This is a genomic window from Aminobacter sp. GW821-FHT11F06, from assembly GCF_058808215.1.
Map to the genome: position 1 here is coordinate 451,242 of NZ_JBXARL010000001.1, position 222,141 is coordinate 673,382.

Consider the following 222,141-nt stretch of genomic DNA (forward strand, 5'->3'; position numbering starts at 1 on the left):
GTGCTGCGCCACAAGGAGCGCTATGCCACGCGCGCCGCGCGCGAATTCCTCGCCCTTGTCGTCGGCAGAAAATGACCCGCCTTCAGGCAATTCCACCTGAAAGCGCCTGACAAGAACAACACCAGCCGCGGCCGCGTAGTCACTTGCCTTCGCCGTCCGGCTTCTTGAACAAACCGAGCAGGTCGATCGGCAGCGGAAACACCACCGTCGACGAGCGCTCGCCCGAGATGTCGTGCAGCGCCTCGAAATAGCGCAGTTGCATCGCCTGCGGCTCCTTGGCCAGCATCCTGCCGGCCTCGACAAGCTTTTGCGCCGCCTGCTGTTCGCCCTCGGCATTGATCACCTTGGCGCGGCGCAGCCGTTCGGCCTCGGCCTGCTTGGCGATCGCCCGCACCATGCTCTCGTTGAGGTCGACATGCTTGATCTCGACATTTGTCACCTTGATGCCCCAGGCGTCGGTCTGCTGGTCGAGGATTTCCTGGATGGCGGCGTTCAGCTTGTCGCGTTCAGCCAGCATCTCGTCGAGCTCGTGCTTGCCGAGCACCGAGCGCACTGTCGTTTGCGCCAGCTGGCTGGTCGCGGCCATGTAGTCTTCGACCTTGATGATCGCGCGCTCGGGATCGACGATGCGGAAGTACAGCACCGCATTGACCTTCACCGAGACGTTGTCGCGCGAGATCACGTCCTGCGGCGGCACGTCCTGCACCACCACGCGCAGGTCGACCCGCACCATCTGCTGGACGAACGGAATGAGCAGGATCAGCCCCGGCCCCTTGATGCCGGTGAAGCGGCCAAGCGTGAAGACGACGCCGCGCTCATATTCCCTCAGGATACGGATGGCCGCCGACAGGAACATGACCACGACAAGCGCAAGTATCAGATAGACGACATAGCCGACGATCATTTGGGTTCTCCTGGCTTTTGCGCGTGCCGCCGCCGGATCGTCAGCACGAGATCGTTGATCCCGGTCACCTCGGCGCTGTCGCCAACAGCGAGCGGTTCGTCCGCCCGCGCCCGCCAGCGTTCGCCCTGGGCGAAGACATGGCCCTCGCCCGCCGACCAGTCGATGATCTCGACCGGCAAGCCGTTCATCGCCTTGGCGCCGACGCGCGAAGGCCTATGGCGCGCCGCCCAGACATAACTGCCGGTCAAAAGCGCCAGGCCAAGCGTCAGGGCGGCGGCAGTTCCGATCAGCATCCACGAAATCTCGAAGCCGGGACCCTGAACCTTGAGCAGCATCGCCGCCCCGAGGAGGAACGCAGCAACACCGCCAAGCCCCAGCACCACCGTCGGGTTGAAGGCCTCCATGACCAGGAATGCCAAGCCAAGCAGCATCAGCGCCAGGCCGGCATAGTTGATCGGCAGAAGATCGAGCGCGTAGAGCCCAAGCAGCAGCGCCATGGTGCCGACGACGCCCGGCGCCACCATGCCGGGGCTCGAAAACTCGAAGACCAGGCCGTAGATGCCGACCAGCATCAGGATGACAGCGACATTCGGGTCCGTGATGATGGCCAATAGCCGGATCAGCCAGCCGGGCTCCACCACCTCGACCGGCAGGTCCCTGGTCGCCAGCACCTCTTTCTTGCCGGCGACGTCGACCGTGCGCCCATCGACCTGCCGCAGCAGGTCGGCTCGGTCGCGGGCAATCAGGTCGATGACATGCTCCTGCAGCGCTGCGTTCGCCGACAGGCTGGCGGCATCGCGCACCGCCTTTTCACCCCAGTCGGCATTGCGCCCGCGCAGTTCGGCAAGCGAGCGGATCAGGGCAACCGCATCATTGGTCACCTTGGCCATCATCGGGTCGCCGGCGGGCTCGGCCGTCTTCTGGTCCTTGTTGTCGCCGCCGGGCGATGGCAGGGACGGCATGCCGCCGAGTTCGACGGGCGTTGCCGCCCCCAGATTGGTGCCCGGCGCCATCGCCGCCACATGGGTGGCATAAAGGATGTAGGTGCCGGCACTCGCCGCATGCCCGCCTGCGGGCGCGACATAACCGATGACTGGAATGGGCGAAGAAAGGATGTCGGCGATCATCTCGCGCATCGAGGTGACCAGCCCGCCAGGCGTGTTCATCTCGAGGATGACAACTTCGGCGTTGCGCTTGCCCGCCGTCTCTAGGCCTTCCTTGAGCTGCCTTGCGCTGGCGGGGCCGATGGCGCTATCGATGACGATGGTCAACGCCACCTTCGCGCGGCCGCTGTCTTCTCCGATCGAGGAAGAGGCAGTAAAGGCCGCAGCGGCGAACAACGCCACAACGAAAAGGGCCAAACGCGCGAGTTTCACGCTCAAAGCTCCACATCCTAAGATATGGGCACGTTTTGCGCGAAGTCCAATGCGTTTGAGCTGCCGTCAGCTGAACGTCAGCACGGCTTCCACTTCGTCGTCATAGGTTTCTCCGGTCGCCACAAATCCAAGGCGTTTGTAGAAGCCTTCCGGGCTCGCATCGCCCAGCCCGTAGCTGGTGAACAGCTCGGTGAAGCCCCGCCCCTTGAGATCGCGGACCACAAGCGCGATCGCCTTCTGGCCGAAGCCCATGCGCTGGTACGGGCCTGATATCATGAAGCGCCACAGGAAAGCACCGGGACAATCGATGACGTCGTAGTCGGCGCCGATATGCAGCATGACGAAGCCAATCGGCGTGTCGTCGGCATAGACGGCACGGAACCAGGCATTTTCGGAGAAGTGAGCCTCGGCGATCGAGGTGCCGTTGTCGGCCACCTTGTTGCGCTGGGCTTCGCTCAGCGTCTCGCTGAGTTCGCAAACATCGCTCACGGTCTGTGCGGAGATGCGGCGCAACGAGACCTCTGAGGCCGATGAAATCTGTTCGGTCATGGCAGTTTCCAGGAGTTAGGATATTTGACCCGGCGAATGCCGGCGCGGTTCGTGTCGTCCGCCAACGCGTTGAGCTGTCGCTCGACGCGCGAATACTTGCGTTGATCTTTCGCGTCAACAGGCAGTGCATCCGCGGCCACGGCCCCAAGGCCGCGGATGCTTCTTCGACGCCTAGAAGCTGACCGCCAGCTTGGCGTCGATGCCATGGTCGGAGGCACCGTTGCTGACCTGCCCGGTGTAGCTGATGGCAAGCTTGGCCTTCGGCGCGATGTCGAAGTCGATGCCCGCACCCAGCACCGCCGCGTCCCTGGCGATCGGCGTTCCCGCCACCTCGAAGCCGCCCGAGCCGGCAAAGGCGACCGACGACAGCGGGGTTACATCGCCAAAGGCATGGCGCCAGCCCAGCGTGCCGCGCACGGTGGCATTCACCGCGCCGAGCGCGACATCGGTCGAGCCGCGAACGCCAAGCGTGGTGAAGGTGACGTCATTGCTGGTCGCAGCACTGGACAAGGCTGCCGCCCCACCCGTCTCGGTGAAGGCGTCGGTGCGCAGGTTCACGTAAGACAGGTTGGAGAAGCCTTCGACGGCGAAGCGTCCAGCATCCACCTTGTAGCTCGCCTCGCCGAACACCTGAGCCGTGCCGCCGTCATACTTGGCCGACAGCGCGTCGGAGAAGCCTGTGAAGGCAACCGAACGTGCTGTATCGAAGCGATGCCAGCTATAGGTCGCGCCGGCGGTCAGGCCGAAGGCGCCGACGCGCGTGCCGGCATTGACGCCAAGGTGGTAGTTGTCGCTGCTGCCGCTGGAAGTGCCGTCCGCGGCGTCGAATGTCGAACGGCTGTAGCCGGCGAGCATACCCACACGCCAGGTGTCGCCGACCATCGCATCGGCCCCGCCAATCAGCCCGCCGGTGCTGCGGTCGAAGCCCATGGCGTTGCCGTCGCCATCGGTATTGCCCCACGAACCGAAGGCCCGGGTCCACAGCGCGAAGCGGTCGGTGTCGGCAGCCGCCAGTTCCAGCCCGTCATCGCCATAAGCCATGACCGGCATGCTGGCCGCAGTCGCATCGCCAAACGCCTGGTCGATGCGGCTGGTGGCTGCGTCGAGCAGCACGCCACTGTTCTGCATCATCGTGCCCTGGGCCGAGGCATGCACCTCGCCCGACAGCTGCGCGAAGGCCTGCTGCGCGCCAGCCTCGTCAAGATTGACGACAGCAGCATAAGCCGCATTGCCAAAGCCTGTGCTTTCGAGCGCGGCAGCAGTTGCCCTCTGGTTCCGCGTCACGCCGACTTCGGCAAAGGTGACATCGTTGCGGTTCAGCGTCAGCGTCACGTCCTTGGCGCCGTAGCCAAGCGAGGGGTCGAGGAAGGCGAGGTTCGAGCTGACATCGGCAAACGAACCGGTCACGCCACCGTCGGCGGTGATGATCTTGTAGTTGGTCTGCGGCGCATAACTGTTGCCGCTCGCCAGCGTCAGCACCGATCCCCCCTTGAGCATCGCCTTGCCCGTGGCCGCGACCTTGTCGCTTTCGCCCTTGGCGTTGGCTTCGACCTTGTAGGCCGAGCCGGCCTCGAAGGTGATGTCGCCGGCAACATTGATGGTGCCGATCGAATTGCCCGGTGCCAATACGCCACCGGAAGCGATCACCGTGTTGCCGAGCGTGCCGATGCCGCCCAGTGTGCCACCGGCGCCGACAGTGGTCAGCTTCGACGTAGCGATCGAACCCTGCACCGAAAGCGCGCCGGCCTTGACGAGGGTCTCGCCGGTGTAGCTGTGGGTGCCGTCGAGAACAAGCGCGCCAAGGCCGAGCTTGGTCAGGCTGCCGTTGCCCGAGATTTCCTTATTGATACCAACGACATTGTGCGCATCAGCGATGTCGAGCGAGCCGCCGCCCGCCTCCAGCACCACGTTGCGGCCCAACACATGCATGTCGGTGCCGGCGATCCGAAGACTGCCGCCGTCGAGCCTGAGCTTGGCCTGTTCACCGCCAAGTGCTGCATCCTCGTCGACGATGACGGTGCCGCCATCAGCAACCTTCAGTTCACCGATGAAGCTGTGATCGTCGATGCAATAATCGCGGATCGCCTGCTGGAAGCGCGCATCGGTGCTCTTGCAGTCGAGCAGCGTCTTTTTCTCGGTGTCGGTCAGTCCGGCCAGAAGCGGCATGCCGTTGTCGTCGGAGATCTGGCCGAGATAGATGTCGTTGCGCATGTTGTTGCGGCTGAGCACGAACTCCTTGCCGCGCTCGCTGAAGGTCGAGGCATCTTGGCCCCAGACCACGCGCGTCTTGGCCGTGCCGTTGTCGTCATAGTTCTGCAGCACCGGCCCGACCCAGCGCAGCGTGTGCGCCACCGGCTCATGGTCGGACAGCGGCGTCTTGGAGCCGTCCGGATTAGTGACGTATGAGGTGTCGCGAATGACGCCCAGATACGGATCTTTCGGATCGTCATTGATCACCCACCACTTGCCGAACGGCCGCGACGCCAGGAAATGGTCGATCTTGACGCGGTGCCAGCTGCCCCAGGTGTTGGTCGCGTCCTCGCCATGCGACGGCCAGGTGACCGAGCCGTCATTGAGCGCATGCGGCGAAAACTGCTCGCGCTCATTGGGCAGCTGCAGCAGCTGGTACTGCTTCTTCAGGATGTTCATTGTCTGCGGCAGGTTGCCGGCAACCGGGTACATCTCATCGGCAAACAGACCGGCCGGAACGGTCGAGGCATCGATCTGGGCTGCCGTCTTGCCCTTCCACTGGGTGAGATAGGCGTCGAGCGCCGCCTGGTCCTTGGCATATTGGCGCAGCAGGTCGAGATAAAACGGCGTCGTCGGGCTCTTGGTGTAGATCTTGAGCAGCCGTTCCTGCTGGCTGATCGAGTGCAGCCCACGCTCGGACACGTCGCCGGCATTGAAGTCACCGGTCAGGATCACCGGCCCCTGCCCCTTCGCCCAATTGTTCAACGCCTTGGCCTGGCCGATGCGGTTGGTCGAGGGATCGTAATAGTTCAGGTGCGTCGTCGCGACGATCGTCTGCGGCTTGCTCACCGTCGGATCGAGCTTGGTGTAGGTCGCGATCACGCCTTGGGTGACGGCGCCAAAAGTGCCGGGAAGGCGTGAAAACACACCGACGTCATTGTCCTGGCGGGTGCCATAGGTGCCGAGCCCGGCAGCCTGCATCAGGCCGGGCAAGTCGCGTGCATAGGTGCTGTTGGCGCGGAATTCCTGGAAGGTCAGGACGTCGTAATTGCCCTTGATGAAGAAGTCCGCCGCCACGGCGGGGTTGGGCTTGAAGCGGTCGAGCCACGTGTTCAGGGTCAGGATCCTGATCGAATCCTCCGCCGCCTGCGCCGTCATCGCCGACACGGCCAATGTCGTGCCGCACAACAATGCCGCGGCGAGCGCGCGCAAGCGCCTTTGGTGTTGGCCAGGCGTGTTGGCAGGGGCTTCGGCCATGCCGTTGTGGATCGTCTTCATCGCGTAACTCCGTTGTTGCGCGACCGCGCATTGTCACAAAACCGCCAGGGCTGGCGTGCGAATGACATGTTGCGGTCACTGAAAAGTACGGATTCGGACATTAATGATGGTAGATGTCACTTTTACAACATTTTCAGAAATGCAGAGGATTTCGAAAATGAACCGTGCGGCGGCCGAGATGCCGGGTGAAGCCACGGCAGATATTTGCTAGCAAGGATTGTGGAGACCGGATCGCAGATGCCCCAAACCGACGAACCTGGCATGGAGATGGACAACAAGAAGTCGGCCCGTCAGGCCCAACTGCTGAGCTATCTGGAGAAGAACCACTACGTCTCGATCGAGGAGATCACCACGCTTTACGGGGTGACGACGCAGACGGCGCGTCGCGACATCATGGCGCTCGAACAAGGCGGCAAGGTGCGGCGCCTGCATGGCGGGGCAACCATCTCGGCGCCCGTCGATCCGGCCGTCTTGCGCCAGCGCCGCGTCGAAAACGCCGCCGCCAAGGAAAAGATCGGCCGCCTCACCGCCGATCTGGTGCCAGACGGTGCTGCCGTGTTCATCGACACCGGCACGACCTGCGAAGCGGTGGCGCGCGCTTTGGTCAAGCGCCGCGACCTGCGTGTCGTCACCTATTCGCTGCGGGTTGCAACCACCTTGAGTGAAAGCACCAACTTCGCCATCGCGGTACCTGGCGGCTTCGTGCGCCAGGTCGATGGCGGCGTCTTCCGCGAGGAAACGTCCGAGTACATCAGGCGCTTCAAATTCGACGTCGCCATCATCTCGGTCAGCGGCGTCGACCATGATGGCGACATCGGCGACGACGATCATGCCGAGGTCGCCGCCGTCTCCGCCGCCATGGGCCAGGCCGAACGCACGATCATGGCGGTGGACAGCTCGAAATTCGGCCGCCGCGCGCTGGTGCGCCTCGGCTCGCTCTGCGACATCCACACGCTGGTCACAGACACGCTGCCGGAAGAGCGCCTGCTCGCCAAGCTGCGCGACAGCGGCGTCGAGATCTGTGTTTAGCCCGGCGCTGCCTCGGCAAACTGCGGCAAGCCATCGTCGAGCTTGAGCCAGGACTGCTTCGATGAGATCCAGATGTGCATGGCCGGGCGAAACAGGCTCGGATCGTCGAGCGAGCCCGACGTCACGGCCAGAACGCCCGCCACCTCACGACCGGACAGCACCGTCGTGCCGCATTCGGCACAGAAACCGCGCTTCACCGCCGGTGACGAATAGGCGATCTTCACCGGCCCGCTGAGCGCAACTGCCTCGGCACGAAACATCAGCCGCGCGTTGAACGCGGCTCCCACGGCCTTCTGGCAGCTTCGGCAATGGCAGATGCGCTCGTTCAGCGGCGTGGCTTCCACGACGTAGCGCACGGCTCCGCACATGCAGCCGCCTTCATACCGTTGCGTCATAGCTTAAGCCTCTCGCCCGAAGATTTCGGCCTCAGGCATAAGGTGCGCAATGATCTGTTGTCGATGGGAAAGTTGCGTGACTGCCTCAGCCGGCAGTCACTTCAAAGCCGCGGAAAACTCAGGAGCAAAGCGGGATGCACTGTGAGGGCGTGGTGCGAAACAGCCGGCTTTGCCGCCGCGCGCTGACCCGTGACGAAACGCTTTCCCAGACTTGCGTTCCGGCAACGGCATGCCGCGCCAAAAGCCTGATGTCATCGGGGCAATAGCCGTCGCGCTCCATGACCGTCAGGATGATCGGGTCGTGCAGCAATTCCTCAAGCGTCAATTCGTGCTGGTCGTTCATAGTCGCCTCCGTTCGTGACCATTTCGACATTAGGCACTATAGCCCCGAACCATGACCGCCGGATGGCGGTTCCGTGACAGGAGCCGGGTATTTTTCGAAACAGCGAAAACCTCGCCACCTCGCATGCGATATTATCCGCACACGTCACCCGCCGCCTCAAATCAAATTACCGAGACGACAATCTTCCATTTTGCATTCAATATGTTGCGCCAACGGCGTGAACCAGTTTGGCCACACGTGATACTCGCCACTACCAGCTGATCCGGGCCTGCGGCATGCCATACATCAGGCGCGAAAACTCATCGCCTGACACATGCACCAGCGTGCGGTGATCGCCACCTTCGAAATAGATGTCGCTGCCGCGACGCAACTGCTCGTCGATCACGCAGGCGACCCGATAAGGCACGCCCAGGATCGGCACCGCGCCCTCGTCGCAATCGGGAAACAACGAGCTTGCCTCGTCCGCGGTCGCCAGCCGCACCTTGTCGCCGATGATCTCGCGCATGCGGGCCAGGTCGACATGGCGCGAAGCCGGCAGAACGACGAGCACATAGCCGTCCTCCCACTTCAGCACCACGCCCTTGGCGATCGCGTTGCCAGGCACGTGGCTCGCTTGCGCCGTCATCATCGAGCAGCCGGTGCGCGCATGTTTGGCGGCATCGTAGCGGATGTGATTGTCTTCGAGATATTCCTGCATCGTCAATGAGATAGCCATGATCACTCCCTTTCGCGGCAACATCGCGTCACTGCGGCCGGTACATGGTGGGCGGGCACTGTCTGCCGCGCGGCGAAGCCTGGCCGCATCATCGCCAGCTCATTTTCGATCAGTCTGCTGGCCGCATCTTCCGGCCCCCATGGAGGGGCATTCTCAGCGTGCCGGAACGATACATCCGAAGCCCTTGTCCGGCAAGGATTTTGGCCGCGCGCTGGCCTTTTCCGGCAGCGCGCGGCCCGTCATTCAATTCACCTCTTTGACCTGCTCGTCCCAGCTCTTCACCTTGGTCTCGCCATTGAGGAAAGGCAGAGCCGTCTGGGCCAGTTCGGGTGCGAAGAAGACGTCATAGTGGGTGCGGTTGGGAATGATCGCCAGGCGGTTCTGCGACATGGTCTCGCGCATCCAGCCGGCATCCTTCAGCCCGCCGCCGAGCAGCTGGTAGAACTTCACGATGTGCTCGGGGCGGTACATGTCGCTGTCGCCATAGACCAGCATGACCGGCATCTTCAGCGTCTTGACGTCATCGGCCCAATCATAGGGCGTGCGCATCAGCTCACCCATACGATCGAGCAGTTTCGGAAAGTCCTCGACCTTCGGCGCCACCGCCGCATAGGCCTGATACATCGGCGTCTGCTTCATCATGTCGGCCATGCCGGCGCCAACCTGCGCCTGCATCGGCAGCATCTCGGGGTAGAAGCCGTCCTGGGCATAGCCGGCCGAGACCAGCACCAGGCGGCGAACCGCGTCGGGATGCTGCACGGCAAGGCGGAAGGCCACGCCCGCGCCCATCGAATAACCCATCACATCGACCTTATCGTGACCCAGCTGCTTCACCAGTCCAGCCATGTCGTCGCCCATGTCGATCAGGCTCATCTTGCGCTCGGTGAGCGCGGTGCGACCATGGCCATAGAGATCGACGGCAATCACTTGCCGGTTCTTCGACAGTGCGGGCAGCACCGGCCCGTACATGTCGATCGAACCCAGCCCGCCATGCAGCAAAAGCAAAGGCTCGCCTTCACCACGGATCTCGTAAAAATAATTCACGCCATTGACCTCGGCATAGCCAGTCTTGACGTTCGTTTCGGTTGTCTTCGTCGCCTCGGCCATCGCCGCTCCTCCTGTCACAACTGCGAATGCGGCTGCCGCCAGCATGGTGATGAAACTGCGCTTGTTCATGTCCTCGTCCCTTCTCGCTCAAAACCTTCCGGTTCCTTGCCTCTAGGACGAACGGGAACTTGCCAGGCCGACAGGTGTGGGAGAATTTTTCCACGGGTGGAGAGAATATTCGAGCGGGGTTACGTGCGGCACAGTGGCAGGCGCGCTTGGCTCGCGAAGCACATGTCTGGTCCTTCCCCCTCCGGTCTTGGTATCGTCGAAGGGCCAGGGGAAGGATCGCTGCAGTGGCGATTTTTTCCTTCACCGTCCACTAGGCAGGACGGTCACGGCATGGATCCCCGGGACTTCGCACGTCGCTGCGCTCCTGCTCCGCCCGAGGATGACGAAGGCATTGATGTCGTGGGCTAATCGCCGACGTCAACGACTGGCATCATGCTCCCATCCTTTGCGCAAAATTCCCGGCATTTTCCTGCCAAGTGCTATTTGCCAAGCGCCAACCTCGGCGACTAGCCGCGAGCCCCAACATGTCCTCGTCATCCTCGGGCGGAGCAGGAGCGTAGCGACGTGCGAAGTCCCGGGGATCCATGCCGTGACATCAAAGCGGCTACAGCGGTCCCATGCCACTCTTTTCATCGATGCAACCTGTCGCCATCTGTCACCATCCAGCGTGGATAGCCGCGCCGGCTTTTCCACGCCCTCCCAAACCTGCCGTATCATCATCTCGCGAACTTCCACGGGACCCCGGTGCGCACCGGGCTCGGGGGGAAGCGCCGGTGCCGGGCTGGCAGGAGGTCGGATCTCCTGCTGGGTGATGAGCCCCCAAGCCCGGGCCTTGCGGCGGCTGGCGGCGCGAAAGCGTTGAGGCGACTGAGCGGGGCAAGAACACCGGGCGGGGCGCGAACGTCGCGCCACAAATCATTATCGGAAGGCACGGCCTCGCGCCCCGCTTCCCGAACTACCTCCTGCAAGGGAGTGCTCTTTGACAATAGCCAGGCGCGAAAGCGAGCGTGGCAGTGAATAAGCTTGGCTCCTTCGCCCCGTTTACGGGGAGAAGGTGCCGGCAGGCGGATGAGGGGCGGTTCGAACTTGCCGAATTTGGCGCTGCCCCTCACCCGGCCCTTCGGGCCACCCTCTCCCCGTAAACGGGGCGAGGGAAAAGCGTCAAATCGTCTTCGCCAGCGCTTCGAGCTGGTCGGCGCACTGGCCCCAGCCTTCGTGAAAACCCATCTTGTCATGGGCGTCGCGGTCTTCGATCGACCAGTGCCTGGCTGCGGCGGTGTATTTGGTCTTGCCGGCGCCAGCGTCCTCGAAGGTCAGCACAACCGTCATGAACGGTTTTTCGGACGGTGCCCACGCTTCGGTATAGGCGTCGGTGAAGACCAGTTTCTCGTTCGGCACGACTTCGAGATAGATGCCGGAATTGGGATATTCCACGCCTTCGGGGCTGCGCATGGTGATGGAATTGGTGCCACCGGCGCGGACGTCGAGCTTGGCGCTTGACGTCGTCCAGGGCAACGGCGCGAACCATTTCGGCAAGAGCTCAGCGTCGGTCCAGCAGCGATAGACCTTCTCGCGCGGCGCATCGATGATGCGGGTGAGAACAAGCTCGCGGTCCTGGACTGGGATGGCGGTGGCAGTTGCTGTCATTCGTCTTCTCCTCGTTGAAGTCGGCTTTCGGACCAAGGACGAGCCACGTGAACCGATCCCGACAGGCCACCGCGAAAAAAACGAGTTAGTGTTTCCGTGCCTGGACGAGATAGGAATCGATCGACGCCTCGCCCAGCCATCTGGCTGCTTCAAGCCGGTGCAGGCCCTCGACCAGCACGTAGCGCTTGCCGTCGTGGCGCACCTGGATCGGCGTCTTCATGCCGTTTTCGACGATGTCTTCGGCCAGATGCCGCACGGTTTCGGGATGCAGCGTCTTCTTGCGCGCTGCCGGCACATAGATGTCGTCGAGCGGTATCTTCTGGACTCTGAGCATGGTGGCTTCCGGCTGTGGAAGTACAGCTTCACCTAGATAGGGTGTTTCCATGAGCCGGCCAAGGCAGCCAGACTTGAACAGAGCTGCGTTGGATCAGATCTTTTTCTTGGCGGCACGCCGCTTGGCGTCGTCGATCATCATGTTGGCGAGCTGCATGCGCACCATGGCGCGCTGGCGCAGATGCGGGGCCACCCGGTCGGGATGATTGGCGAGCGCAAAGATGCGGCGCAGCTTGGCCAGATCGGCGGGCTTGACCTCGGCCAGGCCGAGTTCGGCGGCGATCGCGTCGGGATCGATCGACGGCGCCTCAAGTTCTTCGATAGCAGCCGCCTTGGCCTTGACCATGTCGAGCAGCGAGACGAACTCGTCTTCAAGCGCGGCACCAGCCTCGCGATATTCGGCGGCAACGGTCTCGCCGGCAACACGAATGCGCCCCGAATGCAGCTCGTCGGCAACCGCCAGATAATCGAACGGGATTGTCGGCGCGGGCGCAATCTCGCTGGGCTCCGAAGCGACGAACAGATCGTCGAGCAACGAAGCGAAGTCGCGATTGGTCTCGGTGGCCATGCAAGCCCCTCCGCACGAAAACGCATGATACGCAAAAACTGGCCGGACCATAATGGGGCCAGGTTAAAAATCGCTTCGAAGCTTCGGCAGTATCTTACAAAATTTCGCCGCCGGCACGACAAATTCGAACGGCACACAGACTGCATGGCAGCCATGTTTATGTTGCACTGCACAATCACATTGGAATCACCTATATGTGTTGCAGGGAGGACCAACTGGAGCCTGAGTTATGGGTTTCTACACTGAATTGTTCGCCCGCCCTCGCCCCAAGGAACAGGTTCGCTACCGGGCAGCGCTTGCCTTGCTCAACGCGATGAACAGTGCCGACCGCGCCGATATCGGCATCAAGCCAGCCGATTTCCCCCGCATTGCCCGCGAGATGTCGACCCGCCAGGCCTAATTGTCCGCGCGTCACCGCGCTGCCGCAATCGCTGATGCATGATTGCGGCAGGCTGGAGATTCGCAATGAGGACGTCATCTATCGGTGCAGCATCGGCGCTCGTTTTCACGGGCCTGTCTTGCCTTCAAGCGTTGGCCGCCGAAACGCCTTATCTCGACGACCGCTCCGACGCCGCCGCTGTGGTGCGCTCGCTCTACAATGCGGTCAGCCGGCAGGAATATGCCCGCGCCTGGGATTATTTCGGCGAGACCAAGCCTGCCAAGGATTTTGAGGCCTTCGCCAAGGGCTACGAAACGACAGAACGCGTCGAGGTCGAAACCGGCGCCGTCAGCTCCGAAGGTGCGGCTGGCAGCATCTTCTACAACATCCCCGTCGCCATTCGTGCCGTCGACAAGGACGGCACCGAAAAGGTCTTCGCCGGCTGCTACACCGCCCGCCAGGTCAACGGCTCGATCCAGGAGCCGCCGTTCAAGCCGATCCAGCTCGACAAGGGCACGCTCAAGCCGGCCGAAGGCGCGCTGACCAATGCGCTGCCCAAGCAATGTGGCGACGCTCCACCCGTCGAAACCGACGCGGTATTCGATCTTGCCAAAAAGACATTCGCGGCCAGCCATCAGGCGCAATGCGATGTTGCCAAGGAAGGCGATGACGCGGCGCTAAGCTACAAGATCTCGTATCACAACAAGACGGATGCCACCGACGCAGCACCCAGCGAAGCCCGCCTGTTTCGCTTCTTCTGCCAGATGGGCGCCTACAACGAGACCCATGTCTATTATCTCTGGAACGAGGCCGATGGCCTCGCCGAGCAGCATTTCGCCACGCCCGAGCTCGATATCCGCTACGAAAACGACAACTCCGAAGGCAAGCTCGAAAGCGTCGCCGTCATCGGCTATCGCTCCGAAAACGCGCTGGTCAATTCGTCCTACGATGAAAAGACCATGACGATCCTGTCGCACAACAAATGGCGCGGCGTTGGCGACGCCTCATCGGACGGCACCTGGATCTTCCGCGACGGCGCGTTTTCGCTGGTCAAATACGACGTCGATGCGTCCTATGATGGCGAGATCAACCCCCAGAGCGTGCTCGACTACAACACCGGGCCGTGATCGCTAGTTCGCTGCCAACATCCAGTTGAGCGCCTCGCGCCAGTCGGTCATGCGGATCGGCGTGCCATGCGTGCCGGTCTCGAAACGCACGAAGCGCGCGGGATAGTTCGGCTTCTTGGCGAGGATCGCGCGGAAGAACGCCTCCTGCTTGTCGATGGGGAAAACCGGGTCCTTGCTGCCCTGGCCGAAGAACACAGGCACTTTGGCCGCGAAGGCCGGCGAGGTCAGGAACCCGTCGTCCCATAACGAGCCGAGCAGCATCAGCCCGCTCAGTTGCTTGGCCGCCTTGGCGTCGTGGGCAAGGCCCCAGCACAGCGCCCCGCCCATCGAGCCGCAGGCAACGACCACCTTGGCGCCGGGCGATTGGGCGACGTAGTGATCGATCAGGGCTGCGATCTCGGCCACGCCCTTGTCGCCAAAATCGGAAAAGTCGGGCGACAGATAAAGCCCGCCATTGTTGGCCATCAGGTTCTTGATGCGGTTGAAATTGCCGCCGAAGGTGAAGTCGTCGACGCCCTGCTTACGGCTGCCGCCCTGGCCGTGAAGGTAAAGCACGATGACCGACGCGCCCTCGGTCTTGCCGACAGCGACATGCTTGATGTCGTCGGCATCGGTCTTCAGCACCAGATCCTGCTGCACCTTGCGCACGCCGGTGTCGACATATTTGCCCTGCGCCCGCCGTTCGGGAATCTGGTCGCGCCCGTTGATGTCGCGCATCTCGCGATAGTCGACGACACGGTAGGTGTCACCCTCGGCAGACAGGATGGCCGGATAGGCGAAGAGGTCGTCCTTGTAGGAGGCAAGGGTTTGGGCATGAGCCGAGGAGGCGAGGGTCACAAGGACCAGTGAAAAGGCGCCCAGGAAAAGCCGGCGAAGGGCTGCGCTCGACGTTGCCCCCCTCTGTCCTGCCGGACATCTCCCCCTCAAGGGGGGAGATTGGCTGGCATCAACGTCGTCGCCAAATTGTATCGCAGCAAGCTGAGCGCCGCGGGCGCAGCTGCTGATCTCCCCCCAAGAGGGGGAGATGGCCGGCAGGCCAGAGGGGGGTGCGAAGGAACGTGACTTTAAATCAAAAGACATCGCCAAGGCTTGGCAAGCCCATGGGTCGTTTGTCAACCGCATCAACCCTGCAACACCCCACCGGCGGTCTCCAGCGCCTCCGGCGTATCAACGTCAACGGCAGCCCCTTTGCCGATCTCGACATCGATCACATCTACGCCCTCTGACTCGACAATATGCCGGGCGCCGGTGTCGCCTTCGAGGTGGGCTACGGCTGGGAACAGCGAGCGTGGCAGGATGACCGGGTTGCCGCGTTTGCCGTCATGGGTGGCGCGGACAACGGCGCGGCCGTCGGCGCGTTCGAAGGCGTCGATCAGCCGGTCGAGATCGCTGGCCAGCACCTCGGGCATATCGCCGAGCACGATAAGTGCGCCGGCGGCATCTTCGGGCAGCGCCGCGACACCTGCCTTGAGTGAACTGGCTAGGCCGGAGGCGAAATCGGCGTTGTGGGCGACCGGAATGTCGAGCCCGGCAAGTGCCTCGCGAATGCGGGAAGCCTGATGACCTGACACAACGACAGTGCTTTCGACTTTCGACGCCAGCACGCGTTCGGCCGTACGCCGCACCAGTGCCTTGCCCTGAAACAGCGCCATCAGCTTGTTGGGGCCGCCCATGCGGCTGGAACGGCCGGCGGCGAGCAGTACGGCGTGGACCTTCGGAACCGGCGGAATGGCGGCCAGATCGCGTGGCTGCGGCCGCGTCGGGATTTCCATCAGCAGGCCACCGACGCCCATGCCGCCAATGTCGGCAGCAGTCACCTCAAGCCCTGACATAAGCCGGTCGAGGACCCAGTCAAAACCGTTCTCCTTGGGGCTGCGGGCGCAGCCGGGCGCGCCGATCACCGCGGTAGCTCCGATATGGCCGAGCACCAGCAGATTGCCCGGGTCTACAGGCATGCCGGAACGGACAACGGTGCCACCGGCCGCGCGGATCGCTGCGGGGATGACATCGTCGAAATCGCTGAGCGCCGAGGCGCCGAAAATCACCACCATGTCGTGGTCGCGGGCGAGCGCCTTGGCGGCTTCGGCCACTTCGGCCGTTTCATGCGCCGTGCGACGCTCGGCGGTGAGCCGGCTACCCGAGCGTGCGAGGCGCTGCTCGGTCAGGCGGGAGGTCTTGTCGAGCACGCTTGGCTTGACGCTGGGCAGCACCGTCTGGATGACGCCGACGCGCTTGGGCAGGAACGGATAAACGGCAAATATCTCGCGAGCGGCGCACTGCTCGGTTGCCTGACGGACGAGATGGCCAGCAACGGCGAAGGGGATGATCTTGACCGTCGCGACCATCTGGCCTTTTTCGACTGACGCATGTTGGGCGAGCGTGGCGACGGTGATCGACGGGTCGATAGCGTTGATGGCATTGATGAGGGTAGCATCAACGGTGAAGACGCCGGCTTTCAGCGCATGCAGATTGACCCGTCCCGTCGCCGCCGGCTTCACCTCGACATGGCGGTGGCGCATGCTGGCAGCGATTGCTTCCGCCGCCCGATCCTCGCTGAGGTCACCCGGCTCCAGCACCGCAACGACGATTTCGCTCAGGCCGGCGGCCGCGAGTATCGCGATGTCTTCGGCGGCGAGCACATGGGCCTTGCGGTAGCGATGGTCGCCAGCGCTCGTGGAATGCGCAAGGACCGCGCCTTCAGCCTGTGCGACAGGTATCGCCCCGAATTTCACGCCGCCTCGCTTTTCGACTTGCCGACAAGCCCACGCGAACGGAACGCGGCAATGACCTGCGCCAGCACCGCAACCGCAATCTCGGCCGGATTCGCGGCACCGATGTTAAGACCGATCGGCGCGTTGATGCGCTCGATCTGATCAGGCGTGGCACCCATGCCAAGAAGCCGTTCGACGCGCTTGGCATGCGTCTTTCGGCTGCCGAGAGCACCGACATAGAAGCACTCGGCATCGAGTGCCGCCTTGAGCGCGAAGTCGTCGATCTTGGGATCGTGGGTCACCGCAGCCAGCGCCGCATAGCGGTCGAGCGGGGCGTGTTTCAGCACATCCTCGGGCCATTCGGCATGGAGGGTGACGTCGGGAAAACGATCGTTGCTGGCAAAAGCCGTGCGCGGATCGATGATTTCAAGCGGAAAACCGGCAATCTTGGCCATCGGCGCCAGTGCCTGGCTGATATGAACGGCACCGATCACCACAAGCCGCGGCTGCGGCAGGTGGACATTGAGGAAGAACTGGCGGCCTTCGGCTTCGGCGGCGCCGGACAGGCCGGTGCGGAACGCCTTGGCGAGTGCCGCGCCGAGGTCGCCGGCAACGACATCGCCCTCCTTGACCACACGGTCGCGACCGTCGCCCATGTCGGTGACCAGGATAGCGGCGCGGCGCGCCCGGCGCTCGGCATTCAGGGTCTTCAGTGCAAACGGATCCATCGCTTCACCCCAACCGCTCGACATAAACCCGGATATGGCCGCCGCAGGACAGGCCGACCTGCCATGCGGTTTCGTCGGCGACGCCGAATTCAAGCATCTTCGGCTTGCCGCTCTCGATCACATCGAGCGCTTCGGAAATGACCGCGCCCTCAACGCAACCGCCTGAAACCGAGCCGTGGAACGTACCCTCGGCGTCAATGACGAGATGGCTGCCGACAGGACGCGGTGCCGAGCCCCAGGTCTCGACAACGGTGGCGATGGCGACATCCTTGCCATCCTTCATCCAGCCTTCGGCGATGATCAGCGGGTCGCGGGCTTCATCGAGAAACTTGCTTGGCATAAAACCTCCTTCACGACCTTACGCCGCCCGGCGCCGGCCGTCGATCATCCACAATTTCGGGTCGCTTCTGCGCGAGGCGGGCGCGCCCAGCGAGGCGCAGAGATCGCCGAGCGCGTTGAGATTGTGCACCGGGCGGAACTCGTCGACATGCGGCAGCATGGCGCGAACGCCCCGCGCCCGGGCCTCGAAACCGTCGAAACGCAACAGCGGGTTGAGCCAGATCAGCCTGCGGCACGACTTTTTGAGCCGCTCCATCTCTTCGGAGAGGCCAGCGACATCATCGCGCTCGAGCCCGTCGGTGATGAGCAGCACCACAGCGCCCTGCCCGAGCACCCGGCGCGACCACAGCCGGTTGAACTCACCAAGCGTGTCGCCGATGCGGGTGCCGCCGGACCAATCCTTGACCGCGGACGAACAGTCGGCAAGTGCCGCATCGGGGTCGCGGTGACGCATCTGCCGGGTCAGGTTGGTGAGCCGCGTGCCGAAAACGAAAGTATGCACGCGCCGCCGTTTTTCAGTCAGCGCATGCAGGAAATGCAGGAAGATTCGCGTGTACTGGCTCATCGAGCCGGAAATGTCGGCCAGCACCACCAAAGGCGGGTGGACCTCGCGGACGGAGCGGAATTTCGGCAGGATCAGCTGGCCGCCGGTTCGCGCGGCGGCACGCATCATGGCACGCGGATCGACCTTGGCGCCATGCGGATCGGGCTTGAAGCGGCGCGTGCGCACGGTGTCGAAAGGCAGCCGCAGTGCTGCGATCTCGCGCCGTGCCTCGGTGACTTCGCGCGCCGTCATCTGGGCAAAGTCCTTGGCGCGCAGCATCTCGTTGCCCGACACTGTGAAGCGGGCATCGACCTCGATCTCGGGGATCTCGCGCGGCGGCTGGCTCTTCTGGTGGCCTTCGAACATCGCCTGGCTGACGCGGTTTTCGGCGGCGCGCGGCTTCTGCCTTTCTCGGTGGTCGGGTGCGACGGGCGAAAACATCGCCAGCATCTTTTCGATCAGCTCGCGTGACTTCCAGAACAGCCGGAACGCCTCATCGAACGTGGCATGATCTTCATGCCGGCTGACCAGCACGGCATGCAGCGTCCAGTAAAAATCGTCGCGCGAACCGATACCGGCAGCCAGCACGGCCTCGATGGCATCCTTGACCGACGCCGGGCCAACCCGCATGCCGGCCTTGCGCAAGGCGCGGGCGAAATAGACGATATTGTCGCCGATGCGACCGTCAGGCGGGATCGGGGTCATGTTGTCGCGCCCCTTGCACCGATCGGGGCTTCATTGATGTCACGGCATGGATTCCCGACACTCTCCGCTCGTTTCACTCGCTCACGAGGTCGGGAATGACGGGTTGCAGGAGGCGTCTTCGCAAATCCCAGACGTTTGCGATTGGCGGCGAGCGGCATGCGTTCGTGATTGGCGGCAACGTCCAGTGAGTCCGTCATTCCCGACCTCGTGAGCGCGTGAAACGAGCGGAGAGTGTCGGGAATCCATGCCGTGATGTCGAAGCAATCGAAGCCGGTCCAGGACGAGCAGATGGCCAGGTTCCGCCAAACCGGCATGCGGACTGAAGCGATCACCGCGCCCACGCCTGCAGGTTCAGCCAGATGGCAACCGAATGATGTAGGCGACAGGAACGCCATATCCCTACTCCGCCGCCGCCAGCTCCGCCTTCACCTCGTTGAGGATGCGGCGGCCTTCGCCCTGTTCGATGCGCGCAATGTCGTCCTGGTATTTGAGCAGCACGCCGATCGTGTCCGAAATCGTCTCGGGATCGAGCGCGACCTTGTCGAGTTCGGTGAGTGCCGAAGCCCAGTCGATGGTTTCGGCGACGCCCGGCACCTTGAACAGCTCGATCTCGCGCAGCCTCTGGATGAAGCTTACCACCTCGGCCGAAAGCCGCTGGTTGGCCTGCGGCACCTTGCGGCGAACGATTTCCAGCTCGCGCTCGGCATTGGGATAGTCGACCCAATGATAGAGGCAGCGGCGCTTGAGCGCGTCGTGGATTTCGCGGGTGCGGTTAGTGGTGATGATGACGATCGGCGGCTCCTCCGCCTTGATCGTGCCGAGTTCGGGCACCGTCACCTGATAGTCGGAGAGGATTTCGAGCAAAAACGCCTCGAACGCCTCGTCGGTGCGGTCGAGTTCGTCGATCAGGAACACAGGTGCTGCACCGGCCTTGCCGGTCAGCGCGTCGAGCACCGGGCGGCGGATCAGGTATTTCTCGGAGAAGACGTTTCTTTCCATGTCGGAGCGGTCGACCTTGCCCGTCGCCTCCTCCATGCGGATCTCGATCATCTGCGCCGCATAGTTCCACTCATAGACGGCGGAGGAGACGTCGAGGCCTTCGTAACACTGCAGGCGGATCAGCCGGCGGCCAAGGGCGCTTGCCAGGACCTTGGCGATCTCGGTCTTGCCGACACCCGCCTCGCCCTCGAGGAAGAGCGGCCGGTTCATGCGCAGTGAAAGAAACAGCACCGTCGCCAGCGCCCGGTCGGCGACATAATCCGCGCCGGTCAACAGATCGAGCGTCTCGTCGATCGTTTGGGGGATGGGACGAAGTTTTGGCTCGGTCATGGCGCTTCCGGGTGGCGGCCTACAGCACGTGGTAGCTGCGACCGTGATAGATCAGCGGGCGAAGGTTATCGCCGATGCGCAGGCCTGTCACCTTGCCAAACATGACACGATGAGTGGCCAGTTCCTTGGTGTCGACCAGTTCGCAGTCGAACACCGCGACAGCACCGATGAGTGCCGGCGCACCTGACGAAAGGATCTCCCACTCACCAAGCGCGAATCGCTGTTCGGGCGGCAAGCCAGTGACACCGGAAAAGGCGACGGCGAGCGGCTCGTGGCGCGCGGCCAACGTGTTGAGGGCAAAGTTGCCGTTTTCGATGAAGGCGTCGTTCTTGGGGTTCTCGCGATTGACGCAGACAAGAACCATTGGCGGGGTGTCCGAAACCGAGCAGGCGGCGATGACGGTGGCGCCACGTTTGCCCGCCACGCCGTCGGTGGTGACCAGATGAACGGCGCCGGCAAAGTGGCTCATGGCATCGCGGTAGGCCTGTGGCCCGACTTCAAACTTCTTCAGCAACGGATTTTCCTGTGGTGGACCCTGAGCGCTATATATGGCCGCATAGTTCAGCTCACAAGCAAGTGGGCCACAAGCACATTGCGCTTATACGGGCCACGCAGTAGGTCAAAGACATCGCGTAAACTTCCGCGCGCAGAGGACTTTGTTGGACCGAATGCGATCCGCAACCGCCATCGCCATGACACTTGCCATATCGCTTGTCGCGCTGGCCGCCCAGGCCGAGCCGCTGAGAATCGGCGTGGCAGCGCCGTTGTCCGGCCCTTCGGCGATGCTTGGCGAACAGATCAAGGCCGGTGCGATGCTCGCTGGCGAGCGCGACGGAACATCGATTGAGATCGCCGATGACCGCTGCACCGCCGAAGGCGGAGCCAATGCAGCGCAGGGTTTCGTCGAGGCCAAGGTCGCTGTTGTCATAGGCTTTGTCTGCACCGAAGCAATCGAGGCGGCCTTGCCCGTGCTGAAAGACGCGCAGATCCCCGTCATCACGGTCGGCGTGCGCACCGACAGCCTGACCGACCAGCGTGGCAAGACCGGCTGGCAGGTGTTCCGGCTCGGGCCGCGCGGCGACGAAGAGCGCGAAGCGGCGGCTTCCCTGCTGCCACGGCTATGGAACAACGAACTGTTCGCCATCGTCGACGACGGCACGATTTACGGCCGCGAGCTGGCCGAAAGCTTCCGGGCCGCCGTCGAGCAGGCCGGGCTGAAACCGGTGTTCGTCGACACCTACCGGCCGCAACTCGACAACCAGGTGGCGCTCGTTGCCCGCCTGCGCAAGGCCGGCGCCACGCATGTGTTTGTCGGCGGCGACGGTGAAGACATCGCTTTGATGGCGCGCGATGCGGCCACGCTTGGCAACGGCATGGTGTTTGCCGGGGGCGAAACGCTTCGCGTCGCCGACCGGACAGTGCCGCCGGCCGAGGGCACGTTGATGGTCGCGCCGCCTGAATGGTCCGATCTCGCCAAGGCGGACGTGCTGTCCGCATTCGAAGCGCAAAAGCTGATGCCTGACGGCTACACCCTACCCGCTTTTGCGGCGGTGGAGATCGCCCGCACCGCGGCAGAACTTGCGGCGTCGAGCGGAAAACCCGTCGCTGACGTGCTCGCAGGGCAAGAATTCGACACGGCGATCGGCAAGATCCGCTTCGACGCCAAGGGCGATCTAGCCGAAAACCCCTATCGCCTGTTCCGCTTCGACGGATCGAACTACGTGCCTTTAGAGACGCAATGATGATGTTGAAAGCCGGACCGCTGAACCTGATCACCGATGTCGCCGGCCTGCGGGTCGGCAATGCCGCTGACGACAAGGTCAAGTCGGGGGTGACGGTTGTTTTGTGCGACACGCCGGCTACGGCTGCAGTGCAAGTGCTGGGTGGCGCGCCGGGAACGCGCGAGACCGACCTGCTCGAAGCGCACAATACGGTGGAAACCGTCAATGCGGTGGTGCTTTCCGGCGGCTCGGCCTTCGGCCTCGATGCGGCGTCGGGCGTGCAGGCAGCCTTGCGCGAAAAGGGCATCGGTTTTGCCGTGCGCGACCAGATCATCCCCATCGTGCCGGCGGCGATCCTGTTCGACATGCTCAACGGCGGCGCCAAGGACTGGGGCCGCTACCCACCCTATCGCGAGCTTGGCTACGATGCCGTGCAAGCAGCCGGACGCAACTTCACGCTCGGTACGGCGGGTGCGGGCACCGGGGCGCTGACGGCAGGCCTCAAGGGCGGGCTGGGCTCGGCTTCGACAGTTCTGCCCAATGGCGTGACGGTGGGCGCGCTCGTTGCTGTCAATGCCACCGGTTCGGTGACCGTCGGGCGGTCCAGGCATTTCTGGGCGGCACCGTTCGAGCTCGACGGCGAGTTCGGCGGCCTCGGCTACCCCTCGCCACTGCCTGACGATGCGAGCCGCGTGTTCAAGAAATACGAGGAGGAAAACAGCGCTGCCGCCAACACCACGATTGCGGTGATCGCCACCGACGCGATGCTGACCAAGGCGGCTGCCAAGCGGCTGGCGATATCGGCCCATGACGGCTTCACCCGCGCCATATGGCCGGTGCACACCCCCTTTGACGGCGACCTGGTGTTTGCGCTGGCGACAGGAGCAAGCGGCATCACGATCGAACAGGGGGACGTCGTCGACTTCTTCGCCGCTGCCGCCTCGACGATGGCGCGGGCGATCGCGCGTGGCGTACATGCCGCGACCGCTGTGTCCGGCGACATCATGCCGGTGTGGTCGGCACGCTGAGCCAAAATCCTTTATTGACGGTATCTTAGCGCTTTCGCCTGAAAAACTGAATCAACCGGGTACGAGAGGGATTGCCGTGAAATCGATCAAGCTTCTTTGCCTCGCAGGCCTGTCGTTGTTTGCCGCATCACAGCTGGCTCATGCCGGCGACGCGGCCGACCTCAACGTGCTCGGCTTCAGCGCCAACGGCAAGATTTTCGCTTTCGAAGAGTACGGCATCCAGGACGGTTCGGGCTTTGCCTATGCGCACCGCTTCTACATCGATACCGAAACCGACAAGTTCTTGCCCAACACGCCGGTGCGCGTGCAGATGGAAGACGAGAGTATTGGCCTGCAGGTGGCGCGCGACCAGGCGCGGGCGCGCGGCGAGAAAGTCGTCAAGGACGAGGTTCTGGCCGCCAATCGCGGCCGTCTCGCAGGCTTCAACGCGGTGACCGAAATCAGCGCCGATCCGCACAAGATGGTGGTCAATCCGCGCCCGGTGTTTCCACCCATCGACCCGCAGCTTGAATTCCGGCTCGAAGAGATTTCACTTGGCGAGATCGAGCGCTGCCCCGGCATCGGCCCGGTCAAGGGTTTTAGGCTGGTCCATGTGCGTGACGACGGCAAGACCGACGTGCTGCAGGAAGATAAGGACGTGCCGCTGAGCCGTGGCTGCCCGAGCGGCTACCGTATCGGCGGCGTGCAGACCTTCTTCGGGGAAGGCGGCGCGATGACCTATGCCGTGCTGATCACCGTCATCCGCCACGGCTTCGAAGGCCCCGACCACCGCTGGATAGCGGTGACGGGCCGGACGTGACCGACGACGTGGCGATGACTGCCGGGGCAAGCCTGCCAGGGACTTCGAAAGAACCGCGCGTCAGCGAGCGGCTGCGCCAGGCGCTGCCTTCCTTGCGCCTGGCAATCGCCGGCTCCGTTGTCTGGGGTCTTGCAATGGGAGCAAGCGCGCTCCTGACGCTACTGCTCGACGGTTGGGAAACTCCGGTTGGCGTCCACATTGTTGTATCGCTGTTCACGCTCGGTGGAGCCGCCGCCTTCCCGATCGGCTGGACGCTGGCAAAACTGCTTTCGCAAGGCCGCCGGCCCGAAACGGCCTTCGCCGCCGCTTTCGTGTCGCTTGGCGTTGTGACAATCGGCCTGACCGCCCTGCTCTACGCGCTGCAATATCGCAGCTACTACGCCGAGTGGCATGCGGCCCCCTTCACCATCACCTGGGCGTTCCAGTTCGTCTTCACCGGGCTGGTCGCGCTCTATCAATTTGCCGTTTTGGGCCTTCGGCTCTATTTTCCAATCGGATTTGCCGCCCTTTTCACTGCTGCTTTGTGGTTTGCTGCCCGTTCGCGTTGAGCATTGCGCCCAGCTCTGTTAGGGGAGCGGCGACGCAACCGCAGCTGGACACCCCGCCATGATCCCTCGCTATTCCCGGCCCGAGATGGTCGACATCTGGTCCCCCGAAACCCGGTTCCGCATCTGGTTCGAGATCGAGGCCCATGCCTGCGACGCGCTGGCCGAGATCGGCGTGATCCCCAAGGAAGCGGCCAAGACGATCTGGGAAAAGGGCGGTGCCGCCACCTTCGACGTCGAGCGCATCGATGAAATCGAGCGTGTCACCAAGCATGACGTTATCGCTTTCCTGACGCATCTCGCCGAATTCGTCGGCCCGGATTCGCGCTTCATCCATCAGGGCATGACCTCGTCGGACGTGCTCGACACCTGCCTTTCCGTGCAGTTGGTGCGCGCCACCGACATCCTGCTTGCCGACATCGACGCGCTTTTGGCCGCTCTCAAGCGCCGCGCCTTCGAGCACAAGGACACCGTCACCATCGGCCGCAGCCACGGCATCCATGCCGAGCCGACAACCTTCGGCGTCAAGCTGGCGCTGGCCTTCGCCGAATTCACGCGCTGCCGCGAGCGGCTGGTGCATGCCCGCGAAGACATCGCCACCTGTGCCATTTCGGGCGCTGTCGGCACCTTCGCCAACATCGACCCGCGCGTCGAGGAGCATGTCGCAGCCAAGCTCGGCCTCAAGCCCGAGCCGGTGTCGACGCAGGTCATCCCGCGCGACCGCCACGCCATGTTCTTTGCCACGCTCGGCGTGATCGCTTCGTCGATCGAGCGCGTCGCCATCGAAATCCGCCATCTGCAGCGCACCGAGGTGCGTGAGGTGGAGGAGTATTTCTCGCCGGGCCAGAAGGGCTCCTCGGCGATGCCGCACAAGCGCAACCCGGTGCTGACCGAAAACCTGACCGGCCTTGCCCGCATGGTCCGCTCCTATGCGGCGCCAGCGATGGAGAACGTAGCGCTGTGGCACGAGCGCGACATCTCGCACTCCTCGGTCGAACGCATGATCGGCCCGGACGCCACCGTCACGCTCGACTTCGCGCTGGCGCGGCTGACCAACGTCATCGACAAGCTCGTCGTCTACCCCGACAGCATGCTCAAGAACATGAACAAGTTCCGCGGTCTCGTGCATTCTCAGCGCGTCCTGCTGGCGCTGACGCAGGCAGGCGTTTCCCGCGAGGACGCCTACCGGCTCGTCCAGCGCAACGCCATGAAGGTCTGGGAAGAAGGCAAGGATTTCCTTGAGGAACTTCTCGCCGACAAGGAAGTGACCGCTGCCTTGCCTGAAGCTGAGATCCGTGAAAAATTCGACCTCGGCTACCACACCAAGCATGTCGATACGATCTTCAAGCGGGTATTTGGCTAAGGTTTTTGATGCGGCTGGCTGTTGTTTCAGACATCCACGGAAATCTGCGCGCGCTGGAAACTGTCCACGCGCGCATCAAGGACAGTGCCCCTGATGTCATAGTCAATCTGGGGGACTGCATCTCCGGCCCGCTATGGCCGGAGGAAACCGCGCAATATCTGATTGCCGAGAACTGGCCTACGGTGCGCGGCAATAACGATCGCGCCCTGGTCGAAACCCCTGTGCCCGATTTGGAAAGCATCGACGCGTTTACGCACCGATGCTTGTCCCCAACGTCGCTGACTTGGGTCTCGTCATTGCCACTCACCTTGCCCCTCGCGCCCGACATCTTGCTCTGCCACGGCTCGCCAACCGACGACGAGACGTTCCTGCTCGAAGAAGATGGTGGCAACCACTTCTTTCCATCCAACCAGAGCCAGATTAGGCACAAGCTTGGAGAGATCGACGCCAAGCTCATACTCTGCGGCCACACGCACACGCCACGTGTCGTGCATGTGTCCGATCGGCAGGTGGTCCTCAACCCCGGCAGCGTCGGCGTCCAGGCCTTTCCCGGCCTAACCGTGACTGGCAGCCCACACGCCCGGTACGCCATCGCCACGCTCAAGAACGGCGACTGGTCGTTCAGCCATCACGCCATCGACTACGATTGGGGCAAAGCCTCGCGGCGCGCGGTGGCTGCCGGCTTTTCCAGCTGGAGCCATGGGTTGGCGACCGGCTATGCGGCCGGGACCGCATAGCATCGGACGATGCGTCTCAGCCCGCAAAAGCATCCATCAGGATGAAGCTCGGGTCTTGCCGCTGATATCCGTTGATCAGCGGCACCAGGCGCGTGAAATGCTCGGTCTGGCAATGGATATCAAGGGCCGCGCGATCAGGCCATTCCTCGATGAAGACGAAATGGCCGGGATCCTTCTGATCCACGAAGAGGTCGTAGGAGATGCAGAGCGGTTCGCGCTTGGTCTTCTCTACGAGCTCGGCATAGAGCGGCAGTACAACCTCTATGAACTCAGGTTTGATGAAATCCTGAGCTATGACTTTCAGCATGGAGGGCTCCCGCAATGGCATCGGAACTGCCGACATGGCAGGCCCATTGGTATCGCGCATAACACAAGCGACCGCCAAACCGTGTCAGGATGGATTGTCACGTCCCGGCTGCCCAAGGCTACTCGCCGAATGCGGGAGCGAATTTCAACGCACCGCTCGGAGCCTGTCCACGCAGAACCAGCCGCTGGACGTATCGGACGTCAACGTCGCCATATGTCAGTTGGCCGTCGCTGACGAAACCGGCATGGCTGTAGACTTCGGGGTTGCCGATCAGCGCACAGCCGCTTGCGCCACGCTTGCCCAGCATCGTCAGGCCGGCCGCAATCAGCGTCCTGCCTATGCCTTGACGCTGCCGCTCGGGTTTCACGGATATCGACCCGAGTCCGAACCAGCCGTGATGCCTGCCGTCGATCGAGACGGGCGAGAACGCCACATGCCCGACAATCTCGCCGTCGTCCTCCGCCACCAGTGAGATCGTCAGATCGTCATCGGCACGCAACCGCCTGATGATGTCCGCTTCAGTTCCCTCGCTGTACGGCATCGGCTTGAATGCGATCCACGTGAGCTCGTGGATCGCATCATGGTCTGTGGAGGTTTCGGGCCGGATCAACATTTCAAGAAGGCGCACCGGGCACGGCTTTGATCACCGTACCCCAGGGATCCTCGTAGGTCGAAGCCGCCTTGGCGTCGGCCGAGCGCATTTCGACCCAGGCAAGGCCGGTGCGCGAGAGGTCACGCTTTCCCGCACCTGGGCTCTGCCAGGAATTGGCGCCGATATGGTGATGGTAGCCGCCAGACGACAGGAAAACGGCGCTGTTGCCGTATTTCGCCATCGTGTCGAAGCCGAATTGCTTGTTCCACCACTCCGCGGCCGCCGCAGGATTGCCGACGCGCAGATGGACGTGGCCGACGATGCTGTTTTCTGGCATGCCCTGCCAGCCGGCATCGCCAGCAGGCACCTCGGCGACAATGGACGGGATATCGAGCTGCTCGGTCGCCATATCAACCTGCGAGCCGGTCCATTTCCAGCTGTCATGCGGCCGGTCGCGATAGATCTCGATACCGTTGCCTTCCGGGTCGGTCAGGTAGAGCGCCTCGCTGACCAGATGGTCGGACGCGCCGTCGACCGGAATGCGCGTGTCGATCGCGTGCTTGATCCAGCGCCCGAGATCGGCGCGGGTCGGCAGCAGGAAGGCGGTGTGAAACAGGCCCGCACTGCGCGGATCGTCAGGCTTGGCCGCCTTGTCGGACTCGATGTTTAGCAGCGCGCGGCTGCCAGCACCCAGCGTGATGGTTTCGCCGTCGCGGGCGAGCTCCTGCAGGCCAATCACGTCGCGGTAAAATTTGGCCATCGCCTCGGCGTCGCGTGCCTTAAGGCCGACGCGCGCAACGCTGACCGGCGTTGTGGCGGCAAAGGGTATCTTGCTCATCTTGGGCTCCGTATGGCCAACGCCGCCTGTCGCTCCCATCGCAAGGAGGGCTGCGCTGCCAATCAGTTTGCGCCGTGTCAGTTCCAAAATCCACTCTCCGGCCAACACGGCTGTTTCTCGTCATAGATCGGCTGAGCGCATCGTTCACACAAGTCAGCAAAGACCGAACACGGCGTTCAACATTTCGATATCAACCGACCTATTGCCGGCTTCTGGTCGCCGCCAGAGGTTTGCCAGAGGTTTGATTGTGCCAGTGGCCAATCGCCGAAGACTTTTCCAATGCCGGGCGCTAGCAGTTCGGTTGCTGAAATTTGATCCGAGCGCATTTCATGAATGACAATGAACACATATCGCTGAGACCGGCACGCCGTGGTGACGGACAGGCCGCGTTTGATATCACGCGGGCTTCCGTTCGCGAGCTGGCGAAGGGCCACTACTCCGCCGAGCAGATCGCCGGATGGATGGGGGAACGGACGCCCGACACCTACGAAGCGTTGATTGATAAAGGGCTGATGGTCGTTGCCGAGCAAGGCGGCAGGATCGTCGGTTTTGTCGATTCCGAGCCCGGTGAGGTGACGCGGCTGTTTCTTCTGGTCGACGCCGCAGGTTCAGGTCTTGGCAAGCGGCTGCTCGAAATCGGCATCGAGAATGCGCGGCAGAACCATGACGGGCCGATCAAGGTCGAATCAACTGTCAATGCCGAGGGCTTTTATCGCCGCCATGGCTTTCGCACCGTCGAGCGGGGCTATTTCTCGCATGGCGTCGGCGGCGATCCGATCGAGATCGTGCATATGGAACTGTGAGCCGCACCGGCTTGCACCGGCGAGATCGGATCGCTACATCCGCGATATGAAGGTAAAAGACGCCGATATCATCATCGTGCCCGGATACACCAATTCGGGACCATCCCACTGGCAGAGCCGCTGGGAGGAAAAACTATCGACCGCGCGCCGCGTCGAGCAGGACGAATGGTCGAAGCCGGTGCGCGAGGACTGGACGGCCAAGGTCATCGACGCGGTCAACGCGGCGGAACGGCCGGTGGTGCTGGTTGCACACTCGCTCGGCATCCCGACCGCCATCCATGCCATTCCGGGCTTCAGGAAATACGTGGCGGGCGGCTTCTTCGTGGCCCCGCCAGATGTCGCCAACCCGGCGATCCGGCCGAAGCATCTGCTGACCTTTGGGCCCTACCCGCGCGATCCGCTGCCATTTCCCTCGGTGGTGGTCGCCAGCCGCAACGATCCCTACTGCGCGCTCGACGTCGCCGAGGACATCGCCGCGGCCTGGGGCTCGCTGTTCATCGATGCCGGCGAAGCAGGCCACATCAATGCCGATTCCGGCTTCGGGCCGTGGCCCGAGGGGTCGATGGTGTTCGCGCAGTTCATGTCGCGGCTGGAAGGCTAAGACTTTGATTTTGCGTATTTTCGCGGCAGACAAGTGATCCCACTTGTCTGCAAAATACGCTAGCCGAGGGACTTCCTGAGCTCGGAAAGCAGGTTCGCGGCACCGCTTGATATCAGCTGGTGCTCCGAGCCCGTGGCGAGCAACTGGAAGCCCATTTCGACAAAGCGCCCGGAGATCTTGGGATCGGTGACATAGATGCCGGCATGCTTGCCAGCGGCGCGCGCGCGCTTGGCGACATCGGCGACCGTTTCCATCATCGCTTCCAGCGTAGAATTGACAGTCTCACCCTTCGTCCAGGCGATCGAGAAATCACCCGGGCCAAGGAAAATGCCGTCGATGCCGGGCGTCGCCAATATGCCGTCGAGGGCTGCGACCGCGGCATGCGTTTCGACCATGGCAAAGGAGACGGTGCGCGCATTGCTCTCCTTCAGCCACTTGACCGAATCCTTGCTGCCATGACGGGGCGCGGCAAAGGTCGGCCCCCAGGAGCGCTCGCCCAGTGGCGGGTATTTCATGGCGGCGGCAAAGCGTTGCGCATCTTCAACTGAATTGACCATCGGGGCGATGACGGCTTCGGCGCCGAAGTCGAGGGCGCGGCTCGCCATGTCGAAGCGCCCGACGGGAACGCGCACGATTGCATGCTTGCTCGCGCGCAGCACCGGCGCCAGCGAACGCAGCACGGAGTCTTCGTTGTGGCCGCCATGCTGCATGTCGAGGGTGACCGCATCGAACCCCTGCCCGGCCAGGATTTCGACGGTCAGCGCATCCGGCACGCCAGACCATGCGGTGATGATGGTCTCGTTGGCGTGCAGTCTCTCGGCAAGCGTCATTTTTCTCTCTCCCTCTGGCATGGCTATTTCATCCCGAAGCGACGTAGGGCGCAAACAAAAACCGCCCGGGAGCCGGGCGGTTCGTTAGTCCAGCGATGCTGGCCGGATCAGGTGTTCTTGATCTGCTCGATCGCCTGCGCCATCAGTTCGTCCATGGTGCGGCGGATCTGATGGTCGGACTGGTCGACGCCGGCTGCGTCGAAATCGGCGCGGACCTTGCGGAATACGTCATGATCGCCGGCTTCCTCGATGTCGGAAATCACGACTTCCTTGGCGTAGGCATCGGCATCGGCGCCCGACTTGCCGAGCTTTTCGGCAGCCCAGAGGCCGAGCGCCTTGTTGCGCCGCGCATTCGCCTTGAAACGCAGCTCCTCGTCGAAGACGAACTTGCGCTCAAAACCTTCTTCGCGGTCCTTCATGTTGCTCATGGCAATCCTCCAGGGAGTGGGAAGTCGATTCGACTTCCGGTGTATATGTTATCGGTTTCCTCAAACCAAAAGCCCGACGCCCGGTCAATATCTCTCTTTGTCTCTCTTTTGCTCTGTTTACGTGTGCGGTGCGGCATTTCCGTGCCAAAAGGCGTTGATTGGCCGGAAATGACGATTGAGCAATGGGCCCGTTTAAGATAGAGACCGGCGTTGAAACCCACTGCCGCCGCGGCTTTGCGGCGTGAGAAAGGGACCGGTATCTTGCCGTCCACCCTTCCAACCAGAGAATCATTCAGATGAAGAATCGCCGCCGCATTTACGAAGGCAAGGCCAAGATCCTTTATGAAGGCCCTGAGCCGGGTACCCTTATCCAGTTTTTCAAGGACGACGCCACCGCCTTCAACAAGAAGAAACATGAAGTTGTCGACGGCAAGGGCGTGCTCAACAACCGTATTTCCGAGCACATCTTCAACCATCTGAACCGGATGGGCATTCCGACTCACTTCATCCGCCGCCTCAACATGCGCGAGCAGCTGATCAAGGAAGTCGAGATCATCCCGCTCGAGGTCGTGGTGCGCAACGTCGCCGCCGGCTCGCTGGCCAAGCGCCTGGGCATCGAAGAAGGCACCGTGCTGCCGCGCTCGATCATCGAATTCTACTATAAGGCCGATGCGCTCGACGATCCGATGGTCTCCGAAGAGCACATCACCGCGTTCGGCTGGGCAAGCCCGCAGGAAATCGACGACATCATGGCGCTCGCCATCCGTGTCAACGACTTCCTCTCCGGCCTGTTCATGGGCGTCGGCATCCAGCTCGTCGATTTCAAGATCGAATGCGGCCGGCTGTACGAAGGCGACATGATGCGCATCGTCGTCGCCGACGAGATTTCGCCCGACAGCTGCCGCCTGTGGGACGTCGCCACCCAGGACAAGCTCGACAAGGACCGCTTCCGCCGCGACATGGGCGGACTGGTCGAGGCTTACCAGGAAGTGGCACGCCGCCTCGGCATCATGAACGAAAACGAGACCCCGCGCCCGACCGGCCCGGTCCTCGTCAAGCACTAAGCGTCAGGGCGCGGGTCGACCGCGCCCTTCCTTTTTTCGCCGAATAGCCGGAGAATTCGACCCGTGATCAAGGCCCGCGTCACCGTCACCCTCAAGAACGGCGTGCTCGACCCGCAAGGCAAGGCGATCGAGCATGCGCTCGGCGGCCTGGGCTTCGGCGGCGTCGGTTCCGTGCGCCAGGGCAAGGTCTTCGACGTCGAGATCGAAGGTGCCGACAAGGCAAAGGCGGAAAGCGACCTCAACGCCATGTGCGAGAAGCTTCTGGCGAACACGGTGATTGAGAATTATAGTGTGACGCTTATCTGAGGTTGTACCGGAGGGTGCAGTGGCGGAAGTCACCAACGACCTGATGTATGAACTGCTCAAACGCGTGCATGGCGATCTCTCGGAGATGAAGTTCGACCTCCAGGAGATCAAGAGAAGAATGACCGGTGCGGAAGAAGCGCTGGCAGGCGTGAACCGCCGACTTGACCGCCACGACGAACGGCTCGAGCGCATCGAGCGTCGTTTGGAACTGCGTGAACTCGCCGAAGCTCAGAGGCCTTACGAACCGAAATGAAATCAGCAGTCGTTCTCCTTCCTGGCCTCAACCGTGACCGCGACATGATCGCGGCACTGACCAAGATTTCGGGCAAGGCGCCCGTCACCGTCTGGCAGACCGACACGGAAATCCCTGATGTCGACCTGATCGCCATTCCTGGCGGCTTCTCCTTCGGCGACTATCTGCGCTGCGGCGCGATCGCTGCGCGCATGCCCGTGCTGCGCGCGGTCGCCGAAAAAGCGGCCAAGGGCGTGCAGGTTGTCGGTGTGTGCAACGGCTTCCAGATCCTTGTCGAAGCAGGCCTCCTGCCCGGTGCCCTGATGCGCAACAATTCGCTCAAATTCGTCTGCCGCGAGGTGAAGCTCGAAATCGCCAACGCCAACACCGCGTTCACCCGCAATTATTCGGCCGGCCAGATCATCCGCTGCCCGGTGGCGCATCATGACGGCAATTATTTCGCCGATCCCGAGACGCTCAACCAGCTTGAGGGCAACGGCCAGGTGGTGTTCCGCTACGCCGAAGGCACCAATCCGAACGGCTCGATCAACGACATCGCCGGCATCATCAACAAGGCTGGCAATGTGCTTGGCCTGATGCCGCATCCGGAAAACCTGATCGAAGCAGCGCATGGCGGCAATGACGGCCGCGCGCTGTTTGAAAGCGCGCTCGGCCTGCCCAAGGCGGCATGAGCCCGCGCCAGGAATTTTTCACTTCATCCATTTGACAAGGGCGGGCATCGGCGAATGAAGTCACTGCGGATTCTGGCGGCAGCGGCCGCAGTCATTGGCCTCGCCGCCTGCAATTCCGGTCCGAAGACGCCAGCACCGTCAGCGTCGGGCAAGAGCGCATCGCTTCGTTCGATGGAACAGGTGGCGATCGCCGCGCACAAATGCTGGTTCGCCAGCAAGGACCCGGCCTTCAAGGCCTACCAGATGGCCAACGAACTCAATAATTTCGGCGGCACGCCGCGTTTCCTTCTGGTGCCGGCCAAGCAATATGGCGCAAGGCCGCTGCTGGTCGTGCAGGCGCAAGGCAATTCGAGCCAGGTCCAGGCGTTCGGCCCGCTGATGGACCAGGCACTCGGCGCACGCATCGGCTCTGATATCACCCGCTGGAGCTCCGGCAACCCTGCCTGCACCGGCACCGTTTGAGGCACAGTCGACAGGCTTCTGCAATCAGCTTCGGCTGAAAAAGAGGTGGAGGCACAGGGGCGCCTCCACCAATGTCGAACTGCCCGTGGGTCGGGACAATCCGAAAACATTCAGTCGTAAAACGAGCGGATTCCTTCGCGATAGGCATCGCAACGCGAGATGCCGATATCGGACAGTTGATCGTCAGTGAGCTCCAGCAAGCTCATCCGGGTGCGCCGCCGCTCGATGCAGCGCGCCAGCCAGCGCATCAAACGGAGCGGAACCTTCGCCAGATTGCTCAGCGCGCTGCGCTTCTCCGCTGGAGATGCAGATGTGACGCCCCCGCCAATTGCATCAATTGTGCTCATCGTATTCATCCACATTGTATCTATTTTCGACAAACAATGCTATGAATTGACTCAGGAATGATCGCAATATAGGAATTGTCACCATGACAATTTGGCTTCCCGACCTCTCCTCCGGTTCCGGCCCGCTCTATCTGCGCCTGGCCGAGCGCATCGAAAACGACATCGACAGCGGCGTGCTGCCATCCGGAGCCAAGCTGCCACCACAGCGCAACCTTGCGTACGACATCGGCGTGACCATCGGCACGGTCGGGCGCGCTTATGCGCTGTTGCGCGAGCGCGGTCTGGTAAGTGGCGAAGTCGGTCGCGGCACTTACATCCTGGCGCGGCACAACGATCAGCTTGCTCCCAGCACGCCACCCGCCCTGCCCCACGAGGGCTCGCGCCCTGCCGAGGCTCCGCCCGGCAAGCTGCGCTTCGACAGCACGGCTGCACCCAATGTCGGCCAGGGCGGTGCAATCGAGACAATCCTGGCAGCAATCAGCCGAGACAACCCCGACGACGTGACGAGTTATGCGAGGACCTTTCCCGAGCACTGGTTCGAGGCAGGCAGCGCGTGGCTGTCACGCAACGGCTTTGTGGCCGCACCCGACAGCATCGTGCCGACGCTCGGGGCGCATGCCGCTGTCGTTGCCATCATTGCCGCGGCAAGCTCGCCCGGCGACCACGTCTTGTTCGAACATGTGACCTACACCCAGATCGCACGCAGTGCCGGGCTGATCGGCCGGCGCATGGCACTGGTCAATTCGGACGAATACGGCGTCGATCCCGACGATTTCGAACGCGTCTGCGCCCAAAAGCATCCGAAACTGGCGTTCCTGATGCCCACGGCACAGAACCCGACCGGTGCGATCATGCCACGCGAGCGCCGACAAGCGATTGCCGAGATCGCGCGGAAGCACAATGTGCTGCTGATCGAGGACGACCTTTATGGCGCACTGACCGACGACCGCACGCCTCTTTTGGCCGAATTCGCGCCTGAGCGCACTTTCGTCGTCGGGGGCCTGTCCAAGTCGGTGGCGGCGGGCGTGCGCGGCGGCTGGCTGTCAAGCCCGGCGCATTTCCGCCACAGCATCCGGGTTGCCCACAAGATGGTCACCGGCGGCATGCCGTTCCTTTTGGCGGAACTGTGCGCCCAGCTGGTGCTGTCGGGCGAGGCCGCGGCCATCCGTGCCCGCTCCATCGCCGAGATCAATGCCCGCCTCGATATCGTGCGCGAGGCGCTGGACGGCTGCGATTTCAATATTACGCCGAACATTCCCTTCATCTGGCTGGCCCTGCCGGAACCGTGGAATTCCGGCACATTCAAGAACGCGGCCTATGAGCAAGGCGTGCTGATCGACGACGAAGACGAGTTCAAGGCCGGACGCTCGGACCAGGTGTTCCACCGCGTCAGGATCGGCATTTCGTCGGCGCGCACGCAATCCGAGGTGAGCGAAGGGCTGACAAAGCTGCGCCGCCTGCTGGATGAAGGGCGCGCTGGCTACGACAGTTACGGCTGACCCCATCATATCCGCCGCGGGCAGCCCGGTTTCCTTGCCACAAGGGCGATTTTCTGGCCTTTGGCGGTATATCCTGGCCCAATGATGCGCTATTGAGCCACCAACGGTTCCCCCAACGGATTCTGCGATCTACGATGACTATTCAGAACGACGTGAAGATCACCGGCGAGCTCATTGCCGCGCACGGGCTCAAGCCAGACGAATACCAGCGTATCCTCGACCTTGTCGGACGCGAGCCGACCTTCACCGAGCTCGGTATCTTCTCGGCGATGTGGAACGAGCACTGCTCGTACAAATCGTCGAAGAAGTGGCTGCGCACACTGCCGACCAAGGGTGAGCGGGTCATCCAGGGGCCTGGCGAGAATGCGGGCGTTGTCGATATCGGCGACGGCGACTGCGTGGTCTTCAAGATGGAGAGCCACAACCACCCCTCCTTCATCGAGCCCTATCAGGGCGCGGCGACCGGCGTCGGCGGCATTCTGCGCGACGTCTTCACCATGGGCGCGCGGCCGATTGCCTCGATGAACGCGTTGCGCTTCGGAGCGCCAGACCACCCCAAGACGCGCCATCTGGTTTCAGGCGTGGTTGCCGGCGTCGGCGGCTATGGCAACGCGTTTGGCGTGCCGACCGTTGGCGGCGAAGTGAATTTCGACGCCCGCTACAATGGCAACATCCTGGTCAACGCCTTTGCCGCCGGTCTCGCCAAGACCGACGCGATCTTCCTGTCGCAGGCCAAGGGTGTCGGCTTGCCAGTCGTCTATCTCGGCGCCAAGACCGGCCGCGACGGTGTCGGCGGCGCGACAATGGCTTCGGCCGAATTCGACGACAAGATCGACGAAAAGCGGCCGACCGTGCAGGTCGGCGATCCCTTCACCGAAAAGTGCCTGCTCGAAGCCTGCCTCGAACTGATGGCCTCGGGCGCCGTTATCGCCATCCAGGACATGGGGGCTGCCGGCCTCACCTGCTCGGCCGTCGAGATGGGCGCCAAGGGCGACCTCGGCATCGAGCTCGACCTCGACAAGGTGCCGGTGCGCGAAGAACGCATGAGCGCTTATGAGATGATGCTGTCGGAGAGCCAGGAGCGCATGCTCATGGTGCTGCGGCCCGAAAAGGAAGAAGAGGCCGAGGCGATCTTCGTCAAATGGGGCCTCGACTTCGCCATCGTTGGCAAGACCACCGACGACCTGCGCTTCCGCGTCCTGCATCAGGGTGTTGAAGTGGCCAATTTGCCCATCAAGGAACTCGGCGACGAAGCTCCCGAATATGACCGTCCGTGGGTTGAGTCCGCCAAGCGCGCCCCGCTGGCGGTCGACGATGTTCCGCAGGCCGATGTCGCCGCCGCACTGCTCAAGATGCTCGACGGCGCGGACCTGTCATCGCGCCGCTGGGTGTGGGAGCAGTATGACACCATGATCCAGGGCAATTCGCTGCAGCGCCCCGGCGGCGACGCCGGCGTCGTGCGCGTCGAGGGCCATGCCACCAAGGCGCTGGCGTTTTCGTCCGACGTCACGCCGCGCTATTGCGAGGCCGATCCCTATGAGGGCGGCAAGCAGGCCGTGGCCGAGTGCTGGCGCAACCTGACCGCGACGGGTGCTGAGCCCCTTGCCGCCACCGACAACCTCAATTTCGGCAATCCCGAGCGCCCCGAGATCATGGGGCAGCTGGTCGGAGCGGTGAAAGGCATCGGCGAGGCCTGCCGCGTACTCGGCTTCCCGATCGTTTCGGGCAATGTGTCGCTTTACAACGAGACCAACGGGCAAGGAATCCTGCCGACGCCGACAATTGGCGGCGTTGGCCTGATCGACGACTGGTCGAAGATGGCCAAGGCCTGCTTTGCCCGCGAAGGCGAAGTGATCCTGTTGGTCGGCGGCCCGGCCCAGTGGGGCAGCCACCTCGCCCAGTCGATCTACATGCGCGACATGCACGGCCGCACCGACGGCCCGCCGCCGGCAGTCGATCTCGAGCACGAAAAGAAGGTCGGCGATTTCGTCCGCAAGCTGATCCGCAACGGCCAGGCTACCGCCGTGCACGACCTTTCCGATGGCGGCCTAGCCGTAGCGCTTGCCGAGATGGCGATGGCCTCCGGCATCGGTGCTGTCGTTCCAGGCCTCAGCGGCACCAACCCGATCCCGGTATTCTTCGGCGAAGACCAGGGACGCTATCTGGTGACCGTCAAGCTTGACCCGAAATCGGCCGAGATGCAGGAATTGTGGAACGAGGCCAAGGGGCTCGGTATCCACGCTCCGTGGATCGGCACGACCGGTGGTGAGGAATTGAAACTGGGCGAGGCGCGCGCCATATCAATTGACGAGTTGACCACGGCTCACGAATCCTGGTTCCCTCGGTTCATGAACAACTGATCGGGGAAAACGGCATGGCAATGGACGCACACGACATCGAGCGGATGATCAAGGACGGCATTCCGGATGCCCGGGTGACCATCCGCGATCTCGCCGGCGACGGCGATCACTATGCCGCCGAGGTCGTGTCGGAAAGCTTCCGCGGCAAGACCCGCGTGCAGCAGCACCAGATGGTCTATGACGCGCTGAAGGGCAATATGGGCGGGGTGCTGCACGCACTCGCGCTTCAGACCAGCATTCCGGAATAACGTTCCTCGCCCGCCGATGTCCGACGACACCGACAGCCAGCAGATCGCCCGGCGCGCTTATGCGAGCTTTGCCGAGCGCTATGATGCGGCAGCGCCGACCAAGCCGCATAACGCGCTTTATGAGCGGCCGGCTTCGCTGGCGTTGCTGGGCGACGTGAAGGGCCAGGACGTGGTCGACGCCGGCTGCGGCTCGGGCATCTGCTCGGAAAAGCTGGCGCGCGAGGGCGCGAAGGTCCACGCCTTCGACATCACACCAGAGATGATCGACCTTGCGCGGATGCGATGCGCCGGGCTCGGCGTCGACATTCGCGAAGCCGACCTCGCCAAGCCGCTCGACTGGATCGAAAGCGAAAGTGCTGATGCGATCCTGTGTTCGCTGGCGCTCGACTATGTCGAGGACCTCAAGCCGGTCTTCGCCGAATTCCACCGCATCGCGCGGCCGGGTGGCCGGCTCGTCTTTTCGATGGGCCATCCAATGCGCGACTGGGCCGACCCGCGCACGCATGGCGGCGCCGACTATTTCGCGACGAATCGCTGGGGCATGCATTGGGGCGGGTTTGGCGAGCCAGCGCCTTTCGTTGAATCCTACAGGCGGCCACTTCAAGATATTTTGAACGGTCTGAGCGACGCCGGCTGGCGCCTTGACCGTTTCGTCGAACCGTTGCCGGTTGCCGAGATGGCAACAATCGACCCCCAGCATTTTGCCGAGTTGAGCCGGTCGCCCGCCTTCATCTGCGTGCGCGCGGTCAAATAGGCTGCGCCAGTTCGAGAAGCTTTTGAGGCCAGCCAGGAAGCAAACAAGCCGCAGACGCGCGAAACGCCCCTGTTCGAAGGTGTGCGGGCGTGCCCAGCAGACGGCGCCGTGCCAAGCGTCATCGGCAAGGGTCTGGACCTGATGACCGATTGTGTTATTGCGGATTTCTGGTTTTCGGGTCGACGCGTCGCTTGGAAAGCTCGACTGTTGCAACCACATAGTAGCAAGTGCTAGCAGTCTAGCGGATATTGCCGGCTACACGAGTTCGGCCAGATTGAGGTTTATGGCGCCATGAGCGGAATCAACGAATACATCGATAGCGAAGTGAAGAGCCAGGATGTCGTGGTGTTCATGAAGGGCACGCCCGGCTTTCCGCAGTGCGGCTTTTCCGGCCAGGTCGTCCAGATTCTCGACTACCTCGGGGTCGACTACAAGGGCGTCAACGTGCTGACCTCCAACGATCTTCGTCAAGGCATCAAGGACTACTCCAACTGGCCGACGATCCCTCAGCTCTACGTCAAGGGCGAGTTCGTGGGCGGCTGCGACATCATCCGCGAGATGTTCCAGGCCGGCGAGTTGCAGTCGTTCCTTCAGGAAAAGGGCGTGAGCGTCAAGGGCGCCGCCTGATCTAGGAAGTACCGGCTCCGGGCTGTTCCGGGGTCCTGTTTGTGGCAAATGCGCCGGCTTTCCGGCGCATTTCCGTTTGAATCGGATTCCGAAATGGAACAGAAAGTCTCCCCGAGCGCCCAGAAGGGCGTGTTCCCGATTCCACGCTGGGAATTCATCGCACTCGCCGCAGCGCTGATGGCGGTCAACGCGCTCGCCGTCGACATCATGTTGCCGGCGCTGCAGCAGATCGGCGCCAGCCTCAATGTCGAGAGCGAAAACCATCGCCAGTATGTGATAACGGCCTATTTCGCCGGCCTCGCATTGGCGCTGCTTGCCTATGGCCCGATCTCCGACAGGTTCGGCCGGCGCAAGCCGCTGCTGTTTGGCCTCGGCATCTATATTGTTGCAGCCTTTGCCGCAGCGTTTGCGCCAAGCTTCGAAACCCTGCTTCTGCTGCGCTTCGTCCAGGGCATCGGTGCTGCCTCGACGCGCGTCATCGCGGTATCGGTGGTGCGCGACCGCTTCGGCGGAAGGCAGATGGCCGAGATCATGTCGCTGATCTTCATGGTGTTCATGATCGTGCCGGTGCTTGCGCCCGGCATCGGCCAGGTCGTCATGCTGTTTTCCGAATGGCACATGATCTTCATCGTCATGGCGGTGTCGGCGCTCGCCATCACCATGTGGGCGGCGATCCGCCTGCCCGAGACAATGCACCCCGAGGACCGGCGTCCGCTGTCGATCCTGTCCATCGCCAAGGGCTTCCGCACCGTGCTCACCACGCGCATGTCGCTGTGGTACACGCTCGCCTCGATGACGATCTTCGGCGCGCTGTTTGGCTTCATCAACTCGGCGCAGCAGGTCTATGTCGGCCTCTACGGGCTCGGCGTGTGGTTCCCGCTGGTCTTCGCGGCGATTGCCGGCATGATGTCGGTGTCGTCGTTCCTCAACTCGCGCCTCGTCGTCAAGCTCGGCATGCGCAAGCTGTCGCATGGCGCGCTGCTCGGCTTCCTCTTGGTGAGCGCGATCTGGCTCATCTGGTCGCTGACCGGTCCAGTGCCGTTTGCTGCCTTCATCGTTTTGTTTGCGGCTGCGATGTTCCAGTTCGGCTGGATCGGCTCGAACTTCAACTCCATTGCCATGGAGCCGCTCGGCCATATCGCGGGTACCGCGTCATCGGTGCAGGGCTTCATGCAGACGCTGGGCGGCGGGTTGATCGGGGCGGCGATTGGCCAGTCCTTCGACGGCACGACAGTGCCATTGGCGATCGGCTTCTGCGGCGTTGCCTTCGTCGGCCTGGTGATGGTGCTGATTGCCGAGAAGGGCAAACTGTTCCGCGGCCAGCACGATACGACACCGGTGCTGACCGAGGCTCACTGAGCGCAGTTAAGCCCGAAAGCCGATCCCGGTTTTCGGGCTGGTGCTGCAGGTGGCTATAAACTGGTAAAATCGAACAGCTTGCGATCGAGCAGATGCGAAGGCCGCGCGTTGGCCAGCGCCCGCAGCATCGTGTCCTTGCGGCCCGGCATGCGCTTTTCGATGTCGTCCAGCATCGTCTTCATGGCGTTGCGCTGGAGCCCTTCCTGGCTGCCGCACAGGTCGCAGGGGATGATCGGGAACTTCATGCCATCGGCGAATTTGGCAAGGTCGGCCTCGGCGCACAAGGCCAGCGGCCTGAGCACCATGACATCGCCCTCGTCATTCATCAGCTTGGGCGGCATGGCGGCAAGCCGGCCGCCATGGAACATGTTCATGAAGAAGGTTTCGAGGATGTCCTCGCGGTGGTGGCCGAGCACCAGCGCCGAACAGCCTTCTTCGCGCGCGATGCGATAGAGGTGCCCTCGCCTCAGCCGCGAGCACAAAGAACAATAGGTGTTGCCCTCAGCGATCTTGTCGGTGACCACCGAATAGGTGTCGCGATACTCGATGCGATGGGCAATGCCATTGGCGTTGAGGTAGTCGGGCAGCACGTTCTTGGGAAAGTTCGGCTGGCCCTGGTCGAGATTGCAGGCAAGCAGATCGACCGGCAGCAGGCCGCGCCATTTGAGATCCATGAGCACCGCAAGCAGGCCGTAGGAATCCTTGCCTCCCGACAGCGCCACCAGCCAGCGCTCGCCCGGCTTGGCCATGGCGTAATCCTCGATCGCCTGGCGGGTGAGCCGCAGCAACCGCTTGCGCAGCTTATTGAACTCCACCGAGGACGGCGCGTCGCGATAGAGCGGGAACGCACCTTCGGCAGGCTCGGCCAGCGCATCTGCTTCGTGAATACCCATGAGGCCTTCCTTCAACTCGGCGACTGCGGGGCCAGCGCCCGACATCCGCACTTAGAGCGGCATATTTCGCATTATCGGCCAAGGCGCAAGGCGGCGTGGACACGCCAGCACCGCACAAACGAAAAGAGCGGCCGTTTCCGGCCGCTCTCTTGAATTCGATGCTGATCCGAAGGGATTAGCGCGAATAGAATTCGACGACGAGGTTCGGTTCCATCTGCACTGCGTACGGAACGTCCGACAGGCCGGGAACGCGAGCGAAGGTCGCAACCATCTTGTTGTGATCGACTTCGATGTAGTCAGGAACGTCACGCTCGGCGAGACCAACGGCCTCGAGCACGATGACCAGCTGCTTCGACTTCTCGCGGACTTCGATCACGTCGCCAGCCTTGCAGCGGTAGGACGAGATGTTGGTACGCTTGCCGTTGACGTTGACGTGGCCGTGGTTGACGAACTGACGGGCAGCGAAAATGGTCGGCACGAACTTGGCGCGGTAGACGACCGCATCCAGACGCGACTCGAGCAGGCCGATCAGGTTCTCGGAGGTATCGCCCTTGCGGCGGTTTGCCTCTTCGTAGGTCTTGCGGAACTGCTTTTCCGAAACGTCACCGTAGTGACCCTTCAGCTTCTGCTTGGCGCGCAGCTGCAGACCGAAGTCCGAGAGCTTGCCCTTGCGGCGCTGGCCGTGCTGGCCGGGGCCGTATTCACGTTTGTTGACCGGGGACTTCGGGCGGCCCCAGATGTTCTCGCCAAGACGGCGGTCGATCTTGTATTTCGCGGATTCGCGCTTGCTCATCGCATTCCCTTTCAAAACAATACACCCGAAACCTCATGTTTCGAGTGAAGGAAACGCGCCCTCCTCTGGCCTCCGTTTTCGAAGCCTGACAGGATCTTCCACGCACGCTTTGCGGAAAAGGTCCACGGGACACGTCAAATAAAACACCGGGCGTTCGGCCCAGCGTTGGCGGTTCACTAGGCGAAACATCCTGGAATGTCAACGCTGGGCCGGCAGCCGGCTCATTTCGCGTCGTGGAAGATGACGCCAAGCGTGAAGCGCTCGCCCTTGCGGATGCGGCTGACGCCGTGGCGCATCTTGACGCGGTAATCGCCGCGCGTACCGGCCTTGGGCCGGTCGTTGACGGCAAACAGCGCGCCCTGCCCGATGCCGAGCGATACCACTTCGGCGCGCGATTGCATACGCGGGCGCTGCTCGGTCATGACAAACTCGCCGCCCTCGAACTCCTGATGCGGCTCGGAGAGCAGAATCACCAGCTGCACCGGAAACAGGTGCGCGCCGTAGACATCCTGATGCAGGCAGTTGTAGTCGCCCGCGCCATATTTCAGCAGAAGCGGCGTCGGCTTGGTCTGCCCGTCGGCATGGCATTCGGCAAGGAAAGCGTCGAGTTCATCGGGATAGCGCCGGTCGAGCCCCATACGCTCGTTCCAGCCATTGGCCAGCGGTGCGAGCCGTTCGTAAAAGGCATGACGCAGGCCCGATATGGTCTCAGGCAGCGGATTGCCGAAATATTTGTATTCGCCGGCGCCAAAGCCGTGGCGCTGCATGACGATCCGGCTACGGAAGCGCGCGTCGTTGTCGTAGAGCGCGCGCAGTTCCAGGCAGGTTTGCCGGTCGAGCAAGGGACCAGTCGCTGCAACCCCGAACTCGTCGAGATCGGCGACGATTCGCCCCCAATCCAGCTTCGAAACTATGTTGTCGGCATTCATCACGGCGCTCCATCTCCAGGTAGCGCCGAGGCTAGGCCGTCACGAAGGCGGGCGCATTCCGATTCCTGCGCGCGTTCACGAACTGAGGTCGAACGCGTCCCTCGCCTGGCGCATGTGGTCGCGATTGTTCGCCGCCCAGCTGCCAAGTGCTGCAATCGGCACGGCGATCGACTGGCCGAGCTCGGTCAGCCCGTATTCGACTTCCGGCGGCGTCGTTGGCCGCACGGTGCGCGTGACCAGCCCGTCGCGCTCAAGCGAGCGCAGGGTGACCGTCAGCATGCGCTGCGAAATGCCTTCGATGGAGCGTTTCAATGCATTGAAGCGTACCGGCTGCTCCTGAAGGTTGATGATGACCAGGATGCTCCAGGTGTCGCCGACCCGGTCGAGCACCTCGCGGATCGGGCAGATGCCGCGGCCATCATTCGCGAAGCCGGGCGTTGTGTGCAGCAACGGTGCCACGGCGGCTGCCTTCACAGATGCGTTCATGCGGTTCTCCTGAGGTAACCTGGGCACGAAATCATGCGTTCTTTCCGAGCCTTTCCGTCCGATCTATATAGTTATCGTTGGTAACCTGATTACAAATCATACCTGCTTTTCCATGGAAGGCAAAGCAGGCCGAACAGGAGAACAGTCATGAAAATCGCTCTCATCGGCGCATCCGGCTTTGTCGGCACCGCAGTACTCAAGGAAGCGGCCTCGCGCGGCCACAAGGTCACGGCCATCGTCCGCAGCCCGGCCAAGGTCGCCCAGTTGGACGGCGTCACGGCCATCAAGGCGGATGCCAATGACGCAGAGGCGCTAAAAGCAGCGATTGCGGGCAGCGACGTCGTCATCTCCGCCTTCAATGGCGGCTGGGGCGATCCCGACATCTACGCCAAGCATCTCGCCGGCTCGAAGGCGATCGTTGCGGCCGCCAAGGCCGCCGGCAAGCGCGTGATCGTTGTCGGCGGCGCCGGCAGCCTCGAAATCGACGGCAAGCAGCTCGTCGACGGGCCGAACTTCCCCGACGCCTACAAGGACGGCGCACGTGCCGCACGCGATGCGCTTGCAGCACTACGCACCGAGACCGGGCTGGAATGGTCGCTCATCTCACCCGCCATCATGATGGCGCCAGGCGAACGCACCGGAAAATTCCGCACAGGCGCCGACCAGCCAGTGTTCGATGCCAAGGGCGAAAGCCACATCTCGGTGGAGGACCTGGCGGTTGCCATCGTCGACGAGGCCGAGGCGCCCAAGCATACCGGCAAGCGCTTCACTGTCGGCTATTGATCGGACTGCCGGGGCTCAATGCTTAGTCTTGTGCTCCGGCAAGCCCTTGCGTTTGGTCTCGGCGAACTCTTCGAGCTGTTTTTCGGTCATCGACTCGTACATTTCCTTCGATGCGCCAAACAGCTTGCTCTTCTTGATCTCGCCGCGCTTGGCGGCAAGAGCCGCGCCGGCGGCCTTTTGCTGAGCTTTTGACATGGCTGGCATGGCTTCGCCTCCTGTTGTTGAACATGAGCCAAACGCGCTCCGCAGTATGGGGTTCCACACCCCCTTCTTCAAACCGCACTCACTTCTCTAACATATTGTAATCATTGTATTTAGATCGATTCCAGACTGCAAAATTAACTTGACAGACGCTATCACCTTTCTATCCTGACCCGATCCTCGCCCGCCCAGGCGGACGATGGCGAGGACTATGAGGTCATCAGCATGTTCGTTCCCTCCACGTCGATCGCGGCTCTCGCAGCCGGGCTTTTCTTTGCCTCCGGCTTGGTTTCCCAGGCCACTGAGAGCCCAAGCGCCTACACCATCACCCTCAAGGATCACCGCTTCCAGCCGCAGGCACTGACAGTGCCGGCTGGCAAGGAATTCGACCTTGTCGTCGTCAACGACGATCCGACTGCGGAGGAATTCGAGAGCAACGACTTCCATGTCGAAAAGGTCGTTGCAAGCGGCAAGCAGATCAAGCTCCACGTTGGACCTCTGGCAGCCGGCAGCTATGGATTCTTCGGCGATCGGCACAAGGAAACGGCGCTGGGCAATCTGTTTGCGGAATGAGCCGATGCTTTCGACATTCGTCATCGTCTTTCGCGAAACGCTCGAAGCCGCGCTGATTGTTTCCATCGTACTGGCATCGAGCAAGGGCATAACTGGCCGCGCCGGTTGGGTTGCAGGCGGTGCCTGTGCCGGACTTGCCGGGGCTGCCATCGTTGCCTTTTTCGCCAGTGGCCTGTCGGACCTGTTCGACGGCAACGGCACCGAGCTGTTCAACGCTGTGGTGCTACTGATCGCCGTGGTGATGCTTGCCTGGCACCAGATCTGGATGAGCACTCATGCTGCGGAACTGGTCGGCGAAAGCCGCGCTGTCGGCAAGGCGGTGAAGGAAGGGGCAAAGCCACTGTCTGCCTTGGCAATCATCTGCGCAATCGCCGTGCTGCGCGAGGGATCGGAGACTGTGCTGTTCCTCTATGGCATCGCCATCGAGGGCAAACTCAGCGTGGCGACGATGCTGCAAGGCGGCGCGCTCGGCGTGTTTGGCGCAGCCCTGGTCGGCGGATTGTTTTATGCGGGGCTGTTGAGCGTACCACTCAAGCAGATATTCCGCGTCACCGGCGTCATCATCATCCTGCTCGCAGCCGGCCTCGCCGCGCAGGCTGCCGCATTCCTGGTCCAAGCGGGCTACCTCCCGGCATTGGGCTACGATATCTGGAACACGTCGGAAATCCTGCCGCAGACCAATCCTGTCGGCTTCCTGCTTCACATCCTTGTCGGATATGTCGCGCGACCGGAGGGCATCCAGATAGCAGCCTATGCCGCGACGGTCCTGCTCATCGTGACGGCGTCGGCAATGGTGCGTCGCTCGCGGGCTTCGGTGGGTATCAAGCCAGGCTAAGGCCGAATCCCTGCATGAGCCGGCGCGTGGCGAAATCGGTCCGCTTCGAAGTGAAGACCGCGATATCGGGACCGGCGTCGTCGCGCTTGCCGCGTGAACCATTGAGCAATGACAGCGCGCGCCGCGCAATCGCCTCGGCCGGGTCGATCCAGTCTACAGGCCAGGGGGCGGTCTTGCGCATGCGGTTGGCCAGGAACGGATAGTGCGTGCAGGCGAGCACGACGATGTCGGTGCGCCGGCCGTCCTGTTCGATGAAACAGGGGGCGATCTCGTCCTTGACCGCCTGCTCGTCGACGAAGCCGTCGCGCATGTAGATCTCGGCCATCTGCGCCAGCCTGTCGCTGCCGACCAGCCGGACATGGCACTTGGTCGCCCATTGGGTAATCAGGTCGCGCGTGTATTGGCGTTTGACCGTGCCGGGCGTTGCCAGCACCGACACCAGCCCGGAACGCGTGCGCTCGGCCGCCGGCTTGATCGCCGGCACGGTGCCGACAAAGGGATGGCCGGGAAATGCCTGTCGCAGCGCGTCGATGACCAGCGTGGACGCCGTATTGCAGGGAATGACCGAGATTTCGGGATCGAAACGCGCGAGCAAACCACCAAACAGATCAAGGATGCGCGCCTTGAGCGCCGGTTCTTCCCACGCTCCGTAGGGAAATGCCGCATCGTCGGCGACGTAGACGAATCGGCGTTCGGGCATCAGCACGCGCGCCTCGCGCAGCACCGTCAGCCCGCCAATACCTGAATCGAACATCAGGATCGGGCGATCAGTCATTGTCGAGCCCCCTGCCGCCGACCGGCGGTATGTCGTCCTCATCGACACCGGCGCTGCCGGAATGGGCGGCGTGATCCACTTTCGCCTTGCGATCGGGGTAGCCGGCGCCGCGTGGCTCCTTGGGCGAGAAATAGTCGAGCGAGGCAACGACGCCGCGCAGGACCTTGAGTTCGGGCGCGAAGAAGCCGGGCCGCGTCAGCACCGAGCGCAGATTGTCGACCATCTTGGGTTTCTTGGCCGCCGGGCGGAAGTAACCGCGCGCGTCGAGGGCAGCTTCAAGGTGATTGAGAAACCCGTGCAGCTGCTCCTTGGTTGCCGGCATCATTTCGGGACCGGCAAAATTGGTCTGCGTTTCCTCTTCCAGACCAGACTTCATCCATTCATAAGACATCAACAGCACTGCCTGGGCGATGTTGAGCGAGGCAAAGGCCGGGTCTACCGGGAAGGTGACGATCTCGTCGGCGAGGCTCACTTCCTCATTATAAAGGCCGAAACGCTCGCGGCCGAACAGAATGCCGGTGCGCTGACCTGACAGGGCGTGGCCTCGCAGCGTCCGCCCCGCCTCGACAGGGCCAGCGACACGCTTGAAGCCGTCGCGCTGGCGCGCTGTGGTGGCAAAGATGAAATTGAGATCGACAACGGCGGAGGCGAGATCGGGGAAGACGACAACGCCGTCGATGACATGGTCAGCACTGCTGGCGGCGGCCCTCGCCTTTTCGCTCGGCCAGCCATCGCGCGGATTGACCAGGCGCAATTCGCGGAGGCCGAAATTGGCCATGGCGCGCGCCACCATGCCGATATTCTCGCCGAGCTGAGGCTCGACAAGAACGATCACCGGTGCGGTGGGCAGAGCGGAGGATGAAATGTCTGACATTGCTGCGATTGAACCGAGAATTGCGCCTTTTGCGCGTCCCTGACATATTTGCTGACGAAAATGAAGTTCCGGTAAGGAACAAGCGGGCGGACCATCAGGGATGGCAATCTGATGCGAAGAAAAAATGACGCCGAAAGCGGCGTTGAAATCGTCTGACAAGACACGCCTCATACATTGTCAGCAAAAGCACTGGGGTGAGCTGTGGCAATCATTTGCGCGGCCCGATGCGCTTTGGTATAGGGGCCGCACTCCCAATCGTGAACCTCCGGGACCGGCTGGTTCCAGGCAAAAAGAGGCATTTTCTTATGGCGAAGATCAAGGTGGCCAACCCCGTCGTCGAGCTCGACGGCGATGAGATGACCCGCATCATCTGGCAGTTCATCAAGGACAAGTTGATCCACCCCTATCTCGACCTCAACCTCGAATATTACGATCTCGGCATCGAGCACCGCGACGCCACCAATGACCAGGTGACGATCGACGCGGCGAACGCCATCAACAAGCACGGCGTGGGCGTGAAATGCGCCACCATCACGCCTGACGAGCAGCGCGTCGAAGAATTCAAGCTCAAGAAGATGTGGAAGTCGCCCAACGGCACGATCCGCAACATCCTGGGCGGCGTGATCTTCCGCGAGCCGATCATCATGAAGAACGTGCCACGCCTGGTTCCGGGCTGGACCAAGCCGATCATCGTTGGCCGCCATGCCTTCGGCGACCAGTACAAGGCGACCGATTTCAAATTCCCCGGCAAGGGCAAGCTGTCGATCAAGTTCGTCGGTGAAGACGGCCAGGTGATCGAGCATGACGTGTACGACGCGCCGGGCGCAGGTGTCGCCATGGCGATGTACAACCTCGACGAATCGATCCGCGAATTCGCCCGCGCTTCGCTGAACTACGGCCTGCTGCGCAACTACCCGGTCTATCTGTCGACCAAGAACACCATCCTCAAGGCCTATGACGGCCGCTTCAAGGACATCTTCCAGGAGGTCTACGAGACCGAGTTCGAGGCGCAGTTCAAGGAAAAGAAGATCTGGTACGAACACCGCCTGATCGACGACATGGTCGCTTCGAGCCTGAAGTGGTCGGGCGGCTATGTCTGGGCCTGCAAGAACTATGATGGCGACGTGCAGTCCGACACGGTGGCGCAGGGCTTTGGCTCGCTTGGCCTGATGACGTCGGTGCTGATGACGCCGGATGGCAAGACGGTGGAGGCGGAAGCCGCCCACGGCACCGTGACTCGCCACTACCGCCAGCACCAGAAGGGCGAAGAGACATCGACCAACTCGATCGCCTCGATCTTTGCCTGGACGCGTGGCCTCGCCCACCGCGCCAAGCTCGACGACAATGCCGAACTGAAGAAGTTCGCCGACACGCTGGAGCGCGTTTGCATCCAGACCGTCGAGAGCGGCTTCATGACCAAGGACCTGTCGCTGCTGATCGGTCCGGACCAGCCCTGGCTGTCGACCACCGGCTTCCTCGATAAGATCGATGAAAACCTGCAGAAAGCGATGAGCTGATCTATTCGGCCTGAACCTGAAAAGCCCCGGTATCCGGGGCTTTTCTTGTTTTAAGGGCCTGCTCAGGCAAGCGGCAAATGGATGTCGGTCAGAAGCTCGGTTGGCGGCACGTCACGCGGATTGTTGACGTATTCCTCGAACATCACCGAGTCGCGCAGCTGGCGTCCGGATTTGGGCAGCCATTCGGCATAGAGCCATTGGTAGGCCTTGTGCATCTCGGCATAGGGGCCTTTGTGGCGCAGCACGGCATAGTCGCCGCCGTCGATGGTCCTGCGTTCGAGCGGCGGCTCCGCAGGCGTGCTGCCGTCAGCCGTGACGCAGGCATAAGACCGCAGCTTGTCGATCGCGATGATATCCGGATCGTCGAGATAGACGCCGATCATGCGCATGTCCGGGCGTGCGTCTCCGCGCGCATAAAGCGTGCCGAACAGTTCCTCAAAAGCCTTGGCGATGTGCATGTAGGGGCCGGTATGGGCGACGCCGATCAAGCGCTGCTCGGGTATCTTGCGAATTGTGATGTCGAACATTGGGGAAGCCTTTCCGTCTGATTGCGGGTCAAAAAGCGTATGGCTTCCCTCTTTCCGATATCGCGCCGGCGGCATGCCGTAGGCTGCCTTGAAGATGCGGTTGAACGACTGGACATTGGGATAGCCAGACCGTTTCGCAATGTCGCTGACAGGCAGATCGGTATCGACGATATCGCCGGCGGCACGATGCAGCCGCAGTCTCTTGACCGTGGCGGCAAGTGTTTCGCCGTAGATGGCGCGATAGATCCGATGCCAGTGATAGCTCGACAGGCAGGCGATCTCGGCCAGGCGGTCCATATCCAGCTCTTCGTCAAGGTGCTCGTGGATATGGGCCGAAACCCTTCTGAGGCGGGTTTCATAAACCGCCCATGCCGTCTCACCGTTCATGCCAAACCTCATGCAAATCGATCGGCTGGACAAAACCATATCCGGATTTGACAAATCCTGCTGACTTGCGGCGGCAGATTGGAAACAATAAGGCCCGCCGAAGCGGGCCTTTTCATATCGGTTGTCAGGCGAAGCCGATCAGGCGGCAGCCATCGCCGCCTTGACGGCTGCGACCGCTTCGGCTGCCTTGGTGGCATCGGGGCCGCCGGCCTGGGCCATGTCGGCACGGCCGCCGCCACCCTGCCCGCCGAGTGCTGCGGAGGCCACGCGCACGAGGTCGACAGCGCTGAAGCGCTTGGTCAGGTCTTCGGTGACGGCGACAACGACGCTGGCCTTGCCGTCCTCGCCCGCGCCGACAAACACCACGACGCCCGATCCGAGCGACGCCTTGCCGGAATCAGCGAGCGGCTTGAGGTCCTTCGGCGACACGCCTGTGACGACCTTGCCGAGGAAGCCGACGCCTGCGACGGTTTCGCTTTCATCGGCGGAACCGCCACCGTTGGAGCCTCCGAGTGCCAGCTTCTTGCGCGCCTCGGTGAGCTCACGCTCGAGCTTCTTGCGCTCCTCGACCAAGGCTTCGACACGGGCCGGCACGTCGGCCGGCGCGACCTTGAGGGTTGCCGCGACAGACTTCAGGCGACGGTCCTGCTCGTCAAGATGACGGCGGGCGGCCTCGCCGGTGAGTGCCTCGATGCGGCGGACACCGGCAGCGACTGCACTGTCGGAAACGATGCGCACGAGGCCGATGTCGCCGGTGGCCGTCACATGCGTGCCGCCGCACAGCTCGACCGAATAGGGCCGGTTGGCCTTGGCGCCATGCAAGCCGGTGCCCATCGAAACGACGCGGACCTCATCGCCGTACTTCTCGCCGAACAGCGCCATGGCGCCCTCGGCAATGGCGTCGTCGACGCTCATCAGGCGGGTCGTCACCGGGCTGTTCTGGACGACGATCTCGTTGGCCATCGCCTCGACCTGCTCAAGCTCTTCGGCCGAAATCGGCTTGGGATGCGAGATGTCGAAACGCAGGCGCTCTGGTGCAACCAGCGAGCCCTTCTGGGCAACATGGGTACCGAGCACCTCGCGCAACGCCTCGTGGACGAGGTGGGTCGCCGAGTGGTTCGAGCGCAGGCGCGTGCGCCTGCTGTGGTCGACCTTCATTTCGACGGCAACGCCGACCGCAACCTTGCCCTTGGTGACGCGGCCTGAATGCACGAACAGGCCGTCGCCCTTCTTCTGGGTGTCGGTGATCTCGATGGCAAAACCTTCGCCTGACATGACGCCAGTGTCGCCCATCTGGCCACCCGACTCGCCATAGAACGGCGTCTGGTTGACGACGACGAGCACGGTTTCGCCTTCGCCAGCGCTTGCAACCTCGGCGCCATCCTTGACCAATGCCTGGACGACGCCCTCGGCCTGCTCGGTCTCGTAGCCGAGAAATTCTGAAGCGCCGTTCCTGTCCTTGACGCCGAACCACACAGTCTCGGTCGCGGCTTCGCCGGAACCGGCCCAGTTGGCGCGCGCTTCGGCCTTCTGGCGCGCCATCGCCGAATTGAAGGCTTCGAGATCGACCGAAATGTTGCGCTGACGTAGCGCGTCCTGCGTCAGATCAAGCGGGAAGCCGTAGGTGTCATAGAGCTTGAAGGCGGTCTCGCCGTCGAGACGGTCGCCGCTGCCCAGCGTGTCGGTCGCATCGGCGAGCAGGCCGAGGCCGCGCGCCAGAGTCTTGCGGAAACGGGTTTCCTCAAGCTTCAGCGTTTCGGTGATCAGCGCTTCCCCACGCACCAGTTCGGGATAGGCCTGGCCCATCTCGCGGACGAGTGCGGGCACCAGGCGCCACATCAACGGATCGGCGGCACCGAGCAGCTGGGCATGGCGCATGGCGCGGCGCATGATGCGGCGCAGCACATAACCGCGGCCTTCGTTGGACGGCAAAACACCGTCAGCGATCAGGAAGCTTGATGCCCTGAGATGGTCGGCGATGACGCGATGGCTGCCACGGTTCTTGCCCTCGGCGCGAACGCCGGTGGCATCCTCCGAAGCGCGGATGAGCGCCTTGAACAGGTCGATGTCGTAGTTGTCGTGCTCGCCCTGGAGCACGGCGGCAATGCGCTCAAGGCCCATGCCGGTGTCGATCGAGGGGCGCGGAAGATCGATGCGCTCTTCCTTGGTGATCTGCTCGTACTGCATGAAGACGAGGTTCCAGATCTCGATGAAACGATCGCCATCTTCATCCGGGCTGCCGGGAGGGCCACCGGCGATATCTTCGCCATGGTCATAGAAGATTTCCGAGCACGGGCCGCACGGACCGGTATCGCCCATGGACCAGAAATTATCCGACGTGGCGATGCGGATGATGCGCTCTTCAGGAAGGCCGGCGATCTTCTTCCAGAAGTTCGCCGCCTCATCATCGGTATGGTAGACTGTGACGAGCAGGCGCTTGCCGTCGATGCCGTATTCCTTGGTGATCAGGTTCCAGGCAAGCTCGATCGCGCGTTCCTTGAAATAGTCGCCGAAAGAGAAGTTGCCCAGCATCTCGAAGAATGTGTGGTGGCGGGCAGTGTAGCCGACATTGTCGAGGTCGTTGTGCTTGCCGCCGGCGCGCACGCATTTTTGCGAGCTGGCCGCGCGCGAATAGGGCCGCAACTCCAGGCCGGTGAAGACGTTCTTGAACTGCACCATGCCGGCGTTGGTAAACATCAGCGTGGGATCATTGCGCGGCACAAGCGGGCCGGAGGCGACCGTTTCGTGTCCGTTTTTCTTGAAATAGTCGAGAAATGCCGACCGGATTTCGTTCACGCCACTCATATCGCTGCCTTTGATCGCCGCCCTGAACAGATGCACCCCGCCCTTTTCAGGCGGAAATTGGAACTGGCCTTTTAGCGGTCCACCTTACCCCTGTCCAGAAACACCGGACCGGCAAAAGCCCGCAATTCCGGCGCACTGATCATCAGTGCCATCTTCACAAACGCAAACCGCCGGCACAATGGCCGGCGGTCGCTCAGATCGTCCGTCTTGAAGGTGGTCAGCGCCAGGCCGACCAGCCGCAGGTGCTGCTACATCGCACCGGCTTCGTCGTCGCTATCGTCCTCGCGCGAACCGTTTTCGAGGAACTTCTCGGCGATCAGGCCGGCATTCTGCCTGAGCAGCGCCTCGATCTCGCGCGCCGCTTCGGGATTGTTGCGCAAGAACAGCTTGGCGTTCTCGCGACCCTGGCCAAGACGCTGGGAATTGTAGGAGAACCAGGCGCCCGACTTCTCGACCACGCCTGCCTTGACGCCGAGGTCGACGAGTTCGCCGGTCTTGGACACGCCTTCGCCATACATGATGTCGAACTCGACCTGCTTGAAGGGCGGCGCCAGCTTGTTCTTGACCACCTTGACGCGGGTCTGGTTGCCGACAACCTCGTCACGGTCCTTGACCGAGCCGATGCGGCGGATGTCGAGGCGGACCGAAGCATAGAACTTGAGTGCGTTGCCGCCGGTCGTCGTTTCGGGCGAACCGTACATGACGCCGATCTTCATGCGGATCTGGTTGATGAAGATGACCATGGTGTTGGAACGCGAGATCGACGCGGTCAGCTTGCGCAGCGCCTGGCTCATCAGGCGGGCCTGGAGGCCAGGCAGCGACTCGCCCATCTCGCCTTCGATTTCAGCGCGCGGCGTCAATGCAGCCACCGAGTCGACGACCAGAACGTCGATGGCGCCCGAACGCACCAGCGTGTCGCAGATTTCGAGAGCCTGTTCGCCGGTGTCGGGCTGCGAGATCAGCAGATTTTCCAGGTCGACGCCAAGCTTGCGGGCATAGACCGGATCGAGCGCGTGTTCGGCATCGACGAAAGCGCAGATGCCGCCCTTCTTCTGGGCTTCGGCAATGGTGTGGAGAGCAAGCGTCGTCTTGCCCGAGCTTTCCGGTCCATAGATTTCAACGATACGCCCGCGCGGCAGGCCGCCGACGCCGAGCGCGATGTCGAGACCGAGCGAGCCGGTGGAGACCGTCGCGATCTCGACAACCTGCTCATTGGCGCCAAGGCGCATGATCGAGCCCTTGCCGAAAGCGCGTTCGATCTGCGACAGCGCCGCGTCCAGAGCCTTAGATTTGTCCACCGAATTATCCTCTACAAGCCGCAATGAATTTTGAGCCATGATACATCACCCCGTGGTCATCAATGAAGGCCGGTCTATCCGATGCCGATATAAATTTGTACCGGTTTTGTTCACATTTGGCAAGAGCACTCAAAGTATTGATCTTAAAGAAGATTTTATGGAGTGTTCTTTTTTTGTTTCCGAGCCGCACGTGATCCGATGTCGCATGACGATCGCCACCTCTGATGCGATGTCTCGCCAAATCGCGATTCGGCAGTGGTTGCCGCCTCTCGCCCGGAACACTAAGTTTGCCGCCTAAACGCCACCGGACAGCCTCAGCATGAAGTCACCCAGAATCCTCGCCGTCGGCGGCGCCCATGTCGACCGACGCGGGCGCATGACAGCTCCCTTCGTTCCGGGCGCCTCGATCCCCGGCGCGATGAGCGAAGAGGTCGGCGGCGGGGCGTTCAACGCGCTGCGCGGCGCGGTGCGACGTGGTGCTGTGGGTTCACTGATGTCGGTGCGTGGAGGCGACGCGGCCGGCGAGGCCGTGGCCGCGGAGATCATCGCCAATAACATCACCGATTTGTCGGCGGTGTTTCTCGACCGCGCGACGCCGAGCTATACCGCACTGCTCGACCGCGACGGCGACGTGGTGGCTGCCCTGGCCGACATGGGGCTCTATGAACTCGCCTTTCCCAAGCAGATGCGCCGCGCCAAGCTGCGCGAGGCGATCGGTGCGGCCGACGCCGTGCTTTGCGACGCCAACCTGCCCGAGGTAGCCCTTTGGCGCCTTGCCGAGATCGCGGGCACGACACCGATGTTTGCCATCGCCATTTCGCCGGCCAAGGCTCTGCGGCTGAGGCCTATCCTCGACAGGCTGTCGTGCCTGTTCATGAACCGGCGCGAGGCGGCAGTGCTTGCCGGCACCGACAAGGATGCCGACGCAACCGACATTGTGCGCGGGCTCATGACGGCGGGACTGCGGCGTGGCGTGGTGACCGCAGGCGGCAGTGCTGTCTTTGCCTACGACGCGCAAGGGCTTTTGGTCATCGCGCCCCCCGCCCCTCGGCGGGTGGTCGACGTCACCGGCGCGGGCGACGCGCTGGCGGGTGCGACAACGGTGGCATTGCTGCGCGGCGAACGCCTCGATTCCGCGCTGAGACACGGCATTGCGGCGGCTGTGCTCGCCATCGAGAGTGCTTCAGCCGTGCCCGAATTCGATCAAACAGCCTTCGACGCAGTGCTGGCTCTTGTGCCGCAAGCCTCGGAAATGGCATGACGCGGCCCAAGGAGACCAACATGACGCCAGAGACCGCCCGCCCCTTCATCGACATCCACGCCCCTGTTGCCGCGGCACTCGCCGCCGGCAAGCCGGTCGTGGCCCTCGAAAGCACCATCATCACCCACGGCATGCCTTATCCCGACAACAGCACGATGGCCGCCAATGTCGAAAAGATCATCGCCGACGGGGGGGCGGTGCCGGCAACGATCGCGGTCGTCAATGGACGCATCAAGATCGGCCTGTCCGACGGCGAGCGCGAGTCGCTGGCGATGACCGGTGGCGCCATGAAGCTGTCGCGCGCCGACATCGCCTTTGCCGTTGCCGAAGGCCGCACCGGCGGCACCACGGTTGCCGCAACGATGATCGCGGCCCATCTCGTCGGCATCAAGGTGTTCGCCACCGGCGGCATCGGCGGCGTGCACAAGGGCGCTGAAAAGTCGTTCGACATCTCGGCCGACCTGGACGAGCTGGCGCGCACGCCGGTCATCGTGGTTTCGGCCGGTGCCAAGGCTATCCTCGACATCGAAAAGACGCTGGAAGTGCTGGAGACGCGCGGCGTGCCGGTCGTGGCCTATGGCTCCGACATCGTGCCGGCCTTCTGGTCGCGCAAGTCGCCCTACGCGGCACCGCTCAGGCTCGACACGGCGGAAAAGATCGCCCGCCTCTATGAGACGCGCGCGGCGCTTGGCCTCGACGGCGGCATGCTGGTGGCAAACCCGGTGCCGGAAAGCGACGAGATCCCGACCGAAAAGATGGCCGGCTATATCGAGGCGGCGCAGAAGGCCGCCGAAGCCCAGAACATTAGCGGCAAGGCGGTGACGCCGTTCCTGCTGGCAAAGATCCTGGAACTGACCAATGGCGCCAGCCTCAAGACCAACATCGCGCTGGTGGAGAACAACGCGCGGCTTGCGGCGAAGATCGCCAAGGCGCTCTGATTTCTGAGAACGACTACTTTTTGGCGCGCAAGGCGGCTTCGTAAGCCTTGCGCGTCCAGATCGCCAACTCGTCCGGATCGTCGATGGCGCTGTCGGGGATCGACCAATAGGGCATGTGCACCGGCCGGCCCTTGCCGTCATAAGCCCATCGCTTGGCACCCGCTGCCTCGAATTCGGGCGCGCTGACATTGTCGGCCTTGAGCAAGACCTCGTCGCGCACTTCAACGCCGACGATCAGGCCGTTGCAATAGACACCCTTGCCGCCAAACAGCTTTCGGATGCTGACCTCGCCGAGCCCGGAAAAGATCTCGCGGATGGCCTCGTCGTCCATAAGATTCCCCTATCGACTATGCGTCATGGCCGCCCAACGCTCGACCTGAGCCAGATCGATGCCGTCGCGCTGAGCTTCGAACAAAGGATGACCGGTTTCGTGAAGAGTGACGCGCGGCCGCAACCGGTCGGGCTGAAACCATATGTCCGCGCTAAGTGCCAGCGACCCCGGATATTCCGGTATTTCATTCATAAGATAACCGAAACATCCCTCTTTTGCATATGCGCCTGAAGCGAAGCCTGCGCTATAGACGTCCCAGCTTTTCTCCGAGACCGACATCCAGACTCCGAAACGGAATTCGCCCGAAATATTCGGCACAGCCAACGGTAGAAGACAGCGGATAAAGCGATCAACCTCGCCGGTTGAATGGCGCATCAGACAGAAATCGTCGTCGATCCAAGAAGCCGCGCGTGACGCATCATCAAGCGCGTCCCAGTCGACCGGCGGTTCAAACGCCATATCCATCGGCAGGCCGACATGATCTTCACCGCAACATGAGCACCGCCAGCGATACGCCTCGGCGTTCATCTGCTAGGCGCCTACGCCGCGCCTGGGCGCATTTTCGGTCATGCTGACGGCGAAGCGTCCCATTCCAGTCTCCATTCGTCGCCGGCTTCAAGGCGCGTGGAATGTTTCGTCTCAAACCAGGATGGCGAAGGTCGCATCCGCACGCAAGCCTCACAATAACAAAGGCTCAGTACCAGCCGGCCGAACAGCCTGCATACGCTGACCGGATCCGAGACCGGCGAAGAGATGGCAATGTCGGCTTCCATCATCGCGCGGCTCCCTGCGTTGCTGATAGCATGGCAGCCAAAGGGAAAGGAAAGCACCGATGCCGATGTTGCTCAAGGGATCATGCCACTGCCGGGCGGTCCGGTTTGAAGTGCGAAGCCATACGCCCGTGCCCTATCAACTCTGCTACTGCTCCATTTGCCGCAAGCAGCAGGGCGGCGGTGGTTATGCCATCAATCTGGGCGCGCTCTCCGCCACGCTGAAAGTGGTGGGCAAGAGCTCTCTCGGTCTGTACAGGGCGACAATCCATGACGATGAGCGCCCGCAGCCAGAAGTGTCGACCGGCGAACGACGCTTCTGCACGCAGTGCGGGGCCGCGATGTGGCTTTATGACCCGACCTGGCCCGAACTGGTGCATCCCTTCGCCTCAGCGATAGACACCGACCTGCCCAAGGCGCCGAACCGCGTTCATCTGATGCTAAAATACAAGGCATCCTGGGTGGAGCCCGACATCCGGCCCGGAGACACGGCATTCGATCTCTACCCGCCAGATTCGATCGCCGGCTGGCACAAGCGTCACGACTTGTGGGTGGAATGAGCGCAGGTCAGGCAGCGCCCTGGGCGCGGGCCTCGGCCAGTGCCTTGAGGTCGGCGGGCTTCAGCTCGACAGATTCGCCGCAGCCGCAGGCCGAACTCTGGTTCGGGTTGGTGAAGGTGAAGCCGGTGCGCAGCGTGGTGGTCTCGAAATCCATCTCAGTGCCGAACAGGAACAATGCCGCCTCAGGCGCGACATAGACATGGGCGCCGTCGCGCTCGATATGGTCGTCCTTGGGGTTCGGCTCGGTCACCAGATCGACCGTGTATTCCATGCCGGCACAGCCGCCCTTCTTGATGCCGAGGCGGATGCCTTGCGCGTTCTCACGCGTGGCCATGATCTCGCGCACCCGGTCGGCGGCCTTATCGGTCATTGAGATGACGGCGAAGCGTCCCATTCCAGTCTCCATTCATCGCCGGGTTCAAGGCCCGCGGAATGATTCAATTCAAAGCTAAGATGGTGAAGATTGCAGTTGCATGCAAGCCTCAGTACCAACCCACCGCGACCTGCGCTTCTTCCGACATGCGGTCAGGCGTCCAGGGCGGATCGAAGGTCATGGTGACCTCGACGCCCGACACACCTTCGACGGCGCCAACGGCGTTCTGCACCCAGCCGGGCATTTCGCCGGCAACCGGGCAGCCCGGTGCGGTCAGCGTCATGTCGATCTTGACGGTGCGGTCGTCTTCGATGTCGATCTTGTAGATCAGGCCGAGCTCGTAGATGTCGGCGGGGATCTCGGGGTCATAGACCGTCTTCAGCGCCGAAACGATGTCGTCGGTCAGCCGCGCCAGGTCGTCGGCTGGAATGGCCGAGGCTGAAACGATGCCCTTGCCCGCCGTTTCCGGCGCAGGCTCGTGGCTTGTGGTAGCGGTTGCGTCTTCCATGGTGCTCACCCGAAGAATTTCCGCGCCTTTTCAAGCGCTTCGGCCAGAACGTCAATCTCGGCCCTGGTGTTGTACATGCCGAAGGAGGCCCTGCATGTGGAGGTTACGCCGAAGCGTTTCAACAGCGGCTGGGCACAATGGGTGCCGGCGCGTACGGCAACGCCCTGGCGGTCGATGACCATCGAGACGTCATGGGCATGGATGCCCTGAAGCTCGAAGGAGACGATCGCGCCCTTGCCAGGCGCCTCGCCGAAAATGCGCAGCGAATTGATGGCGCGCAGGCGCTCGTGGGCATAATCGCGCAGCGTCGCTTCATGCGCTGCAATGCGCTCGCGGCCGATGCTGTCCATGTAGTCGAGCGCGGCCCCCAGGCCGATCGCCTGGACGATCGGCGGCGTTCCGGCCTCGAAGCGATGCGGCGGCTCGTTGTAGGTGACGTTGTCTTCGGTCACCTCGACGATCATCTCGCCGCCGCCCTGGAAGGGCCGCATCTTCTCCAGCATCTCGCGCTTGCCGTAGAGCACGCCGATGCCCGATGGACCGTAGACCTTGTGGCCGGTGAAAACGTAGAAATCGGCGTCGAGGTCGCGCACGTCGACCGGCATATGCACGGCGGCCTGGCTGCCGTCGACCAGCACCGGAATACCGCGCGCATGGGCGATGCGGCAGATCTCCTTGATCGGCGTCACCGTGCCAAGCGCGTTCGACATATGGGTGATTGCGACCAGCTTGGTGCGGTCGGTCAAACGCTTTTCGAACTCCTCGATGTGGAAGACACCCAAGTCATCGACAGGCACCCAGACCAGCTTGGCGCCCTGGCGCTCGCGAATGAAATGCCACGGCACGATGTTGGAGTGATGCTCCATGATCGACAGCACGATTTCGTCGCCCGCACCAATGTTCGGCATGCCGAAACCATAGGCGACAGTGTTCATCGCCTCGGTGGCCGACTTGGTGAACACGATTTCTTCGGCACTGCCGGCATTGAGGAAGCGGCGGACGCTTTCGCGTGCCTTTTCATAGGCTTCGGTGGCGGCATTCGACAAGAAATGCAGGCCGCGATGCACATTGGCGTATTCATTGGAATAGGCGTGGCTGATCGTGTCGATGACGATTTGCGGCTTCTGCGCCGAGGCGCCATTGTCGAGATAGACGAGCGGCTTGCCGTAGACTTCGCGCGACAGGATGGGGAAATCGCGGCGGATCGCCTCGACGTCGTAGGCTTCGATCTTCTGATCCATCAACAAGTTCCCATGCCTTCATTCACCGCCGCAGTTTCTCCCCGAAAACGGGGAGAAGGAGCTGGTCAGGCGTGCGTCGCAAACCAGTTGGTCAGCAACTCTTCCAAGGGCTCGACGACCGATTCGTCATCGAGTTCCTCGATGACCTCGGCCAGGAACGCCCGAACCAGGAGACCGCGAGCGGTCTTCTCGTCGATGCCGCGCGCCATCAGGTAGAACAGATGGTTGCGGTCGATCTCGGTGACTGTCGCGCCATGGCCGCAAGCCACGTCGTCGGCGAAGATTTCGAGCTCGGGCTTGGTCGAGAACTCGCCGTCGTCGGACAGCAACAGCGTGTTGCAGGCCATGCGGGCGTCGGTCTTCTGCGCCACCTGATGGACGTTGATGCGGCCCTGGAACACGCCCTTGGCGCGGCCGGTGACGACGTTGCGCACCACTTCCGTCGATGAAGTGTGCGGCACTGTGTGATCCAGCACCATGGTGACGTCGACATGGGTGTCGCCGGAAAGCAGGTTGACGCCGCGCAGTTTGAAGTCAGCCCCCTCGCCGGCTGCCTTGACGATGACTTCCTGGCGCACGAGCTTGCCGCCGGCATTCATCACAAACAAGGTGAGCTTGGCATTCTTGCCGAGTTCGGCCTTGAACTGGGCAAGATGGGTCGCGGTTTCAGGCTGATCCTGAACAATCAGCCACAACACCTCGGCATCGTCGCCGAGCTGAAGCTGGCTGACCGAACTGACGAGGCCCGCGCCGTTGCCGGTCTGGCGTTCGACGATGGTCGCCTTGGCGCCCACCCCGACACGTACCGGCATGCGGACATGGACCTGGCCGCCAGCCTGGATGTTCTGCAACTCGATCGGCTTTTCGACCTGGGCGCCGTCTTCGATGTCGACAAAATAGCCGTCGGCGACAAAGGCGGTATTGAGCGCGCCGACAGCGTCGTCACTGCCGTAAGTGACAAGGGCGGGCGCATAGCTGCCGTCGACGAGCATGTCGCCGAGACGCTGGAACGTGACGCCATCGACGCGCGGCATCGCCGCCGACACGCCGTTGATGATCGAAAGCAGGGTCGAGCCTTCAAGCAGAGGCGCTATCGCCTTGGCCGCAACGCTGGCGTCGAAGGCCGGCACGGAGGTCAAAAGGCGACGCAGGTCGGTGTAGTGCCAGGATTCGACGCGGCGGGTCGGCAGGCCAGCCTTGATTTGCTCGATCGCATTGTCGCGCTTGACCATGACGGCGCCATCGCCGGGCAGCAGCGAAAGCCGCTCGCCGAAAGCGTCGATGATCGCCGCCTCCGCCGGGGTTCGCTGGATTGTTGCAAGCATGTTCATGACTGACACCTCACGCCGCCTCTTCGATGATCCCGGCGTAGCCGTTTTCCTCGAGTTCGAGCGCCAGCGACTTGTCGCCCGACTTGATGACCTGCCCCTTGTAGAGCACGTGCACGGTATCCGGCACGATGTGGTCGAGCAGGCGCTGGTAGTGGGTGATGACGATGATGGCGCGGTCGGGCGAACGCAGCGCGTTGACGCCGTCGGAAACGATCTTGAGCGCATCGATGTCGAGGCCGGAATCGGTCTCGTCGAGCACGCACAGTTTCGGCTCGAGCAGCTTCATCTGCAGGATCTCGGCGCGCTTCTTTTCGCCGCCGGAGAAGCCGACATTGACCGGGCGCTTGAGCATGTTGAAGTCCATCTCAAGCGTGCTGGCGGCTTCCTTCACGCGCTTGATGAAATCCGGAATCTTGAGCGGCTCCTCGCCACGCGCCTTGCGCTGCGAGTTCATCGCGACCTTGAGGAACTCCATGGTGGCAACGCCGGGTATCTCCATCGGATACTGGAACGCCAGGAACAGGCCCTTGGCAGCGCGTTCGGCCGGATCCATCTCCAGGATCGACTCGCCGTTGTAAAGGATGTCGCCTTCGGTCACCTCGTAGTCGTCGCGACCGGCGAGGATGTAAGACAGCGTCGATTTTCCCGAGCCGTTGGGACCCATGATGGCGGCGACTTCGCCAGCCTTCACCGTCAGGTTCAGGCCGCGGATGATTTCGGTGCCGCTCTCGGCGATACGGGCATGCAGGTTCTTGATCTCAAGCATCTTTTTTCTTTCTGAATCTCTATCGCCGGTCAGCCGACCGAGCCCTCAAGGCTGATGCCGATGAGTTTCTGCGCCTCGACGGCGAACTCCATCGGCAGTTCCTGGATCACTTCCTTGACGAAACCGTTGACGATCAGCGCAATCGCTTCCTCCTCGGGAATGCCGCGCTGCATCACGTAGAACTTCTGGTCGTCGGAGATTTTCGAGGTTGTTGCCTCGTGCTCGAACTGCGCGGTAGCGTTCTTGGCTTCGATGTAGGGCACGGTATGGGCGCCGCACTGGTTGCCGATCAGCAAGCTGTCGCACTGGGTGAAGTTGCGGGCATTCGTCGCCTTGCGGTGCGCCGAGACCTGGCCGCGATAGGTGTTCTGCGAGAAGCCGGCAGCGATGCCCTTGGAGATGATGCGGCTCGACGTGTTTTTGCCGAGGTGGATCATTTTGGTGCCGGAATCGACCTGCTGATAGCCGTTCGAAACCGCGATCGAGTAGAACTCGCCACGGCTGTCGTCGCCACGCAGGATGCAGGACGGGTACTTCCAGGTGATGGCGGAACCCGTCTCAACCTGGGTCCACGAGATCTTCGAACGGTCGCCACGGCAGTCGCCGCGCTTGGTGACGAAGTTGTAGATGCCGCCCTTGCCCTGGGCATCGCCCGGGTACCAGTTCTGGACGGTCGAATACTTGATCTCGGCGTCATCGAGCGCGACCAGCTCGACCACGGCGGCGTGAAGCTGGCTCTCGTCGCGCTGGGGTGCGGTGCAACCTTCGAGGTAAGAGACGTAAGCGCCTTCCTCGGCGATGATCAGCGTACGCTCGAACTGGCCGGTGTTCTTCTCGTTGATGCGGAAGTAGGTCGACAGCTCCATCGGGCAGCGAACGCCCTTGGGCACGAACACGAACGACCCGTCGGTGAAGACGGCCGAATTCAGCGTCGCGTAGTAGTTGTCTGTCGTCGGCACAACGGTGCCGAGATATTTCTTCACCAGCTCGGGATGCTCGCGGATGGCTTCCGAGATCGAGCAGAAGATGACGCCGGCCTTGGCCAGTTCATCCTTGAAGGTGGTGACGACCGAAACCGAATCGAACACGGCGTCGACGGCGACGCGGCCAGACTTGTAGACATTGTCGCCAAGCTCATCGAGTTCGGGATCGACAGTCTTTTGAACGCCGGCGAGGATTTCCTGCTCGCGCAGCGGAATGCCGAGCTTTTCGTAGACCTTCAGAATCTCGGGATCGACTTCATCAAGCGAGGTCGGTCCGGGCGTGCTCTTGGGCGCGGCGTAGTAATAGATGTCCTGGAAGTCGATCTTGGGATAGTTGACGCGCGCCCAGTTCGGCTCGTCAAGCGTCAGCCAGCGGCGATAGGCGCCGAGACGCCATTCGAGCATCCATTCAGGTTCGCCCTTCTTGGCCGAGATGAAGCGGACAATGTCTTCGCTGAGGCCCTTAGGAGCCTTGTCCATCTCGATGAACGATTCGAAACCGTATTTGTATTGGTCGACATCGATCTTGCGGACCTGCTCGATCGTTTCCTGCACAGCAGGCATAGGCGTTCTCCATCCACGCCGGGGTCAAGGCCCGACAGTTTTCAAACTATGGCACCGCTGGTGCGGCGTAAGTTCCATATAGTGCATTCTTTCCGGAAATTCACCCGGAAGGCCGCCTCGCGGCGCCCTGACACACCCGTTCACTGGCCCTTGGGCCAAATTTCCCGCCTGTCAGGCGGCTTTCGTACGGTCCGTGCGCCGCGCCAGAAGCGCTGCGAGAGCCGTTTCGAATTTTTCAATGTCCGCTTCGGACGTCTGCCGGCCGATCGAGACCCGCAGCGCACCGAGATTGTCGGCAAAGCCCATCGCCTTCAGCACATGGCTGGGACCGACCTTGCCCGACGAACACGCGGAACCGGCGGAGAGCGCGACGCCGCCCAGATCGAAGGCGATCTGCGCCGTCTCAGCCTTGACGCCCGGAATAGCGAAGAATGTCGTATTGGCAAGCCGCTCGGTGCCCTTTCCGAAGATTTCCGCATCGGAAACAAGCCGCGTGATCGTCTCTTCGATGCGATCACGCATGGCGCGCACCTTGTCCACATCAGCGAGCCCGGCCAGGGTTTCGCGCGCGGCCGCGCCAAATCCTGCGATGGCCGCAAGGTTTTCGGTGCCGCCACGATGGCCCTTTTCCTGGCCGCCGCCAGTGACCAATGGCGCGGGCATCATCAGGTCGGCCTGAGCGACGATGGCACCGGCACCCTTGGGGCCGCCGATCTTGTGCGAAGACAGAATCAGGTAATCGGCATAAGCCGCTGACATATCGAGAGGAATACGCCCCGCGGCCTGGACGGCGTCCGCGACCAGAACCCCGCCCGCCGCCTTCACCAGCCTGGCGATGTCGCGGAAAGGCTGGATGACACCGGTCTCGTTGTTGGCGGAATGGATCGCCACCAGCGGCAGGCCTTCCGACTTGTCGTGCGCGGCAAGCGCCGTTTCGAGCGCTGCAAGATCGACAATGCCGTTGCTGTCGACGCCAAGCCGCGTGACGCGATCGGCGGGGAAGCGCCCGCCGTTCAGCACGCACGGATGATCGGCTTCGGTGACGTAGAGACGCGACATGCGCACAGCGCCCCGACCCATGCGCCAATCGGGCGAAAGCAGCGTGGTCGCAGCTTCTGTGGCGCCTGAGGTGAAGACGACGTGATCGGCCTTTGCACCGACGAGAGCGGCGACATCGCGCCTGGCATCCTCGATGATCCTGCGGGCGGCCCTGCCCTCATTGTGGACGGACGACGGATTGGCCACCACATCGAGCGCGGCAACCACGGCCGCACGCGCCGCGGGCAGCAGCGGCGCACTGGCATTGTGGTCAAGATAGGCGCGTGGTCCGGCCATTTTCGGTTCAATCTGCCCTGTCAAATCACGTTTGGGTGTAGAGACGCGCAATTTCCTTGAAATTCCAAGGCGAGCCGTCCTATCTACCCGCTTTGCCAAACGAGCGGTCTCGCCGCCCAGTTTTGAACAGTTCTAAACTAGCTTCTATGAAGACGCGCCCCTCGCGTCAAGGCTGGCCACAGGATTGTTTGATCGGCTTTGCGTCAAGTGGAGTATTCTATGCCAGAGGTCATTTTCACCGGTCCGGCGGGTCGCCTGGAAGGTCGCTATCAGCCGTCCAAGGAAAAGAACGCGCCGATCGCCATCATACTGCACCCGCACCCGCAGTTTGGCGGCACGATGAACAACAAGATCGTGTACGACCTCTTTTACATGTTCCAGAAGCGCGATTTCACCACGCTGCGCTTCAACTTCCGCGGCATCGGCCGCAGCCAGGGCGAGTTCGACCACGGCACCGGCGAATTGTCGGATGCGGCCGCCGCCCTCGACTGGGTGCAGTCGCTGCATCCCGACTCCAAGAGCTGCTGGGTCGCCGGCTATTCGTTCGGCTCGTGGATCGGCATGCAGCTGTTGATGCGCCGTCCCGAGATCGAAGGCTTCATTTCGGTGGCGCCGCAGCCCAACACCTACGACTTCTCGTTCCTGGCGCCCTGCCCGTCGTCGGGCCTGATCATCCACGGCGATGCCGACAAGGTCGCGCCGCCCAAGGATGTGCAGGGCCTGGTCGACAAGCTTCACACGCAAAAGGGCATCACCATCACCCAGAAGACGCTGGCCGGTGCCAACCACTTCTTCGGCAACGATCCGGAGCTGGTGATTGAAGAATGCGCCGATTATCTCGACCGTCGTTTGGCCGGCGAGCTTTCGGACCCGCGCCCCAAGCGCCTGCGCTAAGAGGAGTTCGGCGCATGTACCAGCCTCCGCTGTTTCGCGAGACGCGGCTGGATGTTTTGCATGCGCTGATCCGCAACCATCCACTCGGCCTTCTGATCTGCAACGGATCGGAAGGCCCGGTGGCCAATCTGCTGCCTTTTCTGCTCGACGCCGAGATCGGACCGAACGGCAGGCTGCGCGCCCATCTGGCGCGGGCCAATCCGCAATGGCGGCTGTTGGCTGATACACCCGACATGCCGGTGCTTGTGGTGTTCCAGGGCGCCGACCACTACATCACCCCATCCTGGTACGAGACCAAGCGCGAAACCGGCAAGGTGGTGCCGACCTGGAACTATGCGACCGTGCAGGTTCGCGGCAAGGTGCGGGTGATCGACGACAAGGCCTGGCTTGCCGGCCAGATCACCGAGCTCACCGCCACGCATGAAGCGGGCCGGTCGGAACCATGGCAGGTGACCGACGCGCCGGAGGCCTATGTCGATGCCCAGATCAAGGGCATCATCGGGCTCGAGATCGACATCACCGGCATCGACGGGAAATGGAAAGTCAGCCAGAACCGGCCCATTGGCGACCGTATCGGCGTTGCCGACGGGCTGGAGGCAGAGCAGAAACCGGCCGACGAGATGGCGCAACTCGTCCGGCAATATGGCGGGCTGACGGGCGAATAGCTCCCGCCGCTTCTGCATCACACGCTAAGCGCCTGACGGATTCCTGCTTTACCGCAAGCTACTTAGCTCCAAGAGTTGAGAAAGAGAGTCCGAGCCGCGACGCGGCGGCCCGGACTATCCAAAAGCCTTACTTGGCCTTCAGCAGATCGCTCACTTCAAGCAAAACGAACTCGTTGTCGTCGGCCTTGTCGATGGCGCGGCCGGCCGAGAATGGCAGGTTGTTGTCGTTGCCAACGATGATGTGGCTGTCGTCGACGAGATCGACATTCTCGATGGTGACGAAGGGCATGTCGTAGAAGCCCTCGCCGCCGCCTTGGCGCTTCTTGTTGTCGGGATCGGCGATCTTCATCAGGTCGATGTAGCCGACCTTGCGCACAGCCTTGCCGGCGTTTTCGTCGTTCATTTCGATCTTGTAGATACGCTTGAGCTTGGCGGGCTTGGCGAAGCAATCGGGCTTGGGGTCGTTGGCGTCGGCGCAGGCCTTGTCAGCCGTTCCAGCACCATTGTCGCGCTCGATGACCAGTGCTTCGGTTTCGCTGATCATGTTGAAATCGCCGATGGCCTCGCCACCGTCGGCCAGCGGGTAGAGCCAGCTGCGACCGGTCCACTCTTTCTTGGCGGCGTCGAATTCGATGACGCGGAGCGCGGTCTTGCCATCGACCTTTTCGACCGAACCGTCAGCCATGTAGCGCGGGCCTTCGAGCAGACCGTAGAGCTTGGCGCCGTCCTTCGACATCGCCAGGCCTTCATAGCCACCTGAGCGCTTGAGGTTGAAGGCCGGGTTCTTGGCGGTCGGGTTGCCCGGCAGCGTCAGTGTGGGATGATCGGGCGAAAGCACCGGCTCGCCTTCGACGGTGGTCGCAAAGACGTCGGTGAGTTTGCCATCGAGATCGAACTTGAGCAGATAAGGCCCGAACTCCTCGCCAACCCAGAAGCCATCAGCGACCGGTTGGATCGATTCGACGTCGAAATCGGCGCCGGTGAGAAAGCGCGTGTCGGAACCTTCGAGCACGATGGGGAACGGCGCCTTGCGGTCAGGGTCAGAGAGAAACACCGTCTTCTTGCGGTCGACCGTGCCCTTGTCCCAATCGAACGACAGGTGGTGCAGCATCAGGGCTGCGTCGGAGGAGTTCAGCTTCGAACCGAAACCGTTGTCGGACAGCGACCAGAAGGTGCCGTCGCCCATCGACTTGATGCCCGAAAAGCCCTGTACGGGCTGGCCGTCGAACGGCAACGAAAGGCCGGTGGGACGAACGCCATCCTTGCCTGGAACTGTGCCTAGGCCTTCGGCGCGCTTGCGGTCGGGGGTGGTGAACTTGCCCGAGGTGCGGAGATGCTCCGGCGCATTTTCGGGCGCGGCGATGACGGTGTTTGCCGGCAGGATCGCATGTCCCGCGAGCGTTGCCTTGAATTCCGTCTCGTCCGCGAAGGCGGAAGCGGTGGACAGCGCGAGAACGGCCGCAGCCAGATAGAGAGAGCGTCGCATGGGGGACCCCGATTGGTTGAACGAACGCCCTCCAGCTAGGTCCACGCCATGTCGGGCGGGTGACGCGAAGATGAAACTTTGATGAAGTCCCCGGATCAGGGTTCGGCGCGCAGCCCGCCGCTGACCGGCATGCGGCACCCCGTCGTCGTCGGGAAGGTCAGCGGCAGGCCAAGAGCCGAACGCACCGCCAGATAGGCCCAGGCCTCGGCCTCGGTGGCGTCGCCATTGAGGCCGGCATCCTCGGCGACGATCACCTCGGCTCCCGCCTTTTTTGCCGCTGCCCGGAGATCGCCGACGATATGGGGATTCTTGCGGCCGCCGCCGCAAACGATCCAGAGCTTTGGCGGCTCAGGCAGGTGCTCGACCGATTTCAGGATCGCTTCGGCCGAGACGCTGGCAAGCGTGCGCGCGCCATCTGAAAGCTCCAGTCCTTCGGCCAAAGCGAGGGTGAAATCGTTGCGGTCGAGCGATTTCGGGCCGGATTTCTGAAAGAACGGATTGTCGAGATAGTGCTCGACCACCTGAACGATCACCCCGCCTTCGCTGGCAATCGCACCGCCTGCATCATAGGGCACGCCGCCCTCGCGGCTGACCCACTGGTCGATCAGCGTGTTGCCGGGACCGGTGTCGAAGGCGACGGGATCGCCCGTTTCAGGCACGTAGGTGATGTTGGAGATGCCGCCGACATTGACGAACACCGCAGGCTTCATTGCGGCGTATGGCTCAGGCAGCGAACGGGCGAGCGCCGCATGATAGGCCGGCACCAGCGGCGCGCCCTGCCCGCCATGGATCATATCGTTGGCGCGCATGTCGTAGACGACTGGCACGCCGGTCTCGCGGGCAAGCAGAGCGCCATCGCCAAGCTGCACCGTCACGCCAAGATGCGGCCGATGCAGCACCGTCTGGCCGTGGAAGCCGATGAGATCAGGATTTTGCCACTCGGCGGGCAAGCTGCGCAGGAAGTCTTTTACAGCAGCGGCGTGGCGCAAGGTGATCTCGCACTCCAGGTCTGCAAGATCGCCCGGCCTGTCTTCGCGCCGAACGATCGCCTTGGCTGTCTCAAGCGAAGCCTCGATGCGGCGGCGAAAAGCGGCGTCGTAAGTCACCGCCATGGACGGGCCGAAGACAATCTCGTTGACCCCGTCGGTGCGCAGGACGGCGAGGTCGATGCCGTCCATCGAGGTTCCGCTCATCAGTCCGATCGCAGTGATAACCGCCATGAAGTCCGCCATCCTTGTGATTCCGGGCCTGCAGATGCTAAAGCCCCTGCTTCGCCGATCCAATGCCGGATCGACCGACGCAAACGTCCGCCAAGAGAAAGAACCATGTCCGGCTTTAAATCCGATTTCCTGCGCACCCTTTCCGAGCGTGGCTTCATCCATCAGACCTCCGATGATGCCGGTCTCGACGACCTCTTTTGCAAGGAAACCGTGTCGGCCTATATCGGCTTCGATCCGACGGCATCGAGCCTGCATGCCGGCGGCCTGATCCAGATCATGATGCTGTACTGGATGCAGAAGACCGGCCATCGCCCCGTCCCGCTGATGGGCGGCGGCACCGGCATGGTCGGCGACCCGTCCTTCAAGGACGAGGCGCGCAAGCTGATGACACCGGAAATCATCCAGTCCAACATCGATGGCATCAAGCAGGTGTTTTCCAACTACCTGACCTTCGGCGACGGCCCTCAGGATGCGATGATGGTCAACAACGCCGAGTGGCTCTTGCCGCTCAACTATCTTGAATTCCTGCGCGACGTCGGCCAGCATTTCTCGGTCAACCGCATGCTGAGCTTCGACTCTGTCAAGCAGCGGCTCGACCGCGAGCAGTCGCTGTCGTTCCTCGAATTCAACTACATGATCCTGCAGGCCTATGACTTCGTCGAGCTCAACAAGCGCTATGGCCTGCGCCTGCAGATGGGCGGCTCGGACCAGTGGGGCAACATCATCAACGGCATCGACCTTGGCCATCGGCTGGGTACGCCGCAGCTTTACGCGCTGACTTCGCCGCTGCTGACCACTTCGTCGGGTGCCAAGATGGGCAAGTCGATGAATGGCGCTGTCTGGCTCAATGCCGACATGCTGTCGCCCTATGACTTCTGGCAGTACTGGCGCAACACCGAGGATGCCGACGTCGAGCGCTTCCTCAAGCTCTACACCGCGATGCCGCTCGACGAGGTCGCGCGTCTGGCCGCCCTTGGCGGATCGGAGATCAATGACGCCAAGAAGGTGCTGGCGACCGAAGTGACGGCCATGCTGCACGGTCGCGCTGCCGCAGAGCAGTCTGCCGAGACCGCGCGCAAAACCTTCGAAGAAGGTGCTTTGGCCGAGTCGCTGCCGACGGTCGAGATTGCTGGAGACGAGCTGAAAGCCGGCATCGGTCTTTTGTCGCTGGTCGTGCGCGCCGGGCTTGCGGCCTCCAACGGTGAAGCCCGCCGGCATGTCCAGGGCGGCGCCGTGCGGATCAACGACCAGTCGGTCAATGACGAGCGCCGTGCGGTCACCACGGCTGATCTCACGCCGGAAGGCGTGGTCAAGCTTTCGCTTGGCAAGAAGAAGCACATTCTGGTGCGCCCGGCCTGACCAGGGCCGTCGCGCGAAGCTGGAAAGGCTGAACTGCGTCAGAGAGGTGTGCGTCGGGTACTGCGCGTCGATGCAGGCCCGCCGCACCGTCCCAAGAATTTTGGACAGAGCAATGAGTCGTTTCTGGAGCCGCTTGACGCATGATTTGAAGCCCTATGTGCCGGGCGAGCAGCCCCGCATGGCAGAGCTGGTCAAGCTCAACACCAATGAAAGTCCGTTTGGTCCTTCTCCGCACGTACTGGAAGCGATTCGCGGCGAGGCGGCAGATACGCTGCGTCTCTATCCGGACCCTCAGGCCACCGCGCTGCGAGCTGCTTTGGCCACCTATCACCACGTACGCCCCGAACAAGTGTTCGTCGGCAACGGCTCGGACGAGGTGCTGGCCCACGCCTTCGCCGCTCTGCTGAAACATGATGGGCCATTGCTCTTCCCTGATATCACCTACAGTTTCTACCCCGTCTATTGCCGCCTGTTCGGCGTCGCCTACGAGGCCGTGCCGCTTGATCAGTCCATGCAAATCCGCGTTGCCGATTATCGGCGGCCGGCCGGCGCGCTCATCATCCCCAATCCAAATGCGCCAACAGGGGTGGCGCTCTCCCGGGCGGAGATCGCTGTGCTGCTGGAGGATCATCCCGATGCTCCCGTGGTGATTGACGAGGCCTATGTCGATTTCGGCGCGGAGACCGCGATTCCGCTCGTCGCCTCCCACCCGAACCTGCTGGTCGTTCAAACAATGTCCAAGTCCCGGGCCTTGGCCGGGCTCAGGGTCGGCTATGCGATCGGCGACGCCGAGCTGATCGAGGCGCTCACCCGGGTGAAGGACAGCTTCAACTCCTATCCGCTAGGCCGGCCCGCCCAGGCCGGCGCCATCGCCTCCCTGGAGGACGAAGCCTATTTTCAACAGAGCCGAATTCTCGTCATCGAGGGTCGCGAGCGGTTGAATCGCGGGCTGCTCCGGCTCGGCTTCGAAATGCTGCCGTCCTCTGCCAACTTCGTCTTCGCGCGTCATCCGGCGCATGAGGGTGCTACGCTGGCCGCCGCGCTGCGCCAACGGGCTGTGATCGTCCGCCATTTTCCCGCCCCGCGGATCTCCGACTATCTCAGGATAACCGTGGGCACAGACGGGCAAGTTGACCGGCTGTTGTCGGCCCTCGCTGACATCATGGGCAGCGAGCCTGCATCTGCCTGATTGCTCTTTCGTGGCCAATGTCTGGTTTGGGCCAGACTCAATACTCGAAAATCGTCCGGAATATGCCGGGCGCGATCACCGACAGCGGGTTGACGTGCAGCTTGGGTGCGTTGGCGTCGCCCGAGAGCTTGTAGGTGACGCCGATCAGGCCACGGTCGCGGCCATTGCCCAGGATGGCACCGACCAGTGGCAATTCTCCGAAGATGCGGTTGAGGCCGTAGGCCGGCATGAAGGTGCCGGTCATGTTCATCTGGCCCTGCTGGTCATAGAGCACGCCCTGGAAGGTGGTGCCGATCAGCGGCCCGCGCAAAACGCCGTTCTCCAAGGCCAGGTATTTTTCGCGCTTGTCGATCTGGGCGAAGCCGCGTTCGAACTTGACCCGCGAGGTGTCGATGTCCTTGCGCACCGCCTGGCTGAGGCTGCGATCGTCGCCGGCGGGCTTGCTGGAGACGATCGAGGCGAGCCGTGGCTCGTCGACCACCACGAAATCGCGCACGTCGACCTGGCCGTTGAGCGGCCCGTCGCCTGTCGATTCCAGCGCAAGCGCCAGGCTGCCGCCCTGCATGCGGGCATAGACATCGAGGAAGCGCAGGATCGCACCCGCATCGGCGGAGCGGACATCGAGACGCCTGCCCCCTCCCTGCAGCGCGTTGCTGACGGTGATCAGTCCACCCGAACTCGCAGCTGCGTTGACTTTCAGGCTGCCGACCTTCGATCCGGCGCCTGAGTATTCGAGCGAGACATTGGACAGTTTTTCGCCGCTGAAACCGATAAGCGTTCCGACATTGGCGTTGACCGAGACCGAGGATCCGCCCGTCGATTTGCTGGCTTTATCGGTATCCGCCATGAACTGCTTGATCAGCGCGCGAGCATCGAGCGCATTGCCACTCACCTGAACCGCAAAACCTTTGCCCGACCGCTTGATCTTGACCGAAACGTCATCGTCGCGGTTCAATTTCACTTCGTTGAAATTGGCTGATGACAGGTTGGTATCGGCGAAAGAAATGTCGCCCTTGATGCTGAAGGTTTTTCCGCTCAGGTTGAAATCGGACAAGGTCGCGCGCGGACCATCACTGTTCATCACGAACGAGACCTCGGCCGGGATGCCAGGACCCTTGCTCCAACCGACCCAAGGGATGTCGAGCCGAGCCGCGGTCAGGTCGGCGACGATGGCGCGCTTGCCTTCGGCCAGTTGTTCGACATTGACCTTGATGGTGCCCGACAACAGGTCGGCCAGGCCGGGCATCATCGCATTGCGCGTCTTGTCGTCGAGCATAAGCTGGACGTTGCGCTGCTTGTCGATAGCTTTGTCGCGCAACGGCTCGACGATATCGAGCTCCGCGGGCACGCCATTGAGCTTTCCGTTGGCGGCGATGACGGCCTTGTCTGGGGTGACAGTGATCGTGCCTTTCGCCTCTGACAGTCTCTGGCCGTCAAAAGGCTTGGCAACCGCCAGGCCGTCATAGTCGAGCGCGACTTTCCAATCGAGCTTGTCGGTGTCGATGCCCTTGGTCAGGGGAATGTCCGCCTTGACGTTGCCGGTGACATCTCCCGTCAATTCCTCCGGCAGGATGCCGACATGGCGCATGGCGTTGATCGGCTCGTAGGAGGCGAGTTCGGCGACCGCGTCGGCGCTGCCGGCGACATCGATGTCGAGCGCACCGACAACCGGCAAGACGTTGGCCTTGACGACCTTCAGCTTGCCATTGCTCGCCGCCACCGTGCGGCCGCTGGGCATGAAAACGGTGCCTTGTGATAGCGAGACATCGACGTCGTTGCCATGGAACTCGACGATTCCCCTGGCGTCGCGGATGGGCGGAATGCGGCCTGCGGTGTCGAAGCGCGAACCGTCGAGCTCGAACCGGCCGAAGACCTCCTGCGACGTGAGCGGCACGCCGTTGCCGAGCCGGTCCGGCTTGACGTCGAACGTCACGTTGCCGTCGACGACGCGCCCGCCAAACAGGTTTTGCAGCACCCACAGCCGGGCGTTGCGGGCAGAAAACCACGGCCACAGCTGCTTCACATGGGCGACAGACATGTTGTGGACGTTGAAAGCCACGAAAATGCCAGGCGCCTTGCCGTCGACGAACTGAACCGATGCCTTGCCAAGTGCCTCTCCGTCCGGGCCGGACTTCACCCCGATCTGTTCGGCGGACAGCGTCTTGGTGACGACATCATAGGTTCCGGCGACGCGAGCCAGGAAGCTGAGCGCCGGCTCGGGCGACTCGCTGGGTGCCAGATGCGACTCGCGGCTGATCAATTCGAAACGATAGGCCGGATTGTCGCTCGCCACGCCTGTGGCAGGACGTGGCCCAACGCCACCGCTGAAATCAAAGGTCGATCGGTCGGTGGTGACCAGGAGCTGCCGGACATCGAGCTTGTTTTCCCCGTCCGCAAGCCTCAAGTCGAGCATCACGTCGCCGACAAGCTGACCGCGCTCCTTGAGGTCCAGCGTCGACTTGCCGATCGAGCCCTTGGCGATCAGCTCCGAACCGCCGGCTCCGTTGCCTTCGCGGCCGGTGATGATGAGATCGGCCGAACCGATGCGGCTTGCCTTGGTCGCTGGAACATCGGTCATGCCGGCGAACGGATCGGTCATAGACACTGTGGCATCGAGCGACGCGATGCGGTTGGCACCGGCTTCGCGTTCAGCCGATGCCGCAAGCTCGACATCGCGGCCGTCGACGTCGAAATTGGCCCCGATCCGCAGTTTGCCCAATCGCGTCTTGGACAAGGAGGCCCCAACGACGCGAACGACCTTGACCTCGCCGCCCGATGGCAGGACGAAATCGACATTGGACAGCGCGATCTCGCGCATGGCGTCGTACTGGACCGCATCGAAGCCGCGATGAATGCCGCGAAACGTCTCGCTCAGAAGTTTCTGCGGGTCGATCAGGCCATCTGGGCTGCGCAGCACCGCACTCCAGTCGGAACCGCCGCTTTCAGGCATGGCATCAACGACAATGCGGGCGTCGGAAATCTTGGCGTCGCCGAGGCGCACGTCGCCTTTCAGCAACGGCAGCAGCCGAATGCCGAATCGCATCATGCCGGCTTCAGCCATGGCGGTGCCGTCGGCGCGCGTAAGCTTGACGTCGGGAACCTCGACAGCAATCAGCCTGAGGCCATCGAGCGTCAATCGCGCCTGCCCCATGGAAACGTCGACATCGACGCCGGCAAGGCCTTCGATGGCGTGTTCGGCCTCGGTGCGCAGCCTGTCCTGGCCGATACCGGTATAGCTCAGGGCCTCTATGGCGATGATGACCAGCAAGACCAGCGAGCCGAGCACTGTGACAGCCGCAAGGACGCAGTGGCCCGCGCGCCGACGCACCGACGTGCGTGGACGCGGCACTTCCTGGCCCGCGGCCGACGGCATGGCGCCGAGATCAGTGATCTCGTTGCGCCTGAACCGGATTTTCTCGTGCCGGGGCACTTCCTGATCCACGCGATGTCCCGTAGTCGTTTCGGTCGTGGACGAATCCAAGTCCGACATTATCTAACCTGATATCCTTGCAAGCTCACCCGTAACTTCCAACAAGGGCATCGATGTGTCTGAACTCGAAACTGGCCAACCCGCCCCGCAATTCGAACTGCCGCGCGACGGCGGGGGCACTCTGACGCTTTCCGACTTTGCCGGCAAACCGGTTGTCCTCTATTTCTACCCCAAGGACGATACGAGCGGCTGCACTGCCCAGGCGATCGACTTCACCCAGCTCAAGCCTCAATTCGAAAAGATCGGGGCAGTCGTCATCGGCGTTTCGCCCGACAGCGCCAAGAAACACGACAAATTCAAGGCCAAGTATCAAATTGGCATCGACCTTGTGGCCGACGAAGAGCGAAAGGCGCTCGAGGCCTATGGCGTTTGGACCGAAAAATCCATGTACGGCCGTAAATATATGGGGGTCGAGCGTTCGACCTTCCTGATCGGCGCTGACGGCAGAATCGCGCGGATCTGGCGCAAGGTAAAGGTACCAGGCCATGCCGCGGAGGTGCTGGAAGCGGTAAAAGCCCTCTAGCAAAATCGCACATTGCGGAACCGATCCCCCTCTCCCGACGTTTCCGGCGGGACTATCTCAAAGGGAGAATGAAGATGTTCCGCAGCCTTATCCTATGGATGATTGGTATTCCAATCCCCATCATCATCCTGCTTTGGCTTTTTCTGCGCTGAGAGAACCGATTCGCGGGCGCCTTGATGTGACGCTTACAGTCTAATTCGGCCGCAAATCTAGCGACAGGTCCAAGCGCACTTCGTCAAAATCTTGATAGATGAGAAAATCCCGCCGCGTTCTTGCGTGGTGGGATTTCTTTTTTGACGCCCCTTGAGAACAACGCTTGACCCGGAACTCGGGCGCAAAGCTTTGTTAACCCTAATAATGTGTAATCGGATCGTCGCTGTCTCGTCATGAGAGTTCGGTCCGGTGAAAGCTGCAAATCAGGCGCCTGCTTTCGGCAAGCGCAAAGAACCCCATACTGTCATCATCGCGCGCGGAAACGAGATCCGGCACTTCACCGTGCGCCCCTGGGTCGCAGCCCTTGCCGGCTCCGCCCTTGCCGCTGTCGCTGTCGGCTATCTCCTGGCGACATCTTATCTTGTGCTGCGCGACGACCTGATCGGCGCCACAACGGCGCGCCAGGCGCGCATGCAGCACGCTTATGAAGACCGCATTTCAGCGCTTCGCGCGCAGGTCGACCGCATCACCAGCCGACAGCTGCTCGACCAGCAATTGATGGAAACCAAGGTCACTGAGCTTTTGGCGCGGCAGTCGCAGCTCAGCCAGCGCCACGGCAGGCTCGGGCCGATTCTCGACAGGGCGGCAAACGCTGCCGAACCCTCCGCCCCTGCCAAAGCACCCGACAAACGCGTCGAACTCACCGACAAGACGATCGGACAGGCAGGCGCCCTCGCCTATGCCTCGGCGGACGCGGCGGCAGCACGGCCATTTTCGTTCTGGTCAACCAGATCGGTCGCGGCCGACAGCGAAAGCAGTGCCGACCGCGCCGACAAGCTGTTTGTGACCATCAACAAATCGCTGCGCAGCATCGAGGACGACCAGGTCGAGCGCATCGCCACGCTTGCAGACAACGCCTACCAGACAGCTGGCGCCATCACCGACGCACTCGAAGATGCCGGACTGCCCATTGCTGCCGACTTCGGCAAATCGGGCGTTGGTGGCCCGCTGGTGCCACTCGACAATCCCTTGGCGTTCGACAGCAAGGTCAAGGAACTCGACGAAGCCCTCGACACGCTCGACCGGCTCAAGAACGAGGCGCGCAAGCTGCCGCTCGCCAATCCTGCCGCTGGCCGGCCGATCTCGAGCACGTTCGGCGTCCGCACCGATCCACTGATCGGCACGCCCGCGCTACATTCAGGCATGGATTTCCGCGCGCCCTACGGCTCGCCGGCGCGCGCCACCGCCGCGGGTATCGTCACCAAGGCCGGCTGGAACGGCGGTTATGGCCGCATGGTCGAGATCGACCATGGCGGCGGCTTCACCACACGCTATGCGCATCTGAGCAAGGTGCTGGTCGCCCCCGATCAAAAGGTGGCAATCGGCGACGAAGTAGGCGAAGTCGGTACCAGCGGCCGCTCGACCGGCCCGCATCTGCATTATGAAGTGCGACGCGACGGCGATGCCGTCGACCCGCTGCGCTTCATCAGGGCCGGCAAGAAGCTCGGGCAATATCTCTAGGCCATGGATTCGGGAAGCGTCATCCACAGTCTCGAAGAGCTGTGATGCGCATTGTGTGCCCAAGGTGCAAAGCGCTGTCGCGAATCTACCTGAAAACCAGAATCACCAGACACGAGCGGTGCGCAAATTGGCCCCTAACTGGACGTCATGCACCAGAACGATTCGCCGCCGGCAGGCTTTTTCCGCGCACGCGATTCGCTTCTGGACGCTGCAGGAAACAGCAGCACCAACGTGTTGTAAGATGGAGGGGGAGGCACCGTCCCGCGCCATGGGCGCTTCTGGACAACTTAATCTAGAGGTTCAGTCGGCAAGAGCTAAGCCCTTGAAAAACTGGCGCGAGTGACGGGGCTCGAACCCGCGACCTCCGGCGTGACAGGCCGGCACTCTAACCGACTGAGCTACACCCGCGCTCTGGACGTTGGCGCTGGGCGCCGCGTCGTTGGCGGTGAATTACGGCGTTCGTGGGTAGGTGTCAAGCGACATCGAAAAGATAATCGACAATCTTCGTCGTCTATTTTTCGAGGCGCCGAAAACCCGGCTTATGCACGCACTTACCTGCCCTTAGGGCACGTATTTGAACTTGCAGAGAGAAGACGAACCGCTTATTGCTCCGCGCGGTTGGGGCGATTAGCTCAGTTGGTAGAGCGCTTCGTTTACACCGAAGATGTCGGCGGTTCGAGCCCGTCATCGCCCACCATTCCCTCCCCTAGAGACCGTGCTTTCGCACGCAACATCGCGGCTTCCCGCGACGTTGCATTCGGCACGCGCCAGCGGTGAACGCGCGCCAAACGTGGTGGCGCAAGTCGAGCCAGCGTGAAATCTGGACTGCAATCCAAAAATGATGCAGAAAATCGAAGATGAGGAACGCCAAGGCAACTACCGTTTGCTTTCCCTTCATCGGTGACCTTTTCGGTGGCAGTCACCTGTCGGCACTTGGCTTGATAAAGAACCTCGATCGGTCGCGCTTTACGCCGCTGGTTGTACTGCAACTCCCCGATGGGCCTGTCGCCGAAATCTTCAGGCGAGAGGGTATCCAGTTCGAGACCGCCCCCGCTCAACATCACCTCACCCGCGGACAAACACGCGATCGTGCTGCTGCCGCCACGGTCGCCCGAACCCTTCCAGCGTTCACGAGGTTTCTGAAGGCCAAAGATGTGGCGATTGTGCATACGAATGATGGCCGCACGCACATCGCCTGGGGGCTTGCGGCACGATTCGCCGGGTCCAAGCATCTTTGGCACCACCGCAACGACTCATCGTCATTTGGGCTGCGCCGCGTAGCGCCCTGGCTTTGCCATCGTGTGGTGGCCGTATCGAAGTTTGCCTCGCCTCGCCCCGCACTCTTTTCGGCCGCCGGCAAGTGCAGCGTCGTTCACAGTCCCTTCGACGTGAACATGTCGGCCGGGATGGCGCGCTCGGACGCCCGAAACAAGGTGCTTGCCGAAATTGGAGCCGCACCCGACACGCAACTGTTCGGCTACGTCGGCACCTTGGTCGCGCGCAAACGGCCGATCCTGTTTGTCGAGGCCCTCGCAGCCATGAAGCGGATTGCCCCTGGCATGAAACTGGCAGGTTTGTTTCTCGGCAATGCTCTCAATGGCCTCGACGACCAGGCGCGATCGCGTGCCGAAGCACTTGGAATTGCCGATCATGTCCACTTCCTGGGGTTCCGCTATCCCGCCGAGCCCTGGATCGCGGCACTTGATGCGCTTTTGGTGACTGCCGTGGACGAACCCTTGGGGAGAACCCTTGTCGAGGCGATGTTGCTGGGCACGCCGGTTGTCGCCGCCGACTCAGGTGGAAACCCCGAAGCGATCAAAGACGGCGAGACCGGCCTGCTTGTCAGACCCGATGATCCCGACGGATTCGCCACAGCGTGCCTGAAGCTGCTTCGAGACGCGCCGATGCGCCAGCACATCATCGAAACCGCGCGCAGTACGGCGCGTGCGCGTTTCAGCGTCGAAAGACACGTGCGCGAGATCACGCGGGTCTACGATGAACTCCTCGCTTCCGATAAACCGAAGGCGAAGGCATAGGGGTGAAGTGGTATGTTCGCGCAGAACCGTCGCGCGAGACAGCCGTGGCAGACATCGGACAATCAATGTCGACTGGGCCAATGTCGACTGGGCCAATTTCGATTTGGTCAATATCGGCTTGGCGACAATTTGGAAGCCTTTCAGGCAGGACACCGAGCGGACTATCGGCCCTCGAGCGTGTAGTCCTCTACGCCGGCGTCTTCTTCGCCCCCTATGCCAATTTGCGGTTGCCGCAGGTTTTCTTCACCCTCAGCGATTTTTTCTTCTGCCTGAGCTTTCTCACTCTCGTGTTGACTGGCCGTATCCCCAACAGGCCGCTTGGCCGAGCTACATCCACTTGGCTGCTGGCTTTCACGCTGCTGTTCGTCGGGCTGATGGCCGGAAGCCTTTTGCGCGGAAGTGCCGAACGCGGCCTGATCGTCACCACGCAATATCTCTTCTCCTACATCATCCTGATGGTTGTCCTGTTGCGCGACGACCCGGATGAAGCCCATCGTCTGGCTGCCATTTTCCTGGCGAGCATCATCCTGGTCGACATCCATGGCATCTATACGTTCTACGCCGTGGGCTATGTGCCCGGCGATGGCAAAGGCGTGGTCACCGGCGGGTTGCGCCTGGCGACCGTGCTCAGGAACCCGAACCTCGCGGCGTCGATGAACGCGCTGATCATGCCGATCCTGCTCTATTTCTGGTCCTCCGGGCGAATAAGGGCCTTTGTCGCGGTGCCCGCAGTCGTGATCTGCCTGGTGACGATCGTGCTCACCAGCTCCAACAGCGGGCTGATCCTGATCACAATCTGCCTGACGGTCTTCACGACGTGCATCATGACGATGCGGTTGTTCTTGCGCCTGGCGCTCGTGGGCGCTGTCCTCTCCGTTGGCTTCGTAAGCTTTGGCGGCACGGAGCTTTTGCCCAAGACGTTTCACAAGCGGGTCCTGGCGGCACTTTCCTCGGGCGACACGTCCGAGGCGGGGACCTTGATTTCGAGGACCGCGCTCATGGAGGAAGCCGTCGAGATGATCGCCCAGGATCGGATTGTGCTGGTCGGCCTTGGTGCAGACCAGTTCCGCGAGCGCAGCGTACAGGCGGCTCCGGTGCACAACCTCTATCTGCTTTTGTGGGTAGAGGGCGGGCTTTTGGCCGTTGTCGGCTGGATCATGTTCTCGGGCGTCGGCGTCCTGCTTTGGTTCGCTCTCAAAAGGGCGGGCGGGGACAGATATGCGCTGGCGGCGGTGGCAACGACGGTGGTCGTGTTTCTGACAATCGCGATGTTCAATCCGCACATGTACGCACGATACTGGACCGCGCCGGTGTTGTTGTGTTTCGGCCTGGGGCTGGCCCAATTGCGTGATGACCGCCAGCAACACCGTGGTTGAACCGGCATCGTTGCCCCGTACCGTCCGAAAACCCGCAACCAGGCCGATGGATTTCCTGACCTGACAAGGCACGATGCACTGCCTGATCATCCCGGTGAAGGTTGAAGCTTATCAGACCTCAATTGCCGACCTTCACAGCTCCAGGGGAGAGATCGCGTGAAGGTAGTCATTGTTGGTTCCGGCTATGTTGGACTGGTTTCGGGTGCGTGCTTCGCCCAATTCGGCCACACGGTCACGTGCGTCGACAAGGACGCGTCCAAGATCGCCGCGCTGGAATGCGGACAGGTTCCGATCTTCGAACCGGGCCTTGAATCCTTCATCGCTCACAATGTTCGCGACGGCCGCCTATCCTTCACCATCAAGCTGGCTGACGCATTGGTGGATGCGGACGTCGTCTTCATCGCCGTGGGCACGCCCGCACGCCGCGGAGATGGCCATGCCGACCTCTGCTACGTTTACCAGGCAGCGCGCGAGATCGCGCGTGCGCTCACGAAAAAGATGGTCATCGTCACCAAATCGACAGTGCCTGTCGGCACGGCGGACGAGGTCGAGCGGATCATCCGTGAGGAAAACCCAAGCGCGGAGTTTTCCGTCGTGTCCAATCCGGAATTCTTGCGCGAAGGCGCCGCCATCCAGGATTTCAAACATCCCGACAGGATCGTTGTCGGGGCGGCCGACGACTATGCGCGCGCGACAATGGCGGAAATCTACAGGCCTCTGTTTCTCAACAAATCGCCGATCCAATTCACGTCGCGCCGTTCGGCCGAGCTGATCAAATATGCCGCGAATGCGTTTCTCGCCATGAAGATCACCTTCGTCAACGAGATCGCCGATCTCTGCGAAAAGGTCGGCGCCGACGTTCAGGAAGTGGCAGCGGGCATGGGTGCCGACAACCGCATCGGCTCCAAGTTCCTTCATGCAGGCCCGGGCTTCGGCGGATCTTGTTTTCCAAAGGACACGGTTGCGCTGGCCAAGACAGCTCAAGACCATGACAGCCCGATGCGCCTTGTCGAAACCACCATCGCTGTCAATGACGCCCGCAAGCGCGCCATGGCGCGCCGCATCATTCAGGCAGCAAGAGGCACCGTGCGCGGCAAGACCATCGCCGTCTTCGGCCTGACCTTCAAGCCGAACACTGACGACATGCGCGAAGCGCCTTCGATCTCGATCATCCAGGCGCTGCAAGATGCGGGCGCCCGCATCCAGGCATACGATCCAAAGGGCATGGAACATGCCAAGGAGCTGTGGTCGGACGTATCATTCCACGCAAGTCCGTATGAAGCCGCCGAGAACGCCAGCGCGATCTGCATCCTGACTGAATGGGAGCAATTCCGGGCGCTCGATTTCGAGCGGCTGCAAACGCTTGTCGCCGAGCCGGTGCTTGTCGATCTCCGCAACATCTATACCGCCGAAGATGTGAACCGGTACGGCTTTGCCTATTCGGGCATCGGCTCGGGATCAATGGCGCCCTACGACGCGGGCCATGCAAGGATGCGGGGACCGATCGCGGCGGAGTGACGTCGCCTGCGCGGCTGCGTGACGGCGTGCCGCCGGTCACGCAGTCTCGCAGCACACAGGAATCGGCACGGCATCAGGCTGCGGTCATCCATCCATGTGTCACCGCGAAATGGACGATCTGTGCGCGTGAATGCAGTTTCAGCTTCTCGGTGGCCCGCGCCTTGTAGGTCTCGACGGATTTGACGCTGACAGCGACGCGGTAGGCGATTTCCTTGTTGGAGTAGCCCAGTGCGATCAGGCGCAGCACTTCCTCCTCGCGCGTCGTCAGTTCCACCCCGCCGTCGGAGTTGCGATGAGCCGCTTCGGGCTCCGGCGGGGTCAGCATCTGGCAAGCAGTAGGCGGATCGAGATACAGTCCACCAACGGTCGCCGACCTGATCGCCAGCAACAGGTTCTGGCCCACGGAGCGTTTTTGAACGAAGCCTTTCGCACCGGCTTGAAGAGCAAGCTCGACATAGCTGCGATCCTCATAAAGCGTCATGATCACGATGTGCCCGCGATATCCTTTGGCGATAATCTGTTCGGCAAGCACGAGCCCGCTCATATCGGGAAGCGAAACATCGAGCACGACCACATCGGGTGCGGTCTCTTCGATCTGGGATAGTGCATCGGCGCCATTATAGGCTGCACCGACGCACACAATGTCTTCCGACGCTTCGATCAGCGCGCGCGCGCCGGCGACGACCACGGGATGATCATCGACGAGAAGAGTGCGGATCGGATTCATGGCACGGTCTCCTCAGTGGGTTTCAGTGTGTCTGGATTGGAATGATCGCCGTCAGTTGGGTACCGCCCGATGGAGGACAGAAGATCACCAGCCGCCCACCCCGCTCAGCCAGCCGCTCCTGCATGTTGGAGATGCCGCCCCTGCGGGCCGGCCGGCCGTAGTTCTCATAAGATGATGTGAGGCCAGGACCGTTATCCTCGACAACCAGCGTGGCCATTTCCGCCGCAAGTTCCAGTTGAACGACGACGCAAGAGGCATTGGCCGCGTGCTTGGCGACGTTGGTGAGCGCTTCTTGCGCGATACGGAACACCGCTTCGGTGATCGCATCGTCGGGTTCGACGCCGTCCCTTCGTTCGGATTGAAAATGGACGGTGATGCCCGTTTCGCGCTCCCACTGGGCCGACAGCATCATGAGCGCCGTGGTCAGCTGGCAGCCCAGCGGAACGCCTCGGTGTTCGCCCGCCGCAATGGCCCTCAGCTCATCGCCGAGCCGGCTGAGCAGATGACGAAGTTCCGCGAAAGTGCTGCTCCTGGACGTGTCCGCGATCGTCTGCTCAAGGGCGGCCAGGCGAAGTCCCAGTCCGACGAGATATTGCCCGGCATGGTCGTGCAGGTCCCGCGCTATCCGCCGGCGTTCCTGTTGGACTGCTTGCTGAATCGTGGGGAGCGCCCATGTGGTTTCGCTGGTTTCTGCCGAGCAATGGACCGGAGCCGCGATTGGCTCAGCAGCACCGTAGGGCTGATCGGCAAATGAAACATTGTCGTGTTCCAGCGACCAGTCATCGGTCACGCCTAGATATGGGCCACCGCCAAGGGGCGGCGCATCGCCTTTGTTCACGGGCTGTCGATCGGTGCCCGTCGAAGGCATGCGAATCGTCGACTTACGACGAAAAACGCGGCCTTCAGCTTCGGGTCCTATCGCATAAAACCCGTCATGGGATCGCTTTCGATTGCGGGCGCTGTCAACTCCGTCCAGACCTTCGCCCGCGTCCTTACCCGCCGCCCCGAACATTTCCACCCCCACTCAAAACAAAAGGTGTACAATCTCTAGTTGCCTGCATGGTATTTCACTACAACCTCAGAGATACGCCTGAAGGCTCAAAATGGCAAGTTGCAATCCGGTTCGACAGGATTTGCGCCCTGGCTGTCAGGGTTTTCATCCTGCGGAAAACCTCCGGCATTGGGCTAATCTAAACCTCGCATTCGTGGAGTTGGCCCTGGAAGAGGTTGCGTCGCGGAATGATCATGCACGTGATCACGAACTATGTTGCCAATGCCGGGGCGGAAACGATGCTGTCACGATTGGTGCGCGCCTCGCCCGAAGGCGCGCACATCGTGTCGCTGATCGACATCTCGGAACGAAACCGGGTTCTTGCAGGCAATGGGGCACGCTTCGAGCGCTTGGGAATGCAATCAGGCGCAAAGGTGGCGACGGGCATCTTTCAACTGGCGCGTCACATCTCCCGGGAAAAGCCCAACGTGATCCTGTGCTGGATGTATCACGCCGCGATCGCGGGGCTGCTGGCGCAACGACTGTCCCGGCATTCGGCTCCTTTGTTCTGGAACGTTCGCCAGTCGCTTGACGATCCGGCCGCATTGTCGCGCAGCACGCGGATCGCGCTTAGCTTGTGCAAGCATCTCGCGCGGCTGCCTGAAGGCATCATCTACAATTCCCATCGATCATTGGAACTGCACCGCCGCTTCGGTTTCAAAAACGGCAATGTCGAAGTGATCCCGAACGGTTTCGAGATCGTCGAAGATCCGTCAAACGGCAGCGGGACGCCGCATGTCTTCGGCATCGCGGCACGGTTTCATCCGCAAAAAGACTACGAAACCTTCTTTCGCGCCGCAGCCTTGCTGTTGGCGCGACGGCCTGATGTCAGGTTCGTCGCTGCCGGTGCCGGTGTTGTCCACGACAATGCGGAGCTACGGAACATGATGGCAGCGGCCGGGCTGCCCGGGACCGCGATCGAGCTTCGCGGCCAGGTCGACGACATGGCCGCCTTCTACGGCAGCATCGACGTGCTTGTTTTGTCGTCGCGCACCGAAGGCTTTCCCAACGTCGTCGCCGAAGCGATGAGCCACGGAAAGCCGGTCGTGACCACCAATGTCGGCGACGCTGCTCTGGTGGTCGGCGACACCGGAACCGTCGTTCCGCCGCGCGACGCTCGGGCACTTGCAGAGGCCATGCACCGAATGACCGAGCTGGGACAGCACGATTATGCGGCACTTTCGATCGCGGCCCGGCGGCGGATCGAGAACCGGTTCTCCCTGGCGCAGATCGCACATCGCTACGACGAATTCCTGGGGAGGCGCGTCAGCGGCGTGGCTCTGGAGCACGTGGAGTTTGGCAGATGAACCTGACGGCAAAGCAGTTTTATCAGGGCAAAAGGCAGCAAGCCGACCCGGCTGTCGAATCCCAGTTCTTTTCCAATCTCAAGATGCGCAACGGCACCTTCAAGCTGACGCGGCCTTCTCGCTTTGCTGCGCTGGAAACAGAAATCGGGCCGGCCCTGGCGGAACGGGCAGCGGTCTTCCGGCAGGTGCTTGATGTCGGCGCGTCGACTGGCCTGACGACGATCGAACTCGCGGACTTTCTCAGCGCCGCAGGGGCGTGCGCCGAGGTAACCTGCACGGACCTCTTCGTCGAGGCGCATCTCCTGGAGATCGCGCCAGGATTTCGCGTGCTTGCGGATGCGGACGGGTGGCCGCTGCAATATGATGTCGCCGGACAGCCGATACGCGCCTGGGTCCGAAGGCTGGATTATTTCACGCTGATGGCCGCGCCGCGGCTTTTTACGCGCGCGGCACTGCGCCGCCGGCTGCGGCACATGATCGCCGAGGGACGTAGCGTTCCCCTCAGGATGGAATCCCGAGGCCTCGCGGGCAGGAACATCGAACTCGTCGAGAATGACATCTTCGTCCCCACTCAGCGCTTTATCGGCAGGTTCGATTTCATCCGCGCTGCCAACATCCTCAACCTGAACTACTTCCCCGCCGAGCAGATACACCAGGCCGTGTCGAACATCCGATCCTATTGCCGCGGTCCCCGCTCCCAGGTGCTGATCGCCCGCTCGAAAGGATCGCACCATGACGCGACCCTGTTTGAACTTGGGTCGGAGGGCGCCTTCACCGTGCGAGCCCGCGCCGGGAGTGGATCCGAGATAGAGGGGCTGGTGCTCGGTCTCCGGCAGAAACGACCGTGATGAAGGGCCCGGAAGGCTTTTCGCGATCTAGCCGGCTGAACCTAAGAGTGGCCGCACGTATAGCGCCGCCCAGCCCCGACAATCGTTCAAAGTTCCATCTTGGTGAGCAGCAGTCGATTGACAGCATGGGCGTCGAAGCGCCCGCGCGCGATTTCGAGGGAACGGCGCCCCATGCACTGAGCGAGTGCTGGATCGTCAATGAAACGCTTCATGGCCGCAGCAAGGGCATTGGCATCGCGCGGAGGAACGATGAAGCCGTTTTCTCCGTCCACCACCGTGTCGCGGCAGCCGGGCGTATCGGTGGTGATGATGGCGCGGCCTATCGCCATCGCCTCCAGGATGCTGCGCGGTATGCCCTCGCGGTAGAAAGACGGCAGGACAAAAACGCTGCAGCCAGCGAGATAGGGTCGGACATCGGCGGTTTCGCCAAGATACTCGACCCCCGCTTCGGTTGCCCAGCGGTCCACCTCCGCGCGCGAAATCGCCAGCGGGCTTGGGTCCAATGGCCCGAGAATCTGAAATCGCGCTTGCGCATTCATCGCACGCAGCGCCTTGGCGGCTTCGGCGAATTCGCAAAATCCCTTTTCGCGCAACAAGCGCGCCACGATCAGAAAGACGGGCACGCCGGACGGAACGTCGCTGGGCACGAAACGGCTCAGATCCACGCCCGAGCCCGGCACGGGAACTATGCGGCTGAGATCGCCGACCATCCGACCGCTGCGGATGTCGGCCGCATCGGCGTCGTTGTAGACGAACACCCGGCCGCCGCCTTGCAGTGCGACCCTGTACATCCAGGTGGCGATCCGCCGGATCCAAGACAGGCGCAGTCCTTCGGCGTCGCTGAAAACGTAACCGAGCCCGGTGATCAAGGCGTGCCGCTGCCTGATGCCGGCGAAGCGTGCCGCCATCAGGCCGTAGATGACGGGCTTCATCGTGTAACAAAGAATGACGTCGGGAGAATATGTCCGCAGTGCTCGCCACAGGGCGATCAGCGTCCTCATATCCTGCATCGGGTTGAGCCCGGTCCGCGCCATCGGAATCTGCACAAACGACACGCCGATCGCAGCCAGGGCCTCGACCGTCGGAAGGTCCATCTCGGGACCGTAGGCGACAACCTCGTGGCCACGTTCCACCATTGTCTTGAGCAGTTGGTACCGGAAGTTCACCAGCGAAACGGTGTAGCTGCATACGACAGCAATCCTGCGCCGTCCCTTGGGCGCCTGGAAAGCGGAGAGGCCAATGGGCGGCCCCATAAGGCCACTTCCGATGTTGGGCGTCAGTTGCATAAGGCAACTCCAAGCGGCGCAGCACCAAAAACAAGAAAAATATCAAAAATATTAGTGCCGTGACATGAGAATTATTGCAACTATATTTTCTAATTGAATATCAACTCCTACACCATGAGAGCTTATGATGTCTTCATCAACAAGACCTATGGTAAATGCATTTGTCTATACATCACAACTTGCAACCCTGTTGCTGGTCGCGTTTCTTTCCGCCAACGCGCGAGCTGATCAGTCTCCCTTGACCGGTTACCTGCTTGCGCCGGGAGACACGATCAAACTCGATGTCCTGGATGATGACGAGATTCCGGTCGACCTCCCCATCGGGCCGGACGGTGCAATCCAGGCGCCCTTGGTCGGTGCGGTGCGGGTGAGCGGACTGACCCTCTCCGATACGGCGAAGCAACTGGAACGCAGCTATGTCGACAACAAGATCTTTGTCGTGCCCAAGCTCAGCGTGTCGGTGGCGGCTTACCGCCCTGTCGTGGTGATCGGCGACGTGCGCCAGCCCGGGCCATACCCGTTCCAGATGCCGCTGACCATCGAGACGGCGCTCGGCCTGGCCGGCGGGCAACTTCAAGCGGCCTCTTCGGAAAACCCCGTGCTCGCCAGTGCGCGCCTGCGCCAGGAACTCGACACCGCAGAAGCTGATGTCATCCGCGAGGCATTGGCCATAGCCCGGGTGACTGCCCAACTCGCCGGCCGAACGACAATCCTGGATGAGGACGTGCCGGAGCCGGCGCGCTCTTATGTGAAAGGGCCGGCCGCCCAATCCATCCTCGATGTTCAACTGCGCATATTGACGGCCGCGAGCGACAGCTTCAGCTCGCAAACCGCTGTTTTGACCGAGCAACTGGCCGAAGCAGAGCGCGGCTTCGGCTTGCTCCAGGAGCTTTCACAAAATGCCACAAGAAATATCGAGCTGAGCCGTGCGGACCTGAAACGCGCGCAGGAACTGCGCGAACGCGGCATCAAGACGTTGACCGACGTTTCAAATCTGATGCGCCAAACGTCCATGGAAGAGGCCCGCCAGCTTCAGATACTTGCCGATCTTTCCGACGCCCGGCGCGGCATCGGCGAGCTGAAAAGCAAACTTGCGGATCTTGCGAAGACCCGCGACATGGAAGCGCTTCTCGAGCTTGAAAAACACAGTGCCGACCTCGCCAAATTTCTTTCGTCGCGCCTCGGCACCGAAGAGCAGCTGATCCTGATTTCCACCCTGACGGCGGAAGAGCTGGCAAAAAACAAGGAGGTGATCCTCGATTTCATCATCCGGCGCGACACGGGCGGGGGCCGAGCCAACCTTCAGGCGCAGGCGGATACGCTGCTGTTTCCCGGCGACGTGCTTGTGGTCCGCATGCGCAACCGCAACGACACAAATGTGAGCAGCTTGCCTGCTAGCCTGGCGCAATGAGACAGGCGCATCCCGGAAAGCGAAGGGGGCAAAGCCTCGCCGCTTTGTTGGCCATGCCGCTGGCAGCCCTGCCGGCCGCGCTGACGGGGGCGTTCATCTGGTGCTCGCTCGGGCGGCCACTGCTGTTTCGTCAGCAACGCAGCGGCTTGGCAGGACGCCCGTTTACGCTGGTGAAATTTCGCACAATGCACAATTTCCGCGATGCGGACGGCCAGCTGCTGCCCGACAGCAAGCGCGAAACTGCAGTCACGCGCGCGATACGCCGCCTGCGGCTTGATGAGCTCCCTCAACTTCTGGCGATACTTCGAGGCGAGATGAATTTCGTCGGCCCGCGCCCGCTGCTGCCGGTTACGGTGGCCGCCTTTGGCGCCTTGGGAGATGTCAGGGGATCCGTGCGACCGGGTCTGACCGGGTGGGCCCAGGTCAATGGCAATACCGGACTTGGCGATCGCGAGAAGCTCGCTCTTGATATCTGGTACGTCGACCACCGGTCGATATTGCTCGACGCGCATATCCTGCTTTTGACGGTAGCCACGTTGTTGCGCGGCGAACATGTCCGTGCGGCAGCACTTCGTGCAGCACAGGGTCACCTTGCCGCGCGCTCCGGCGAATTGATCGCAGCCGATCAAACCAACCAGGCGATCATATGAAGGTCGCGTTCGTCGGCACCGTCGAAGCATCCGCCGTCGCCTTCGACGCACTCGCTCGGGCCGGCATGGCTCCCGGTCTGGTGATGACCTTGCCGGTGGCGGCGGCAAAACGGCACTCGGATTTCGTCGATCTCACGCCTCTGGCCCGGAAGGCCGGCAGCAGGGTCGAATATACGCGAGATATAAACGACCGCGCGACAATCGAAACGCTCCAGGGGTTCGACACCGACCTCGTTTTGGTGATCGGTTGGTCGCAAATTTGTCGCGGCGCTTTCCGGGCAGTCGCGCGGCTGGGCAATATCGGCTTTCACCCCAGCCCCTTGCCGCGCCTGCGGGGCCGCGCGGTCATTCCATGGACCATCCTGCTTGGCGAAACCACAACGGCCGCGTCCCTGTTCTGGCTCGACGACGGCATAGATTCCGGCCCGATCCTGCTGCAGGAGCCGATCGTCGTGGACGACGAAGAAACGGCGCGGACACTCTATCTCAAGCAGTGCGCCGCCATGGCCCGGATGCTGCCTAAGGCGGTGGAACTGGTGCGCGCCGGCAATCCGCCACGGATCGAGCAGGAGCATGGCGATGCCACATTTTGCGCCAGGAGAACCGCGGAGGATGGGCTGATCGATTGGCGAGAGCCGGCGAACAGCGTGCTGCGCCTGATCCGTGCTGTGGGCGATCCATATCCAGGCGCATTTACCACCTGCGCCGGACGACGCCTCTTCATCGACGCGGCTGTCTTTTTCGCCGACTCGCACCGCTTCATCGGTTTGCCCGGCCAGATACAGAGCCATACGCCGGAAGGTTTTACGGTTCGCTGCGGCGATGGCGGATGCGTGCACGTCATCGCATGGAGGCTGGACGATCCCCAAGTTGGAGCCCAAATCAGTGCCCCAATCAGGCCGCGCCTTCATTCCAAACTTGGCGGACCGTTGCCGGCTCAAGCTACCTGAACGCAATTGCGCAAAATCAGCTTCGCTTGGGGGATTGCCTGACAGGCCTCGCGCCCCACGCTCCCTTGCCGGCTCCGACAGTTAAATCAGTATGAATGCCAGAGCGTTGCATCGATGCGGGCGCTCATCTGGAGCGTTGGATGACCTGGCTGGGCAATTTTGGACGGGTTCTGGTCATTGCCCCGCACCCCGATGACGAAATCCTGGGCGTCGGCGGCACGATCGCGCGGCTTGCCAAGGCCGGGCATGAAGTCTGCGTGGCTGTGGTCACCACCGGACGGCCGCCAGACTACTCCGCCGCCGAAACCGCCCAGCTTCGCGCGGAAGCCGCCCAAGCTCACGCCATTCTTGGCGTCGACGAGATATTTTGGCTGGATTTGCCGGCCGCACGGCTGGGCGAAACAACGCATGTTGCGCGAAATGCTGCGTTAAAAGAGGTCATCAGGCAGGTCGAACCCACGACTTTGTTCGTGCCCTTCGCCGGCGACATCCACATCGATCATCAAATGACATTCCTTTCGGCCATGGTCGCCGCGCGGCCGAACCAGACGAAATATCCGGGAACGATTTTGGCCTACGAGACCTTGTCCGAGACAAATTGGAACGCGCCCTATTTGTCGCCGGCGTTCGTTCCCAATGTCTTTGTCGACATCAGCCAAACGCTCGAACTGAAGCTTGAGGCCATGCGGATGTACGGCTCGCAAATCCGGGCCTTCCCGCATGAGCGCTCCACCGAAGCGCTCCAGGCGCTTGCCACGTTGCGCGGCACCACGGTGCACAGGTCTGCTGCGGAAGCCTTTGTATTGATCCGCGACGTTGTCTTTTCCGATCGAACGCACAGGGAGGTCGGTGATGAGCACCTGGCCGCAATTTGAAAACAGGTCCGGGCCGCTCCCCAAGACATGGCCCCAATATGACGAGCAGCAGATAGAGGACGTGGCGGCTGTGCTCCGTTCGGGCAAGGTAAATGCTTGGACGGGCTCCAGAGTGCGGGCATTCGAGGAGGCTTATGCGGCGCTGATTGGCCGCAGCCACGCCATCGCCCTTGCCAACGGGACAGTGGCGCTGGACATCGCCCTTCAGGCCATCGGCTTGCAGCCGGGCGACGAGGTCGTCGTCACGCCGCGCAGCTTCGTCGCCTCCGCGTCCTGCGTGCCCATGGCAGGGGGCGTGCCGGTTTTCGCCGACGTTGATCCATCGACCCAAGCCATGACGGCGGAGACGATCGCTGCGGTGCTGACCCCTCGCACCCGAGCGGTCATCGTGGTCCATCTCGCGGGATGGCCCGCCGACATGGAAGCGATCACCCGCCTCGCCCGCCAGCGCGGCATTGTGGTGATCGAAGACTGCGCCCAGGCGCACGGGGCCGAAATTTCGGGCCGACCGGTCGGAAGCTTCGGCGAGATCGCTGCCTTCTCCTTCTGCCAGGACAAGATCATCACCACGGGCGGCGAAGGTGGGCTGCTGGTGATGGACGACGAGGTCCTATGGAAGCGCGCCTGGAGCCTGAAGGACCATGGCAAATCCCATGACAGCGTGTTTTCGCACGCCCACCCGCTTGGCTTTCGTTGGCTGCACGAAAGCTTCGGGTCCAATTATCGCATGACCGAAATTCAGGCGGCGATCGGTCTCCGGCAGCTTGACCGGCTGTCCGGCTGGCACGCACAGCGAACAGCGAACGCCGCCATCTTGATGAACGCGTTCCAGAACCTGCCCGGTTTGCGCACGCCGGAGCCGCCGCCGCATATTCGGCACGCCTGGTATCGCTTCTACATCTTCGTAAAGCCGGAGCGGCTGAAGCGGCGCTGGAACCGCGACAGGATCATGCGGGCGATCAACGCAGAAGGGGTCGCTTGTTTCAGCGGCAGCTGCTCGGAAATCTACCGCGAAAAAGCCTTCGTCGATCGCGGCTTCGTGCCTGCAGAGCCGCTTCCGACAGCGGCCCTGCTCGGTGCCACCAGCCTCGCATTCCTGGTCGACCCGTGCCAGAGCCTGACATCGATGCATCGGACCGCCTCGGTCGTCGCGTCGGTGATGCAGCATGCCACCGAGCAGTCGAATACAAGTAGCGATCTGCCGGCTGCGATCCCCGTCAATGCATGGATGTCATCGGCGAAGGGCGCGGGCGGTTAGGCCTGCGCAATGCTCATGACATCCAGAACTGGCGCCTGCCAGCAGCCGCCAGAGCCAGGAGATGACATCAGTGACAGCGCCCGGCTCTCTCGATGATTGTGCCAAGCCTCGGCGGGAGCGAAGCGGCACCCGCTTGCCGTCAACCGTTCGCGCTCTTGGCAGGCGCATGCTGCTGGGATGGCGTGAGGAAACATTTCTGCGCGCCCGTCTCATCAATATCGGCCATCTGCTTACCGGCAGCCTCTTTGGCTCGATCATCGGCATGATCGCCTTCGTCTTGACAGCCCGCGCCCTGGGTCCGGCGGATTATGGCCTGCTGGCACTGGCCTATAGCTACTGTCGGGCGATCCAGCTTCTGGTGGGGTTCCAGTCGTGGCAACCGCTCATCAAATACGGCGCGGAACTGCAGGAAGCGGGCCGACACGAAGACTACCGTTCGCTGCTCAAGTTCGGCCTGTTCGTGGATGTCGCGGCCGCCGTCGCAGCCTTTTTGGTGGCGGTCGGCCTGGTCTTGCTCTTCGGCCCGCTGATTGGCGTCAGCAAACAAGCCTCGCTGCTGGTCTTGATCTATTCGACGACGCTGCTGTTTCAAATCAGCGGCTTCCCGACAGCGGTATTGCGGCTTGCGGGCCGGTTTTGGCTGGTGGCCTACGGATCGCAATTCAACACCATCTTGCGACTGGTGCTCTGCCTGATCGGCCTGCTGACAGGAGCCGGGCTCATGTATTTCGTGATCGTCTGGACCATCACGCAAATCATTGGAGCGTTGCTGCTGCTGGTTCTTGCATTCATCGAATTGCGCAGGCAAGGCGTACGCCACCTGCTGTCCGCGCCGCTCGCCGGCATATCGGCACGCTTCAAAGGACTTTGGGCGTTCACCATCGGCAGCAATATCGAGCTTACGATCCGGTCCAGCACCGCCCAGTTCGACACGCTGATCGTCGGCGCCCTGGCCGGACCGGCGGCTGCGGGTTTTTATCATATCGCCAAGCGGCTCGGCCGCGTTGTTGTTCAGTGCGGGGTTCAGGTTCAAGCCGTGCTCTACCCCGACGTGGCGCGCCTGTGGGCAAAACAGGCGCTGGCATCATTTCGCCGCACGATCCTGCAGATGGAATTGCTGCTCATCACCTTCGGTGTCGCTGTGGTGGTGGGCACCTGGCTGTTCATCGAGCCGGTGCTGCGCTGGACCGCCGGCACAGAATTCATGGCCGCAGCGCCGCTGGCCACCATGCAGATGGTCGCGGTTGCGATGACGCTGAGTGGCAGTGCCGTGCGCACCGCTCTGCTTGCGATGGGACGACAGCCGGCCGTGCTCAAGATCGTGCTTGGCGCGACCTTGGTGTTCCACATCACCGCGCTCACAGCGATCCCGATGATCGGAGCAATGGGGGCAAACATCGCGCATATCGCGATGTCCACGGTGTGGCTAACCGCGCTGATCCTGGTCTATCGGAGCGCACTCAAAAGTTCGTCAATTTCGGCTTTGCAGCCCGTGGGCCTGCAACAGATTGACTGACGCCTGGTGCTCGACGGCTGTATCAACCACCTCGTCCCACCCCGCCATGACGCGTTCTCGCGAAAAGCGACGGGCTGAAATCGCGGCTGCCTGCCCGAGCGAGACACGCAGCGCCTCGTCACCCAGCAGACGTGAAAGTGCGGTGGAGAGGGCTTCGACATCGCCATCTGGCACGAGCAGGCCATCCTCGTCGTGGTGAACCATGTCGCTCGGTCCAAACCGGCAGTCAAAAGAGATGACAGGCAGGCCAGCCGCCATTGCCTCGACGAGCACGATGCCCCAGCCCTCGTAGCGGGACGACAGAACGAAGGCGTCGGCGGTCTCGATCCAGCCGCCGGGCCGCTCGCTTACTCCGGGGAATTGCACGCAATTGTCCAAACCGAGTGCGCGACGCTGTTGCTCCAGCACTTTACGTTCCGGCCCCTCGCCCCAGATCACCAGCCTCCAGTCCGGATGCGAGGCCGCGATGGCGGCGAAGGCCTCCAGCAGCAGGTCAAATCCCTTTTGCGGAACGAGCCGCCCGACTGCGGTGAGAATTCGTTGGCCACGCCGTAACTGCAAATCCGTCGGCAGCTTGGCCTCGTTCGGGATGACCCAGCTGCGTGGGCGCTGTTGGGTCGGGAAGAGGCTCATCGCCCCTTTGGTCATCGTGACCAGGCCAAACGCGGTGGGATAGAGATGCTTGCGCATCCAGCTCCAAACCGGTCCGAAGGTCTGCAGTTCGGGATTGTTGCGTTCCGACACGACGACGGGAATGCCGGTGCCCAGTGCCGCGAGCAATGACAAGATGTTGGTCCGTGTCAGAAAACTGATGACGACATCAGGCGCGAGCCGAAGAAACTGGCGGCGAAGTAGCCGCACGCGATTTGCAGCAAGCCAGGCCCCGCGCAACGGGCCGGTGCGGCGATTTGGCAGGTCGAGGCGGATGAGTTCCACGCCCGGATCGATCTCGTAATAGGGCGGCGTGCCCGAGCGCTCCAACGTGATGATCGCCACTTCAAAACCGCGTTCGGCCCAGTGATTGGCGATCGAGCTCACGACGCGCTCGCTGCCACCCGCCCCAAGCGCAGGCAGGACGATCACGATACGAACCTTCATCATTCGATTTCCTGATCGGACGCAGCTTTAGCCACCGGGCAGCCAGATTTAGCATGAGCATCCACCACGAAAAATGCGGATTTTCCTGACCTGCAATGCTGTGGGGATCATGGCTGACTAAGTGAAGGCCCTGTCATCAGTCGTCATGCGCGGAAGGCAAGAATGCAAAACTTTCCCGGGCGTATTTGGCATCGCGCTACTCGGCCACTTTATTTGGCGACAACTGCCATGAAGGCGGACGCCTTCCTCGTTTCTTATCCAAAATCGGGCCGGACCTGGTTCCGTTTCATTCTGTCGAATTATTTTGCCAACGCGTGCAACCTCGACATCGACGTCGATCTGCACAGTATGTTCAAGGTACTGCCGAATTTCGACAGGGACCCTGTCAGGGGGCTTCCGGCATTCGCCTTCGGCGCGTTGCGGCCTGAAATGCCTCTCATCCCGGTGAGTCATTTTGGCTACCAGAGGCGGCTGTTCTTGAACCGTCCTGTCATCCTCATGGTGCGCGATCCGCGCGACGTCATCGTCTCCAGCTACTTCCACGCCACGCGCCAGAAGCTCAGTTTTCAAGGCGACATGTGGCAATTCATCGTCGATCGGCAGCGCGGCCTGCCGGCCTTGGTGCGCTATCTCAATGGCTGGTCGACCGGCATCGCCAACCGCAAGACCTACGTGCTGAGCTATGAAAACCTGAGCGCCAATGCCTATGGCGAAACCGCCGAAGTGCTGTCGTTCCTTGGCTGCAAGGTCAAATTGCCCGAGCTTGCCAAAGCCGTGGAAGCTAGCCGCTTCAACTCCATGAAAAAGCAGGAGCTGTCGATGGGATTGCCGTCGCATGACTATGACCGAAGCGACGAAGAGAGCCTGCGCATGCGGCGCGGTCAGGTCGGCGGTTTCTCAGCCTATCTCGATGCCGACCAGATCCGATTCATCGAAGACACCTGCTCGCGCAAGCTGCGCCCTGAAGCGAAACGTCTGCTGTCGGGCACAGCCATGCAGCCGCCCGAGATGCAAGGCAGCCGGCGGATTTTGGGCGATGAGCAGGCGATAGACCGAAAACGTCCAGCGGAACATTGATGCTATAAAGGATCGTCACTCGCGAAGCGGAGGCGGACAAATGACCCAGGCAGCTTTCCGCATCTTGCCGGGCCAGGCAGACTTGCCAGGTGATGAATGACCACATCACCCGCTTTTGCGGGGTGGCGGTTCAGACAGCCGAGCGTCATTCCGGGTTTCGGATTGACGCTCGGCTTCTCGCTTGCCTACCTCACGCTCATCATCCTGATCCCCTTGTCGGGGCTCGTCTGGCGTTCGGCATCGCTCGGCTGGGCCGATTTTGTCGCCATCGCCACCGACCGGCGCACCGTCAAGGCGCTGGAGATCAGCTTCGGCACCGCCTTCATTGCCGCCGCGATCAATGTGGTGTTCGGCACCATCGTTGCCTGGGTGCTGGTGCGTTACCGCTTTCCCGGCCGCCGCGTCATCGATGCCATGGTCGACCTGCCTTTTGCCTTGCCGACGGCGGTGGCGGGCATAGCACTCACCACGCTCTATTCGCCCAAGGGCTGGATGGGCGCCCTGCTTGGGCCGCTCGGCATCAAGGTCGCCTATACGCCCTTGGGCATCGTCATCGCGCTTGTCTTCATCGGCCTGCCGTTCGTCGTGCGCACCGTGCAGCCGATCATCGAAGAGATCGACAAGGAGGTCGAAGAAGCCGCGGCCACCCTGGGCGCCAACCGCTTCCAGACCATCTCCAAGGTGCTGTTTCCCGGCCTCGCACCCGCCGTCATCACCGGCTTTGCGCTGGCTTTCGCCCGTGGTGTCGGCGAATACGGCTCGGTCATCTTCATCGCCGGCAATTTGCCTTATGTCTCCGAGATCGCGCCGCTTCTGATCGTCATCCGGCTTGAGGAATATGATTATGCCGCCGCCACCGCGATTGCCACGATCATGCTGGCGCTGTCGTTCCTGATGCTTTTGATCATCAACCTCATCCAGGCGCGGACCCGCAAACGTTATGGCTGATCCTGAGCTTTACCCCGCCGACGCCTATCACGCGCATGCGTCGCTTGCCGTGACCGAGCGGCCCTTGGCGCGTGCGGCGCTGATGTTGATCGCCTTCGCTTTCCTCGCCATCTTCCTGCTGCTGCCGCTGGTGGTGGTGTTCGAGCAGGCGTTTTCGCGCGGCATTGGGCCCTTCCTCAGTGCCATCAACGAGCCCGACACCATTTCGGCGATCAAGCTGACGCTGCTTGTCGCGGTCATCTCGGTGCCGCTCAACCTGGTCTTTGGCGTTGCTGCCGCCTGGGCCATCGCCAAGTTCGAGTTCAAGGGCAAGGCCTTCCTCACCACCTTGATCGACCTGCCGTTTTCGGTGTCGCCGGTCATTTCGGGCCTGGTCTATGTCTTGCTGTTCGGCGCCTCGAGCCTGCTGGGCCCCTGGCTCAAGCTGCATGGCATCGTCATTCTGTTTGCCGTGCCCGGCATCGTGCTCGCCACCGTCTTTGTCACCTTCCCCTTTGTCGCCCGTGAACTGATCCCGCTGATGCAGGAACAAGGCACCGGCGATGAGGAGGCGGCCTTGTCGCTCGGCGCCAATGGCTGGCAGACCTTTTGGCATGTGACCTTGCCCAACATCAAATGGGGCCTGCTTTACGGTGTGCTGCTGTGCAATGCGCGCGCCATGGGCGAGTTCGGCGCGGTGTCGGTGGTCTCGGGCCATATCAGGGGCCTGACCAACACCATGCCGCTGCATGTCGAGATCCTCTACAATGAATACAATGCCGTCGGTGCCTTTGCCGTGGCGTCCGTGCTCGCCGGCCTCGCTTTGGTGACGCTTGTGCTCAAAACCCTTCTCGAGCTCCGCTACGGGGCCGAGATCGCCGCCACGCGCGGACACTGACAGAGGTCGACCATGGAAGTTCGCGTTGCCAATGTGCGCAAGGAATTCGCCAAGTTTCCGGCACTTCGCGATGTCTCGCTCGACATCAGGTCGGGCGAGCTGATCGCCCTGCTTGGCCCCTCCGGCTCGGGCAAGACCACGCTGCTGCGCCTCATCGCCGGGCTCGAGCGGCCGACCCGCGGCACCATCTTTTTTGGCGACGAGGATGCCTCCAACCGCACCATCCAAGAGCGCAATGTCGGCTTTGTGTTCCAGCATTACGCGCTGTTTCGCCATATGACGGTCGCCGACAATATCGGCTTTGGCCTCAAGGTCCGGCCCGCCGCCAAGCGCCCGACCAGGGCCGAGATCCGTAGGCGGGCCTCCGAACTGCTCGACCTTGTCCAGCTCTCGGGCCTGGAAAAGCGCTACCCGGCCCAGCTCTCGGGTGGCCAGCGCCAGCGTGTGGCGCTGGCACGCGCCATGGCCATCGAACCCAAGGTGCTGCTGCTCGACGAACCCTTCGGCGCACTCGACGCCCAGGTCAGGCGCGAACTGCGCCGCTGGCTGCGCGAGATCCACGATGCCACTGGCCACACCACCATCTTTGTCACCCACGACCAGGAAGAAGCGCTCGAACTCGCCGACCGGGTCGTTGTGATGAGCCAGGGCCGCATCGAGCAGATCGGCACCGCCGACGAGGTCTACGACACCCCCAACTCGCCCTTCGTCTACGGCTTCATCGGTGAATCGAGTTCGCTGCCGGTGAAAATCGAAGACGGTGAGGTCTGGATCTCCGACCGGCCGATCGGGCTCACCACGCCCGACCTGGCCGATGGCGAGGCCACGCTCTACTTCCGCCCGCACGACATCGACCTGCTCGACGACTGCCATGGCTGCATCGCCGGCACCGTCGCCGCCAGCCGCCGCGTCGCCGGAACCAGACGCGTCGAACTCGAAATCGGCGGCGGCAGGGAAAGAGTCGAGATTGAAATTCCCACCTCGCACCCGGCGTCGGTAAAAACCACGATCGCCTTCAGACCGAAGAAGTGGAAACTTTTCCCGGCGGACGTCCAACTATTTGGAGAAACCGTTCCGCCCTCAATGGAAACGGCAAGCCGTGACCATGATCAGCGGGTGCACCGGGCAGCCTGAGCTTTCGAGCGGGGGCGGTGCGTTCACTTCCCGTCACTGGCGCTCGCGGCAGTATCTCCAGCCATGACGTGGAGAAACTCCTCGAGGTTTGTCCAGCCATCGCCATCGGGGTCATGTCGGCCATCATCCGCATTGGTCGGATCCATGCCGCTTCTTGTTTCCCAATCATCTGCGACCCCGTCCATATCCCCATCCGGGTAGGGTGTTCCGCTGGCGAGTTCTGGCCACCCGCTGACTTTCAGCGGATCATCTCTCAGCAACTGGCCGTTGCGTTTTTTTACCTCCAAGACAATGCGCCTGTCGACCAGATCGCGCTCTGGCTTTGTCGCACCCGCTTTCGCCAACACCTCGTCATAGGCCACAAGCGGCGGGGTCGTGCGGATCGCTGGTGCGTCGAACGGTTCTGCCACGACCGACTCTCCCTGGTCCTCGGCCACGACCAGCGCGTCATCCTGGCCGGAATCGGTTCGATAAGGCTCGTCGTAATTGTCCCTGACGTAAATCGAGTGCCCCATCCCGCTTTCGTCAAAAAGATGAACCATATGATCGTCGAGGTCCTTCTCACCTGCGATCTTGTAGTTGCCGACAACATTGGCGCGGGTGGCTGCCCATTCGTCGCCGAACGTCACCACATATTCCCATCGCGGTGAATAAAAGACGTTGTTGACGATGCTGGTGACCGCATCCGGGTCGCTGGTTTTGATCTGCGGATTTCGGAACTTGCCCATGGCAAAAAGCGAGTGGTGCACGGAAATGTTGCCGCCCTTGGTGAACAGCATGTTCCGGGCGCGGTTCCTCTTTCCCGGCCCACCGCGCAAGAGCGGCTCGCTCGTGATCCCCCATTGCCAGGTGAAATTGCTCGCGTCTTCTGAATCGACGGTCTCATCGGATCCCCAGCTGGCCGATATGTGATCCAGCATGATGTTCTTCGCGGCCTGGGTATAGATGCCCAAGGCACCGGAACAACAGGCCTCGATCGTATGGGGACCGGGGCGAAGCCTGACATGCCGGATGATCACATCATGCGTAAGGATTTCGATTGAAGGCCGGATTTGCCTGCCCCCATTGCGAACCGCGATCCCCCCGCCTGGAGCAGTTTCACCAGCGATTGTCAGGAACGGGTTGCGGATCGCGAGCGACTTTTCGCCGAGAATGATGGTGCCACCGGTGCGAAAAACACATGTGCGCGGCCCTGATGCCTCAATGCATGCGCGCAACGAGCCTGGGCCAAATTCGTTGGTGTTGACGGCGTAGATGACCTTGCCGCCTCGTCCTCCCAGCGCAGCGGCGCCAAAACCTTCCGCGGTCGGAAAGGCGCGCTGCCTGCCATCTGGAAGTTTGGGCGACAGCGGCGGCGGCTGCCCCTGGGCGCTGGCTTCGCGCAGTTGCGGTATCGCTGCAAGCGCCCCCAATGCGAGAAGGCAGCGAATGACAATTCGTCCAGAGACTGTCGAAACATCCAGTTCACACATTGGCCACTCACCCATTGCGTCTGTTTGCAGCACCCGCAGTTGCCGCTGAGCGGGCAAGCCCATCCAAGCTCATGTCAAAAAAATTCACAATTACAAATTGTGCTTTTCACCACTAATATATATCTTAGGTTGAGTCGCTGTAATCGGTTTCCTGGATGTCTCAACGGCACATGATCACAGTTTCCGAGGCCCTCAAGGGTGATCTGACTTCCGGCCATCACCGCCTGGAGGGGAGCGCTTTTTCAGGCTACCCAACCAACCACGTTCTAGGGATTCTGGACGTTTGGGGTTTGGTCAAGCGGCGCATCTGGACTATCGCTACGGTTGTCGTGGGTTGCACATTGCTGGCAACCATTGCAGCTTTTACCCTCCCCAAAACCTACACCGCCACCTCAGGCGTTGTCCTGGAACGGAAAGACGTCCGCCCGTTTGCCACCGACGCATCCCTGCAGTCGCTCGACCGTGACCGTTCGGCCGCTGAAACCGAAATGGACGTGCTGCAATCGCGGCAGTTTGCCGGCCGCGTTGTGGACAGGCTGGACCTTGTCAGCGATCCTGCCTTCAACCCGTATGCGCGCGGTAGCAAGGATCCCGTGATCGCAGCTCCGGCACCGTCAGTTCAGCGTGACCGGGCGATTTCGACCCTGCTGTCCCAGTACGATGTCACCCGCAACGGCGAGAGTCTCGCGGTCAGGATTGTCGTCTCCAATCAAAAGCCCAAGCTTGCGGAAGTCATCGCCAATACAATCGCTGCGATGTATGTCGAATCCTCGCTGGAGCTTAAGCAGTACGAGCGGGTTGCCGACAAGGAACGCGCGCTGACGACAGGCGGTGCCGTAAGTTTCCTTCGACAAGGCATAGCGCAGCCACTGTTGCAAACCCTGCGGTCCGAGGAAGCACGGCTCGAGCGGGAGCGAGCCGAACTCGTTGCCAATCTTGGCGAGAACCATCCAAAAATCATCAACAAGAACGCTGAGATAGCGACAGTTCGAAAGATGACGGGCGACGAGGTCCAGCGCATCTTGTCGGATCTCGAAGTTGAATCCCTGAAGCCAAGCGCCCGGATTGTGTCGGACGCGGAAGTTCCAAACTCACCGTCATTTCCCATCCCGGGCATCATCATTCCGGCAGCCTTCGCAGGCTCGACACTGCTCGCCTTCTTGCTGGCGCTGATGCTGGAAGCAACCGATACGCGGATCCGAAGCGGCGAGCTGCCGTCGCGGCTGCTGCAGATTCCCAATCTCGGCTATCTGCCGGAAACCCCGAGAAACCGGATGTCGGCACGGCCAGCGTCGATCGCCGATCGGCAACATCTGACTTGCACGGAAGCTGACCGGGCCATCTACATGGCGAGCCGCTCAACCGACATGGGCACGCCACATCGCGTTGTCATGGTAACGCCTTGCCTGCATCGCGGCGCGAGCACCTCCACCGCCTGGGGCGTTGCAATGGCCGCTGCCGCGGACGGACGCCGAACAATGTTCGTGGACTTCGATCTCGGGGAACCGGTTGGGCCTTATCATGCGGTGAGCGATGGTGCCCGTACGCCGAGCGAACGCGCTTTGAAGAGCCATGTTTTTCTAGCCGAGGTCCTCCAGAAAAATCCGAACACCCCTGGAGTGAGGTTCGTCGATGCGACCGCTGCGTTGTGCGCGCCCGACCTGCCTGTCAACTCCGACCGGTTCCTCGACCTTCTTTCGACAACAAGGAAGGGCGGATACGAGTTCATCGTATTGCACGCGTCCCCGGTGCTGACGGCCGGGGATGCAAGCTGGCTCGCGCCTTTTGTCGACGGGGTTATCCTGACGATCACCTGGGGCAAGACAACCGAAAGTCAGCTGGCTGACGCCGCTGCGCAGCTCAGGCTAAACCGCGCGGTTCTCATCGGCACCGTGATCGACCAGGTCAATGTCAGCGCGCATGTACGCCGGGGATATGGTGGGGCTGTCATGCCGGCCAATCTTCCGTCTGCCAGCCAGTCGAGCCAGCCTCGTTTCAATGGCAAGGGGCCCAATCCATCCCCAAATGGCGTTCCGGTGCAGGGCCGCGTTGGGGCGTGAACCCAATGACAACATAGTTTGATTTTGCGCCCCAGCCTTCCGGCAAGCGGTTGGCTTTTCGTTTTCTGCCAACAGGTTAGAGATAGCCATAACGCCTAAGCATCCAGCCACCCAGGCGTCGAAACAAGGCCTGTTGTCCAGCTGGCATCATCGACCGCCACGCTTCATCCCTGGCAAGCGAGAACGAAGCGTTCATCCGCAAACGATTTCCCGCGATCTGGTGGCCAGGGCAGACGGATTCTCCGCGCTGGAGCGCTTCGCCAATTTGACTTAAGTCGAGTTCGGCAAAGACGCCTATCTTGAGCATCACGTAGGCTGGCTGCGATACGAAATCCTCATATCGCACGCGCAGCACTTTTTGCGGGCCGAGCTTGCGGGCAAGGTATTCCGTTTCGAGATTGACGATGCTCCAACGCAGCGCTGTGCGGGATATGGACTTCGGCTTGATCTCGCGTTGCAGACCCGCCTTTACGTCGCGCTCATAGGCTTTGGCCAATGACCAGGCAACGCCACGCCCATCGCGCACCACATGAATGACACGCAAGTCGATATTTGGAACACGGGCAAGCGCCATCGCCCTTCCCGGCAGCTTCGAGGAGTCGACGATCGTTCTTTTGTTGGATTGTGACAACATCGCCTCGAAAAGGCGCATGGTCTGACTGCTGTAGAATGCAAATAGCTTTTCATTGCCAAGACCAGACGACAATTTCGCGTGTCCGAGCAATCCTTCTATCTTTCTTTGGGCTTCTTCATATTGCGGCATCAGCGATGAAGCCTGCCCTTCCGACCATTGTTGCAAAACCGGGCTCCAGAAGGTGCAATCATGAACCGGCTGGCCGCAGGCGCAGAATTCGTTTCGGCGCCAGACATGCCGTGTCAGCGCGGTGATCTCTCCCGCGCCGATCACCTGGGGATGCTGTCCCAAGGCGACATCGAGCACCGTTGTGCCGCTGCGCCCATAACCTGCGACATAGATAACGCGAACTGGTTGCGTCGCCGGCATGCGCGCCCCTTCCCGTAGATCAATGAACCTGTTCGCCATCATACGAAGCATTCGATTTCAGAAAGCGTCGTATTTTCCTGACTTGCCGTGGCCAGCAGAAGCCTGTGACTTGATCTCTGCAATATTTGCCAAAATTCGGACGGGTGGGTGGGGGTTGAAGCCATGGCGGCGCTGGACCGACTGAACTCTCGACCGGTGCAATCCACCGTCGATAGGATGGCCACCGTCGATAGGATGGAGGTTCTGCTCGGCCTCCATCTGCCGCTTCCCGCGCGTTTCTATCAGCAGATGATGCTCATTCGTCTCGTCGAGGAGCGTTTGCTCGAACTGTTCTCACAGGGGCTTTTGTTCGGCACCACGCACACGTCGATGGGCCAGGAGGCCAATGCGGTGGGGGTGCTGAATGCGCTCGACCGCAACCGCGACATCGTCTGGAGCAACCATCGCTGCCACGGGCATTTCATCGCCTATTCGGGCGAGATCGAGGGCCTGATCGCCGAGATCATGGGGCGCGTGAGCGGTGTTTGTGGCGGGCGCGGCGGCAGCCAGCATCTGTGCTTTCGCAATTTCCACTCCAACGGCATCCAGGGCGGCATAGCGCCGGTTGCCGTCGGCAGCGCATTGGCCTTGAAGGAAGACGGCGCGATTGCCGTGACGTTTCTCGGCGACGGCACGATGGGTGAAGGCATTGTCTACGAAAGCCTCAACCTTGCTTCGGTGCTGGGCGCGCCGGTGCTTTTTGTCGTCGAGGACAATGAGATCGCCCAGACCACGCCGAAACATTTGACCGTCGCCGGTTCGATTGTCGGCCGTGCCGAGCCGTTCGGCGTACGCACCTTCGCCTACGACGGCAACGACCCGACTGCGATCCACGCGCTCGCCACAGAAGCCGTCGAATATGTCCGCAAGGGCTCCCGCCCCGCCTGGCTTTATCTCCGCACAGAACGGATCGGACCTCACAGCAAGGGCGACGACACGCGCCCAGCCGAGCGTATCGAGCAGGCGAAAGCGCGCGATCCGATCCCACCCATGCGTCGCCGGGTTCCCAACTACGAAGAAATTGACGCGCTCTGCCGGGCCGTCGTCGACGATGCTGTGAAGCAGGCCTCTTCGGCCGACATGGCACGGGCCTAGCCCATGCGTGTTGTCGAATCGATCAATCGCGCGCTTCACGACCTGATGAGCGCCGATCCCAACCTGATTGTCCTTGGGGAAGACATCATCGACCCCTACGGCGGCGCGTTCAAAGTCACCAAGGGGTTGTCGTCAGCCTATCCGGATCGCGTCTGGACCACGCCGATCAGCGAGGCAGGTCTGGTGGGCGTGGCCTTGGGATTGGCGCTCAAGGGCAAGCCTGCGATTGCCGAACTGATGTTCGGAGATTTCATCGCACTGGCCGCCGATCAGTTGATCAACCACGCGGCGAAATTCCCATGGATGTACAACGAACAGGTCGAGGTGCCATTGATCGTGCGCGCGCCGATGGGCGGAAGGCGCGGTTATGGACCGACGCATTCGCAGAGCCTTGAAAAGCACTTCTGCGGCGTTCCCGGGCTGACGGTCGTTGCCGTGCATGAATATGCCGATCCGGCTGCGCTGTTGCATCGCGCTTCTTCCGCCCGGTCGCCACATCTGATCATCGAAAACAAGGTGATGTATGCGAGGCCCGTGCTTGGCGCGGAAGCACTGCCGAGCCCGCCCAATCCCGACGTGGTGATCATCTCATATGGCGGCGGTCTCGAACATGCGGTTGCGGCTGCACAGCAGCTCGCCGAGGAAGACGAAATTGCGGCAAAGGTCGTAGCCGTTGAGCAGCTATCTCCGTTTCCGGACGAGGCCGTGCGGCATGCGGCAGGCGGTTGCTCCCGCGTGCTGAGCGTCGAGGAAGGCTCGCCCGGCTGGGGCTTCGGGTCGGAATGCGCGCGTAGCCTGATTGGCCATATCAAGCATTTCAGGTCCCTGACAGGCCCCGATCATCCGATCCCGTCCAGCCGGGAATGGGAGAACGATGTCCTGCCCGGATCGGCCGCCATACGCGCAGCTTGCCTTGAGCTGTTTGAGAAAGACTGACGGCGATGAACCTGTCCATCGAAGCTCCTCGCGTCAATGCCAATGAGGATCATCTGCAGGTCATCGATATCAGGGTCGTCGAGGGGCAGCGGGTCGAGCAAGGCGAGATCTTGCTCGTGCTCGAAACCACAAAGGCCGCCATCGAGGTCGAGGCGCCACAGGCGGGTATGATCGGCGGGCTCCAGGCTCAGGTCGGTGCATTTGTCGAGGTCGGCACTGTCTTGTGCCAAATCGTGGATGCGGCTGCGGACACGGAAGAAGCAAATCCCCAAGCCGCAAAGTTCGAGACCAAGGCAATTACGGTTACCGCCAAGGCACGCAAGATCGCTACAGAGATCGGGATCGACCTTGCCAATGTCAGCCCCGCCAATGGTCGTATCGGCGAGGCGGAGGTGCGCGCGGCCGCCGTCGGCATAGGCCCCCAACCGGCCAAGCCGCCCGCAGCGCACCGATTGCCCGTTTACGCCCGCGACACACAGCGCGCGGTGATCATAGGCGGCGGCGGGCATGCAGCCTGCCTGGTCGATGCGCTCGGCGGCTCCGGATACGACATCGTCGGCTGCGTTGATCAGGCGTTGCCGGTCGGCCATTCCGTCTGCGGCGGAATTTCGATTATTGGCAAGGAAGACCTGCTGGAGCGCTTGCTTTCGGAGGGCACGCTTTACGCCTTCATCGGAATTGGCGGCGCGGCGTCGAACGAGACCAGGCGCATGATGTTCGAGCGAGCATCGGCGATGGGCTTCATCCTGCCGCCCGTCATCCATCCCTCGGCAGCGATATCGATCGGAACGCAGATCGGGCGCGGCTGCCACATTCTGGCCGGCGCAACGATCGGGCCACGCTGCACAATCGGCAGCAACGTGATTGTCAACCAAGGCAGCATCGTCTGCCACGACAGTACAGTGGACGACCACGCGCACTTGACGCCGGGCGCTATCCTTGCCGGCGGCGTCAGCGTTGGTTCGATGACGGTCGTAGGCATGGGCGCGACGGTGTTGTTGGGCGTGAAGATCGGCAAGAATGTCTTGATCCACAATGGCGCGGGGATTGCCAGCGACATTGCCGACAACACAATTGTCGATGCCCAAGGCCGGCGGCAGATGCGCCAGCCGACGTGAGGGGCCTATCCCAAGAAGGTCCAGAGAAGCGGCGCAATTCCATTCAACCGGCCTGATGGTTGTAGTTTCGGCCGATCGCTATCGGGGTGACCGGGAGCTACGCTTTGATCCCTGGCCTTGTCAGCGCGCGATTGGGACGAGCCCATGAAAATGGGCATTGTTGCGTGCCCAGGCGCGCTCACATCCCTGACCTTGAACACGGCAATGCAGGTCGCAGCGAGGATTTTCAGATCCAGCCAAAAACTCCGGTTGTCGACATACCAGACATCGAGCGCCAGGCGTTCGTCCCAGCCTATGGCGTTGCGCCCGTTCACCTGAGCCAGGCCCGTAATGCCAGGCAAGATGTCGTGGCGGCGCATCTGCTCGGGCGAGTAGCGCTCCAGATACTCCATCAGCAAGGGGCGTGGCCCAACCAGGCTCATCTCGCCACGCAGCACATTGATGAGGGAAGGCAGCTCATCGAGACTGGTTTTCCGCAGCAACTTGCCAAGTCGTGCCAGTCTGACGCCATCTGGCAGAGGATTGCCGTCCTCGTCGCGGGTGTCCGCCATGGTTCTGAATTTTAGAATCGTAAATGGTTTTCCGTGAAGACCAGGCCGTCGCTGCAAAAAGAAAACCGGCCGCCCCAGAAAAATCAAAACAGCAAGAGCAATCAAGATGAGGAGCCAAGAGAGCGAAACCAAAAGCGCCAGCGCGACGACGAAATCAAACCCGCGTTTCAGCATCATCCTTAACCTTTAACATCTTGATTTTTTGGCGAAACACATGATCGCGATGGTCTTGAGCGAGATGATTTTATTCGCATGGCCGGACCCACGATTTCTAACGAATTCTAACAGGAGCATGCGCTCGGCATGAGACGTTTTTTCCTGACCGGCTCTATCCCAATGGTTGCTTGCGTGGCGGCTCCGAGACTTCGGCAGCGCTTAGGAATTTAAAGTCGTCCTAGGGAAAAACCTGTCGTCACGAAAACCAGGCCAACGGATATTTTGCTCAGCAACGAGGCACTGCGGGGGCTCGCCGCGTTCGTGCCCGGCCAGCGGCAGGCGAAGCTGATGCGAGGGAGCATTCATGAGATTGGATGACATCGATTTCCTGATCATCGGAGCCACCAAGAGCGCGACGACCTGGCTACAGAAATCGCTGCAGACCGATCCCCAGATCGCCATGCCCGAGCCGGAGCTGCACTATTTCAGCCGGGAATTCGACAAGGGCGACGACTGGTATCTGGCTCAGTTCCCGGAAAACGCCGCCAATCGCGTGGCTGGCGAGAAATCCAATTCCTATCTGGAAAGCACCGGCGCGGCCGATTTGATAGCCCAAAAGCTGCCGAAGGTGAAACTTGTGGCCCAGCTCCGCAATCCGGTCGAGCGGGCGTATTCGGATTATTGCATGATGTACCGGCGCGGCGAGATCGGTCGCGATGTCGCGCGCCACCTCGATCCGGGCAAGCTGCAGAACACGCGTCTGATAAGTGCCGGCCTGTACCACCAGCAACTGCAGGCCTTTTACGATCGCTTTCCTTCCGAGCAGATACTCATAACGTTCTTTGAAGGGATAAAGGCTCGGCCAGACGAGCAGCTCATCGCCGTCAGGGAGTTCATCGGGCTTCCTGCAGGGCAGACGGTCACCTTCATTCAATCGAAGGTAAAGGACAAAACGACGCCGATGGTAAGCCCGGGGTTACGTCGCGCACTGCGCCCGTTGAAGCCGGTCGCGGCTTTCTTTCGCGACACGGCCGCCTTCCGCAAGATGCATGGGCTACTGGGACGCGAAACCAGCTACGCCCCGTTGCCCGCCAGCGTTCGCCAACAGCTGGTCGACTATTACGCCCGCGATGTCGAGGCGCTGGGACGCATGATCGGCAAGGACCTGTCGGCTTGGCTAACTGACAACCCAGCATGGCCAGAGCCAAAGGCGCCCCATGCAGCACGCAAATTGCGCAAAATCGGAACTTATCGAAGGGTTTAACTGACACGGTCCGCGTTTCGTGCGCATTTCCAACAAGTTGCCGCCCCCTCAAGATGCACGCCAGGAATTGAACCGCGCGGCTGCAAGCACTCTCCACCTATGCTGAATTCCGAGACCGCTCGCCGCGTGGTTCCAATGCCATCAAGTGCCGATGCCGACCAGCGGGGGCTGACATGCGTGACAACGAGAGCGCCGCGAAAAGAGCGCGGCTGCGGGATTTCGGTACAAACAGCAAGGTTGAAACTGGCACGGCTCGCCAACCTGGCGGTACCGCATTCATGGAAATCGCCGCGGCGCTGGCCAAGAGGCCACCCTTTCGGCATGCGAGATCGCGGGTCGCCTCCGCTGTAAAGTCGACAATCAGCAATCGGTATCTCTACGCAGTCGACCTCGCGCTGGCTGCCTTTGCGCTGATACTGGCGGCGTGGCTCCGCTTTGGTCCGCAAATGTTCCTTACCGACGCCCGCGCGGCCAAAGCGCTCGCGATCCTGACAGCCGTGTTTGTGGTCATCTGCGCCGTGACCTTTCCCGCTGCTGGGCTGTACAAACGCAAATGGAAATATGCCTCCATTCCCGACTACGTCGTGCTTGTGCAGGCGATCCTGATCGCCTCGCTGATCCTCATGACCTGCGTCTTTTTCTATTCGCACTTCGCCATCATCCCGCATTCCATCATCGCAATCGAGATCCTGGCCCTGGTGTCGTTGCTGGCGGCTGTGCGGCTTAGCTTCCGGCAGGAAGACTTCCGGACCCTTGTTGCAGCCCTTCGTTGGGCGCCGGCCGACCTCAACCCGCGCATACCGGTGCTGCTTGTCGGCGCGGGCCACGAGGCGGACCTGTATTTGCGCGCGCTGCAGCGCGACCCGACATCGACGCACGAACCGGTGGGGTTTCTCAACAATTCCTCCGATGAGACCGGGTCGATGATGCGCGGCGTCGCTGTTCTGGGCTCGACAGATGAATTCGACACTGTCGTGGCGGAACTTGACGGCCGAGGCCAACGCCCCCGCCATCTCATCTTCACCGCACCGCTTTCCTCATTTGAAAGCGGCGAAGCAGAGCGGCTGATTGCCTGCGCCGACCGGATGGGCATGGCCGTTTCACGGCTGAATCCCGCGACCGAATTGCGCAATCCCCGTGTTGCGACCGAGTTCGAACTGCGGCCGATTGAACTCACCGACCTGCTGGAGAGGCCGCAGGCTGCGCTCGATGTCGACGCCATGCAGCGCTTTATCGGTGGCCGTCGCGTCATGATCACCGGGGCCGGCGGCTCGATCGGCAGCGAATTGGCAAGGCAGGTGGCGGGGCTCACGCCATCACGGCTGGTTCTCGTCGATAGCAGCGAGTTCAACCTCTATTCGATCGACCTGGATCTTGCGGAGAACTTCCCCGCCATCGAACGCTCTGTGCATTTGTGCGACGTGCGCGACAAGCGTCGTGTCGACGGTGTGTTCGCCCAGCATAGGCCGGAACTCGTGTTCCACGCCGCAGCCCTCAAGCATGTGCCGATGGTCGAGCTCAACCCCTGCGAAGGCGTGCTGACCAACGTCTTCGGCACGCTGAACATCGCGGAGGCGGTCAAGCGCTGGGGCGCGCTCGGCATGGTGCAGATCTCCACCGACAAGGTGGTGAACTCGCCGAATGTGATGGGCTCGACGAAACGGCTTGCCGAGCTCTATTGCCAGTCGCTCGACCTGGAAGGTGTGAGTGACGCTGCCTCGCCGCGCTTCATGACCGTGCGCTTCGGCAATGTGCTGGGTTCGAGCGGATCGCTGATCCCGCTGTTCAAGCGGCAACTTGCACGCGGTGGGCCGCTCACCGTCACGCATCCGGAGATGATGCGGTTTTTCATGACCATTCGCGAAGCTGTGGAGTTGACGCTTCAGGCGTCGGCCTACGGCCTTGAGAAGAAGCTGGGCAGTGGCGAAATCTTCGTCCTCGACATGGGCGAGCCGATCAAGATCATCGACATCGCAAGGCGGATGATCCGCCTGGCCGGCTTCGTGCCCGATCAGGACGTGCACATTCAGATCGTCGGCTGCCGGCCCGGAGAAAAGCTTTTCGAAGAGCTTTTTGACGTCACCGAAAAGCGGGTCAACCCGCCGGTCCCCGGGGTCATGGGGGCAGTTCCGACGCCAGTGCCGCTGTCGGTGCTTTATGAAGGCTTCGAGCGCCTGCGGTCGGCGGCAACGGAAGGCGATACCAGTTCCGTTTTTGAAACGATGAACTTCATCCTGGCGCAGAGCACCGGGCGCGACAATGGGCTGATGCCATGAGCTCCATGGACCCAGCCTCCGCGATCATGCCGCAACCCCACCGTCACATCAGGCAGAGCCATCTCGACCGGCTGGAAGCCGAGGCCATCCATATCTTCCGGGAGGTCGCTGCGACCTTTTCGAAGCCTGTGATGCTCTATTCGGTCGGCAAGGATTCGTCGGTCCTGCTGCATCTGGCGATGAAGGCGTTTTATCCCGCCAAGCCGCCGTTTCCGTTCCTCCATGTCGACACGACCTGGAAATTTCGCGAAATGATCGCGTTTCGCGATGCCATGGTGGCCAGGCACGGCTTCGATCTCCTGGTGCATATCAACGAGGATGGCATTCGCGAGGGCATCAATCCCTTCGTGCATGGTTCCAACACCCATACGCATGTGATGAAGACGGTGGCGCTACGGCAGGCGCTCGACAAATACGGTTTCGACGCGGCTTTCGGCGGTGCTAGGCGCGACGAGGAAAAGTCCCGCGCCAAGGAACGCATCTTCTCGTTCCGCAATGCCAACCACGCCTGGGACCCCAAGAACCAGCGACCGGAAATGTGGAAGATCTACAACACGCGGGTCGCGCCGGGTGAATCGATCCGCGTCTTTCCGCTGTCGAATTGGACCGAACTCGATATCTGGCAATACATCCTGCAGGAAGAAATTCCGATCGTGCCGCTGTACTTTGCAAAGAGGCGCCCGGTCGTCGAGCGCGACGGCATGCTGATCCTGCGCGACGACGACCGGATGAAATTGCTGCCGGGCGAAACCGTCGAGGACCGTGTCGTGCGCTTCCGCACACTTGGCTGCTATCCGCTGACCGGCGCCATTGAATCGAACGCTTGCGACCTCCAGGCCATCGTCAGGGAAATGCTCACCGCACGGACTTCCGAGCGTCAAGGCCGTCTCATCGACAAGGACGAGACCGGCTCCATGGAGAAGAAAAAGCGCGAGGGCTATTTCTGATGACGAGGCACGACCTTCCCGTTTCCGCCGCGCCCTTCGACTATGGCGATTTCATCACGGACCAGAACGAAAAATCGCTGCTGCGGTTCTTGACCTGCGGGTCGGTCGACGACGGCAAGTCGACGCTGATCGGCCGCCTGCTCTACGACACCAAGCTGATCTTCGAGGATCAGCTTGCCGCGCTGGAAAAGGAATCCAGCAAGCATGGCACCAATGGTGCAGACATCGACTTCGCGCTGCTTGTCGACGGCCTGGAAGCCGAGCGCGAACAAGGCATCACCATCGACGTCGCCTACCGCTTTTTCGCCACGCCCAAGCGCAAATTCATTGTCGCCGACACGCCCGGCCACGAGCAATACACCCGCAACATGGCGACCGGCGCCTCGACCGCCGATCTCGCCATTGTGCTTGTCGATGCCCGCCGGGGCATTTTGCAACAGACCCGCCGTCACTCCATCATCGCCTCCCTGCTCGGCATCCGCCACGTGGCCCTCGCAGTCAACAAGTTCGATCTTGTCGATTTCGACCGCGAGGTTTTCGAACGTATCTCGGCCGAATACCGCGACTTTGCCTCCGGCCTCGGCTTCACGTCGATCGCGCCGATCCCGATGTCGGCGCGTTATGGCGACAACGTCACCCGGCGGTCGGAAGAAATGCGCTGGTATTCGGGCCTAACGCTGCTCGAACACCTCGAGGCGATTGCGATAGACGGCGACGCGCTCGACAAGCCGTTCCGTCTCCCTGTCCAGTATGTGAACCGCCCCAACCAGGATTTTCGCGGCTTCTCGGGTACCATCGCGTCTGGGTTTGTCGGCGCGGGCCAGGCCGTGGTTTCGGCGAAGTCCGGACGCCACTCGCGCGTGAAACGGATTCTCGTTGGCGCAGCAGACAATCAGCAGGCCATCGCCGGCCAGTCAGTGACCCTTTTGCTGGAGGACGAGATCGAGATCTCGCGCGGCGACGTGCTGTCAGCCGTCGATGCCCGGCCCGAGGTCGCCGACCAGTTCCAGGCCAACATCGTGTGGTTCGACGAAAAGCCGCTGATGCCCGGCCGACCTTACATCCTGCGCACGGAGACCGATCAAGTGGGAGCGACGGTGACTGCGCTCAAACATCGGATCAATGTGACGAGCTTCGCCAAGGAAGCCGCGGCACATCTCGACATGAACGAGATTGGCGTGTGCGATCTCTCCGTCCAGGCGCCTATCGCTTTCGACCGCTACGGCGACAACCGTGTCACCGGCGCGTTCATCCTGGTCGACCGCATGACCAACGCCACCGTTGCCGCCGGCATGATCAGCCATCCGTTGCGGCGCGCCCGCAACATCCACTGGCAGATGCTCGACGTGGACCGCAGCCAGCACGCTGGACAAAAGTACCAGAAGCCGGCCGTGCTGTGGTTCACCGGCCTGTCGGGTTCGGGCAAGTCGACAATCGCCAACCTGCTCGAGAAAAAGCTGAATGTTGCGGGCCGGCACACCTATCTGCTTGATGGCGACAATATCCGCCACGGTCTCAACCGGGATTTGGGTTTCACCGAGGAGGATCGGGTCGAAAACATCCGCCGCGTGGTCGAGGTCGCCCGGCTGATGGCGGACGCCGGGCTCATCGTGCTCGTATCCTTCATTTCGCCGTTCCGCGCCGAGCGGCAGATGGCGCGCGAACGGATGGAGGAAGGTGAATTCGTCGAAATCTTCGTCGACACGCCGTTCGAGGAGTGCGCAAGGCGCGATCCCAAGGGGCTCTACGCACGGGCACTCAACGGTGCGATCAAGAATTTCACCGGCCTCGATTCACCTTACGAAGCCCCCGAGAATCCGGAGCTCCATCTCCAAACACTCGGCAAGAACGCCGACGAGATGGTGGACGAGCTGGAGCGTTGGCTCGATGACAACAACATCGTCAGTTGCTCGAACGACCGTCCCCACTAACGCTGCGCAGAAGCCGCAAAACGCTTGTTTGTTCCGGATCGTCCGGTCAGGCACAGCCGACTGGCGCTCGCTCGCGTCTTACCCATCGTCACGTCCAAATCCCTGGCCACGATGTGGATTTTCTTGTCTCCTCAGGCCAATAGCTGCGGACCACTGTGCATGGTCTTGGCCGACGACAGGCGATAGGGTGTTGACCTTTGATCCGTCTGGCCTTCCGATCGTGGCCAGATGGAACCAAACAGGACGACATGCGGGATATTTCAGGGGTGACCAAACAAAGTGCAGCGGAGCGTCACGCGATCAGCGCGGACCTGATCGCTGTGCTTGTCGCTGCCCCCAATGGCAATCCGATGGTTCTGACCATCAACGACGCGACAGCCCTGCCCTCCGGTCCGTTCGCGCTCGGTCACCGGTCGCTGCAATCGGGCTTGCGTGACTGGGTCGAGCAGCAGACCGGCCATCCGCTCGGCTATATCGAACAGCTCTACACCTTCGCCGACCGCGACCGCGACAGCGACGAGATGGCCAGCCGGGTCATCTCGATCAGCTATCTCGGCCTGACACGCGAGGAGCCAGCGCATGGCACGCCGCCCGGCAGTTGGCGCAGCTGGTATGAATTCTTCCCATGGGAAGACCACCGCACCGGCGCGCCTGAAATCATCCAAGACATCATCGTGCCGCGGCTGCGCCAATGGGCTGACAGGGCAAGCCAGCAGGACAAGCGCCAGGATCGCCTGCGCCGCGCCGCAAGCGCCTTCGGCTTCGACGACCGTCCTTGGAACGAAGAGCTTGTGTTGCAGCGCTACGAACTGCTCTACGAAGCCGAGCTGGTCGAGGAAGCCATTCGGGCCAAGGACATCGGCGACGCGCCCACCGTTCCCAGCCGGGCAATGAGCGGTGATCACCGCCGAATCCTAGCCACCGGAATCGCCCGTCTCAGGACCAAGATCAAATACCGACCCGTGGTGTTCGAGTTGATGCCGCCCGCATTCACGCTGCTGCAGTTGCAGCGCGCGGTGGAAGCGCTCGCGGGGCTTACCGTGCACAAGCAGAATTTTCGCCGCCTCATCGAGCAGCAGGACCTTGTCGAGGAAACAGGCGACATGAGCGCCGACACTGGCGGGCGGCCGGCGAAATTGTTCCGCTTCCGCCACGCCGTTCTCGACGAACGCTCGGTCGCCGGAACCAAATAACCGAAATCGGGCTTGACAGGCCTTATGCTCATGGTAAGCATATGCCCTTATTATACTCAACACGAGCATAATAAGGATGACAAATGTCTGGCATGTCTCTCTCCGCCGCCTCGCTCTATGACCGCGTCCAGCGTGTCATTCCCGCCATTGAGTGGCCGGTGTTTTCCCAAGACATCGACGCCATCCTGAAGCTCAAACGCGAGCGCAACGCGGTCATCCTGGCGCACAACTACCAGACCCCTGAAATCTTCCACTGCGTCGCCGATATCGTCGGCGACAGCTTGGCGCTGGCCCGCAAGGCGATGGAGGTCGAGGCCGATGTCATCGTCTTGGCCGGCGTGCATTTCATGGCCGAGACCGCAAAACTGCTCAATCCGTCCAAGACGGTGCTGATCCCCGACATGGCTGCCGGCTGCTCGCTGGCCGATTCGATCACGCCCGAAGACATCCGCCTGCTGCGCCAGCGTTATCCCGGCGTGCCTGTCGTCACCTATGTCAACACCTCGGCTGCGGTGAAGGCCGAATCCGACATCTGCTGCACGTCGGGCAACGCCAAGGCGGTCGTCGAGTCGCTCGGCGTGCCGCGCGTGCTGATGCTGCCGGACGAATATCTGGCGCAGAACATCGCCGCCCAGACCGACGTCGAAATCATCGCCTGGAAGGGCCATTGCGAGGTGCATGAGCGCTTCACGCCGGCCGACATCCGCGAAATGCGCGCCGCGCATCCAGGTGTCACGGTGCTGGCACACCCGGAATGCCCGCCGGAAGTGGTGGCCGAGGCCGATTTTGCTGGCTCGACCGCTGCCATGTCGGACTATGTCGGCAGGGAGAAGCCGGCCCGCGTCGTGCTGGTGACCGAATGCTCGATGAGCGACAATGTCGCCGTCGAACACCCCGATGTCGAGTTCATCCGCCCCTGCAACCTGTGCCCGCACATGAAGCGGATCACGCTCGGCAATATCCGTTCCGCGCTCGAACTGAACCAGCATGCCGTGACAATCGACCCTGCCGTTGCCGTTCGTGCCCGCCTGGCGGTCGAGCGGATGCTGGCGGTATGACCGACATGCGCGACCTCGCGGGCCGCCCCGTCATCATCGGCGGCGGCCTCGCCGGGCTGATGACCGCGCTGGAACTGGCGCCTGAACCTGTCGTGCTGTTGTCTGCCGCACCGCTTGGCGGCGAAGCGTCGAGCGCGCTGGCCCAGGGCGGGCTCGCGGCATGCGTCGGCCAAGACGACAGCACCGCCTTGCATATTGTCGATACGCTCGCCGCCAGCGGCGGGCTGTGCGACGAAGCTGTGGTCAGGCGCATCGTTGAAGCCGCGCCCGCTGCGATAGAACGGCTGGAGCGGCTCGGCGTCGTTTTCGATCGCGGCCCCGGCGGCGCGTTGCATCTTGGGCTGGAGGCAGCCCATAGCCGCCGCCGTATCGTGCATGCGGCGGGTGCCGCGACCGGAGGCGAGCTGATGCGCGCGCTGGTCGCCGCCGTCAGCGCCACGCCCTCCATCACGGTTATCGAAGGCTTCGAAGCGCGACGGCTTTTGATCGAGGACGGCGCGATTTCAGGTCTTCTTGCTGCGGGAAGCACCGGCGAATTGGCTCTGGCGACCAGCCGTGTGGTGCTCGCCACCGGAGGCATCGGCGGCCTGTTCCACGATACCACCAACCCGCTCGGATGTTTCGGCCAGGGTCTCGCCCTTGCCGCACGCGCTGGGGCTGAACTCGCCGATCTCGAGTTTGTTCAGTTCCACCCCACCGCGCTCGACGGGTCGCAGCGGCCGATGCGGCTGATCAGCGAGGCTGTGCGCGGCGAAGGCGCCGTACTCATCGACGAAACCGGGCAGCGTTTCCTTGCCGATCTCCCCGGCGCGGAACTTGCCACGCGCGATGCCGTGTCGCGCGGGGTCTTCCGTCATCTTGCTCGTGGACATCGCGTTTTCCTCGACGCCAGGCAGTGCCTGGGCCAGGCCTTCGCCAGCCGTTTTCCGGCCATCGAAGCGTTCTGCCGCGAAGCAGGCATCGATCCGGCGGTTCAGCCCATACCGGTGCGCCCGGCGGCGCATTACCACATGGGTGGCATTGCCGTGGACGCAGAGGGCCGCAGTTCGGTGGCCGGCCTCTGGGCCTGCGGCGAGGTTGCCTCGACCGGGCTGCACGGCGCCAACCGGCTCGCCAGCAACTCGCTGACCGAGGCTGTGGTGACAGCAAGCTGGGTCGCCAAGAGCGTGGCTGGGGCTGCCGCAGTTAGCCGCAAATTCCAGGCAACAACCGCCATGCCGGCGCGTCCCGATCCATCGCTGGCACGCAACATCGTCTCGCCTGCTCTGGGTGTCTTGCGCGACGGCGAGGGGCTGCGTGAGGCGGCTTCAGCCTTGCTGCCGCTTGCAATGGGCAATTCCGCCGCTTCGGATCCGGCAGCCGTGGGGCTGATGATGGTTGTCTCCGCACTCCAGCGCGAGGAAAGCCGTGGTGCGCATTGCCGGACGGATTTCCCGCTTCAGCACGCTGTCGCACGCCGTTCTAAGATCACCCTTGATTCTGCACTCGAAGCGGCGGCCAAACTCGACGCCACGCCGCTTGCCCGGAGCGCCTGAAATGACCCTGACGCCCCTGCCCCAGATCATGCTGGAACCGCTTGTTCGCGCCGCCTTGCTCGAGGACCTCGGCCGCGCCGGCGACCTGACCACCGACGCCATCGTGCCCGCCGACCTGCGAGCGACGGTCGTGCTCGCCGCCCGCCAGCCCGGCGTCATCGCCGGGCTCGATTTGGCCGCCCTTGCCTTCCGCCTGATCGACCCTGCCATCGAGATGAGAGTGGCAAAACCCGATGGCTCAGCGATCGCAGCCGGCGAAACCATCGCCACGCTGAGCGGCCCGGCGCGTGGGCTTTTGACCGCCGAACGCGTGGCGCTCAATTTCCTGTGCCATCTCAGCGGCATCGCCAGCGCGACGGCCGCGATTGTCGAGGCCGTGCGCGGCCACAAGGCGAGCATCGTGTGCACGCGCAAAACCACGCCCGGCCTGCGCGCGCTCGAAAAATATGCCGTGCGTGCCGGCGGCGGCTCCAACCATCGCTTCGGCCTCGACGACGCGGTGCTGATCAAGGACAACCACATTGCCATTGCGGGCGGCGTTCGCCCGGCGATAGAACGCGCCAAGGCTGGCGTCGGCCATCTCGTGAAGATCGAGGTCGAGGTCGACACACTCGACCAGTTGAGCGAAGCACTGGCACTCGGCGTGGATGCGGTGCTGCTCGACAACATGACCACCGAGCAACTTTCCCGCGCGGTGGACATGGTCGGCGGACGCGCCATCACCGAGGCTTCGGGACGTGTCACGCCGGCGACGGCACCGGCCATCGCTGCGACAGGCGTCGATCTAATTTCGATCGGCTGGCTGACCCACAGCGCACCGATCCTGGACATTGGGCTGGACACTGTCAGCTGATCGGGGCAATTGTCCCGCCCCGGGGTGGGAAGCAACGCTAGCGATGGAGACCGCATGACCGCCGAAATGCACTTGAACGGGACTTCGCAACAGCTCAACGGCATGCGCCCGGCCTGGACGCTTGAGGAGGCACGGGCGATCTATGATTCGCCGTTCAACGACCTGCTCTTCCGCGCGCAGACGGTCCATCGTCAGAATTTCGACCCCAATCGCGTCCAGCTGTCGCGTCTGCTCTCCATCAAGACCGGCGGCTGTCCCGAGGATTGCGGCTATTGCAGCCAGTCGGCGCATCATGAATCCGGCCTCAAGGCCTCCAAGCTGATGGAAGTGCAGCGCGTCCTCGCTGAAGCCAAGAAGGCGCGCGATGCGGGTGCAACGCGCTACTGCATGGGCGCGGCCTGGCGCAGCCCCAAGGCACGCGACATGGATGCCGTTGTGGCCATGGTCGAAGGTGTGAAAGCGCTCGGCATGGAGACCTGCATGACGCTCGGCATGCTCGATCTCGACCAGGCGCAGCAGCTGAAGCGCGCCGGCCTCGACTATTACAACCACAACATCGACACCTCGGAACGCTACTACAACGAGATCATCTCGACGCGCAGCTTCGCCGACCGGCTCGATACGCTGGCCAATGTGCGCGACAGCGGCATCAAGGTCTGCTGCGGCGGCATCGTCGGCATGGGCGAACAGGCGCTCGACCGCGTCGACATGCTGGTGACGCTGGCCAACCTGCCCGAACATCCCGACAGCGTGCCGATCAACATGCTGATCCCGATCGAGGGCACGCCGCTCGCCGAGGCCGCTCCCATCGAGCCGATCGAATTCGTCCGCACCATAGCCCTTGCCCGCATCATGATGCCGAAGTCGCATGTGCGCCTGTCGGCCGGCCGCACGGCGATGAGCGACGAGATGCAGGCGCTGTGCTTTTTTGCCGGCGCCAACTCGATCTTTGTCGGCGACACGCTTTTGACCGCCGAAAACCCTGGGGAAGACAAGGACAGCGCCCTGTTCCGCCGCCTCGGCATCGAGCCGATGGAGCGCGGCGCGTAGTGAACGGACGAGCCTTGCTCGACCGCTACGACGCCACCCTGCGCGGGCTTGCGCGAAAGAGCCGGCTGCGGACGCTGAGCACCCGCACCGGGCTCGACTTCGCCTCGAACGACTACATCGGCCTCGCCGGATCGAAACGTTTGGCCGACGCTGTAGCAAGCGCGCTTGCCAATGGCACGCCGGTCGGGGCCACTGGCTCGCGGCTGCTGCGCGGCAATGACCCTGAGCATGAGGCGCTGGAAGCCAACGCCGCCAGCTTCTTCGGCACCGAGCGCGCGCTGTTTTTCGGCGGCGGCTACATCGCCAATTTCGCCGTGCTGACGACGCTGCCGCAAAAGGGCGATCTGATCGTTCTGGATGAGTTGATCCACGCCAGCGCCCATGAGGGCGCCCGCGCCGGCCGTGCCGAAATGGTGGAGGCCAAGCATGACGATCCCGAAGCAGTCGAGGATGCGATCCGCACCTGGCGAGCGAACGGCGGTATGGGACGACCCTGGATCGTCGCCGAAAGCCTCTACAGCATGGATGGCGATATTGCGCCGCTGCACGAGCTGATGGCCGTTGCCGACAAGCATGACGCCTTCCTGTTCGTCGACGAGGCGCATGCCACCGGCGTCTACGGGCCTCAGGGGCGCGGATTGGCGCATGACCTCGAAGGCCGCGACAATATCGTGGTGCTGCACACCTGCGGCAAGGCACTTGGCGGTTCAGGCGCACTGGTCACAGCGCCAGCAACGCTCGCCGACTACATCGTCAACCGCTGCCGGCCCTTCATCTATGCCACGGCACCTTCGCCGCTGATGGCGGTCGCGGCGATGGAAGCGCTCGATATGCTCGCCGACGAGCCTGAGCGGCGCGAAAAACTAACCCGGCTTGTGGCATTGGCCGGAGCGAAGACCGAGGCCATCGGCCTCAAGCCAAGCGGCTCGCAGATATTGCCGATCATCGTCGGTGACAATGGCCGTGCCATGGCGCTCGCCGAGGCACTTCAGAAGCGCGGATTCGACGTGCGCGGCATCCGCCCACCAACAGTGCCCGAAGGCACAGCACGGCTCAGGATTTCGCTTACCCTCAACGTCAGCGAGGTGGATGTTTCGGCACTGTTCGACGCGCTCGCCGAGGAATGGAAGCGATGAGCAACACCATCATCGTCACCGGCACCGACACCGGCATCGGCAAGACCGTGTTTTCGGCCGGGCTCGCCGGCCTGCTCGATGGCGTCTACTGGAAGCCGGTACAGTCGGGCATTGAAGACGAGACCGACAGCGAAATCGTCGCGCGGCTTTCCGGCCTGCCTGCCGGGCGCATCCTGCCCGAAGCCTATCGCCTCAACGCACCGCTGTCGCCGCATCGCGCCGCCGAACTGGATGGCGTCGAGATCGACTTTGGCAAGCTCGCATTGCCAGCCACCCAAAGCCTGCTCATCGTCGAAGGCGCCGGCGGCTTGATGGTGCCGGTCAACAGGCAAACGCTGTTCATCGAAATCTTTGCCCGCTGGCAAGCACCGGTGGTGCTGTGTGCCCGCACCGGGCTCGGCACGATCAACCACACGCTGCTTTCGATCGAAGCGCTGCGCGCCCGCGCCATCCCGTTGCTCGGCGTGGTCTTCATCGGCGACGAGATGGCGGACAGCCAGCGGACGATTGCCGAGATGGGCAAGGTCCGCGTGCTCGGCCGCCTGCCCTGGCTCGACCCGCTGCCCCCTGATGGGCTGGCCGAGGCTATGCGCGCGAACTTCAACGCCGCCGATTTCCTGGAAGCCAAGCCATGAGCCGTTCCGCCGTCTGGCATCCTTTCACCCAGCATGCCACCGAACCGGTGCCGCCGACCGTCGTGCGCACCGGGGGCGCCTATGTCGAGACGGCGGATGGCAAGCGCATTCTCGATGCGATCTCGTCCTGGTGGGTCATCACCCACGGCCATCGCCATCCCAGGATCGTCGCGGCGATCCGCGAGGCGACGGAAACGCTCGACCAGGTGATTTTCGCCGGGCTCAGCCATGACCCAGCCGAGCAACTGGCGTCAGCCTTGGTCCAGATGGCGCCAGCCGGGCTCGACTGGGTGTTTTATTCCGACAGCGGCTCGACCAGTGTCGAGGTGGCGCTGAAAATGGCGCTCGGCTTCCACCGCAACAACGGCCAGCCACGCGCGCGCATCGTCGTCATGGAGCATAGCTATCACGGCGACACCATCGGCACGATGAGCGTCGGCGCGCGCGGGGTGTTCAACGCCGCATACGACCCGCTGCTGTTTGAGGTCGACACCATCCCCTTCCCGGCTCCGGGCCGCGAGCAGGAAACGCTGGACCGCTTCGAGGCGCTGACACGCGGTGGCAAAGCGGCGGCGCTGATTGTGGAGCCGCTGGTGCTCGGCGCCGGCGGCATGCTGATGTATCCGGCCCGGGTGCTGACCGAGCTCAAGCGCATCGCCGAGACATCCGGTACGCTTCTGATCGCCGACGAAGTGATGACCGGCTGGGGCCGCACCGGCACGATGTTCGCCTGCGAGCAGGCCGGGATTGCGCCCGACATCTTGTGCACCTCGAAGGGCTTGACCGGCGGATCGCTGCCGCTGGCAGCAACGCTAGCCACCGACGCTGTTTTCCAGGCGCATTTTTCGCAAGACCGCGCCAAGACCTTTTTCCATTCGAGCTCCTACACCGCCAATCCGATCGCCTGCGCGGCGGCACTCGCCAATGTCTCGATATGGCGTGACGAGCCGGTGGCCGAGCGTGTGGCAGCACTGTCGCGGATGCAGGCGGAGAAGGTTTCGCGGTTTCGCAACGACGAGCGCTTCGAGAACGTGCGCACGACGGGCACGATTGCGGCACTCGACCTGCGTGTCGGCAACGCCGGTTATCTCGCCGAGGTCGGACCCAAGCTGCGCGCTTTCTTCCTCGAACGCGGGCTTTTGGTCAGGCCGCTCGGCAATGTCATCTATGTGCTGCCGCCCTATTGTGTGACCTCTGGAGAGCTCGACGGGCTCTACAATGCCGTCGATGAGGCCGCCGACCTCGTGGGACGCGCCGGGTGATCCGTTCCGCGCGCATCCTCGGCTTCGGCCACCATTTTCCCTCGCGAAAAGTGCCGAACGCCGAGATCGAGGCCAGTCTCGGACTGGAAGCTGGCTGGATCGAAGGACGTACCGGCATCCGCTCGCGCTATTGGGTCGAGCCCGACGACACGCTATCTGATCTGGCGGCCGCAGCCGGCGACATGGCGCTCCAAGGCGCCGGAATCGACCGCACCGAGGTCGGGCTTTTGCTGCTCGCGACGTCGACGCCGGATCATCTGTTGCCGCCCAGCGCCCCGCTTGTCGCACACAAGCTCGGCCTCAGCTGTGCCGGCGGTGTCGACCTTGCTGGTGCCTGCGCCGGCTTCATCTATGCCATGACTTTCGCCGATGGGTTCGTGCGCCTGCACAACAAACCGGCACTGGTCATCGCCGCCAATATTCTGAGCCGTCGCATCAACCCGGCCGAGCGCGCAAGCGCTGTCTTGTTCGCTGATGCTGCGGGTGCGGTCGTACTTGGCCCGTCGGACGATCCTGAAAAGGGCATACTCGGCGCTTCGGTAGCGTCGGACGGTTCGGGCTACGGCCTGATCCAGATTCCCGCCGGCGGCAGCAGCCGACCGTTTTCAGATGAGCTCGACATTGCCGAGACACGCATGACCATCGCCAATGGCCGCGAGGTTTTCGTCAAGGCTGTGGAGATGATGAGCCGTTGTTCGGCGGAAGCATTGGCTGGGGCAAAGCTGGGTGCCGGCGACATCGCCCGCTTCGTGCCGCATCAGGCCAATGCCCGCATCTTCAATGCGGTCGGCAAGTCGCTTGGCATCGAGGACGACCGCATCGTCAAGACGATCGCCGACTACGGCAATTCGTCTGCCGCCACCATCCCGCTGTCGCTGTCGGTCGCGCATCGCGCCGATCCGTTCCGCCCCGGCGACAAGCTCTTGCTCGCAGCGGCAGGTGCTGGGCTCACTGGCGGTGCGCTGGTGGTGGGAATGTGAAACGGCCGGGCCGACAGGCGACCCGGCCAGATCAAGCTTAGCCGCGCTCGATATGCTCGACAGCGAGGAAGGCGGTCTTGGCTGCCAGCGACAGATGGTTGGCCGCTTCGACGCGCAGCGGCGTGTAGAAATGCTCTTCGTGCAGCATGTTGACCGTGCCAACCAGCTTGTCGGCGACGAAGACCGGCCAGTTCAGCACCGAGCCACAGCCAAGCGCCCAGATCGTCTCGTGATCGGGAAACACGTCGGCGATGTCCTTGATCGTATTGGCGACGAAGGGCTTGCGCTCGACATGGATCTTGTCGAACCAATGCGTGCGGTTGATCGGCTTGGTGCCGGAAACCGGATAGGCGTCGGGATGGCTGGTGTAGGTGCGGCCGGAGCGCTCATTGGCCCAATCGAGCTTCATGACGGTGAAGAGCTTCGCGCCGACAACGACGTCGGCCAGCGTCTGCAGCGCCTTCCACACGCCATCGACTTCGGTCGTGGTCGCAATAGCGGCATCGAAGGCGGCCAGCGCCTCGGCGAAATTGGTCTCTGTCATGTTGTACCTCTACTTCAAGTCTTGGGGTGAGCCACGCTGAACCTGGTCAGTTCGCGCGAATAGGGATCTGTCAGCGCGTTGCGCTTGAGCTGGTCGACATCAGCGATCTCGACGACACGGCCGTGGCGCATGACGGCAAGGCGGTCACACAGGAACGAAACGACCGGCAGATTGTGCGTGACCATCAGATAGGTCAGGCCCTGCTCGCGGCGCAGGCGCTTGAGCAGGTTGAGAATCTCCGCCTGCACCGACACGTCGAGCGCCGAGGTCGGCTCGTCGAGCAGCAGCATCTTGGGCTTGAGGATCAGCGCACGGGCAATCGCCACGCGCTGGCGCTGGCCGCCCGACAGCTGATGCGGAAAGCGAAAGCGGAAGCGGCGGTCGAGGCCGACAGACTGCATGACCTCGTCAACGCGAGCACCGCTGTCGCCAATGCCGTGAATGGCAAGCGGCTCGCTGAGCGTGGCGTCGACGGTTTTGCGCGGATGCAGCGAGCCGTAAGGGTCCTGGAACACCATCTGACATTGCTTGGCGAAACCCCGGTCGATGCCATGGCTGCGCGGCGCACCGAAGACCGAGATGGAGCCGGTCCAGCTCTTGGCCATGCCGGCAATCGCCTTGAGCACGGTGGTCTTGCCCGAGCCGCTCTCGCCGACCAAAGCGAAGCTCTCGCCCTCGGCGACGTTGAAGCCGATGCCGTGGGTGACCTTCGAGTCGCCGTAGGAGATGTCGAGATTGTCGATCGCCAGCGCGTTCATGTCGAAGCTCCGGTACGTTCAAGGACAGGAAGCTCATCGCGGCTTTCGTCGATGCGCGGGATCGAGGCGAGCAGGCCGCGCGTGTAGGGATGCTTGGCGTTCTTGAGCTCGCCGGCATCGCATTCCTCGACCACCTCGCCGCTGCGCATCACCAGGATGCGGTCGCAATAGGCCGAAACGAGATCGAGGTCGTGGCTGATCAGGATCAGGCCCATGCCCTTGCGCTTGACCAGATCGTCGATGATCTCGAGCACCTGGGCCTGGACCGAGACGTCTAGCGCCGATGTCGGTTCGTCAGCGATCAGCAGGTCGGGCTCGGGGATGAGCATCATGGCGATCATGACGCGCTGGCCCATGCCGCCCGACACCTCGTGCGGGTACAGCCCGAGCACGCGCTCGGGATCGTTGATACGCACGGCTTCCAGCATGGCGAGCGTGCGGTTGCGGATATCGCCGCGGCCAAGCTTCTGGTGGGTCAGAAGTGCCTCGGCGATCTGGTCGCCGATGGTCATGACCGGATTCAGCGAGAATTTCGGATCCTGCATGACCATCGAGATGCGGGCGCCGCGAACCGCGCGCATCTGCTTTTCCGACAGCGACAGAAGGTCGGTGCCGTTGAAGGTCATCTCGTCGGCGGTGACCTGTCCGGGCGCGCGGATGAGCCGCAGGATCGCGCGGCCGGTCATCGACTTGCCCGAGCCGCTTTCGCCGACGATGCCAAGCCGTTCGCGGCCAAGCGTCAGCGACAGGCCCTTGACCACGTCGACCGGGCCACGGGCCGTCGGAAAGGTGACCTTCAGGTTGCGGATTTCAAGCAGCGCGTTCATTGCCGATCTCCATGCTTGGGATCAAGCACATCGCGCAGGCCGTCACCGAGGAAGCAGAAGCCGAGGCTGACGATGACGATGGCAAAGCCGGGCATTGTCGCCACCCACCACTGGTCGAGGATGAAGGAGCGTCCGCGCGAGATCATGGCGCCCCACTCGGGAAGCGGCGGTTGCGCACCAAGGCCGATGAAGCCAAGGCCGGCGGCGGTCAGGATGATGCCGGCCATGTCGAGGGTGACGCGGATGATCATCGAGGACGTGCACAGCGGCAGGATGTGGTTGACGATGACGCGGAAGGACGAGGCACCTTGCAGCTCGACCGCCGCAACGAACTCCGAATTACGGATCGTCAGCGTCTCGGCCCTGGCAATGCGGGCGTAGCCCGGCCAGGTGGCGATCGCGATGGCGATGATGGCGTTCTGGATGCCGGGTCCAAGCGCCGCGACAAAGGCCAACGCCAGGATCAGCTTGGGCATCGACAGGAAGATGTCGGTGATGCCCATCAGGATGCGGTCGGTCCAGCCGCCGAAATAACCGGCGACAGCACCGATCACCAGGCCGACGGGAGCTGCAAGAACAGCCACGAGCGCCACGATCATCAGCGTGATGCGCGCGCCATAGACGACGCGGCTCCAGATGTCGCGGCCGAGCTCGTCGGTGCCCATCCAGTTTTCCCAGCTCGGCGGCTTGAGCCGCATGGCGAGATCCTGGCCGATCGGCGAATGGGTCGCGATCCACGGCGCAAACAGCGCCACCAGGATGAGGGTCATCACGATGATTGCGCCGACCATGGCCAAGGGATTGCGCGCAAGGGCACGGCTCAGGCGATAGCTGCGGCCGAGCCGGGCCTGCAGGCGCGAGGACGGCGAATCGTCGAGGAGCCAATCACGTGTCGTCGCCATCAGCGTGCCCTCGGGTCGAGGACGCGGTAGAGCACGTCCGAAATCTTGTTGATGCCGATGAAGACGGCGCCGATCACCAGCGTGGCGCCCAGGACGGCGTTCATGTCGGCATTGAGCAGTGCCGTGGTCAGGTAGTTGCCGATGCCGGGCCAGGAGAACACGGTCTCGATCATCACCGAGCCCTCAAGCAGGCCGGCATAAGACAGGCCGATGACTGTGATGAGCGGCACCAAGATCGGCCGGAAGGCGTGGCGCCACAGCACCAGCCGCTCCGACACGCCTTTGACGCGGGCTGTGGTGACATATTCCTGCGCCAGCTGGTCGAGCATGAAGGAACGCGTCATGCGGGCGATGTAGGCCAAGCTGAAGAAGCCGAGCACCGCAGCCGGCAGGGCGATATGGGTCAAGGCGTTGAAGAAGATTTCGGTTTCCCCTGCGAGCAGGGAGTCGATCAAAACAAGCCCGGTGACCGGCCTGACGATGCCATCATAGAAGATGTCGAGCCGCCCCGGTCCGCCAACCCACTGCAGCTTGGCGTAAAACAGCGCCAGGCCGACAAGGCCGAGCCAGAAGGCCGGGACCGAATAACCGAGCAGGCCAACGACGCGGATCACCTGATCGAGCAGGCTGCCCTGGCGGCTAGCGGCGTAGACGCCCATCGGCACGCCAAGCAGCACACCGATCATGATGCCAAGCGTCGCCATCTCGAGCGTCGCCGGGAATACCCGCTTGAGGTCTTCGACCACCGGCTTGCCGGTCGAAACCGACATGCCAAGATCGCCAGTCAGAACATTGCCGACATAGTGGAAGAACTGGACGATCAGCGGCTTGTCGAGCCCCATCTCGATGCGCGCGGCCTCATAGACGGCGCGCGGGGCGCGGTCACCGACAACCGCAAGCACCGGATCGATCGGCACCACACGGCCAATGAAGAAGGTGATGGCAAGCAGGCCAAGGAAGGTGAACGCGATGGCGATCAGGAAGCCCAGCACGCCTTTCAGTGTTTTCCAGGCATGCCGCGCATTGCGCGACGAGCCGCTGGGCCCTGTTGGAAGCGCCTGTGCGGCGGAGTCGGTTTCTAATGCCACGCGGTCTTTGTTCCCACCACATTGGCCGCACCGTCGATACGGCGCGGATGTCTTCTGTCACTGAAAATTCCGCTTGGACTATACAAATAATTTTGCTTAGATCAAAAAAATTTTGATGGGAGCGAAAAACTTGTCCTCAGCGGCCGGCAAATCTGCGGCATCGCGCCAGCCTAAAGTGGGCGCGCTGATCCGCGCGCGCCGCCGCAAATTGTCGATGACATTGCAGGAATTGTGCGACGCCGCGGGCATTTCGGTCGGTTATCTCAGCCAGGTCGAGCGCGATCATGCCACTCCTTCGCTTGGCACGCTCGCGCAAATCGCCCGTAGCCTCGAGGTAGGTGTGGATTATTTCATCGCCACGCCGAGCATGGAGGACGGGTTGACCCGTTCGGCCGAGCGCAACCGATTCTCGGTCGATGGCTCATCGATCGTCTACGAACGTATCGCCACCGACTTCACCGGCAACGTCCTGTCATCCTTTATCCTCAATGTTCCGCCGGGCTATCGCTCCGAGACGGTCAGCCATGAGGGCGAGGAAATCCTGTTCATTCTTGAAGGCTCGATTACCCAGCGCCTCGATGATCGAGAGATGGAACTTTCGGCTGGCGACAGCCTGCACTTCCGCGGCAATAGTCCGCATTCATGGTCCAACGACACTGACAAGTTCGCGCGCATGCTCTGGACCGGCACATTGCCGATGTTCAGGTCACGCACGGAGCATCCGGCCCTGCGCGGTTCAAGGGCCGACAAGAAGATAACGGGAACCAAAAAGGAGAGAGAATGATGAAACTGTTCAAGGCCGCGCTGCTTGCCGCGGCGCTGGCGATGCCGATGACGCCTGCAATCAGCCTGGCGGCGACACCGGCCGGCGTGCTCGTGGTGGCGCAAAACATCGACGACATCGTCAGCATCGACCCGGCGGAGGCTTACGAATTCTCGTCGGGCGAATATGTCGCCCAGACCTATGATCGCCTGGTCCAGTATGACGCCGTCGACACCAAGACGCTGGCAGCTGGCCTGGCCAAGGAATGGACGGCTGACGACGCCAACAAGACCATCACATTCACGCTGCGTGACGGCGTCAAGTTCACCTCCGGCAACCCGCTGCGCGCCGAAGACGTGGTCTATTCGTTCAAGCGCGTCATTGTGCTCAACAAGGCACCGGCCTTCATCCTGACCCAGCTCGGCTGGACCCCGGAAAACTTCGATTCCATGGTCAAGGCCGACGGCAACAAGGTCGTGCTCAAGTATGAGGGCGACTTCGCTTCGGCCTTCGTGCTCAACGTTCTCGCCGCCCGCCCGGCTTCCGTGGTCGACGCGGTGACGCTTCAGGCCAACGAAGCCAATGGCGACATGGGCAATGGCTGGCTGAAGTCCAACTCGGCCGGCACCGGCCCGTTCGTGCTCAAGGCTTTCCGTCCGGGCGAAATCATCAACCTCACCGCCAACCCGGACTATTTCAACGGCGCACCCGCGATCAAGGGCGTCATCATCCGCCACGTCGCGGAAGCCGCGACCCAGCAGCTGCTGCTGGAATCGGGTGACGTCGACATGGCCAAGAACCTGACGTCGGATCAGATCGCAACGATCGCCGGCAAGGACAAGCTGGTCACCGAGACCTATCCGCAGGCCGCCGTGCACTTCTTGAGCTTCAACCAGAAGGACGCAGCCCTGCAGCCGGAAGCCGTGTGGGATGCCGCGCGCTACCTGGTCAACTACAAGGGCATGACCGACACCTTCCTGAAGGGCCAGATGCAGACGCATCAGGCGTTCTGGCCGTCGGGCTTCCCCGGCTCGCTCGACGAGACGCCCTACACCTACGATCCGGCCAAGGCCAAGAAGATCCTGGCTGATGCCGGCATCAAGACGCCGATCACCGTCACGCTCGACGTCATCAACTCGACGCCGTTCACCGACATGGCGCAGTCGCTGCAGGCGAGCTTCGCCGAGGCCGGCATCAACTTCAACATCATCCCGGGCACAGGCTCGCAGGTGATCACCAAGTACCGTGCCCGCACCCATGAGGCGATGCTGCTCTACTGGGGCCCCGATTTCATGGACCCGCACTCCAACGCCAAGGCTTTTGCCTACAACGAAGACAATTCCGACGCCCACTACCAGTCGACCACGACGTGGCGGAACGGCTGGGCCGTGCCGGAAGAGCTGAACAAGGCGACCAAGGCGGCACTTGCCGAGCCTGACCAGGCAAAGCGCAATGCCATGTATGTCGACCTGCAGAAGAAGGTGCAGGAGAAGTCGCCGATCGTCATCATGTTTCAGGCCGCGACCCAGGTGGCGCGGGCCAAGAACGTCGAAGGCTACGTCAACGGCGCGACCTCCGACTTCGTCTACTACCGTCTCGTCAAGAAGAACTGACGAACAGACTGCTACCGGGACCGCTCCTAGCAGGCGGTCCCAATCCCTCCCCCACCTCAACTCCAAGAAGGCAGAGACAATGTACGAAGAGCGGATGGCGCGGCTGCGCGAGCGCATGGCTGAAACCGGGACCGACCTTGTGGTCGTCGGCCCCTCTTCGCACCTTGTCTGGCTTGCCGGCATGTCGCCGCATGGCGACGAGCGCCCGGTGCTGCTGATCGTCGCCAAGGATCACGCCGGCTTCCTGATGCCTGCGCTCAATGTCGACAGCCAGCGTCCCTACACCAAGCTGCCGTTCTACCCCTGGAGCGATGCGGACGGCCCCGGTACCGCCCTTACCAAGCTGCTCAAGGATTGCGGCGCTGAGCGTGGCAACCTCAAGATCGCCCTCGACGAAACCATGCGCGCCGATTTCGCGCTGCTGGTCATCGACGCCTTGCCCGGTGCCGCGCGCGGTTTCCTCACGGATACGGTGAGCTTCCTGCGCGGCCAGAAGGACGAAGCCGAATACGCGCTGCTCAAGATGAACGCCGTGCTCAACGACGGCGCCATGAAGGCAGGCTTCGCAGCCCTCAAGGAGGGCGTGACCGAGCTGGAAGTGGCACAGGCCATCCGCGACTTCTACGCCGCCAATGGCGCCAAGCCGGAGTTCACCAGCGTCTGCTTCGGCGAGAACGGTGCCTTTCCGCATCACCATACCGGCGATCGCAAGCTTAGGGCGAACGAGGCCGTGTTGATCGACATCGGCGGGCGCAAGGACGGCTATCCCTCGGATATGACGCGCGTTGGCGTGTTCGGCGAGAAGCCGGAAGGTTTTGACGAGGTTCATGGCGTTCTGGAGCGCGCAGTGCAGGCAGCGATCGCCGCCGCCAAGCCGGGTGTCGCCGCCAAGGAGGTCGACAAGGCCGCACGCGACGTCATTGCAGCCGCAGGCTATGGCGACTTCTTCCTGCACCGCACGGGCCACGGCCTCGGCATCGATATCCACGAGCCGCCTTACATCACCGGCACGTCCGAGACGATCCTGACTGAAGGCAACGTCTTTTCGATCGAACCGGGTATCTATCTGCAGGGCCGTTTTGGGCTCAGGCTGGAAGAGATCGTGATCCTGCGCGGCAATCGTGCGGAAGTGCTGTCCGATCTGCCGCGTGACGCGTTCCGCGTGGAGGCCTGAACCACGCTGGGCGGGCAGCCTGGCGGCACCGCCCAGCAAACCTTCTATCCCACCGACATTTCTGAAAGGGCTGTGGTTTGACCGCGGCCCTTTTTGTTTGATGCGTGCTTCGAGGCTCGCTTCAGGCTGATTTGCCCAGCCACCGCCCCAAAAAAGAAAAGCCGGGCGAGCCCGGCTTTTCAATCATTACATCGGCTGTAGAGCGATCAGTTGACCGCGTCCTTGAGGCCTTTGCCAGCCGAGAACTTCGGTACCGTGCGCGCCGGGATCTTCACTTCCGCGCCGGTCTGCGGGTTGCGGCCAGTCGACTCTGCGCGCTGCGACACGGTGAAATTTCCGAAACCGACAAGCCGGACATCGCCGCCGCTCTTCAGTTCGCCGGTGATGACGGAAAAAACAGCGTCGACAGCGGACTGCGCGTCACCCTTGGAGAGCTTGGATGCCTCGGCGACGGCGGACACTAGTTCGTTCTTGTTCATTCAAATTCCCTTCCATGAGAAAACCGGGACATTAGACTCAGCCGGTAGGACACGGACTGTAGAAAAAAGTGCCGCCACAACCAAGTCGAAAAGGCTCACAAAGCCCGCAATTGCGGGGTTTTTCACATGAAAAAGCCGGGCGTGTGCCCGGCTTTTTCGTTTTTCAGCGCAACTTTAGATGCGACTTAATGAGCAAAGCCCTTGCCGGCATCGTCACCAGCATCCGACTTGGCCGCCGGCACATCGACCGGCTCGGTCCATTCGATCGGCTCGGGCATGCGCACCAGGGCGTGCTTGATCACCTCGCCCATGCGGCTGACCGGGATGATCTCCATGCCGCTCTTCACGTTTTCCGGAATATCCGCCAGATCCTTGGCGTTTTCTTCCGGGATCAGCACCTTCTTGATGCCGCCGCGAAGCGCTGCAAGCAGCTTCTCCTTGAGGCCGCCGATCGGCAGCACACGACCACGCAGCGTGATCTCGCCGGTCATCGCGATATCGGCCTTGACCGGGATACCGGTCATTACCGAGACGATGGCGGTCGCCATTCCAACGCCAGCCGAAGGGCCGTCCTTGGGCGTCGCACCTTCCGGCACGTGCACATGGATGTCGCGCTTGTCGAACAGCGGCGGCTCGATGCCGAAATCGATGGCGCGGCTGCGGACATAAGATGCCGCCGCCGAGATCGACTCCTTCATGACCTCGCGCAGGTTGCCCGTAACGGTCATGCGGCCCTTGCCGGGCATCATCACACCTTCGATCGTCAGCAACTCGCCGCCGACCTCTGTCCAGGCAAGACCCGTAACCACGCCGACCTGATCGTCGGCCTCGACCTGGCCGAAGCGATAACGCGGCACGCCGAGATACTCGTCCAAGTTGGCGGCGGTGACCTTCACCGACTTCTTCTTGGTCTTGATGATCTCGGTGACAGCCTTGCGCCCGAGCTTCATCAGCTCCCGCTCAAGGCTACGGACACCTGCTTCACGCGTGTAGGTCTGGACGATGCCGCGGATCGCATCCTCGGAGACAGAGAACTCCTTTGGCTGCAAGGCATGATCCCTCATGACCTTGGTCATCAGGTGACGCTTGGCGATCTCGACCTTCTCGTCTTCGGTGTAACCGGCGATACGGATGATCTCCATGCGGTCCATCAAGGGCGCAGGGATGTTCAGCGTATTCGCCGTCGTCACGAACATCACGCTAGAGAGGTCGTACTCGACCTCCAGATAGTGGTCCATGAACGTTGCGTTCTGCTCCGGATCGAGCACCTCGAGCAGCGCCGACGAAGGATCGCCACGGAAGTCCTGGCCCATCTTGTCGATCTCGTCGAGCAGGAAGAGCGGGTTGGACTTCTTGGCCTTCTTCATCGACTGGATGACCTTGCCGGGCATCGAGCCGATATAGGTGCGGCGGTGACCGCGGATCTCAGCCTCGTCACGCACGCCGCCAAGCGCCATGCGCACGAACTCACGGCCGGTCGCCTTGGCGATCGACTTGCCGAGCGAGGTCTTGCCGACGCCGGGAGGGCCAACGAGGCACAGGATCGGCCCCTTCAGCTTCTTCTGGCGGCTCTGCACGGCGAGATATTCAACGATACGGTCCTTGACCTTGTCGAGGCCGTAATGGTCGGTGTCGAGCACCTGCTGGGCAAAGTTCAGGTCCTGCTTGACCTTGGAGTTCTTGCCCCACGGAATCGACAGGATCCAGTCGAGATAGTTGCGCACGACGGTTGCCTCAGCCGACATCGGCGACATCGAACGCAGCTTCTTCAACTCGGCGTCCGCCTTTTCGCGGGCCTCCTTGGAAAGCTTGGTCTTCTTGATGCGCGCCTCGATCTCGGCGGACTCGTCGCGGCCGTCCTCGCCTTCGCCGAGCTCCTTCTGGATCGCCTTCATCTGCTCGTTGAGGTAGTACTCGCGCTGGGTCTTCTCCATCTGCCGCTTGACGCGGCTGCGGATGCGCTTTTCCACCTGCAGGACGGAGATCTCGGCTTCCATGAAGCCCATCGCCTTCTCGAGCCGTTCCTTGACGGACAGCGTGCCGAGCATTTCCTGCTTCTCGGTGATCTTGATGGCGAGATGCGAGGCCACCGTATCGGCGAGCTTGGAATAGTCCTCGATCTGGCTGGCAGCACCAACCACTTCGGGCGAAATCTTCTTGTTCAGCTTGACGTAGTTTTCGAAGTCGGAAACCACCGAACGCGAAAGCGCCTCAACCTCGACCGCTTCCTCTTCCGGCTCGCTCAGGATGAGAGCGTGGGCCTCGTGGAAGTCAGCCTTGTCGGTGAAGGACTGAATCTTGGCGCGCGTCGTGCCTTCGACCAGCACCTTGACGGTGCCGTCCGGCAGCTTCAGCAGCTGCAGCACATTGGCGAGCGTGCCGATGTCGTAGATGGCGTCCGGCTCGGGATCGTCGTCGGCGGCATTCATCTGGGTCGCAAGCAGGATCTGCTTTTCCTGACCCATCACTTCTTCCAGAGCCTTGATCGACTTTTCACGTCCCACAAACAGCGGGACGATCATGTGCGGGAACACGACAATGTCGCGCAACGGCAGGACCGCGAAGGTACCTTCGCTGGAAGAGCGGGATATTTTGGCCATTGTCCAACCTTTCATATCGCGGCCGCGCAGGGCCAACCGCGAATCTCATATTAACGACCATGGACGGTTCCGCCTACCGCCGATTACCGCGCGGCATTACAGCACGAAAGCCAACCCATCGCCTCTTCTCCGTTAGTTGGAGGTTCGCCGGGTAAACATCAAGGCCGAACACGCTGCCGTGTAGCAGACTAGGATGCGCAAACCTCCAAACGCCAAACGGCGCCGCTGGGGCGCCGTCGCTGGAGCGGTTCAAAGGGACACTGCCAGGGCTTAGGCGCTGACGTTGCCCTTCATTTCCTTCTGTTCGGAGTAGATGTAGAGCGGCCTGGCACTGCCGGTCACCACCTCTTCCGAAATCACCACTTCCTGGACGCCTTCGAGCGCAGGAAGCTCAAACATCGTGTCGAGCAGGATCGCTTCCATGATCGAACGCAGGCCGCGTGCGCCAGTCTTGCGCTCGATGGCACGCTTGGCGATCGCCGACAGCGCGTTCTCGTGGAAGGTCAGATCGACATTCTCCATCTCGAACAGGCGCTGGTACTGCTTGACCAGAGCGTTCTTCGGCTCGGTCAGGATCTGGATCAGAGCGGGCTCATCCAAATCCTCAAGCGTCGCCAAAACAGGCAGACGGCCGACGAACTCGGGGATCAGGCCAAACTTCAGCAAATCCTCCGGCTCGACGAGGCGGAAGACTTCACCACTGCGCCGGTCTTCAGGCGAAGCCACTGTGGCGCCAAAGCCGATCGAGGTCTTGCGGCCGCGATCCGAGATGATCTTGTCGAGGCCGGCAAAGGCGCCACCGCAGATGAACAGGATGTTGGCGGTGTCGACCTGCAGGAACTCCTGCTGCGGGTGCTTGCGGCCGCCCTGAGGCGGCACGGAAGCGACGGTGCCTTCCATGATCTTCAGCAATGCCTGCTGGACGCCCTCGCCCGACACGTCGCGGGTGATCGAGGGGTTGTCCGACTTGCGCGAGATCTTGTCGATTTCGTCGATGTAGACGATGCCGCGCTGGGCGCGTTCGACATTGTAGTCGGCCGACTGCAGCAGCTTGAGGATGATATTTTCGACGTCCTCGCCGACATAACCGGCTTCGGTCAGCGTCGTTGCGTCCGCCATGGTGAACGGCACGTCGATGATGCGCGCAAGCGTCTGCGCAAGCAGCGTCTTGCCGCAGCCCGTCGGGCCGATCAGCAGGATGTTCGACTTCGACAGCTCGACGTCGTTGCTCTTCGAGGCATGCGCGAGGCGCTTGTAGTGGTTGTGGACGGCCACCGACAGCACGCGCTTGGCGTAGGGCTGACCAATGACATAGTCGTCCAGAACCTTGAGGATTTCCTGCGGTGTGGGCACGCCCTCGCGCGACTTCACCATCGAGGTCTTATTTTCCTCGCGGATGATGTCCATGCACAGTTCGACGCACTCATCGCAGATGAAGACGGTCGGACCGGCTATGAGTTTGCGTACCTCATGCTGGCTCTTGCCGCAGAACGAGCAATAGAGCGTGTTCTTGGAGTCGCCACCGCCGTTGCTGACCTTGCTCATCTTGTCCAAGTCCTTTCACTGCTGCCCGGCCGCTGGTCTGGCGTGTGGGCGCATATGCAATCTAACGACGGACGCCGCCACCGCCATTCCCTGGCCGCCGCAACGAGCTCCGTATAACTCACATTCCAGAAGTCGCTGCAACGAGTCGCGGCACCCTTGAACAACGCTAAGCCGTCGAAGCTCAACGCAGCCTTAACGTAGGCCGCCGCTTTCGCTGTGGGAACAGCAAAATGTGTCCGAAATGCCGCAGAGCATCTCAAAAATGCGAGATGTGACCTCGTAGGCAGGTCGAAGCGCCCAATCACGAAGCGGTGGCACCCTCAACCGGGTCGCGGCTTGCGATGACCTTGTCGATCAAACCAAAGTCGCGTGCCTCGTCCGCCGTCATGAAATGGTCGCGGTCGAGCGTCTTTTCAATGACCTCGTAGTCCTTGCCGGTGTGCTTGACATAGATCTCGTTGAGACGACGCTTGAGCTTGACGATGTCCTGGGCGTGGCGCTCGATGTCCGAGGCCTGGCCCTGGAAGCCGCCCGAAGGCTGGTGCACCATGATACGGGCGTTCGGCGTGGCAAAACGCATGTCCTTGTGGCCGGCGCAAAGCAGCAACGAGCCCATCGAGGCCGCCTGGCCGATGCACAGCGTCGAAACCGCCGGCTTGATGAACTGCATGGTGTCGTAGATCGCCATGCCCGAGGTCACCACGCCGCCGGGCGAGTTGATGTAGAGATTGATCTCTTTCTTCGGGTTCTCGGCTTCGAGAAACAGCAGCTGGGCGCAGACCAGCGTTGCCATGCCGTCTTCGACCGGACCGGTGATGAAGATGATGCGCTCCTTGAGGAGGCGCGAGAAGATATCGTAGGCGCGCTCGCCTCTGTTGGTCTGCTCGACCACCATCGGAACGAGGTTCATGTATGTTTCGACGGGGTTCTTCATCGACTATCCCTTTTTCGTGATGGGATTCCGGCGCCGGATGGGCAGAATCGGTTCAGAGGCTTTGCCCTGTAAATAGGATGCCGCCTTACCATTGCGCAAGGCCAGTAAGGGCGCTTGATTTCAGCTGTCGCTAACTTTCGCGGGGAGCTGGCTCAATGGTCGCCACTGGAGTTTTCCGCACCTGCCACGGTATTGAACATCATGGATGCCAAGGATCACGAGACGATCACGTTCTACGCGAACGAAGCGGAAGCCTACACGACAAGGGGCGCACCGGCGAGCGAGCGTCATCTCCGCACCTTCATGGCGCGCCTGCCGGCTGGTGGCCGCGTGCTCGAACTCGGCTGCGGCGCGGGACAAGACAGCGAGGCTATGCTGGCAAGCGGGTTCGACGTCATGCCGACTGACGGCACCGCCGAGATCGCCGCCGCTGCCGCGAAACGTCTCAAAAGGCCGGTCAAAGTGCTGCTTTTCGAAGATATCAACGAGAAGGAAAGCTACGATGGTGTCTGGGCCAATGCCTGTCTGCTGCATGTGCCGCGCGGGCAGCTGCCGTCGATCATTGGGCATGTGCATGCCGCGCTCAAGCCGGGTGGCGTGTTCTACGCCAGTTACAAGGCAGGCGAGGCGGAAGGGCGGGATCGCTTCGGCAGGTACTACAACTACCCCTCTCCCGAATGGCTAATACAGGCCTATCGAGCCGACCGCTGGAACTCGCTGGAGATCGTGGAAGAAACAGGTGGCGGCTATGACGGCCTGCCGACAGACTGGCTTCATGTCCTCGCCATGAAGGCTGAATAACCCAATGGAATATCCGCGATGAATGAGCCAATCCAAGCAAACAAGCACTGGTCGAAGGTGGAGTATCTGCACGAGACCGTCGGGAACCCGAACATCCACATTCGCGGAACGCATAGCTACTACAGCGATGCCTGGTCCGGTTCATTCGAACAAAGCGTGGTGCGCTATCTCTACGGCGACGACTATAGCCTCAAGGCGTGGGACCCCGCCTGGCCGATCGACCAGCTCCATATTGGCGACTATGTCTGCATCGGCGCGGAAGCCGTGATCCTGCTCGGCGGCAACCACACGCACAGGGCCGACTGGTTCAGCCTCTATCCCTTCGCCGAGTTCATTGTCGACGCCTATGCCGGCAAGGGCGACACGATCATCGGTGACGGCGCCTGGATCGGCATGCGCGCCATGATCATGCCTGGCGTGCACATCGGCGAAGGCGCCATCATAGCCTCCGGGGCACTCGTCACAAAGGACGTGGCGCCCTACGCCGTGGTGGCCGGCAACCCGGCTGCGCAGATCAAGACCCGCTTCCCGGATGCGGTGGCAAGCAAGCTGGTCGCTCTAAACGTTTATGATTGGCCGGTGGAAAAGTTCGAGGCGCTGAAACCGCTGCTTTGCGCCAACGACATCGACGCCCTCGCAATTGCTTCAGAGCGATATGACGAAGCGCACGCCGGCAAAGGGATGCAATGAACATTGTTCCTTTGCAGGCCGGCTACGCCTGAGGCCGTCAGCGCAGCCAGCGCTCGATACGGTCCATCGCCTCGATCATCTCGTCATGGCTGCCTGCATAGGAAAATCGCATGTAGCGGTGGCCGGCGAGCGTATCGAAGTCCCTGCCCGGCGTTGCCGCGACATGTGCTTCGGCCAGCATGCGGCCGGCGAACTCCATGCTGTCGTTGGTCAGGCGCGACACATCGCAGAAGGCGTAGAACGCGCCGTCCATGGGGGCTGCAAAGCTGAAACCCAGTTCAGGCAGGCGCTTGGCCAGAAGTTCGCGGTTCCAGGCGTAGCGCGCCTTGATGGCCTCGAGTTCGTCGGTGACGTTGAACGCCTCGATGGCCGCGACCTGCGAAAGCTCGGGCGCCGAGATATAGAGCGACTGCGCGATGCGCTCGACCGGCCGCACCAGGCGTTCGGGCAGCACCATCCAGCCGATGCGCCAGCCGGTCATGCAGTAATATTTGGAGAAGGAATTGATGACCGTGACATCGTCATCATAGGCAAGTGCCGTCACATCGGGCGCGCCATAAGCGAGCCGGTGGTAGATCTCGTCCGAGATCACCGCGATGCCGAGTTCGCGCGCGGTGTCGACCAGCGCCTTGAGATCGCCAGCAGGTACCACAGCCCCCGTCGGATTGGCCGGGCTGGCAAACAGCACGCCCTTGAGCGGCTTCTGGCGATGCGCTTCACGCAATTGCCCGGCATGAAGATAGGCGGCGCCATCGAGTTCGATCTCGACCACATCGAGGCCGAGCGCGCCCATGATGTTGCGGTAGGCGGGATAGCCGGGGGCAGCGATCGCCACCCGGTCGCCGGCATCGAACATGGCAAGGAAGGCCAGATTGAAGGCCGCCGACGAGCCCGTGGTGACAGCGATTCGCGAAACAGGCACGTTGATGCGGTAATGTTCGGCATAATGCGCCGAAATCGCCTTGCGCAGCTCGGCGAGCCCGAGCGCGTCGGTATAGCCGATGCGCCCGACCTTGAGTGCCGCAGCCGCCGCGTCGCGTACCCGCTGCGGCGCGGGATCGGAGGGCTGCCCGACCGCCATCGAAATGACGGGCGTTCCCAAAGCCTTGAGCCTGTTGGCCTCAGCCAGGATGTCCATCGCATGGAACGGCTCGACCTCGCCGCGCCGTGAAATCACTACCGCCATGTTCGTTCACTCTTCCTGCCGTACATAACGCAATGCGCCGCACAATTGCCCGATTGATATGGGGATCACAAGTTGATGAGTTTTTTCAGCCTGTCTTTTCACAGCCCGACGGCTCGTTTACGAGTGTTTCCCGCTATGCAGAGCATCAATAACCTTTCGCGTTTCATCGCAAGATCAGCGCGCGCGGCCACCGCGCTTGCGCTGTCGGCCGGGCTTGCGCTCGGATCGACCGGTACTGCCCACGCGCAGGGCGTGCCGATCGTCCGCGATGCCGAGATTGAGGCCCTGGTGCGCGATTACGCCCGGCCGATCCTCAAGGCCGCGGGGCTCGCCAATTCGAACATCAACATCGTGCTCGTCAACGACCAGGCATTCAATGCCTTCGTCGCCGGCCGGCGCATTTTCATCAACACCGGCACTTTGATGACGTCGGAGACGCCGAACGAGGTCATCGGCGTTCTCGCGCACGAAGCCGGCCACATCGCCGGTGGCCACCAGGAACGCTTGCGCGACCAGCTGGCACGCGCCCAGACCATGGCCATTGTCGCGGCCCTGCTCGGTGCGGGCGCGATGGTGGCGGGTGCTGCTACCGACACCAAGGGCATGGGTGCCGCAGGTGCCGGCGTTATAGCAGGCGGTTCGGAAATGGCCCGGCGCAGCCTGCTTGGCTACCAGCGCTCGGAAGAAGCCACCGCCGACCGCTCGGCGATCACCTATCTCAATGCCACCGGCCAGTCGGCCCAAGGCATGCTGAAGACCTTCCAGCGCTTCCAGACAGCACTTTCGCTGTCGGGTGCGCGGGTCGACCCCTATCAGGTCAGCCACCCGATGCCGCGCGATCGCATCGCCAATCTCGAAACGCTGGCGCATGCCAGCCCCTATTTCAACAAGACCGATCCCGAATCGCTACAGCTGCGCCACGACATGGCGCGGGTGAAGATCGCTGTCTACACGCAAGGCCAGGCCGCCGCTTCGCGGCTGTTGCGCAAGGATCCAGGCGGACTTGCCAGCCGCTACGGCGACGCGCAGGCGACCTATCTGTTCGGCGATCTGCGCTCGGCACTCTCCAAGACCGACGCGCTGATCAAGTCACAGCCCAAGAATGCCTATTTCCAGGAATTGCGCGGCGACATCCTGATGAAGTCGAACAAGCCGGCGGCGGCGGCGGAAGCCTACGCCACCGCCGTGCGGCTTGATCCGGCCAACTCAGGCATCCTGCCGATCTCGCTTGGCCAGGCCTATCTCGCTATCGGCACCCCCGATGCGCTGAAAAAGGCTGTGGCGGAAGTTCGCAAGGGCCTCGACCGCGACCGCGAGAACGCCGTCGGCTACCGCTATCTGGCGCAAGCCTATGGCATGCTCGGCGATGTCGCAGATGCCGATCTTGCAACCGCGGACGGTCACTATTACAGCGGCGCCTATCAAGATGCCAAAGTCTTTGCGATGCGTGCGCAGATGAAGCTTCAGCGCGGTTCGCCGGGCTGGGTGCGCGCGCAAGACATCATCAATTACAAGCAGCCGGGCAAAAAGAAGTGAACCTTCGCACGGCTGCAGACGACATAGCCGATAGGGCTGGAGACTAAGACCATGAAAAAAGCAATTCTTCTCGGCACAACAGGCATCGCTGTCGCCTTTGCCATGCTGGCTGTCGGCTATCTCGCCGGCACACCTGGCACCGCACACGCCGAAAGCGCCCAGCAGCCGGCCGTGGTCGCTGCCGCAGGCAATCTCGACAAGAAGCAGGTCGAGACGATCGTGCGCGAATATCTGCTCGACAACCCCGAACTGCTGCTCGAAATGCAAGGTGCGCTCGAAGCCAAGCAGAAGGAAGAGCAGCGCGTCGCCCATGTCGAGGTGATCAAGCAGAGCAAGGACGAGATCTTCAACTCGGCCTTCGACGGGATCGTCGGCAATCCCAACGGCAAGACCACCATCGTCGAGTTCTACGACTACAATTGCGGCTACTGCAAACGCGCCCAGGCCGACATGACCGCCCTGACCAAGGCCAACCCGGACCTGCGTTTCGTGCTCAAGGAATTCCCGATCCTCGGTCCGGATTCGCAGAAGGCCCATGTCGTTTCAATGGCCTTCCGCAAGCTGATGCCGGAGAAGTACGGCGAATTCCATGACAAGCTGCTCGGCGGCGAAGGCCGCGCCGGCGAAGACAACGCCATCAAGATCGCCATCGAGCTGGGCGCAAACGAAGCCAAGCTGCGCGAAGCGATGAACGATCCGGCGATCGCCGAAGCCTTCAATCGCACCTACGAGCTTGCCAACAAACTGCAGATCAGCGGCACGCCGTCCTATGTCGTGGGCAACGAAGTCATCTTCGGAGCGCTCGGCCAGGAGGTGCTCACCGAGAAGATCGCCGCCGCCAAGGCCTGCCAGGCCGATTCCACCTGCTGAACAGGTTTGTTCAGCGCGAGCCGTTGTGGACAGCGCAAGAAGTCGCTTGCGCTCTTTTCGCGACGGCTTATGCCGATTATAGAGGGTCCGCCGCGCCAGAGAGGATCTGGCGGGCGGAAAGGTCTGTACATTGAAAACGGTTTTCGTCCTCAACGGTCCGAACCTTAACTTGCTGGGCAAACGCGAGCCCGGGATTTATGGCGGCAAGACCCTGGCCGACATCGAGGCCGACTGCCAGGCGGCAGCCGCTTCGCTGGGGCTAGCGGTCGACTTCCGCCAATCGAACCATGAGGGCGATCTGGTCGACTGGATTCACGAGGCCGGTGAAAAAGCTGCCGGCATCGTGTTGAATGCAGGCGCCTACACCCACACCTCGATCGCGCTGCAGGACGCCATTCGTGCCGTCTCGCCGTTGCCGGTCGCCGAGGTGCACCTTTCCAACATCCACGCCCGCGAGCCGTTCCGCCATAAATCGATGGTGGCGCCGGTGGCCGTGGGCATGATCTGCGGCTTCGGGCCGCTTGGATATACGCTGGCGCTTCAGGCGCTGGCCGCCCGGCTCTGACCGGAAACAGGAAGAGAAAAGGCTTAAACATGGCGACGAAGAAGACCGATGGTGTTGATCAGCAGCTCGTCCGCGACCTCGCAGGAATCCTGAACGACACCAACCTGACCGAGATCGAAGTCGAACTCGGTGACCTCAAGGTGCGCGTCTCGCGCCAGACGCAGGCCGTGCATGCGGTTGCAGCGCCCATGATGGCGGCACCGGCGGCGGTCAACTCGACACCGGTCGCGGCAGTCGCCGCCCCTGCGGTCATCGACATCTCCAAGAACGCCGTGCCCTCGCCGATGGTCGGCACCGTCTACCTCGCGCCCTCGCCCGACGCCAAGCCATTCATCGAGGTTGGCACCGTGGTCAAGGAAGGCCAGACGCTGCTGATCATCGAAGCCATGAAAACGATGAACCAGATCCCCGCGCCGCGCTCCGGCACGGTTACAGCGATCCTGATCGAAGACGCGCAGCCTGTCGAATACGGCATGCCGCTCGTCGTCGTCGAGTAAGCCGGAAGGCTGCGCGCATGTTTCAGAAAATCCTTATCGCCAATCGCGGCGAAATCGCCCTCAGAGTGCTGCGCGCGGCCAAGGAGCTCGGCATCCAGACGGTTGCCGTGCATTCCACCGCCGACGCCGACGCCATGCATGTGCGCCTTGCCGACGAAAGCGTCTGCATTGGCCCGCCGCCGTCACGCGACAGCTATCTCAACATCCACCAGATCGTCGCGGCCTGCGAGATCACCGGCGCGGACGCCGTCCACCCCGGCTACGGCTTCTTGTCGGAGAACGCCAAGTTCGCCGACATACTGGCCGCCCACAACATCACCTTCATCGGTCCCTCGGGCGACCATATCCGCATCATGGGCGACAAGATCGAAGCCAAGCGCACTGCAAAGCGCCTGGGCATTCCGGTCGTTCCGGGTTCGGAAGGTGCTGTCAGCGACGAGAAGGAAGCCAAGCGCGTCGCCGCCGAGATCGGCTATCCGGTGATCATCAAGGCGTCCGCCGGCGGCGGTGGCCGCGGCATGAAGGTCGCGCTCACCGAGGCGGACCTCGAAGTGGCACTGCAGACGGCACGCACTGAAGCGGGTGCAGCCTTCGGCGACGACGCCGTCTACATCGAGAAGTACCTGCAGAAGCCGCGCCACATCGAAGTTCAGATCTTTGGCGACGGTGCTGGCAAGGGCGTCCATCTCGGCGAGCGCGATTGCTCGCTGCAGCGCCGCCACCAGAAGGTCTGGGAAGAAGCCAATTCGCCCGCCCTCAACGCGGAAGAACGGTCGCGCATCGGCAATATCTGCGCCAAGGCAGTGGCCGATCTCGGTTATTCGGGCGCCGGCACCATCGAGTTCCTCTACGAGAATGGCGAGTTCTACTTCATCGAGATGAACACCCGCCTTCAGGTGGAGCACACGATCACCGAAGCGATCACCGGCATCGATCTCGTGCACGAGCAGATCCGCGTCGCTTCCGGTGGCGGCCTGTCGGTCACGCAGGACGATATCCGCTTCCATGGCCATGCCATCGAATGCCGCATCAACGCCGAGGATCCGCGGACGTTTGTGCCCTCGCCCGGCACGATCACGCATTTCCACACACCCGGCGGCCTGGGCATCCGCGTCGATTCGGGCGTCTATTCCGGCTACAAGATCCCGCCCTACTACGACAGCCTGATCGGCAAGCTGATCGTGCATGGCCGCAACCGCGTCGAATGCATGATGCGTCTGCGCCGCGCGCTCGACGAATTTGTGGTAGATGGTATCAAGACGACGTTGCCGCTGTTTCGTGAACTCGTTGGCAACCCCGACATTGCGAATGGCGACTACGATATTCACTGGCTGGAAAAACATCTCGCGAAAGGCGAGTAGACTGGGGGTCGCATGACCCGTCCTTATGCGCCCGGCTACAGCATACCCACGGACCTTCTGCTGAAGGCCTATGCGTCGGGCGTCTTTCCCATGGCCGAGAGTGCGTCGGATCCGGAGGTCTTCTGGGTCCGACCCGAGACACGCGGCATCATCCCCTTTGAAACCTTCCATGTGCCGCACAGCCTTGCCAAGACGATCAGGCAAGGCCATTTCGAAATCCGTTTCGACAGCGACTTCGAAGGCGTGATAGACGCCTGCGCCGAACGGCGCGCCGGGCGCCTGTCGACCTGGATCAACGCGCCCATCCGCGAAGCCTACACCCACCTTCATCGCATCGGTCATGCCCACTCGGTCGAGGCGTGGCGCGACGGAGAACTGGTCGGCGGTCTCTACGGCGTGTCGCTCGGCCGCTGCTTCTTCGGCGAAAGCATGTTTTCGCGCGAGACCGACGCTTCGAAGGTCTGCCTCGTTCATCTGGTCGAGCGGCTCAAGCAGCGTGGTTTCCTGCTGCTCGACACGCAATTCACCACCGACCATCTGAAGCGCTTTGGAGCGGTCGACGTGCCACGCGACAAATACGAAAAGATGCTGGCCAAGGCACTTGTCGGCGAAGCCACCTTCTCACCCTGAAGTAGATCAGCTCTTGGCTTTGCCGGAGTCCGGCTTGGGCGAATGCGCGTGGAACATCATCTTCCAGCCCTGCAACCGGTGCACATAACCTGAGCTGACCAGCGCGGAATAAGGCTCGCCATTTTCGCGGACAGCCTTGGCCTCATAGGTCAGCATGACAATGTCGCTGCCCGGCTCGACGATGCCTTGCAGCTTCATCTCCAGGTTCCGCCATCGGGTCGGCTTCGTGGCAGTCGCCGCAATTTGTGCATTGCTCATGACGCCGGCCATATCGGGAAAGGCGACAAGGCACTCCCTGTCGGCGTGTTCAGCAAAGAAATCCTGATTGCCTGTCCAGAATGCCCGTTCGAGTTCGAGCAGTTCGTCACGATTGACGGTCACGGCACGATCCTCCGTTGGCGTTGTTCACAACGTCAAACGCCAAGGACCCGATGCAGTTCCGAAGAAAGATCAGTTGGTCTTGGCAGCTTCCGGCGCCGGTACGTCCGACTTCTGCTTGCAGGCCTTCAGCCAGACGTCATAGACGGCGTGCTCGACGGCGTTGAGGCCCGGGCTTTCGGCAAACATCCAGCCGGTGAAGATGCGCCTGATCTTGCGGTCGAGCGTGATCTCATCGACTTCAACGAAGGAATCCGTCTTGGGCTCCTCGTTTTCCGGCCTCGAGTAACAGACGCGCGGCGTCACCTGCAGCGCACCGAACTGCACCGTTTCGTCGACATAGACGTCGAAGGTGATGATGCGGCCGGTGATCTTGTCTATGCCGGCGAACTCGGCGATCGCATTTTTGATGCGCTGGGGTTTAGGTGCTGCCTGCGGCGCTGGTTGTGCTTCGCTCGGGGCCGGCTGGGTCTCGCCAGGTATCGGCTGAACATCGATCGCCGGCAGATCGTTGCCCTGCTCGACCTGTTGATCGAGCGGCAGCCGCTGAATACTGTCCTGGGCCATCGCCTGGCCAAGCCCTGCGCACAGCGCAACCGTGGCAAGCAGAGCTTTCGCCTTCGATCGTCCGTTCGACGGAACCCGGCCAAGAAATGTCATTGAGTCGTTACCGCCGTTGCGCCCGGAGTGTTTTGCACTCGCTGATTCCCACGCGCCAAGGCTAATCGCCTGGCGCCAATGGGCAAGGAGTTAGCCGCCAATTGTGGCGACAAATGTCCGCGCCGATATGCTGTCTTATGCGCCGGGCGTCCAGGCGTCGTAGTCGCCGGTAACCTGTGGACGATGCGTATTGCCCAGCACCGAGCCCTTCGGACGGTAAGCGCCGCCGGTGCCGGTCAAGTTAGGCTGATGCGGCTTCTGCCAGTCGCGCGGAATGTAGTTGTCGCTCGGGGGCGCCACATCGACCCGATGGTGCATCCAGCCGTGCCAACCGGGCGGAATCATCGAAGCTTCCGAAACGCCATTGTAGATCACCCAGCGACGTGTGCGGCCCTCGGAGTCCTGGCCGCCTTCATAGTAGACGTTGCCGAACTCGTCCTGGCCCACCTTGGTGCCTTTGCGCCAGGTGTGGAAACGCGTGCCAAGCGTCTGGCCGTTCCACCAGGTGAAAAACTGGACAAGGAATTTCTTCATCGGATCCTCGCGGCAGGCGCGTAAAAGTCTCCTGCTTATGGCGTCAGGCCGTCGCGAAGGCAAGGCTTTAGAAGCCCAATCTTGGGGTCTGCGACGATTGGCAGGCATCAGTGACAGCTTGCGCAGGATGCTTCAACTGGCGAGGCAACTCGACGCGCACTGGCCAGCATTATACTCTGCTGGTCGGACTATCACGCACGCGGAGGTTCGAAATGGCCATAAGCGGGGAAAGAGTTCACCCTCTGATGAACAAACTCACCGGTCTGATCGCTATCATATTCGGTTTCCTGATGGCCGCTGAGGGCTACAGGTCCGGATCGAACTGGCTGATCTTCTTGGGGATTGTAGTCCTCGCGGTGGGCCTGGTTCTGCTTGCGCTCAAGATTGCGCGACGCAATCAAGGCGGACAACTCTGAGGGCTGCGTTGATTACAATCCTTTGCCGAGAGCTTGGTCCAAGCTCGCAACGTGGACGCGCGCGAACCATGGCCGCATAGCCGATGCCCTTCATGCAAATCCTCGAAATGCTGAGCATGCTGGTCACGATCTTCGGCCTGCCGCTCGCGATCTTCATCTTCGTCTACGAGCAGCGCAAGGCGCGCGTCAACGAGGAGGAAGAGATCTACCAGATGCTGTCAGACGGCTACACCAACTTTTTGACGCTGACGCTCGAGCATTCCGACCTCTATCTGCAATCGCATACGGCCACGGAAGGTCTGACAGCCGAGCAGAAGGACCGGCTGCTCGCCATGTTCGCTATCCTCATCTCGCTGTTCGAGCGGGCCTATCTCGTCATCTACGAAGCAGACATGCCCGAGCGGAGAAAGCGCCGCTGGGCGTCGTGGGAGGATTTCATGCGCGAATGGTGTCGGCGCCAGGATTTTCGCGATGCCTTGCCCCAGTTGCTGCCGGGCGAAGACCCCGAATTCGCTGTCTACATCCGCCGGCTCGCGCAAGAAGAAACAGCGCGCCGCTCGTCCTGACGGACGATGCCATCTCGCAACTGCTCACGTCCTCATCTCGCACTTGCAAAATCTTTAGCCGGTCCGTAATGGATTCTGGCCCAATTCGGGCTCTCGGACTGGCTTGCTAGGCTGGAACCGGGCATGGGAGGAAACGACATGGCTTCTGACGCGCCTGCCGGCCGCATCACGCCCGCCGAGCTGTTGGCCCGCAAGGGCGGCGAGCCGATCGTCTGCCTCACCGCCTACACCTATCCCATCGCCCGCCTGCTCGATCCGCATGTCGACCTTCTGCTCGTCGGCGACAGCGTCGCCATGGTTCTGCATGGCCATGCGAACACGCTCGGCGCGACTATGGACATGATGATCGCCCATGGCCAGGCAGTGATGCGCGGCTCTGGCCGCGCCTGCGTCGTCGTCGACATGCCGGCCGGCAGCTACGAGGACACGGTCGAAAACGCCGTGGCCTGCGCCAAGCGCATCATGTGTGAAACCGGCTGCGACGCGGTCAAGCTAGAGGGAGGCGTCGCCATCGCCGCCCAGATCGCCGCCATCGTTGCATCAGGCATCCCCGTCATGGGCCATATCGGCCTGTTGCCGCAGTCGGTCGAAAAAGAAGGCGGCTACAAGATCAAGGGCCGCTCCGAGGCCAATGCCGAAGCGCTCTATGCCGACGCCAAGGCTGTCGAAGCAGCCGGCGCGTTTTCGGTCGTCATCGAAGGCACGGTCGAGCCCGTTGCCGCCGAAATCACCCGACGTATCGCGATCCCAACCGTCGGCATCGGCGCCAGCGCTGCCTGCGACGGCCAGATCCTGGTCATCGACGACGCCATCGGCCTCACCGTCGACCGCGTGCCAAAATTCGTGAGGGAATATGCCCTTTTGCGCGACACGGTGTCCAAGGCGGCGGCGGATTACGCGCGTGACGTGCGCAGCCGCGCTTTCCCCGGCCCCGAGCACCTGTTTTCCCTGAGCAAGGACAAGGCATGACCGCTGTCGTCGAAACCATCGCCGCCCTGCGCGCGCAAGTGCAGGCATGGCGCGCCGAAGGCCTCAAGGTCGCGCTGGTGCCAACCATGGGCGCCTTGCATGACGGGCATATCTCGTTGATGCGTGCCGCGCTTGAGCGTGCCGACCGCTGCGTCGTTTCGATCTTCGTCAATCCGCGCCAGTTCGCACCGACCGAAGACCTCGACAAATACCCTCGTCAGATGGCGCAGGATCTCGCCCGCCTGACGGAAGCCGGCGTCCACCTCGCCTTCACGCCCGGCGTCGACGAGGTCTATCCCAAGGGTTTTGCCACCTCAATTTCGGTCGGCGGACCGTCCGCGGGCCTCGAAACCGCCTTCCGCCCGGCCTTCTTCGACGGCGTCGCCACCGTCGTTGCCAAGCTGTTCATCCAGGCAGCGCCCGATCTCGCCGTCTTCGGCGAGAAGGATTACCAGCAGCTCTGCGTCGTCAAGAAGCTGTGCCGCGATCTCGACCTGCCGGTTGACGTCATGGGCTCGCCGACGATCCGCGACGCCGAAGGCCTCGCCATGTCGTCGCGCAACGCCTATCTCAGCCCCGCCGAATTGGGCATCGCACGACAGCTCAACAAGATGCTGCGCAAGGCGGCGTCTGCCCTTGAGGCCGGCGCGGACGAAGCGACGACAATGACTGCCGCCCGCCAGGCGATTCTCGACGCCGGTTTCGATGCGGTCGACTACGTCGAAGCGCGCGAAAGCCTGACACTCGCGCCGTGGCGGAAGGATAGCGATGGCCGCGTGCTGGTCGCTGCCCGTCTCGGCAAGACGCGCCTGATCGACAATGTCGAGGTCGCCGCCAGCTAGGCCGCCGCTTCAGCTCAAGGGTCTTTCCAGAACCAGCGACGAGACCCCCGTTTCCGCGATCTCTGGGTCTGGATCGCCCCCCGACTTCACAAAGCCATTGGCGAGATAAAAGCCCAACGCCTGAGCGTTGGCTTCTTCGACTTCGAGGCGAATCGAATGCGCCTCAGGAAAGCTCTGCTCGATCTCATCGAGCAACATGCGGCCGATGCCGGCGCGCTGATTCTCCGGGCGTACATAAAGCTGGTAGAGCACAACGATCTTGGAACCGCTGGTCGCGGCGGCAAAGGCCATGCCGGCGATCTTCTTGCCGTCGTCGGCAACGAGGAACTCGGAATTCGGCCGCGTCAACCGCGCCTTCAGCGCGGCCAGCGAGTGCCATTCCGTGGTGATCTCATTGACCCGCTCGACGCCGTAGATGGCGTCGTAGGTCACATGCCACGTCTCGGCGAGCAGCGCCTTGATATTTTCAAGGTCGCGTTCGCTCGCCGTGCGGACAAACACCGCCTTATTCCTCGATGCCGAGCTTGGCCTTGACCAGGTCGTTGACCGCCTGCGGATTGGCCTTGCCGCCCGTCGTCTTCATCACCTGGCCGACGAACCAGCCGGCCATTGTCGGCTTGGCACGCGCCTGCTCCGCCTTGTCGGGGTTGGCGGCAATGACGTCGTCGACGGCCTTTTCGATGGCGCCGGTGTCGGTCACCTGCTTCATGCCACGGCTTTCGACCAGTTCGCGCGGGTCGCCGCCCTCGTTCCAGACGATCTCGAACAGGTCCTTGGCGATCTTGCCGGAAATCGTGCCTTCCTTGATCAGGTCGATCACGGCACCCAGCTGATCAGGCGAAACAGGAGCGTTTTCAATGTCCTTGCCAGCCTTGTTCAAGGCGCCAAGCAAGTCGTTGATGACCCAGTTGGCGGCAAGCTTGCCGTCGCGGCCAGCAGCCACCTTCTCGAAATAATCGGCAATCGCCTTTTCCGAGACCAGGATGGAGGCATCGTAGACAGACAGGCCAAGGCTGTTGACCAGCCGCGCCTTCTTGTCGTCGGGCAGCTCAGGCAGGTACTTGGCCAGCTCATCGACATAGGCCTGGTCGAATTCGAGCGGCAGAAGGTCCGGATCGGGGAAATAGCGGTAGTCATGCGCTTCTTCCTTCGAACGCATCGCGCGCGTCTCGCCCTTGCTGGGGTCGAACAGGCGGGTCTCCTGGTCGATCTTGCCGCCGTCCTCGATGATCGCGATCTGGCGCCGCGCCTCGTATTCGATGGCCTGACCGACAAAGCGGATCGAGTTGACGTTCTTGATCTCGCAGCGCGTGCCGAACTCGCCGCCGGGACGACGCACAGACACGTTGACATCGGCGCGCATCGAGCCCTCGTCCATGTTGCCGTCGCAGGTGCCGAGATAACGCACGATGGTGCGCAGCTTGGTGACATAGGCCTTGGCCTCGTCCGACGAGCGCATGTCGGGCTTGGAGACGATCTCCATCAGCGCCACGCCCGAGCGGTTGAGGTCGACATAAGACATCGTCGGATGCTGGTCGTGGATCGACTTGCCCGCATCCTGTTCGAGATGCAGGCGCTCGATGCCGACTTCGATATCCTCGAACTCGCCCTTGCGGTCGGGGCCGACCGAAATGGTGATCGTGCCCTCGCCGACGATCGGCTGCTTGAACTGCGAGATCTGGTAGCCCTGCGGCAGGTCCGGATAGAAATAGTTCTTCCGGTCGAAAACCGACTTGTGGTTGATCTGCGCCTTCAAGCCCAGGCCGGTGCGGATCGCCTGCTTGACGCATTCCTCGTTGATGACGGGCAGCATGCCAGGCATTGCCGCGTCGACAAGGCTAACATTGGCATTGGGCTCGGCGCCAAAAGCGGTCGAGGCGCCGGAAAACAGCTTTGCTTCCGACGTCACCTGGGCATGGACCTCCAGGCCGATGATGACTTCCCAGTCACCGGTGGCACCGGGGATGAAGCGCTTGGCGTCGGGCGTGCGGGTGTCGATGAGGGTCATGGCAATCCGAATACGTCAGTGTCTGTTTTGTCGGCTACTGTCGAACGACAAATCGTACCGTTTCGCTAGATCAATCGTTGCCTTGTTGCAACCGTCGCGTTGGAAATGCGCGCTCAAGCCGCGATCTCTGGCACTTTCGAACAGACTGTCCTATATCGCTCCCATCCCGATGGAGTTTGGATGTTCAAGTCGTTTGAGTCCCGCTAAAGCCCCGACCTTCTCCTGAAGGCGGGGCGTGAAAACCAGAAACCACCGTGCTGCGAGCAATCGCGGCTGCGGCTTTTTGTTTTGGCTGTTCAGCTGATTTAGCTGTTCAGCCTGGTTTTCCAGGACTCATCCACAAATGAACATATCGCGCATAGAGCAGCGCATCCTGCACCTGCTCGCCCAGGGCGGGCGGATCGAAATCGAAAAAGACGACAACAAGAAGATCGAGGCAGTGATCTGCCTCACCCGCGAGGGCTGGCAATATCCGGACTTCGATCTCGAACTTTTCAGGAAGCTGAAGCGGAAAAAGGCTGTCGCCTCGTCGCAAGGCGGGCCGTACCGCATCACCAAGCGAGGGCTCAAGCTCGTCCGCCCGGAACTCGACAATAGATAATGCCAACCACGCCGGATCCGCACTCGCGGGTCCGGCGCATTCGCCGACGCTATCAAGCCGTCGCGATATAGGCCTTGATCTCCTCGGCCTCGCGCTCGACATCCTCGATGCGGCGCTTGACGACGTCGCCGATGGACACGATGCCGTAGAGATAGCCGTCGCGCTCGACAGGCAGATGGCGGAAGCGACCGTTGGTCATGATCTCCATGATCTGATTGACCGTGTGGTTTTCGTTGCAGATCTTGACCTTGGGGGTCATCACCTCGCGCACGGTCTTTTCAAGCGCGGCACCGCCGTCCTTGCCGATGATGCGCACCACGTCGCGCTCGGACAGGATGCCGACGATCTTGCGGTCGCCATTGGTGACGACGAGCGCACCAATGCGGTGGTCGGCGAGAATCCGAACCGCTTCCGACAGCTGCACATTGGGCCCAATGGTAAAAACGTCGTGGCCCTTCTTCTCAAGAATTGCCTTCACTGTCATCGGGTTCTCCTGCTGCTATCGGTCAGTCAATTCACTCCGTATGGCCCATGGGCCAAATGCATCGTGCGCTGCATTAGGCCGCTTTTCAAGTAAAACGCGCTCAGGCGTATTCGTTCTTGCGGTCGAAGAACCTGATGCCCAAAAAGCCAGCCAGGAACCCGCCAATATGGGCCTCCCAGGCTATCTGGCTGTCGACGCCGGGTGCAAAACCAACCAGCCCGGTCACCACATTGATGATCATCCACACACCAAGGAATGTCATTGCCGTGCGCGAGCGGAAAACGTCGCGGATCGGCAGCGGCGCGCCGGCGAAAGCCGGCTTGCCATGCGAGCGGTCGATCTGGAAGCTGAAGCGCGCGGCAGCGCCCATCATGCCTGAAATCGCGCCCGAAGCGCCGACCAGCGGCGCTTGGTCCATCGAATGCAGCACATAGTGCAGCGCCACGGCAGCCAGCGTCGTGACGGCAAAGAACAGCGAAAAACGCAGCACGCCGAGCCGGTTGGCAAGCGGCGAACCGAAGGCCGCAAGCCACACCATGTTGATGGCCAGATGGGCGAAGCCGCCATGCAGGAAGGCGTAGGTCAGCGGGCTGGTAAAAGCCCAGATGTCGAGATCGTATTGCCCGGAATAGCGAATGGGGATGAAGGCAGCCCGTACGAGCAGGGCAAAATCCTGGTCGGGACTGAGCACGTATTCGCGAACCAGATGGATGACGACGCAAGCACCGATGATCGCAACGACAATTGGCGGCAAGTTGAACACCGGCTCGCGGCGCGGCGGCTCGGTCTCGACGATTTCAGCACTGTCGCCTGGATTTACTGGTTCGCTCATGCGTCTCTGATCCGGTTGTCGCGGGCGGATGACGCCCGGACCCCATCTAGAACAGCCAAGCTGAAAGCGCAAAAAAGAAAGCCGTCCAGGGTTTCCCCTGGACGGCTGGTCGAGCCCCCCTGCCCGTCCCCAAAAAACTCTTGACTGAAGTGCTGCCGGCCGCAGCGATGCGGCCACTTCTGGAGTGACTTGAACGTGCCATGGATCACGTGAGGCGGCAACGTAAACCCTTTGTTAACCTTAACGTCCCCGATCCGTTAACAACTGTTACTGAGACTGGCACGCGTCCTGCTCCGCGCCTCATGTAGTCCTCAAGATTGAAGCGATTCTGTCCAACGATGACACATCAGGCACAGAAGCGCTCGGAGCGGAGCAATATGAAACAGAAAGGATCGCTGGCACTGTTCCAATATTGGAACCGCCTTCGCGACGGCCGACCCGCGCCCAAACGCACGGAAGTCGAGCCGGCCGATATCAAGGCGCTGCTTGCCGACACTTTCATTCTCGAGCGCGACACGCGCGGCGAAGCGGTCTTCCGCCTCGCCGGCACCCGCCTGTGCGCCACCTTTGGCCGCGAACTCAAGGGGTTTTCGTTCCCCTCGCTGTGGCGCCAGAAGGACCAGCGGCTGATGGCCCGCCTTGCCTATGGCGTGTTCCAGCAAAAATCAGTGGTCGTCATCAACTTCGAGGGCTTCACCGCAAGCCTGCGCGCGACAACTTTCGAAATGCTGCTCTTGCCGCTCGACGGCGGCATCGAAAACCCGCGCAGCCTGGGCGTGCTGTCGAGCGTCGACAGGCCGTTCTGGCTCGGCTCCGACCCACTCACCGACGCCACGATCGACAGCGTGCGTGTTGTCGACCCAGACCTTGAGCCGATGTTCCTCAGGAACCGCCCGGCCGTCACAGTGCCTTCGCTTGCACCGAGCGATTCAGCGCTGGAGGGCGGGGCGAACCCGCTTGATGGCGCGCGGCGGATTCGTCACCTGTTCGTTCTCGAAGGCGGGCGCGAAGAATAGCGCCCGCAAGCCTCACGCGGCAGCACTTACGCGTTTTGTTAACCTCTTTGGCGGTATTTTTCCGCAATAGCTCCCCGATGCGGTTCGTTGGGAGTTGACAGATATGAGGGTAGCATGAGGCCAGCGGCGATCGACTACGCGCCGTCACGGGCGGAACGACGCAACTTCCAGCGCGTCCGCGTGAAGATCTATGGCCGTTTCATGCTTGAGGATCGCACCGAACATGCCGGCCAGGTCGTCGACATGTCGCCCGGCAATGTTGCTTTCCGCACCGACCGCTCGGGCGCCGCAGGCGAAAAGGTCATCGCCTATATCGACCATATCGGCCGCATCGAAGGCGTCATCACCCGCACCTTGCCGGATGGCTTTGCCATGACGGTCATCGCTTCCGAGCGCAAGAAGGACAAGCTGGCCGCCCAGCTCACCTGGCTTGCCAACAAGCATGAACTCGACCTGCCGGAAGACCGCCGCCACGAGCGTGTCGCACCGCGCAACCCGATCAACGTGTTGCAACTCATCGACGGACGGCAGTATCCCTGCCGGATCATCGACCTTTCGCTTTCGGGTGCCGCCATCGAGATCGAGGTCAAGCCGGCGATCGGCGTGCAGGTCACGCTCGGCACCATGCGCGGCCAGGTCGTGCGCCATTTCGAAGACGGCGTCGCCGTCGAATTCGCCGTCGTCCAGCGCCCTGACTCGCTCGACACCGAGTTCAACCGCCCGCGCACCTGACGCCGGGCACCGGTCCAAAACCCAGACACAACACGCCGCTGGGCTGGCTTCCTCTCGGAAGCCGGCCTTCTTGCGCTTTCCGGCCACCATTCCAGACGGACAAGCGGTCACGCATGCCCGTCTCGCACCGCCATGCCATTTCGGCACACCGGTGACAAACAAGGCCGGACGTCGCCCAATCGATAAAATTGTAATCAAATTTTCTGCAAATTTTATTCTTATTCTATTCTTTGTTTACGAGAGTTCTCTCTTGTTTTTACTCAACATCTACTGCGTTGCTTTGCGTGAAATAAATCCGCGCCTGTCATTGTCTCCCCCAACAAGGAGACTACAAAATGATCAAGCGTCGGGGATGGCTATTGGTTCTGGCGGCGGCACTTCAGGCTGGCACCTTGGGCAGTGCCCTTGCCGCCCCTGCCGTCATGAAGACCAACGGCCGCACGACGCAGCCTATCGGCCACTACGAGCTGTGCAAGCGTTCGCCGATCGAATGCAATGAAAAGACCGCCAGCAAGGCCCCGGTCGAACTGACCCGTACGCTGTGGAAGGCAATCATTGCCATCAACAACGAGGTCAACACCACCGTGGCGCCGCGCACCGACTTGGAAGCATGGGGCCAGGAAGAATACTGGGCTTATCCCGACAACGGCGTTGGCGACTGCGAAGACTATGCCATGGAGAAGCGGCGCCGGCTGATGCAGCTCGGCGTGCCGGCCGGAAGCCTGCTGATGACGGTGGTTCGTCAGCCCAACGGCGAAGGCCATGCGGTTCTGACCGTGCGCACCAGCCTCGGCGAGTACATCCTCGACAATCTCGACACGCGGGTTCTGGCCTGGAACGAGACCGAATACACCTATCTCAAGCGCCAGTCGGAGCAGAATTCAGGCGTCTGGATTGGCATCAATGACGGCCGCGCCGACGCAGTCGCGTCGGTTCGCTAAGCTTCAGCGAGAAAGCCCGGTCGCGTCCCCACCCTCCCCGTCCCCAACGACCGGGTCTAGGAGCCGGCCCAAGTCCCCGGGCCGGCTCCGCCTTTTCAGGCGGATGCCTTGGTTTCAGTCCGCGACCTTCTTGAGCCCGGCGCCGAACCGGCGCTGGTTGGCGACATAGTCATCGGTCGATTTGCGCAGCCGCTCAGTCGCCGCGTCGTCAAGCGTGCGAATGACCTTGGCGGGTGAGCCGACAATCAGCGAATTGTCGGGGAATTCCTTGCCTTCGGTCACCAGAGCACCGGCACCGACAAGGCAGTTCTTGCCGATCCTGGCGCCATTGAGCACGATCGCCCCCATGCCGATCAGCGAATTGTCGCCAACGGTGCAGCCATGCAGGATCGCGCGATGGCCAATGGTGCAGCCCTCGCCGATAACAAGCGGAAAACCGGGATCGGTGTGCATCACCGTATGCTCCTGGATATTGGAGCGCGCGCCGATGGTGATCGGTTCGCGGTCGCCGCGGATCGCCGCCCCAAACCAGATGCCGACATCGCGTCCGATCCTGACGTCGCCGACCACGGCGGCATCTGGTGCGATCCAGTTGCTGTCGCGATCCGCGAATTGCGGTTCGACCCCGTCGAGAGCGTAAAGCGGCATCGTGGTTCCTTCCTGTGCAAGTCGCGCGCAAATTATGAAGCGGCGGCCTGCAAGGCAAGCACGACACACCTTTAACGCACCATTAACCATGCACGCGCAATGTCGGCCAGATATCGGTTCCCTGGAGCACCGGCGCGCAGCGTGACCGGTTGCGGAAAATCGATGCTCGGCCAAGACACGAGCCGCCGGCGACCCTGGAGACAACAGATGAAGCAAGAGGCAACTGACAGCTCCGGCTTTGACGTTGTCAGCTCTTCGATGATGAAGAAGGTCTTCTACGGCTTCGCCGTGCTTGCGGTCTTTTCGCTGGCCATCAGCATCGGCGGTCGCTGGTTCGGGCACACCATCGCGCTTGCCGGCTATACCGACGACGTCACCCCGCATGAGGTTGTCATCGGCAACGACGTCATCGCGGTACCCTCCAACATGATCCGTTTCGAAAAGGCCCGCCGCGACGGCATCGCCAGCCGCCTCGACCTCTACCTGCGCTGGCCGGAGATGGACGGCTACAGCGAGCCGGCGCGCCCGGCCTTCAACAATGCCGACGGCAGCAAACGCATCATTTTCCTGGGGCTGGAGCCGCGCATGATGACGCGCGACATGAGCGGGCGTCTTGTGCCCATCTACAATGCACTGACGGTCAAGCCCGGCGTGCCTGGCCCCGAAGGCATGACGCTGTTCGGCTTCAAGGAAAATTCCGGCTATCTCAACGAGGTTCTGGCGGTTGCCGCGCGCACTGGCGAGCCGGCTTTCGTTGCCCGCTGCCTCAGCGGGCCCGAGGCCGAGGAATCGCTGGCACCTTGCGAGCGAGACGTTTTCGTCGGCAAGGATCTGAGTCTGACCTACAGATTTCCCAGGGAACTTTTGGGAGAGTGGCGTGAGCTGGACCGGGCGGTTGTCGCCAAGACGAATGCCATGCTGCACGTCAAATGACGCCACGCGACAAGCCGCGCGGCGTCAGGCTTGATCAAAATCAGGCCAGGTCGATGTCGAGGATCGCCATCGAGAAATTGTAGTCGCCGTCGTCTTCATCCTTGAAAACGATGCCAAGGAATTCGTCACCGATATAGACTTCGGCCGAGTCGTCCTTGCGCGGGCGCGCCTTGACCTGAAGCGTGGGGTTTTGGAACTGGCGCTTGAAATAGGCGTCGAGTTTTCTGATTTCTTCCGGCTTCAACTGTCTTCTCCGGCTTGTGGCTTGGAGCGTTGTGCGTCCACTCGGACGCGCTTGGGACGCTCCATATTTTAATGACTGCGCATCGTGCTTGCCCGAAAATCAGACCCGATTTTCGGCCCGATGCGTTTAGAGACGCGCTTCTGACACGCCAAGCATGGCCATGTAAAGGCAAGGCTCGGCTTACCCCGTGCAATTCACACCGGCAGCCCAATCACCTGGATGCCGGCATTTACCCACCTCAAATATCGAAGCTGACGACGTGATCCATTGTCTGCGACGGCAGCAACTGGTCCATCTGGCTCGACGGACGGTCGCAGCCGGTTTCGCCCACGACGCGCGCCGGAACTCCGGCCACCGTCTTGTTGTGCGGCACAGGCGACAGCACCACCGAACCGGCGGCGATCTTCGAGCAATGGCCGACCTCGATGTTGCCGAGGATCTTGGCGCCAGCACCGATCAGCACGCCGTAGCGGATCTTGGGGTGACGGTCGCCGCCGGCCTTGCCGGTTCCACCCAGCGTCACGCCGTGCAGGATTGAGACATCGTCTTCGATGACGGCGGTTTCGCCGACAACCAGCCCGGTGGCATGGTCGATGAAGATGCCCTTGCCCATGCGCGCTGCCGGGTTGATGTCGGTCTGGAACACCGATGACGAGCGGCTCTGCAGATAGAGCGCGAAATCCTTGCGGCCGCGGTTCAACAGCCAGTGTGCCAGGCGATGCGTCTGGATGGCGTGGAAGCCTTTGAAATAGAGCACCGGCATCAGATAGCGGTCGCAGGCCGGGTCGCGGTCGTAGTAGGCTTGGATGTCGGTGCGAACCGTGTCGCTCCAATCCGGCCGGTCTTCGAGCATCGCGTAGAAGGTCTGGCGGATGAGGTCGGCGCCGAGATCCTGATGCGCCAGCCGCTCGGCGAGCCGATGGATCACCGCTTCTTCCAGCGTGTCCTGGTTGAGGATCGTGGCATAAAGGAACGCCGCCAGCAGCGGGTCACCCGCCACAGCGTCCGCAGCTTCGTCGCGCACCGACTTCCAGATCGGATCGACCGGCTTCAGCGAGCCGTGGCGCGCAGCGGATATGGTGTTCATCGACGGTCTCCGTTCAGTGCCGGCTTGTGCAATCCCGCGCGGGACATATAAGCCACATGATAGCACGATTGAACTCAATTTTCCTTAGTGCTGGTTCAAGTGGATTTGGTTCGCGGATATTCAAGGCGTCATGGAAACTGAACCCTTGTCGGTCACAATGACAGATGGCGTGGCGATCATCGTCGTCAACCGTCCGGCGCGCAAGAACGCGGTCACCCAGGCTGGCCGATGCGCGCCTGTTTTCAAGGGGGCGCTGACATGTCTTTGATCGACGACACCACCAAGGCGGAACTGACCAGGCTCTACCAAGCCGACGACCGCCATTACCATGGCATCAGGCACATCGAAGCACTGTTGACACTGGCCAATGAATACCGCGCAGAGCTGAGCGACGCCGACGCGGTCGAGGCCGCGATCTGGTTCCATGACGCGATCTATGACAGCCGCCGCAAGGACAACGAGGCGCTGAGTGCCGCCCTTGCCGCCGAGAGGCTGAACGGACACATTGACGCCCCTCGCCTCGCCCGCATCGTTGCGATGATCGAGGCGACCGCCACGCATGAGGTGCCGGCCCTCGACGACGCTGCGGCGAAAAATGACGCCGCCCTGCTGCTCGACATGGACCTGTCGATCCTCGGCGCCCCGGCAAAAGCCTTCGACGCCTACGAAGACGCTGTCAGGCGCGAATATGGCTGGGTCAGCGACGCCGACTGGCGTGCCGGACGGGGCGCGGTACTGCACAACTTTCTCGCGCGACCACGCATCTTCCACACCGACATTTTCGTCGCGCGCTTCGAAGCCCAGGCTCGGGCCAACATGGGACGCTCGCTTGCGAGGCTGAGTGGCTGACGGAGCGGTCAGTCGGGGAAGGTCTCCATGCGTTGCGCATATGGCCTGAAGCCAGCGCGCCGATATGTCGATTGTGCGCCGGGATGATCGTTGGTGTCGGTATGCAGCCACACGCGGCGCGGTTCCCGTGACCAGATCGAGCGCAAGGAATGGTCAAGCAGGTACGGCCCAAGCCTCCTGCCCTGGAACTCCGGGATCAGCCCGAAATTTGTGAGTTCCACTTCCGCTCCGCCGGCTCCCACAAATTCGCAAAGACCTGCGGCCCGGCCGTCCACGCGCAAGATATGGACATGGGTGCCGCCGTCGCTGAGCAAGGTCTGCAACGCCTCCGCCGGCATGCGCAGCCGCTGATCCCATTGCAGCGGTTCGCCGATCGCTCGATAAAGCACGAGATAGTCGGAAAGGCCGGGACGCTCTCGTTCGATCCGCGCGCCGGCGACCGGAACCGCAAACGGCTCTCCGTCAGGCCGCTGCGTCATTTCCATGTAGGTGACGAGAAGATCGACCACGCGCGAGCCGTCAGATCGGATGTTCGGCCAGGAACTCGAGCACGCGTTTCTTGAAGGCCTTGTCGCCGACGGCCAGCATATGGTCGCGGCCTTCGATGTCGAAGCTTTCGCCATGCGGCATCAGCTGGGCGAGTTCATCAGGTGAGCCGGCGATGTCGTCCTTGGTCCCCACGGCAACCAAGGTCGGCTGCGTGATCCGACGGATGTCGTTGTCCGTCACCAGTTCGCGCGAGGTGGAAATGCAGGCGGCAAGCGCCCGCCTGTCGCTGCGCGTCTGGTCGGCGAAGGCGCGGAACATTTTGGCGCGCGGCTGCGTGATCGTTTCGGGGTCTTCCGCCACCAGCGCTGAGGCGATCGGGTCCCAGTCGCCGACGCCGTCGACCATGCCGATGCCAAGCCCGCCGAACACCAGCGTCGCCACACGTTCGGGCGCTTCCAGGGCCATGAATGCCGAAACACGGGCGCCCATCGAGTAGCCCATGACATGGGCGCGTTCGATGCCGAGATGGTCGAGCAGCGCCACCGCATCGCCTGCCATCTTGCCCGGCGTGTAGTCGGCCTCGTTGTAGCTCTTGGTCGAGCCGCCATGGCCGCGGTGGTCGAAGGCGATGGCGCGGTAGCCGGCCTCGGTCAGCGTCTTGAACCAGCCCGGCGACACCCAGTTGACGAAGTGGCTGGAGGCAAAACCGTGGATCATCAACACCGGTTCGCCGCTTCCCGCGCCGGTTGGCGGCAGGTCGAGAAACGCCAGGTCGAAACCTTCATGGGAAAAATGATCGATAGCCATCGTCGCTCCGAATGGTCTTTAGCCTGAGGCCTCAGCGGTTGCCGGCGACCGCTGCGATCGCCCGGTGCTTGAGCATGACACCCCTGGCGATGCCCGTTTTGGCTGCCGTGCCGGCCTTGAGTTCGAGCACGAAACGCGCCGGCTCTTCGGGAGCGATGACCGCCTCGGAAAATGGCGTGCCCGGCAACACGTCGAGCACCTTGCCGTTGGGACCGACAAAAACCAGGTCGAGCGGCAGCGGCGTGTTCTTCATCCAGAAGCCGACCGGCTGGGTCTGTTCGAACACGAACAGCATGCCCTGGTCGTCGGCGAGATCCTTGCGGAACATCAGCCCCATGGCGCGTTCGCCCGGCTCATCGGCAATTTCGATGCGAAACGGCACCTCGCCCTTGGCCGTCACCGCGATCAGCGGCTCGGCATCGACCGGCAAGGCCATCGCTTCTTGCGCGATCACAGGTGCCGTCGTTGCCAGTGAAACGACAAAAGCCGGCGCCGCAAGCATTGCGACACCGAGTGCGCCGGCCATCAAAAATCTGCGTAAGGTCATCAAATCCCCGCGGGCGGTCTCGACCTAGTGCGAGACCGGCAAGGTCCCTAAGTCAGGGTGAATTTCGGCAGCCATAAGGCCTTTGTCGCCTTTGCCGAAACGAACCAGCACCACCTGCCCGGGCCGAAGCTCGGTCACGCCGAAGCGGCGCAGCGTCTCCATGTGGACGAAAATGTCCTCGGTGCCTTCGCCGCGCGTCAGGAAACCAAAACCCTTGGTGCGGTTGAACCACTTGACCAGCGCGCGCTCGAGACCGCTCTCGGCGGTCACCGCGACATGTGTGCGCTGTTCCTGCATTTCGGCGGGATGCACGGCGGTCGAATTGTCGATGGAGAGCACGCGGAAGGCCTGCAGGCCGCGGTCGCCCTGCTTGACCAGGCAAACAACGCGGGCACCTTCAAGTGCTGTCTGGAAACCGTCACGACGCAGGCAGGTGACATGCAGCAGCACGTCGCTTCCAACACCGCTGTCGGGGAGAATGAAACCGTAGCCCTTGGCCACGTCGAACCATTTGATGGCGCCGGAAATTTCGACCAGACCGACATCGCCGGTGCTGTCGCCATGTTCAAATGCATCGCGGCCAGTGCCGTCCTGCATCAAGAGAGAGGCCTTTTCCCCCATCAGAACGCCCCCTTTCCTTGCAAACGCCATTACTGATTCTTGAGATTAGATTAACACTTCCACTTTGGACTTACGCAAGGGCCGTCCCGGCATTTTTCGACTTGGCTCCGAGATAGGCACAAGCTTCACACCAGTTCCGCAGAAAAACGCCTGCGGCGGTTGCCGAGCGCGCGGCACCCGCCCTATGTATCGCCGAACCTCATCAACCCGAACCACAAAAGCCGAGGAACAGCGATGCGCTATCTCCACACCATGGTCCGCGTCAAAGACGTCGACGCCTCATTGGACTTCTATTGCAACAAGTTCGGCATGAAGGAGCTTCGTCGCTCCACCAACGAGAAAGGCCGCTACACGCTGATCTTCCTCGCCGCGTCCGAAGACGAGGCCACCGGCACGTCCAAGCAGGCGCCGCTGCTCGAACTGACCTACAACTGGGATCCGGAAGACTATCAGGGCGGCCGCAATTTCGGCCACCTCGCCTATGAGGTCGACGACATCTACGCCACCTGCCAAGACCTGATGAACAAGGGCGTGACCATCAACCGCCCGCCGCGCGACGGCAACATGGCGTTCATCAAGTCGCCGGACGGCATCTCGATCGAGCTGTTGCAGAAGGGCGAGCGCAAGGCACCGGCTGAGCCGTGGCTTTCGATGCCGAACACCGGCAGCTGGTAAATCTCAGGCGCCACGCGCCATTTCAAGCAAAGTCAGCACGGTGCGCCAGTTGCGCGCCGTGCCCGGCACCTTGAGGGCGCGCGGCAGATTTTCCACGAATTTCGATTTGCCCACCCCGTCCGGCGCATGAAGGTAAAGGATGTCGCCCTTGACCTCGAAGCTTTCAGGGCCGGTGCAACGCTCGGCCAGGCGCGCGATCTCGTCTGCGGTCGGCGCGCGCCCCAGCGCATAGGCGTGCAGTTTCTTGTGGTCGTTTGCCACTTCGGGATAGGGATTTTCCGCCACCAGTTTTTCGTACCAGCCGAGATCGCGCACCATGATGCGTGAATAAAAACCCCAGCGCTTTTCGAATGCCGCTTCGATCGTTGCCGTCAGCGCTGTCGCATCGGCGGTTTCGGCCTTGAACACCACATTGCCGCTCTGGATGTAGCTTGCGACATCGCCAAAGCCGAGCTCCTCGAAGAAGGCCCTGAGTTCGGCCATCTTGACGATGCGGTTGCCACCGACATTGATGCCGGAAAACAGCGCGACGAACACGCTCATATGATGAAGCCGCCCAGCGTCTCGTTGTCAGTGATGTCCTGATACTGCACGCCCTCGACATCAAAGCGCGCCTTCAGCAGGTCGAAATTGCGCCGGTCCTTGGTCTCGATGCCGATCAGCACCGAACCGAAATTGCGCGCCGACTTCTTGAGATACTCGAAACGCGTGATGTCGTCCTCGGGTCCCATGATTTCGAGGAAGTCGCGTAGCGCGCCGGGCCGCTGGGGGAAGCGGATGATGAAATACTTCTTCAGCCCCTCGAAGCGCAAAGCGCGCTCCTTGACGTCGGGCAGCCGCTCGAAGTCGAAATTGCCGCCCGACACCACCGCAACCACGGTCTTGCCTTTCAGCTCCTTCTTGGAAAAATCCTTGAGCGCATCGATCGCCAGCGCGCCGGCAGGCTCCAGCACCACGCCTTCGACGTTGAGCATCTCGATCATGGTGGCGCAGAGCCGGTTTTCCGGCACCAGCTTGACCGTGTCGGAGGCAAATTCCTTGAGCAGGCGCAGCGGCTCGCGGCCGATCTCGGCAACCGCCGCACCATCGACAAAATTGTCGACCTTGGCGAGTTTCACCCGCTTGCCGGTGGCAAGGCTGTCGCGCAGGCTGGGCGCGCCCGCCGGCTCGCAAAAGACGAAGCGTGGTGTTGCGCCGATCTCGGCGAAATAGCGCGTAACGCCCGCCGACAATCCGCCGCCGCCGACCGGCAAAAGCACCATGTCGGGCACGCGCCCATTCGGCATCTGGGCGGCGATCTCAAGCGCGACAGTCGCCTGGCCTTCGATGATATCCTTGTGGTCGAAAGGCGGCACCATATGGCCGCCCGAACTTTCGGCGAATTCCAGTGCGGCGCGGTAACAATCGTCGAAGAAGTCGCCGACCAGCTTGATCTCGACGAATTCGCCGCCAAACAGCCTGGTCTTGTCGATCTTCTGCTGCGGCGTCGTCACCGGCATGAACACCACGCCCTTCTTGCCGAAATGCCGGCACACGAAGGCAAAACCCTGGGCATGGTTGCCGGCCGAGGCGCAAACGAAGAGCTCGGCCTTGTTGCCGGCAGCCAGCGTCTTGCGGAAGAAGTTCAACGCGCCACGAATCTTGTAGGAACGCACCGGCGTCAGGTCTTCGCGCTTCAAAAGTACGCGCGCGCCAGTCTTGCGGGAGAGATAGTCGTTCTCCTGCAGCGGTGTCTCGGGAAACAGCTGTCTCACCGCCTCGGCTGCCAGCGAAACCCTTTCGGCAAAACTGGTCATGGCGAAGGCACTCCTGAAATCGGCCGGGCAAATGCTGTGGCCCGCGCTCCCGCGCTATTGCATATTCGGCGGCGTGAAGCCACTGTCCGGCTCCCGCCGCCAGACCTGCTTGGCTCGCCGTGATACATTTGGGGATACGTCTCGGTGAACAGAATTGCCGTCCGCGCCGCGATCCACATCGCAGCCGTCTTCGCGATCTATCTTTCAGTGGCAATGCTCATTCCGGCGGCGGTCGACCTGTTCTACGGCCATGACGACTGGAAATCCTTCGCCTTCACGGCGATGTTCATGGGCGGCCTGGCACTGGCGATCGCACTCTCCACCCAAGGCCGCACGCCGCCGGCCAACACCCGCTTCGGCTTCCTTCTGGTCAATTTCCTGTGGCTCACACTGGCAATCGCCGGTGCGGTGCCGTTCATGACCTCGTCGCTCGGTCTCAGCGTCACCGACGCGTTCTTCGAATCGGTGTCGGGCATCACCACCACCGGTTCCACCGTCATCAGCAGCCTCGACTCGGCACCGCCCGGCATCCTGATCTGGCGCTCGCTGCTCAACTTCATGGGCGGGCTCGGCGTCATCGCGCTCGGCCTGTTTTTGCTGCCCTTCCTCAACATCGGCGGCGTGTCCTACTTCAAGATCGAATCCTCCGATATCGAAGACCGCCCCTTCGAACGCTTCCAGACCTTCACCGTCAGCCTGATCGGCATCTACACCGCGCTGATGGTCACGTGCGCCATCGCCTACGCCGCCGCCGGCATGGAAGGGTTCGACGCCATCAACCATGCCATGTCGACGCTGGCGACGGGCGGCCTGTCCACCAGCGACACCTCCTTCATCGGCTTTAGCGACAAGCCCGCCATCCTGTGGGTCGGCACCGTCTTCATGTTCATCGGCAGCTTGCCGTTTTCGATCATGATCCTGTTTGCCGTGCGCGGAAGGCTCGATGCGCTGCGCGATCCGCAGATCAGGGTGTTTGCCGGCTACTGCGTCGTCTTCGCCGTCGCCGTTGCGATCTACCTCAGCGTCCGCACCGGCATGCCGTTCTTCACCGCGCTGACGCATACGGCTTTCAACTTCATGTCGATCATCTCGACGACCGGCTTTGCCTCGGACGACTACACGCTGTGGGGACCATTCGCTGTTGCCTGTATCTTCGTTGCGACCTTCCTGGGCGGTTGCTCCGGCTCGACCACCGGCGGCATCAAGGCCTATCGTTTCCTCATCCTGTTCGAACTTTTGGCCAATGGTCTGCGCCGCCTGATCTATCCCCATTCGGTAACGCCGGTGCGCTACGGCGACCGCGTTGTCGACCCCGACATGCAGCGCGCTGTCGTGCTGTTCATCTCCTCTTTCTTCGTCATCTGGGGTATCGGCACCATCCTGATGGCGGCCACCGGCCTCGACCTCATCACCTCGATGACAGGCGTGCTGACCGCGCTGACCAATGTCGGTCCCGGCCTCGGTCCGATCATCGGCCCGATGGGCAACTTCTCCTCGCTGCCCGATGCCGCCAAATGGATATGCTCGGCGGCCATGCTGCTCGGCCGCCTCGAAATCCTCGCCGTCCTGGTGGTCTTCACGCCAACTTTCTGGGGTCGCTAACTCCGTGAACTCAGGTGCGGAAGTACTTGTTTCCGCCACAATTTTGGCATTCGAGCAACACTCGGCCAGCGATGTCTCCCCGACCTGTCCTTTTCGGCTGGACCCGACTTACTTCCGCCACTATCAAACCGTCCCGAAGGTGGCACGCTGAACGCCTTGTCCGTCAGAGAGATCATAAATTGTTGCCGTCGAAATTCTGCATAGCCATTGCCGCCCTCCTGCTGTCCGGTTGCATCGGGCAGCCGTCCGGCGCGCTGTTGACCGGCGCGGTCGTCAATGTTCCCGTGTCGGAAATCGCTGGAAACCATGCGATTTTCGTTGCCTCCACCCGTCAGCACGCTGCTGACGACAAGCAGGTCTTCGACCGTGACCGCTCGGCGACGCTCAATTTCGCGCGTGTCGACGTGACCGTGCCAAGGACCCACAAGACCGGCCAGATCGAGCTGCGCAACCGCAAGGATGCCGACCCGACCAAATATTTCACCGCCACCAACGCGACCGGCTATGCGACGCAGCCGGAATTCTCCAAGGCGCTCAGCGCCGACATCGCCGCGCGCGGCGGACGCGCCATGCTGTTCGTTCATGGCTACAACACCTCCTTCGATGCCGGCGTCTATCGCGCCACCCAGATCGCGCATGACTCGGGCTACACCGGCACGCCGGTGCTGTTTTCCTGGGCGTCCGGCGGCAGCACGACCGACTATGTCTACGACAAGGAAAGTGCGGCGGCCGCGCGCGACCAGCTTGAGGTCACGCTGCGCATGCTCGCCCAGTCGGGCGCGCGCCGCATCGACATCGTGGCGCATTCGATGGGCACCTGGGTGACCATGGAAGCGCTGCGCCAGTTGGCGCTGACCGGCGACCGTGACCTCGGCGGCAAGCTCGGCGACGTCGTTCTGGCCTCGCCCGACATCGACGTCGACGTGTTCAAGAGCCAGATGCGCCGCTACGGCAAGCCGACCAAGCCGTTCTTCCTGATGACGTCGGGCGACGACCGCGCGCTCAAGCTTTCGGGCCTGATCGCCGGCTCCAAGCCGCGCCTCGGCGACTACAAGAACGCCGCCGACCTTGCCGAATATGGCGTGATCGTCGTCGACCTGTCCGACGCGAAGAGCGGCGACTCGTTCAACCACACCAAGTTCGCCGACAATCCGCAAATGGTGAAGCTGCTTGGCCAGCGCCTGCGCGCCGACGACGGCTTTGCCAGCGACCGCGAGGTCACCGACCGCATCAACATGCTCGGCGGCGGACTGCAGTAGGATCAGATCGCATTGGCGGTACGCCGACGACCCCTCCCCCTTCGTCGCAACCCCGCTCCGGAAATGAGATCGCAAAGGTACCCCCACCCTTAATCCCTCCCCACAAGGGGGAGGGAAAACGCGCGGTCTCGTCAGAGAAACAGGTCGACCTTCTCGAACGTCGTCACGTCGACAAGCCCGACATCGGAAATCCTGAGTTCCGGAATGACCACCAGCGCCAGCAGCGAATGCTGCATGTAGGCGTTGTTGAGGCTGCAGCCCATGTCGCGCATGGCCTGGACCAGTCTGTCGGCCTTGGCGGCAACGATCTCGGCGCGCTCGTCCGACATCAGCCCGCCGATCGGCATCTCGACAAGCGCCAGTTCCTTGCCTTCGGAAAACAGCACCACGCCGCCCCCCACCTGGCCGAGCCTGTTGGCGGCTAGCGCCATGTCGGCCTTATTGGTGCCGACGACGATCATGTGATGGCTGTCATGCGCAACCGTCGAGGCCAGCGCGCAGTCCTTCATGTAGCCGAAGCCTGAGACAAAGGCGTTGGTCACGGCACCGGTGCCGCGATGGCGCTCGACAAGTGCGATCTGGCAGACGTCGTTGCGGCGATCCATGGCGACCAGCCCGTCCTCGACGGCAAGGTCGGCCTCCAGCGCGCGCGTCGGCGCCTGGTTTTCGATGACGCCGATGACACGCACGCGCACCTCGTTGGCGCCTTCAGGTGCCTTGATGTCGAAATCGACGGCCTTGAGCTTCTTGCCCAGCTTCACCGTCTTCTTGGCATCGGCCGGATAGGCGTAGGCTGGAATGTCGATGTCGAGCTTGCCGGCCTTGGCGACCCGCACGCCGCGCGCATAGACCTCGTCGATCTTGAGTTCGGCCAGATCGGAAACGATCAGCAAGTCGGCCAGCCGGCCCGGCGTGATCGAGCCCATCTCGCGCTCGAGGCGGAAATGCTGGGCGGTGTTGATCGTCGCCATCTGGATCGCCGTCACCGGCTTCAGCCCTTGGGCGACGGCGTGGCGGACGACGCGGTCCATATGGCCCTCATGGACAAGCGTACCGGAATGGCTGTCGTCGGTGCACAGGATGAAGCTGCGCGGGTCGATGCCTTGCTCGGTCACCGCCTTGATCTGGCTGGCGACATCGTACCAAGCCGAGCCCAGGCGCAGCATTGCCTTCATGCCCTGGCGCACCCTTGCAATCGCGTCCTCGGCGCGCGTGCCCTCGTGGTCGTCCTCCGGGCCGCCGGCGACATAGCCGTGGAACGGCAGGCCGAGATCGCGCGAAGCGTAGTGGCCGCCTACCGTCTTGCCGGCCTTCACCGTCTCGGCGATCTCGCCCGACATGACCGGATTGTTGGCGGCGACACCGGGGAAGTTCATCACTTCTCCCAGGCCGATGATGTTCTCCCAGGTCATCGCCTCGGCGACGTCTTCGACCGTCAGCACAGCGCCTGCATTCTCCAGCCCAGGTGCCGAAGGCACGCAGGACGGCATCTGCACATGCACGTTGATCGGCATGGCAAGTGCCTCGTCATGCATCAGCCTGACACCGGGCAGTCCGAGCACATTGGCGATTTCGTGCGGGTCGATGAACATCGAGGTCGTGCCATGCGGAATCACCGCGCGGCAGAATTCGGTGACGGTCACCATGCCGCTTTCGACATGCATATGCGCGTCGCACAGGCCCGGCACGAGATAGCGGCCGCCGGCATCGACAACCTTGGTGCCCTGGCCGATGGCATGGCTGGCGTTGGACCCGCAATAGGCGAAGCGCCCGGCAACGATGGCAACGTCGGTGCCGGCAATGATCTCGCCCGAATGCACATTCACCCAGCGGCCATTGCGAATGACGAGGTCCGCCGGCCGTCGTCCCATGGCGACATCGACCAGAAGCGGTGCGGTCTCGGTCCATGGGCGCGGCTTGGCGAAATTGGTCTTGCTGGGCATTTTCGGGGATTCCTGAATTCTCTGGCGCAACTGTAGCGGAAGCGACGGCGGAATACAGGGGCTTGCGGGGCGGAAGGATTTTTCCACACCTTGCCCACCCTGTTCAGGTGATGGCCCGCTTCCCCGCCGCAGGCTCTTCAAATGGTGTATGGAGAACCAAAGCCGCGACTCGCGGCGCTGTTGAATGGCGGACCCCGATGGCAATCAAATTCACCGAAAAGACAAACACTGTCGCGGCCAAACCGGCACCCGCCAAGGCAGCCCCGGTAGCGGCGGCGCCGAAGGACGTAGCCAAGGACGCAGCGAAAAAGCCTGTCCGAAAGGCCATGCGTAAAGCGCCTAAGTCAGATGCCGCAACGGAATCCCCATTGCTGCCGCTGGACGCCAGCGAGGAAAGCTCCTTGTCCGAGACGCCAAGCAAGGCTTAAGCGCCGCTTTTGTCTTAGCTCAGCTTTTGCCGTCAGTGCCGCTACGGCTGGCGGCGCTGCAGGTGCCGGACGAACGCAATCGCCAAGCTCGATTTCTGCTGCGCGAAGGTGACACGAGCGTTTGCCGGGACTTGCAATCTTGCCCGGCTGCTTTACCAGTTCGGGCCAAGCGGACGTGGCGGAACTGGTAGACGCAAGGGACTTAAAATCCCTCAGCCTCGGCTATGCGGGTTCGATTCCCGCCGTCCGCACCAGATTGGAATCATTGCCTTAATCGAGACAAGCTGCGTAGGCGGCACGCCTTCGGGCCGCCAGGCTTGCCGGCGAGCACGGCCTTGGCCGCATTGCACGGAACCCCATCAGGCCTGAAAGCGCCTGGCATGTCGACAAAGGCAAGGGAATCGGAAGAAATGTCCTGACACGGCGTGCCGTGCTACTCTCACTATCGGGGAATTTCCGGCACGTCCGTTCGCGAGTGCCGGTCGCACTTGGAGAGGGACGAAATGACCAGACCTTTTTCACGCCTGCTCGCCGCTGCGTCCGTCATGGCCGCTGCCATCCCTTCCGTTCAGCAGGCGAAGGCCACCGAGGCCGTTGCCGGGCGCTACATACCAGGCGCCTATGCCGGTCCTGGTGCGGGGATCGTGCCGCCCGTGCCCGGCGCCTACTGGGATATCGCCAACATCTATTACCATGGCAAGGCGGCCGGCAACGTGCCGTTTGGCGGCAACCAGGTTGCCGTCGGGCTGAAAGCCGACACCTGGAGTACGATTCTTGCAGGCGTCTACGTGCCCAAGCTTGACCTGCCCGGCAACTGGACCTATGCCGTCCAGGGCGCCCTGCCGCTGGGCTGGGTCAAGGCCGAAGGCGACATTGGTCCTTTTGCTTCCGTGGACGAAGTGACCGGTGTCGGCGACATCGCCTTCGCGCCGATTTTGCTCGGCTGGCACAACGACGCCATGAACACGTTCTTTTCAACGTCGCTGACGATCACCGCGCCCACCGGTGAGTGGGAGAAAGGCGCCCTCGCCTTCATCGGCCTGAACTACTGGACCTTCACGCCGGCGGTCGCGTTTACTTATCTGATGCCGGAGCACGGCCTCGATCTCTCGGCCAATTTCGGCGTCGATATCAACACCAAGAACACCGCCACCGACTACTACAGCGGTGCGATGGCGCATCTTGATCTCGCCGTCACCAAGAATGTGACCGCGAATTTCGCCGTGGGCGCGGTCGCGGGCTTTCTCTATCAGTTCGAAGACGACCGCAGCACCTTCGCCGACTCCCATGACGGCTTCAAGGGCCGTTCGATCGGGCTGGGGCCGCTCGTCAGCTACAAGGCCAAATTCGGCGAAAACACCGAGGTCGATCTCAAGCTGAAATGGGTGCACGAGGTGTCTGTCGAAAACCGCATGAAGGGCGATGCGGTCTTCTTCGACGTTGCCGGCAAGTTCTGACACCTGGCCGGCATGATGGGATGCCCGTCCACCAAGTTGGGCATCCTTTCCGTGCATTTGAAAAAGCTAATTCTCCAGTCCAGGCGATGCGGGTTCGATCCCCCGTCCGCACCTGACCGACAGATTTTCCCAGCTCAATCCGCTCGATGTGCAGCAAAACACCATGATTCGTGGCAAATATGCCACTCGGACGTGTTTTCGCAACGTCAACCCCACACCGGAAAATTGCAGACCATTTCCGAGTGAAATACAACTGGGCCGCGTGGAGAGTGAGTGGGGAGTTGCGTATGCAGTACAATTGGGAACGCGCGCCATACTTCTGGGAAAAACACCGTAGCGCCTGTTATGGGCTAGCAGCCGCGATATGCGGCGCGTGGATCGTGCTCTACGCAGTGCCGCTCTGATACCGGGAAGTCCCGAACATTGCTGTCAATCTTCGGCGGTTGATGCAACCAATTGCGCCCGGCAACGTTTGAGCCGGCATGACCGCCGTCGAGGACGCGCCGGGCAGCCGTCAGGGCTGCGATGGATGCCGAGGTGCTGGTGGCCAAAACATCGCATCATCCAGTGAGGGAAAATAATGGCAAAGCTCGTCTATGAAGTCGTCCAGCACGACGGTGGCTGGGCCTACAAGGTCGGCGACACGTTCTCCGAAACCTTCCCCACCCATGACCACGCCCTGCGCGCCGCCGAAACCGCGGCCGCCGAACAGCGCGTCTCCGGCTCAACCGATGGCATCCAGTTTGAGGACACGGAAGGCCGCTGGCACGACGAGCTTGCCAAGGGCGACGACAGGCCCGACACCGAAGTTTCCGAGTAAAACGTCTTCTCGCGGGCGGCGGCAGTGGTTCCCCCTGCGCCGCAACGCCTGGATGAACCGTGTGGTTATTGGAGCGGCGTTTGCGCCGGCGCCGATGCAAAGGCTTTCGCAGCCGTCCGCCTGATCAAGGCCGAGACCCTCTCCGGTTCGATGAACTGTGGCATGTGGCCCAGCCCCTCGACCAGATCGAGTTCCAGATTGCCAATGCGGCCCACCAGCGACTTGCCGTTCAGCCCGTGGTCGATGACGCGGTCGGCGGTGCCGAACAAAACGCCCACCGGCATGGTGATCTCCTCATAACGCGCCTCGACGCCACCAAGGTCGCGTTCGATCGCCACCAAGTCGGCCGACGTTGCATAGATGTGGCTGGGCCGAAGTCCGGCCAGCCCACCGCCCTCAATGCCATAATCCTTGGTCGGCTGTTGCGGCCCGAAAACGAAGGCAAGCGTCTGCGGCGCGTATTTGAGCGATGTCGGCACCCACATCGTCTGTGCCATGAGGTGACGAAGAAGGGGCGAGCGGACATAAAGCGACCTGAACTCCGGCCGCAACTCGTCTTCGAGATGGGTCAGCGGCGATAGCAGCACCAACCCGGAAATGGCCTCGGGGTGTTCGAGCGCCAGCGTCAGCGCCACCGCGCCGCCGAGCGAATGGCCAACGACCAGCGGCTTTTGCAGCCCCAGCTTCTCGATGAAGCGCAACACCAGTTCGGCTTGCTCGCGCAAGCCGCCGGCAAAATCCGAAGGGCGCGCCGAATAGCCGGAACCCGGCCGGTCCAGCGCTATCAGCCTGAAATCACCGTCCAGCTGCGAAAACAACGTGCCACGAAAGTGGTGCAGCTGTCCGCCCAGCCCATGGATGAACAGGATCGGCCGGCCCTGCCCTTGCTCGACATAGTGGATGCGGTGGCGGCCAAATTCGAGAAATTTGCCTGAAGCCGGCACGGCGCGCTCGGCCTCCTTCGCGATACGGCTGGTCGCCAGCACGAAATAGCCGGCGACGAAGGCTATCGCGAGCACCAGAAAGCCCCCCAACCAAATCAGAACCGAACCAACCGCAGCCAAAAAAGCTCTCCTTCGAACAATGGCCGTCAGCTTAATCGTCATGGCCGCCGCGACAAGCCCGGCACAACGCAAAACGGGCGGCCTTTCGACCGCCCGTTCACAAAATCACTTTAGTTGAAGGCTGTTAGGCAACTTCCTTCACAGCATTCGAGCCCTTGCCATGCAGGCGGATGGCGATCTCGGCCACGCGCTTGCCCTGGAAGTGGGCGCCTTCGAGCTCCTGTGCCGAAGGCTGGCGCGAGCCGTCGCCATCAGACGTGGTGGTCATGCCATAAGGCGCGCCGCCACGGACAACGTCGTTGCCCATCTGGCCCTGATAGGCATAGGACAGCGGCACGATGATCATGCCGTGGTGCTGCAAATGGATCTGGGCGTTGATCAGCGCCAGTTCCGCGCCGCCATGCTGGGTTGCGGTCGAAACCATCACCGAGCCGACCTTGTCGAGCAAAGCGCCCTTGGCCCACAGCGAGCCGGTCTGGTCGAGGAAGTTCTTCATCTGCGACGCCATGGTGCCGTAGCGGGTGGCGGTGCCGATGATGATACCGTCATAGTCAGCCAGTTCGAGCGGATCGGCGATCGGCGCTTCCTGGTCGAGCTTGTAATAGGCGGCCTTGGCGACGGCCTCGGGAACCAGTTCGGGGACGCGCTTGAGGGTCACTTCAGCACCAGCGGCACGCGCGCCTTCGGCAGCGGCCTTGGCCATCTGCTCCATGTGGCCCCAGCTCGAATAGTACAGGACAAGAATCTTAGCCATTTCATCGCTCCAAATCTCGGGAAAATCTCGTGGCGCCATCTTGGGTTGGCGTCTGGGGAGAGATGTAATGCAAAGCTCGTTCAATGAAAGCACGCCAATGCGTGACGCATCGTTCACAGATTGGCGACTATTGCTCGCTTGCGCTGCCGGCGCTATCTGACGGGGGCCCACAACGGAGCTTTCGAAATGGCCGACATCGTCACCGCAGCAATGGTCGTCATCGGCGACGAGATCCTGTCTGGCCGCACCAAGGACAAAAACATCGGCCACCTCGCCGACATGATGACGGCCACGGGCATCGACCTCAGGGAGGTGCGCATCGTGCCCGACGACGAGGACGAGATCGCCGCCGCCGTCAACGCGGTGCGCGCGCGTTACGATTATGTCTTCACCACCGGCGGCATCGGCCCGACGCATGACGACATCACCGCCGACTCGATCTCCAAGGCGTTCGGCGTGCCGTGCGAATACGATCCCCGCGCCTATGCCATGCTGGAAGCCAGCTACGCCTCGCGCGGCATGGAGTTCTCCGAGGCGCGCAAGCGCATGGCGCGCATGCCGCGCGGTGCCGAACTCATCGAAAACCCTGTTTCGGTGGCGCCTGGCTTCCGCATCGGCAACGTCCATGTCATGGCCGGCGTGCCATCGATCTTCCAGGCGATGCTCGACAATGTCATGCCGACGCTGAAAACCGGCACCAAGCTTTTGTCGACCACAGTGCAGTGCCCCTATGGCGAGGGCACAATCGGCGGGCCACTCGGCGAAATCCAGAAGGCGCATCCCGACACGATCATCGGCTCTTATCCGAAATATCTCGACGGCAAGTTCTGGACCGAGCTTGTCGTGCGCTCGCGCTCGCCAGAAGCCATGGACGCCGCGCGCATCGCCATCGAGGCAATGCTTGCCGACATAGCAAAAACGGCTTGATCCCAAACACCAAAACCACTTGATCCAAGTCACAGTGGAACAAGATCGGGCATGATAGTGTTTCTTTGCTGAGCGCATTTCGGCTCGTGCGAAGGAGGTTGCCATGCCGTTCAAGACAATCGTTGCCATCATCCAGAGCGAGCGCGATGTCGCCCGCGTGCTTGATGTGGCGATCCCCTTTGCCGAGCGGCATGAGAGCCACCTCATCGGCGTTCATGCCGAAGCGCTGGCCATGCCCTACACCACCGCTGTCGGCTTCCCCGACACTGAGTTCATCCAGGCCAATGCCGAGATGTGCAAGGAGCGCGCCGAAAAGGTGCAAAAGGCCTTCCTCGCTCGCATCGAAGGTGCCGGCGTGTCGTTCGAATGGCGCAGCTTCGAGAGCTTTTCGGGCGACAGCGCACTTTCCGGCGTCGAAAGCGCGCGCTGCGCCGATATCGTCATCGTCGCCCAAGGCGCGCCCGACGCCAAGGATTCGATCGCGGCCGACATCGATTCCCTGATCTACGAGGCCGGACGGCCGGTGCTGGTGGTACCGCATTCGGCACCACTGATTTCGACCTTCCGCAGCATCCTGATTGCCTGGAACGGCAGCCGCGAGGCTGCACGCGCCGCCTTCGACGCGCTGCCCTTCATCCTCGAGGCCGATTCGACCGAAATCCTCGTCATCGACCCGATCGAGTCAGCGGCCCTGAGCATGGATGCCGCAGGTGCTGAAATCGCTTCGGCCTTCGCCCGCCATGGCGCCAAGGTCTCGGTCAGCGTCGAGGAGTCCCGTGGCCACACGGTCGACGCGGTCATCCACAACAAGGTGGTCGAAACCGGTGCCGACCTGCTGGTGATGGGCGCCTACAGCCATTCGTGGCTGCGCGAGTTCCTGTTTGGCGGGGTCACGCGCAACGTCTTGCAGGCCGGCGACGTGGCAATATTGCTGTCGCGTTGACGAAGCCCACGAAACTCCACGCCCCGCCCTTGCCAAGGACGGGGCTTTCCGGCTAATTCCGCCTGCATTCCCCTATTTCCGCGCCAGCTGGCGCGCCGAGCCGGAGTGCGCGTCACATGTCCCTTCCCGAAAAAGCCTTTCCCGTATCCTGGGACCAGTTCCATCGCGATGCGCGTGCGCTCGCCTGGCGTCTCGCCGGCGTCAATCCGCAGTGGAAGGCGATCGTGTGCATCACCCGTGGCGGCCTTGTGCCGGCGGCGATCATCTCTCGCGAACTCGGCATCCGCCTGATCGAAACGATCTGCATCGCGTCGTACCATGACTACACCTCGCAAGGTCAGCTACAGGTGCTCAAGGAGATCACGCCCACCCTGCTCGAAGGCGAAGGCGAAAACGTTCTGATCGTCGACGACCTGACCGACACCGGCAAGACGGCGGCGATTGTTCGGGCGATGATGCCCAAGGCGCATTTTGCTACAGTCTACGCCAAGCCCAAGGGCCGTCCGCTGGTCGACACCTTCGTCACCGAAGTCTCCCAGGACACCTGGATCTATTTCCCATGGGATCTCGGCTTCACCTACCAGAAGCCGATCGCCGACGATCACAAGGGCTGAGCGCTCGCCCAACACCTTTTTATCTGCATCAACGCCCGGCCAACTCGCCGGGCGTTTTCGTTTGCAGTCTATTTACTTTTGTTACGGAGAATTAACCGTACAATTCGTGACACGGCGCATGATTCTACAATTTGGGTAGGGCTGCCGATGCTGATGAAACCTGTCTACCACAGCCACCTTGTCGAGCGGATACGCCGCCTGTTTGGCGCGCCCGCCTGCAAGCTGCAGGTTGCCGCCCTGCCCTGGCAGCGAACCGCCAGCGGCATCGAAATCATGCTCATCACCAGCCGCGACACCGGCCGCTGGGTTCTGCCCAAGGGCTGGCCGGAAACATCCGAACGATTGTGCGAGACCGCGGCACGCGAGGCGAGCGAGGAAGCCGGCCTCAGCGGGTCCGTCGATATCCACGAGGCCGGCCGCTATTTCTATCTCAAGGAACTTTCAAGCGGCGAACAGGTCGCCTGCGAGGTGCTCGTCTACCCGCTCGAAGTGCGCAAGGTCGCCGAAAAGTGGAAGGAGCGGCGCCAGCGCACGCGCAAGTGGGTCTCGCCGAGCGAGGCCTCGCGCATGGTCAACGAACCCGATCTTTGCCGGCTGATCTCGTCTTTCGGCGCGATCAGGGGAAAAATCGCCGCCTGAGGGGCATCGCGCCCCGCAACAGGCAGCTTACGGCAGGCATTTTTGGCCCTTGCCGCTATTGCGCCGGCTTTGTTCGCGAAGCCGGTTCTCCCCGTTATCCACATAAGTGACACACAAGATGTTGGGGTCACAAAATCTACAAGAACGACTCCTTGACGTTGGATGACGAGTCGCCTTTTATGACTCAGGCGCGCTTGTTGAGTGTGCGGCCGGATTGTTAAGAGCCCGGTCCTTTTCCCAGATTTTGTGCGTATTTGCTCGCATTTACCTCCGCCCTGCGGGGCGCCGAAGCGTGCGGTTTCCAGAAGTCCAAGAGGTTGGATGATAAAAATGTGGGACTGGCGGAAATCTTCTGTTAACACTATATTTAGTGTTTGCGAGCAGCCTGATCGCTAGATAGTGTGAGTAGCCCTCCATGAGGGAATCGCAACCAAAGTTTCAGTTTCAAGGACCCGCAACGGTCCGCGGGCTGGCGGGAACAGGCTCCGAAAGGGGTTTTCCAGGCCAGGCAGCGACAGATGCGGGATAGGGCAATCGGCCGTTGACGCGGCCGGATCAAGCGGCATTGCGCCTTTCGCACAAGCACCGGGAAATTTCCCGCGAAAGACGCTATATATAGACAAAAGGAAATCGACCGATGCGCATCGAGCGGCGTTTCACCAAGGATGGACAATCGGCCTATGCGGAGATCGAATTCCGCAAGGCTCTTTCCGAGATCAAGAATCCGGATGGCTCGGTGGTCTTCCGGCTCGACAACATCGACGTGCCGGCGCAGTTCTCTCAGGTCGCCGCCGACATCCTGGCGCAGAAGTATTTCCGCAAGGCCGGTGTGCCCGCCCGCCTGAAGAAGGTCGAGGAAAACGACGTTCCCTCCTTCCTGTGGCGCTCCGTCGCCGATGAGGTCGAACTCGAAAAACTGCCCGAAAACGAACGCTACGGCTCCGAGATCGACGCCCGCCAGGTGTTCTCCCGTCTCGCCGGCACCTGGACCTACTGGGGTTGGAAGGGCGGCTACTTCAAGTCCGAAGACGACGCCCGCGCCTTCAAGGACGAGCTGTCCTACATGCTCGCCACCCAGCGCGTCGCGCCGAACTCGCCGCAGTGGTTCAACACCGGCCTGCATTGGGCCTATGGCATCGACGGCCCCGGCCAGGGCCATTTCTATGTCGACCCCTTCACCGGCAAGCTGACCAAGTCGAAGTCGTCTTACGAACACCCCCAGCCGCATGCCTGCTTCATCCAGTCTGTCGCCGACGACCTCGTTAACGAGGGCGGCATCATGGATCTGTGGGTGCGTGAAGCGCGCCTGTTCAAATATGGCTCGGGCACCGGCTCCAACTTCTCGCATCTGCGCGGCGAAGGCGAAAAGCTGTCGGGCGGCGGCAAGTCGTCGGGCCTGATGAGCTTCCTCAAGATCGGCGACCGTGCCGCCGGCGCCATCAAGTCGGGCGGCACCACGCGCCGCGCCGCCAAGATGGTCGTCGTCGACGCCGACCACCCCGATATCGAGGCCTATATCGACTGGAAGGTGAAGGAAGAGCAGAAGGTCGCAGCCCTGGTCACCGGCTCCAAGATCGTCAAGCAGCACCTCGCCAAGATCATGGCCGCTTGCGTCAACTGCGAAGGCCAGGATGACGATTGCTTCGATCCCGCGATCAACACCGCGCTCAAGCGCGAGATCAAGGCCGCCAAGAAGAATTCGGTGCCGGAGAACTACATCTACCGCGTCATCCAGTTCGCCAAGCAGGGCTACACCTCGATCGACTTCAAGACCTACGACACCGATTGGGATTCGGAAGCCTACCTCACCGTTTCGGGCCAGAACTCCAACAATTCCGTCTCGCTGAAGGATGATTTCCTCCAGGCGGTCGAGAAGGACAGTGACTGGCACCTGACCGCCCGCAAGGACGGCAAGGTCATGAAGACGCTCAAGGCGCGCGACCTGTGGGAAAAGATCGGCTACGCCGCCTGGGCGTCGGCTGATCCGGGCCTGCACTTCAACACCACGATGAACGACTGGCACACCTGCGCGTCGGCTGGCGCCATCCGTGCGTCGAACCCGTGCTCGGAATACATGTTCCTCGACGACACCGCCTGCAACCTGGCGTCGATCAACCTTCTGCCTTACCGCAACACCGACGGCACCATCGACATCGCAGCCTACGAGCACACTGTGCGCCTGTGGACCGTCGTGCTTGAAATCTCGGTCATGATGGCGCAGTTCCCGTCCAAGGAAATCGCCAAGCTTTCCTACGAATACCGCACGCTCGGCCTCGGCTACGCCAATATCGGCGGCCTGCTGATGACCTCGGGCATTCCTTATGACTCAAACGAAGGCCGCGCCATCGGCGGCGCGCTGACGGCGATCATGACCGGCGTGGCTTATGCCACCTCGGCCGAGATGGCCTCCGAGCTCGGTGCCTTCGCCGACTACGACCGCAATGCCGACAACATGCTGCGCGTCATGCGCAACCACCGCCGTGCCGCCTATGGCAACAAGGATGGCTACGAAAAGCTGTCGGTCCACCCGGTGCCGCTGGTCGCTTCCGACCTCAGGCAGCCCGAACTGGTGACGCACGCCCGCGCTGCCTGGGACCTCGCCATCGAACTCGGCGAAAAGCATGGCTACCGCAACGCCCAGGCTACCGTGATCGCGCCGACCGGCACGATCGGCCTGGTGATGGATTGCGACACCACCGGCATCGAGCCCGATTTCGCGCTGGTCAAGTTCAAGAAGCTTGCCGGCGGCGGCTACTTCAAGATCATCAACCGTGCGGTGCCTGAAGCGCTGCGCACGCTCGGCTACACCGAGGCCCAGCTCGCCGAGATCGAGGCTTATGCCGTCGGCCACGGCAATCTCAACCAGGCGCCTGGCGTCAACCCCGGTTCGCTCAAGTCGAAGGGCTTCACCGACGAGAAGATCGAGGCGCTCAACGCTGCTCTCAAGAGCGCCTTCGACATCAAGTTCGTGTTCAACCAGTGGACGCTGGGTGCCGATTGGGTGAAGGAGACGTTTGGCTTCACCGACGAGCAGCTCAACGACTTCTCGTTCGAGATGCTGCCGGCCCTCGGTTTTTCGAAAAAGGATATCGAAGCCGCCAACATCCATGTCTGCGGTGCGATGACACTGGAAGGCGCGCCGTTCCTCAAGGACGAGCACCTGCCCGTCTTCGATTGCGCCAATCCGTGCGGCAAGATCGGCAAGCGTTACCTCAGCGTCGAAAGCCACATCCGCATGATGGCGGCCGCCCAGCCCTTCATCTCGGGCGCCATCTCCAAGACCATCAACATGCCCAACGAGGCGACGGTCGAGGATTGCAAGAGCGCCTACATGCTCAGCTGGAAGCTGGCGCTCAAGGCCAATGCGCTCTATCGCGACGGCTCCAAGCTGTCGCAGCCGCTCAATGCCTCGCTGATATCAGATGGGGACGAGGATGAAGACGACGCCGTCGAGGCGCTGATCGCCGCCCCCGCCGCCGCCAAGGCAGTGCAGGTCACCGAAAAGATCGTCGAGCGTGTCATCGAACGCCTCTACCGCGAGCGCGAAAAGCTGCCGAACCGCCGCAAGGGCTATACCCAGAAGGCGGTCGTCGGCGGCCACAAGGTCTATTTGCGCACCGGCGAGTTCGACGACGGCCGCCTTGGCGAGATATTCATCGACATGCACAAGGAAGGCGCTGCCTTCCGTGCGATGATGAACAACTTCGCCATCTCGATCTCGCTTGGCCTGCAGTACGGCGTGCCGCTCGACGAATATGTCGAGGCCTTCACCTTCACCAAGTTCGAGCCGGCCGGCATGGTCATCGGCAACGATGCCATCAAGAACGCCACCTCGATCCTCGACTATGTCTTCCGCGAGCTCGCCGTCAGCTATCTCAGCCGCCATGACCTCGCCCATGTCGACCAGTCGGATTTCGACAAGACCGCGCTCGGCAAAGGCATCACCGAAGGCAAGGCCCTGCCCTTCTCCAAAGGCCTGACCCGCGGCGCCTCCCCGCTCAAGGTCGTCTCCGGCGTCACCGGCAACGATCCCAAGGGCATGGCCGCAGGGAGCCAGCCGGCGCGTGTCACGCCGGTCACCGCCTTCTCCGGTTCCAACGTGCTGTCGCTCAAGACCGCGATCTCGGTGGAAGAATCGACCGCCTACAAGCGCGACTATGAGGAGCGAGCCAAGGAACTGGTCGAAGAGATAGCGATCGAGGAGACCATTGAGGAAACCTCGGTGACGACGTCGCTGTTCACCGACGCTGCTGCCCAGGAAGCCGCTGAGGCCAAGAAGCTCGCCGCCGACCGCCGCGCCAAGTCGATGCTGCAAGGCTACACCGGCAATTCCTGCTCGGAGTGCCAGAACTTCACCATGGTGCGCAACGGCACCTGCGAGAAGTGCGATACCTGTGGTTCGACGAGCGGGTGCAGCTGAGGGGCAGAAGTTCTTATTAGCTAGCTAGCCCGACAACATCGGCCCGGTCTTAGTATCGGGCCGGAATGGCAAAGGGAACAAATCAGGAAATGTTTCTAAAGAGTTTTAAGAGGCATTTCGGAGACCAGAAACACCAAAGCCGACCCTTTCGGATCGGCTTTGGAAACCGCGAATGAGCCGAAGCCCACGCGGGGCGAAGAGATCAGATGACCCCTCCTCTAGCAAGGACACCATATGGGACATCTGGGCTCCGAGTCGAGGTAGCAGCGGCATTTGCCAACAGGGAGATTCCGATGGCAACCAGCGAACGTAAGACTTTCGACATTGGCCGTAGCTCCAAGACGGGACAGTTCATCCCGTCAAGGAGGCAGAGCGGCGCCCTAGCACAACCACTATAGAGCGGGTGCCGAAGCCCGGCTACGGGGATACTAAGAACGAACCGCCGCGCCGCAAATAGGTGCAACTGTTCACACCAACCTTCTCCTTCACGGGAGAAGGTTGGTGTGCTGCCGGTTCGTCGAGATCGAGCAACCGCTTTTTCGAAAACGCGAGGCTCCGGCTCTTCGTCATCCTAGGGCGGAGCAGGAGCGCAGCGACGTCGCGAAGACCCTAGGATCCATGCCGTGACATCGCGGCGGTGCCCAAGCGGTGCAGAACGCGTGCTCTTTCTTCCACCCGCTCCACCTTCCTCACCCTCACGGCATGGATCCTCGGGTCAAGCCCGAGGATGACGAAGCGGAGGGGCCGCTCCCGGCAATCACCACCCAAGCCCGCGAAACAGCTCGTACCATTCGGGATTGCTCTTCTCGATCAACTCGATCTTCCACTGACGTGGCCAGCGCTTCAGCGATTTCTCGCGCTGGATGGCGTCGCGGATGTCGAAGTGCTCCTCGTACCAGACGAGTCGATGCACGCTATATCGCGCGGTGAAGCCCGTGCCCTCGCCGGACTTGTGTTCCGGCAAACGACGGGCGAGGTCATTGGTCACGCCGATATAGATCGTGCCGCGCTTCTGGCTGGCGGACATGTAAACGTAGCCGGTCATGGCGAGAGATTAGTTGCGGCAAAGTTGCACGCAAGCCTGGCTGCTTCCCCACACAGCCTCCAGGACACATGATTCATTGGTCCCGCGTCGGTCACCTCAAAGCCGGATCACATATTCCTTGCGAGTCGTTTCAAGCACTTCCCAGCTTCCCTTAAAGCCGGGTCGCAGTACAAAACTGTCACCTGTGCGAACGGTGCGGGGCTCGCCGCCGTCTTCCGAGATGACCGAGACGCCCGACAGTATGTGGCAGAACTCCCACTCGTCATATTCGATGCGCCACTTGCCCGGCGTCGATTCCCAGATGCCGGCATAGAGGCCGCCATCGGCCTCCTCGGCGTTCCAGGTCAGGAATTTTGGATCGCCTGAAATCAACCGGCCTTCGGCCGGCGCGCCTGATTCCGGCTCGATGTTGCTTACGTCGATGGTGAGAAATCTCGGCAAAATCCAACTCCCAGACAGCAAAAGGCCCCGGCAGCGCAAAGCTGCCGGGGCCAAGTCTTGCACGGCCGATCAGACCTTGGCCAGCGCCTGTTCGAGATCGGCGACGATGTCGCTGACGTCCTCGATGCCGACCGAGAGGCGAACCACGTCAGGTCCGGCACCGGCGGCCACCTTCTGCGCGTCGGAAAGTTGGCGGTGGGTGGTGGAAGCCGGGTGGATGACCAGCGACTTGGTGTCGCCGACATTGGCGAGGTGCGAAAACAGCTCCAGCGCCTCGACGAACTTGACGCCGGCCTCGTAGCCGCCCTTGAGACCGAAGGTGAAGACAGCGCCCGCGCCCCTGGGCGAATACTTCTTCATCAGCGCGTGGTTCTTGTCGCTCTTGAGGCCGGGGTAAGAGACCCATTCGACCTTGGGATGGTCGGAGAGCCAGCCGGCGACGGTGAGTGCATTGTCGCAATGGCGCTGCATGCGCAGCGGCAGCGTTTCGAGACCGGTGAGGATCAGGAACGAGTTGAACGGCGAGATCGCCGGGCCAAGGTCGCGCAAGCCGAGCACGCGCGCGGCGATGGCAAAGGCGAAATTGCCAAAAGTCTCATGCAGCACGACGCCGCCATATTCTGGCCTGGGCTCCGACAGCATCGGGTACTTGCCCGACTTCGACCAATCGAAGGTGCCGGCGTCGACGATGACGCCGCCGATCGAATTGCCGTGGCCGCCGATGAACTTGGTCAGCGAGTGGACGACGATGTCGGCACCATGCTCGATCGGACGGATCAAATACGGGCTCGCCAGCGTGTTGTCGACGATCAGCGGCAAGCCGTGCTTGCGGGCAATGTCGGCGACCTTTTCGATGTCGACGAAGGTGCCGCCGGGATTGGCAAGGCTCTCGATGAAGATCGCCTTGGTCTTGGAGTCGATCTGCTTGTCGAAGCTTGAGATGTCGTTGGTATCGGCCCAGCGCGCTTCCCAGCCGAAATTCTTGAAGGCGTGGCCGAACTGGTTGATCGAGCCGCCATACAGGCGCGTCGCAGCGACGAAGTTGTCACCCGGGCGCATCAGGTTGTGGAACACGAGCAGCTGCGCCGCGTGGCCGGAAGCGGTCGCCAGTGCTGCGGTTCCGCCTTCAAGGGCAGCGATACGCTCCTCGAGCACGGCCTGGGTCGGGTTCATGATGCGGGTGTAGATATTGCCGAAGGCCTTCAGCCCGAACAGCGAGGCGGCGTGATCGGCATCGTCGAAGACATAAGACGTCGTCTGGTAGATCGGCGTGGCGCGAGCGCCGGTTGTTGGATCGGGCTTTGCGCCGGCGTGAACCGCAAGCGTGTTGAAACCAGGAGCGCGCTGGGACATTTGTTCCTCCAAGGGTATGTCAGTCGAATTCGGCGGCTATCTTTGGCGGAGCCCGTGCCAGAAAGCAAAGACGATTATTCCTGGCGGCGTGCAACTTGCAGCACGATTTTTCCATGCAGCTTGGGCGAAAGCGAAGATTGCTGCGACCATTTTGCGCGAAATCCCCCTGGGATCCCTCACGCATGAGCGGACGCTTCTACGACTGCACGCCGGAATTGACGCCATTCCAGCCGATCTCACCGGCAAGCCTGGCATATTCGATCTTGGGGCAGCGGTTCATGACAACCTTGATGCCGGCAGCCTCGGCGCGCGCGGCCGCCTCATCATGGCGCACTGTCAGTTGCGTCCAGATGACTTTTGGCAGCGGATCAAGCTTGAGCACCTCATCGACGATGCCAGGCACGGCACTTGAGGCCCTGAAGACATCGACCATGTCGATCGCCACAGGAATGTCGGCGAGGCTGGCATATGTCATGAGGCCAAGGATCTCCGTGCCGGCATGGCCCGGGTTGACCGGAAAGACCTCATAGCCCTTGTCGATCAAATATTTGGTGACGAAGTAGCTCGGCCTGACGTCGTTGGCCGAGGCACCGACAACGGCGATTGTCCTCACCGAATTCAGGATGTCGGCGATATAGGCATTGTCATAGGCGTCGTGGTTCATGGCCGTCCTCGTTCGACGGTCTTGGATACCGGTTTTCGGCAGGTCCCGCAAAGGCATCGCGCTTCACGGCAACGAGATACTGCCATCCCCGGCGATCGGAAAATCGGGGTTGTGCGCCACTTCCCACAAATGGCCCTCGGTATCGGCGAAATAGCCATACCAACCGCCCCAGAACGCGCGCTGCGCCGGCTTGACGATGCGGCCACCGGCGCGCTCGGCCGCTGCCAGCATGTCATCGACCTCGGCTTCGGAACGCGTGTTGTAGGCGAGCGACACGCCGGAGAAGCTGCCCTTCGCACCGGCAATGCCCGCATCGGTGGCAAGCTGGTCGCGCCCCCAGAGGCCGAGCACCAGCCCACCCATCTGGAAGAAGGCCACACCGTCGGTGATCGACTGGTTTCGCTGAAGTCCCATCGCTTCGTAAAAGCGCACCGCACGGTCGAGATTGTCGACCCCCAGGGTCACAAGCGATATCCGCGGTTCCAAGCCTATTCTCCCTTCCACTCCGGTTCGCGCTTGTCGATGAAGGCGCCGATGCCTTCCTCGGCATCCCTTGCCAGCATATTCTCGACCATCACCCGCGAGGCGTGATCATAGGCCTCCGCCAACCCCATCTCGGCCTGGGCGTAGAACGCCTCCTTGCCGACCTTCAGCGTCAAGGGTGATTTCGAAACAATGGTTTGGACGTATTTTCCGACAATATGATTCAGGTACTCACGCGGCACCACCCGGTTGACCAGGCCAAAGTCGCGCGCGGTCGTGGCATCGATCGTTTCGCCGGTCAGAAGCATTTCCATCGCCTGCTTGCGTGAGACATTGCGCGACAGGGCAACCATCGGCGTCGAGCAGAACAGGCCGATATTGACGCCCGGCGTGCAGAATGTGGACTGGTCCGAGGCGATGGCGAGATCGCAGCTTGCAACCAGTTGCAACCCGGCCGCGGTGGCCAGACCATCAACTTCAGCGATGACCGGCTTGGGATGACGCACAATGGATTGCATCAGCGTCGAGCAGCGCTGCATGGTGAGTTCGAAAAAGGCGCGGCCGCGATCGGCATCGCTTCTGCGCGCCGTCATTTCCTTGAGATCATGCCCGGCGCAGAACACCTTGCCCGACGCCGCGAGCACGATCACCCGCACCGCCTTGTCGTCGCGCGCACCGTCGAGTTGCGACTGAAGTGCGGCCATGGTGTCGAGCGAAAGCGCATTGGCCGGCGGATTGGCAAGCGTCAGGCGCAAGACACCCTTCTCAAGGCTGGACCAGACCGGACTGTCCGGTTCGCTGCGCTTCATGGCTACTATTTCCGCCATATTGTCCCTCTTTGCGTTCGAAGCGGCGAAAGAATCGCCTAGGTCGAAGCATAAGCGTATATGCGCAGCCTTGAACCTTAGTTCCCAACTATGTCTTGTTGGCGACCGATCAGACGCGGCAACCGGAACGCGGCTTCCGCAAGGGGGAAGACCAAAACATGCCAGAACAGAGTGGATTGAAGCCGCTGATGACCGCGGCCGAGGTCAATGATCTCCTCAAAGAGGCCTACCCGCAGCTCAACGACCACTATGATTTCTATCAGGTGACCGATGTGTTTGCGGGCGGCTGCACCGTGCGGCTCAACGCCGACGAACGCCATCTCAGGCCAGGCGGCACGGTTTCGGGACCGTCGCTGTTTACCCTTGCGGACATTGGCGGCTATGTCTGCGTGCTCAGCCACGCCGGACCCGATGCGCTGTCGGTCACGACCAATCTCAACATCAATTTCATGCGCAAGGCAAAAGCCGGGCCGATCGACGGCCACTGCCGCATCCTCAAGCTCGGCAAGAGCCTGATGGTGTTCGACATCGATATCGTCGCTGGCCCCGACCAGCAAACCGTGGCGCATGCAACCGGCACCTATTCGGTACCGCCAAAGCGCCAGGGCTGACGAAAAGCTGGAATTCGCCAAGAGAAATGTGTATATAATTGCGCACCAGGGAAGCCGGATGGAGCGGGACAGTCGAAAGATCATCAAGCGCCTGAAAGACGAAGGCTTCGAGTTGATTTCGGTTCGCGGGTCACATCACAAACTTCGCAAGGGCGACGTCGTTCTGATCTTTCCACATCCCGAGAAGGATTTGCCCACCGGTACCGCGCGAGCAATCGCCAAGCAGGCCGGCTGGTTAAAGTGAACAACAAGGAGTCGAGATGAGGAGCTATTTCGCGCTTGTCGAAAAGGACCCCGACAGTGCTTTCGGGGTACGTTTTCCTGACCTTCCGGGATGCTTTTCGGCTGCCGACAAGCAGGACGAGGTGGTGCCGAACGCTGTCGAAGCCCTGCAATTGTGGGCTGAGGATATGCCTTTACCTCCTCCTTCATCGCACGCCAGCATCCTGTCGTTGCGAGATGTTCGGGAAGCGCTCTCAGCCGGCGGCTATCTGATTTCGGTCCCTTTGATCGACAATGACAGCGCCGTAGTGCGCGCGAACGTCACTTTCGAGCGGGGTGTTTTGCGCGCGATTGATGCTGCCGCGCGTGCCCGCGGCGTTACCAGATCGGCTTTTCTCGCCAGCGCAGCGCGACACGAGATCGAAGCCAAGCATTGAGACTCTTTCGGCCGGCCGCGCGCCGACGCGTGTGGTAAAATAATACCTTTTCACTATCCCATTGTTTTCGCTTCACTTTACAGGAAAACAGGCCGATTGCGTCGCTTGACGACGCACCTGCCCTCGCCTATAAGCCCATCCAAAGCAGCGGCTCGCATTGGGTCGCCGTTTTGTTATTGGCTAGGGCTTCGGCCTTTTGCCAATGAAAGCAACAAGAAACGCCTTCTCCTGAAGGTCCGAACCGAAAGCATATAACCATGACAACCTTTTCGCAGAAGCCTGCGGACGTGGTGAAGAAGTGGGTGCTGATCGACGCCGAAGGTCTCGTCGTCGGCCGTCTCGCCACCATCGTCGCCAACATCCTCCGTGGCAAGAACAAGCCCACCTTCACGCCTCACGTCGACGACGGTGACAATGTCATCATCATCAACGCCGACAAGGTCGTGTTCACCGGCAAGAAGTTCACCGACAAGGTGTACTACTGGCACACCGGCCACCCCGGCGGTATCAAGGAGCGCACCGCGCGCCAGCTGCTCGAGGGCCGTTTCCCCGAGCGTGTCCTGGAAAAGGCCGTTGAGCGCATGATCCCGCGTGGTCCGCTTGGCCGTCGCCAGATGAAGAATCTCCGCGTCTATGCAGGCGCCGAACATCCGCATGTCGCTCAGCTGCCCGTGACGCTCGACGTCGGCGCGTTGAACGCCAAGAACAAGAAGGCCTCGTAATCATGGCTGATCTCAGCTCGCTCGCAGAACTCGGCACCGTGACCGCTTCGGTGCAGCCTGCCGCTCCGGTTCATGTCCAGAAGCTCGACAAGAACGGCCGCGCTTACGCCACCGGCAAGCGCAAGGACGCCATCGCCCGCGTCTGGGTGAAGCCCGGCTCCGGCAAGATCGTCGTCAACGGCAAGGAATTCGCGGCTTACTTCGCGCGCCCCGTGCTGCAGATGATCCTGAACCAGCCGCTCGTCGCTGCTGCCCGCGTTGGCCAGTACGACATCATCGCAACCGTCGTCGGCGGTGGTCTCTCGGGCCAGGCCGGCGCTGTTCGTCACGGCATCTCCAAGGCGCTGACCTACTACGAGCCGACGCTGCGCGGCGTGCTCAAGAAGGGTGGCTTCCTGACGCGCGACAGCCGTGTCGTCGAGCGCAAGAAGTACGGCAAGGCCAAGGCCCGCAAGAGCTTCCAGTTCTCCAAGCGCTAAGCGCTTCGCAGATCACAATTTGGGAAAGGCCACCTTCGGGTGGCCTTTTTCGTTATGGGAACCGCTCGATGGCCGAAGGATGCGTGCCACGACCTGCTGAGCCGTGACGACCGAGGCGCGCAGGGCCGATGTCAGCCCCGTGAATGCGCCTGCCTCCATGCCGTCAGGCGCATTGCACCTCGGGGCTGGTATGTTGCGGCCGGCTTCTGTAGTTCTTGCCCCTCGAATTCCGATAGACCGACTGCGGAGACTGCCCATGCCCACTTCATCGATCGATCACGCCTTCACCGCGCGGACGAACACCGGCCGCTCGGGTGATCCGACCTATGCAGGGGCCCTGTCTTTCATGCGACGCAAGTATTCCAAGAACGTTGCGGGCGCCGATGCGGTGGTCTGGGGCATTCCCTTCGATGCCGCCGTGACCAACCGTCCGGGCGCGCGCTTTGGCCCGCAGGCGATCCGCCGCGCCTCGGCGATCTTCGATTGCGACCCGCAATATCCTTTCAACCGCGACCTGTTCGACGATCTTGCAGTCGTCGACTATGGCGACTGCCTGCTCGACAGCGGCAACCATCAGAAGACGCCGGCGACAATCGAACGCGAGGCGGCAAAAATCCTGAAATCGGGCGCGTTCCTTTTGACGCTCGGCGGCGACCATTTCGTTACCTGGCCGGTGCTCAAGGCACATGCTGCGATCCACGGCCCGATGGCGCTGGTGCAGTTCGACGCCCACCAGGACACCTGGCCGGACGACGGCAAGCGCATCGACCACGGTTCCTTCGTCGGACGTGCGGTGAAAGAGGGCATCATCGATCCCGACCGTTCGATCCAGATCGGCATCCGCACCCATGCGCCCGACGATTTCGGCATCAAGATCCTCTATGGCCATGAGGTCGAGGAGATGCGGGCTGCCGACATCGCCTATGCGATCGCCGAGCGGACCGGTGGCAAGAAGACCTACGTCACCTTCGATATCGACTGCCTCGACCCGGCCTATGCGCCTGGAACCGGCACGCCCGTTGCGGGCGGCCCCTCCTCGGCCAAGATCCTTTCGGTGCTGCGCCAGATGACCCAGATCGATATTGTCGGCGCCGACGTCGTTGAGGTTGCGCCGGCCTACGACCATGCCGATATTACGGCCATCGCAGGCTCGACGGTCGCGATGCACTATCTCGGCCTTCTGGCCGAGAAGAAGGCGCGTGACACGGCCTGAGACGCTGATTCAAGGACTTGCCGGACAGAGTCCGAATTCAGCCATAAGCTTTTGAAATGATACACATCTTTCTACGGAATGACAGACAATGAAACCGAAAATCTTCATCGACGGCGAACACGGCACCACCGGTCTGCAGATCAGGGCGCTGCTCGCCGGACGCCATGACCTCGAAGTCATTTCGGTGCCCGTCGAGCGCCGCAAGGAGCTGGCTGCACGCGCCGAATTCCTCAATGCGGCCGATGTGGCGATCCTGTGCCTGCCCGACGATGCGGCGCGCGAGAGCGTCGCGCTGATCGAAAACAACACCACGCGCGTCATTGACGCATCGACCGCGCACCGCGTTGCGGACGGCTGGACCTACGGCTTTCCGGAAATGGACGAAGCGCAGATGAAGGCGATCGCGGCATCGAAGCGCGTCGCCAACCCCGGCTGCTGGCCACAGGGGCCGATAGCCGGCCTGCGGCCGCTTATCGCGGCGGGGCTTCTGCCGGCTGACTTCCCGGTTACCGTCAACGGTATCTCCGGCTATTCTGGCGGCGGCCGCCAGATGATCGAAGATTACGAGGCGCTGGGCGAGGATTCGCCCGAATTCCTGCCCTACGGCCTGATGCTCAAGCACAAGCACGTGCCGGAGTTGCGCACTTACGCCAAGCTCGCGCACGATCCGATCATGCAACCGGCCGTTGGCAATTTCGCGCAGGGCATGATCACCGTGGTTCCTCTACAGCTGGGCCGCCTTGCCAAGGTGCCGACTGGTGCGGAACTGCACGCGGCACTCGCCGACCACTATGCCGGCCTCAAGGGCGGTGTGATCGAGGTCGCGCCGCTCATCGACTTCGAACGCAGCGACAACATCCAGCCCGAAATCTTCAACGGCACCAACAAGATGAAGCTCTATGTCAGCGCCAATGACAGCCGCGCGCAGGCATTGCTGATCGCCGTCTACGACAATCTCGGCAAGGGCGCCTCGGGTGCCGCAGTCCAGAACATGGACCTGATGCTCGGACTCAAGCACTAAGATGGATCAGGCTGCCGTTCCAGCCCGGTGGCCGGATCACTGGAACGTCAGCGATCCCCAGCTCATTGCCGAAACGTTTTCCAGCCGCATCTGGAAGGTGCGACTTGCCGACGGCAGCCCTGCCGTCGTCAAGGCGCTCAAGCCTTTCGACGACGTCGCCGACGAGCTTCGCGGCGCGCATTACCTGTCATGGCGCGACGGCGTCGGCGCAGTCCGGCTGCTCGGCTTCGAGGGGCACAACATGCTGCTCGAATATGCCGGCGACCGACTCCTTGTCGATGAATTGAACGAGCATGGCGACCGGCACGCGACCGACATCGCCAATGAGGTGTTGGCCAAGCTGCTTTCGCCCTCGGATGTTCCGCCTCCGGCCGATTTGCAGCCCTTGCAGGAGCGTTTCGCAAGCCTGTTCAAGAAGGCCAGAGCTGATCGTGATGCTGGTAGTGGGAGCCTCTACCTGGAGGCAGCGGTCATTGCGGAGCGCCTGCTGTCAAACCCGCACGATGTGCGCGTGCTGCATGGCGACCTGCACCACGACAATGTCCTGTTCGGCGAGCGCGGCTGGCTGGTGATCGACCCCAAGGGCATTCTGGGCGATCCTGGCTTCGACGCAGCGAACTTTTTCTACAACCCGCTCGATCGCCAAGCCGATCTCTGCGTCGTGCCGGAGCGCATCGCCTATATGGCTGAGATTTTCGCCAGGACGCTTGGGCAGCGTCCCGACGCGATCCTCGATCATGCCATTGCCTGGGGCTGCCTCTCGGCATCCTGGCATGCCGAAGACCGCAATGACGCCGACGAAAACAGCGAACTCGCCGTGGTCGCGGCAGTCCGCAACGTGCGGGCTAACTTCTGATCTCGACGTCGTTTTCCAAGGGATAAGCACCCTTGGTGCCGCGCCAATGGGCGGTAGCGAAAATCAACACGATCAGCGCAAAACCCTGATGCAACAGCGCCCAATGCATATGCGCCTGCATCAGCAACGTGCCGACGCCAATAGCGGCCTGACCAAGGATCAAGATCACCAGCATCCAGGCGCGGCGCGCATGCGTCGTCTTGGGTGCTGCCCGCATGGTCGAGAAGGCGTGCCAAAGTGCGACCACCAGCACAGTGTAGGCGAACATGCGGTGGATGAACTGCACCGTCTTGGGGCTTTCGAAGAAATTGCGCCAGACCGGCTCGATGACCAGCAGATCGCCTGGAATGATCGCCCCATCCATCAGCGGCCAGGTGTTGTAGGACAGGCCGGCATGGAGACCGGCGACCAGAGCGCCTAGATAGATCTGAAACAGCACCAGCAAAACCATGATGCCCGAGAAGCGTTGGACCTGGCGATTGGCCGGCGCTTGCGAATAGGTCGCAAGCCCTCGTGCGATGTAGGCAACTGCGGTGACGATGATGCAGGCAAAGGTCAGATGGATCGCCAGACGGTACTGGCTGACCGAGACACGTTCCGACAGGCCAGAGGCGACCATCCACCAGCCGACGGCACCTTGCAGGCCGCCCAGCGCCAGCAGACCGACAAGACGTGGCTTCAGCCGGCGTTCGAGACGGCCCGTGAGCCAGAAGAAGGCCAGCGGAATGGCGACAAGGAAACCAACGCCGCGCGCGAGCAGCCGGTGCGCCCATTCCCACCAGAAGATGCCCTTGAACTCGTCAACGGTCATGCCCTTGTTGACCTGCTCGTATTGCGGGATCTGCTGGTACTTTTCGAACTCTTCCTGCCATTCCGCCTGGTTGAGCGGCGGGATGACGCCGTGGATCGGCTTCCATTCGGTGATGGAGAGACCGGAACCGGTCATGCGCGTGGCACCGCCGACCATGACCAGCGCGAACAGAACCAGCAGCACGACATAAAGCCAGCCGCGCACGAGCGCGCGGTTGTGCAGCTCCCTGTCACGTTGAGCAAGCGGTGCAGCAGTGTTGGTCATCGCGGACATGACAATCGTTCCCGGCTCGTTCGAAACTCGCCGGACTGGTGGACCATAGCGGCTTCGCTGGCAAGTTCGACCCACGCGACACGCAGTCGCGCCGCATAGCGGCGTATCCTCTGCGGTTGCGTCGGCTGGCGGGAGCGACTATGCGAAGCCTGGATAAAGGATCAAGAAATGCCCGTTCGCGTCAAGAAGCTGATCGGAACCGTGCTGCTGGTGCTGCTGGTGATCGTCTATGCGCTGATCGCAACCATGGTGGCGGTCGCGCAGCTGTCGCAGTCCGGGCCGGTCGTGCACCTGGCCTTCTTCTTCTTCAGCGGCCTGCTTTGGATCCTGCCGGCGATGTGGATCATCAAATGGATGGTCAAGCCCCCCAAATCCGCCATCCGCTAAGCCTACACCGTCACCAGCCGCTGGCCGCGATTTGCCATCAAGGTCGTTGCTCCAGACAGCATGGCTCGCATCACCGCCAGTTCCTGGTGTCGCCCGTTGACTGAAAGCCGCGGCAACGCATGCAAGCAGCCAGCATGTTCGGGCCTAAGCACGCCATGGCGCGTTGTCACCGCCGAGACATAGCCAGCCTCGCGCGCGAGTTCGGTTTCGCGCAGGCCCGCCGCCGCCGCATAACCGTAGGGATAGGCGAAATGGCGCGGCGCGCTGCCAAGCTCGGCCTCGATCATGTTGCGTGAACGATAGATCTCGCGCAGCGCTGCTTGCCTGCTCAGCCGCTTGAGATTGTAGTGATGAACCGAATGCGCACCGATGGTGACCAGAGGATGCGCAGCGCAGCGCCTGATCTCGTTCCAGTCCATCAAAAGCTTGCGGTTGAGGGCAGAGGCATCGACGTCCACCATGTCGGCCCAGCCGCGCAAGGCCGCGCGCTGGTCTTCTTCCCGCAACTCGCTGGTGATGTGGTCTGACAAGCGCCGGAACGCTTCTGAGCGGCCATTCGGCGTCGAACAATCGAGCTTCAATTCGCCGCCCGGCATGGCAATCGAAAGCGGCCGGCCGGCCTCGACTATGTCGTCGAGAACTTCCCACCAAAGATCGACATCGCCGCCCGTCAGGCCGGGCGCGACATAGATCGCAACAGGCGCGGCATGCTTTTCCAGAACCGGCAGAGCCTCGGTCAGATTGTCGCGATAAGCATCGTCGGCGGTCAATACCGCAAACAGCCCGCCCTTGCCTGGCTGGCGCACGCGCACCACCGCTTCGTCCATCGTCACAAAGGCGTAGCCCATGCGCTTCATCTCACCGATCAGCGCATCGAGAAACTGCGGCGTGATGCTGAGGTGTCGGTTGGGGCTTTCCGGCCGTTCAAGAAGCGCGGTCACGCGATGAAGCATCAGGATCGCGCCGACGCTGCCGACCAGCGGCCTGGCAAGTGCGCTCAGACCACTATATCCGATCAGCAGGAAAGCCAGCTTTCGGGCTGCGTCGATCATTCCTTCACCTTTGGCGCCTAGGTTTGGCGGCATCGAGCATGCCGAGGACTGCTCCAGGTGCCGATCAATAACCGGCAAGGATTGAAGTATGGTTGACGCTCCTGCCCCCAGCGAAAACGATGTCTTGCTGCGCAAGGCTGCGGATTTCGCCGGCGACGTAACGGCGGCAGCCTTTCCAGCTTCAAGTGAGACCCTCAACACTTACGGCAACTTCACCAACATCTACGCACCGGCCCAGAGCCCCGAATGGGTGTCTGCCTGGATCGACACCAACAAACCCGACGCTGTTATTGCGACCTTGAGCGCCAACGGGCACCTAGTCCTCTCTGTCGTGCTTGAAGTCCGCCGCGAAGGACCATTCCGCATCGCGCGCTTCCTGGGCGGTACGCATGCCAACGGCAACTTTCCGGCAGTCGACAGGAATTGGCTGGCAGCAGCAAACGCGCATGACATCGAAGCGCTCGTCGGTTCGATCAGGCAAGTTCGTCCCGATATCGATCTCGTTGCGTTCGACCGCCTTATGGCCGAATTCCGCGGCCTGCCCAACCCGCTGCTCAAGCTGCCCTCCGCGCCGAGCCCAAACCTGGCGCTTGCAGTCGATCTCGATGGCGGCTTCGAAGCGGTTCTCACCCGCACCAATGGCAAGAGGAAACGCAAGCGGCATCGCAGCCAGGAGCGGAAGTACGAGGCCGTTGGCGGTGCACGGCGCATTGTGGCGACCACGGCCGCCGACGCAAACGCGATGCTCGACGCCTTCTTCGCCATGAAACAGCAGCGCTTTGGCACGATGGGCATCACCGACGTATTTGCCGACGCCGGGGTACGCAGTTTCTTCCGCAAGCTTTTCGTCGATGCGCTACAGCATGACAAGCCGTCCTTTGTGCTGCACGGGCTGGAGGTCGCAGGCAAATACCGCGCGGTCACCGGCTCAAGCCGGGCCGGCAACCGCCTGATCTGCGAATTCGGCGCCATCGCCGACGACGAACTGGCCTATGCCAGCCCGGGCGAATACCTGTTCTTCGACAACATCTCCGAGGCCTGCCGCCAGGGATTCGCTGCCTACGACTTCAGCGTCGGTGATGAACCCTACAAGCGCCAGTGGTGCAATCTCGAGATCCGGCATGCCGACGTGCTGGTGCCATTAACGACGAAGGGTCGGCTCTATGCGCTTGGCCTTAGATCGACGTCGCGCCTCAAGGGCGCGATCAAGAACAACGCCACGCTATGGGCTCTGGCCAAGCGGCTGAGGTCCGGCGTGCGCGGCAAGGCAGCAACTGTCGAGGAAGACTGACCCAGGCTAGGCAGCCGAACGTGTCGGCTGCGGTGTCGTCGGCAACTCATGGCCAACCGGGGTCACAAGGATGACATCCCCGTAACCGCCGGCGCGCAGGCCATCGGCGGCATTGGCGATCTCGTCGTCATGGCGCAGGAAGCTGACCAGCACTTCCGTGCCGTCGCCGACAAGGCGCCTGATCTCGTCGGCATCCGCCGGTCCACACTCAACCACAACCAGATCATAGGCAGTCGTCAGCGATTCCATGATGATCGGCAGGCGGTCGGCGGCGCGCATGGCACGAGCCGGATCGGCCGTGCCGACCGGAATCACATCGCAATCCGAATAATGATCAGCGCGGATGACGTCGGTGAACTGGGCTTCTGAGGCAAGAAGGTTGGTAATGCCGGGATAACGGCCGCCGTCGAGCATCGGCCGCGATGCGGCGCCTGTGGCGGTCAGGTCGAGCAACAGGACGCGCAGGCCGGCATCAGCCACCTCACGCGCGACGAGCACTGCGGTCGCCGCCGCATCGTCGCCCTCGGGCGAAATGAAGATGGCACGAGCGGCACCGCCAGCGATCAGCCTTTCGGCCGCTGTCTCGATGCTGATGCCGGCATGGGCGACCGGGGCTAGCTCCTCTTCGGCGGCAATCGCCGGCTCGTTGGGATCGTAGTCCGCAAGCTCAGCCGCGACGGCCTGCTCTTCGGCGTTGTCCCACGAACGCGGCGTCCCCTCTTCCGGCAGGCTTGCCACGCGGCGGACAGGCATCGCTACCTGGGTGACCGGCGTTACGCGAGCACCTGCTGCCGGGCGCATGGCACGGCCGGAAAACAGTTCCTGCAACAGTGTGAAGATCGCCATCAGCAACAGCGAACCGACAAAGGCCGCGCCGACAATCGGGACAATCTTCGGGAAATAGGATTCTGACGGCACGATCGCGCTGGAAAACACACGGGCATCCACCGGCAGATAGTTGCGATCCTGACGCGAGGCGGCCTCGCGATAGCGGGTGAGATAGGATTCGAGCAATGCGCGCTGTGCGGCGGCCTCGCGCTCCAGGGCACGAAGTTCGACTTCTTCTTCCGATACGCGCCCTGATTCGACCTTCAGCCTGTTGAGGTCGGCAACAAGCTGTTTTTCGCGAAGATCGGCACTCGCCGCCTCATTGACGAGGCCAGCCAGAACCTTTTCGGCCTGCGCGCGGATCTGCACATCCAGGTCGGCAAGTTGAGAATTGAGCGCCTTGATGCGCGGATGGTTCGGCAGAAGCGAGGTCGAAAGATCGGCGATGTCGGTCCTGAGCTGGATCTGGCGTTCGCGCAGACGCTGGATGAGGCCCGAAGACAGCACCTCCGGCACCGCATCGATCGAGCCGCCACTCTTCAATGCCTGGCGCACGCTCTGGGCTGTGGCTTCGGCAGCCGAACGGTTGGCACGAACGCGCGACAATTCGCTGGAAAGTTCGGAAAGCTGCTGGGTGGCAAGGGCTGAATTGTTCTGGCCGACCAACAGGTCGGATTGCGACCGGAAACTCGCGACACGCGCTTCGGCATCCTTGACGCGCTTGTTGAGGTCGGCAATTTCCGGCTTCAGCCAGTCGGTCGCCTCGGTGCTCGACTCAAGCTTGGAGCTGCGCTGGAAGTCGAGATAGACCTCGGCAATGGCATTCGGCACAGCAGCCGCAAGCTTGGGGTCCGACGACGAAAACTGAATGACAATGACGCGCGACTTTTCAACACGATAGACATTCAGCCTCTCGCGGAACGCCTTGAGCACACGCTCCTCCGGCGGCAGTTCATTGGGATCGCTCTTGAGCCCGGCGATGACCAGAAGACGTGAAATCGTCGACATCTGGGATGCGGCGTCGAATTCCGGCCGACTGGCCAGATCGAGCTTCTTGGCAACCTGCTTGAGGATATCGGTCGAACCGATGACCTCGACCTGGCTGGTGACCCCCTCCTCGTCAAGGATGGGCCGCTCATTCTCGCTGCTGCCGTCAGGCCGCGTAAACACCGACTCGCGCGTTTCGATCAGCAGACGCGTCTCGGCGCGGTATTGAGGTGTCGCCAGCGAGGCAAGCACAAAGGCCAGCCCAGTGACGGCCACGGAAAACAGCACCAGGCGCAGCCAGTTCCTCGCGAGACTGGCGAAGAGCTGGCCGAGATCGACATCGACATCACCGGCAGTGGATTGGACGCCAGACATGCAATTCCTACTCCGAGGCTGAGCAGACTGCACGGTAAACAAACATGGTAACCCAGGCGTTAACATCGCAACGCGGCGCTCGACTTCATTCGCGCAAGATGACGCCTCCCTTTACCGGGCATTAACCCTAACAAGACGATAACAATCGCGAACCGATATTCCGCAGCGTGGCGGCAAGCAGTCGAAGGTGTGTCTGCCGAAATGAAAAGCTCCCTTCCCTTTTGCCATGCGCTACTCGCAGCCATGCTGATCGTCAGCGGCTGCTCGAGCTATCGCCCCGCGCCTGCTGCCTTTCATGAAGTGCTCGACCAGCCCTATCGGCTCGGCGCCGGCGACCGCATCCGCGTCACCGTCTTCGAGCAGGAAGGCTTGACCAATACCTATAGTGTCGACCAATCGGGCTATATTTCCTTCCCGCTCGTCGGCGGTGTGCCGGCGCGTGGCTACACTGCCCAGGAAGTCGAAAAGGCCCTGGCCACCAAGCTTCGCCAGGGTTATCTGCGCGACCCGGACGTATCGGTCGAGGTCGATCGCTACCGTCCGATCTTCGTCATGGGCGAAGTCGGTGCCGCAGGGCAGTATTCCTATGTTCCGGGGCTGACGGTGCAAAAAGCAGTGGCTATAGCCGGCGGCTACAGCGCCCGTGCCAACCAGGGCGACGTCGACATCACCCGTGACATCAACGGCAAGGTGATGACCGGCCGCGTGCTGACGACTGATCCTCTGCTGCCTGGCGACACCATCTATGTCCGCGAGCGGCTGTTCTAAAGCGCCGTGCAGCAGATCGCGCCCCGCAAGCTCCGGATCGTCCACTGCTTCAGGTCGCCGGTCGGCGGCATCTTCAGGCATGTGCGCGATTTGACGGAGGCCCAGGTGGCCGCCGGACACCAGGTCGGCATCATCTGCGACTCGACCACCGGCGGCGACCATGAAGAGCGCCTGTTCGAGGCGATCAGTCCAATGCTGGCGCTTGGCATCAGGCGCACATCGATGCAACGCCATATCGGCCCCGGCGACATCGCTTCGGGGTGGCGCACCTACAAGATCATCAAGGAATTGCGGCCGGACGTGCTGCACGGGCACGGCGCCAAGGGTGGCGTCTATGCGCGTGCGTTCGGCTCACTGTTGCGGGTTTCAAGGTATTGCGTGGCCCGCGTCTACTCACCGCATGGCGGCTCCCTGCACTATGACGAAAGGACCGCGACCGGAAAGCTGTTCTTCGGGCTCGAACGCCTGATGGAACGCTTCACCGACCACCTGCTTTTCGTCTCCGACTACGAGCGGCGCACATTCATCCGCAAGGTCGGTAAACCGCGCGTGCCGACCAGCCTCATCTACAATGGCTTGCGCGATACAGAGTTCGAGCCGGTGTTTTCGCTGCCGGACGCCGCCGATTTTCTCTATATCGGCATGATGCGCGACTTGAAGGGGCCGGACCTCTTCATCGATGCGCTGGACAAGGTGCGGCAACATGTTGGTCGCGACGTGACTGCCGTGATGGTTGGCGACGGCGAGGACCTGCCGCGCTATCACGCGCAGGTAAAAGGGCTGAAACTCTCCAGCAATGTGCGTTTCATCGCCCCGATGCCGGCACGCGAGGCCTTTGCCCTCGCCCAGGTCGTTGTCGTTCCATCGCGCGCTGAGGCGATGCCTTACATCGTGCTGGAGACGCTTGCTGCCGGCAAGCCAATCGTGGCGACGGCTGTTGGCGGCATTCCTGAAATTCTGGGATCGGCGTCCCCTGCCCTGGTGAGCCCCGATGCAGGCGAGATCAGCCAGAAAATGCTCGAGGCCCTGAATTCGCCTGCCGACTACGCAGCATTGATGCCGGATATCTGCAGCTTGAAATCACGTTTTGGCGTAGCGGTGATGGCTCGCGACGTCGAAAAAGCATACTTCGCGGCGCTCGCACCAAGAGGCGGCTGAACACGATTAGAAGGCGTCCACCCAGCTCAAGGGTTTCTTAGCTCATCTTTGATATGTCGATCTGGCAATCCGGCGACCGGCAACAGATCGACGACAATGACCAATTTCGACCCAAAGCGCCGCTTCAGCGCGGAAGCCGTCAAGGCGGCTAGCGGCGACGGCAAAAAATCCGATACCGCCAAGCTCAGCAGCGTCGCCCAGGAGGTGGCAGCACAGTACCGGCGCGACACCATGTCCCCGGTCATGGTCAGTGGTGCCTTGCGCCTCTCCGAGTTCGCCCTGCTCTTCCTCACCGGCCTTGCGCTCTACGCCTATCATGTCGGCTTCCTCGGCCATCTCGGCTGGCAGTATCCGCTCGTCATCCTGGCCGCATCCTTCGCCGCCGTCGTCCTCTTCGAAGTCATGGACTGCTATCAGTTGCAATCGCTGATGCGGCCAGGCGCCACCATCGGACGGATCACCCTATGCTGGGCGGCGGCCTTCGCGCTGATGGCCCTCGCTGCCTTCTTCATGAAAGTTTCGTCAGATTATTCGCGTCTCCTGTTCGGCGGCTGGTTCCTGATCGGATTGGCGTTGCTGATCAGCCTGCGCCTGATCATGGCACGCGTCATCCGCCTCTGGGCCCGCAATGGGCGCATGGAGCGGCGCGCCGTCATCGTCGGCGGCGGCAAGGCCGCCGAAACGCTGATCCGTTCGATCGAACAGCAGCCCTACAACGACATCCGCATCTGCGGCATCTTCGACGACCGCGACGACAAGCGCTCGCCGCCGATCGTCGCTGGCTATCCAAAGCTCGGAACCGTGTCCGAATTGCTCGAATTCGCCCGCATCGCGCGCATCGACATGCTGATCGTGTCGCTGCCGCTGACGGCGGAAACCCGCGTGCTGCAGCTGCTCAAGAAACTGTGGGTGCTGCCGGTGGACATCCGGCTTTCGGCGCACTCCAACCAGTTGCAGTTCAGGCCGCGCTCTTATTCCTTCATCGGCGCCGTGCCGATGCTCGACATCTTCGACAAGCCGATCAACGACTGGGACTCGGTCGCCAAACGCGCCTTCGACATCGTCTTCAGCCTGCTTGGCATCATCGTCTTTTCACCCGTGATGCTGGCAACCGCCATCGCCATCAAGCTCGACAGCAAGGGCCCGGTGCTGTTCAAGCAAAAGCGCCACGGCTTCAACAACGAGGTGATCGAGGTCTACAAGTTCCGCTCGATGTATACGGACCAGTCCGATCCGACGGCCCGCAAGAGCGTGACCAAGAACGACCCGCGCGTTACCCGTGTCGGCCGCTTCATCCGCAAGACGTCGATCGACGAGCTGCCGCAGTTCTTCAACGCGCTGTTCGGCAGCCTGTCGCTGGTCGGGCCGCGCCCGCACGCGGTGGCCGCCCAATCCCACAACTTGCTCTACAACGAGGTGGTCGACGGTTATTTCGCCCGCCACAAGGTCAAGCCCGGCGTCACCGGCTGGGCCCAGATCAATGGCTGGCGCGGCGAGATGGACACCGACGAGAAGATCCGCAAGCGCACCGAGTTCGACCTCTACTACATCGAGAACTGGTCGCTCTGGTTCGACATCAAGATCCTGTTTTTGACGCCGATCCGCCTGCTTGATACGGAAAACGCCTATTGAGCGCGATCACCTATGAGCTGCCGCGGGCCGCGATCAACGCCAAGCTGATCGGGCTCATCTCCACCGGTGCCATTGCGCTGGGCGTGCTGCTGTCGGGTTTCGTCATCCGCGAACCCGCACCTTACGAGCTCTACATGGCCGGGCTGATTGCGGTGTGGTCGCTGTTTGGCCTGCGCATGTCGCGGGCGATCACCCCGCTGGTCGTGCTGATCGTGACGTTCAACATCGGCGGCATGATTGCCATGACGCAGATGGAAAATCTGATGAGCACGCCGCTCTATCTCGCGGTGTCGCTGTTCCTCGGCTTCACGGCGATCTTTTTTGCGGCGGTCACCGAGGCCGACCCCAGGCTGTTCCGGATCATTTTCCTGTCCTGGGTCACCTCGGCCGTAGTCACCTCCCTGCTCGGCATCCTTGGCTATTTCGGCGCCATGCCCGGTGCTGCGATGTTCACCAAGTTCGGCCGCGCCGCCGGCGCTTTCCAGGACCCCAACGTTTTCGGGCCGTACCTCGCCCTGCCCGGCATCTATCTGCTTTACCGCGTGCTGACCGGAAATCCGCTCAAGATGGCGATTTATGCCGCGCCGTTGCTCATCGTCACCGGCGGCATCTTCTTGTCCTTCTCGCGCGGCGCCTGGGGCCTTTTCGGCGCTTCGGCCATCCTGCTCACCGGCTTCCTGTTTCTGCAGAGCAACAGCGGCAAGTTCCGCCTCAGGATCGTCGTCATGAGCATTGCTGCCATGACATTCCTGACGGTTGCGCTGCTGATCGTCCTGCAGATCCCCTCCATCGGCGAGCTCTTCACCTCGCGCGCGCAGCTCGTCCAGGACTATGACGGTGCACGCCTTGGCCGTTTCGCGCGCTACGGCATCGGCTTCCTGTGGGCGACGGAGAAGCCTTTCGGCATCGGCCCGCTCGTCTTCGGCCAGATATACGGCGAAGACACGCACAACATCTGGCTCAAGACGCTGATGGATTATGGCTGGCTCGGCTTCGCCAGCTATCTGACGCTGATCGTGTGGACCGCGGCAGCCGGGTTCCGCATCCTGCTGCGCAACAGGCCCTGGCAGCCCTATCTGCTGTGCGCCTATGTCGTCTTCCTCGGACATATCGCCCTTGGCTCGGTCATCGATACCGACCATTGGCGCCATTTGTATCTGCTGCTCGGCCTGATCTGGGGCTCGATCGCACTGGAAGCCCGCCACCAGCGCACCGCGGTTTTTCACGCCAGCTGACTCGCCGCCCCATGCGGGCGTTGCGCACAACACCCTGCTTTTGTGAACGGTCCGGCACCATTTTGCCGGCTCAACTCGGCGTGACTGCTTTGTGAATCAGAGTGACTGTCCAGCCCATGGAATTCGGAAAGGTAGGCGCCTATCTGAGGGTGGTAAGCGAAACAGCGAAATAAAAATCGCCTCGCTACCAAACATTGAAAGGACTACTAAAATGAAAAAGATCATCCTCGCAGTATCTGCTGTTGCATTCATGAGCGGCGCAGCTCTTGCATCTGGTTCGGAAGGCATTGTTGCCAAGTTCAACCCGGATGTTCGTGTCATTACTCTTGACAATGGCAAGAGCTATACCATTCCGCAGCACATCGGCCTTCCGCAGGTCCAGGTTGGCGACAAGGTCACCGTCAGCACCAAGAGCGACGATGCCGATCAGGTAACGTCGGTGCTGCGCGCCCTCTAAGCCGCGACCAAAACCGCGATATCTTTCGCGACTTACCGAAAGCCATGGGCTCCCCCCCGCCCATGGCTTTTCGCGTTTTAAAGCCCAAGGCCAGCGTTCGCACCGACACTCCCACACTGCGATCGAACACAGCGACGGCAGGCCCAGCCCGCTACAAGCTCCATGGGCGCAGCGTGAACCCCTCGAATGGCTATCCCTACTGCAAGGCCATGGACGCCCAGCGCCCCTGGCCTTTCTTGCATCCGGGTCATCCCATGCCCGCATTCGATGCCCTATGGCAGCCAGACCGCTCCCCTACAAGAAACCGTGAACGATTTGTGTGTCGAGTTTACCGAAGCCGATGTAACCAAAGGCTCTTCCAAGCGTTCTTCCGTAGTCAAAAGCAATGGAACCTCCCAAGCAAACCTCCATGCTTTCAATTACCAGACACAGGAGATTAAAATGAGAAAGCTCATTCTTGCCGCTGCAGCACTTACCCTTATGTCGGGTGCAGCATTTGCCACCGAGATCAATGGCGTCGTCGCGAAATTCAACCCCGCGGTTCGTGTCGTCACGCTGACGAACGGCGACAGCTACACCATTCCGCGCGACGTCGCGATCCCGCCTCAGCTCGCTCCCGGCCAGAAGGTCGCGATCTCGGCGCGCGACAGCGGCTCAAAGGTCGACTCGGTGCTGGTCGGCTCCTACATGTAATGTAGCGTCTGGGCGGCAGACACGCCCAAGCAAAAGAAAACGCCATGGACGCAACCCCGCGCCCGTGGCGTTTGTTGTTGCGGCCACCTTACAGCACGGCAACGACCAGCTCGGGCCGCTGGAACTGCCGGCTGGCAGTTCGATTTGAGATATTTTCAGGGGAAGGGATAAAATGGTCGGAGTGGCCGGATTCGAACCGACGACCCCTTGACCCCCAGTCAAGTGCGCTACCGGGCTGCGCTACACTCCGGACCGGTCGCGATGTATCTTGATAACACCGTCTTGGTCAACCCTATTCGGCGGCTTTCCCGCCAAACTTCTTCATTCCGAATTGGTGGGCGATTTCAACCGCACAAAAGGCGTCAGCGCGCGCCTAACGCACCTGGTCGAGCAGGCGTTTGCATTCGAGAAGATCAAACAATGCCTCCTGGAGTAGCGCCCGGTTGTCGCGGGACAGCTTGCCTGAGTCGGCGGCCACCGGCCCGTCATCGTCACCCTTGCCAAGGCCAAAGAAGCGCCGACTGGGCTTGGCCCTTGCCTCGCCCACCAGCATCTCCTCGTCGACCGCGCGCGGCTGTGCCGCAGGCGTCAGCGGCGCTTCTGCGTGCTTGCGTTGGGCGATCGCCTCGACAGCCTTGAGATCGCCGCTGCCGATGGCGACGAGGAACTGGTTGCCATTGTCGCGCAGGAGCTTCTGCACACCCTTGATGGTATAGCCCTGCTCGTAGAGCATGTGGCGGATGCCCTTGATCAGCTCGACATCCTGCGGCCGGTAATAGCGTCGGCCACCGCCACGCTTCATCGGCTTGATCTGGGTAAAGCGGGTTTCCCAGAAGCGCAGCACGTGCTGCGGCAAATCCAGATCTTCGGCCACTTCGCTGATGGTGCGGAAGGCGTCGGGGCTCTTGTCCATGGTCGCCACTTTCGCAAATCGATTCGTGATTCATTTCAGCGGTTTGCGCGACAACATTCAAGCCCGGCGCGAATCACGCACCAGGCTATCAACCGGTTAGAACGGAAAAATCGCTATTTGGCGGCCTTGGACTTGCCGTTCTGGTGGGCGCGCAAGATACGGCTCTTCAGCACGTTGGACGCCTTGAAGGTCATCACCCGGCGCGGCAGGATCGGCACTTCTTCGCCGGTCTTGGGATTGCGGCCCACGCGTTCGTTCTTGTCGCGGACATGGAACGTGGCGAAAGACGACAATTTGACCGTCTCGCCGCGCACGATTGCCTCGCAGATTTCGTCGAGAACCGTTTCGACCAACTGCGCCGACTCCGTACGGGAAAGACCGACTTTCCGGTAGACGGATTCAGCGAGATCGGCACGCGTAAGTGTCTTTCCCCCCATGCGACGGTCCCATCCTCAAAAACAACAATTTAGCGAACGCGCCAGACGTTAAGTAATTGATCCGTCAAGGTCAAGGACCGATGCCATGACCTTTTCGCCAACGCCGTACAGGCGTCGTCAGGATGCTGCGATCACCACCTGAGGAGTACGGCACCCCAGGTAAAGCCGCCGCCCATGGCCTCGAGCATGACGAGGTCGCCCTTCTTGATGCGGCCATCGGCAACGGCGGCCGAAAGCGCCAGCGGCACGGAGGCTGCGGAGGTGTTGCCGTGGAGGTGGACAGTGACCACTGCCTTTTCCTCGGGGATGCCGAGCTTCCTGGCCGAAGCGTCGATGATGCGCTTGTTGGCCTGGTGGGGCACGAACCAGTCGAGATCGTCGGCGGAAATGTCGGTCTGGGCAAAAACGTCCTCGATTACGTCCGTGATCATGCCCACCGCGTGTTTGAAGACCTCGCGGCCTTCCATCTTGAGGTGGCCGACGGTGCCTGTCGTCGACGGCCCGCCGTCGACATAGAGCTTGTCCTTGTGGGTGCCGTCGGAGCGCAGGCTGGCCGCCAGCACACCGCGGTCGGCAATGGTGCCCTGCCCTTCCGCAGCCTCAAGAATGAGCGCGCCGGCGCCATCGCCGAACAGCACGCAGGTCGAACGATCGGACCAGTCGAGGATGCGCGAGAAGGTCTCGGAGCCGATGACCAGCACGCGTTTGGCAAGGCCGCCCTTGATGTAGAGATCGGCCGTGGTGACGGCATAGACGAAGCCGCTGCACACCGCCTGCATGTCGAAGGCAAAGCCGTGGCGCATGCCAAGCCGGTTCTGGATCTCGACGGCGGTCGCCGGAAACGTGTTGTTGGGGGTCGATGTCGCCAAAACGATCAGGTCGATGTCGTCAGGTGTCAGGCCGGCATTTTCCAGTGCCGCACGCGCCGCCGCTTCACCGAGCGAGGCCGTCGTTTCGTCGTCACCGGCAATGTGGCGCTGGCGGATGCCGGTGCGCTGGGCGATCCACTCGTCCGAAGTCTCGACCATGCCTTCAAAATCGGCGTTCTTCATGATGCGGCGGGGCAGCGCTGAACCGATGCCGCGCACAACTGATCTGATCACTTTGAAAAAATCCTATTCCTGATCTTCGACCGCAGCGGCGGGTCGCCCCATCGCAGCATGCGGGTTGCGTGCGTGGAAGAGGTCGAGATCGGCCTCAATGCGATCGAGCAGCCGGTTGCGAACCATATCATAGGCCATTTCGATGGCGGCAGCGAAACCATCGGCGTCAGCACCGCCATGGCTCTTCACCACGATGCCGTTGAGGCCCAGGAACACGCCGCCATTGGCCCGGCGCACATCCATCTTCTCGCGCAGGCGATCGAAAGCGCCCTTGGCGAAGATGTAGCCGATCTTGGCCATCAGCGTACGGCTCATCGCCTCGCGCAGGTAGCCGGCGATCTGGCGGGCGGTGCCTTCGGCGGTCTTGAGCGCAATGTTGCCCGAAAAGCCCTCGGTGACGACGACATCCGTCGTGCCCTTGCCGATATCGTCGCCTTCAACGAAGCCTTGGTAGTTCATCGAGGCCATGTTGGCCTCGCGCAGCATGCGCCCGGCTTCCTTGACCTCTTCCTGGCCCTTGATCTCTTCAACGCCAACGTTGAGCAGGCCGACGGTCGGCCGTTCGATGCCGAACAGCGCACGCGCCATGCCGGTGCCCAAGATGGCGAAATCGGTGAGCTGGTGGGCGTCGGCACCGATGGTTGCGCCGACATCCAGCACAACGCTCTCGCCACGTGTCGTCGGCCAAAGGGCCGCGATCGCCGGGCGGTCGATGGTCGCCATGGTGCGCAGGCAGAATTTCGACATCGCCATCAGCGCGCCGGTATTGCCAGCGGAGACGCAAGCGTCCGATGTGTTGGACTTGACCGCCTCGATCGCCTTCCACATCGACGACTTCCAGCGGCCATGGCGCAGCGCCTGGCTCGGCTTGTCGTCCATGCGCACGGCAACCTCGCAATGGACGAACTCGCTGACTGCTGCGAGCCGCGGCTGCTTGGCAAGCTCGGGACGCACCACTTCTTCGCGGCCATAGATGATGAAGCGAATGTCGGTGCGCCTTGTGGCGACCTTGGCCAGAGCGGGAATGATCACGGAAGGACCGTGATCGCCACCCATGGCATCAATGGAAATCTTGATCACGCGTCGGTCATCTCACTGTTGGCATCGCAGGGCACGCAAAAGTCCGGCGAAAATAGCGGTTCTGGATGACCGCACAACCGGGATTACGCGAAACGGCGGGCGTTTTCAAAGCTTCTTGGATATTAGGCGGAGCTTTTTCTGGAATTCGCTCTCGACCGGCTCGCTGTTGTCGTCATCGGTACTGGCGACCACAACGCCTGTCTTGCGCGGATAAGGATCGATGGCAAGGCCAAAGAACTCCTCGGCAAGGGCGCCCGCATCAATGGTGTCGCCGGTGAAGGTTTCGGGGGCGTCCGGGCCTTCCGCGTCGAGCAATATCTCGCCAGCCTCATTGAAGCCCTGTCTTGCGAGCTTGGAGTCTTCGGGTAGGAAGACACCCTCGACGTCAGTGTCGATGGTCGCTTCGACCGGTTCGAGGGTGGCAATGCAGGCCTGGGTGATCTCGGCCTTGACCCGGCCGCTGACCTTGATGCCATTGCGCTTCCACTTGGTGACGACGAGATCTGCCTTGTAGCGCTCGACCGACAACAGGCCATGCGCCTCGGCAAGCGCTGCGCGCTGGGTCGCGTCGGCATCAACGACTGCCGACATGCCTTTCTGCGGCATTCTCGAGACGTTTACCGGGAAGGAAACCGGGCTTGAGGTTTCGACTAGCTTCATGGGAGGCTCCTTCAGGCTGCCTGTGGCGCCGGATAAGTCAGTTTGCCGGCACATATGTCTTCCGAAGGCTGGGCGGCAAGGGTGCGATTCGCCGCAAAGACATATTCGGCAAGGGCCGCGGCTTCCGGCCATTCTTTCACGTCTGGGCGCACGTTGCGTAAAAGCGCTGCGGCAAACGCCGCGTGATCGTCGCGTTCGAGCGCATCCTTGTAGGATTCGGTGCGGCCGTAGAACATTTTCGCCAGTTTTTTCATGCGCTTGGGCACGCCGACATCGCTGATTCCCAGCTCGCGCAGCGAATGGTCGACGTCGAGGAAGAATTCGTCGATCAGCAATTGCGCAATATCGGCCGAAGCGCCTGCCTCGCCGCGCAGGCGGTGCAGAAACAGGAACATATGCAGCGACAGCATCTCGAAACGGCCAAGTGGGGTGTCGGGCACATTCCAGGCCGAATAAAATGGCTCCTGCCGCGCGGCTGCCACGATTCGTGTATAGAGCGCCTCGGTGATGGCGCGATTGGCTTGGCGTTGACGGCCAAACAGACGCTGGAACATTTGAGGGCGGTCTCCCGGGACCCGTTTCGCACAGTGGCCTTGTTGCATCGGCGCGCAAGCTGGTTTACCGGTTTTGCGGCCTCGCGCAAGCAGGGCCCTAGCCGGCAGGATGGAGTTGTTGTTGCACTCGCTGAAATTCAAGATGCCATTTTCGTTGCGTCCGGCAAGCGCTGTGTCGCTGATCGTGGCTGCTGCCGCGCTTTCGGCATGCAACACCTCGAAGACCTTCGGTGATCTGAGCCCCAGCGAAACGCTGACCCAGGGCTATGTCATCGACCAGCAGTCAGTCGATTCCGTGCCGGTGGGTTCGAGCCGCGAGCAGGTGCTGCTCGCGCTTGGCACGCCGTCGACGACAGCGACCTTCGACAACGAGGTGTTCTACTACATCTCCCAGACGCGCAAACGCTCCGTCGCCTTCGCCAAGCCCAAGCTCATCGAGCAGCGCGTGCTCGCCGTCTATTTCGGCGCCGACGGCCGCGTCACCAACATTGCCAATTACGGCATGCAGGAAGGCAAGGTGTTCGACTTCATCTCGCGCACGACACCGACCGGCGGCAAGGACCAGAACTTCCTCGGCCAGCTGCTTTCGGGTGCCGGCAAGATCGGTTCGGGCGCTGCCAGCAACATCTTCGGCGGAAGCTAGCCGCCGGCAGTTTCAGGAATCTCAGGCAACAGCCCGCGGAAGCAATTCCGCGGGTTTTTCTTTGCGTGGCATCAGAACTGAAAAACCCCGCCCGCATGACGCGGACGGGGCTTAAATCACTCAAGGTCGTTCGCAGGCGTTGCCGCCTGCCGGCCTAGCCTCCGCTATGCGCAAGCACTGCCAACAGCAGCAGTGCGACGATGTTGGTGATCTTGATCGCCGGGTTCACCGCCGGACCGGCAGTGTCCTTGTAGGGATCACCGACAGTGTCGCCGGTCACCGAAGCCTTGTGGGCTTCAGAGCCCTTCATGTGCTTGACGCCGTCCTTGTCGGTGAAGCCATCCTCGAACGACTTCTTGGCGTTGTCCCAGGCACCACCACCCGAGGTCATCGAGATGGCGACGAACAGGCCGTTGACGATGACGCCGAGCAGCGAGGCGCCAAGTGCTGCGAAAGCCGAAGCCTTGGAGCCCGAGATCAGCAGGACGCCGAAATAGACGACCAGCGGAGCGAGCACCGGCAGCAGCGACGGGATGATCATTTCCTTGATCGCCGCCTTGGTCAGGATGTCGACGGCGCGAGCATAGTTGGGCTTGGACGTGCCCTTCATGATGCCTGGATCCTCGCGGAACTGCCTGCGCACTTCCTCGACGATCGAGCCGGCCGCACGACCGACGGCCGTCATGGCGATGCCGCCGAACAAATACGGGATCATGCCGCCGAAGATCAGACCGGCAACGACGTAAGGGTTGGACAGGTCGAAGGAGACCGTGCCGATGTTGGCAAAATACGGGAACTGGGTCGGGTTCGCCGCGAAGTACTGCAGGTCGTAGCTGTAGGCCGCAAACAACACCAGCGCGCCAAGACCAGCCGAGCCGATGGCATAACCCTTGGTCACAGCCTTGGTGGTGTTGCCGACCGCGTCAAGCGCGTCGGTCGAATGACGCACTTCCTTGGGCAGGCCAGCCATTTCGGCGATGCCGCCGGCATTGTCGGTGACAGGACCAAAGGCATCGAGCGCTACGATCATGCCGGCAAGGCCGAGCATGGTGGTCACCGCGATTGCCGTGCCGAACAGGCCGGCAAGCTGGAAGGTCGCGATGATGCCGCCGACGATGACGATCGCCGGAAGAGCTGTCGATTCGAGCGACACCGCCAGGCCCTGGATGACGTTGGTGCCGTGACCGGTGACCGACGCCTGGGCGATCGAATTGACCGGGCGCTTGTTGGTGCCGGTGTAGTACTCGGTGATGACGACGATGAGCCCGGTCACCACGAGACCTATGATGCCGCAAAAGAACAGGTTCTTGCCTGTGATCAGCACGCCACCTCCGGTGCCGATCTCACCCCAGCCGACTGTCAGCGAGGTCGCAGCGCCGAGGCCGACGATGGACAACAGGCCGGTGACGATCAGGCCCTTGTAAAGCGCGCCCATGATCGAGCCGTTGGCGCCGAGCTTGACGAAGAAGGTACCAATGATCGAGGTGATGATGCAGGCGCCGCAAATGGCGAGCGGGTAGAGCATCACGTTGGACAGGATTTCGGTGCCACCAAAGAAGATCGCGCCGAGCACCATGGTGGCGACCACCGTCACCGCATAGGTTTCGAACAAATCAGCCGCCATGCCGGCGCAGTCGCCGACATTGTCGCCAACGTTGTCGGCGATGGTGGCAGGGTTGCGTGGATCGTCCTCGGGAATACCGGCTTCGACCTTGCCGACGAGATCGCCGCCGACATCCGCACCCTTGGTGAAGATACCGCCGCCGAGACGGGCGAAGATCGAGATAAGCGAGGCGCCGAAGCCGAGAGCCACCAGCGAGTCGATGACGATGCGGTCAGCAGGCGCATGCCCCATCGGGCCGGTCAGGATGAGGTAGTAGACGGAGACGCCAAGCAAAGCGAGGCCCGCCACCAGCATGCCGGTGATGGCGCCCGACTTGAAGGCGATGTCGAGGCCGGCAGCGAGACTGTTGGAAGCGGCCTGCGCGGTGCGCACATTGGCCCGGACCGAAACATGCATGCCGATGAAGCCGGCTGCACCAGAAAGCACTGCACCAATCAAAAAGCCGATCGCCGCGGTAGCGGAAAGCAGCCACCATGCGAGCAGGAACACAACGACGCCGACAATGGCGATGGTGGTGTATTGGCGGGCCAGATATGCCTGCGCACCTTCTCGGATGGCGGCGGAGATTTCCTGCATGCGCGCATTGCCCTGGTCGGATGCAAGCACCGACCGTGTCGCCCAAATGGCGTATAGGACAGATAGCAGGCCGCAGGCGATGACGACGTAAAGCATTGTCATTGCCAATTCTCTTCCCTGATTGTGCCCGGAATTCCCCTCCCCGGGCGAGTGAACGAGACCGGCAGCCTCACTGCGGTTTCCGGCCCCTGATGGAGCATCCGAAACAGGGCAACGAACGTCAAGATATCGCCAAGGTTTTTCTCGGCTTTCGCCGCCCCAATCGCCAAGTGTTGACGGCTCGCCGCAGCATTGATCCGATTAGTCGATCCGAGAACTTTCCGGCCCGCAACATAACTTAACATCATGTAACACACGTGCCCGCGGCCCAATGAAATGCTGCCAGCGTCAGAAAGTCATGACCTGGCGGCGCGAATCATCGCGCTTCCCAATTCGCGGAGCCCGCATGTTCGACACTTTCAACGCCGGATCGCTCGCCTATCGTGCGAGCGCAGCCGCGCTGGCAATCGCTTCCGCCTCCCCAGTTGCTGCCCTAGCCGCCGATGCTGGCACAGCCGATTCAGTTTCCACCGGACAGCCAAATCCCTCCCGCTTTGGCCGGATCACCCAGAAGCTAGGCGAATGGGAGGTCGTCATTGGCGGTGGCGCCCTGGTCGAGCCGGAATATGAAGGCGGCGACACGTTCAAGGTGACACCGGTGCCATTTGTGTCGGCGACGTTCTACGACGCGCTGACGATCGATCCGCGTGGCGCGACCATGACGCTGCTTGAACAGGGACCGTTCGAACTCGGCGCGCGGGTTGGCTACGAACAGGGCCGCGACGAAGACGATTCCGACCACCTCAAGGGATTGGGCGATGTCGATTTCGGCTTCACCGTTGGCGCCAGGGTTGGCGCGCAATTCGGCCCGGCGGAGTTTTATGCCGAAGTCGACAAAACCATCGAAGGCAGCGAGGGCCTGCTCGCGAAGCTTGGCGTCGAGGTGACACAACCCTTGTCGGAAGCCTTTATCGTCGGCGTCGGCGCTTCGGCGACAATCGCCGATGAAAATCACATGCAGGCGTATTTCGGCGTAAGCCAGGAACAGGCCGCGCGCTCCGGGCTTGCGCCATACCAGGCAGAGGCAGGCCTGAAGCGCGCCGATGTCGCGATTTCCGCTACCTATCTCTTCGACGACAACTGGACACTGCGCGGTGAAGCGCAACTGGGCGTGCTGCTCGGCGACGCCGCCGACAGCCCGATCGTGGTGGAAAAGCTACAGCCTTCGGCGATGCTTCTCATCGGCTACCGCTTCTGACACTCTGCAACCAGCATTCGCACAAGGATTGGCCCCAGCCCCATGTCATCCAAGTCCCACGGCGACGTGGTTCAAGACACAAGTCCGGCGCGGCGCGGCGCACGCATACTCATTGTCGAGGACGACAACGAGATCGCGCGGATGCTTGGCGATGCGCTGGCGGAAGCGGGCATGATCGTCGACATCGCCGAAAACGGCGTTGCGATGGACGGCGTGCTTCGCCAGAAGAAATTCGACCTGATCGTGCTCGATGTCATGTTGCCGGGCGAAGACGGCCTCAGCATCTGCCGCCGTCTTCGAAAAGAAACAACCGTCCCGATCCTGATGCTGACCGCGCTTGGCGAAGAGGTCGACCGCATTGTCGGCCTGGAGATCGGGGCGGACGACTACGTCACCAAGCCATTCAGCACGCGTGAGCTGACGGCGCGCATAAGGGCCCTGCTGCGGCGCGCCACCTATGCGCCTGAAGACGCGGGGCGGACGAGAGCATTGCGCTTCAATGGCTGGCGCATCGACCCGGTGCGTCGGCAATTGCACGATCCGAGCAATGCACGAGTCGCCACGACCACGCATGAATTCGACCTGCTGCTCGCCTTTTGCCGCAATGCCGGGCGGATCCTGTCGCGCGAACAATTGCTTGCGGTGACGCATGCCGGACTGGCCGGCCCGATCGAGCGCAGCATCGATGTCCATATCAGCCGCCTTCGCCAGAAGATCGAAGAAGACGCACGCGACCCGGTGCTGCTCAAGACAGTGAGGCTGGGCGGTTATGTCTTCACCGCCACAGTGGAAGAGGTATGAAAAACGCGCTCCACCGCCTGGTGCCGCAATCGATGCGCGGCCAGATCATGGCGATCATCGTCGTCGCCATGATCGTGGTCATCGTGCTCGGTTCGGCTTTCGAAAGAATGACCGAGAGTGCGCTGCCCAACATGGAAATCGACGCCGAACGGGCCGGCACAGTCGCTGCGCTGTTGCGCCAGGCACCGCCTGAAACACGCGATGGGATCATCGACGCGGCGTCCCGCGCGGGGTTCGATTTACGCATCGTTGCCAGACAAGAGGCAGACCGCATCCCGTCTTCGCCGCATTGGCGCACGCCTTTGGCCTGGCTGGTCAATGCATTGTTTCCGCCCGACAGGCCGCCGCCTTTGGGCGGGCGACGGCTGATCATCGACGACAAGCCGGCTTTGGTGTTTGCCCTCGATGACGAGACCGCGCTCATCTATTCCGGGGTGCCCGACACGATCCTGACCTCGCAATTCGTCAACCCGGCCTCCTATTATTTCCTGGCGCTGGTGGTGCTGCTGGGGCTGTTCCTGGCCTTTGTGGTGTGGTCGGTCACCGACCCGCTGAAGCGCATATCGGCGGCGGCCGACTTCGCCGAAACGGGCAAAGGCGAGGAGTTGTTCGTCGAGCGCGGGTCGATCGAGATGATTGGCCTGGCACGCGCCCTGAACAAGATGCGCACGCGCATCCGCACCATGATCGACAACCGCACGCATATGCTGCGCAATGTCAGCCATGACCTGCGCACGCCCCTGACACGCCTGCGGCTTCGCGCCGAACGCAGCCAAGACAGCACACTGCGATCGGCGATGCTGGCCGATATCGGTCAGATCGACGGGCTGATCAACGAAACGCTGGCCTATCTGCGCGACGAGGCGTCGACGGAGGCGTTGCAGCGCGCCGATATCGCCAGCGTGGTGCAGACGGTTTGCGCCGAATTTTCCGATGTCGGCTTTTCGGTTGCCTATAGAGGTCCAGACCGGCTGCTGGGCTGGTGCAAACCAAACGCCTTGGGGCGCGCGGTCGCCAATCTCTGCGACAACGGCGTCAAGTTCGCGGCCAATGTGACAGTCACGCTTTCCGCAACCGATACGGCAGCGCTCATCGAGGTCGCCGATGACGGGCCGGGTATTGGCGAGAGCGCGCGGTCTCGGGTGTTCGAGCCATTTTTCAAAGCCGACGCGGCACGCGGCGCAACGCCAAAGCCCGGCTTCGGGCTCGGCCTCTCCATCGTCGCCGACATCGTCCACGGACATGGCGGCAGCATCGAGCTGGGGCAGAACCAACCGACCGGGCTCGTCATCAGAATCGAGCTGCCCGGTGCGGCTCCGGAAATGCCGGGCCGGGCTCATCGCGCCGAGCTGGCTGTGGCGGCTGGGGCCTCAGGCGTTGGCGCTGCCCTGCCCCATGCGCCGCGCGGCATAACGCTCAAGCGCTGACAGCGCGTCGTAGATCAGCACGGCAAGCGCCGCGACGATCAGGCCGCCCTGCAGAACAAAGGCCAGATTGTTGGATTGCAGCCCGGCGATGATGACCTCGCCGAGCGTCTTGGCCGCGACCGTCGAGCCGATGGTGGCGGTGGCGAGGCTGATGACCACCGAAAGCCGGATGCCGGCCAGCATGACCGGCACGCTGAGCGGCAGTTCGACCTTGAGAAGGCGTTGCCAGCCGGTCATGCCGGCGCCACGTGCGGCTTCAACCACGCTGGGCGGCGTGGTGGTCAGGCCCGTCAGCGAATTCTCGAAGATCGGCAACAAGCCATAGAGGAACAGCGCGATCAGCGTCGGCTTTTCGCCAAAGCCGACGGCGGGGACGGCTAGCGCCAGCACCGCCACCGGCGGAAAGGTCTGGCCGATATTGACCAGGCTGCGTGACAAAGGCAGGAACTCGACGCCGGCCGGCCGGGTAACAAGAATGGCGAGTGAAACGGCAACGACAATCGCAGCCGCAGTGGCGATGGCAACAGTGCGTAGATGCTGGAGCGCCAGCGACAGCAGGCTGCCCTGGTTGTAGATGACAGGCGCGCCATTCTGCGTCAGCGGCTTGAGCAGCGGCTCGAACCACAACGGGTTGGTCAAAAAGGCGATGAGCAGGGCCAGCACGGCAAGCCGCAGCAGGAGCGGAATCCAGGCCCTCATAGCGGCCTCGCGGCACGTTTGACGAGGCTTTCGACGGTCACCTTGCCGAGCGGCGTGCCATCGTCAGCGGTCACCGGCATTGCGGAGCGTCCCGACCACAACAATTCGGCGAGCGCATCACGCTGGGTCGCCTCGGCTCGAATGCCTTCGCCGGCAGCCAGGCCGGGCTCGAGCGCATCACCGACGGCGCCAAGCGATAAAAGCTTGAACGGACGGTCGGAGACACCGATCAGCGTTTCGACGAAATCATTGGCGGGCTTGGCCAGGATTTCGGCCGGTGTTGCGTACTGGATCAGGCGGCCGGCATCCATGACGGCGATGCGATCGCCAAGGTGGACCGCCTCCTCCATGTCATGAGTGACGAGGATGATGGTGGTGCCGAAGCGCTTCTGGATCGCCAGCAGGTCTTCCTGCGCCTTGGTGCGGATGATCGGATCGAGCGCGCCGAATGGTTCGTCCATCAACAGCACATTGGGCTCGGCTGCGAGCGCGCGGGCAACACCGACGCGCTGCTGCTGGCCACCCGACAATTCGTGGGGATAACGAGGACCGAAAGCCGCAGGCTCCAGTTGGAGCAGCGACATGAGCTCATCAACGCGGGTCTTGATGCGCGCGGCATCCCAGCCAAGCAGTGCCGGAACGGTGCCGATATTCTGCGCCACCGTGCGATGGGGAAACAGGCCGTTGCCCTGGATGGCATAGCCTATGCTGCGGCGTAGCTCGTGGCCGGGCACCGAGCGATTGTCCGTGCCGTCGAGCTTGATCGTGCCCGACGTCGGCTCGACTAGGCGGTTGATCATGCGCAACAACGTGGTCTTGCCCGAGCCCGAGGTGCCGACGATCACAGTCAGCGTGCGCGGCTGGATGACCATAGACACATCATCAACCACGGCCGTGTCGCCATAACGCTTGGTGATGTTTTCGATCTCGATCATGCCGCCACCGCCATGGTTCTGCGGGTCGCCACGAACTCGACCACCGCATCAAGAATGATGGCAGCGGCAAAGGCCAGCGCCACAGTGGGAACCGCCCCGAGCAGGACAAGGTCCATTGCCGTCTGGCCGACGCCCTGAAACACGAACACACCGAATCCGCCACCGCCGATCAAGGCGGCAATGGTGGCAAGGCCGATGTTCTGCACCAGAACGATGCGGATGCCGGTGAGGATGACCGGGAAAGCCAGCGGAAACTCGACATTTTTGAGCCGCTGCCAATTGGTCATGCCCATGCCGCGTGCCGCATCGTTGGCCGCGCGCGGCACGCCGGCGAGCCCGACGACCGTGTTGGCCACCACCGGCAGCAGCGAATAGAGAAACAGCGCAACGAATGCGGGCGCCGCACCGATGCCGCGAATGCCCAGGGCCGAAGCGCCGGGAACATTGGCGGCGACCCAGCCGAGCGGTGCGATCAGGATGCCGAACAGTGCGATGGAGGGGATCGTCTGGATGATGTTGAGCACATTGAGCACGCCTGCCCGCAGCGCCTCGACGCGGTGGCACAAAATGCCGAGCGGCAGGCCGACAAGCACGGCAGCGGCCAGCGAGCCGAGGGCGAGCTCGACATGGCGCTTCGCCTCGTTCCAGAAACTGTCGGCGCGGTTGGCATATTCCTTGAGGATCGACAGGTTGTCCCACTGGCCCGAAGCCAGCAGCAGCCCAATCGCCGCAGCCGCGATGACGAGCACGGCAACACGCCCGACCGGCGACAGTTGCAACCTCGTCAGGACGTCGGCGAGCAACAGGGTAAAGGCAAAGATCAACAGCCAGAAGCCGGAGGCCGGCGAGATGCGGGCGAAGGTGTTGCCCTCGGGCGTCAGATGGCTACCGGCGACGCCGATCAGTAGAGCAAGCGACGCGAGCGCCACGACGCTTGCTCCCAGGCGAGTGACCAGCGGCGTCTTGAACAGCGCGACGAGCCCTGCCGCAACAAGGATGACAAGCAAGGCTGCGCCCATTGGTGACGGCAACGCCTCGATGATCGAACGCGGTTCGCCTGCAACGATGCGGTTGGCGCGAAAAGTGGCGAATGGCGCCACGAAGGCGCCATAGGCGGCGATCCCGGCGATCACCACGCCAAGCTTGTCGAACCTGATGCCCACGACTGCGATGCGTCCCCGGTTCCGTCGGCGCGCCCCTGACGAGGCGCGCTGCGGAAGCTTACTTCAGAAAGCCGTTCTTCTTCAGGAAATCTTCAGCGACAGCCTTGGCCGGCTCGCCGCCGACCTGAACGCGGCCGTTGAGTTCCTGCAGCGTGACGAGATCGAGCTTTTCGAACACCGGCTTGAGCAGGGTTTCGATCTCCGGATGCTGCTTGAGCACGGCTTCGCGGATGATCGGAGCCGGCTGGTAGACCGGCTGCACGCCCTTGTCGTCGGCGAGAACGACAAGGCCCGAAGGCGCGATGCCACCGTCCGTGCCGTAGACCATGGCGGCATTGGCACCATTGGTCTGGTTGGCGGCAGCACCGATGGTGGCTGCCGTATCACCGCCGGAAAGCGTGATCAGCTGTTCGGGCTTGAGGGCAAAGCCGTAGGTCGTCTGGAAGGCTGGAAGGGCAGCGGCTGAGTTGACGAACTCGGACGAGGCCGCCAGCACGACGGTGCCGCCGCCGGCGACGTATTTGCCGAAGTCGCTGAGGGTGGCCAGCTTGTTGGTCTCGGCCACATCCTTGCGCAGCGCGATCGCCCAGGTGTTGTTGGCCGGCGACGGCGACAGCCAGACGATCTTGTTGGCGTCATAGTCGAGCTTCTTGGCGGTCTCGAAACCCTTGGCGGCATCCTTCCAGACCGGATCGTCGGCCTTTTCGAAGAAGAAGCCGGCATTGCCGGTGTATTCGGGATAGATGTCGATTTCGCCAGCGGTGATCGCCTTGCGAACGACGGGCGTGGCACCAAGCTGGATGCGATCGGTGGTCGCGATCTTGTTGGCGTCGAGCACGGCCTTGATGATATTGCCGAGCACGCCGCCTTCGGTGTCGATCTTGGAAGACACCACCACCTGCGCGTTCGCCGCGCTGGTGGCGAGGCCGAGTGCTACGATCGCAGCGGCGATTGTACTGGTCTGACGCATAATGAAGCCCCTTCTCGTTCCCGGAATTCGGTGGCGCATATGAGCATAGCGGCCAGCTTCCGTCGGGGCATACGGTTTCACAATGCGCGGGGCCTGCGCAATATTTTTTTGTAATTCGAAGAAATCGGCGGCCGTGACTGCCGACATCCTCCTGTCAGACGGTTTGACGCTGGCGCATCAGCGACAGAGCCGCAAGCGCCGCCAGGCAGACGGCGCAGACAGGGAAGACGATCCAGGCCAGCATCTCCCAGCCATAGGCGTTGTAGACAGCACCGGACATCAGCGAGGCCAAAGCGACGATGCTGAACAGGACGAAGTCATGGAAGCCCTGGACCTTGCCTTTTTCCGATGGGCGATAAGCGGTCGAGACGATGGCGGTTGCACCGATGAAGCCGAAGTTCCAGCCGAGGCCGAGCAGGATCAGCGATGTCCAGAACTGCCACAACGCGATGCCCGACAACGCCACGATCGCGCAAACAATCAGCAGGAACAGGCCCAACGCCACGATTCGCTCGGCGCCGAAACGCTGTATCAGGCGGCCGGTGAAGAAGCTCGGGCCAAACATCGCCATGACGTGCCAGGAGATGCCGAGCGTCGCCTCGTCGGGAGAAAAGCCGCAGCCGACCATGGCGAGCGGCGCACCGGTCATGACGAAGGTCATCACGGCATAGCTGCCGACGGCGCAGACGAGTGCCGCGGCAAAGCGCGGTTGGGTGACGATTTCGAGCAGCGGGCGCGCGTCGGCCTGGGAAATCGCGTCGTGCGCTTCCGTTGCGCCCTTCACCTTCAGGAACGACAGGATGACGGCGCCAACCGCCGCAAGGCCAATGATCGCAGCAAACGAGCCGGCGAACATGACGGGCGCAAACAGTTCGCGCGTGAAGATGACGATCTGCGGACCAAGAATGGCAGTGATGATGCCGCCGGCGAGCACGAACGAGATCGCATTGGCCTTGAACTGGGGCGGCGCGTTGTCGGCTGCGGCGAAACGGAACTGCTGCACGAAGGCACTGCCGACGCCGAGCATCAGCAAGCCAAAGACGAACAGCCAGAATTCCGAGCGGAACAGGCCCAAAGTTGCGATCGCGCCACCGGCCGCGGTGACGGCGGTGCCGAACATGAAGCCGTGGCGCTGTCCAAGGCCGCGAATGATCGCGGCCGCTGGAAGCGCGCCAAGCGCCAGACCAACGCTGAAACCGGTGATCGGGGCGGTCGCCAGCGACTTGTCGGGTCCGAGGAGATAGTAGCCGGCCAGGCCGCCAAGCGAAAAGGCGATCGGGGCGGCGGAGCCGATGATGGCTTGCGATGCGGCGAGGATATAAGCTGTTCGCCGCGCGTCGCGTTCGCCACCGGTCATAATGCGTCCTTGCCCTTACCTTCGCCGCGCAGCTTGCGAGACACGCGATCAAGCACGGCATTGACGAGCTTGGGCTCGTCGTCTGCATAGAAGGCCTTGGCGATGTCGACATATTCCGACACGATCACGGCCACGGGAACGTCCTGGCGCTTCATCAGTTCGTAGACACCGGCACGCAGGATGGCGCGCAGCGTCGAATCGAGCCGCGACAGCGGCCAGTCTTCAGTCAACGCCTCGCGGATCACCGGATCGATCGTCTTCTGGTTTTCGACAACGCCAGCGAGGATCGCGCGGAACCACTGGGCGTCGGCCTCGCGGTAAAGCGCGCCGTCGACTTCCTTGCCAAGGCGAAAAGCCTCGTATTCGGCGGTAATTTCGAGCAGACCGCTGCCGGCCACGTCCATCTGGTAGAGCGCCTGCACGGCAGCCAGACGGGCAGCACCGCGCTTGTTGGCGTGGCGGACGGTCGGCTGGCCGTTATCTTCAGGAGACGTCACGAGCGTGCTGCTCCAAGTTTTTCGCGCAAGGCGATCATGGTGAGGGCTGCCCGCGCGGCAAAGCCACCCTTGTCGCCTTCGCTGCGGCGGGCACGTGCCCAAGCCTGATCGTCGTTTTCGACAGTCAAGATACCGTTGCCGATGCAAAGCGATTCCGCAACCGACAGGTCCATCAGAGCACGGCAGGATTCGTTGGCGACGATGTCGAAGTGATAGGTTTCGCCACGGATGACGGTGCCAAGCGCGACATAACCGTCATACTGGGTGCCCTCGTCGTCGGCTGCGTCGAGCGCAAACGAGATCACGGCCGGAATTTCGAGCGCGCCGGGTACGGTCACCACGTCGTAGGATGCGCCGGCGGCGTCCAGAGCAGCCTTGGCGCCATCCAGCAGCGCATCTGCGAGGTCGTCGTAAAAGCGCGCCTCAACGATGAGGAGCTTCAGTTTCTTGTCGTTGGCCATGTCAAATCTCCGGCAGGAGCGGCTGACTTAGGCCGAACCCGATGAGTTCGCAAGCGAAGTGTTAAGCACTGTGGCAGGAAACCGCTGGCCGAACGACCAGCGCCGAAGCTGCGCCTCAGAGCCCTTCGCTGGCGGCCTCGGCAAGGCGGGCGGCATAACGTGCCATGGTGTCGATCTCCAGATTGACCCGATCTCCGACCTTGCGCTCGCCCCAGGTCGTCACCTGCAGGGAATGATG

Annotated in this window: 227 protein-coding genes and 4 tRNA genes (2 of these 231 running past the window's edge); 122 read left to right on the forward strand and 109 right to left on the reverse strand. The window is 62.1% G+C overall.

The features are described 5' to 3' along the window. Positions 1–75, forward strand: partial view of a LysR family transcriptional regulator gene (locus tag AC1RTB_RS02180; protein ID WP_492876545.1) — the final stretch only. It extends 810 nt beyond the left edge of the window; only the last 75 of its 885 coding nucleotides appear in the window; the start codon falls outside the window, past its left edge; the stop codon is at positions 73–75. A gap of 64 nt (positions 76–139) precedes the next feature. Here AC1RTB_RS02180 and AC1RTB_RS02185 read toward each other — a convergent pair whose 3' ends face one another. The 4 genes from AC1RTB_RS02185 to AC1RTB_RS02200 form a co-directional block, all read right to left on the reverse strand. Continuing rightward, positions 140–904: a slipin family protein gene (locus tag AC1RTB_RS02185; RefSeq protein WP_492876543.1), complete on the reverse strand. Its 765-nt coding sequence runs from the start codon at positions 902–904 to the stop codon at positions 140–142. After that, the gene (locus AC1RTB_RS02190; protein WP_492876541.1) at positions 901–2,280 is read right to left on the reverse strand and encodes an NfeD family protein; all 1,380 of its coding nucleotides are present in this window, start codon (positions 2,278–2,280) and stop codon (positions 901–903) included. Before AC1RTB_RS02190 ends, AC1RTB_RS02185 begins: the two co-directional genes overlap by 4 nt. 66 nt (positions 2,281–2,346) lie before the next feature. Continuing rightward, positions 2,347–2,829, reverse strand: coding sequence for a GNAT family N-acetyltransferase (locus tag AC1RTB_RS02195; protein ID WP_492876539.1), 483 nt, complete (start codon positions 2,827–2,829; stop codon positions 2,347–2,349). A gap of 171 nt (positions 2,830–3,000) precedes the next feature. Next, positions 3,001–6,297 (reverse strand): autotransporter domain-containing protein, encoded by a 3,297-nt coding sequence (locus AC1RTB_RS02200; RefSeq protein WP_492876537.1) that lies wholly within the window; start codon positions 6,295–6,297, stop codon positions 3,001–3,003. 237 nt (positions 6,298–6,534) lie between these two features. Between AC1RTB_RS02200 and AC1RTB_RS02205 the strand changes: the two genes are divergently transcribed. Beyond that, on the forward strand, positions 6,535–7,326 hold the full coding sequence (locus AC1RTB_RS02205; RefSeq protein WP_492876535.1) for a DeoR/GlpR family DNA-binding transcription regulator: 792 nt from the start codon (positions 6,535–6,537) through the stop codon (positions 7,324–7,326). Here AC1RTB_RS02205 and AC1RTB_RS02210 read toward each other — a convergent pair. From AC1RTB_RS02210 to AC1RTB_RS02240, 7 genes are all read right to left on the reverse strand, one after another. Next, complete coding sequence (locus AC1RTB_RS02210; protein WP_492876533.1) at positions 7,323–7,721, reverse strand: GFA family protein; 399 nt, start codon at positions 7,719–7,721, stop codon at positions 7,323–7,325. The two genes, AC1RTB_RS02205 and AC1RTB_RS02210, sit on opposite strands and share 4 nt — an antisense overlap. 118 nt (positions 7,722–7,839) lie before the next feature. Beyond that, the gene (locus tag AC1RTB_RS02215; RefSeq protein WP_492876531.1) at positions 7,840–8,064 is read right to left on the reverse strand and encodes a hypothetical protein; all 225 of its coding nucleotides are present in this window, start codon (positions 8,062–8,064) and stop codon (positions 7,840–7,842) included. Positions 8,065–8,314: 250 nt separating this feature from the next. Then, the gene (locus tag AC1RTB_RS02220) at positions 8,315–8,779 is read right to left on the reverse strand and encodes an aminoacyl-tRNA deacylase (RefSeq protein ID WP_492876529.1); all 465 of its coding nucleotides are present in this window, start codon (positions 8,777–8,779) and stop codon (positions 8,315–8,317) included. A gap of 243 nt (positions 8,780–9,022) precedes the next feature. Continuing rightward, positions 9,023–9,955, reverse strand: coding sequence for an alpha/beta fold hydrolase (locus AC1RTB_RS02225; protein WP_492876527.1), 933 nt, complete (start codon positions 9,953–9,955; stop codon positions 9,023–9,025). Between the two features lie 1,101 nt (positions 9,956–11,056). After that, positions 11,057–11,542, reverse strand: coding sequence for an SRPBCC family protein (locus tag AC1RTB_RS02230; RefSeq protein WP_492876525.1), 486 nt, complete (start codon positions 11,540–11,542; stop codon positions 11,057–11,059). 85 nt (positions 11,543–11,627) lie between these two features. Next, on the reverse strand, positions 11,628–11,876 hold the full coding sequence (locus AC1RTB_RS02235; protein ID WP_492876523.1) for a ParB N-terminal domain-containing protein: 249 nt from the start codon (positions 11,874–11,876) through the stop codon (positions 11,628–11,630). Positions 11,877–11,969: 93 nt separating this feature from the next. After that, positions 11,970–12,443 (reverse strand): hypothetical protein, encoded by a 474-nt coding sequence (locus AC1RTB_RS02240; protein WP_492876521.1) that lies wholly within the window; start codon positions 12,441–12,443, stop codon positions 11,970–11,972. A gap of 229 nt (positions 12,444–12,672) precedes the next feature. Here AC1RTB_RS02240 and AC1RTB_RS02245 point away from each other — a divergent pair, with 229 nt between their 5' ends. Together AC1RTB_RS02245 and AC1RTB_RS02250 are read left to right on the forward strand one after the other, a co-directional pair. Further along, complete coding sequence (locus AC1RTB_RS02245; RefSeq protein ID WP_154383983.1) at positions 12,673–12,843, forward strand: hypothetical protein; 171 nt, start codon at positions 12,673–12,675, stop codon at positions 12,841–12,843. A 65-nt stretch (positions 12,844–12,908) separates the two neighbouring features. Next, entirely contained in the window at positions 12,909–13,949 is a 1,041-nt protein-coding gene (locus AC1RTB_RS02250; protein WP_492876519.1) for a DUF1176 domain-containing protein, read from the forward strand. A gap of 3 nt (positions 13,950–13,952) precedes the next feature. Here AC1RTB_RS02250 and AC1RTB_RS02255 read toward each other — a convergent pair whose 3' ends face one another. The 8 genes from AC1RTB_RS02255 to AC1RTB_RS02290 all read right to left on the reverse strand — a co-directional run bounded on the left by AC1RTB_RS02255 (position 13,953) and on the right by AC1RTB_RS02290 (position 20,819). Beyond that, positions 13,953–14,795 (reverse strand): alpha/beta hydrolase family protein, encoded by an 843-nt coding sequence (locus AC1RTB_RS02255; protein WP_492877286.1) that lies wholly within the window; start codon positions 14,793–14,795, stop codon positions 13,953–13,955. Between the two features lie 275 nt (positions 14,796–15,070). After that, positions 15,071–16,681, reverse strand: a complete 1,611-nt coding sequence (locus tag AC1RTB_RS02260) for an NTP transferase domain-containing protein (protein ID WP_492876517.1) — start codon at positions 16,679–16,681, stop codon at positions 15,071–15,073. Next, positions 16,678–17,388 (reverse strand): XdhC family protein, encoded by a 711-nt coding sequence (locus tag AC1RTB_RS02265; RefSeq protein WP_492876515.1) that lies wholly within the window; start codon positions 17,386–17,388, stop codon positions 16,678–16,680. The genes AC1RTB_RS02260 and AC1RTB_RS02265 overlap by 4 nt, the downstream gene beginning before the upstream one ends. 4 nt (positions 17,389–17,392) lie before the next feature. After that, positions 17,393–17,728 carry an XdhC family protein gene (locus AC1RTB_RS02270; protein ID WP_492876513.1) on the reverse strand — a complete coding sequence of 112 codons (336 nt, stop codon included), beginning with the start codon at positions 17,726–17,728 and terminating at the stop codon, positions 17,393–17,395. Positions 17,729–17,746: 18 nt separating this feature from the next. After that, positions 17,747–18,976, reverse strand: a complete 1,230-nt coding sequence (locus AC1RTB_RS02275) for a vWA domain-containing protein (protein WP_492876511.1) — start codon at positions 18,974–18,976, stop codon at positions 17,747–17,749. Continuing rightward, positions 18,973–19,371: a hypothetical protein gene (locus AC1RTB_RS02280; protein ID WP_492943786.1), complete on the reverse strand. Its 399-nt coding sequence runs from the start codon at positions 19,369–19,371 to the stop codon at positions 18,973–18,975. The genes AC1RTB_RS02275 and AC1RTB_RS02280 overlap by 4 nt, the downstream gene beginning before the upstream one ends. Positions 19,372–19,375: 4 nt before the next feature. Then, positions 19,376–20,305, reverse strand: coding sequence for an AAA family ATPase (locus AC1RTB_RS02285; protein ID WP_492876509.1), 930 nt, complete (start codon positions 20,303–20,305; stop codon positions 19,376–19,378). A 19-nt stretch (positions 20,306–20,324) separates the two neighbouring features. Continuing rightward, on the reverse strand, positions 20,325–20,819 hold the full coding sequence (locus AC1RTB_RS02290; RefSeq protein ID WP_492876508.1) for a flavin reductase family protein: 495 nt from the start codon (positions 20,817–20,819) through the stop codon (positions 20,325–20,327). A 154-nt stretch (positions 20,820–20,973) separates the two neighbouring features. On the opposite strand from AC1RTB_RS02290, the gene AC1RTB_RS02295 reads away from it, so the two are divergent. The 6 genes from AC1RTB_RS02295 to AC1RTB_RS02320 all read left to right on the forward strand — a co-directional run bounded on the left by AC1RTB_RS02295 (position 20,974) and on the right by AC1RTB_RS02320 (position 26,498). Continuing rightward, positions 20,974–22,047 carry a branched-chain amino acid ABC transporter substrate-binding protein gene (locus AC1RTB_RS02295; RefSeq protein ID WP_492876506.1) on the forward strand — a complete coding sequence of 358 codons (1,074 nt, stop codon included), beginning with the start codon at positions 20,974–20,976 and terminating at the stop codon, positions 22,045–22,047. A 2-nt stretch (positions 22,048–22,049) separates the two neighbouring features. Next, entirely contained in the window at positions 22,050–23,054 is a 1,005-nt protein-coding gene (locus tag AC1RTB_RS02300; protein ID WP_492877284.1) for a P1 family peptidase, read from the forward strand. 76 nt (positions 23,055–23,130) lie between these two features. Further along, on the forward strand, positions 23,131–23,853 hold the full coding sequence (locus AC1RTB_RS02305) for a DUF2259 domain-containing protein (RefSeq protein ID WP_492876504.1): 723 nt from the start codon (positions 23,131–23,133) through the stop codon (positions 23,851–23,853). A 14-nt stretch (positions 23,854–23,867) separates the two neighbouring features. After that, complete coding sequence (locus AC1RTB_RS02310) at positions 23,868–24,401, forward strand: hypothetical protein (protein WP_492877282.1); 534 nt, start codon at positions 23,868–23,870, stop codon at positions 24,399–24,401. A gap of 58 nt (positions 24,402–24,459) precedes the next feature. Continuing rightward, a complete protein-coding gene (purB, locus tag AC1RTB_RS02315) occupies positions 24,460–25,761 on the forward strand; it encodes an adenylosuccinate lyase (RefSeq protein WP_492876502.1) in 1,302 nt (433 codons plus the stop codon). Between the two features lie 8 nt (positions 25,762–25,769). Beyond that, entirely contained in the window at positions 25,770–26,498 is a 729-nt protein-coding gene (locus tag AC1RTB_RS02320; protein ID WP_492876500.1) for a metallophosphoesterase family protein, read from the forward strand. Between the two features lie 16 nt (positions 26,499–26,514). Here the strand turns inward: AC1RTB_RS02320 and AC1RTB_RS02325 are convergent, their stop codons facing one another. The 3 genes from AC1RTB_RS02325 to AC1RTB_RS02335 are packed head-to-tail and all read right to left on the reverse strand — an operon-like array spanning position 26,515 to position 28,322. Beyond that, positions 26,515–26,865, reverse strand: coding sequence for a putative quinol monooxygenase (locus tag AC1RTB_RS02325; RefSeq protein ID WP_492876498.1), 351 nt, complete (start codon positions 26,863–26,865; stop codon positions 26,515–26,517). Positions 26,866–26,923: 58 nt separating this feature from the next. Beyond that, positions 26,924–27,418, reverse strand: coding sequence for a GNAT family N-acetyltransferase (locus AC1RTB_RS02330; RefSeq protein ID WP_492877280.1), 495 nt, complete (start codon positions 27,416–27,418; stop codon positions 26,924–26,926). A gap of 1 nt (position 27,419) precedes the next feature. Beyond that, a complete protein-coding gene (locus tag AC1RTB_RS02335; RefSeq protein WP_492876497.1) occupies positions 27,420–28,322 on the reverse strand; it encodes a VOC family protein in 903 nt (300 codons plus the stop codon). A gap of 242 nt (positions 28,323–28,564) precedes the next feature. On the opposite strand from AC1RTB_RS02335, the gene AC1RTB_RS02340 reads away from it, so the two are divergent. Together AC1RTB_RS02340 and AC1RTB_RS02345 are read left to right on the forward strand one after the other, a co-directional pair. After that, positions 28,565–29,038, forward strand: a complete 474-nt coding sequence (locus tag AC1RTB_RS02340; RefSeq protein WP_492876495.1) for a GNAT family N-acetyltransferase — start codon at positions 28,565–28,567, stop codon at positions 29,036–29,038. Between the two features lie 46 nt (positions 29,039–29,084). Then, the gene (locus AC1RTB_RS02345; protein WP_492876493.1) at positions 29,085–29,639 is read left to right on the forward strand and encodes an RBBP9/YdeN family alpha/beta hydrolase; all 555 of its coding nucleotides are present in this window, start codon (positions 29,085–29,087) and stop codon (positions 29,637–29,639) included. A gap of 59 nt (positions 29,640–29,698) precedes the next feature. Here the strand turns inward: AC1RTB_RS02345 and AC1RTB_RS02350 are convergent, their stop codons facing one another. Further along, entirely contained in the window at positions 29,699–30,469 is a 771-nt protein-coding gene (locus AC1RTB_RS02350) for an HpcH/HpaI aldolase family protein (RefSeq protein ID WP_492876491.1), read from the reverse strand. A 107-nt stretch (positions 30,470–30,576) separates the two neighbouring features. Next, the gene (locus AC1RTB_RS02355; RefSeq protein ID WP_492876489.1) at positions 30,577–30,897 is read right to left on the reverse strand and encodes a DUF1476 domain-containing protein; all 321 of its coding nucleotides are present in this window, start codon (positions 30,895–30,897) and stop codon (positions 30,577–30,579) included. A 296-nt stretch (positions 30,898–31,193) separates the two neighbouring features. Here AC1RTB_RS02355 and purC point away from each other — a divergent pair, with 296 nt between their 5' ends. The 5 genes from purC (at position 31,194) to AC1RTB_RS02380 (ending at position 33,653) form a co-directional block, all read left to right on the forward strand. Further along, positions 31,194–31,961, forward strand: a complete 768-nt coding sequence (gene purC / locus AC1RTB_RS02360) for a phosphoribosylaminoimidazolesuccinocarboxamide synthase (protein WP_476788096.1) — start codon at positions 31,194–31,196, stop codon at positions 31,959–31,961. A gap of 63 nt (positions 31,962–32,024) precedes the next feature. After that, positions 32,025–32,267, forward strand: coding sequence for a phosphoribosylformylglycinamidine synthase subunit PurS (gene purS, locus AC1RTB_RS02365; protein ID WP_492876487.1), 243 nt, complete (start codon positions 32,025–32,027; stop codon positions 32,265–32,267). Positions 32,268–32,286: 19 nt separating this feature from the next. Further along, the gene (locus AC1RTB_RS02370; protein WP_492876485.1) at positions 32,287–32,520 is read left to right on the forward strand and encodes a hypothetical protein; all 234 of its coding nucleotides are present in this window, start codon (positions 32,287–32,289) and stop codon (positions 32,518–32,520) included. Beyond that, the gene (purQ, locus tag AC1RTB_RS02375; protein WP_492876483.1) at positions 32,517–33,191 is read left to right on the forward strand and encodes a phosphoribosylformylglycinamidine synthase subunit PurQ; all 675 of its coding nucleotides are present in this window, start codon (positions 32,517–32,519) and stop codon (positions 33,189–33,191) included. The genes AC1RTB_RS02370 and purQ overlap by 4 nt, the downstream gene beginning before the upstream one ends. Positions 33,192–33,245: 54 nt before the next feature. Further along, entirely contained in the window at positions 33,246–33,653 is a 408-nt protein-coding gene (locus AC1RTB_RS02380) for a hypothetical protein (RefSeq protein ID WP_492876481.1), read from the forward strand. 110 nt (positions 33,654–33,763) lie between these two features. Here the strand turns inward: AC1RTB_RS02380 and AC1RTB_RS02385 are convergent, their stop codons facing one another. Then, positions 33,764–34,000, reverse strand: a complete 237-nt coding sequence (locus AC1RTB_RS02385) for a DUF1127 domain-containing protein (protein ID WP_492876480.1) — start codon at positions 33,998–34,000, stop codon at positions 33,764–33,766. 83 nt (positions 34,001–34,083) lie between these two features. On the opposite strand from AC1RTB_RS02385, the gene AC1RTB_RS02390 reads away from it, so the two are divergent. The 6 genes from AC1RTB_RS02390 (at position 34,084) to AC1RTB_RS02415 (ending at position 40,847) form a co-directional block, all read left to right on the forward strand. Continuing rightward, positions 34,084–35,499, forward strand: coding sequence for an aminotransferase-like domain-containing protein (locus tag AC1RTB_RS02390; RefSeq protein ID WP_492876478.1), 1,416 nt, complete (start codon positions 34,084–34,086; stop codon positions 35,497–35,499). 134 nt (positions 35,500–35,633) lie between these two features. Further along, positions 35,634–37,859 carry a phosphoribosylformylglycinamidine synthase subunit PurL gene (gene purL / locus AC1RTB_RS02395; protein WP_492876476.1) on the forward strand — a complete coding sequence of 742 codons (2,226 nt, stop codon included), beginning with the start codon at positions 35,634–35,636 and terminating at the stop codon, positions 37,857–37,859. Between the two features lie 14 nt (positions 37,860–37,873). Next, entirely contained in the window at positions 37,874–38,107 is a 234-nt protein-coding gene (locus AC1RTB_RS02400; protein WP_067962623.1) for a BolA family protein, read from the forward strand. Positions 38,108–38,123: 16 nt separating this feature from the next. Continuing rightward, complete coding sequence (locus AC1RTB_RS02405) at positions 38,124–38,861, forward strand: class I SAM-dependent DNA methyltransferase (RefSeq protein WP_492876473.1); 738 nt, start codon at positions 38,124–38,126, stop codon at positions 38,859–38,861. Between the two features lie 291 nt (positions 38,862–39,152). After that, positions 39,153–39,488, forward strand: a complete 336-nt coding sequence (grxD, locus tag AC1RTB_RS02410) for a Grx4 family monothiol glutaredoxin (protein WP_184768959.1) — start codon at positions 39,153–39,155, stop codon at positions 39,486–39,488. A 93-nt stretch (positions 39,489–39,581) separates the two neighbouring features. After that, positions 39,582–40,847: a multidrug effflux MFS transporter gene (locus tag AC1RTB_RS02415; RefSeq protein ID WP_492876471.1), complete on the forward strand. Its 1,266-nt coding sequence runs from the start codon at positions 39,582–39,584 to the stop codon at positions 40,845–40,847. Between the two features lie 53 nt (positions 40,848–40,900). Here AC1RTB_RS02415 and ttcA read toward each other — a convergent pair whose 3' ends face one another. The 4 genes from ttcA to AC1RTB_RS02435 form a co-directional block, all read right to left on the reverse strand. Continuing rightward, a complete protein-coding gene (gene ttcA / locus AC1RTB_RS02420; RefSeq protein WP_492876469.1) occupies positions 40,901–41,740 on the reverse strand; it encodes a tRNA 2-thiocytidine(32) synthetase TtcA in 840 nt (279 codons plus the stop codon). Between the two features lie 175 nt (positions 41,741–41,915). Then, on the reverse strand, positions 41,916–42,533 hold the full coding sequence (gene rpsD, locus AC1RTB_RS02425) for a 30S ribosomal protein S4 (RefSeq protein WP_115732354.1): 618 nt from the start codon (positions 42,531–42,533) through the stop codon (positions 41,916–41,918). Positions 42,534–42,754: 221 nt separating this feature from the next. After that, entirely contained in the window at positions 42,755–43,462 is a 708-nt protein-coding gene (locus AC1RTB_RS02430; protein ID WP_492876467.1) for a 2OG-Fe(II) oxygenase, read from the reverse strand. A 75-nt stretch (positions 43,463–43,537) separates the two neighbouring features. Next, entirely contained in the window at positions 43,538–43,948 is a 411-nt protein-coding gene (locus tag AC1RTB_RS02435) for a winged helix-turn-helix transcriptional regulator (RefSeq protein WP_492876465.1), read from the reverse strand. Between the two features lie 147 nt (positions 43,949–44,095). Here AC1RTB_RS02435 and AC1RTB_RS02440 point away from each other — a divergent pair, with 147 nt between their 5' ends. Next, positions 44,096–44,731 (forward strand): NAD(P)-dependent oxidoreductase, encoded by a 636-nt coding sequence (locus AC1RTB_RS02440; protein ID WP_492876464.1) that lies wholly within the window; start codon positions 44,096–44,098, stop codon positions 44,729–44,731. A 15-nt stretch (positions 44,732–44,746) separates the two neighbouring features. On the opposite strand, the gene AC1RTB_RS02445 is transcribed toward AC1RTB_RS02440, so the two are convergent. Continuing rightward, positions 44,747–44,935: a DUF3008 family protein gene (locus AC1RTB_RS02445; protein WP_476801215.1), complete on the reverse strand. Its 189-nt coding sequence runs from the start codon at positions 44,933–44,935 to the stop codon at positions 44,747–44,749. Between the two features lie 222 nt (positions 44,936–45,157). On the opposite strand from AC1RTB_RS02445, the gene AC1RTB_RS02450 reads away from it, so the two are divergent. Together AC1RTB_RS02450 and AC1RTB_RS02455 are read left to right on the forward strand one after the other, a co-directional pair. Further along, entirely contained in the window at positions 45,158–45,505 is a 348-nt protein-coding gene (locus tag AC1RTB_RS02450; RefSeq protein WP_492876462.1) for a cupredoxin domain-containing protein, read from the forward strand. 4 nt (positions 45,506–45,509) lie between these two features. Continuing rightward, a complete protein-coding gene (locus tag AC1RTB_RS02455; protein WP_492876461.1) occupies positions 45,510–46,340 on the forward strand; it encodes an FTR1 family iron permease in 831 nt (276 codons plus the stop codon). On the opposite strand, the gene murI is transcribed toward AC1RTB_RS02455, so the two are convergent. Next, complete coding sequence (gene murI, locus AC1RTB_RS02460; RefSeq protein ID WP_492876460.1) at positions 46,327–47,115, reverse strand: glutamate racemase; 789 nt, start codon at positions 47,113–47,115, stop codon at positions 46,327–46,329. The genes AC1RTB_RS02455 and murI overlap by 14 nt on opposite strands. Continuing rightward, on the reverse strand, positions 47,108–47,989 hold the full coding sequence (locus AC1RTB_RS02465) for an RNA methyltransferase (protein WP_492876458.1): 882 nt from the start codon (positions 47,987–47,989) through the stop codon (positions 47,108–47,110). The genes murI and AC1RTB_RS02465 overlap by 8 nt, the downstream gene beginning before the upstream one ends. Positions 47,990–48,294: 305 nt before the next feature. Here AC1RTB_RS02465 and AC1RTB_RS02470 point away from each other — a divergent pair, with 305 nt between their 5' ends. Continuing rightward, positions 48,295–49,506, forward strand: coding sequence for an NADP-dependent isocitrate dehydrogenase (locus AC1RTB_RS02470; RefSeq protein ID WP_492876456.1), 1,212 nt, complete (start codon positions 48,295–48,297; stop codon positions 49,504–49,506). A 62-nt stretch (positions 49,507–49,568) separates the two neighbouring features. Here AC1RTB_RS02470 and AC1RTB_RS02475 read toward each other — a convergent pair whose 3' ends face one another. The 3 genes from AC1RTB_RS02475 to recA all read right to left on the reverse strand — a co-directional run bounded on the left by AC1RTB_RS02475 (position 49,569) and on the right by recA (position 54,562). Continuing rightward, positions 49,569–50,420, reverse strand: a complete 852-nt coding sequence (locus AC1RTB_RS02475; RefSeq protein WP_492876454.1) for an AraC family transcriptional regulator — start codon at positions 50,418–50,420, stop codon at positions 49,569–49,571. Between the two features lie 138 nt (positions 50,421–50,558). Then, on the reverse strand, positions 50,559–53,225 hold the full coding sequence (gene alaS / locus AC1RTB_RS02480; RefSeq protein ID WP_492876452.1) for an alanine--tRNA ligase: 2,667 nt from the start codon (positions 53,223–53,225) through the stop codon (positions 50,559–50,561). A gap of 248 nt (positions 53,226–53,473) precedes the next feature. Further along, positions 53,474–54,562 (reverse strand): recombinase RecA, encoded by a 1,089-nt coding sequence (gene recA / locus AC1RTB_RS02485; protein WP_492876450.1) that lies wholly within the window; start codon positions 54,560–54,562, stop codon positions 53,474–53,476. Positions 54,563–54,842: 280 nt separating this feature from the next. On the opposite strand from recA, the gene AC1RTB_RS02490 reads away from it, so the two are divergent. Beyond that, positions 54,843–55,784, forward strand: coding sequence for a carbohydrate kinase family protein (locus AC1RTB_RS02490; RefSeq protein WP_492876448.1), 942 nt, complete (start codon positions 54,843–54,845; stop codon positions 55,782–55,784). Between the two features lie 20 nt (positions 55,785–55,804). Then, positions 55,805–56,722, forward strand: coding sequence for a pseudouridine-5'-phosphate glycosidase (locus tag AC1RTB_RS02495; protein ID WP_492876446.1), 918 nt, complete (start codon positions 55,805–55,807; stop codon positions 56,720–56,722). Between the two features lie 13 nt (positions 56,723–56,735). On the opposite strand, the gene AC1RTB_RS02500 is transcribed toward AC1RTB_RS02495, so the two are convergent. Next, positions 56,736–57,053, reverse strand: a complete 318-nt coding sequence (locus tag AC1RTB_RS02500) for a TfoX/Sxy family protein (RefSeq protein ID WP_492876444.1) — start codon at positions 57,051–57,053, stop codon at positions 56,736–56,738. A gap of 9 nt (positions 57,054–57,062) precedes the next feature. Then, a complete protein-coding gene (locus AC1RTB_RS02505; protein WP_492876442.1) occupies positions 57,063–57,581 on the reverse strand; it encodes a DUF2199 domain-containing protein in 519 nt (172 codons plus the stop codon). 304 nt (positions 57,582–57,885) lie between these two features. On the opposite strand from AC1RTB_RS02505, the gene AC1RTB_RS02510 reads away from it, so the two are divergent. Then, a complete protein-coding gene (locus AC1RTB_RS02510) occupies positions 57,886–58,383 on the forward strand; it encodes a GFA family protein (RefSeq protein WP_492876440.1) in 498 nt (165 codons plus the stop codon). A 7-nt stretch (positions 58,384–58,390) separates the two neighbouring features. Here AC1RTB_RS02510 and sufA read toward each other — a convergent pair whose 3' ends face one another. The 7 genes from sufA to AC1RTB_RS02545 all read right to left on the reverse strand — a co-directional run bounded on the left by sufA (position 58,391) and on the right by AC1RTB_RS02545 (position 65,484). After that, a complete protein-coding gene (gene sufA, locus AC1RTB_RS02515; RefSeq protein WP_492876439.1) occupies positions 58,391–58,777 on the reverse strand; it encodes a Fe-S cluster assembly scaffold SufA in 387 nt (128 codons plus the stop codon). Positions 58,778–58,865: 88 nt separating this feature from the next. Next, the gene (locus AC1RTB_RS02520) at positions 58,866–59,264 is read right to left on the reverse strand and encodes an SUF system Fe-S cluster assembly protein (protein ID WP_492876437.1); all 399 of its coding nucleotides are present in this window, start codon (positions 59,262–59,264) and stop codon (positions 58,866–58,868) included. 5 nt (positions 59,265–59,269) lie between these two features. Then, complete coding sequence (locus AC1RTB_RS02525; RefSeq protein WP_492876435.1) at positions 59,270–60,505, reverse strand: cysteine desulfurase; 1,236 nt, start codon at positions 60,503–60,505, stop codon at positions 59,270–59,272. Positions 60,506–60,570: 65 nt separating this feature from the next. Beyond that, positions 60,571–61,836: a Fe-S cluster assembly protein SufD gene (sufD, locus tag AC1RTB_RS02530; RefSeq protein ID WP_492876434.1), complete on the reverse strand. Its 1,266-nt coding sequence runs from the start codon at positions 61,834–61,836 to the stop codon at positions 60,571–60,573. 10 nt (positions 61,837–61,846) lie between these two features. Next, on the reverse strand, positions 61,847–62,602 hold the full coding sequence (sufC, locus tag AC1RTB_RS02535; protein ID WP_492876432.1) for a Fe-S cluster assembly ATPase SufC: 756 nt from the start codon (positions 62,600–62,602) through the stop codon (positions 61,847–61,849). Between the two features lie 29 nt (positions 62,603–62,631). Continuing rightward, a complete protein-coding gene (sufB, locus tag AC1RTB_RS02540) occupies positions 62,632–64,149 on the reverse strand; it encodes a Fe-S cluster assembly protein SufB (protein WP_492876430.1) in 1,518 nt (505 codons plus the stop codon). Positions 64,150–64,320: 171 nt separating this feature from the next. Further along, the gene (locus AC1RTB_RS02545) at positions 64,321–65,484 is read right to left on the reverse strand and encodes a cysteine desulfurase family protein (RefSeq protein WP_492876428.1); all 1,164 of its coding nucleotides are present in this window, start codon (positions 65,482–65,484) and stop codon (positions 64,321–64,323) included. 219 nt (positions 65,485–65,703) lie between these two features. On the opposite strand from AC1RTB_RS02545, the gene AC1RTB_RS02550 reads away from it, so the two are divergent. Together AC1RTB_RS02550 and AC1RTB_RS02555 are read left to right on the forward strand one after the other, a co-directional pair. Next, positions 65,704–66,378 (forward strand): alpha/beta hydrolase, encoded by a 675-nt coding sequence (locus AC1RTB_RS02550; RefSeq protein WP_184768933.1) that lies wholly within the window; start codon positions 65,704–65,706, stop codon positions 66,376–66,378. Between the two features lie 14 nt (positions 66,379–66,392). Beyond that, positions 66,393–67,043: an FMN-binding negative transcriptional regulator gene (locus tag AC1RTB_RS02555; protein WP_492876426.1), complete on the forward strand. Its 651-nt coding sequence runs from the start codon at positions 66,393–66,395 to the stop codon at positions 67,041–67,043. 127 nt (positions 67,044–67,170) lie between these two features. On the opposite strand, the gene AC1RTB_RS02560 is transcribed toward AC1RTB_RS02555, so the two are convergent. Next, a complete protein-coding gene (locus tag AC1RTB_RS02560) occupies positions 67,171–68,529 on the reverse strand; it encodes an esterase-like activity of phytase family protein (protein ID WP_492876424.1) in 1,359 nt (452 codons plus the stop codon). Between the two features lie 95 nt (positions 68,530–68,624). Continuing rightward, positions 68,625–69,749 carry an anhydro-N-acetylmuramic acid kinase gene (locus tag AC1RTB_RS02565; RefSeq protein WP_492876422.1) on the reverse strand — a complete coding sequence of 375 codons (1,125 nt, stop codon included), beginning with the start codon at positions 69,747–69,749 and terminating at the stop codon, positions 68,625–68,627. Positions 69,750–69,854: 105 nt separating this feature from the next. Between AC1RTB_RS02565 and tyrS the strand changes: the two genes are divergently transcribed. Both tyrS and hisC read left to right on the forward strand, forming a co-directional pair. Continuing rightward, on the forward strand, positions 69,855–71,108 hold the full coding sequence (gene tyrS, locus AC1RTB_RS02570; protein ID WP_492876420.1) for a tyrosine--tRNA ligase: 1,254 nt from the start codon (positions 69,855–69,857) through the stop codon (positions 71,106–71,108). A 112-nt stretch (positions 71,109–71,220) separates the two neighbouring features. Beyond that, positions 71,221–72,297: a histidinol-phosphate transaminase gene (gene hisC / locus AC1RTB_RS02575; RefSeq protein ID WP_492876418.1), complete on the forward strand. Its 1,077-nt coding sequence runs from the start codon at positions 71,221–71,223 to the stop codon at positions 72,295–72,297. Positions 72,298–72,334: 37 nt separating this feature from the next. Here hisC and AC1RTB_RS02580 read toward each other — a convergent pair whose 3' ends face one another. Next, the gene (locus AC1RTB_RS02580) at positions 72,335–75,739 is read right to left on the reverse strand and encodes a hypothetical protein (RefSeq protein WP_492876416.1); all 3,405 of its coding nucleotides are present in this window, start codon (positions 75,737–75,739) and stop codon (positions 72,335–72,337) included. Positions 75,740–75,842: 103 nt separating this feature from the next. Here AC1RTB_RS02580 and bcp point away from each other — a divergent pair, with 103 nt between their 5' ends. Beyond that, the gene (gene bcp, locus AC1RTB_RS02585) at positions 75,843–76,310 is read left to right on the forward strand and encodes a thioredoxin-dependent thiol peroxidase (protein WP_492876414.1); all 468 of its coding nucleotides are present in this window, start codon (positions 75,843–75,845) and stop codon (positions 76,308–76,310) included. A 402-nt stretch (positions 76,311–76,712) separates the two neighbouring features. Then, complete coding sequence (locus AC1RTB_RS02590; protein ID WP_492876412.1) at positions 76,713–77,984, forward strand: M23 family metallopeptidase; 1,272 nt, start codon at positions 76,713–76,715, stop codon at positions 77,982–77,984. Positions 77,985–78,315: 331 nt separating this feature from the next. Here the strand turns inward: AC1RTB_RS02590 and AC1RTB_RS02595 are convergent. Further along, positions 78,316–78,392, reverse strand: a tRNA-Asp gene (locus tag AC1RTB_RS02595). Between the two features lie 213 nt (positions 78,393–78,605). On the opposite strand from AC1RTB_RS02595, the gene AC1RTB_RS02600 reads away from it, so the two are divergent. The 4 genes from AC1RTB_RS02600 to AC1RTB_RS02615 all read left to right on the forward strand — a co-directional run bounded on the left by AC1RTB_RS02600 (position 78,606) and on the right by AC1RTB_RS02615 (position 82,914). Then, positions 78,606–78,681, forward strand: a tRNA-Val gene (locus tag AC1RTB_RS02600). Positions 78,682–78,841: 160 nt separating this feature from the next. After that, positions 78,842–80,020 carry a glycosyltransferase family 4 protein gene (locus tag AC1RTB_RS02605; protein WP_492876410.1) on the forward strand — a complete coding sequence of 393 codons (1,179 nt, stop codon included), beginning with the start codon at positions 78,842–78,844 and terminating at the stop codon, positions 80,018–80,020. 80 nt (positions 80,021–80,100) lie between these two features. Further along, the gene (locus AC1RTB_RS02610) at positions 80,101–81,396 is read left to right on the forward strand and encodes an O-antigen ligase family protein (RefSeq protein ID WP_492876408.1); all 1,296 of its coding nucleotides are present in this window, start codon (positions 80,101–80,103) and stop codon (positions 81,394–81,396) included. Between the two features lie 156 nt (positions 81,397–81,552). Next, positions 81,553–82,914 (forward strand): UDP-glucose dehydrogenase family protein, encoded by a 1,362-nt coding sequence (locus AC1RTB_RS02615; protein ID WP_492876406.1) that lies wholly within the window; start codon positions 81,553–81,555, stop codon positions 82,912–82,914. Between the two features lie 73 nt (positions 82,915–82,987). On the opposite strand, the gene AC1RTB_RS02620 is transcribed toward AC1RTB_RS02615, so the two are convergent. Both AC1RTB_RS02620 and AC1RTB_RS02625 read right to left on the reverse strand, forming a co-directional pair. Beyond that, positions 82,988–83,641 (reverse strand): response regulator, encoded by a 654-nt coding sequence (locus tag AC1RTB_RS02620; protein ID WP_492876404.1) that lies wholly within the window; start codon positions 83,639–83,641, stop codon positions 82,988–82,990. 22 nt (positions 83,642–83,663) lie between these two features. Beyond that, positions 83,664–84,653 carry a sensor histidine kinase gene (locus AC1RTB_RS02625; RefSeq protein WP_492876402.1) on the reverse strand — a complete coding sequence of 330 codons (990 nt, stop codon included), beginning with the start codon at positions 84,651–84,653 and terminating at the stop codon, positions 83,664–83,666. Between the two features lie 278 nt (positions 84,654–84,931). Here AC1RTB_RS02625 and AC1RTB_RS02630 point away from each other — a divergent pair, with 278 nt between their 5' ends. Continuing rightward, positions 84,932–85,999: a glycosyltransferase gene (locus AC1RTB_RS02630; protein ID WP_492943794.1), complete on the forward strand. Its 1,068-nt coding sequence runs from the start codon at positions 84,932–84,934 to the stop codon at positions 85,997–85,999. Beyond that, on the forward strand, positions 85,996–86,847 hold the full coding sequence (locus AC1RTB_RS02635; RefSeq protein WP_492876398.1) for a class I SAM-dependent methyltransferase: 852 nt from the start codon (positions 85,996–85,998) through the stop codon (positions 86,845–86,847). The genes AC1RTB_RS02630 and AC1RTB_RS02635 overlap by 4 nt, the downstream gene beginning before the upstream one ends. Positions 86,848–86,933: 86 nt before the next feature. Here AC1RTB_RS02635 and AC1RTB_RS02640 read toward each other — a convergent pair whose 3' ends face one another. After that, positions 86,934–88,133 carry a glycosyltransferase family 4 protein gene (locus AC1RTB_RS02640; protein WP_492876396.1) on the reverse strand — a complete coding sequence of 400 codons (1,200 nt, stop codon included), beginning with the start codon at positions 88,131–88,133 and terminating at the stop codon, positions 86,934–86,936. A 127-nt stretch (positions 88,134–88,260) separates the two neighbouring features. Between AC1RTB_RS02640 and AC1RTB_RS02645 the strand changes: the two genes are divergently transcribed. The 6 genes from AC1RTB_RS02645 to AC1RTB_RS02670 all read left to right on the forward strand — a co-directional run bounded on the left by AC1RTB_RS02645 (position 88,261) and on the right by AC1RTB_RS02670 (position 94,793). Further along, positions 88,261–89,544, forward strand: a complete 1,284-nt coding sequence (locus tag AC1RTB_RS02645) for a polysaccharide biosynthesis/export family protein (RefSeq protein ID WP_492943787.1) — start codon at positions 88,261–88,263, stop codon at positions 89,542–89,544. Further along, entirely contained in the window at positions 89,541–90,194 is a 654-nt protein-coding gene (locus tag AC1RTB_RS02650; RefSeq protein ID WP_492876392.1) for a sugar transferase, read from the forward strand. The genes AC1RTB_RS02645 and AC1RTB_RS02650 overlap by 4 nt, the downstream gene beginning before the upstream one ends. Next, positions 90,191–91,144 (forward strand): methionyl-tRNA formyltransferase, encoded by a 954-nt coding sequence (locus tag AC1RTB_RS02655; protein ID WP_492876390.1) that lies wholly within the window; start codon positions 90,191–90,193, stop codon positions 91,142–91,144. The genes AC1RTB_RS02650 and AC1RTB_RS02655 overlap by 4 nt, the downstream gene beginning before the upstream one ends. Positions 91,145–91,284: 140 nt before the next feature. After that, the gene (locus AC1RTB_RS02660) at positions 91,285–92,019 is read left to right on the forward strand and encodes a PIG-L deacetylase family protein (RefSeq protein ID WP_492876389.1); all 735 of its coding nucleotides are present in this window, start codon (positions 91,285–91,287) and stop codon (positions 92,017–92,019) included. Beyond that, entirely contained in the window at positions 91,997–93,277 is a 1,281-nt protein-coding gene (locus AC1RTB_RS02665; RefSeq protein WP_492876387.1) for a DegT/DnrJ/EryC1/StrS family aminotransferase, read from the forward strand. The genes AC1RTB_RS02660 and AC1RTB_RS02665 overlap by 23 nt, the downstream gene beginning before the upstream one ends. Positions 93,278–93,443: 166 nt before the next feature. After that, complete coding sequence (locus AC1RTB_RS02670; RefSeq protein ID WP_492876385.1) at positions 93,444–94,793, forward strand: oligosaccharide flippase family protein; 1,350 nt, start codon at positions 93,444–93,446, stop codon at positions 94,791–94,793. Here AC1RTB_RS02670 and AC1RTB_RS02675 read toward each other — a convergent pair. After that, a complete protein-coding gene (locus AC1RTB_RS02675; protein ID WP_492876384.1) occupies positions 94,749–95,894 on the reverse strand; it encodes a glycosyltransferase family 4 protein in 1,146 nt (381 codons plus the stop codon). The two genes, AC1RTB_RS02670 and AC1RTB_RS02675, sit on opposite strands and share 45 nt — an antisense overlap. Positions 95,895–96,119: 225 nt before the next feature. Here AC1RTB_RS02675 and AC1RTB_RS02680 point away from each other — a divergent pair, with 225 nt between their 5' ends. From AC1RTB_RS02680 to AC1RTB_RS02695, 4 genes are all read left to right on the forward strand, one after another. Then, on the forward strand, positions 96,120–96,968 hold the full coding sequence (locus tag AC1RTB_RS02680; RefSeq protein ID WP_492876382.1) for a sulfotransferase domain-containing protein: 849 nt from the start codon (positions 96,120–96,122) through the stop codon (positions 96,966–96,968). A gap of 96 nt (positions 96,969–97,064) precedes the next feature. Next, on the forward strand, positions 97,065–97,916 hold the full coding sequence (cysT, locus tag AC1RTB_RS02685; protein ID WP_492943788.1) for a sulfate ABC transporter permease subunit CysT: 852 nt from the start codon (positions 97,065–97,067) through the stop codon (positions 97,914–97,916). Further along, entirely contained in the window at positions 97,909–98,793 is an 885-nt protein-coding gene (gene cysW, locus AC1RTB_RS02690) for a sulfate ABC transporter permease subunit CysW (protein WP_492943789.1), read from the forward strand. The genes cysT and cysW overlap by 8 nt, the downstream gene beginning before the upstream one ends. A gap of 12 nt (positions 98,794–98,805) precedes the next feature. Further along, positions 98,806–99,927 (forward strand): sulfate/molybdate ABC transporter ATP-binding protein, encoded by a 1,122-nt coding sequence (locus tag AC1RTB_RS02695; protein WP_492943790.1) that lies wholly within the window; start codon positions 98,806–98,808, stop codon positions 99,925–99,927. A gap of 23 nt (positions 99,928–99,950) precedes the next feature. Here AC1RTB_RS02695 and AC1RTB_RS02700 read toward each other — a convergent pair whose 3' ends face one another. Beyond that, positions 99,951–101,399, reverse strand: coding sequence for a pectate lyase (locus tag AC1RTB_RS02700; RefSeq protein ID WP_492880326.1), 1,449 nt, complete (start codon positions 101,397–101,399; stop codon positions 99,951–99,953). A gap of 170 nt (positions 101,400–101,569) precedes the next feature. Here AC1RTB_RS02700 and AC1RTB_RS02705 point away from each other — a divergent pair, with 170 nt between their 5' ends. Then, positions 101,570–103,459, forward strand: a complete 1,890-nt coding sequence (locus tag AC1RTB_RS02705) for a GumC family protein (RefSeq protein ID WP_492880327.1) — start codon at positions 101,570–101,572, stop codon at positions 103,457–103,459. 76 nt (positions 103,460–103,535) lie between these two features. Here the strand turns inward: AC1RTB_RS02705 and AC1RTB_RS02710 are convergent, their stop codons facing one another. Next, the gene (locus AC1RTB_RS02710) at positions 103,536–104,462 is read right to left on the reverse strand and encodes a sulfotransferase (RefSeq protein ID WP_492880328.1); all 927 of its coding nucleotides are present in this window, start codon (positions 104,460–104,462) and stop codon (positions 103,536–103,538) included. Positions 104,463–104,678: 216 nt separating this feature from the next. Here AC1RTB_RS02710 and AC1RTB_RS02715 point away from each other — a divergent pair, with 216 nt between their 5' ends. The 3 genes from AC1RTB_RS02715 to AC1RTB_RS02725 are packed head-to-tail and all read left to right on the forward strand — an operon-like array spanning position 104,679 to position 107,650. After that, positions 104,679–105,596, forward strand: a complete 918-nt coding sequence (locus tag AC1RTB_RS02715; RefSeq protein WP_492880329.1) for a thiamine pyrophosphate-dependent dehydrogenase E1 component subunit alpha — start codon at positions 104,679–104,681, stop codon at positions 105,594–105,596. Positions 105,597–105,599: 3 nt separating this feature from the next. Then, positions 105,600–106,532, forward strand: a complete 933-nt coding sequence (locus tag AC1RTB_RS02720) for an alpha-ketoacid dehydrogenase subunit beta (RefSeq protein WP_492880330.1) — start codon at positions 105,600–105,602, stop codon at positions 106,530–106,532. Between the two features lie 5 nt (positions 106,533–106,537). Continuing rightward, positions 106,538–107,650, forward strand: a complete 1,113-nt coding sequence (locus AC1RTB_RS02725) for a NeuD/PglB/VioB family sugar acetyltransferase (RefSeq protein ID WP_492880331.1) — start codon at positions 106,538–106,540, stop codon at positions 107,648–107,650. A gap of 5 nt (positions 107,651–107,655) precedes the next feature. Here the strand turns inward: AC1RTB_RS02725 and AC1RTB_RS02730 are convergent, their stop codons facing one another. Continuing rightward, entirely contained in the window at positions 107,656–108,378 is a 723-nt protein-coding gene (locus AC1RTB_RS02730; RefSeq protein ID WP_492880332.1) for a sugar transferase, read from the reverse strand. Between the two features lie 343 nt (positions 108,379–108,721). On the opposite strand from AC1RTB_RS02730, the gene AC1RTB_RS02735 reads away from it, so the two are divergent. The 13 genes from AC1RTB_RS02735 (at position 108,722) to bioZ (ending at position 124,477) form a co-directional block, all read left to right on the forward strand. Next, a complete protein-coding gene (locus AC1RTB_RS02735; protein WP_492880333.1) occupies positions 108,722–109,621 on the forward strand; it encodes a sulfotransferase family protein in 900 nt (299 codons plus the stop codon). A 278-nt stretch (positions 109,622–109,899) separates the two neighbouring features. Next, on the forward strand, positions 109,900–111,897 hold the full coding sequence (locus tag AC1RTB_RS02740) for a polysaccharide biosynthesis protein (protein ID WP_492880334.1): 1,998 nt from the start codon (positions 109,900–109,902) through the stop codon (positions 111,895–111,897). A 5-nt stretch (positions 111,898–111,902) separates the two neighbouring features. Beyond that, positions 111,903–112,844: a sulfate adenylyltransferase subunit CysD gene (cysD, locus tag AC1RTB_RS02745; RefSeq protein ID WP_492880638.1), complete on the forward strand. Its 942-nt coding sequence runs from the start codon at positions 111,903–111,905 to the stop codon at positions 112,842–112,844. Next, positions 112,844–114,775 (forward strand): sulfate adenylyltransferase subunit CysN, encoded by a 1,932-nt coding sequence (gene cysN, locus AC1RTB_RS02750; protein ID WP_492880335.1) that lies wholly within the window; start codon positions 112,844–112,846, stop codon positions 114,773–114,775. Before cysD ends, cysN begins: the two co-directional genes overlap by 1 nt. A 248-nt stretch (positions 114,776–115,023) precedes the next feature. Further along, complete coding sequence (locus tag AC1RTB_RS02755; RefSeq protein WP_492880336.1) at positions 115,024–115,968, forward strand: NUDIX hydrolase; 945 nt, start codon at positions 115,024–115,026, stop codon at positions 115,966–115,968. Positions 115,969–116,051: 83 nt separating this feature from the next. Further along, a complete protein-coding gene (gene nadA, locus AC1RTB_RS02760) occupies positions 116,052–117,026 on the forward strand; it encodes a quinolinate synthase NadA (protein WP_492880337.1) in 975 nt (324 codons plus the stop codon). Next, the gene (locus tag AC1RTB_RS02765; RefSeq protein WP_492880338.1) at positions 117,023–118,561 is read left to right on the forward strand and encodes an L-aspartate oxidase; all 1,539 of its coding nucleotides are present in this window, start codon (positions 117,023–117,025) and stop codon (positions 118,559–118,561) included. The genes nadA and AC1RTB_RS02765 overlap by 4 nt, the downstream gene beginning before the upstream one ends. A 1-nt stretch (position 118,562) precedes the next feature. After that, positions 118,563–119,414, forward strand: coding sequence for a carboxylating nicotinate-nucleotide diphosphorylase (gene nadC, locus AC1RTB_RS02770; RefSeq protein WP_492880339.1), 852 nt, complete (start codon positions 118,563–118,565; stop codon positions 119,412–119,414). 54 nt (positions 119,415–119,468) lie between these two features. Then, positions 119,469–120,464, forward strand: a complete 996-nt coding sequence (gene bioB, locus AC1RTB_RS02775) for a biotin synthase BioB (protein WP_492880340.1) — start codon at positions 119,469–119,471, stop codon at positions 120,462–120,464. After that, positions 120,464–121,600 carry an 8-amino-7-oxononanoate synthase gene (locus AC1RTB_RS02780; RefSeq protein ID WP_492880341.1) on the forward strand — a complete coding sequence of 379 codons (1,137 nt, stop codon included), beginning with the start codon at positions 120,464–120,466 and terminating at the stop codon, positions 121,598–121,600. The genes bioB and AC1RTB_RS02780 overlap by 1 nt, the downstream gene beginning before the upstream one ends. Next, positions 121,597–122,235: a dethiobiotin synthase gene (bioD, locus tag AC1RTB_RS02785; RefSeq protein ID WP_492880342.1), complete on the forward strand. Its 639-nt coding sequence runs from the start codon at positions 121,597–121,599 to the stop codon at positions 122,233–122,235. The genes AC1RTB_RS02780 and bioD overlap by 4 nt, the downstream gene beginning before the upstream one ends. After that, positions 122,232–123,497 (forward strand): adenosylmethionine--8-amino-7-oxononanoate transaminase, encoded by a 1,266-nt coding sequence (locus AC1RTB_RS02790; RefSeq protein ID WP_492880343.1) that lies wholly within the window; start codon positions 122,232–122,234, stop codon positions 123,495–123,497. The genes bioD and AC1RTB_RS02790 overlap by 4 nt, the downstream gene beginning before the upstream one ends. Next, entirely contained in the window at positions 123,494–124,477 is a 984-nt protein-coding gene (gene bioZ / locus AC1RTB_RS02795) for a 3-oxopimeloyl-[acyl-carrier-protein] synthase BioZ (protein WP_492880344.1), read from the forward strand. The genes AC1RTB_RS02790 and bioZ overlap by 4 nt, the downstream gene beginning before the upstream one ends. Before the next feature lie 37 nt (positions 124,478–124,514). Here bioZ and AC1RTB_RS02800 read toward each other — a convergent pair whose 3' ends face one another. Genes AC1RTB_RS02800 through AC1RTB_RS02820 form a run of 5 tightly spaced genes read right to left on the reverse strand, consistent with a single transcriptional unit; the run spans position 124,515 to position 128,500 of the window. Further along, positions 124,515–125,021, reverse strand: coding sequence for a GAF domain-containing protein (locus AC1RTB_RS02800; protein WP_492880345.1), 507 nt, complete (start codon positions 125,019–125,021; stop codon positions 124,515–124,517). A gap of 14 nt (positions 125,022–125,035) precedes the next feature. After that, the gene (locus AC1RTB_RS02805) at positions 125,036–125,779 is read right to left on the reverse strand and encodes an ABC transporter ATP-binding protein (protein WP_492880346.1); all 744 of its coding nucleotides are present in this window, start codon (positions 125,777–125,779) and stop codon (positions 125,036–125,038) included. Continuing rightward, positions 125,776–126,606, reverse strand: a complete 831-nt coding sequence (locus AC1RTB_RS02810) for an ABC transporter ATP-binding protein (protein WP_492880347.1) — start codon at positions 126,604–126,606, stop codon at positions 125,776–125,778. Before AC1RTB_RS02810 ends, AC1RTB_RS02805 begins: the two co-directional genes overlap by 4 nt. Next, a complete protein-coding gene (locus AC1RTB_RS02815) occupies positions 126,603–127,508 on the reverse strand; it encodes an ABC transporter permease (protein WP_492880348.1) in 906 nt (301 codons plus the stop codon). Before AC1RTB_RS02815 ends, AC1RTB_RS02810 begins: the two co-directional genes overlap by 4 nt. Beyond that, positions 127,508–128,500, reverse strand: a complete 993-nt coding sequence (locus AC1RTB_RS02820; RefSeq protein WP_492880639.1) for an ABC transporter permease — start codon at positions 128,498–128,500, stop codon at positions 127,508–127,510. The genes AC1RTB_RS02815 and AC1RTB_RS02820 overlap by 1 nt, the downstream gene beginning before the upstream one ends. A gap of 226 nt (positions 128,501–128,726) precedes the next feature. Here AC1RTB_RS02820 and AC1RTB_RS02825 point away from each other — a divergent pair, with 226 nt between their 5' ends. From AC1RTB_RS02825 to AC1RTB_RS02835, 3 genes are all read left to right on the forward strand, one after another. After that, a complete protein-coding gene (locus AC1RTB_RS02825) occupies positions 128,727–129,380 on the forward strand; it encodes a helix-turn-helix domain-containing protein (RefSeq protein WP_492880349.1) in 654 nt (217 codons plus the stop codon). After that, positions 129,380–130,972 carry an ABC transporter substrate-binding protein gene (locus tag AC1RTB_RS02830; protein ID WP_492880350.1) on the forward strand — a complete coding sequence of 531 codons (1,593 nt, stop codon included), beginning with the start codon at positions 129,380–129,382 and terminating at the stop codon, positions 130,970–130,972. Before AC1RTB_RS02825 ends, AC1RTB_RS02830 begins: the two co-directional genes overlap by 1 nt. 79 nt (positions 130,973–131,051) lie before the next feature. Further along, positions 131,052–132,146 (forward strand): M24 family metallopeptidase, encoded by a 1,095-nt coding sequence (locus AC1RTB_RS02835; RefSeq protein WP_492880351.1) that lies wholly within the window; start codon positions 131,052–131,054, stop codon positions 132,144–132,146. A gap of 206 nt (positions 132,147–132,352) precedes the next feature. Here the strand turns inward: AC1RTB_RS02835 and AC1RTB_RS02840 are convergent, their stop codons facing one another. From AC1RTB_RS02840 to AC1RTB_RS02855, 4 genes are all read right to left on the reverse strand, one after another. Further along, positions 132,353–132,625 (reverse strand): HU family DNA-binding protein, encoded by a 273-nt coding sequence (locus AC1RTB_RS02840; protein ID WP_476786468.1) that lies wholly within the window; start codon positions 132,623–132,625, stop codon positions 132,353–132,355. A gap of 185 nt (positions 132,626–132,810) precedes the next feature. Next, positions 132,811–135,225, reverse strand: coding sequence for an endopeptidase La (lon, locus tag AC1RTB_RS02845; protein WP_492880352.1), 2,415 nt, complete (start codon positions 135,223–135,225; stop codon positions 132,811–132,813). A 270-nt stretch (positions 135,226–135,495) separates the two neighbouring features. Further along, on the reverse strand, positions 135,496–136,770 hold the full coding sequence (clpX, locus tag AC1RTB_RS02850) for an ATP-dependent Clp protease ATP-binding subunit ClpX (protein ID WP_476787281.1): 1,275 nt from the start codon (positions 136,768–136,770) through the stop codon (positions 135,496–135,498). A gap of 301 nt (positions 136,771–137,071) precedes the next feature. Further along, on the reverse strand, positions 137,072–137,704 hold the full coding sequence (locus AC1RTB_RS02855; RefSeq protein ID WP_492880353.1) for an ATP-dependent Clp protease proteolytic subunit: 633 nt from the start codon (positions 137,702–137,704) through the stop codon (positions 137,072–137,074). A gap of 201 nt (positions 137,705–137,905) precedes the next feature. On the opposite strand from AC1RTB_RS02855, the gene AC1RTB_RS02860 reads away from it, so the two are divergent. Both AC1RTB_RS02860 and AC1RTB_RS02865 read left to right on the forward strand, forming a co-directional pair. Further along, positions 137,906–138,505 carry a class I SAM-dependent methyltransferase gene (locus AC1RTB_RS02860; RefSeq protein WP_492880354.1) on the forward strand — a complete coding sequence of 200 codons (600 nt, stop codon included), beginning with the start codon at positions 137,906–137,908 and terminating at the stop codon, positions 138,503–138,505. An 18-nt stretch (positions 138,506–138,523) separates the two neighbouring features. Further along, a complete protein-coding gene (locus tag AC1RTB_RS02865; protein WP_492880355.1) occupies positions 138,524–139,195 on the forward strand; it encodes a CatB-related O-acetyltransferase in 672 nt (223 codons plus the stop codon). Between the two features lie 37 nt (positions 139,196–139,232). Here the strand turns inward: AC1RTB_RS02865 and AC1RTB_RS02870 are convergent, their stop codons facing one another. Then, positions 139,233–140,381 (reverse strand): pyridoxal phosphate-dependent aminotransferase, encoded by a 1,149-nt coding sequence (locus AC1RTB_RS02870; RefSeq protein ID WP_492880356.1) that lies wholly within the window; start codon positions 140,379–140,381, stop codon positions 139,233–139,235. A 135-nt stretch (positions 140,382–140,516) separates the two neighbouring features. Between AC1RTB_RS02870 and AC1RTB_RS02875 the strand changes: the two genes are divergently transcribed. The 6 genes from AC1RTB_RS02875 (at position 140,517) to aat (ending at position 145,840) form a co-directional block, all read left to right on the forward strand. Then, complete coding sequence (locus AC1RTB_RS02875; protein WP_492880357.1) at positions 140,517–141,917, forward strand: M48 family metalloprotease; 1,401 nt, start codon at positions 140,517–140,519, stop codon at positions 141,915–141,917. Positions 141,918–141,968: 51 nt separating this feature from the next. Then, a complete protein-coding gene (locus tag AC1RTB_RS02880; RefSeq protein ID WP_492880358.1) occupies positions 141,969–142,787 on the forward strand; it encodes a DsbA family protein in 819 nt (272 codons plus the stop codon). Between the two features lie 130 nt (positions 142,788–142,917). Then, positions 142,918–143,352 (forward strand): type II 3-dehydroquinate dehydratase, encoded by a 435-nt coding sequence (aroQ, locus tag AC1RTB_RS02885; protein ID WP_492880359.1) that lies wholly within the window; start codon positions 142,918–142,920, stop codon positions 143,350–143,352. Positions 143,353–143,381: 29 nt separating this feature from the next. Continuing rightward, the gene (gene accB / locus AC1RTB_RS02890; RefSeq protein WP_492880360.1) at positions 143,382–143,849 is read left to right on the forward strand and encodes an acetyl-CoA carboxylase biotin carboxyl carrier protein; all 468 of its coding nucleotides are present in this window, start codon (positions 143,382–143,384) and stop codon (positions 143,847–143,849) included. Positions 143,850–143,866: 17 nt separating this feature from the next. Then, positions 143,867–145,210 (forward strand): acetyl-CoA carboxylase biotin carboxylase subunit, encoded by a 1,344-nt coding sequence (gene accC / locus AC1RTB_RS02895; protein ID WP_476789197.1) that lies wholly within the window; start codon positions 143,867–143,869, stop codon positions 145,208–145,210. Positions 145,211–145,222: 12 nt separating this feature from the next. Then, entirely contained in the window at positions 145,223–145,840 is a 618-nt protein-coding gene (aat, locus tag AC1RTB_RS02900) for a leucyl/phenylalanyl-tRNA--protein transferase (protein ID WP_492880361.1), read from the forward strand. A 6-nt stretch (positions 145,841–145,846) separates the two neighbouring features. Here aat and AC1RTB_RS02905 read toward each other — a convergent pair whose 3' ends face one another. The 3 genes from AC1RTB_RS02905 to AC1RTB_RS02915 all read right to left on the reverse strand — a co-directional run bounded on the left by AC1RTB_RS02905 (position 145,847) and on the right by AC1RTB_RS02915 (position 147,412). After that, on the reverse strand, positions 145,847–146,221 hold the full coding sequence (locus AC1RTB_RS02905; RefSeq protein ID WP_492880362.1) for a hypothetical protein: 375 nt from the start codon (positions 146,219–146,221) through the stop codon (positions 145,847–145,849). A gap of 69 nt (positions 146,222–146,290) precedes the next feature. Then, complete coding sequence (locus tag AC1RTB_RS02910) at positions 146,291–146,701, reverse strand: DUF2155 domain-containing protein (RefSeq protein ID WP_492880640.1); 411 nt, start codon at positions 146,699–146,701, stop codon at positions 146,291–146,293. 312 nt (positions 146,702–147,013) lie between these two features. Continuing rightward, positions 147,014–147,412: an NADH:ubiquinone oxidoreductase subunit NDUFA12 gene (locus tag AC1RTB_RS02915; RefSeq protein ID WP_492880363.1), complete on the reverse strand. Its 399-nt coding sequence runs from the start codon at positions 147,410–147,412 to the stop codon at positions 147,014–147,016. Positions 147,413–147,657: 245 nt separating this feature from the next. On the opposite strand from AC1RTB_RS02915, the gene AC1RTB_RS02920 reads away from it, so the two are divergent. The 4 genes from AC1RTB_RS02920 (at position 147,658) to panC (ending at position 150,205) form a co-directional block, all read left to right on the forward strand. Next, positions 147,658–147,828, forward strand: coding sequence for a hypothetical protein (locus AC1RTB_RS02920; RefSeq protein WP_492880364.1), 171 nt, complete (start codon positions 147,658–147,660; stop codon positions 147,826–147,828). Between the two features lie 92 nt (positions 147,829–147,920). Next, positions 147,921–148,394, forward strand: a complete 474-nt coding sequence (locus AC1RTB_RS02925; protein ID WP_492880365.1) for a hypothetical protein — start codon at positions 147,921–147,923, stop codon at positions 148,392–148,394. 138 nt (positions 148,395–148,532) lie between these two features. After that, complete coding sequence (panB, locus tag AC1RTB_RS02930; RefSeq protein WP_492880366.1) at positions 148,533–149,363, forward strand: 3-methyl-2-oxobutanoate hydroxymethyltransferase; 831 nt, start codon at positions 148,533–148,535, stop codon at positions 149,361–149,363. Then, entirely contained in the window at positions 149,360–150,205 is an 846-nt protein-coding gene (gene panC, locus AC1RTB_RS02935) for a pantoate--beta-alanine ligase (protein WP_492880367.1), read from the forward strand. Before panB ends, panC begins: the two co-directional genes overlap by 4 nt. Before the next feature lie 9 nt (positions 150,206–150,214). On the opposite strand, the gene AC1RTB_RS02940 is transcribed toward panC, so the two are convergent. Next, positions 150,215–150,706, reverse strand: a complete 492-nt coding sequence (locus tag AC1RTB_RS02940; RefSeq protein ID WP_492880368.1) for a GNAT family N-acetyltransferase — start codon at positions 150,704–150,706, stop codon at positions 150,215–150,217. Positions 150,707–150,710: 4 nt separating this feature from the next. Then, the gene (gene gatB, locus AC1RTB_RS02945; protein WP_492880369.1) at positions 150,711–152,213 is read right to left on the reverse strand and encodes an Asp-tRNA(Asn)/Glu-tRNA(Gln) amidotransferase subunit GatB; all 1,503 of its coding nucleotides are present in this window, start codon (positions 152,211–152,213) and stop codon (positions 150,711–150,713) included. 343 nt (positions 152,214–152,556) lie between these two features. Between gatB and AC1RTB_RS02950 the strand changes: the two genes are divergently transcribed. Further along, on the forward strand, positions 152,557–152,814 hold the full coding sequence (locus AC1RTB_RS02950) for a YjhX family toxin (protein ID WP_492880370.1): 258 nt from the start codon (positions 152,557–152,559) through the stop codon (positions 152,812–152,814). A gap of 52 nt (positions 152,815–152,866) precedes the next feature. Here AC1RTB_RS02950 and AC1RTB_RS02955 read toward each other — a convergent pair whose 3' ends face one another. Both AC1RTB_RS02955 and AC1RTB_RS02960 read right to left on the reverse strand, forming a co-directional pair. Further along, complete coding sequence (locus AC1RTB_RS02955) at positions 152,867–153,298, reverse strand: CBS domain-containing protein (protein ID WP_492880371.1); 432 nt, start codon at positions 153,296–153,298, stop codon at positions 152,867–152,869. Between the two features lie 100 nt (positions 153,299–153,398). Beyond that, a complete protein-coding gene (locus AC1RTB_RS02960) occupies positions 153,399–154,130 on the reverse strand; it encodes a rhomboid family intramembrane serine protease (RefSeq protein WP_492880372.1) in 732 nt (243 codons plus the stop codon). 377 nt (positions 154,131–154,507) lie between these two features. Here AC1RTB_RS02960 and AC1RTB_RS02965 point away from each other — a divergent pair, with 377 nt between their 5' ends. The 3 genes from AC1RTB_RS02965 (at position 154,508) to AC1RTB_RS02975 (ending at position 156,819) form a co-directional block, all read left to right on the forward strand. After that, positions 154,508–155,146: a PAS domain-containing protein gene (locus AC1RTB_RS02965; RefSeq protein ID WP_492880373.1), complete on the forward strand. Its 639-nt coding sequence runs from the start codon at positions 154,508–154,510 to the stop codon at positions 155,144–155,146. A gap of 114 nt (positions 155,147–155,260) precedes the next feature. Then, entirely contained in the window at positions 155,261–155,878 is a 618-nt protein-coding gene (locus AC1RTB_RS02970) for a PilZ domain-containing protein (protein WP_109577323.1), read from the forward strand. Positions 155,879–156,213: 335 nt separating this feature from the next. Continuing rightward, a complete protein-coding gene (locus AC1RTB_RS02975; RefSeq protein ID WP_492880374.1) occupies positions 156,214–156,819 on the forward strand; it encodes a transglutaminase-like cysteine peptidase in 606 nt (201 codons plus the stop codon). 114 nt (positions 156,820–156,933) lie between these two features. On the opposite strand, the gene AC1RTB_RS02980 is transcribed toward AC1RTB_RS02975, so the two are convergent. After that, positions 156,934–157,467: a gamma carbonic anhydrase family protein gene (locus AC1RTB_RS02980; RefSeq protein ID WP_492880375.1), complete on the reverse strand. Its 534-nt coding sequence runs from the start codon at positions 157,465–157,467 to the stop codon at positions 156,934–156,936. Between the two features lie 207 nt (positions 157,468–157,674). On the opposite strand from AC1RTB_RS02980, the gene AC1RTB_RS02985 reads away from it, so the two are divergent. Then, positions 157,675–158,400, forward strand: coding sequence for a hypothetical protein (locus tag AC1RTB_RS02985; RefSeq protein ID WP_492880376.1), 726 nt, complete (start codon positions 157,675–157,677; stop codon positions 158,398–158,400). Positions 158,401–158,440: 40 nt separating this feature from the next. On the opposite strand, the gene AC1RTB_RS02990 is transcribed toward AC1RTB_RS02985, so the two are convergent. Both AC1RTB_RS02990 and cysE read right to left on the reverse strand, forming a co-directional pair. After that, entirely contained in the window at positions 158,441–158,644 is a 204-nt protein-coding gene (locus AC1RTB_RS02990) for a DUF3126 family protein (protein ID WP_055970710.1), read from the reverse strand. A gap of 238 nt (positions 158,645–158,882) precedes the next feature. Then, positions 158,883–159,731 (reverse strand): serine O-acetyltransferase, encoded by an 849-nt coding sequence (gene cysE / locus AC1RTB_RS02995; protein ID WP_476798573.1) that lies wholly within the window; start codon positions 159,729–159,731, stop codon positions 158,883–158,885. Positions 159,732–159,861: 130 nt separating this feature from the next. On the opposite strand from cysE, the gene AC1RTB_RS03000 reads away from it, so the two are divergent. Further along, positions 159,862–159,999, forward strand: a complete 138-nt coding sequence (locus AC1RTB_RS03000; protein WP_492880377.1) for a hypothetical protein — start codon at positions 159,862–159,864, stop codon at positions 159,997–159,999. After that, a complete protein-coding gene (locus AC1RTB_RS03005; protein ID WP_492880378.1) occupies positions 159,990–160,580 on the forward strand; it encodes an HD domain-containing protein in 591 nt (196 codons plus the stop codon). Before AC1RTB_RS03000 ends, AC1RTB_RS03005 begins: the two co-directional genes overlap by 10 nt. Positions 160,581–160,588: 8 nt before the next feature. Here the strand turns inward: AC1RTB_RS03005 and AC1RTB_RS03010 are convergent, their stop codons facing one another. Genes AC1RTB_RS03010 through AC1RTB_RS03025 form a run of 4 tightly spaced genes read right to left on the reverse strand, consistent with a single transcriptional unit; the run spans position 160,589 to position 163,020 of the window. After that, complete coding sequence (locus AC1RTB_RS03010) at positions 160,589–161,089, reverse strand: GNAT family N-acetyltransferase (protein ID WP_492880379.1); 501 nt, start codon at positions 161,087–161,089, stop codon at positions 160,589–160,591. A 10-nt stretch (positions 161,090–161,099) separates the two neighbouring features. Beyond that, a complete protein-coding gene (locus AC1RTB_RS03015; protein ID WP_492880641.1) occupies positions 161,100–161,870 on the reverse strand; it encodes an alpha/beta fold hydrolase in 771 nt (256 codons plus the stop codon). A 37-nt stretch (positions 161,871–161,907) separates the two neighbouring features. Continuing rightward, positions 161,908–162,423: a DUF192 domain-containing protein gene (locus tag AC1RTB_RS03020; RefSeq protein WP_492880380.1), complete on the reverse strand. Its 516-nt coding sequence runs from the start codon at positions 162,421–162,423 to the stop codon at positions 161,908–161,910. Between the two features lie 24 nt (positions 162,424–162,447). Continuing rightward, positions 162,448–163,020, reverse strand: coding sequence for a cold-shock protein (locus AC1RTB_RS03025; protein WP_492880642.1), 573 nt, complete (start codon positions 163,018–163,020; stop codon positions 162,448–162,450). A 258-nt stretch (positions 163,021–163,278) separates the two neighbouring features. Here AC1RTB_RS03025 and gloA point away from each other — a divergent pair, with 258 nt between their 5' ends. Then, the gene (gene gloA / locus AC1RTB_RS03030) at positions 163,279–163,719 is read left to right on the forward strand and encodes a lactoylglutathione lyase (protein WP_492880381.1); all 441 of its coding nucleotides are present in this window, start codon (positions 163,279–163,281) and stop codon (positions 163,717–163,719) included. Between the two features lie 3 nt (positions 163,720–163,722). Here the strand turns inward: gloA and AC1RTB_RS03035 are convergent, their stop codons facing one another. Further along, complete coding sequence (locus tag AC1RTB_RS03035) at positions 163,723–164,262, reverse strand: DUF1697 domain-containing protein (RefSeq protein WP_492880382.1); 540 nt, start codon at positions 164,260–164,262, stop codon at positions 163,723–163,725. Next, positions 164,259–165,515, reverse strand: coding sequence for a threonine ammonia-lyase IlvA (gene ilvA / locus AC1RTB_RS03040; protein ID WP_492880383.1), 1,257 nt, complete (start codon positions 165,513–165,515; stop codon positions 164,259–164,261). Before ilvA ends, AC1RTB_RS03035 begins: the two co-directional genes overlap by 4 nt. A 144-nt stretch (positions 165,516–165,659) precedes the next feature. Between ilvA and AC1RTB_RS03045 the strand changes: the two genes are divergently transcribed. Both AC1RTB_RS03045 and AC1RTB_RS03050 read left to right on the forward strand, forming a co-directional pair. Further along, positions 165,660–167,117 carry a TrkH family potassium uptake protein gene (locus AC1RTB_RS03045; protein ID WP_492880384.1) on the forward strand — a complete coding sequence of 486 codons (1,458 nt, stop codon included), beginning with the start codon at positions 165,660–165,662 and terminating at the stop codon, positions 167,115–167,117. Between the two features lie 179 nt (positions 167,118–167,296). Beyond that, the gene (locus AC1RTB_RS03050; protein WP_492880385.1) at positions 167,297–168,376 is read left to right on the forward strand and encodes an alpha/beta hydrolase; all 1,080 of its coding nucleotides are present in this window, start codon (positions 167,297–167,299) and stop codon (positions 168,374–168,376) included. Positions 168,377–168,507: 131 nt separating this feature from the next. On the opposite strand, the gene ade is transcribed toward AC1RTB_RS03050, so the two are convergent. Then, positions 168,508–170,319 (reverse strand): adenine deaminase, encoded by a 1,812-nt coding sequence (ade, locus tag AC1RTB_RS03055; RefSeq protein ID WP_492880386.1) that lies wholly within the window; start codon positions 170,317–170,319, stop codon positions 168,508–168,510. Between the two features lie 597 nt (positions 170,320–170,916). Here ade and AC1RTB_RS03060 point away from each other — a divergent pair. The 3 genes from AC1RTB_RS03060 to AC1RTB_RS03070 all read left to right on the forward strand — a co-directional run bounded on the left by AC1RTB_RS03060 (position 170,917) and on the right by AC1RTB_RS03070 (position 173,024). After that, positions 170,917–171,001, forward strand: a tRNA-Leu gene (locus AC1RTB_RS03060). Positions 171,002–171,250: 249 nt separating this feature from the next. Further along, complete coding sequence (locus AC1RTB_RS03065) at positions 171,251–172,204, forward strand: SphA family protein (RefSeq protein ID WP_492880387.1); 954 nt, start codon at positions 171,251–171,253, stop codon at positions 172,202–172,204. Between the two features lie 580 nt (positions 172,205–172,784). Beyond that, on the forward strand, positions 172,785–173,024 hold the full coding sequence (locus AC1RTB_RS03070) for a DUF2188 domain-containing protein (RefSeq protein WP_492880388.1): 240 nt from the start codon (positions 172,785–172,787) through the stop codon (positions 173,022–173,024). A gap of 65 nt (positions 173,025–173,089) precedes the next feature. On the opposite strand, the gene AC1RTB_RS03075 is transcribed toward AC1RTB_RS03070, so the two are convergent. Beyond that, positions 173,090–174,043, reverse strand: coding sequence for an alpha/beta fold hydrolase (locus tag AC1RTB_RS03075; RefSeq protein ID WP_492880389.1), 954 nt, complete (start codon positions 174,041–174,043; stop codon positions 173,090–173,092). A 169-nt stretch (positions 174,044–174,212) separates the two neighbouring features. Then, a complete protein-coding gene (gene wrbA, locus AC1RTB_RS03080) occupies positions 174,213–174,842 on the reverse strand; it encodes an NAD(P)H:quinone oxidoreductase type IV (protein ID WP_492880390.1) in 630 nt (209 codons plus the stop codon). Between the two features lie 186 nt (positions 174,843–175,028). Here wrbA and AC1RTB_RS03085 point away from each other — a divergent pair, with 186 nt between their 5' ends. The 5 genes from AC1RTB_RS03085 (at position 175,029) to AC1RTB_RS03105 (ending at position 182,385) form a co-directional block, all read left to right on the forward strand. Continuing rightward, positions 175,029–175,769 (forward strand): competence/damage-inducible protein A, encoded by a 741-nt coding sequence (locus AC1RTB_RS03085; protein WP_492880391.1) that lies wholly within the window; start codon positions 175,029–175,031, stop codon positions 175,767–175,769. Positions 175,770–175,872: 103 nt separating this feature from the next. Next, the gene (locus AC1RTB_RS03090; RefSeq protein WP_492880392.1) at positions 175,873–176,712 is read left to right on the forward strand and encodes a universal stress protein; all 840 of its coding nucleotides are present in this window, start codon (positions 175,873–175,875) and stop codon (positions 176,710–176,712) included. 116 nt (positions 176,713–176,828) lie between these two features. After that, on the forward strand, positions 176,829–177,326 hold the full coding sequence (gene gpt, locus AC1RTB_RS03095; protein ID WP_492880393.1) for a xanthine phosphoribosyltransferase: 498 nt from the start codon (positions 176,829–176,831) through the stop codon (positions 177,324–177,326). Between the two features lie 147 nt (positions 177,327–177,473). Continuing rightward, the gene (locus AC1RTB_RS03100) at positions 177,474–177,965 is read left to right on the forward strand and encodes an NUDIX hydrolase (RefSeq protein ID WP_492880394.1); all 492 of its coding nucleotides are present in this window, start codon (positions 177,474–177,476) and stop codon (positions 177,963–177,965) included. A 637-nt stretch (positions 177,966–178,602) separates the two neighbouring features. Continuing rightward, complete coding sequence (locus tag AC1RTB_RS03105; protein ID WP_492880395.1) at positions 178,603–182,385, forward strand: vitamin B12-dependent ribonucleotide reductase; 3,783 nt, start codon at positions 178,603–178,605, stop codon at positions 182,383–182,385. Positions 182,386–183,142: 757 nt separating this feature from the next. Here the strand turns inward: AC1RTB_RS03105 and AC1RTB_RS03110 are convergent. The 6 genes from AC1RTB_RS03110 to AC1RTB_RS03135 form a co-directional block, all read right to left on the reverse strand. After that, complete coding sequence (locus AC1RTB_RS03110; protein ID WP_492880396.1) at positions 183,143–183,430, reverse strand: GIY-YIG nuclease family protein; 288 nt, start codon at positions 183,428–183,430, stop codon at positions 183,143–183,145. A gap of 96 nt (positions 183,431–183,526) precedes the next feature. Further along, a complete protein-coding gene (locus AC1RTB_RS03115; RefSeq protein ID WP_492880397.1) occupies positions 183,527–183,871 on the reverse strand; it encodes a cupin domain-containing protein in 345 nt (114 codons plus the stop codon). A gap of 69 nt (positions 183,872–183,940) precedes the next feature. Continuing rightward, positions 183,941–185,224, reverse strand: a complete 1,284-nt coding sequence (locus AC1RTB_RS03120) for an O-acetylhomoserine aminocarboxypropyltransferase (RefSeq protein ID WP_492880398.1) — start codon at positions 185,222–185,224, stop codon at positions 183,941–183,943. Between the two features lie 196 nt (positions 185,225–185,420). Then, a complete protein-coding gene (locus AC1RTB_RS03125; protein ID WP_492880399.1) occupies positions 185,421–185,888 on the reverse strand; it encodes a CoA-binding protein in 468 nt (155 codons plus the stop codon). A gap of 63 nt (positions 185,889–185,951) precedes the next feature. Further along, positions 185,952–186,374: a VOC family protein gene (locus AC1RTB_RS03130; protein WP_492880400.1), complete on the reverse strand. Its 423-nt coding sequence runs from the start codon at positions 186,372–186,374 to the stop codon at positions 185,952–185,954. Positions 186,375–186,376: 2 nt separating this feature from the next. After that, positions 186,377–187,198, reverse strand: a complete 822-nt coding sequence (locus AC1RTB_RS03135) for an enoyl-CoA hydratase (RefSeq protein ID WP_492880401.1) — start codon at positions 187,196–187,198, stop codon at positions 186,377–186,379. Positions 187,199–187,356: 158 nt separating this feature from the next. Between AC1RTB_RS03135 and AC1RTB_RS03140 the strand changes: the two genes are divergently transcribed. From AC1RTB_RS03140 to AC1RTB_RS03175, 8 genes are all read left to right on the forward strand, one after another. Then, a complete protein-coding gene (locus AC1RTB_RS03140; RefSeq protein WP_492880402.1) occupies positions 187,357–187,809 on the forward strand; it encodes a PaaI family thioesterase in 453 nt (150 codons plus the stop codon). A 58-nt stretch (positions 187,810–187,867) separates the two neighbouring features. Then, positions 187,868–188,053 carry a type II toxin-antitoxin system HicA family toxin gene (locus AC1RTB_RS03145; RefSeq protein ID WP_492880403.1) on the forward strand — a complete coding sequence of 62 codons (186 nt, stop codon included), beginning with the start codon at positions 187,868–187,870 and terminating at the stop codon, positions 188,051–188,053. A 16-nt stretch (positions 188,054–188,069) separates the two neighbouring features. Next, on the forward strand, positions 188,070–188,468 hold the full coding sequence (locus tag AC1RTB_RS03150) for a type II toxin-antitoxin system HicB family antitoxin (protein WP_492880404.1): 399 nt from the start codon (positions 188,070–188,072) through the stop codon (positions 188,466–188,468). A 257-nt stretch (positions 188,469–188,725) separates the two neighbouring features. Beyond that, positions 188,726–189,190 (forward strand): 50S ribosomal protein L13, encoded by a 465-nt coding sequence (gene rplM / locus AC1RTB_RS03155; protein ID WP_492880405.1) that lies wholly within the window; start codon positions 188,726–188,728, stop codon positions 189,188–189,190. 2 nt (positions 189,191–189,192) lie between these two features. After that, positions 189,193–189,669: a 30S ribosomal protein S9 gene (gene rpsI, locus AC1RTB_RS03160; protein WP_492880406.1), complete on the forward strand. Its 477-nt coding sequence runs from the start codon at positions 189,193–189,195 to the stop codon at positions 189,667–189,669. Between the two features lie 256 nt (positions 189,670–189,925). Continuing rightward, a complete protein-coding gene (gene speB, locus AC1RTB_RS03165) occupies positions 189,926–190,882 on the forward strand; it encodes an agmatinase (protein WP_492880407.1) in 957 nt (318 codons plus the stop codon). An 88-nt stretch (positions 190,883–190,970) separates the two neighbouring features. Continuing rightward, entirely contained in the window at positions 190,971–191,903 is a 933-nt protein-coding gene (gene argC / locus AC1RTB_RS03170; protein WP_492880408.1) for an N-acetyl-gamma-glutamyl-phosphate reductase, read from the forward strand. 1 nt (position 191,904) lies between these two features. Continuing rightward, a complete protein-coding gene (locus AC1RTB_RS03175; protein WP_492880409.1) occupies positions 191,905–192,759 on the forward strand; it encodes an aminoglycoside phosphotransferase family protein in 855 nt (284 codons plus the stop codon). Here the strand turns inward: AC1RTB_RS03175 and AC1RTB_RS03180 are convergent. Next, entirely contained in the window at positions 192,749–193,843 is a 1,095-nt protein-coding gene (locus AC1RTB_RS03180; protein ID WP_492880410.1) for a COX15/CtaA family protein, read from the reverse strand. The two genes, AC1RTB_RS03175 and AC1RTB_RS03180, sit on opposite strands and share 11 nt — an antisense overlap. Before the next feature lie 168 nt (positions 193,844–194,011). On the opposite strand from AC1RTB_RS03180, the gene AC1RTB_RS03185 reads away from it, so the two are divergent. Further along, on the forward strand, positions 194,012–194,230 hold the full coding sequence (locus AC1RTB_RS03185) for a DUF2842 domain-containing protein (protein WP_492880411.1): 219 nt from the start codon (positions 194,012–194,014) through the stop codon (positions 194,228–194,230). A gap of 2 nt (positions 194,231–194,232) precedes the next feature. Here the strand turns inward: AC1RTB_RS03185 and AC1RTB_RS03190 are convergent, their stop codons facing one another. Then, positions 194,233–195,282, reverse strand: coding sequence for a polysaccharide deacetylase family protein (locus tag AC1RTB_RS03190; RefSeq protein ID WP_492880412.1), 1,050 nt, complete (start codon positions 195,280–195,282; stop codon positions 194,233–194,235). A gap of 88 nt (positions 195,283–195,370) precedes the next feature. Between AC1RTB_RS03190 and AC1RTB_RS03195 the strand changes: the two genes are divergently transcribed. Further along, on the forward strand, positions 195,371–196,573 hold the full coding sequence (locus tag AC1RTB_RS03195) for a GNAT family N-acetyltransferase (protein ID WP_492880413.1): 1,203 nt from the start codon (positions 195,371–195,373) through the stop codon (positions 196,571–196,573). Between the two features lie 6 nt (positions 196,574–196,579). On the opposite strand, the gene AC1RTB_RS03200 is transcribed toward AC1RTB_RS03195, so the two are convergent. After that, entirely contained in the window at positions 196,580–198,763 is a 2,184-nt protein-coding gene (locus AC1RTB_RS03200; RefSeq protein WP_492880414.1) for a GumC family protein, read from the reverse strand. A 201-nt stretch (positions 198,764–198,964) separates the two neighbouring features. Between AC1RTB_RS03200 and AC1RTB_RS03205 the strand changes: the two genes are divergently transcribed. The 6 genes from AC1RTB_RS03205 to AC1RTB_RS03230 all read left to right on the forward strand — a co-directional run bounded on the left by AC1RTB_RS03205 (position 198,965) and on the right by AC1RTB_RS03230 (position 204,706). After that, positions 198,965–199,531 (forward strand): polysaccharide biosynthesis/export family protein, encoded by a 567-nt coding sequence (locus tag AC1RTB_RS03205; protein ID WP_492880415.1) that lies wholly within the window; start codon positions 198,965–198,967, stop codon positions 199,529–199,531. 15 nt (positions 199,532–199,546) lie between these two features. Beyond that, positions 199,547–200,689, forward strand: a complete 1,143-nt coding sequence (locus tag AC1RTB_RS03210) for a glycosyltransferase family 4 protein (RefSeq protein ID WP_492880643.1) — start codon at positions 199,547–199,549, stop codon at positions 200,687–200,689. A 96-nt stretch (positions 200,690–200,785) separates the two neighbouring features. Next, positions 200,786–202,321 (forward strand): undecaprenyl-phosphate glucose phosphotransferase, encoded by a 1,536-nt coding sequence (locus AC1RTB_RS03215; protein ID WP_492880416.1) that lies wholly within the window; start codon positions 200,786–200,788, stop codon positions 202,319–202,321. Continuing rightward, the gene (locus tag AC1RTB_RS03220; RefSeq protein WP_492880417.1) at positions 202,318–203,556 is read left to right on the forward strand and encodes an O-antigen ligase family protein; all 1,239 of its coding nucleotides are present in this window, start codon (positions 202,318–202,320) and stop codon (positions 203,554–203,556) included. The genes AC1RTB_RS03215 and AC1RTB_RS03220 overlap by 4 nt, the downstream gene beginning before the upstream one ends. A gap of 211 nt (positions 203,557–203,767) precedes the next feature. Continuing rightward, entirely contained in the window at positions 203,768–204,013 is a 246-nt protein-coding gene (locus tag AC1RTB_RS03225; RefSeq protein ID WP_492880418.1) for a DUF1344 domain-containing protein, read from the forward strand. Between the two features lie 441 nt (positions 204,014–204,454). Further along, positions 204,455–204,706, forward strand: coding sequence for a DUF1344 domain-containing protein (locus AC1RTB_RS03230; RefSeq protein WP_492880419.1), 252 nt, complete (start codon positions 204,455–204,457; stop codon positions 204,704–204,706). Between the two features lie 173 nt (positions 204,707–204,879). Here the strand turns inward: AC1RTB_RS03230 and AC1RTB_RS03235 are convergent. The 7 genes from AC1RTB_RS03235 to AC1RTB_RS03265 all read right to left on the reverse strand — a co-directional run bounded on the left by AC1RTB_RS03235 (position 204,880) and on the right by AC1RTB_RS03265 (position 209,453). Next, a tRNA-Pro gene (locus AC1RTB_RS03235) sits at positions 204,880–204,956 on the reverse strand. A gap of 123 nt (positions 204,957–205,079) precedes the next feature. Further along, entirely contained in the window at positions 205,080–205,619 is a 540-nt protein-coding gene (locus AC1RTB_RS03240) for a MerR family transcriptional regulator (RefSeq protein WP_492880420.1), read from the reverse strand. A 113-nt stretch (positions 205,620–205,732) separates the two neighbouring features. Next, positions 205,733–206,056, reverse strand: a complete 324-nt coding sequence (locus AC1RTB_RS03245; RefSeq protein WP_055971437.1) for an integration host factor subunit alpha — start codon at positions 206,054–206,056, stop codon at positions 205,733–205,735. A gap of 131 nt (positions 206,057–206,187) precedes the next feature. Next, a complete protein-coding gene (locus tag AC1RTB_RS03250; RefSeq protein WP_492880421.1) occupies positions 206,188–207,159 on the reverse strand; it encodes a beta-ketoacyl-ACP synthase III in 972 nt (323 codons plus the stop codon). A gap of 12 nt (positions 207,160–207,171) precedes the next feature. Next, on the reverse strand, positions 207,172–208,239 hold the full coding sequence (plsX, locus tag AC1RTB_RS03255) for a phosphate acyltransferase PlsX (RefSeq protein WP_492880422.1): 1,068 nt from the start codon (positions 208,237–208,239) through the stop codon (positions 207,172–207,174). Between the two features lie 105 nt (positions 208,240–208,344). Beyond that, the gene (locus AC1RTB_RS03260; protein WP_492880423.1) at positions 208,345–208,899 is read right to left on the reverse strand and encodes a YceD family protein; all 555 of its coding nucleotides are present in this window, start codon (positions 208,897–208,899) and stop codon (positions 208,345–208,347) included. A gap of 11 nt (positions 208,900–208,910) precedes the next feature. Then, complete coding sequence (locus AC1RTB_RS03265) at positions 208,911–209,453, reverse strand: ubiquinol-cytochrome C chaperone family protein (RefSeq protein WP_492880424.1); 543 nt, start codon at positions 209,451–209,453, stop codon at positions 208,911–208,913. A gap of 121 nt (positions 209,454–209,574) precedes the next feature. Between AC1RTB_RS03265 and AC1RTB_RS03270 the strand changes: the two genes are divergently transcribed. Then, the gene (locus tag AC1RTB_RS03270; protein WP_492880425.1) at positions 209,575–210,096 is read left to right on the forward strand and encodes an outer membrane protein assembly factor BamE; all 522 of its coding nucleotides are present in this window, start codon (positions 209,575–209,577) and stop codon (positions 210,094–210,096) included. Between the two features lie 154 nt (positions 210,097–210,250). On the opposite strand, the gene AC1RTB_RS03275 is transcribed toward AC1RTB_RS03270, so the two are convergent. Further along, the gene (locus AC1RTB_RS03275) at positions 210,251–212,398 is read right to left on the reverse strand and encodes a sodium-translocating pyrophosphatase (RefSeq protein ID WP_492880426.1); all 2,148 of its coding nucleotides are present in this window, start codon (positions 212,396–212,398) and stop codon (positions 210,251–210,253) included. Positions 212,399–212,741: 343 nt separating this feature from the next. Here AC1RTB_RS03275 and AC1RTB_RS03280 point away from each other — a divergent pair, with 343 nt between their 5' ends. The 3 genes from AC1RTB_RS03280 to AC1RTB_RS03290 are packed head-to-tail and all read left to right on the forward strand — an operon-like array spanning position 212,742 to position 215,821. Then, a complete protein-coding gene (locus AC1RTB_RS03280) occupies positions 212,742–213,593 on the forward strand; it encodes a MipA/OmpV family protein (protein WP_492880427.1) in 852 nt (283 codons plus the stop codon). Between the two features lie 42 nt (positions 213,594–213,635). Next, positions 213,636–214,394, forward strand: coding sequence for a response regulator (locus AC1RTB_RS03285; protein WP_492880428.1), 759 nt, complete (start codon positions 213,636–213,638; stop codon positions 214,392–214,394). Further along, the gene (locus AC1RTB_RS03290; RefSeq protein WP_492880429.1) at positions 214,391–215,821 is read left to right on the forward strand and encodes an ATP-binding protein; all 1,431 of its coding nucleotides are present in this window, start codon (positions 214,391–214,393) and stop codon (positions 215,819–215,821) included. Before AC1RTB_RS03285 ends, AC1RTB_RS03290 begins: the two co-directional genes overlap by 4 nt. On the opposite strand, the gene AC1RTB_RS03295 is transcribed toward AC1RTB_RS03290, so the two are convergent. The 8 genes from AC1RTB_RS03295 to AC1RTB_RS03330 all read right to left on the reverse strand — a co-directional run. Further along, entirely contained in the window at positions 215,765–216,520 is a 756-nt protein-coding gene (locus AC1RTB_RS03295) for an ABC transporter permease (RefSeq protein ID WP_492880430.1), read from the reverse strand. The two genes, AC1RTB_RS03290 and AC1RTB_RS03295, sit on opposite strands and share 57 nt — an antisense overlap. Further along, a complete protein-coding gene (locus AC1RTB_RS03300; RefSeq protein WP_492880431.1) occupies positions 216,517–217,455 on the reverse strand; it encodes an ABC transporter ATP-binding protein in 939 nt (312 codons plus the stop codon). The genes AC1RTB_RS03295 and AC1RTB_RS03300 overlap by 4 nt, the downstream gene beginning before the upstream one ends. Continuing rightward, a complete protein-coding gene (locus tag AC1RTB_RS03305) occupies positions 217,452–218,618 on the reverse strand; it encodes an ABC transporter permease (protein ID WP_492880432.1) in 1,167 nt (388 codons plus the stop codon). Before AC1RTB_RS03305 ends, AC1RTB_RS03300 begins: the two co-directional genes overlap by 4 nt. A 58-nt stretch (positions 218,619–218,676) precedes the next feature. Further along, positions 218,677–219,588 carry a glycine betaine ABC transporter substrate-binding protein OsmF gene (gene osmF, locus AC1RTB_RS03310; RefSeq protein WP_492880433.1) on the reverse strand — a complete coding sequence of 304 codons (912 nt, stop codon included), beginning with the start codon at positions 219,586–219,588 and terminating at the stop codon, positions 218,677–218,679. Between the two features lie 154 nt (positions 219,589–219,742). Then, a complete protein-coding gene (locus tag AC1RTB_RS03315; RefSeq protein WP_492880434.1) occupies positions 219,743–220,945 on the reverse strand; it encodes an MFS transporter in 1,203 nt (400 codons plus the stop codon). Next, positions 220,942–221,442: a transcription antitermination factor NusB gene (nusB, locus tag AC1RTB_RS03320; RefSeq protein ID WP_492880435.1), complete on the reverse strand. Its 501-nt coding sequence runs from the start codon at positions 221,440–221,442 to the stop codon at positions 220,942–220,944. The genes AC1RTB_RS03315 and nusB overlap by 4 nt, the downstream gene beginning before the upstream one ends. Further along, complete coding sequence (locus tag AC1RTB_RS03325) at positions 221,439–221,903, reverse strand: 6,7-dimethyl-8-ribityllumazine synthase (protein WP_492880436.1); 465 nt, start codon at positions 221,901–221,903, stop codon at positions 221,439–221,441. Before AC1RTB_RS03325 ends, nusB begins: the two co-directional genes overlap by 4 nt. Before the next feature lie 115 nt (positions 221,904–222,018). Further along, on the reverse strand, positions 222,019–222,141 hold the final stretch of the coding sequence (locus AC1RTB_RS03330; RefSeq protein WP_492880437.1) for a riboflavin synthase. It continues 495 nt past the right edge of the window; 123 of the gene's 618 nt are visible here — the last part of the coding sequence; its start codon lies off the right edge, out of view; its stop codon occupies positions 222,019–222,021.

Excerpts from the sequence above, each read along its gene's own strand:
- sufB (WP_492876430.1), bottom strand. The coding sequence starts at position 64,149 with ATGCCTGCTGTGCAGGAAACGATCGAGCAGGTCCGCAAGATCGATGTC.
- AC1RTB_RS03100 (WP_492880394.1), top strand. The coding sequence starts at position 177,474 with ATGCTGATGAAACCTGTCTACCACAGCCACCTTGTCGAGCGGATACGC.
- AC1RTB_RS02965 (WP_492880373.1), top strand. The coding sequence starts at position 154,508 with ATGAAACAGAAAGGATCGCTGGCACTGTTCCAATATTGGAACCGCCTT.
- accB (WP_492880360.1), top strand. The coding sequence starts at position 143,382 with ATGGCGACGAAGAAGACCGATGGTGTTGATCAGCAGCTCGTCCGCGAC.
- AC1RTB_RS02605 (WP_492876410.1), top strand. The coding sequence starts at position 78,842 with ATGAGGAACGCCAAGGCAACTACCGTTTGCTTTCCCTTCATCGGTGAC.
- AC1RTB_RS03150 (WP_492880404.1), top strand. The coding sequence starts at position 188,070 with ATGAGGAGCTATTTCGCGCTTGTCGAAAAGGACCCCGACAGTGCTTTC.
- AC1RTB_RS02950 (WP_492880370.1), top strand. The coding sequence starts at position 152,557 with ATGAACATATCGCGCATAGAGCAGCGCATCCTGCACCTGCTCGCCCAG.
- AC1RTB_RS03265 (WP_492880424.1), bottom strand. The coding sequence starts at position 209,453 with ATGTTCCAGCGTCTGTTTGGCCGTCAACGCCAAGCCAATCGCGCCATC.
- AC1RTB_RS03185 (WP_492880411.1), top strand. The coding sequence starts at position 194,012 with ATGCCCGTTCGCGTCAAGAAGCTGATCGGAACCGTGCTGCTGGTGCTG.
- clpX (WP_476787281.1), bottom strand. The coding sequence starts at position 136,770 with ATGAGCAAGGTCAGCAACGGCGGTGGCGACTCCAAGAACACGCTCTAT.
- AC1RTB_RS02660 (WP_492876389.1), top strand. The coding sequence starts at position 91,285 with ATGACCTGGCTGGGCAATTTTGGACGGGTTCTGGTCATTGCCCCGCAC.
- AC1RTB_RS03020 (WP_492880380.1), bottom strand. The coding sequence starts at position 162,423 with ATGACCTTACGCAGATTTTTGATGGCCGGCGCACTCGGTGTCGCAATG.
- AC1RTB_RS03260 (WP_492880423.1), bottom strand. The coding sequence starts at position 208,899 with ATGAAGCTAGTCGAAACCTCAAGCCCGGTTTCCTTCCCGGTAAACGTC.
- AC1RTB_RS02620 (WP_492876404.1), bottom strand. The coding sequence starts at position 83,641 with ATGAATCCGATCCGCACTCTTCTCGTCGATGATCATCCCGTGGTCGTC.
- AC1RTB_RS02715 (WP_492880329.1), top strand. The coding sequence starts at position 104,679 with ATGGCCACCGTCGATAGGATGGAGGTTCTGCTCGGCCTCCATCTGCCG.
- AC1RTB_RS02670 (WP_492876385.1), top strand. The coding sequence starts at position 93,444 with ATGCTGCTGGGATGGCGTGAGGAAACATTTCTGCGCGCCCGTCTCATC.
- AC1RTB_RS02275 (WP_492876511.1), bottom strand. The coding sequence starts at position 18,976 with ATGACCCCGATCCCGCCTGACGGTCGCATCGGCGACAATATCGTCTAT.
- AC1RTB_RS02865 (WP_492880355.1), top strand. The coding sequence starts at position 138,524 with ATGAATGAGCCAATCCAAGCAAACAAGCACTGGTCGAAGGTGGAGTAT.
- AC1RTB_RS03205 (WP_492880415.1), top strand. The coding sequence starts at position 198,965 with ATGAAAAGCTCCCTTCCCTTTTGCCATGCGCTACTCGCAGCCATGCTG.
- AC1RTB_RS02250 (WP_492876519.1), top strand. The coding sequence starts at position 12,909 with ATGAGGACGTCATCTATCGGTGCAGCATCGGCGCTCGTTTTCACGGGC.
- bioB (WP_492880340.1), top strand. The coding sequence starts at position 119,469 with ATGACCGCCGAAATGCACTTGAACGGGACTTCGCAACAGCTCAACGGC.
- AC1RTB_RS02390 (WP_492876478.1), top strand. The coding sequence starts at position 34,084 with ATGACAATTTGGCTTCCCGACCTCTCCTCCGGTTCCGGCCCGCTCTAT.
- alaS (WP_492876452.1), bottom strand. The coding sequence starts at position 53,225 with ATGAGTGGCGTGAACGAAATCCGGTCGGCATTTCTCGACTATTTCAAG.
- cysN (WP_492880335.1), top strand. The coding sequence starts at position 112,844 with ATGACGAGGCACGACCTTCCCGTTTCCGCCGCGCCCTTCGACTATGGC.
- AC1RTB_RS03315 (WP_492880434.1), bottom strand. The coding sequence starts at position 220,945 with ATGACCGGTGGCGAACGCGACGCGCGGCGAACAGCTTATATCCTCGCC.
- AC1RTB_RS02675 (WP_492876384.1), bottom strand. The coding sequence starts at position 95,894 with ATGATGAAGGTTCGTATCGTGATCGTCCTGCCTGCGCTTGGGGCGGGT.
- AC1RTB_RS02495 (WP_492876446.1), top strand. The coding sequence starts at position 55,805 with ATGACGCCAGAGACCGCCCGCCCCTTCATCGACATCCACGCCCCTGTT.
- AC1RTB_RS03240 (WP_492880420.1), bottom strand. The coding sequence starts at position 205,619 with ATGGACAAGAGCCCCGACGCCTTCCGCACCATCAGCGAAGTGGCCGAA.
- AC1RTB_RS02475 (WP_492876454.1), bottom strand. The coding sequence starts at position 50,420 with ATGAACGGTGAGACGGCATGGGCGGTTTATGAAACCCGCCTCAGAAGG.
- AC1RTB_RS02215 (WP_492876531.1), bottom strand. The coding sequence starts at position 8,064 with ATGAACGACCAGCACGAATTGACGCTTGAGGAATTGCTGCACGACCCG.
- AC1RTB_RS02430 (WP_492876467.1), bottom strand. The coding sequence starts at position 43,462 with ATGAATGCCGACAACATAGTTTCGAAGCTGGATTGGGGGCGAATCGTC.
- AC1RTB_RS02435 (WP_492876465.1), bottom strand. The coding sequence starts at position 43,948 with ATGAACGCATCTGTGAAGGCAGCCGCCGTGGCACCGTTGCTGCACACA.
- AC1RTB_RS02810 (WP_492880347.1), bottom strand. The coding sequence starts at position 126,606 with ATGAACGCGCTGCTTGAAATCCGCAACCTGAAGGTCACCTTTCCGACG.
- AC1RTB_RS02955 (WP_492880371.1), bottom strand. The coding sequence starts at position 153,298 with ATGACAGTGAAGGCAATTCTTGAGAAGAAGGGCCACGACGTTTTTACC.
- AC1RTB_RS03140 (WP_492880402.1), top strand. The coding sequence starts at position 187,357 with ATGCCAGAACAGAGTGGATTGAAGCCGCTGATGACCGCGGCCGAGGTC.
- AC1RTB_RS03120 (WP_492880398.1), bottom strand. The coding sequence starts at position 185,224 with ATGTCCCAGCGCGCTCCTGGTTTCAACACGCTTGCGGTTCACGCCGGC.
- AC1RTB_RS02655 (WP_492876390.1), top strand. The coding sequence starts at position 90,191 with ATGAAGGTCGCGTTCGTCGGCACCGTCGAAGCATCCGCCGTCGCCTTC.
- AC1RTB_RS03180 (WP_492880410.1), bottom strand. The coding sequence starts at position 193,843 with ATGTCCGCGATGACCAACACTGCTGCACCGCTTGCTCAACGTGACAGG.
- AC1RTB_RS02470 (WP_492876456.1), top strand. The coding sequence starts at position 48,295 with ATGGCGAAGATCAAGGTGGCCAACCCCGTCGTCGAGCTCGACGGCGAT.
- AC1RTB_RS02505 (WP_492876442.1), bottom strand. The coding sequence starts at position 57,581 with ATGAACGCCGAGGCGTATCGCTGGCGGTGCTCATGTTGCGGTGAAGAT.
- AC1RTB_RS03200 (WP_492880414.1), bottom strand. The coding sequence starts at position 198,763 with ATGTCTGGCGTCCAATCCACTGCCGGTGATGTCGATGTCGATCTCGGC.
- AC1RTB_RS02225 (WP_492876527.1), bottom strand. The coding sequence starts at position 9,955 with ATGAACAAGCGCAGTTTCATCACCATGCTGGCGGCAGCCGCATTCGCA.
- gloA (WP_492880381.1), top strand. The coding sequence starts at position 163,279 with ATGCGCTATCTCCACACCATGGTCCGCGTCAAAGACGTCGACGCCTCA.
- AC1RTB_RS02980 (WP_492880375.1), bottom strand. The coding sequence starts at position 157,467 with ATGCCGCTTTACGCTCTCGACGGGGTCGAACCGCAATTCGCGGATCGC.
- accC (WP_476789197.1), top strand. The coding sequence starts at position 143,867 with ATGTTTCAGAAAATCCTTATCGCCAATCGCGGCGAAATCGCCCTCAGA.
- AC1RTB_RS02815 (WP_492880348.1), bottom strand. The coding sequence starts at position 127,508 with ATGGCGACGACACGTGATTGGCTCCTCGACGATTCGCCGTCCTCGCGC.
- purQ (WP_492876483.1), top strand. The coding sequence starts at position 32,517 with ATGAAATCAGCAGTCGTTCTCCTTCCTGGCCTCAACCGTGACCGCGAC.
- AC1RTB_RS02735 (WP_492880333.1), top strand. The coding sequence starts at position 108,722 with ATGAGATTGGATGACATCGATTTCCTGATCATCGGAGCCACCAAGAGC.
- AC1RTB_RS02355 (WP_492876489.1), bottom strand. The coding sequence starts at position 30,897 with ATGAGCAACATGAAGGACCGCGAAGAAGGTTTTGAGCGCAAGTTCGTC.
- AC1RTB_RS02695 (WP_492943790.1), top strand. The coding sequence starts at position 98,806 with ATGGAAGTTCGCGTTGCCAATGTGCGCAAGGAATTCGCCAAGTTTCCG.
- AC1RTB_RS02330 (WP_492877280.1), bottom strand. The coding sequence starts at position 27,418 with ATGTTGATCCGGCCCGAAACCTCCACAGACCATGATGCGATCCACGAG.
- AC1RTB_RS02635 (WP_492876398.1), top strand. The coding sequence starts at position 85,996 with ATGAACCTGACGGCAAAGCAGTTTTATCAGGGCAAAAGGCAGCAAGCC.
- cysT (WP_492943788.1), top strand. The coding sequence starts at position 97,065 with ATGACCACATCACCCGCTTTTGCGGGGTGGCGGTTCAGACAGCCGAGC.
- AC1RTB_RS02920 (WP_492880364.1), top strand. The coding sequence starts at position 147,658 with ATGAACAAACTCACCGGTCTGATCGCTATCATATTCGGTTTCCTGATG.
- ttcA (WP_492876469.1), bottom strand. The coding sequence starts at position 41,740 with ATGGGTATTCACGAAGCAGATGCGCTGGCCGAGCCTGCCGAAGGTGCG.
- AC1RTB_RS02385 (WP_492876480.1), bottom strand. The coding sequence starts at position 34,000 with ATGAGCACAATTGATGCAATTGGCGGGGGCGTCACATCTGCATCTCCA.
- AC1RTB_RS02700 (WP_492880326.1), bottom strand. The coding sequence starts at position 101,399 with ATGTGTGAACTGGATGTTTCGACAGTCTCTGGACGAATTGTCATTCGC.
- sufA (WP_492876439.1), bottom strand. The coding sequence starts at position 58,777 with ATGGGACGCTTCGCCGTCATCTCAATGACCGATAAGGCCGCCGACCGG.
- AC1RTB_RS02960 (WP_492880372.1), bottom strand. The coding sequence starts at position 154,130 with ATGAGCGAACCAGTAAATCCAGGCGACAGTGCTGAAATCGTCGAGACC.
- AC1RTB_RS03125 (WP_492880399.1), bottom strand. The coding sequence starts at position 185,888 with ATGAACCACGACGCCTATGACAATGCCTATATCGCCGACATCCTGAAT.
- AC1RTB_RS02240 (WP_492876521.1), bottom strand. The coding sequence starts at position 12,443 with ATGGCCACCGAGACCAATCGCGACTTCGCTTCGTTGCTCGACGATCTG.
- AC1RTB_RS02280 (WP_492943786.1), bottom strand. The coding sequence starts at position 19,371 with ATGGCGTTCCTGTCGCCTACATCATTCGGTTGCCATCTGGCTGAACCT.
- AC1RTB_RS02440 (WP_492876464.1), top strand. The coding sequence starts at position 44,096 with ATGAAAATCGCTCTCATCGGCGCATCCGGCTTTGTCGGCACCGCAGTA.
- AC1RTB_RS02465 (WP_492876458.1), bottom strand. The coding sequence starts at position 47,989 with ATGTCAGACATTTCATCCTCCGCTCTGCCCACCGCACCGGTGATCGTT.
- AC1RTB_RS02230 (WP_492876525.1), bottom strand. The coding sequence starts at position 11,542 with ATGACAGCAACTGCCACCGCCATCCCAGTCCAGGACCGCGAGCTTGTT.
- AC1RTB_RS03145 (WP_492880403.1), top strand. The coding sequence starts at position 187,868 with ATGGAGCGGGACAGTCGAAAGATCATCAAGCGCCTGAAAGACGAAGGC.
- AC1RTB_RS03325 (WP_492880436.1), bottom strand. The coding sequence starts at position 221,903 with ATGGCCAACGACAAGAAACTGAAGCTCCTCATCGTTGAGGCGCGCTTT.
- AC1RTB_RS02835 (WP_492880351.1), top strand. The coding sequence starts at position 131,052 with ATGTACGAAGAGCGGATGGCGCGGCTGCGCGAGCGCATGGCTGAAACC.
- ade (WP_492880386.1), bottom strand. The coding sequence starts at position 170,319 with ATGCCCAGCAAGACCAATTTCGCCAAGCCGCGCCCATGGACCGAGACC.
- AC1RTB_RS03190 (WP_492880412.1), bottom strand. The coding sequence starts at position 195,282 with ATGATCGACGCAGCCCGAAAGCTGGCTTTCCTGCTGATCGGATATAGT.
- AC1RTB_RS03275 (WP_492880426.1), bottom strand. The coding sequence starts at position 212,398 with ATGACAATGCTTTACGTCGTCATCGCCTGCGGCCTGCTATCTGTCCTA.
- AC1RTB_RS02550 (WP_184768933.1), top strand. The coding sequence starts at position 65,704 with ATGCCAGAGGTCATTTTCACCGGTCCGGCGGGTCGCCTGGAAGGTCGC.
- osmF (WP_492880433.1), bottom strand. The coding sequence starts at position 219,588 with ATGCGTCAGACCAGTACAATCGCCGCTGCGATCGTAGCACTCGGCCTC.
- AC1RTB_RS02870 (WP_492880356.1), bottom strand. The coding sequence starts at position 140,381 with ATGGCGGTAGTGATTTCACGGCGCGGCGAGGTCGAGCCGTTCCATGCG.
- AC1RTB_RS02640 (WP_492876396.1), bottom strand. The coding sequence starts at position 88,133 with ATGCAACTGACGCCCAACATCGGAAGTGGCCTTATGGGGCCGCCCATT.
- AC1RTB_RS03230 (WP_492880419.1), top strand. The coding sequence starts at position 204,455 with ATGAGAAAGCTCATTCTTGCCGCTGCAGCACTTACCCTTATGTCGGGT.
- wrbA (WP_492880390.1), bottom strand. The coding sequence starts at position 174,842 with ATGGCTAAGATTCTTGTCCTGTACTATTCGAGCTGGGGCCACATGGAG.
- AC1RTB_RS02805 (WP_492880346.1), bottom strand. The coding sequence starts at position 125,779 with ATGAACGCGCTGGCGATCGACAATCTCGACATCTCCTACGGCGACTCG.
- cysW (WP_492943789.1), top strand. The coding sequence starts at position 97,909 with ATGGCTGATCCTGAGCTTTACCCCGCCGACGCCTATCACGCGCATGCG.
- AC1RTB_RS03085 (WP_492880391.1), top strand. The coding sequence starts at position 175,029 with ATGGCCGACATCGTCACCGCAGCAATGGTCGTCATCGGCGACGAGATC.
- AC1RTB_RS02765 (WP_492880338.1), top strand. The coding sequence starts at position 117,023 with ATGACCGACATGCGCGACCTCGCGGGCCGCCCCGTCATCATCGGCGGC.
- speB (WP_492880407.1), top strand. The coding sequence starts at position 189,926 with ATGCCCACTTCATCGATCGATCACGCCTTCACCGCGCGGACGAACACC.
- AC1RTB_RS02205 (WP_492876535.1), top strand. The coding sequence starts at position 6,535 with ATGCCCCAAACCGACGAACCTGGCATGGAGATGGACAACAAGAAGTCG.
- murI (WP_492876460.1), bottom strand. The coding sequence starts at position 47,115 with ATGACTGATCGCCCGATCCTGATGTTCGATTCAGGTATTGGCGGGCTG.
- AC1RTB_RS02790 (WP_492880343.1), top strand. The coding sequence starts at position 122,232 with ATGAGCCGTTCCGCCGTCTGGCATCCTTTCACCCAGCATGCCACCGAA.
- AC1RTB_RS03290 (WP_492880429.1), top strand. The coding sequence starts at position 214,391 with ATGAAAAACGCGCTCCACCGCCTGGTGCCGCAATCGATGCGCGGCCAG.
- panB (WP_492880366.1), top strand. The coding sequence starts at position 148,533 with ATGGCTTCTGACGCGCCTGCCGGCCGCATCACGCCCGCCGAGCTGTTG.
- argC (WP_492880408.1), top strand. The coding sequence starts at position 190,971 with ATGAAACCGAAAATCTTCATCGACGGCGAACACGGCACCACCGGTCTG.
- rpsD (WP_115732354.1), bottom strand. The coding sequence starts at position 42,533 with ATGAGCAAGCGCGAATCCGCGAAATACAAGATCGACCGCCGTCTTGGC.
- AC1RTB_RS02405 (WP_492876473.1), top strand. The coding sequence starts at position 38,124 with ATGTCCGACGACACCGACAGCCAGCAGATCGCCCGGCGCGCTTATGCG.
- AC1RTB_RS03090 (WP_492880392.1), top strand. The coding sequence starts at position 175,873 with ATGCCGTTCAAGACAATCGTTGCCATCATCCAGAGCGAGCGCGATGTC.
- AC1RTB_RS02245 (WP_154383983.1), top strand. The coding sequence starts at position 12,673 with ATGGGTTTCTACACTGAATTGTTCGCCCGCCCTCGCCCCAAGGAACAG.
- AC1RTB_RS02975 (WP_492880374.1), top strand. The coding sequence starts at position 156,214 with ATGATCAAGCGTCGGGGATGGCTATTGGTTCTGGCGGCGGCACTTCAG.
- nadC (WP_492880339.1), top strand. The coding sequence starts at position 118,563 with ATGACCCTGACGCCCCTGCCCCAGATCATGCTGGAACCGCTTGTTCGC.
- AC1RTB_RS02340 (WP_492876495.1), top strand. The coding sequence starts at position 28,565 with ATGAATGACAATGAACACATATCGCTGAGACCGGCACGCCGTGGTGAC.
- AC1RTB_RS02500 (WP_492876444.1), bottom strand. The coding sequence starts at position 57,053 with ATGGACGACGAGGCCATCCGCGAGATCTTTTCCGGGCTCGGCGAGGTC.
- rpsI (WP_492880406.1), top strand. The coding sequence starts at position 189,193 with ATGGCTGATCTCAGCTCGCTCGCAGAACTCGGCACCGTGACCGCTTCG.
- AC1RTB_RS02705 (WP_492880327.1), top strand. The coding sequence starts at position 101,570 with ATGATCACAGTTTCCGAGGCCCTCAAGGGTGATCTGACTTCCGGCCAT.
- purC (WP_476788096.1), top strand. The coding sequence starts at position 31,194 with ATGAAGAATCGCCGCCGCATTTACGAAGGCAAGGCCAAGATCCTTTAT.
- AC1RTB_RS03110 (WP_492880396.1), bottom strand. The coding sequence starts at position 183,430 with ATGACCGGCTACGTTTACATGTCCGCCAGCCAGAAGCGCGGCACGATC.
- AC1RTB_RS02680 (WP_492876382.1), top strand. The coding sequence starts at position 96,120 with ATGAAGGCGGACGCCTTCCTCGTTTCTTATCCAAAATCGGGCCGGACC.
- AC1RTB_RS03195 (WP_492880413.1), top strand. The coding sequence starts at position 195,371 with ATGGTTGACGCTCCTGCCCCCAGCGAAAACGATGTCTTGCTGCGCAAG.
- AC1RTB_RS02740 (WP_492880334.1), top strand. The coding sequence starts at position 109,900 with ATGGAAATCGCCGCGGCGCTGGCCAAGAGGCCACCCTTTCGGCATGCG.
- AC1RTB_RS02555 (WP_492876426.1), top strand. The coding sequence starts at position 66,393 with ATGTACCAGCCTCCGCTGTTTCGCGAGACGCGGCTGGATGTTTTGCAT.
- AC1RTB_RS02310 (WP_492877282.1), top strand. The coding sequence starts at position 23,868 with ATGACTGCCGGGGCAAGCCTGCCAGGGACTTCGAAAGAACCGCGCGTC.
- AC1RTB_RS02830 (WP_492880350.1), top strand. The coding sequence starts at position 129,380 with ATGAAACTGTTCAAGGCCGCGCTGCTTGCCGCGGCGCTGGCGATGCCG.
- AC1RTB_RS02455 (WP_492876461.1), top strand. The coding sequence starts at position 45,510 with ATGCTTTCGACATTCGTCATCGTCTTTCGCGAAACGCTCGAAGCCGCG.
- AC1RTB_RS03070 (WP_492880388.1), top strand. The coding sequence starts at position 172,785 with ATGGCAAAGCTCGTCTATGAAGTCGTCCAGCACGACGGTGGCTGGGCC.
- AC1RTB_RS03300 (WP_492880431.1), bottom strand. The coding sequence starts at position 217,455 with ATGATCGAGATCGAAAACATCACCAAGCGTTATGGCGACACGGCCGTG.
- AC1RTB_RS02525 (WP_492876435.1), bottom strand. The coding sequence starts at position 60,505 with ATGGATCAGAAGATCGAAGCCTACGACGTCGAGGCGATCCGCCGCGAT.
- AC1RTB_RS02645 (WP_492943787.1), top strand. The coding sequence starts at position 88,261 with ATGTCTTCATCAACAAGACCTATGGTAAATGCATTTGTCTATACATCA.
- AC1RTB_RS02210 (WP_492876533.1), bottom strand. The coding sequence starts at position 7,721 with ATGACGCAACGGTATGAAGGCGGCTGCATGTGCGGAGCCGTGCGCTAC.
- cysE (WP_476798573.1), bottom strand. The coding sequence starts at position 159,731 with ATGAACACCATATCCGCTGCGCGCCACGGCTCGCTGAAGCCGGTCGAT.
- AC1RTB_RS02985 (WP_492880376.1), top strand. The coding sequence starts at position 157,675 with ATGAAGCAAGAGGCAACTGACAGCTCCGGCTTTGACGTTGTCAGCTCT.
- AC1RTB_RS02665 (WP_492876387.1), top strand. The coding sequence starts at position 91,997 with ATGAGCACCTGGCCGCAATTTGAAAACAGGTCCGGGCCGCTCCCCAAG.
- AC1RTB_RS03215 (WP_492880416.1), top strand. The coding sequence starts at position 200,786 with ATGACCAATTTCGACCCAAAGCGCCGCTTCAGCGCGGAAGCCGTCAAG.
- AC1RTB_RS02970 (WP_109577323.1), top strand. The coding sequence starts at position 155,261 with ATGAGGCCAGCGGCGATCGACTACGCGCCGTCACGGGCGGAACGACGC.
- AC1RTB_RS03005 (WP_492880378.1), top strand. The coding sequence starts at position 159,990 with ATGTCTTTGATCGACGACACCACCAAGGCGGAACTGACCAGGCTCTAC.
- AC1RTB_RS03065 (WP_492880387.1), top strand. The coding sequence starts at position 171,251 with ATGACCAGACCTTTTTCACGCCTGCTCGCCGCTGCGTCCGTCATGGCC.
- gpt (WP_492880393.1), top strand. The coding sequence starts at position 176,829 with ATGTCCCTTCCCGAAAAAGCCTTTCCCGTATCCTGGGACCAGTTCCAT.
- AC1RTB_RS02490 (WP_492876448.1), top strand. The coding sequence starts at position 54,843 with ATGAAGTCACCCAGAATCCTCGCCGTCGGCGGCGCCCATGTCGACCGA.
- AC1RTB_RS02610 (WP_492876408.1), top strand. The coding sequence starts at position 80,101 with ATGTCGACTGGGCCAATTTCGATTTGGTCAATATCGGCTTGGCGACAA.
- AC1RTB_RS02720 (WP_492880330.1), top strand. The coding sequence starts at position 105,600 with ATGCGTGTTGTCGAATCGATCAATCGCGCGCTTCACGACCTGATGAGC.
- AC1RTB_RS02270 (WP_492876513.1), bottom strand. The coding sequence starts at position 17,728 with ATGCCAAGCAAGTTTCTCGATGAAGCCCGCGACCCGCTGATCATCGCC.
- AC1RTB_RS02345 (WP_492876493.1), top strand. The coding sequence starts at position 29,085 with ATGAAGGTAAAAGACGCCGATATCATCATCGTGCCCGGATACACCAAT.
- AC1RTB_RS02195 (WP_492876539.1), bottom strand. The coding sequence starts at position 2,829 with ATGACCGAACAGATTTCATCGGCCTCAGAGGTCTCGTTGCGCCGCATC.
- AC1RTB_RS03135 (WP_492880401.1), bottom strand. The coding sequence starts at position 187,198 with ATGGCGGAAATAGTAGCCATGAAGCGCAGCGAACCGGACAGTCCGGTC.
- AC1RTB_RS03000 (WP_492880377.1), top strand. The coding sequence starts at position 159,862 with ATGGAAACTGAACCCTTGTCGGTCACAATGACAGATGGCGTGGCGATC.
- AC1RTB_RS02560 (WP_492876424.1), bottom strand. The coding sequence starts at position 68,529 with ATGCGACGCTCTCTCTATCTGGCTGCGGCCGTTCTCGCGCTGTCCACC.
- AC1RTB_RS02295 (WP_492876506.1), top strand. The coding sequence starts at position 20,974 with ATGCGATCCGCAACCGCCATCGCCATGACACTTGCCATATCGCTTGTC.
- AC1RTB_RS02235 (WP_492876523.1), bottom strand. The coding sequence starts at position 11,876 with ATGCTCAGAGTCCAGAAGATACCGCTCGACGACATCTATGTGCCGGCA.
- AC1RTB_RS03175 (WP_492880409.1), top strand. The coding sequence starts at position 191,905 with ATGGATCAGGCTGCCGTTCCAGCCCGGTGGCCGGATCACTGGAACGTC.
- purL (WP_492876476.1), top strand. The coding sequence starts at position 35,634 with ATGACTATTCAGAACGACGTGAAGATCACCGGCGAGCTCATTGCCGCG.
- AC1RTB_RS02730 (WP_492880332.1), bottom strand. The coding sequence starts at position 108,378 with ATGATGCTGAAACGCGGGTTTGATTTCGTCGTCGCGCTGGCGCTTTTG.
- AC1RTB_RS03295 (WP_492880430.1), bottom strand. The coding sequence starts at position 216,520 with ATGAGGGCCTGGATTCCGCTCCTGCTGCGGCTTGCCGTGCTGGCCCTG.
- AC1RTB_RS02565 (WP_492876422.1), bottom strand. The coding sequence starts at position 69,749 with ATGGCGGTTATCACTGCGATCGGACTGATGAGCGGAACCTCGATGGAC.
- aat (WP_492880361.1), top strand. The coding sequence starts at position 145,223 with ATGACCCGTCCTTATGCGCCCGGCTACAGCATACCCACGGACCTTCTG.
- AC1RTB_RS02520 (WP_492876437.1), bottom strand. The coding sequence starts at position 59,264 with ATGGAAGACGCAACCGCTACCACAAGCCACGAGCCTGCGCCGGAAACG.
- AC1RTB_RS02185 (WP_492876543.1), bottom strand. The coding sequence starts at position 904 with ATGATCGTCGGCTATGTCGTCTATCTGATACTTGCGCTTGTCGTGGTC.
- AC1RTB_RS02855 (WP_492880353.1), bottom strand. The coding sequence starts at position 137,704 with ATGAAGAACCCCGTCGAAACATACATGAACCTCGTTCCGATGGTGGTC.
- hisC (WP_492876418.1), top strand. The coding sequence starts at position 71,221 with ATGAGTCGTTTCTGGAGCCGCTTGACGCATGATTTGAAGCCCTATGTG.
- nadA (WP_492880337.1), top strand. The coding sequence starts at position 116,052 with ATGTCTGGCATGTCTCTCTCCGCCGCCTCGCTCTATGACCGCGTCCAG.
- AC1RTB_RS03225 (WP_492880418.1), top strand. The coding sequence starts at position 203,768 with ATGAAAAAGATCATCCTCGCAGTATCTGCTGTTGCATTCATGAGCGGC.
- AC1RTB_RS02915 (WP_492880363.1), bottom strand. The coding sequence starts at position 147,412 with ATGAAGAAATTCCTTGTCCAGTTTTTCACCTGGTGGAACGGCCAGACG.
- AC1RTB_RS03025 (WP_492880642.1), bottom strand. The coding sequence starts at position 163,020 with ATGCAGGACGGCACTGGCCGCGATGCATTTGAACATGGCGACAGCACC.
- AC1RTB_RS02415 (WP_492876471.1), top strand. The coding sequence starts at position 39,582 with ATGGAACAGAAAGTCTCCCCGAGCGCCCAGAAGGGCGTGTTCCCGATT.
- AC1RTB_RS03245 (WP_055971437.1), bottom strand. The coding sequence starts at position 206,056 with ATGGGGGGAAAGACACTTACGCGTGCCGATCTCGCTGAATCCGTCTAC.
- AC1RTB_RS02755 (WP_492880336.1), top strand. The coding sequence starts at position 115,024 with ATGCGGGATATTTCAGGGGTGACCAAACAAAGTGCAGCGGAGCGTCAC.
- AC1RTB_RS03035 (WP_492880382.1), bottom strand. The coding sequence starts at position 164,262 with ATGAGCGTGTTCGTCGCGCTGTTTTCCGGCATCAATGTCGGTGGCAAC.
- AC1RTB_RS02625 (WP_492876402.1), bottom strand. The coding sequence starts at position 84,653 with ATGTTCGGGGCGGCGGGTAAGGACGCGGGCGAAGGTCTGGACGGAGTT.
- AC1RTB_RS02510 (WP_492876440.1), top strand. The coding sequence starts at position 57,886 with ATGCCGATGTTGCTCAAGGGATCATGCCACTGCCGGGCGGTCCGGTTT.
- lon (WP_492880352.1), bottom strand. The coding sequence starts at position 135,225 with ATGGCCAAAATATCCCGCTCTTCCAGCGAAGGTACCTTCGCGGTCCTG.
- purB (WP_492876502.1), top strand. The coding sequence starts at position 24,460 with ATGATCCCTCGCTATTCCCGGCCCGAGATGGTCGACATCTGGTCCCCC.
- AC1RTB_RS02220 (WP_492876529.1), bottom strand. The coding sequence starts at position 8,779 with ATGGCTATCTCATTGACGATGCAGGAATATCTCGAAGACAATCACATC.
- AC1RTB_RS02285 (WP_492876509.1), bottom strand. The coding sequence starts at position 20,305 with ATGACCGAGCCAAAACTTCGTCCCATCCCCCAAACGATCGACGAGACG.
- AC1RTB_RS02200 (WP_492876537.1), bottom strand. The coding sequence starts at position 6,297 with ATGAAGACGATCCACAACGGCATGGCCGAAGCCCCTGCCAACACGCCT.
- ilvA (WP_492880383.1), bottom strand. The coding sequence starts at position 165,515 with ATGACCAGTTTTGCCGAAAGGGTTTCGCTGGCAGCCGAGGCGGTGAGA.
- AC1RTB_RS02325 (WP_492876498.1), bottom strand. The coding sequence starts at position 26,865 with ATGCGCGATACCAATGGGCCTGCCATGTCGGCAGTTCCGATGCCATTG.
- cysD (WP_492880638.1), top strand. The coding sequence starts at position 111,903 with ATGGACCCAGCCTCCGCGATCATGCCGCAACCCCACCGTCACATCAGG.
- recA (WP_492876450.1), bottom strand. The coding sequence starts at position 54,562 with ATGGCTCAAAATTCATTGCGGCTTGTAGAGGATAATTCGGTGGACAAA.
- rplM (WP_492880405.1), top strand. The coding sequence starts at position 188,726 with ATGACAACCTTTTCGCAGAAGCCTGCGGACGTGGTGAAGAAGTGGGTG.
- AC1RTB_RS03280 (WP_492880427.1), top strand. The coding sequence starts at position 212,742 with ATGTTCGACACTTTCAACGCCGGATCGCTCGCCTATCGTGCGAGCGCA.
- AC1RTB_RS03105 (WP_492880395.1), top strand. The coding sequence starts at position 178,603 with ATGCGCATCGAGCGGCGTTTCACCAAGGATGGACAATCGGCCTATGCG.
- AC1RTB_RS02725 (WP_492880331.1), top strand. The coding sequence starts at position 106,538 with ATGAACCTGTCCATCGAAGCTCCTCGCGTCAATGCCAATGAGGATCAT.
- AC1RTB_RS02400 (WP_067962623.1), top strand. The coding sequence starts at position 37,874 with ATGGCAATGGACGCACACGACATCGAGCGGATGATCAAGGACGGCATT.
- AC1RTB_RS02450 (WP_492876462.1), top strand. The coding sequence starts at position 45,158 with ATGTTCGTTCCCTCCACGTCGATCGCGGCTCTCGCAGCCGGGCTTTTC.
- grxD (WP_184768959.1), top strand. The coding sequence starts at position 39,153 with ATGAGCGGAATCAACGAATACATCGATAGCGAAGTGAAGAGCCAGGAT.
- bioD (WP_492880342.1), top strand. The coding sequence starts at position 121,597 with ATGAGCAACACCATCATCGTCACCGGCACCGACACCGGCATCGGCAAG.
- AC1RTB_RS02445 (WP_476801215.1), bottom strand. The coding sequence starts at position 44,935 with ATGCCAGCCATGTCAAAAGCTCAGCAAAAGGCCGCCGGCGCGGCTCTT.
- AC1RTB_RS02925 (WP_492880365.1), top strand. The coding sequence starts at position 147,921 with ATGCAAATCCTCGAAATGCTGAGCATGCTGGTCACGATCTTCGGCCTG.
- AC1RTB_RS02350 (WP_492876491.1), bottom strand. The coding sequence starts at position 30,469 with ATGACGCTTGCCGAGAGACTGCACGCCAACGAGACCATCATCACCGCA.
- AC1RTB_RS02860 (WP_492880354.1), top strand. The coding sequence starts at position 137,906 with ATGGATGCCAAGGATCACGAGACGATCACGTTCTACGCGAACGAAGCG.
- AC1RTB_RS02380 (WP_492876481.1), top strand. The coding sequence starts at position 33,246 with ATGAAGTCACTGCGGATTCTGGCGGCAGCGGCCGCAGTCATTGGCCTC.
- AC1RTB_RS02650 (WP_492876392.1), top strand. The coding sequence starts at position 89,541 with ATGAGACAGGCGCATCCCGGAAAGCGAAGGGGGCAAAGCCTCGCCGCT.
- AC1RTB_RS03285 (WP_492880428.1), top strand. The coding sequence starts at position 213,636 with ATGTCATCCAAGTCCCACGGCGACGTGGTTCAAGACACAAGTCCGGCG.
- gatB (WP_492880369.1), bottom strand. The coding sequence starts at position 152,213 with ATGACCCTCATCGACACCCGCACGCCCGACGCCAAGCGCTTCATCCCC.
- AC1RTB_RS02800 (WP_492880345.1), bottom strand. The coding sequence starts at position 125,021 with ATGACAGAGACCAATTTCGCCGAGGCGCTGGCCGCCTTCGATGCCGCT.
- AC1RTB_RS02265 (WP_492876515.1), bottom strand. The coding sequence starts at position 17,388 with ATGGATCCGTTTGCACTGAAGACCCTGAATGCCGAGCGCCGGGCGCGC.
- AC1RTB_RS02710 (WP_492880328.1), bottom strand. The coding sequence starts at position 104,462 with ATGCCGGCGACGCAACCAGTTCGCGTTATCTATGTCGCAGGTTATGGG.
- sufC (WP_492876432.1), bottom strand. The coding sequence starts at position 62,602 with ATGCTTGAGATCAAGAACCTGCATGCCCGTATCGCCGAGAGCGGCACC.
- AC1RTB_RS02320 (WP_492876500.1), top strand. The coding sequence starts at position 25,770 with ATGCGGCTGGCTGTTGTTTCAGACATCCACGGAAATCTGCGCGCGCTG.
- AC1RTB_RS02880 (WP_492880358.1), top strand. The coding sequence starts at position 141,969 with ATGAAAAAAGCAATTCTTCTCGGCACAACAGGCATCGCTGTCGCCTTT.
- AC1RTB_RS02545 (WP_492876428.1), bottom strand. The coding sequence starts at position 65,484 with ATGGCCGGACCACGCGCCTATCTTGACCACAATGCCAGTGCGCCGCTG.
- AC1RTB_RS02300 (WP_492877284.1), top strand. The coding sequence starts at position 22,050 with ATGTTGAAAGCCGGACCGCTGAACCTGATCACCGATGTCGCCGGCCTG.
- AC1RTB_RS02875 (WP_492880357.1), top strand. The coding sequence starts at position 140,517 with ATGCAGAGCATCAATAACCTTTCGCGTTTCATCGCAAGATCAGCGCGC.
- AC1RTB_RS02630 (WP_492943794.1), top strand. The coding sequence starts at position 84,932 with ATGCTGTCACGATTGGTGCGCGCCTCGCCCGAAGGCGCGCACATCGTG.
- sufD (WP_492876434.1), bottom strand. The coding sequence starts at position 61,836 with ATGAACATGCTTGCAACAATCCAGCGAACCCCGGCGGAGGCGGCGATC.
- tyrS (WP_492876420.1), top strand. The coding sequence starts at position 69,855 with ATGTCCGGCTTTAAATCCGATTTCCTGCGCACCCTTTCCGAGCGTGGC.
- AC1RTB_RS02840 (WP_476786468.1), bottom strand. The coding sequence starts at position 132,625 with ATGAACAAGAACGAACTAGTGTCCGCCGTCGCCGAGGCATCCAAGCTC.
- panC (WP_492880367.1), top strand. The coding sequence starts at position 149,360 with ATGACCGCTGTCGTCGAAACCATCGCCGCCCTGCGCGCGCAAGTGCAG.